The 230,686-nt window shown below is 41.2% G+C and carries 183 protein-coding genes and 3 tRNA genes (1 of these 186 running past the window's edge); 102 read left to right on the top strand and 84 right to left on the bottom strand.

Annotation, left to right across the window (positions count from 1 at the left end; genetic code table 11):
* Positions 1–59: 59 nt before the first annotated feature.
* Positions 60–2,414 carry a hybrid sensor histidine kinase/response regulator gene (locus AC1XUE_RS19045; protein ID WP_483357572.1) on the top strand — a complete coding sequence of 785 codons (2,355 nt, stop codon included), beginning with the start codon at positions 60–62 and terminating at the stop codon, positions 2,412–2,414.
* 14 nt (positions 2,415–2,428) lie between these two features.
* Here the strand turns inward: AC1XUE_RS19045 and AC1XUE_RS19050 are convergent, their stop codons facing one another.
* Positions 2,429–3,343 (bottom strand): PE-PGRS family protein, encoded by a 915-nt coding sequence (locus AC1XUE_RS19050; RefSeq protein WP_483357573.1) that lies wholly within the window; start codon positions 3,341–3,343, stop codon positions 2,429–2,431.
* A gap of 92 nt (positions 3,344–3,435) precedes the next feature.
* Here AC1XUE_RS19050 and aspS point away from each other — a divergent pair, with 92 nt between their 5' ends.
* From aspS to AC1XUE_RS19165, 23 genes are all read left to right on the top strand, one after another.
* Positions 3,436–5,196 (top strand): aspartate--tRNA ligase, encoded by a 1,761-nt coding sequence (aspS, locus tag AC1XUE_RS19055; RefSeq protein WP_483357574.1) that lies wholly within the window; start codon positions 3,436–3,438, stop codon positions 5,194–5,196.
* Between the two features lie 129 nt (positions 5,197–5,325).
* A complete protein-coding gene (locus AC1XUE_RS19060) occupies positions 5,326–7,773 on the top strand; it encodes an SLBB domain-containing protein (protein WP_483357575.1) in 2,448 nt (815 codons plus the stop codon).
* A gap of 9 nt (positions 7,774–7,782) precedes the next feature.
* Positions 7,783–8,841 carry a GumC domain-containing protein gene (locus tag AC1XUE_RS19065; protein ID WP_483357576.1) on the top strand — a complete coding sequence of 353 codons (1,059 nt, stop codon included), beginning with the start codon at positions 7,783–7,785 and terminating at the stop codon, positions 8,839–8,841.
* A 79-nt stretch (positions 8,842–8,920) separates the two neighbouring features.
* Positions 8,921–9,919 (top strand): NAD-dependent 4,6-dehydratase LegB, encoded by a 999-nt coding sequence (locus AC1XUE_RS19070; protein ID WP_483357577.1) that lies wholly within the window; start codon positions 8,921–8,923, stop codon positions 9,917–9,919.
* A 1-nt stretch (position 9,920) separates the two neighbouring features.
* Entirely contained in the window at positions 9,921–11,072 is a 1,152-nt protein-coding gene (locus AC1XUE_RS19075) for a LegC family aminotransferase (protein ID WP_483357578.1), read from the top strand.
* A 28-nt stretch (positions 11,073–11,100) separates the two neighbouring features.
* Positions 11,101–11,739: an acetyltransferase gene (locus AC1XUE_RS19080; RefSeq protein WP_483357579.1), complete on the top strand. Its 639-nt coding sequence runs from the start codon at positions 11,101–11,103 to the stop codon at positions 11,737–11,739.
* Entirely contained in the window at positions 11,739–12,746 is a 1,008-nt protein-coding gene (gene neuB, locus AC1XUE_RS19085) for an N-acetylneuraminate synthase (protein WP_483357580.1), read from the top strand. The genes AC1XUE_RS19080 and neuB overlap by 1 nt, the downstream gene beginning before the upstream one ends.
* Positions 12,746–13,903, top strand: coding sequence for a UDP-N-acetylglucosamine 2-epimerase (gene neuC, locus AC1XUE_RS19090; RefSeq protein WP_483357581.1), 1,158 nt, complete (start codon positions 12,746–12,748; stop codon positions 13,901–13,903). Before neuB ends, neuC begins: the two co-directional genes overlap by 1 nt.
* A 1-nt stretch (position 13,904) precedes the next feature.
* The gene (locus AC1XUE_RS19095; protein ID WP_483357582.1) at positions 13,905–14,957 is read left to right on the top strand and encodes a nucleotidyltransferase family protein; all 1,053 of its coding nucleotides are present in this window, start codon (positions 13,905–13,907) and stop codon (positions 14,955–14,957) included.
* Between the two features lie 3 nt (positions 14,958–14,960).
* Entirely contained in the window at positions 14,961–15,656 is a 696-nt protein-coding gene (locus tag AC1XUE_RS19100) for an acylneuraminate cytidylyltransferase family protein (RefSeq protein WP_483357583.1), read from the top strand.
* On the top strand, positions 15,649–16,512 hold the full coding sequence (gene hisF, locus AC1XUE_RS19105; RefSeq protein ID WP_483357584.1) for an imidazole glycerol phosphate synthase subunit HisF: 864 nt from the start codon (positions 15,649–15,651) through the stop codon (positions 16,510–16,512). The genes AC1XUE_RS19100 and hisF overlap by 8 nt, the downstream gene beginning before the upstream one ends.
* Positions 16,488–17,147 carry an imidazole glycerol phosphate synthase subunit HisH gene (gene hisH / locus AC1XUE_RS19110; protein ID WP_483357585.1) on the top strand — a complete coding sequence of 220 codons (660 nt, stop codon included), beginning with the start codon at positions 16,488–16,490 and terminating at the stop codon, positions 17,145–17,147. Before hisF ends, hisH begins: the two co-directional genes overlap by 25 nt.
* A gap of 29 nt (positions 17,148–17,176) precedes the next feature.
* Complete coding sequence (locus AC1XUE_RS19115) at positions 17,177–18,418, top strand: N-acetyl sugar amidotransferase (RefSeq protein WP_483357586.1); 1,242 nt, start codon at positions 17,177–17,179, stop codon at positions 18,416–18,418.
* A gap of 396 nt (positions 18,419–18,814) precedes the next feature.
* Positions 18,815–20,284 carry a capsular polysaccharide export protein, LipB/KpsS family gene (locus AC1XUE_RS19120; protein WP_483357587.1) on the top strand — a complete coding sequence of 490 codons (1,470 nt, stop codon included), beginning with the start codon at positions 18,815–18,817 and terminating at the stop codon, positions 20,282–20,284.
* A 96-nt stretch (positions 20,285–20,380) separates the two neighbouring features.
* Complete coding sequence (locus AC1XUE_RS19125; protein WP_483357588.1) at positions 20,381–21,673, top strand: lipopolysaccharide biosynthesis protein; 1,293 nt, start codon at positions 20,381–20,383, stop codon at positions 21,671–21,673.
* An 86-nt stretch (positions 21,674–21,759) separates the two neighbouring features.
* Positions 21,760–22,365, top strand: a complete 606-nt coding sequence (locus AC1XUE_RS19130; protein ID WP_483357589.1) for an acyltransferase — start codon at positions 21,760–21,762, stop codon at positions 22,363–22,365.
* A complete protein-coding gene (locus tag AC1XUE_RS19135) occupies positions 22,343–23,863 on the top strand; it encodes a hypothetical protein (RefSeq protein ID WP_483357590.1) in 1,521 nt (506 codons plus the stop codon). The genes AC1XUE_RS19130 and AC1XUE_RS19135 overlap by 23 nt, the downstream gene beginning before the upstream one ends.
* A 3-nt stretch (positions 23,864–23,866) precedes the next feature.
* A complete protein-coding gene (locus tag AC1XUE_RS19140) occupies positions 23,867–25,009 on the top strand; it encodes an NAD-dependent epimerase/dehydratase family protein (protein WP_483357591.1) in 1,143 nt (380 codons plus the stop codon).
* Between the two features lie 81 nt (positions 25,010–25,090).
* On the top strand, positions 25,091–26,449 hold the full coding sequence (locus tag AC1XUE_RS19145) for a hypothetical protein (protein WP_483357592.1): 1,359 nt from the start codon (positions 25,091–25,093) through the stop codon (positions 26,447–26,449).
* Between the two features lie 55 nt (positions 26,450–26,504).
* The gene (locus AC1XUE_RS19150) at positions 26,505–27,512 is read left to right on the top strand and encodes a WaaS/CpsH family glycosyltransferase (RefSeq protein WP_483357593.1); all 1,008 of its coding nucleotides are present in this window, start codon (positions 26,505–26,507) and stop codon (positions 27,510–27,512) included.
* Between the two features lie 94 nt (positions 27,513–27,606).
* Positions 27,607–28,170: an acyltransferase gene (locus tag AC1XUE_RS19155; RefSeq protein WP_483357594.1), complete on the top strand. Its 564-nt coding sequence runs from the start codon at positions 27,607–27,609 to the stop codon at positions 28,168–28,170.
* Positions 28,170–29,240, top strand: coding sequence for a glycosyltransferase family 4 protein (locus AC1XUE_RS19160; RefSeq protein WP_483357595.1), 1,071 nt, complete (start codon positions 28,170–28,172; stop codon positions 29,238–29,240). Before AC1XUE_RS19155 ends, AC1XUE_RS19160 begins: the two co-directional genes overlap by 1 nt.
* Positions 29,241–29,306: 66 nt before the next feature.
* On the top strand, positions 29,307–30,383 hold the full coding sequence (locus tag AC1XUE_RS19165; protein WP_483357596.1) for a glycosyltransferase family 4 protein: 1,077 nt from the start codon (positions 29,307–29,309) through the stop codon (positions 30,381–30,383).
* A 50-nt stretch (positions 30,384–30,433) separates the two neighbouring features.
* Here AC1XUE_RS19165 and AC1XUE_RS19170 read toward each other — a convergent pair whose 3' ends face one another.
* Positions 30,434–31,486, bottom strand: coding sequence for a hypothetical protein (locus AC1XUE_RS19170; RefSeq protein WP_483357597.1), 1,053 nt, complete (start codon positions 31,484–31,486; stop codon positions 30,434–30,436).
* A 563-nt stretch (positions 31,487–32,049) separates the two neighbouring features.
* Here AC1XUE_RS19170 and AC1XUE_RS19175 point away from each other — a divergent pair.
* From AC1XUE_RS19175 to AC1XUE_RS19210, 8 genes are all read left to right on the top strand, one after another.
* Positions 32,050–33,261 (top strand): T9SS type A sorting domain-containing protein, encoded by a 1,212-nt coding sequence (locus AC1XUE_RS19175; protein WP_483357598.1) that lies wholly within the window; start codon positions 32,050–32,052, stop codon positions 33,259–33,261.
* 24 nt (positions 33,262–33,285) lie between these two features.
* Complete coding sequence (locus tag AC1XUE_RS19180) at positions 33,286–34,926, top strand: DUF1800 domain-containing protein (protein ID WP_483357599.1); 1,641 nt, start codon at positions 33,286–33,288, stop codon at positions 34,924–34,926.
* Positions 34,927–34,938: 12 nt separating this feature from the next.
* Entirely contained in the window at positions 34,939–36,471 is a 1,533-nt protein-coding gene (locus tag AC1XUE_RS19185; protein WP_483357600.1) for a DUF1501 domain-containing protein, read from the top strand.
* A 125-nt stretch (positions 36,472–36,596) separates the two neighbouring features.
* On the top strand, positions 36,597–37,664 hold the full coding sequence (locus AC1XUE_RS19190) for a glycosyltransferase (protein ID WP_483357601.1): 1,068 nt from the start codon (positions 36,597–36,599) through the stop codon (positions 37,662–37,664).
* Positions 37,665–37,789: 125 nt separating this feature from the next.
* The gene (locus AC1XUE_RS19195) at positions 37,790–38,791 is read left to right on the top strand and encodes a sugar transferase (protein ID WP_483357602.1); all 1,002 of its coding nucleotides are present in this window, start codon (positions 37,790–37,792) and stop codon (positions 38,789–38,791) included.
* A gap of 44 nt (positions 38,792–38,835) precedes the next feature.
* Complete coding sequence (locus AC1XUE_RS19200; RefSeq protein ID WP_483357603.1) at positions 38,836–40,260, top strand: capsule assembly Wzi family protein; 1,425 nt, start codon at positions 38,836–38,838, stop codon at positions 40,258–40,260.
* Positions 40,261–40,309: 49 nt separating this feature from the next.
* Positions 40,310–41,734, top strand: coding sequence for a capsule assembly Wzi family protein (locus AC1XUE_RS19205; protein ID WP_483357604.1), 1,425 nt, complete (start codon positions 40,310–40,312; stop codon positions 41,732–41,734).
* 110 nt (positions 41,735–41,844) lie between these two features.
* Positions 41,845–43,332, top strand: a complete 1,488-nt coding sequence (locus AC1XUE_RS19210; RefSeq protein WP_483357605.1) for a capsule assembly Wzi family protein — start codon at positions 41,845–41,847, stop codon at positions 43,330–43,332.
* 4 nt (positions 43,333–43,336) lie between these two features.
* Here the strand turns inward: AC1XUE_RS19210 and AC1XUE_RS19215 are convergent, their stop codons facing one another.
* Complete coding sequence (locus tag AC1XUE_RS19215) at positions 43,337–43,726, bottom strand: HIT family protein (protein ID WP_483357606.1); 390 nt, start codon at positions 43,724–43,726, stop codon at positions 43,337–43,339.
* Between the two features lie 126 nt (positions 43,727–43,852).
* Here AC1XUE_RS19215 and AC1XUE_RS19220 point away from each other — a divergent pair, with 126 nt between their 5' ends.
* A complete protein-coding gene (locus AC1XUE_RS19220) occupies positions 43,853–44,563 on the top strand; it encodes a 3-keto-disaccharide hydrolase (RefSeq protein ID WP_483357607.1) in 711 nt (236 codons plus the stop codon).
* Here the strand turns inward: AC1XUE_RS19220 and AC1XUE_RS19225 are convergent.
* Positions 44,558–48,508 carry an AAA domain-containing protein gene (locus AC1XUE_RS19225; protein ID WP_483357608.1) on the bottom strand — a complete coding sequence of 1,317 codons (3,951 nt, stop codon included), beginning with the start codon at positions 48,506–48,508 and terminating at the stop codon, positions 44,558–44,560. The genes AC1XUE_RS19220 and AC1XUE_RS19225 overlap by 6 nt on opposite strands.
* A 24-nt stretch (positions 48,509–48,532) precedes the next feature.
* Positions 48,533–49,603, bottom strand: a complete 1,071-nt coding sequence (locus tag AC1XUE_RS19230; RefSeq protein ID WP_483357609.1) for a TerC/Alx family metal homeostasis membrane protein — start codon at positions 49,601–49,603, stop codon at positions 48,533–48,535.
* 377 nt (positions 49,604–49,980) lie between these two features.
* Between AC1XUE_RS19230 and AC1XUE_RS19235 the strand changes: the two genes are divergently transcribed.
* Positions 49,981–50,053 (top strand) — tRNA-Gly (locus AC1XUE_RS19235).
* 65 nt (positions 50,054–50,118) lie between these two features.
* Positions 50,119–50,207, top strand: a tRNA-Leu gene (locus AC1XUE_RS19240).
* Positions 50,208–50,250: 43 nt separating this feature from the next.
* Here AC1XUE_RS19240 and AC1XUE_RS19245 read toward each other — a convergent pair.
* Entirely contained in the window at positions 50,251–51,519 is a 1,269-nt protein-coding gene (locus tag AC1XUE_RS19245; protein WP_483358014.1) for a nucleotide sugar dehydrogenase, read from the bottom strand.
* Between the two features lie 300 nt (positions 51,520–51,819).
* Between AC1XUE_RS19245 and AC1XUE_RS19250 the strand changes: the two genes are divergently transcribed.
* Positions 51,820–54,768, top strand: coding sequence for a DEAD/DEAH box helicase (locus AC1XUE_RS19250; RefSeq protein WP_483357610.1), 2,949 nt, complete (start codon positions 51,820–51,822; stop codon positions 54,766–54,768).
* A 59-nt stretch (positions 54,769–54,827) separates the two neighbouring features.
* On the opposite strand, the gene AC1XUE_RS19255 is transcribed toward AC1XUE_RS19250, so the two are convergent.
* The 3 genes from AC1XUE_RS19255 to AC1XUE_RS19265 form a co-directional block, all read right to left on the bottom strand.
* Positions 54,828–56,123, bottom strand: a complete 1,296-nt coding sequence (locus AC1XUE_RS19255) for an adenylosuccinate synthase (protein ID WP_483357611.1) — start codon at positions 56,121–56,123, stop codon at positions 54,828–54,830.
* Positions 56,124–56,202: 79 nt separating this feature from the next.
* Positions 56,203–56,706: a Fur family transcriptional regulator gene (locus AC1XUE_RS19260; protein ID WP_483357612.1), complete on the bottom strand. Its 504-nt coding sequence runs from the start codon at positions 56,704–56,706 to the stop codon at positions 56,203–56,205.
* 134 nt (positions 56,707–56,840) lie between these two features.
* Positions 56,841–59,126, bottom strand: a complete 2,286-nt coding sequence (locus tag AC1XUE_RS19265) for a RelA/SpoT family protein (RefSeq protein ID WP_483357613.1) — start codon at positions 59,124–59,126, stop codon at positions 56,841–56,843.
* Between the two features lie 175 nt (positions 59,127–59,301).
* On the opposite strand from AC1XUE_RS19265, the gene AC1XUE_RS19270 reads away from it, so the two are divergent.
* Both AC1XUE_RS19270 and tig read left to right on the top strand, forming a co-directional pair.
* Positions 59,302–59,383: transfer RNA gene (locus AC1XUE_RS19270), tRNA-Leu, on the top strand.
* A 154-nt stretch (positions 59,384–59,537) separates the two neighbouring features.
* Positions 59,538–60,893, top strand: a complete 1,356-nt coding sequence (tig, locus tag AC1XUE_RS19275; RefSeq protein ID WP_483357614.1) for a trigger factor — start codon at positions 59,538–59,540, stop codon at positions 60,891–60,893.
* Positions 60,894–60,949: 56 nt separating this feature from the next.
* Here the strand turns inward: tig and AC1XUE_RS19280 are convergent, their stop codons facing one another.
* Positions 60,950–61,327 carry a helix-turn-helix domain-containing protein gene (locus AC1XUE_RS19280; RefSeq protein ID WP_483357615.1) on the bottom strand — a complete coding sequence of 126 codons (378 nt, stop codon included), beginning with the start codon at positions 61,325–61,327 and terminating at the stop codon, positions 60,950–60,952.
* A 254-nt stretch (positions 61,328–61,581) separates the two neighbouring features.
* On the opposite strand from AC1XUE_RS19280, the gene AC1XUE_RS19285 reads away from it, so the two are divergent.
* From AC1XUE_RS19285 to AC1XUE_RS19305, 5 genes are all read left to right on the top strand, one after another.
* Positions 61,582–62,256, top strand: a complete 675-nt coding sequence (locus AC1XUE_RS19285; protein ID WP_483357616.1) for a ClpP family protease — start codon at positions 61,582–61,584, stop codon at positions 62,254–62,256.
* Positions 62,257–62,570: 314 nt separating this feature from the next.
* A complete protein-coding gene (gene clpX / locus AC1XUE_RS19290; RefSeq protein ID WP_483357617.1) occupies positions 62,571–63,815 on the top strand; it encodes an ATP-dependent Clp protease ATP-binding subunit ClpX in 1,245 nt (414 codons plus the stop codon).
* Positions 63,816–63,928: 113 nt separating this feature from the next.
* Positions 63,929–64,705: an SDR family NAD(P)-dependent oxidoreductase gene (locus tag AC1XUE_RS19295; RefSeq protein ID WP_483357618.1), complete on the top strand. Its 777-nt coding sequence runs from the start codon at positions 63,929–63,931 to the stop codon at positions 64,703–64,705.
* Between the two features lie 127 nt (positions 64,706–64,832).
* The gene (locus AC1XUE_RS19300; RefSeq protein WP_483357619.1) at positions 64,833–65,795 is read left to right on the top strand and encodes a 1-phosphofructokinase family hexose kinase; all 963 of its coding nucleotides are present in this window, start codon (positions 64,833–64,835) and stop codon (positions 65,793–65,795) included.
* A gap of 67 nt (positions 65,796–65,862) precedes the next feature.
* A complete protein-coding gene (locus tag AC1XUE_RS19305; protein ID WP_483357620.1) occupies positions 65,863–66,924 on the top strand; it encodes an NHL repeat-containing protein in 1,062 nt (353 codons plus the stop codon).
* 1 nt (position 66,925) lies between these two features.
* Here the strand turns inward: AC1XUE_RS19305 and AC1XUE_RS19310 are convergent, their stop codons facing one another.
* A complete protein-coding gene (locus AC1XUE_RS19310) occupies positions 66,926–67,648 on the bottom strand; it encodes a hypothetical protein (RefSeq protein WP_483357621.1) in 723 nt (240 codons plus the stop codon).
* A gap of 226 nt (positions 67,649–67,874) precedes the next feature.
* Between AC1XUE_RS19310 and AC1XUE_RS19315 the strand changes: the two genes are divergently transcribed.
* Positions 67,875–70,205 (top strand): TonB-dependent receptor, encoded by a 2,331-nt coding sequence (locus AC1XUE_RS19315; protein ID WP_483357622.1) that lies wholly within the window; start codon positions 67,875–67,877, stop codon positions 70,203–70,205.
* A gap of 34 nt (positions 70,206–70,239) precedes the next feature.
* Positions 70,240–70,791 carry a hypothetical protein gene (locus AC1XUE_RS19320; protein WP_483357623.1) on the top strand — a complete coding sequence of 184 codons (552 nt, stop codon included), beginning with the start codon at positions 70,240–70,242 and terminating at the stop codon, positions 70,789–70,791.
* Between the two features lie 41 nt (positions 70,792–70,832).
* Here AC1XUE_RS19320 and AC1XUE_RS19325 read toward each other — a convergent pair whose 3' ends face one another.
* Positions 70,833–71,246, bottom strand: a complete 414-nt coding sequence (locus AC1XUE_RS19325; RefSeq protein ID WP_483357624.1) for a Fur family transcriptional regulator — start codon at positions 71,244–71,246, stop codon at positions 70,833–70,835.
* 198 nt (positions 71,247–71,444) lie between these two features.
* Here AC1XUE_RS19325 and AC1XUE_RS19330 point away from each other — a divergent pair, with 198 nt between their 5' ends.
* The gene (locus tag AC1XUE_RS19330) at positions 71,445–71,843 is read left to right on the top strand and encodes a MerC domain-containing protein (protein ID WP_483357625.1); all 399 of its coding nucleotides are present in this window, start codon (positions 71,445–71,447) and stop codon (positions 71,841–71,843) included.
* Between the two features lie 6 nt (positions 71,844–71,849).
* Here the strand turns inward: AC1XUE_RS19330 and AC1XUE_RS19335 are convergent, their stop codons facing one another.
* On the bottom strand, positions 71,850–73,100 hold the full coding sequence (locus AC1XUE_RS19335; protein WP_483357626.1) for a serine hydrolase: 1,251 nt from the start codon (positions 73,098–73,100) through the stop codon (positions 71,850–71,852).
* 114 nt (positions 73,101–73,214) lie between these two features.
* On the opposite strand from AC1XUE_RS19335, the gene AC1XUE_RS19340 reads away from it, so the two are divergent.
* Both AC1XUE_RS19340 and AC1XUE_RS19345 read left to right on the top strand, forming a co-directional pair.
* On the top strand, positions 73,215–74,933 hold the full coding sequence (locus AC1XUE_RS19340; RefSeq protein ID WP_483357627.1) for an IlvD/Edd family dehydratase: 1,719 nt from the start codon (positions 73,215–73,217) through the stop codon (positions 74,931–74,933).
* Between the two features lie 88 nt (positions 74,934–75,021).
* On the top strand, positions 75,022–75,813 hold the full coding sequence (locus AC1XUE_RS19345) for an SDR family NAD(P)-dependent oxidoreductase (protein WP_483357628.1): 792 nt from the start codon (positions 75,022–75,024) through the stop codon (positions 75,811–75,813).
* 4 nt (positions 75,814–75,817) lie between these two features.
* Here AC1XUE_RS19345 and AC1XUE_RS19350 read toward each other — a convergent pair whose 3' ends face one another.
* The 4 genes from AC1XUE_RS19350 to AC1XUE_RS19365 form a co-directional block, all read right to left on the bottom strand.
* A complete protein-coding gene (locus AC1XUE_RS19350; protein WP_483357629.1) occupies positions 75,818–76,537 on the bottom strand; it encodes a hypothetical protein in 720 nt (239 codons plus the stop codon).
* A 74-nt stretch (positions 76,538–76,611) separates the two neighbouring features.
* Positions 76,612–77,214 carry a gliding motility lipoprotein GldD gene (gene gldD, locus AC1XUE_RS19355; RefSeq protein WP_483357630.1) on the bottom strand — a complete coding sequence of 201 codons (603 nt, stop codon included), beginning with the start codon at positions 77,212–77,214 and terminating at the stop codon, positions 76,612–76,614.
* A 125-nt stretch (positions 77,215–77,339) separates the two neighbouring features.
* Positions 77,340–79,178: a glutamine--fructose-6-phosphate transaminase (isomerizing) gene (gene glmS, locus AC1XUE_RS19360; RefSeq protein WP_483357631.1), complete on the bottom strand. Its 1,839-nt coding sequence runs from the start codon at positions 79,176–79,178 to the stop codon at positions 77,340–77,342.
* Between the two features lie 245 nt (positions 79,179–79,423).
* Entirely contained in the window at positions 79,424–80,230 is an 807-nt protein-coding gene (locus AC1XUE_RS19365) for a glycogen/starch synthase (RefSeq protein ID WP_483357632.1), read from the bottom strand.
* A 211-nt stretch (positions 80,231–80,441) separates the two neighbouring features.
* On the opposite strand from AC1XUE_RS19365, the gene panC reads away from it, so the two are divergent.
* Positions 80,442–81,284 carry a pantoate--beta-alanine ligase gene (panC, locus tag AC1XUE_RS19370; protein ID WP_483357633.1) on the top strand — a complete coding sequence of 281 codons (843 nt, stop codon included), beginning with the start codon at positions 80,442–80,444 and terminating at the stop codon, positions 81,282–81,284.
* A gap of 61 nt (positions 81,285–81,345) precedes the next feature.
* On the opposite strand, the gene AC1XUE_RS19375 is transcribed toward panC, so the two are convergent.
* Positions 81,346–82,818 (bottom strand): Gfo/Idh/MocA family protein, encoded by a 1,473-nt coding sequence (locus AC1XUE_RS19375; protein ID WP_483357634.1) that lies wholly within the window; start codon positions 82,816–82,818, stop codon positions 81,346–81,348.
* Positions 82,819–83,091: 273 nt separating this feature from the next.
* Here AC1XUE_RS19375 and panD point away from each other — a divergent pair, with 273 nt between their 5' ends.
* The 4 genes from panD to AC1XUE_RS19395 all read left to right on the top strand — a co-directional run bounded on the left by panD (position 83,092) and on the right by AC1XUE_RS19395 (position 85,814).
* Positions 83,092–83,442 (top strand): aspartate 1-decarboxylase, encoded by a 351-nt coding sequence (gene panD, locus AC1XUE_RS19380; RefSeq protein WP_483357635.1) that lies wholly within the window; start codon positions 83,092–83,094, stop codon positions 83,440–83,442.
* Positions 83,443–83,485: 43 nt separating this feature from the next.
* Positions 83,486–84,520 carry a lysylphosphatidylglycerol synthase transmembrane domain-containing protein gene (locus AC1XUE_RS19385; protein WP_483357636.1) on the top strand — a complete coding sequence of 345 codons (1,035 nt, stop codon included), beginning with the start codon at positions 83,486–83,488 and terminating at the stop codon, positions 84,518–84,520.
* Between the two features lie 40 nt (positions 84,521–84,560).
* Positions 84,561–85,046, top strand: coding sequence for a D-glycero-beta-D-manno-heptose 1-phosphate adenylyltransferase (gene rfaE2 / locus AC1XUE_RS19390; protein ID WP_483357637.1), 486 nt, complete (start codon positions 84,561–84,563; stop codon positions 85,044–85,046).
* 87 nt (positions 85,047–85,133) lie between these two features.
* The gene (locus AC1XUE_RS19395) at positions 85,134–85,814 is read left to right on the top strand and encodes a zinc metallopeptidase (protein WP_483357638.1); all 681 of its coding nucleotides are present in this window, start codon (positions 85,134–85,136) and stop codon (positions 85,812–85,814) included.
* A 69-nt stretch (positions 85,815–85,883) separates the two neighbouring features.
* Here the strand turns inward: AC1XUE_RS19395 and AC1XUE_RS19400 are convergent, their stop codons facing one another.
* Complete coding sequence (locus tag AC1XUE_RS19400; RefSeq protein WP_483357639.1) at positions 85,884–87,059, bottom strand: FG-GAP repeat domain-containing protein; 1,176 nt, start codon at positions 87,057–87,059, stop codon at positions 85,884–85,886.
* Between the two features lie 159 nt (positions 87,060–87,218).
* On the opposite strand from AC1XUE_RS19400, the gene gcvT reads away from it, so the two are divergent.
* The 7 genes from gcvT to AC1XUE_RS19435 all read left to right on the top strand — a co-directional run bounded on the left by gcvT (position 87,219) and on the right by AC1XUE_RS19435 (position 95,869).
* Complete coding sequence (gene gcvT, locus AC1XUE_RS19405) at positions 87,219–88,301, top strand: glycine cleavage system aminomethyltransferase GcvT (protein ID WP_483357640.1); 1,083 nt, start codon at positions 87,219–87,221, stop codon at positions 88,299–88,301.
* Positions 88,302–88,348: 47 nt separating this feature from the next.
* Entirely contained in the window at positions 88,349–89,056 is a 708-nt protein-coding gene (locus tag AC1XUE_RS19410; protein WP_483357641.1) for a 2-phosphosulfolactate phosphatase, read from the top strand.
* A 33-nt stretch (positions 89,057–89,089) separates the two neighbouring features.
* The gene (locus AC1XUE_RS19415; protein ID WP_483357642.1) at positions 89,090–91,000 is read left to right on the top strand and encodes a hypothetical protein; all 1,911 of its coding nucleotides are present in this window, start codon (positions 89,090–89,092) and stop codon (positions 90,998–91,000) included.
* A 25-nt stretch (positions 91,001–91,025) separates the two neighbouring features.
* Positions 91,026–92,906: a PorZ beta-propeller-like domain-containing protein gene (locus AC1XUE_RS19420; protein ID WP_483357643.1), complete on the top strand. Its 1,881-nt coding sequence runs from the start codon at positions 91,026–91,028 to the stop codon at positions 92,904–92,906.
* Positions 92,907–92,946: 40 nt separating this feature from the next.
* Positions 92,947–93,588 carry a uridine kinase gene (gene udk / locus AC1XUE_RS19425; protein ID WP_483357644.1) on the top strand — a complete coding sequence of 214 codons (642 nt, stop codon included), beginning with the start codon at positions 92,947–92,949 and terminating at the stop codon, positions 93,586–93,588.
* Between the two features lie 158 nt (positions 93,589–93,746).
* On the top strand, positions 93,747–93,893 hold the full coding sequence (locus AC1XUE_RS19430) for a hypothetical protein (protein ID WP_483357645.1): 147 nt from the start codon (positions 93,747–93,749) through the stop codon (positions 93,891–93,893).
* Between the two features lie 41 nt (positions 93,894–93,934).
* Positions 93,935–95,869 (top strand): asparagine synthase-related protein, encoded by a 1,935-nt coding sequence (locus AC1XUE_RS19435; protein ID WP_483357646.1) that lies wholly within the window; start codon positions 93,935–93,937, stop codon positions 95,867–95,869.
* Positions 95,870–95,948: 79 nt separating this feature from the next.
* Here AC1XUE_RS19435 and porU2 (AC1XUE_RS19440) read toward each other — a convergent pair whose 3' ends face one another.
* Together porU2 (AC1XUE_RS19440) and porU2 (AC1XUE_RS19445) are read right to left on the bottom strand one after the other, a co-directional pair.
* The gene (porU2, locus tag AC1XUE_RS19440; protein ID WP_483357647.1) at positions 95,949–99,329 is read right to left on the bottom strand and encodes a putative type IX secretion system sortase PorU2; all 3,381 of its coding nucleotides are present in this window, start codon (positions 99,327–99,329) and stop codon (positions 95,949–95,951) included.
* Positions 99,330–99,367: 38 nt separating this feature from the next.
* The gene (gene porU2 / locus AC1XUE_RS19445; protein WP_483357648.1) at positions 99,368–102,382 is read right to left on the bottom strand and encodes a putative type IX secretion system sortase PorU2; all 3,015 of its coding nucleotides are present in this window, start codon (positions 102,380–102,382) and stop codon (positions 99,368–99,370) included.
* Positions 102,383–102,814: 432 nt separating this feature from the next.
* On the opposite strand from porU2 (AC1XUE_RS19445), the gene AC1XUE_RS19450 reads away from it, so the two are divergent.
* Positions 102,815–104,773 (top strand): sialate O-acetylesterase, encoded by a 1,959-nt coding sequence (locus AC1XUE_RS19450; RefSeq protein ID WP_483357649.1) that lies wholly within the window; start codon positions 102,815–102,817, stop codon positions 104,771–104,773.
* 241 nt (positions 104,774–105,014) lie between these two features.
* The gene (locus AC1XUE_RS19455; protein WP_483358015.1) at positions 105,015–106,568 is read left to right on the top strand and encodes a malate:quinone oxidoreductase; all 1,554 of its coding nucleotides are present in this window, start codon (positions 105,015–105,017) and stop codon (positions 106,566–106,568) included.
* An 82-nt stretch (positions 106,569–106,650) separates the two neighbouring features.
* On the opposite strand, the gene AC1XUE_RS19460 is transcribed toward AC1XUE_RS19455, so the two are convergent.
* The 4 genes from AC1XUE_RS19460 to AC1XUE_RS19475 form a co-directional block, all read right to left on the bottom strand.
* The gene (locus AC1XUE_RS19460; RefSeq protein ID WP_483357650.1) at positions 106,651–107,496 is read right to left on the bottom strand and encodes a sugar phosphate isomerase/epimerase family protein; all 846 of its coding nucleotides are present in this window, start codon (positions 107,494–107,496) and stop codon (positions 106,651–106,653) included.
* 18 nt (positions 107,497–107,514) lie between these two features.
* On the bottom strand, positions 107,515–108,723 hold the full coding sequence (locus tag AC1XUE_RS19465) for an FG-GAP repeat domain-containing protein (RefSeq protein ID WP_483357651.1): 1,209 nt from the start codon (positions 108,721–108,723) through the stop codon (positions 107,515–107,517).
* 211 nt (positions 108,724–108,934) lie between these two features.
* Entirely contained in the window at positions 108,935–110,017 is a 1,083-nt protein-coding gene (gene rhaT / locus AC1XUE_RS19470; protein ID WP_483357652.1) for an L-rhamnose/proton symporter RhaT, read from the bottom strand.
* Positions 110,018–110,280: 263 nt separating this feature from the next.
* Positions 110,281–112,527, bottom strand: a complete 2,247-nt coding sequence (locus tag AC1XUE_RS19475; RefSeq protein WP_483357653.1) for a T9SS type A sorting domain-containing protein — start codon at positions 112,525–112,527, stop codon at positions 110,281–110,283.
* 175 nt (positions 112,528–112,702) lie between these two features.
* Here AC1XUE_RS19475 and AC1XUE_RS19480 point away from each other — a divergent pair, with 175 nt between their 5' ends.
* The 4 genes from AC1XUE_RS19480 to ahcY all read left to right on the top strand — a co-directional run bounded on the left by AC1XUE_RS19480 (position 112,703) and on the right by ahcY (position 117,122).
* Positions 112,703–114,010, top strand: a complete 1,308-nt coding sequence (locus AC1XUE_RS19480; protein WP_483358016.1) for a UDP-N-acetylmuramoyl-tripeptide--D-alanyl-D-alanine ligase — start codon at positions 112,703–112,705, stop codon at positions 114,008–114,010.
* A 219-nt stretch (positions 114,011–114,229) separates the two neighbouring features.
* Complete coding sequence (locus tag AC1XUE_RS19485; RefSeq protein ID WP_483357654.1) at positions 114,230–114,781, top strand: peroxiredoxin; 552 nt, start codon at positions 114,230–114,232, stop codon at positions 114,779–114,781.
* A 156-nt stretch (positions 114,782–114,937) separates the two neighbouring features.
* Positions 114,938–115,528, top strand: a complete 591-nt coding sequence (locus AC1XUE_RS19490; protein ID WP_483357655.1) for a carboxymuconolactone decarboxylase family protein — start codon at positions 114,938–114,940, stop codon at positions 115,526–115,528.
* Between the two features lie 277 nt (positions 115,529–115,805).
* A complete protein-coding gene (ahcY, locus tag AC1XUE_RS19495; protein ID WP_483357656.1) occupies positions 115,806–117,122 on the top strand; it encodes an adenosylhomocysteinase in 1,317 nt (438 codons plus the stop codon).
* 229 nt (positions 117,123–117,351) lie between these two features.
* Here the strand turns inward: ahcY and AC1XUE_RS19500 are convergent, their stop codons facing one another.
* The 13 genes from AC1XUE_RS19500 to AC1XUE_RS19560 form a co-directional block, all read right to left on the bottom strand.
* Positions 117,352–118,242, bottom strand: coding sequence for an anti-sigma factor (locus tag AC1XUE_RS19500; protein ID WP_483357657.1), 891 nt, complete (start codon positions 118,240–118,242; stop codon positions 117,352–117,354).
* Positions 118,239–118,784, bottom strand: a complete 546-nt coding sequence (locus tag AC1XUE_RS19505) for an RNA polymerase sigma factor (protein WP_483357658.1) — start codon at positions 118,782–118,784, stop codon at positions 118,239–118,241. The genes AC1XUE_RS19500 and AC1XUE_RS19505 overlap by 4 nt, the downstream gene beginning before the upstream one ends.
* 283 nt (positions 118,785–119,067) lie before the next feature.
* Positions 119,068–119,796 carry a gliding motility-associated ABC transporter permease subunit GldF gene (gene gldF / locus AC1XUE_RS19510; protein WP_483357659.1) on the bottom strand — a complete coding sequence of 243 codons (729 nt, stop codon included), beginning with the start codon at positions 119,794–119,796 and terminating at the stop codon, positions 119,068–119,070.
* Between the two features lie 38 nt (positions 119,797–119,834).
* A complete protein-coding gene (locus tag AC1XUE_RS19515; protein WP_483357660.1) occupies positions 119,835–120,350 on the bottom strand; it encodes a DUF4199 domain-containing protein in 516 nt (171 codons plus the stop codon).
* Between the two features lie 55 nt (positions 120,351–120,405).
* Entirely contained in the window at positions 120,406–120,963 is a 558-nt protein-coding gene (locus AC1XUE_RS19520; protein WP_483357661.1) for a DUF4199 domain-containing protein, read from the bottom strand.
* A gap of 41 nt (positions 120,964–121,004) precedes the next feature.
* The gene (locus AC1XUE_RS19525) at positions 121,005–122,288 is read right to left on the bottom strand and encodes a dihydroorotase (RefSeq protein WP_483357662.1); all 1,284 of its coding nucleotides are present in this window, start codon (positions 122,286–122,288) and stop codon (positions 121,005–121,007) included.
* A 90-nt stretch (positions 122,289–122,378) separates the two neighbouring features.
* Positions 122,379–122,759: a glycine cleavage system protein GcvH gene (gcvH, locus tag AC1XUE_RS19530; RefSeq protein ID WP_483357663.1), complete on the bottom strand. Its 381-nt coding sequence runs from the start codon at positions 122,757–122,759 to the stop codon at positions 122,379–122,381.
* A gap of 78 nt (positions 122,760–122,837) precedes the next feature.
* On the bottom strand, positions 122,838–130,007 hold the full coding sequence (sov, locus tag AC1XUE_RS19535; protein ID WP_483357664.1) for a T9SS outer membrane translocon Sov/SprA: 7,170 nt from the start codon (positions 130,005–130,007) through the stop codon (positions 122,838–122,840).
* 111 nt (positions 130,008–130,118) lie between these two features.
* Positions 130,119–130,712 (bottom strand): Holliday junction branch migration protein RuvA, encoded by a 594-nt coding sequence (gene ruvA, locus AC1XUE_RS19540; protein WP_483357665.1) that lies wholly within the window; start codon positions 130,710–130,712, stop codon positions 130,119–130,121.
* Positions 130,713–130,738: 26 nt separating this feature from the next.
* The gene (locus AC1XUE_RS19545) at positions 130,739–132,298 is read right to left on the bottom strand and encodes a lytic transglycosylase domain-containing protein (RefSeq protein ID WP_483357666.1); all 1,560 of its coding nucleotides are present in this window, start codon (positions 132,296–132,298) and stop codon (positions 130,739–130,741) included.
* A 167-nt stretch (positions 132,299–132,465) separates the two neighbouring features.
* Positions 132,466–133,917, bottom strand: a complete 1,452-nt coding sequence (gene gatA, locus AC1XUE_RS19550; RefSeq protein ID WP_483357667.1) for an Asp-tRNA(Asn)/Glu-tRNA(Gln) amidotransferase subunit GatA — start codon at positions 133,915–133,917, stop codon at positions 132,466–132,468.
* Between the two features lie 93 nt (positions 133,918–134,010).
* Positions 134,011–134,211 carry a Sec-independent protein translocase subunit TatA/TatB gene (locus tag AC1XUE_RS19555; RefSeq protein ID WP_115830458.1) on the bottom strand — a complete coding sequence of 67 codons (201 nt, stop codon included), beginning with the start codon at positions 134,209–134,211 and terminating at the stop codon, positions 134,011–134,013.
* Between the two features lie 69 nt (positions 134,212–134,280).
* The gene (locus AC1XUE_RS19560; RefSeq protein ID WP_483357668.1) at positions 134,281–134,712 is read right to left on the bottom strand and encodes a YkvA family protein; all 432 of its coding nucleotides are present in this window, start codon (positions 134,710–134,712) and stop codon (positions 134,281–134,283) included.
* Between the two features lie 184 nt (positions 134,713–134,896).
* Between AC1XUE_RS19560 and mdh the strand changes: the two genes are divergently transcribed.
* Positions 134,897–135,823 (top strand): malate dehydrogenase, encoded by a 927-nt coding sequence (gene mdh / locus AC1XUE_RS19565; RefSeq protein WP_483357669.1) that lies wholly within the window; start codon positions 134,897–134,899, stop codon positions 135,821–135,823.
* 57 nt (positions 135,824–135,880) lie between these two features.
* On the opposite strand, the gene AC1XUE_RS19570 is transcribed toward mdh, so the two are convergent.
* Positions 135,881–137,257: a hypothetical protein gene (locus AC1XUE_RS19570; RefSeq protein ID WP_483357670.1), complete on the bottom strand. Its 1,377-nt coding sequence runs from the start codon at positions 137,255–137,257 to the stop codon at positions 135,881–135,883.
* Between the two features lie 84 nt (positions 137,258–137,341).
* Between AC1XUE_RS19570 and AC1XUE_RS19575 the strand changes: the two genes are divergently transcribed.
* From AC1XUE_RS19575 to AC1XUE_RS19605, 7 genes are all read left to right on the top strand, one after another.
* Positions 137,342–140,233, top strand: a complete 2,892-nt coding sequence (locus tag AC1XUE_RS19575; protein ID WP_483357671.1) for a triple tyrosine motif-containing protein — start codon at positions 137,342–137,344, stop codon at positions 140,231–140,233.
* A gap of 171 nt (positions 140,234–140,404) precedes the next feature.
* Complete coding sequence (locus AC1XUE_RS19580) at positions 140,405–143,434, top strand: SusC/RagA family TonB-linked outer membrane protein (RefSeq protein WP_483357672.1); 3,030 nt, start codon at positions 140,405–140,407, stop codon at positions 143,432–143,434.
* A gap of 13 nt (positions 143,435–143,447) precedes the next feature.
* Positions 143,448–144,944 (top strand): RagB/SusD family nutrient uptake outer membrane protein, encoded by a 1,497-nt coding sequence (locus tag AC1XUE_RS19585; protein WP_483357673.1) that lies wholly within the window; start codon positions 143,448–143,450, stop codon positions 144,942–144,944.
* Positions 144,945–145,086: 142 nt separating this feature from the next.
* A complete protein-coding gene (locus tag AC1XUE_RS19590) occupies positions 145,087–146,415 on the top strand; it encodes a glucoamylase family protein (protein ID WP_483357674.1) in 1,329 nt (442 codons plus the stop codon).
* Positions 146,416–146,477: 62 nt separating this feature from the next.
* A complete protein-coding gene (locus tag AC1XUE_RS19595) occupies positions 146,478–147,836 on the top strand; it encodes a glucoamylase family protein (RefSeq protein WP_483357675.1) in 1,359 nt (452 codons plus the stop codon).
* A gap of 135 nt (positions 147,837–147,971) precedes the next feature.
* Positions 147,972–148,952, top strand: coding sequence for a Kelch repeat-containing protein (locus tag AC1XUE_RS19600; RefSeq protein ID WP_483357676.1), 981 nt, complete (start codon positions 147,972–147,974; stop codon positions 148,950–148,952).
* A gap of 55 nt (positions 148,953–149,007) precedes the next feature.
* Entirely contained in the window at positions 149,008–150,642 is a 1,635-nt protein-coding gene (locus AC1XUE_RS19605) for a M1 family metallopeptidase (RefSeq protein ID WP_483357677.1), read from the top strand.
* Here the strand turns inward: AC1XUE_RS19605 and AC1XUE_RS19610 are convergent.
* The 3 genes from AC1XUE_RS19610 to AC1XUE_RS19620 form a co-directional block, all read right to left on the bottom strand.
* Positions 150,637–151,302, bottom strand: coding sequence for a thiamine diphosphokinase (locus AC1XUE_RS19610; protein ID WP_483357678.1), 666 nt, complete (start codon positions 151,300–151,302; stop codon positions 150,637–150,639). The genes AC1XUE_RS19605 and AC1XUE_RS19610 overlap by 6 nt on opposite strands.
* A 54-nt stretch (positions 151,303–151,356) precedes the next feature.
* Positions 151,357–152,187, bottom strand: a complete 831-nt coding sequence (mazG, locus tag AC1XUE_RS19615; RefSeq protein WP_483357679.1) for a nucleoside triphosphate pyrophosphohydrolase — start codon at positions 152,185–152,187, stop codon at positions 151,357–151,359.
* A 66-nt stretch (positions 152,188–152,253) separates the two neighbouring features.
* The gene (locus tag AC1XUE_RS19620) at positions 152,254–152,724 is read right to left on the bottom strand and encodes a PaaI family thioesterase (protein ID WP_483357680.1); all 471 of its coding nucleotides are present in this window, start codon (positions 152,722–152,724) and stop codon (positions 152,254–152,256) included.
* A 169-nt stretch (positions 152,725–152,893) separates the two neighbouring features.
* Here AC1XUE_RS19620 and AC1XUE_RS19625 point away from each other — a divergent pair, with 169 nt between their 5' ends.
* A complete protein-coding gene (locus tag AC1XUE_RS19625; RefSeq protein ID WP_483357681.1) occupies positions 152,894–153,688 on the top strand; it encodes a phosphosulfolactate synthase in 795 nt (264 codons plus the stop codon).
* Between the two features lie 53 nt (positions 153,689–153,741).
* Positions 153,742–154,398, top strand: coding sequence for a DedA family protein (locus AC1XUE_RS19630; protein WP_483357682.1), 657 nt, complete (start codon positions 153,742–153,744; stop codon positions 154,396–154,398).
* Positions 154,399–154,551: 153 nt separating this feature from the next.
* Here AC1XUE_RS19630 and guaB read toward each other — a convergent pair whose 3' ends face one another.
* From guaB to mutY, 4 genes are all read right to left on the bottom strand, one after another.
* On the bottom strand, positions 154,552–156,024 hold the full coding sequence (gene guaB / locus AC1XUE_RS19635) for an IMP dehydrogenase (RefSeq protein ID WP_483357683.1): 1,473 nt from the start codon (positions 156,022–156,024) through the stop codon (positions 154,552–154,554).
* A gap of 129 nt (positions 156,025–156,153) precedes the next feature.
* The gene (locus AC1XUE_RS19640) at positions 156,154–157,539 is read right to left on the bottom strand and encodes a transporter associated domain-containing protein (protein ID WP_483357684.1); all 1,386 of its coding nucleotides are present in this window, start codon (positions 157,537–157,539) and stop codon (positions 156,154–156,156) included.
* 169 nt (positions 157,540–157,708) lie between these two features.
* Entirely contained in the window at positions 157,709–158,176 is a 468-nt protein-coding gene (locus tag AC1XUE_RS19645; protein ID WP_483357685.1) for a single-stranded DNA-binding protein, read from the bottom strand.
* Between the two features lie 99 nt (positions 158,177–158,275).
* Positions 158,276–159,349, bottom strand: coding sequence for an A/G-specific adenine glycosylase (mutY, locus tag AC1XUE_RS19650; protein WP_483357686.1), 1,074 nt, complete (start codon positions 159,347–159,349; stop codon positions 158,276–158,278).
* A gap of 159 nt (positions 159,350–159,508) precedes the next feature.
* Between mutY and AC1XUE_RS19655 the strand changes: the two genes are divergently transcribed.
* The 3 genes from AC1XUE_RS19655 to AC1XUE_RS19665 all read left to right on the top strand — a co-directional run bounded on the left by AC1XUE_RS19655 (position 159,509) and on the right by AC1XUE_RS19665 (position 162,511).
* Positions 159,509–159,814, top strand: coding sequence for an HU family DNA-binding protein (locus AC1XUE_RS19655; protein WP_483357687.1), 306 nt, complete (start codon positions 159,509–159,511; stop codon positions 159,812–159,814).
* A 29-nt stretch (positions 159,815–159,843) separates the two neighbouring features.
* Complete coding sequence (locus tag AC1XUE_RS19660) at positions 159,844–160,689, top strand: tetratricopeptide repeat protein (RefSeq protein WP_483357688.1); 846 nt, start codon at positions 159,844–159,846, stop codon at positions 160,687–160,689.
* A gap of 259 nt (positions 160,690–160,948) precedes the next feature.
* Positions 160,949–162,511, top strand: a complete 1,563-nt coding sequence (locus AC1XUE_RS19665) for an Rne/Rng family ribonuclease (protein WP_483357689.1) — start codon at positions 160,949–160,951, stop codon at positions 162,509–162,511.
* Positions 162,512–162,615: 104 nt separating this feature from the next.
* Here AC1XUE_RS19665 and AC1XUE_RS19670 read toward each other — a convergent pair whose 3' ends face one another.
* The 5 genes from AC1XUE_RS19670 to aat all read right to left on the bottom strand — a co-directional run bounded on the left by AC1XUE_RS19670 (position 162,616) and on the right by aat (position 167,663).
* A complete protein-coding gene (locus tag AC1XUE_RS19670; RefSeq protein WP_483357690.1) occupies positions 162,616–163,443 on the bottom strand; it encodes an enoyl-CoA hydratase/isomerase family protein in 828 nt (275 codons plus the stop codon).
* A gap of 4 nt (positions 163,444–163,447) precedes the next feature.
* Positions 163,448–164,533, bottom strand: coding sequence for a M20 family metallo-hydrolase (locus tag AC1XUE_RS19675; RefSeq protein ID WP_483357691.1), 1,086 nt, complete (start codon positions 164,531–164,533; stop codon positions 163,448–163,450).
* A 97-nt stretch (positions 164,534–164,630) separates the two neighbouring features.
* Positions 164,631–165,881 (bottom strand): glutamate-5-semialdehyde dehydrogenase, encoded by a 1,251-nt coding sequence (locus AC1XUE_RS19680; RefSeq protein ID WP_483358017.1) that lies wholly within the window; start codon positions 165,879–165,881, stop codon positions 164,631–164,633.
* Entirely contained in the window at positions 165,881–166,912 is a 1,032-nt protein-coding gene (gene proB / locus AC1XUE_RS19685; RefSeq protein ID WP_483357692.1) for a glutamate 5-kinase, read from the bottom strand. Before proB ends, AC1XUE_RS19680 begins: the two co-directional genes overlap by 1 nt.
* A 130-nt stretch (positions 166,913–167,042) precedes the next feature.
* Complete coding sequence (aat, locus tag AC1XUE_RS19690; protein WP_483357693.1) at positions 167,043–167,663, bottom strand: leucyl/phenylalanyl-tRNA--protein transferase; 621 nt, start codon at positions 167,661–167,663, stop codon at positions 167,043–167,045.
* 365 nt (positions 167,664–168,028) lie between these two features.
* Between aat and AC1XUE_RS19695 the strand changes: the two genes are divergently transcribed.
* From AC1XUE_RS19695 to hemH, 11 genes are all read left to right on the top strand, one after another.
* Positions 168,029–168,739: a GNAT family N-acetyltransferase gene (locus AC1XUE_RS19695; protein WP_483357694.1), complete on the top strand. Its 711-nt coding sequence runs from the start codon at positions 168,029–168,031 to the stop codon at positions 168,737–168,739.
* Positions 168,740–168,893: 154 nt separating this feature from the next.
* Positions 168,894–169,142 (top strand): type II toxin-antitoxin system HigB family toxin, encoded by a 249-nt coding sequence (locus tag AC1XUE_RS19700; protein WP_483357695.1) that lies wholly within the window; start codon positions 168,894–168,896, stop codon positions 169,140–169,142.
* Between the two features lie 61 nt (positions 169,143–169,203).
* Entirely contained in the window at positions 169,204–169,608 is a 405-nt protein-coding gene (locus tag AC1XUE_RS19705) for a helix-turn-helix domain-containing protein (protein ID WP_483357696.1), read from the top strand.
* Between the two features lie 34 nt (positions 169,609–169,642).
* Positions 169,643–170,842: an argininosuccinate synthase gene (gene argG, locus AC1XUE_RS19710; RefSeq protein ID WP_483357697.1), complete on the top strand. Its 1,200-nt coding sequence runs from the start codon at positions 169,643–169,645 to the stop codon at positions 170,840–170,842.
* Between the two features lie 62 nt (positions 170,843–170,904).
* The gene (locus AC1XUE_RS19715; RefSeq protein ID WP_115830432.1) at positions 170,905–171,141 is read left to right on the top strand and encodes a hypothetical protein; all 237 of its coding nucleotides are present in this window, start codon (positions 170,905–170,907) and stop codon (positions 171,139–171,141) included.
* Entirely contained in the window at positions 171,138–171,539 is a 402-nt protein-coding gene (gene vapC, locus AC1XUE_RS19720; RefSeq protein WP_483357698.1) for a type II toxin-antitoxin system tRNA(fMet)-specific endonuclease VapC, read from the top strand. Before AC1XUE_RS19715 ends, vapC begins: the two co-directional genes overlap by 4 nt.
* On the top strand, positions 171,539–172,522 hold the full coding sequence (argC, locus tag AC1XUE_RS19725; protein WP_483357699.1) for an N-acetyl-gamma-glutamyl-phosphate reductase: 984 nt from the start codon (positions 171,539–171,541) through the stop codon (positions 172,520–172,522). Before vapC ends, argC begins: the two co-directional genes overlap by 1 nt.
* Positions 172,523–172,624: 102 nt before the next feature.
* Entirely contained in the window at positions 172,625–173,755 is a 1,131-nt protein-coding gene (locus tag AC1XUE_RS19730; RefSeq protein ID WP_483357700.1) for an aspartate aminotransferase family protein, read from the top strand.
* A 101-nt stretch (positions 173,756–173,856) separates the two neighbouring features.
* Positions 173,857–174,258 (top strand): GxxExxY protein, encoded by a 402-nt coding sequence (locus tag AC1XUE_RS19735; RefSeq protein ID WP_262512411.1) that lies wholly within the window; start codon positions 173,857–173,859, stop codon positions 174,256–174,258.
* 56 nt (positions 174,259–174,314) lie between these two features.
* On the top strand, positions 174,315–175,262 hold the full coding sequence (locus tag AC1XUE_RS19740; protein ID WP_483357701.1) for an N-acetylornithine carbamoyltransferase: 948 nt from the start codon (positions 174,315–174,317) through the stop codon (positions 175,260–175,262).
* A gap of 85 nt (positions 175,263–175,347) precedes the next feature.
* Positions 175,348–176,409: a ferrochelatase gene (hemH, locus tag AC1XUE_RS19745; RefSeq protein WP_483357702.1), complete on the top strand. Its 1,062-nt coding sequence runs from the start codon at positions 175,348–175,350 to the stop codon at positions 176,407–176,409.
* A 63-nt stretch (positions 176,410–176,472) separates the two neighbouring features.
* On the opposite strand, the gene AC1XUE_RS19750 is transcribed toward hemH, so the two are convergent.
* The 3 genes from AC1XUE_RS19750 to AC1XUE_RS19760 form a co-directional block, all read right to left on the bottom strand.
* A complete protein-coding gene (locus tag AC1XUE_RS19750) occupies positions 176,473–177,621 on the bottom strand; it encodes a cysteine desulfurase family protein (RefSeq protein WP_483357703.1) in 1,149 nt (382 codons plus the stop codon).
* A gap of 2 nt (positions 177,622–177,623) precedes the next feature.
* Positions 177,624–179,027, bottom strand: a complete 1,404-nt coding sequence (glmM, locus tag AC1XUE_RS19755) for a phosphoglucosamine mutase (protein ID WP_483358018.1) — start codon at positions 179,025–179,027, stop codon at positions 177,624–177,626.
* A gap of 435 nt (positions 179,028–179,462) precedes the next feature.
* Positions 179,463–180,473 (bottom strand): alpha-E domain-containing protein, encoded by a 1,011-nt coding sequence (locus AC1XUE_RS19760; protein WP_483357704.1) that lies wholly within the window; start codon positions 180,471–180,473, stop codon positions 179,463–179,465.
* A gap of 226 nt (positions 180,474–180,699) precedes the next feature.
* Between AC1XUE_RS19760 and AC1XUE_RS19765 the strand changes: the two genes are divergently transcribed.
* The gene (locus tag AC1XUE_RS19765; protein ID WP_483357705.1) at positions 180,700–182,256 is read left to right on the top strand and encodes a helicase HerA-like domain-containing protein; all 1,557 of its coding nucleotides are present in this window, start codon (positions 180,700–180,702) and stop codon (positions 182,254–182,256) included.
* A gap of 43 nt (positions 182,257–182,299) precedes the next feature.
* Here AC1XUE_RS19765 and AC1XUE_RS19770 read toward each other — a convergent pair whose 3' ends face one another.
* The 10 genes from AC1XUE_RS19770 to AC1XUE_RS19815 form a co-directional block, all read right to left on the bottom strand.
* A complete protein-coding gene (locus AC1XUE_RS19770; RefSeq protein ID WP_483357706.1) occupies positions 182,300–182,722 on the bottom strand; it encodes a DUF2141 domain-containing protein in 423 nt (140 codons plus the stop codon).
* Positions 182,719–183,291, bottom strand: coding sequence for an acyl-CoA thioesterase (locus AC1XUE_RS19775; RefSeq protein ID WP_483357707.1), 573 nt, complete (start codon positions 183,289–183,291; stop codon positions 182,719–182,721). The genes AC1XUE_RS19770 and AC1XUE_RS19775 overlap by 4 nt, the downstream gene beginning before the upstream one ends.
* Before the next feature lie 37 nt (positions 183,292–183,328).
* Positions 183,329–184,411 carry a Gfo/Idh/MocA family protein gene (locus AC1XUE_RS19780; protein ID WP_483357708.1) on the bottom strand — a complete coding sequence of 361 codons (1,083 nt, stop codon included), beginning with the start codon at positions 184,409–184,411 and terminating at the stop codon, positions 183,329–183,331.
* Between the two features lie 77 nt (positions 184,412–184,488).
* Entirely contained in the window at positions 184,489–185,835 is a 1,347-nt protein-coding gene (locus AC1XUE_RS19785) for a neutral/alkaline non-lysosomal ceramidase N-terminal domain-containing protein (RefSeq protein WP_483357709.1), read from the bottom strand.
* A 90-nt stretch (positions 185,836–185,925) separates the two neighbouring features.
* Positions 185,926–187,263: a DUF58 domain-containing protein gene (locus AC1XUE_RS19790; protein WP_483357710.1), complete on the bottom strand. Its 1,338-nt coding sequence runs from the start codon at positions 187,261–187,263 to the stop codon at positions 185,926–185,928.
* A 17-nt stretch (positions 187,264–187,280) separates the two neighbouring features.
* Positions 187,281–188,252 carry an AAA family ATPase gene (locus AC1XUE_RS19795; protein ID WP_483357711.1) on the bottom strand — a complete coding sequence of 324 codons (972 nt, stop codon included), beginning with the start codon at positions 188,250–188,252 and terminating at the stop codon, positions 187,281–187,283.
* Between the two features lie 112 nt (positions 188,253–188,364).
* A complete protein-coding gene (locus AC1XUE_RS19800) occupies positions 188,365–189,552 on the bottom strand; it encodes a DUF4350 domain-containing protein (RefSeq protein WP_483357712.1) in 1,188 nt (395 codons plus the stop codon).
* 18 nt (positions 189,553–189,570) lie between these two features.
* Complete coding sequence (locus tag AC1XUE_RS19805; RefSeq protein WP_483357713.1) at positions 189,571–190,332, bottom strand: DUF4129 domain-containing protein; 762 nt, start codon at positions 190,330–190,332, stop codon at positions 189,571–189,573.
* 8 nt (positions 190,333–190,340) lie between these two features.
* Positions 190,341–191,219, bottom strand: coding sequence for a DUF7847 domain-containing protein (locus tag AC1XUE_RS19810; protein WP_483357714.1), 879 nt, complete (start codon positions 191,217–191,219; stop codon positions 190,341–190,343).
* Positions 191,220–191,233: 14 nt separating this feature from the next.
* Positions 191,234–192,223 (bottom strand): stage II sporulation protein M, encoded by a 990-nt coding sequence (locus AC1XUE_RS19815; RefSeq protein ID WP_483357715.1) that lies wholly within the window; start codon positions 192,221–192,223, stop codon positions 191,234–191,236.
* 96 nt (positions 192,224–192,319) lie between these two features.
* On the opposite strand from AC1XUE_RS19815, the gene AC1XUE_RS19820 reads away from it, so the two are divergent.
* Positions 192,320–193,030, top strand: coding sequence for an RDD family protein (locus tag AC1XUE_RS19820; RefSeq protein WP_483357716.1), 711 nt, complete (start codon positions 192,320–192,322; stop codon positions 193,028–193,030).
* 3 nt (positions 193,031–193,033) lie between these two features.
* Here the strand turns inward: AC1XUE_RS19820 and AC1XUE_RS19825 are convergent, their stop codons facing one another.
* Positions 193,034–196,108: an efflux RND transporter permease subunit gene (locus AC1XUE_RS19825; protein WP_483357717.1), complete on the bottom strand. Its 3,075-nt coding sequence runs from the start codon at positions 196,106–196,108 to the stop codon at positions 193,034–193,036.
* Between the two features lie 35 nt (positions 196,109–196,143).
* Here AC1XUE_RS19825 and AC1XUE_RS19830 point away from each other — a divergent pair, with 35 nt between their 5' ends.
* A complete protein-coding gene (locus tag AC1XUE_RS19830; protein WP_483357718.1) occupies positions 196,144–196,335 on the top strand; it encodes a hypothetical protein in 192 nt (63 codons plus the stop codon).
* 28 nt (positions 196,336–196,363) lie between these two features.
* On the top strand, positions 196,364–196,678 hold the full coding sequence (locus tag AC1XUE_RS19835) for a type II toxin-antitoxin system PemK/MazF family toxin (protein WP_483358019.1): 315 nt from the start codon (positions 196,364–196,366) through the stop codon (positions 196,676–196,678).
* 7 nt (positions 196,679–196,685) lie between these two features.
* On the opposite strand, the gene AC1XUE_RS19840 is transcribed toward AC1XUE_RS19835, so the two are convergent.
* The 5 genes from AC1XUE_RS19840 to AC1XUE_RS19860 form a co-directional block, all read right to left on the bottom strand.
* Positions 196,686–197,744, bottom strand: a complete 1,059-nt coding sequence (locus tag AC1XUE_RS19840) for an efflux RND transporter periplasmic adaptor subunit (RefSeq protein ID WP_483357719.1) — start codon at positions 197,742–197,744, stop codon at positions 196,686–196,688.
* Between the two features lie 43 nt (positions 197,745–197,787).
* Positions 197,788–198,366 carry an NAD(P)H-dependent oxidoreductase gene (locus AC1XUE_RS19845; RefSeq protein ID WP_483357720.1) on the bottom strand — a complete coding sequence of 193 codons (579 nt, stop codon included), beginning with the start codon at positions 198,364–198,366 and terminating at the stop codon, positions 197,788–197,790.
* Positions 198,366–199,727 (bottom strand): TolC family protein, encoded by a 1,362-nt coding sequence (locus AC1XUE_RS19850; protein ID WP_483357721.1) that lies wholly within the window; start codon positions 199,725–199,727, stop codon positions 198,366–198,368. The genes AC1XUE_RS19845 and AC1XUE_RS19850 overlap by 1 nt, the downstream gene beginning before the upstream one ends.
* 66 nt (positions 199,728–199,793) lie before the next feature.
* Positions 199,794–200,417 carry a TetR/AcrR family transcriptional regulator gene (locus tag AC1XUE_RS19855; protein ID WP_483357722.1) on the bottom strand — a complete coding sequence of 208 codons (624 nt, stop codon included), beginning with the start codon at positions 200,415–200,417 and terminating at the stop codon, positions 199,794–199,796.
* A 230-nt stretch (positions 200,418–200,647) separates the two neighbouring features.
* A complete protein-coding gene (locus AC1XUE_RS19860; RefSeq protein ID WP_483357723.1) occupies positions 200,648–201,181 on the bottom strand; it encodes a YceI family protein in 534 nt (177 codons plus the stop codon).
* Between the two features lie 281 nt (positions 201,182–201,462).
* On the opposite strand from AC1XUE_RS19860, the gene AC1XUE_RS19865 reads away from it, so the two are divergent.
* Positions 201,463–202,263, top strand: coding sequence for a transglutaminase-like domain-containing protein (locus tag AC1XUE_RS19865; RefSeq protein WP_483357724.1), 801 nt, complete (start codon positions 201,463–201,465; stop codon positions 202,261–202,263).
* Positions 202,264–202,653: 390 nt separating this feature from the next.
* On the opposite strand, the gene kbl is transcribed toward AC1XUE_RS19865, so the two are convergent.
* Positions 202,654–203,844, bottom strand: coding sequence for a glycine C-acetyltransferase (gene kbl / locus AC1XUE_RS19870; RefSeq protein WP_483357725.1), 1,191 nt, complete (start codon positions 203,842–203,844; stop codon positions 202,654–202,656).
* 33 nt (positions 203,845–203,877) lie between these two features.
* Complete coding sequence (locus tag AC1XUE_RS19875; RefSeq protein ID WP_483357726.1) at positions 203,878–204,834, bottom strand: NAD-dependent epimerase/dehydratase family protein; 957 nt, start codon at positions 204,832–204,834, stop codon at positions 203,878–203,880.
* A gap of 169 nt (positions 204,835–205,003) precedes the next feature.
* Between AC1XUE_RS19875 and AC1XUE_RS19880 the strand changes: the two genes are divergently transcribed.
* Positions 205,004–205,465, top strand: coding sequence for an Lrp/AsnC family transcriptional regulator (locus tag AC1XUE_RS19880; RefSeq protein ID WP_115830389.1), 462 nt, complete (start codon positions 205,004–205,006; stop codon positions 205,463–205,465).
* Between the two features lie 38 nt (positions 205,466–205,503).
* On the opposite strand, the gene AC1XUE_RS19885 is transcribed toward AC1XUE_RS19880, so the two are convergent.
* The 4 genes from AC1XUE_RS19885 to AC1XUE_RS19900 are packed head-to-tail and all read right to left on the bottom strand — an operon-like array spanning position 205,504 to position 212,566.
* Positions 205,504–207,891 (bottom strand): hypothetical protein, encoded by a 2,388-nt coding sequence (locus AC1XUE_RS19885; protein ID WP_483357727.1) that lies wholly within the window; start codon positions 207,889–207,891, stop codon positions 205,504–205,506.
* A 22-nt stretch (positions 207,892–207,913) separates the two neighbouring features.
* Positions 207,914–209,038, bottom strand: coding sequence for a DUF4249 domain-containing protein (locus AC1XUE_RS19890; protein ID WP_483357728.1), 1,125 nt, complete (start codon positions 209,036–209,038; stop codon positions 207,914–207,916).
* A gap of 10 nt (positions 209,039–209,048) precedes the next feature.
* Positions 209,049–211,820 carry a carboxypeptidase-like regulatory domain-containing protein gene (locus tag AC1XUE_RS19895; RefSeq protein ID WP_483357729.1) on the bottom strand — a complete coding sequence of 924 codons (2,772 nt, stop codon included), beginning with the start codon at positions 211,818–211,820 and terminating at the stop codon, positions 209,049–209,051.
* Positions 211,817–212,566, bottom strand: a complete 750-nt coding sequence (locus AC1XUE_RS19900) for a hypothetical protein (RefSeq protein ID WP_483357730.1) — start codon at positions 212,564–212,566, stop codon at positions 211,817–211,819. The genes AC1XUE_RS19895 and AC1XUE_RS19900 overlap by 4 nt, the downstream gene beginning before the upstream one ends.
* Before the next feature lie 382 nt (positions 212,567–212,948).
* Between AC1XUE_RS19900 and AC1XUE_RS19905 the strand changes: the two genes are divergently transcribed.
* Complete coding sequence (locus tag AC1XUE_RS19905) at positions 212,949–214,010, top strand: NAD-dependent epimerase/dehydratase family protein (protein ID WP_483357731.1); 1,062 nt, start codon at positions 212,949–212,951, stop codon at positions 214,008–214,010.
* Positions 214,011–214,090: 80 nt separating this feature from the next.
* On the top strand, positions 214,091–214,945 hold the full coding sequence (locus AC1XUE_RS19910) for a beta/alpha barrel domain-containing protein (RefSeq protein ID WP_483357732.1): 855 nt from the start codon (positions 214,091–214,093) through the stop codon (positions 214,943–214,945).
* 1 nt (position 214,946) lies between these two features.
* Here the strand turns inward: AC1XUE_RS19910 and AC1XUE_RS19915 are convergent, their stop codons facing one another.
* Both AC1XUE_RS19915 and AC1XUE_RS19920 read right to left on the bottom strand, forming a co-directional pair.
* Positions 214,947–215,828 (bottom strand): PorV/PorQ family protein, encoded by an 882-nt coding sequence (locus AC1XUE_RS19915; protein ID WP_483357733.1) that lies wholly within the window; start codon positions 215,826–215,828, stop codon positions 214,947–214,949.
* Positions 215,829–215,887: 59 nt separating this feature from the next.
* The gene (locus AC1XUE_RS19920; RefSeq protein ID WP_483357734.1) at positions 215,888–216,991 is read right to left on the bottom strand and encodes a hypothetical protein; all 1,104 of its coding nucleotides are present in this window, start codon (positions 216,989–216,991) and stop codon (positions 215,888–215,890) included.
* Between the two features lie 112 nt (positions 216,992–217,103).
* Between AC1XUE_RS19920 and AC1XUE_RS19925 the strand changes: the two genes are divergently transcribed.
* Positions 217,104–217,703: a thymidine kinase gene (locus AC1XUE_RS19925; protein ID WP_483357735.1), complete on the top strand. Its 600-nt coding sequence runs from the start codon at positions 217,104–217,106 to the stop codon at positions 217,701–217,703.
* A gap of 53 nt (positions 217,704–217,756) precedes the next feature.
* Here the strand turns inward: AC1XUE_RS19925 and AC1XUE_RS19930 are convergent, their stop codons facing one another.
* From AC1XUE_RS19930 to uvrA, 3 genes are all read right to left on the bottom strand, one after another.
* Positions 217,757–218,587 (bottom strand): outer membrane beta-barrel protein, encoded by an 831-nt coding sequence (locus AC1XUE_RS19930; protein WP_483357736.1) that lies wholly within the window; start codon positions 218,585–218,587, stop codon positions 217,757–217,759.
* A gap of 5 nt (positions 218,588–218,592) precedes the next feature.
* Positions 218,593–219,297, bottom strand: a complete 705-nt coding sequence (locus AC1XUE_RS19935) for a hypothetical protein (RefSeq protein WP_483357737.1) — start codon at positions 219,295–219,297, stop codon at positions 218,593–218,595.
* A gap of 147 nt (positions 219,298–219,444) precedes the next feature.
* Positions 219,445–222,306: an excinuclease ABC subunit UvrA gene (gene uvrA / locus AC1XUE_RS19940; RefSeq protein ID WP_483357738.1), complete on the bottom strand. Its 2,862-nt coding sequence runs from the start codon at positions 222,304–222,306 to the stop codon at positions 219,445–219,447.
* A gap of 319 nt (positions 222,307–222,625) precedes the next feature.
* Between uvrA and AC1XUE_RS19945 the strand changes: the two genes are divergently transcribed.
* Positions 222,626–225,883 carry a SusC/RagA family TonB-linked outer membrane protein gene (locus tag AC1XUE_RS19945; protein ID WP_483357739.1) on the top strand — a complete coding sequence of 1,086 codons (3,258 nt, stop codon included), beginning with the start codon at positions 222,626–222,628 and terminating at the stop codon, positions 225,881–225,883.
* Between the two features lie 34 nt (positions 225,884–225,917).
* The gene (locus AC1XUE_RS19950) at positions 225,918–227,681 is read left to right on the top strand and encodes a RagB/SusD family nutrient uptake outer membrane protein (RefSeq protein WP_483357740.1); all 1,764 of its coding nucleotides are present in this window, start codon (positions 225,918–225,920) and stop codon (positions 227,679–227,681) included.
* Positions 227,682–227,784: 103 nt separating this feature from the next.
* On the opposite strand, the gene AC1XUE_RS19955 is transcribed toward AC1XUE_RS19950, so the two are convergent.
* Positions 227,785–228,513: a hypothetical protein gene (locus tag AC1XUE_RS19955; RefSeq protein ID WP_483357741.1), complete on the bottom strand. Its 729-nt coding sequence runs from the start codon at positions 228,511–228,513 to the stop codon at positions 227,785–227,787.
* A gap of 258 nt (positions 228,514–228,771) precedes the next feature.
* On the opposite strand from AC1XUE_RS19955, the gene AC1XUE_RS19960 reads away from it, so the two are divergent.
* Positions 228,772–228,936 (top strand): hypothetical protein, encoded by a 165-nt coding sequence (locus AC1XUE_RS19960; protein WP_483357742.1) that lies wholly within the window; start codon positions 228,772–228,774, stop codon positions 228,934–228,936.
* Positions 228,937–228,949: 13 nt separating this feature from the next.
* Here AC1XUE_RS19960 and AC1XUE_RS19965 read toward each other — a convergent pair whose 3' ends face one another.
* Together AC1XUE_RS19965 and AC1XUE_RS19970 are read right to left on the bottom strand one after the other, a co-directional pair.
* Positions 228,950–229,555, bottom strand: a complete 606-nt coding sequence (locus tag AC1XUE_RS19965; RefSeq protein WP_483357743.1) for an IMPACT family protein — start codon at positions 229,553–229,555, stop codon at positions 228,950–228,952.
* Positions 229,545–230,686, bottom strand: the 3' portion of a protein-coding gene (locus AC1XUE_RS19970; RefSeq protein ID WP_483357744.1) for an MFS transporter. Its footprint extends 46 nt past the window's final position; only the last 1,142 of its 1,188 coding nucleotides appear in the window; its start codon lies off the right edge, out of view; it ends in the stop codon at positions 229,545–229,547. The genes AC1XUE_RS19965 and AC1XUE_RS19970 overlap by 11 nt, the downstream gene beginning before the upstream one ends.

Here is a 230,686-nt window from a genome sequence, read left to right on the forward strand (position 1 = left end):
CATCAAACTTATCATAACCATAACACTTTGAGTAAAGCCTCAAACCTGATACTCAGTTGATGAACCCTGGACTAAGATTCTTACTAATCGTTCTTTTAGGTATAGCTGTATCTACTCAGTGCTTTCCTGAGCAGATTTCCACTCATACTTCACTGTCTGATAAGGGTTTAATTGATCTCCGCCAAATCAATTTTGACAATGATGTCACGACACTTAACGGGGAATGGAAATTTTTCTGGAATAAGCTTCTTGCACCAGACGAGCCTGAGCCTTATTCTGAATACAAACCTTTTCCGGAACTTTGGCATAACCTACTTTGGCGACAGAGCGAAATCCCTTCACAAGGATATGCTACTTACAAGCTGACCATATTACTGCCTGCAACAAGACCCAGATTATCATTGGAAGTACCTGAAATGTACTGTGCGTATACACTCTTTGTAAACGGAGAGAAAACTGTTTCCAACGGCTCACCAGGAAAAGACAAGAAGAGCACAAAACCTTACTGGTCCACGCAGGTAGTACCGCTGCATTCTCATGAAGATACGTTACATATCACGTTACAGATTGCGAACTTTCACCATATCAAAGGCGGTATATCCAGAGAGATCAAAATTGGAAGCCATAAGATTCTGCAAAAACAAAATCAGCTGGATCAGGCCTTTGATTTCTTTCTTACCGGCTGTATCATTATGGGTGGATTCTTCTTTTTGGGACTGTATCTGTTTGGGAGTCACGATAAATCCATTCTTTATTTTGCACTCTTCTGCATTTTTTACAGCTACAGGATTGTGGGGGTTGGCCAATATAGCTTACAGGCCATTTTGCCCGATATCAGCTGGGCCATTTCAATACATCTTGAATACCTATCCTTATTTCTGGCTGTTGCCATGTTTGCGCTTTATACACGGTATCTTTACCCCGAAGATGCGCCTCAAAAAATATTGTCTATAATGGCTGGAATCTGCTTTGCATTTGCACTGATTACAGCAGTTTCACCGCCTATTTTTTTCACAAGGTTAATTGATCCCTTTATTTTTCTGGTAATCGTCTACATTGCTTTTGCTGTTGTCATTTACTGGAAAGCGTTTCGCAACAAAAGAACCGGAGCCCAATACGCACTGATCAGTTCAGCAGCCATTTTTATCATTATCATTTGCGTCATCCTGGAATACTACGGTATAGCTACACCTTTTCCTTTTATACTTTTCGCCGGTTACGTAACCTTTTTCTTCTGTCAATCGCTTATTCTTACCTTTCGATTTGCCTTCACCCTAAAGAAAGCAAAGGAAGATGCCGAACTGGGATTAAAAACCAAAAGCGAATTTTTGAGTACGATGAGTCATGAAATCCGTACGCCGCTCAATTCGGTCATCGGGATGACACACCTGATGATACGTGACAATCCCCGAGCCGATCAGAAGGAGCAGCTGGATGTCCTTCTTTTTTCAGCTAATAATTTATTGAATATAGTCAATGATGTTCTGGACTTCAGCTCTATAGAAGCGGGGAAGATACGCTTTGTGATGGAATCCATAGATTTAAAAAACATAAGCAGGAATATCATTTCCGGCTATCAGGCTGCAGCCAATACTGAAAAAATTAAGTTTATACTAGATATTGACGAAGAGTTGCCTCCACAAGTATTGGGCGACAAAACGCGTACCGCCCAGATTATCGGAAATCTGGTTCATAATGCTATTAAATTTACGAATGAGGGGTACGTGAAACTTTCTGTCCGGAAGCTGGCAGGCACTTCCAGCGAAGTGACTCTGAAGATCGCTATCGAGGACACCGGAATAGGCATTGCTCCGGAAAAACAAAAAGTTATTTTTGAACGTTTTACTCAGGCCGACTCCTCATCGTCCCGTGGATTCAGCGGAACAGGGTTAGGTTTATCCATCAGCAAAAAAATACTTGAATTACAAGGGATTAGTCTGGATCTGGAAAGCGAACCAGGAAAAGGCTCTATATTCAGTTTCGTTCAGAAATTCCAGGTTTTAGAAGATAAAAAAATGGAAGTTTTACCTGAACCGCCGTTGAAGTCACCTCTCGCTGGCATCAAGATTCTGGTCGTGGAAGACAATGCAATGAACATCCTGGTTCTGCGTAATTTTTTAAAAAGATGGGGAGCTTCTTTTGATATTGCCCATAATGGTAAAGAGGCGCTGCAATTATTAACCTCATCACATGACATGGTACTCATGGATATGCATATGCCTGTAATGGACGGTTATGAAGCGACCAGGGCTTTGCGTATGCGGGGAGAAACTGTGCCAATTGTGGCGCTCACCGCAAGCCTGGCGCTAAACGCAGAGGAACATATCATTAGCATTGGTGTCAATGATATTGTTCTGAAACCTTTTGCGCCGGACCGGCTTTTAGAAGTTATTCTAAAATATACCCGCTCCTGAGCCTTTAAGTCTATTTATTTTCTTTTGTAATAGTTCAGACTTACCCTTTCTGCATTACCCTTTTCACTTAACGTATAAAATCCTTCTGATTTTCTATCAAAACAAATAGCTTCACCCTGCGGCTCCAACTCAACAATCAGCGTCCGGTTAGCACTTCTGCTCAGTGTTTGTGCCACCGCTTCTCCTTCATTTCGGGTCCAGTAATAAACTGCCAGGTACGTTCTGATTACTATTTCAGAACCATCTATCGAAATATCGCCACTCGTAGCAGTTCCAACACCAGGAATAACCCCTATTCTTTCCGCAACAGTTATCTCGGTTGTAGATTGAGGGTAAGGTAATCTGTAAATACCGGTATTAGCCTCCTTGGAGATGATATAAATGTCCTTTGTTAGCGGATCAAGCAGTAGCGTTTCCGCATCCCGTGGTCCATCTGCGTAGCTATAACGAATTTTATCCAGGCGGCTCGCATCAAAGGATCCGTTCATATCCTGAACTTCGGGAATCCTGTACACAATATTGGAGGTGGTCATGGGTGGATTATTATTACCAATATCCCCCACATACAAATAATTAACTCCGGTAGCCGGGCCGGGGCCTGCGGCTATATCTTCCCAGTCGTGATTAGCAGCCCCGGGAATACCAAACTCTTTAATTGTTTTTCCATCTTTACTTAGAAGAAACACTGATGCCGGCCAGCCAGAATCCTGATGCGTCCACAGATATCCTTCAAAGCTTGCACTGGTTGCTAAGCCGGATGCTTCATCAATGATGCCCGGTTGAATCGGAGACTTTACAGCAACTGTCTCAAACTGATCAGAACGGCCGTTTGCAGGCTTTGGGTCCGGGTCGCATGAAACAATAAAACAAGTTGCAAACAGAATGCATTTCAATGGCTTAAGCAGGTAACCTGTTTTATTTATATTCATAAAAAACTCATCATGTTAGATTTGCTAAAAATACGTACTTTTGCACCATTTATTATCAGACACTTTCAATTTCTCAGTATTAAAATAATTATATGTTACGTACACATACCTGCGGCGAGTTAAGCTTAGAGCATGTAAATCAAGAGGTTGTATTATGCGGATGGGTTCAACGCATCCGTGATAAAGGAGGGATGATCTGGTTGGATTTACGCGACCGCTATGGCTTAACTCAGCTCCTTTTTGAAGAAGGGAAAACTGCTGCAAATGTGTTGGAAACCGCACGTTCTCTGGGAAGAGAGTTTGTTATTTCTGCAAAGGGACAGGTTATTGAAAGGCTTTCCAAAAACGATAAAATTCAGACCGGTGCGATAGAAATCAGAGTAACGGAGCTATCTGTACTTAACCCCGCCAAACTCCCCCCTTTCCTCATCGAAGATGAAACGGACGGAGGAGATGACATCAGAATGAAATATCGCTATCTGGATTTACGACGTAACAACGTCAGAGCTAATCTTCAGTTGCGTCATCAGGTGGCACGTCATACCAGAGCATATCTGGACGAACTTAACTTCATTGAAGTTGAAACGCCGGTTCTGATCAAGTCTACACCTGAGGGTGCCCGCGATTTTGTGGTGCCAAGCCGTATGAATCCAGGCGAATTTTATGCCTTACCCCAATCTCCGCAAACATTCAAACAACTCCTGATGGTGGCAGGTTTCGATCGCTATTATCAGATTGTAAAGTGTTTCCGCGATGAAGATTTGCGTGCTGACCGTCAGCCTGAATTTACACAGATCGACTGTGAAATGTCGTTTGTGACCCAGGAAGATGTGTTAAATACATTTGAAGGCATGATTCGCCATTTATTCAGTAAAGTGAAAGGAATAGAACTTCCTGAAGTACCCCGTATGACTTACGCAGATGCAATGCGTTTGTACGGGTCCGATAAGCCGGATATTCGTTTCGAAATGAAGTTTACCGAATTAAAAGGAGAAGATATTGATTTAACTTCCGGCAAAAATTTCGGTGTATTTGACGATGCAGAACTGGTAGTCGGCGTATGTGCTCCTGGTTTCGCACATTACACCCGTAAGCAAATGGATGAGCTGACCGATTGGGTGAAACGACCTCAAATCGGCGCGAAGGGACTTATTTATGTTCGTTACAATACGGATGGAAGTATTAAATCCTCAGTTGACAAATTTTATACCGAAGAAGAACTAAGGAAATGGGTAGAAGCATTCGATGCAAAACCTGGCGATTTGATACTGATCCTATCGGGAACTGCAGATAAAGCAAGGAAACAACTAAACGAAGTCCGTTTAGAAATGGGGACACGCCTTGGACTGCGTAACCCGGATGATTACCGCGTACTGTGGGTGCTGGACTTCCCGCTTCTTGAATATGGCGAAGAAGAAAACCGCTGGTTTGCGATGCACCACCCATTCACAAGCCCGAAACCGGAAGACATTGATTTACTTGAAACTGATCTTGGAAAAGTGCGGGCCAATGCATACGATATGGTCATTAATGGCGTTGAAGTGGGCGGAGGTTCAGTGAGGATATTTGAAAGAGAGTTGCAACAAAAAATGTTCGGCATTCTTGGGTTCTCTCCGGAGGAGGCGCAGGCACAATTTGGATTCTTAATGAATGCATTTGAATTTGGCGCACCACCTCACGCAGGTATTGCATTTGGTTTTGACCGTCTTTGTTCGTTATTTGGAGGCGTAGACTCTATCAGGGATTTTATTGCATTTCCAAAAAATAATTCAGGTCGTGACGTGATGATTGATTCTCCGTCTACCATTTCTGATGCACAACTAAAAGAGCTAGCAATCAGCGTTAAACAATAGAAAATAAAAATAAATTCGCAAATCTACTGAAATTAGTAGATTTGCGAATTCGTTGCTTCATGTTGAGCGAAGACAGCGGTTGAAGCAAAGTGATTTACTATCAGGAAAAAGTAACTCTTAAAACACTACATGCATTATTTATTACGACTCAGGATACAGCCATTTTATACACTGGCTTTATTCCTAACCACAATCACCCTCACTTTTGGTCAAATCACAGTACCTACATCACCAGTAATACCTCCTGGCCAGCAGACACCAACTCAAGAATTACCCAGCCAGCCGACCCCAACTCAGCAAATTCCGAATCCTTCCACACCAGTAAGTAATTCCCAGGCCATTGATTTTTACAATCAGGCTAAATCTGCCGGTATGTCGGATATTGATATTGAAAGAGCTGCAATACAACGGGGATATACGCTTGATGATATATCTGCAATGAGAAAGCGCTTGCAAGGAGGAACAAAGGATAACACCAAGAACGATCCTAACCGGGACAAGCTGGACGAATCCCGCAAATCAGGTAACGAAGACGATCTAGACGAAGAAACAAACAACGAACGGGATTCTCTTTCTGTAAATAACGCAAATACCAGAAGTTTAACCAGAACTTTCGGCTCATCTTTTTTTCGTGCTACAACTACCTTCGAGCCTAATTTGAGAATTGCAACACCTAAAAACTATATTTTAGGACCTGACGATGAGATTGTTGTAGATATTTATGGCAATGCGGTTGACAACTTCAGGATGAAAATCAGTCCGGAAGGAACAGTCAAAATGCTGAACCTTGCTCCGGTCTATGTAAATGGTCTTACCGTAGAACAAGCAAATGACCGCATCGTAACACGCCTTCGTCAGGCATATTCCGGACTTAACCGTCCAGGCTCAGGTATCTACTCAACAATTACTCTAGGTAATGTCAGAAGCATTCGCGTCATGATTACCGGAGAGGTGGAAAGGCCTGGTACTTATACAGTCTCTTCGCTTGCCACCGCTTTCAATGCGCTGTATCTTTCAGGCGGCCCCAATAGAAACGGGTCGTATAGAAATATTGAGGTTGTACGTAACAATAAAGTAATACGTACAATAGATCTATACCGATTTTTAATAGATGCAGATCTGAAAGACAACATTGCCCTACAGGATCAGGATATTATTTTGATACGCCCATACGACGTTAGAATTGAATTGGTAGGTGAGATTAAAAAAACGGGAATTTTCGAAGCCCGTACTGGTGAAACTTTGCAAGATGTTCTTAAATATGCTGGTGGTTTTACACCTGAAGCTCTTACCTCGATCATCCAGTACCAGCGCAATACTGGCACCAACTTTATTATCGGTAGCGTTGATTCTACACAGATTAAATCCTTTTATCCCAAGAATGGTGATATCATTTCAGTAAAACGCATATTGGATGTAGTTGCCAATCAAATAGAAGTCCGCGGTGCTGTAACACGGCCCGGAACATACCCACTGGAAGAACGGACCAAAACTGTAAAAGGGCTAATTGCTACTGCACAAGGAATCGGACAACGGGCATTTCTTAACCGTGCTCTTCTTGAAAGAGCAAGCGGTGATACACAAACCGGAATGATCGCCATAGATCTCAGAAAACTCATGAATAATGAAATTCCTGACATAGATCTGATGCCTGGCGACATTTTAACCATTAAATCAGTGGAAGAGCTTAAAGAATTTACCTTCCTTACTGTTAATGGGTCAGTGATAAATCCGGGGATTTACTATTACTATAAAGATATTACCATTCCTGATTTGATTTTTCAGGCAGGCGGCTATACGGAAGGTGGTGTTCCTTACCGCATTGAAGTCTCAAGACGTGTTAAAAATGATACCCTGGATCTACCCAGGAATCAAAATGTCCGTGTATTTACGGTTGACATTCCGGATAATCTTCGCATGGATTCTATTGCTCAAAAATTTGTCCTTTTTCCATCGGACATTGTATTTGTCCGCAAGTCGCCAAGGTACGAGAATCAGAAAATCGTCAATGTAGAAGGTGAAATTATGTATCCCGGTCGTTACACCATTAAGAGCAATTTCGAACGTATATCAGATTTGTTTCCAAAAACGGGTGGTCTGAAACCGGAAGCTAATTTAATGAGCGCACGATTCTACAGAAACAATGAACAGGTAGCGGTAAATATCTCCGAAATACTAAAGAATCCATCTTTACCTTCAAACCTACTGCTAGAAGATGGCGATAATTTGGTCATTCCGAAGAAATCCGAAGTAGTTCGGATCCAGGGAGGTGTATACAACCCGTCGCTGGTCAATTTCGATTCCAGATTCTCATTTGGTGATTATGTCTCCCAAGCAGGAGGATTCGCAGAACGCGCACGCAAGAATAGGGTTTATGTCTCCTATCCCAATGGAAGAACGCATAGAACCAAGCAGTTTCTTTTCTTCCGTTCTTATCCGAAGGTGGAGCCAGGCTCTGTCGTTACGGTACCCGTGAAAACTCCGCGGGAAGAACGACAAATGACTGTTGGGGAAAGAATCGCTATTCTTACACTACTCTCAACACTTTCAATAGCGGTGATAAACCTTGTTAGATAAGCTGTTATAATGACTGAATCAAAACAACAAAAAAGACTTGACGAAACGCTGGAAATCTCTCTGGCAGATATTGTTCAATTTATCAGGAAGTATATCATTGTACTTCTGGCGGTGCCATTTCTGGGAGGGATTTTAGGAATTCTCTACAGCTTCACACTTCCAAAGCTATATATTTCTAAATCGGTTCTCCTTCCTGAATATAGCATGAGCAGTGGCTCATCATTTTTCAGTCTGGCTGTCGGAGCCTCACAGGGAGGTGCTGAAAACTTGGTTCCGGATCTCTATCCAGAAGTTTTGCAAAGTAATCCCTTTGGTATTTATCTACTAAAGCAGCCGGTTGTTGATCAGGATAACGTAAAATACAGGTCACTTGGGGAGTATTTGAGTAAATCTACCAAACCAGGAATATTTGCCGGCATTTTCGGCTCGAAGTCAGAAGAAAAAACTGAAAAAGAGCGAGTTACACCAGAACTTCTGACAAAAAAGGAAATTCTTTCCATATCCAGAAAAGAAACCAGAGAAGTAAAAAGTGCCCTTTCTCTTATCTCTACCACAGTGGAAAAAAAGAAAGGGGTAATTACTATTCAATCAGAAACCAAAGACCCTATTGTATCTGCTTTGGTCGTAGCTGCTGGTAAAGAATATTTGATGAAGTATGTGGAAGACTACCGGACTTACAAAGCAAACCGCCAGGTAGAATTTCTGGAAGAGAGGATGCTGGAATCCAAGAGAAAGCAGCAATCTACAGAATATGCTCTGCAGAACTATCGTGACAGAAATCGTAATGCGTTTACGAACGTAGCCAGAATTGAAGAAATGAGGCTACAATCGGATTTTTCACTGGCATCTTCTCAATATTCAAGTCTTACAAGCCAGCTTGAACAGGCACGCATTAAACTTAAAGAAGAAAAGCCGGTGTTTAAAGTGTTAGAGCCTGCGTCCGTTGCTTTAGATAAGAGTAGCCCCAAACGCCTCACTTCGGGAGTAATTGGAGCATTTTTAGCAGCTGTACTTATCATATTTTACCTTTTAATTTTCAAGGAAAAGGTTTATAAAGCATTTATTTAGGTTAGCCTATTTAGATAGGTTAACCACGGGAAAGCAAAAGTTCCAATAAAATAAAAATCACACTAAATAAATTAACTTGATGGATTTAGCAGGAAAAAGAGTTTTAGTAACTGGTGCTGACGGATTTATTGGCAGCCACCTTGTAGAGCAGCTTTTACAGGAAGGTTGCATCGTGAAGGCTTTTTGTTATTACAACTCTTTTAACAGCTGGGGCTGGCTTGATACACTCCCAAAAGAGAAATTGGACCTCATTGAAGTCTTTACAGGTGATATACGTGATCCTAATGGAGTCGCAACGGCAATGAAAGATATTGAAATTGTCTTCCATCTCGCCGCACTGATTGCCATTCCTTTCAGCTACCACTCTCCTGATTCCTATATTGATACGAATGTAAAGGGTACATTAAATATAGTACAGGCGGCTAAAAATCTGGGTGTAAAACGTGTACTTGTGACCTCTACTTCAGAAGTGTATGGAACTGCACAGTATATACCTATTGATGAGAATCACCCTAAACAGCCCCAATCACCCTATTCCGCGTCAAAAATCGGAGCAGATGCGATTGCAGATTCTTTTTACAGAAGCTTTGATTTGCCATTGACGATTGTTCGCCCTTTTAATACTTATGGGCCGCGGCAATCTGCAAGAGCGGTTATACCTACCATTATTACACAACTATTGAATGGTAAAACAGAGATTAAACTTGGTGATATTACACCAACACGTGACCTGCTGTTTGTAAAAGATACCGTAAATGGTTTTGTCGAAATTGCAAAAAGTGAAACTTTAAATGGTCAGGAATGCAATATTGCTACCCAATCTGAAATTTCGGTGGGTGATCTGGCGCAGGAACTCATCAACCAGATTAATCCTTCGGCTAAAATTGTGACCGATTCTGAACGTTTACGTCCAGAAAAATCAGAAGTATTCCGATTATTTGGGTCTAATAAAAAGATACTTGAAAATACCGCATGGCAGCCACAGTACCAGTTCAGTCAGGGCCTGGCAGAAACCGTTGCATGGTTTAGAGATAAAGATAACCTGAAACAGTACAAAGCAGATATATATAATATTTGAAATGGAAGAACGGTTCGAGAATATTATTTCTTACATAAAAGATCAATTTCCGGTTCAGGACTTTATTCCTCTGCACATACCTTATTTTGGCGGAAATGAGAAATCCTACCTTTTGGATACCATTGATTCTACCTTCGTATCGTCCGTTGGCCCATATGTAGACAGATTCGAGCGTATGATGACCGAAATTACAGGAGCTAAATACGCTATTGCTATTGTAAACGGGACCAATGCACTTCACCTTGCTATGGTTGTAGCAGACGTTCAGCCCGGCGATGAAGTATTGTCACAAGCTTTGACATTTATCGCAACGTGTAATGCGATTAGCTACATTGGAGCGAAGCCGGTTTTTATTGATGTTGACCGCGATACAATGGGAATGTCACCTGCTGCTCTCCGGGATTTTCTACAGAACAATGCTGTGAAAAATGAAAGCGGTTCCACCATCAATAAAGTAACAGGTAAAAAGATATCTGCCTGTATTCCTATGCATACATTCGGGCTTCCTGCACGCATAGATGAAATTAATGCTATATGCCGGGAATGGAATATTACATTAATAGAGGATGCTGCCGAATCACTTGGAAGCTACCATCAGGGAAAGCATACCGGTACAATTGGCAAAATTGGTACTTTCAGTTTCAACGGCAACAAAACTGTTACTTGTGGAGGCGGAGGTGCAATTATAACTGATGATGAGCAAATTGCTCAGAGAGCTAAGCATCTTTCTACTCAGGCTAAAGTACCTCATGCATGGGAATTTGTTCACGACCACATAGGCTATAATTACAGAATGCCAAATGTCAACGCCGCGCTTGCATGTGCGCAGCTGGAACAGCTTCCTGTATTTTTAGAAAATAAACGAGCACTCGCAAAACGATATCAGGATTTTTTCCGGACAATGGATTTACCTGTAGCAGAAGAAACGGAGGGAAATAGATCAAACTACTGGCTCAATGCAATAATTTTAAACGATCTGGAAGAGAGAAATGCATTTCTTCAATTCAGTAATTCGAATGGTGTAATGGCCAGACCTGTATGGGAGCTTATGAATCGTTTACCCATGTTTCAGAATTGCCAACATGATCACCTGACCAACAGTAAATGGCTGGCGGACAGGTTAGTGAACATTCCGAGCAGCTATTGCCCCTGATTCATATCCTTATCTTCACACACACTTTATGTCGCAACAAAAAATCATACTTGTAGGAGGAGGAGGCCATTGTAAGGCAGCTATAGACGTGATAGAATCTAATCCGGTTTATGAAATTCTGGGCATTTTAGATGTGGAAGAAAAAGTGGGGGAAACTGTTCTGAACTATCCTATAATTGGTACTGACAAGGAAATTGAAAGATATGCTTCATTGGACATATCTTTCCTTATAACCGTCGGACAGATTAAGAGTGACCATATAAGAAAGAAAATTTTTGATGAACTAAGGCAATTGGAAGCCAAACTGGCTACCATTATTTCATCGACTGCCTACGTCTCCAAACATGCTATTATTGGCCAAGGAAGTATCATCATGCACCATGCAACCATCAATGCAGGAGCAGTAATTGGTTGCAATAACATCATCAATACTTCAGCCAATGTGGAACATGATGTAACAATTCAAGATCATTGCCACATATCTACACATACTACAATCAACGGAGGATGCCACATCGGATCAGGAGTCTTTATTGGCAGTAATTCAGTATTATCGCAAGGTATTTCTGTGGCAGACCAGGTGATTATCGGAGCAGGCACGGTAGTAAACAAATCAATACCGAGCTCCGGAACATTTGCAGGAGTTCCATTTAAAAGGATAAAGTAATGAGGACTATAATTATAGCAGAAGCGGGCGTAAACCATAATGGTTCTCTGGAAAATGCGTTTCGTTTGGTAGATGCCGCAAGGGAAGCAGGAGCAGATTATGTAAAATTTCAGACATTTAAAGCTGATAAGCTTGTTTCGCAGTCTGCAAAAAAAGCGGATTACCAAATCAGCAATACTAAAAATAACACGGAGACCCAGCTTCAAATGCTTCGTAAACTTGAACTGAGTCACCAGGATCATGAAAAACTGATTGATTACTGCAAACAAAAAGGAATTCAATTCTTTTCTACCGCTTTTGATCTTGATTCACTTGCATATCTGGCGGATATAGGTTTATCGCTGGTGAAAATTCCTTCGGGAGAGCTCACCAACCTCCCCTATCTCCGTAAAGCTGCTTCTCTGTTTTCCAATGTTATTATATCAACAGGGATGGCAACAATGGAAGATATCAGCAATGCTCTGGAAGTATTCACTGATGCAGGAATATCCAAACAAAATGTTACCATTCTGCACTGTAACACTGAATACCCTACCCCACTGTCGGATGTCAATTTAAAGGCAATGTTTCATATTGAGAAAGAATTCGAAACAGCAATTGGCTATTCTGATCATACACTAGGTATTGATGTCCCTATTGCGGCAGTAGCGATGGGAGCTACTATGATTGAAAAACATTTTACGCTGGATAAAACAATGGATGGCCCCGACCATCCTGCATCTCTGGAACCTCTGGAGCTGAAAGCTATGGTAGAATCAATCAGAAATGTAGAGCTTGCTGTTTCCGGCTCCGGGCTGAAAGCACCTTCTGCTTCCGAAATGAAAAATATCGCCATAGCAAGAAAAAGCATTGTAGCCAAAACCCCTATAAAAAAAGGTGACCTGCTAACAGAAGAAAACTTATCTGCCAAACGCCCTGGCAATGGTTTGTCGCCCATGCTTTGGGACAAGGTTGTGGGAACTGAAGCAATCAGAGACTTTGAAGCGGATGAATTAATTGAAATGTAATGAAAAAGATTTGTGTTGCAACCGGTACCAGAGCAGAATACGGATTACTGAAACCATTAATCGATGGTATTAATGCTGTTGAGGGCTGGCACCTCCAACTTCTGGTTACAGGTGCTCACTTGTCGCCGGAATTCGGACTTACATTTAATGCGATAGAACAAGATGGCTTCCAAATAGACCAAAAAGTTGAAATGCTACTGTCTTCAGATACTGCCGAAGGTATTACCAAATCAATGGGTCTTGGTATAATAGGATTTGCAGATGCATTGAAGAACCTTCAACCAGATCTGCTTATCATCCTTGGAGATCGTTATGAGATGCTCGCACTGGCAAGTGCTGCACTCATATTTAAAATCCCCATTGCCCACCTACACGGGGGAGAGATAACTGAGGGAGCCTACGATGATGCAATCCGGCACGCAATCACTAAAATGAGCCATATTCACTTCGCTTCTACCAATGATTACCGAGACCGGATCATACAAATGGGTGAACAACCAGACAGAGTTCACAATGTAGGTGCTATAGGACTTGACAATATTTATTCTTTAAAATTATTGGATAGGTCAGAACTGGAAAATGTTTTAAATTTACAATTTAAGAAACGAAACTATCTGGTAACTTTTCATCCGGCTACATTGGATGATCAATCACCTGAGTTTCAGTTTTCCGAGCTTTTACATGCTATAGATATGGAATCAGATTCTTACTTCATTTTCACAAAGGCTAATTCCGATACCAGCGGTCGTGTAATTAACAGAATGATTGACGAATATGTATCTGCTCATCCCGATAAAAGTAAATCATTTACCTCAATGGGACAGCTTCGATACCTTTCTACCATGCGTTTAGCTGATGCTGTAGTCGGCAATAGTTCAAGCGGAATTATCGAAGCCCCGTCATTCAATATTCCAACAATCAATATCGGCGACCGTCAAAAGGGCAGAATTCAGGCTCAATCAACTATTGATGTGCCTCCAAACAGGACAGACATAGCACAGGCATTTTCAAAAGTAAATGATCCGGCATTTAGAAAAATTTGTACTGGCGCCTCCAATCCTTACGGTACAGGAAACACAAGTGATCAAATAATCCGGATATTAAGAAATTTAGATTATCCTCACCTCATACACAAAGCTTTTTACAATATTTATTAAGATGTTAAATTTAAGCGAACACACTATAAATCATAATATAAGTATCAAGGATACGCTTTCTATCATTGATCAGCAAGCACTCTCAGCTAATGTATTGTTTGTGATAGATGAAGACGATAAACTTGTTGGCTCTGTTTCTGACGGCGATATAAGGCGGGGACTCTTGAAAGGCATCGGCATACAGGAAAATGTTGAAACTGTCATGCAAACGAATTTCAGATCTCTTCATAAAGAGAAAATTGACATAGATACAATAACAGCACTTAAAGAAGATAATATATTCTATGTCCCGATTGTTGATGACTCAAATACTATTCTTGAGATTCTTAACCTGCATAGTTATCATGTTGCCCTTCCTATTGATGTGGTACTAATGGCAGGAGGTAAAGGGCAGAGGCTCATGCCACTCACCAAGAATACTCCTAAGCCGTTATTACCAGTAGGTGACAAACCTATCATTGAACACAATATCGACCGTCTTTCAGAGCACGGTATGGCCAATATCTTTATCAGTATAAACTACCTTGGTGATCAACTTGTAAACTATTTTGGAGACGGAAGTGTAAAGGATCTAAATATTAGTTACATTCGTGAAGAAAAACCACTCGGAACACTTGGCTCTGTAAAACTTGTACCAGAATTTGGAAATGAGTTCATATTGATTATGAATTCTGATTTATTGACTAATATTGATTTCTATAAATTTTTTAACGAATTCTTATTGGCAGATGCTGATATGGCTATAGCGGCGACGAGCTATCATGTAGATATACCTTATGCCGTTTTGGAATCAGGTGAAGGTAATATTATCAGATCACTCAGAGAAAAACCACGTTATACCTATTACTCAAATGCAGGAATTTATATCATTAAGAAAGAACTGCTGGAGTTAGTGCCAGATAACGAATTTTATAACGTTACAGACCTGATTGACCTCTTAATTGAAAAACAAAAAAAAGTAATCAGCTTTCCAATTTTAGGCTACTGGCTAGACATCGGTAAACATGATGACTACCAGAAGGCACAAGAAGATATTAAACTATTAAAATTATAGACGTTGAAATTACTGTTTGTAATTCCGGCACGAGGAGGTTCCAAAGGCATTCCTGGTAAAAACACCAAATTACTGGCTGGCAAGCCATTAATTCATCATTCTATAGAATATGCACGCCTGTTCGCTGATGATAAAGATATTTGCTTAACAACTGATGATCTTCAAATTGCAAAAAGCGCAATGGATATCCATTACGAAGTCCCTTTCATGCGCCCTGACGTGCTTGCAACAGATCAAGCGGGAACGTATAGCGTAATACGGCATGCATATCAGTATTATTTTGACAAAAATATTCTATACGATGCAGTAGTGCTATTACAGCCAACATCTCCTTTAAGGAACAAAGCTCATTTTGAGGAAGCTGTAAGCTACTTTGACACCTCTGTCGATATGATCGTATCTGTCTGCGAATCCGCTTTCAATCCTTATTATAATTTGTTTGAAGAAAACGATAACGGGATGCTAAGGATATCTAAAGGCAACGGCTCTTTCACAAGAAGGCAGGATGTCCCCCCTGTTTTTGCCTACAACGGATCAATCTATATTATAAATACAAAAAGTCTAGTCGATAAGGAAGGTTTTTCCTCATTTACATCAATAAAGAAGTATGTAATGGAAGAAAAATATTCTATTGATCTTGACACGCAAAGTGACTGGAACTACTTAGAATATATCTACAACAACAAACTCAATGAATAATGTAAGAGTTATTGCACGACTAGACATAAAGGGTCCTAACCTAGTCAAAGGAATTCATCTGGAAGGTTTACGGGTTTTAGGCTCTCCTGAGAGCTTTGCTCAATATTATTACGAGCAAGGTGCAGATGAACTGATTTACCAGGATGTTGTAGCCAGTCTTTTTGGTAGGAACAGCCTTAGTAAAATTATTACGCAAACAGCTAGAAATATTTTTATACCTCTGACAGTTGGTGGAGGGATTCGTTCGATAGAAGATATTACGAATGTATTACGTGCAGGAGCCGATAAGGTGTCAATCAATACAGCCGCGATTCATAATCCAGATTTTATCAAAAACGCTTCCAAAAAATTTGGATCTTCCACAATTGTAGCTGCCATAGAGTGTATCAAACAACCTGATGGGAAATACCTTGTATTTGTTGATAATGGGAGAGAAGAAACCGGCATAGAAGCATCTCAATGGGCCTCTAGAATTGAAGAATTAGGTGCAGGTGAGATCCTTCTTACCAGCGTTGACAGAGATGGAACGGGAATAGGTTTTGATACTGAACTCACCAAAATGATCGCTTCAAGCGTATCTATTCCAGTTATTGCACATGGTGGTGGTGGAGCTCTGCCACATTTCTCTGAAATTGTTACAGAGGGAAAAGCCGATGCCATAGCTGTAGCTTCTGTCATTCACTATCATGCATTAGAACATATCACTGATCATGATAAAAAGCTTGCGGAAGGCAACAACTCCTTTATTAAGAGTGGCAGAACCACCTTTAACAAAATTACAAATGCAGGAATCGGTCATATCAAAGAACATTTAGTGAACCAGGGTATAGAATGCAGAATCATCTCCCAAAAATAGCCATTGTTGATTACCAGCTGGGTAACTTATTCAGTGTTGAACAAGCATTTAAACATATCGGTACTGATGTAGTTGTTACCAGCGACAAGCACTTAATTCTTTCTTCAGATGCTGTTGTACTACCGGGAGTAGGAGCTTTTGGCGACGCCATGTACAATATGGAAAAGCTGGACCTGGTTCAACCCCTTAAGGAATTTGTTCAGACCGGAAAGTCTTTTCTAGGGGTTTGTCTTGGCTTGCAGCTCCTATTTACCGAAAGTGAAGAATTTGGTTATAACAAAGGATTGGATATTATACCAGGCCAGGTAAAGAAATTCAGCAATAATCTCCCACAAAATCCGATGGCCAAAGTACCTCAGATTGCATGGAATCGAATTATTGAGAATGAAATACCATGGCAGGATACACCTTTAAACGAAATAAAATCAGGTGATTACCAATATTTTGTACATTCATATTTTGTAACACCAGATAATAAAAATATAGTTCTTTCCAAAACCAATTATGAAGGTTTTGAATATTGCTCTTCCATTCTTGAAAACAATATTTTCGCCTGTCAGTTTCATCCGGAAAAGAGTGGTGTTCCCGGCTTATCCATTTATAAAAACTGGGTTGAAGGAATCACTAAACCCTAACAAATTAATAACTATAACGAACAACAACTATGACGACCTCCGTTAAAAATCTATCAGAGCTCGAAGTTAAGTATGGCCTTCCAAGGGAAGTAAAATACTGCAAAAAATGTGTGATGTCAAATCAGCGGCCTATGTCGGCGATTGAATTTAAGCACAACATCAACACAAAAAAAGAAACCCTAAGGTTTGATTCAGAAGGGATATGTGACGCTTGCCGTGCTAACGAGCAAAAGGAATCGATTAACTGGGAAGCACGGGAAAAGGAACTACTAGTACTTCTTGACAAATACCGTAGTAAAGACGGCTCTTATGACTGCATCGTGCCTGGAAGTGGAGGGAAAGACAGTGCTTACCAGGCTCACGTACTGAAGTATAAGTACGGAATGAATCCTCTTACGATCACCTGGCCGCCAATATTGTATACAGATTACGGTTATCAGAACTGGAAAAACTGGATTGACACAGGATTTGACAATATGAGCTTCAACAGAAATGGCAAGGTAATGAAGCTATTGACGAAGCTCTCCATCGAAAATCTGATGCACCCGTTTCAGACATTTATGCTTGGCCAAAAAAATCTGGCGCCAAAAGTAGCATTACAGCACGGCATCTCATTGATATTTTATGGAGAAAATGAAGCTGAATACGGAAACCCAATAGCAGACAACAGCTCTTCACTCCGTGACAAATCCTATTTCACACTGAGTAATCTTGACGACATCTATCTTGGAGGTGTCTCGATTGCTGAATTGAAAGAAAAGCACAATGTATCCACTTCGGACTTGTCTTCATTTTTGCCACCAGCAGTATCAGAGCTCGCAAAGACCGATATACAAGTACACTACTTAGGATACTACCTTCGCTGGACTCCACAGGAGGTTTACTACTACGCTGTAGAAAATACTGGCTTTAAGGCACGCCCATTCCGTACACAAGGAACATACAGCAAATACAATAGCATCGATGATAAAATTGATGACTTGCATTACTATACTACCTTTATCAAATTTGGTTTAGGCAGATGTACGTACGATGCTTCTCAAGAAATACGCAATCATCATATATCCAGGGAAGAAGCTCAATCACTGGTAAAGAAATTCGATGGTGAATTCCCCGATCGTTACTTTAACGATATCATGGATTACATTGAAATGAAGCCTGAACGCTTCTTTGAGCTATGTGATCAATTCCGCTCTCCACACCTATGGAATAAAGATAGTGGTGAATGGAAACTACGTCATACTGTCAATAATGACGGAACGGATGATTAATTAATTCCTCCGTGACTTCTGGTTTTCCTGAGTGCGAAACCAGAAGTCACGGAGATCCATTCCGTATCTGATGATCAATAGCATATGAGCCATTGACTTACCATTTCCTACCTTTCAAAATCAATCAGCTCATTAGATATTTCTAACCAATTTGCTCTTGTTGCACCCATAGAAACCTACATTTTTTTGATTTTAGTCACGTTATAATACTGCTTTCATGAAAAAAAAAATTACTTTCAAGGTAATTTTAAGGGTAGATTGTTCAATTATGACAATAAATACGAGCCAAAAATGTTTAAAAAGGTAATTACACACACTTATATCTATCTGTGAAGGTCGATTTGATATAGTCCTGATCTCATGGAGATATATAAACCAAATGATGTGCTTAATCTCATGAGTAAAAAAACTGTCTTATTTTTTAGCAGAAGTGAACTAACTTATTTATACGGCGGCCTAGATAAATACCTCAACGACTCCTATGACATAATACATGTTGCATATAGTTGGGATGAAGAGCTGATTTTGCGAGAACAATTTCAACTTCAAGACATTCATGTCTTCAAAGAAATAGCCAAAGACTTTCTTAATGAGGATATAACTGACGAAAAACTCAGGATTATAGACCAGCTTCTCATTGAACAGACTCAGGGTGGCTTCAATCTCAACAGTGCTTTACAGAGTAACAGAACATCACTCTATTTGGAGTACAAGGACTCACTTCAAATTACTTTGATGTATTACGAGACATGGAATAAAATATTCGGCGAACGCAAGATTGATTTTTTTATACATGAACCCGTATCGCTCCTAATGAATCAGATCGCCGCAGCTCTTTGTAAAAAGCAAGGCGGTGTATATACAGCACAAATTTCAGTAAGCGGAGAAGATCCTAAGTCATTCAATTACCTCATCCTGGATCACTATAATGGGCTAGCTCTTTCCCTTCAGGAAAATTACAATAAGCTTACCCCACAAGCTATATCGGATTCTAAGGATCGCATTACTCAATTTCTAAAAGAATTTCGATCGAACTATGAGATATTTTTTAACACACTTGGAACAGGTGCTTTAACCCCAAAATTATACCTCAGCGCAGTTAATACAGTTGTTCGACACAAAATCATTAATACCGTTAAGCCGCGAAAAATGCATCCCCTGCTGGATAATATAGAAGTATTTTTGCAGAAGGATGATTTTTCTGGTCGTAGGCTCAGAAACCTTACTAATTACGTTGGATTACAGTACGACACCCCTGAGCCCTCTGACAAGTATTACTTTTACCCGATGCATCTGGAACCAGAAGCAGTTGTATTATACTGGGCCGATGGGTACTATACTAACCAGGTCAAACTCATTGAAAATATTGCTGCCCAACTTCCTCCAGGCCACTTACTTTATGTAAAAGACCATCCTCACTTATATGGTTACCGAGAAGTAGCTGATTACAAACGCATTCAGAATATTCCAAATGCCAAACTGCTTCCTCCTCATCTACCAGGCAAACAAATTATTAAGAACTGTAAAGGTGTTATTACGATCAACGGAACAGCCGGATTTGAAGCCCTGTTAATGGGAAAGCACGTAATTGCATTCGCATACTCCTTCTATTCCATTGCAGAACGTGTAATAGTAGTAAAAAACATCAAGGATCTTAGAGAAAAACTGTACGAAATACAAGATACGATCTATAAAGACGATGAAACTTTCTATCGTTTTATCCTGGCGTATTTACTTAGTCTGAATAGTGGATTTGTGAATTTCTTTATTGATATGCATCATAAGCTTAAAATAGACATTAATGAAAACGCCAAGGTTATATCTGAAGGTTTAAAAAAGCACTTTAATAATTACGGTAAGATATAAATACATATATAGCAATAAATATACTTACTTCGTTATACCTATCTTATTTGATAGATAAGTACAATATGCACGCAAAATAATTACTATTTATCAAAAATGAATTTTTCTATCAATAAAAATACCTATATAGAAAAAAGAAATCTGATATTCAATATCTACAAAAATCAGAAATCAAGTATATCATATTTAGTTGTAAATGTATCGATGGCAATGCTTGGATTTCTAAAATCCTATGTCACGATGCGATTTTTAGGTTTTGAAGAAATAGGGCTTCTAGCTCTTATGCAGTCAACAACGGAGCTAATAGCATTATTTCAATTAGGATTGCTTAGTGGCGGATTTAGAATGTATTTTGTCACACCAGACTCTTTAAAAAGACGAGTTAATAATATTCTTTTTTCGTATTTCGCTGTTCTAGCTGGAGTTCTGACAGTAGGCGTAGTCATTTATGCTATCATTAATAAAGACCTAGGGAGAGAGTCTTTACTTTTAATGTTAGGAGGGATTATAGGTGTATTTGGACTTGCACGTACTTGGATGAGCAATTTATTTATAGCACAACAGCGGTTAGCTGAGTTAAACAGGATCAACGTTGTATCAACTATTTTATCCTTTCTATTTATATTTTTGATTCCATTCTATGGTCTGATAGGTTCCGTTCTGTTGCTACTTTCTCAACCTCTATTCTTTATAGCAATTGTTCAATCAAAAAACAAAAGTATGCTTCCTAGCAAATTTGCTTTTGACCAAAACCTTGTTAGAAAAATACTTAAGATCGGTTTCATACCATTTCTCGCTGGATTATTAGTCAAATCGCAGGATCAGATTGAGCGATGGGGAATTTTCAATAGTATCGGATTGGAAGAATTGGGAAAATATAATCTTGCCATCATGTATGCTTCTATTTTTTCACTTGTTCCTGTTTCTATCCATTCTATTTTTTTTTCTAAGGTTATGCTTGAATATAAAAACGGAAACACAATACGAATGAACAATATGCTCTGGAAATATGCTATTATTTTAATTACTTATGCTTCCATTGCTTTCATCGCTACCTATTTACTACTTCCAGGAGTAATCGAAACTATTCTTCCAAAATATATTGTAGGAATTCCTTATGTATGGTTAATAATGCCATTCTTATTTACTCAACTACTCACGATGCCATTAGACTTGAAATATGATGTTTTAGCAAAATTAAAAATGAAATTGATATCCTACACGATTTCAGCTACAACATTCGCTATACTAATATTTATAATTATTAATTTTGAAATAGTTGAACTAGAGTATTTCCCTATTGCAAAAGGTATAAGTAGCTTTTGCTTTATTTTAGTAAATTATGGCTTGTATTTCGCATATTACAAAAGAAAAAAATTAATACCTTAAATAGTATTTATCGAATACTTTATTTTAATCCTATATATTTTCATTAATCATTAAAATATAAAAATACCATATCAAGTAATAGCGCTATGGACACTATTTATCGAATACTTAATAAGCTTTCTATCCTTTGGTATCAACTCATTGGCAGACGCAATTTTGCTTTTTTTGGCAAAGGTGTTCTGGTAATGCGTCCATTACGGTTAGATGGTGTTCAAAATATCTCTTTACATAATAATGTTCATATTCATTACAAAACTTGGATAGCCGCCTTACCTTTAACTGGAGAATCCTGTAATCTTAGTATAGGTGAAGGAACTGTTGTCGGAAATTTCAACCATATTTATGCAACGAAAAAGATTGCGATAGGTAAAAGAGTTCTAATAGCCGATAAGGTATATATCTCCGATAATCTTCATGAATATGAAGATATAGGTCAGCCGATTATGGACCAACCTGTTAGGCAAATTGGTGAAGTGCAAATTGGTGATGGCTCGTGGATTGGAGAAAATGTGGTAATTTTGGGAGCTAGTATTGGAAAGAACTGCGTTATAGGAGCTAATGCAGTAGTGACGAAAAATATTCCTGATTTCTCCATTGTTGCCGGAGTTCCAGCAAGAATAATAAAAAGATATAATTTTTCTGAAAAAAAATGGCTAAAAACAAATGATCTTGGAGAATTTATCACACTGTAAAAATAAGCAAGTAACTAGAAATCTGAATACTTCACTTCTAAACACACTTCTTTCTTTTGTTATATTTATCAACTACGCTCCAGAAGCATTTGGACAACAGAGCAATAAACTATTCCAAAATGAAATCGAACTGAAAGAACGGTTGCAAAAAACAAAACTGTTTGTTGACAGTACATTTGTAATATCTTCGAAGAATGGCAATTTTCTTGTGTCCTCGCCTGATCAGTTTATTCCTGTACTAAAACCTGAAAAAGCTTGGGAAAAACTGGGGGTAGGATTTGGTACTGTTCTGAAAGAAAATGGAGAATACAGAATGTATTACCAATGCCACGATTCCAAGGAACGGCGAATCTGGTGTATGGCCACTTCTAAAGATGGGTTAAAATGGATTCGCCCCAATCTTGGAATAGTGACTTACGAAGGATCTACTGCCAATAATATACTGTCTATGGATGTCTTCGAAGTAAGTAACATATTCAAGAGAGTAGTTAATGGCAAAGTTCAATATGTGACAATGGTTATGAAACGGGATTATAAGCATTACTTCTACACAAGCCCTGACGGAATACATTTCCAGTTCGAGCCCAATCCTGTGATGCCCTACTGCGCTGATACTCAGAACCAAATCATCTATGATTCTAATAAAGATAAATACGTATGGTATTTGAGAAGCTGGATATATAGCAATAAACTATCCGAATACTACAGAACTGTAAGTTATTATGAATCCAAAGATGGTAAGCCTATGCAACTCCCTGCCCATGCATCCAATAACAGAATGATGCGCTGGGGAGGAAACCTGCCACCCGCTATCAATAACGAGCTTAAACGAAGCATGTACTTTGATTATGAAAAGCAGCCCGGGAAAAACAAAAGTAAGGATGTGTATACAGCAACTGTACTCCCTTATGGAAGCAACTACTTTGCTTTCCCGAGCATTTATTACATAACTGACCAGGTGAAGAACGATGGTATACTAAAACCTAGCTTGTTTTTCTCCAAGGATGGACTTAAATGGAAGGACATGGGAATTTATATTGATACTACCCAGCTCGCTGGCTTTAATCAATATGATATGTACCTTGGAGCCCTTCTTACACCAAAAGACAAAGTATATAATTATATTGTCACCGAAAAAAGTACACACGGCGTACTAAGGCATGAGTCAGCTATTTATTGTATCCCACAAACTTTAAACAGATATATTGGGTTTGCTGCGGGGTCAAAGCAAGCAGAAATACAAACCTCTGATATTGAAACTTCAAATAATGAATTATTTTTGAACTTCAAAACAGATGATGGAGGCTTTGTTATTGCCTACCTTTTAAATGAAAAAGGAAATGTGATTGGCCAAACTGATAAATTGATAGGCGATCACATCAGGAAGAAATTGATATGGAAAAATATAGCCAAAGCTGCTAATCCAAAAGTTAAAAATAAGGTTCGCCTAAAATTAATTGCATCCAAAGCACACTTGTTCGGAATTGAATATAAATAAACAATGACTAAAATCTTAATCACAGGAGGCTCAGGCTTCATAGGGTCCAATCTGGTACGTAGCTTACTGAAAAAAGGGTATAGTGACATAGTTGTCCTGGACAACCTGTCTACACAAATCCATGGTGATAACCCAGAAGTTACATCTCCCTTATATCAATACATTCATGACAAAGTAACGTTTATTAAAGGATCGGTTACATGTGCAGATGACTGGCGATTAGCCCTACAGGATGCAGATGTCGTTGTACATCTTGCAGCCGAAACCGGTACCGGTCAAAGTATGTATGAAATTAAAAGATACACTGACGTCAATGTAGGAGGAACCGCACTCCTATTGGATATACTTGCAAATGATAAGACTTTCCATGTAAATAAAGTGATAATCGCATCTTCGCGGTCCATTTACGGAGAAGGAAAGTACTGGAGTGAAGGACTGATGGAGTTCGTTTATCCTACCCCTAGAAACTCCCAAGATATGGATCAAGGAAATTTTGAGCTCAGCTTCAACGGAGATGATTCACTTAAACTGGTAGCGACAGATGAATTATCTAAAATCCATCCGTCATCTGTATATGGTATTACAAAGCAAAATCAAGAGCAAATGATAATGACGGTTTGCCCTACAATAGGTATAGCACCTGTTGCTTTTAGATATCAGAATGTATACGGTCCCGGCCAATCATTATCTAATCCATATACCGGTATATTGTCTATCTTTTCTACCCTTATCAAGAATGGTAAAAGTTTAAATATCTTCGAAGACGGAAAAGAAAGTCGTGATTTCGTTTTCATAAATGATGTGGTGGATGCAACAATTGCGGGCATTGAAATGCATGAAGCCGATGGTCAGATATTTAACGTTGGATCTGGAGTTGCTACAGACGTATTAACGGTTGCACAAACTCTTATAAATGAATACCAAGTTAAAAATGACATAAACATTACTGGTAATTACCGCATAGGAGACATTAGGCATAACTACGCTGACATTTCTAAGTTAAGTAAACTACTTAACTTTAGTCCAAAATTCTCTTTTCAAGAAGGTATACATCTATTCGTTGAGTGGGTAAATAAACAGGACATACATTCCAGCAGATTTGATGAATCAATTCAGGAAATGAAGTCAAAAGGATTACTCAAATAACTGAAGGAAACATAATTTTTCATATACACATCTTGCTTATACCATTCTCTAAGGGAATCCAAACAATTAGGTATATATAAATTGGAAAATAATCTAATAACCGAATCTTATAATAGTGATTTTAGCTTAAGAAAAAACATCTGGCTCATCGGCCTGATGTTTTTATACTTTTACAACTTTCCATTGTTCTATTGGGGCATTCCCTTCACTGCATCAAAACTAGTCATTGCACTTGCCTTTTTCAATCTTCTGATATATCCTCAGCAGATTATAGAGATACTAAAAACAAAGATCTACTTGTTATATATATCGGGATCGTTGATATTAATATTAGTATTTTTCTTTATATCCCATATACTTCATACTCCCAATGGAGATACCGTATATATAAAAAGCGTATTGCTGTATATTATCGAAATATTTTTGGGAGCCTTTTTAATAATAAGACAGTTTAAATCAATTAGATTAGATCAACTAATAAAACTAATAATACTGACAACATTAATCCAAGCAATAATAATGGAATCAGCAGTCGTCAATATGACGATGAAACGTCTTATATTTGACATTCTCAATGCAGATCCTGCTTCAAGTCAATTCAGCCAATGGGGATGGAACCCTTTGGAATACCGAGGTCTGGCATTATCGGCTGATGCTCGATTGGGACTGTCAGTCTTTCACGCAAGCGCATGCGCTTGCATTCTGTGGCTATTTATCCAATCACCTAAAAAGAGCATATTGCTTTACTTAAGAAATAGTATAATGCTTATCATTATAGGACTTTCAGGAATGCTAGGTGCGAGAACATTTTTTATTGCTTTTGGAAGTTACCTTTTATTTTTCATTCTTAGAGCTATAAAGTATCCATCGCGTTTATTCTATGGCTTGAAATATATTTTTACCATAACGCTGTTATTTTCCACAGTATACTTTATTATAGAGATAGCCATCAATGACGAGGTAGTAAATGCTACCATCGATGGCTTTACAATTTGGGCCTTTGAAATGTTCAATTCAGTGGATGAAACTGGTGCTGCCACCCTAAAGACACAATCATCCGAAGACTTACAAGAGAATCACCTAGCCGTCATACCTAAAGGATTCACTACATGGATAGTCGGCGATTCTGATAGATCTGTAATAGGTGGGAGGCATTATATTCGGACACAAACTGATTCAGGTTATCTTCTACTGATATACTACGGTGGTATCATTGCCAGTTTATTTCTTTATGGCTTTTGGATAGTTATAAATTGGCTGTCAAGCCGTTTATTTTTATCCAGTGAGAATATGGGAATTATATTTCTAGGGCTAACATTGTTCTTATTAATCGGTCAGATAAAAACCGATTTTATGCCTATATCTTTGATAATATTCAAATTTATAGTAATACTCATGGTATTCGGTGCGGAGCGTCAAAGAGTACAGCAAATCAATTAAATTATCTTGCAAGAGTGCGTAAGATAATGTACACCACTTAATGAATTACCTATATATGGTAAAAGATAAAAATATCCTATTTATAGGATCATCTTATTTTGGATATTCTGAAGAAATAGTGAAAAACCTATCCCGAAAAGGTGCTACAACAACATACTTTCCTGACGATCCTTATGATTTTATTAATGCCAGGAGTTTAAGTCTAGGTATAGGGAAGTACCTAAGAAATATTGTTTTTAAACTCTACAGAAGTCATATATTGCTAAAAACTGCCGGTATCCAATATGACTATGTTGTGATACTGAAGGGGATATTGATGTCCCATGATTTTATGGCCAAATTAAAAGAGCAAAATCGTAATTCAATTTTTATATATTACTCATGGGATAGTATAGACAACTTCGATTTTACAGATTTCCGAAACTATTTTCATAAGGTTTCATCTTTCGATAGTAAAGATTGTTCTAAATGGGGATTCAATTACCTACAACTATTTGCACTTGAAGAATTTTATCAAATAAGGCAAAGGCAGATTCCTAAGGACATATCCCTTCTTCTATTGGGGCAGTATAGATCCGAACGTCTCACACTCGGTAATAAATACAAAAATTTATTATCTGATCAGGGGAAAACAGTAGTAATCAAATTATATGCCCCAATTTTACAATTTTTCGTTTATGGATGGAGAGAAAGTAAATTAAGCTTTCTAAAAAAGTTATTTTATTGGAATCAGAATTATGCGGGTGTATCATTTATTTCTGTCAGCTCTGGAGAGTGGCAACGTCTCCTCAATCGTTCTGTGTATTGCTTAGACATACCTCATTCTGCTCAGACAGGAATGACAATGCGTACATTTGAAGCAATTGCCGCTGGTTGTTATCTTATATCAACCAATGTAAATTTACAAAATGAACCATTTTATGATCCCCGAGCAATGTCGATAATAGACCAGACACAAGCATTAATTCCCGAAGTGGAAAATTTCAATCCTATAGCATTCGATGGCTATTCCGTTAATGCTTGGATAGATCGACTATTTTCTATACCAATAAAAGAGTGTTAAGCCATAAGAGTATGCTATAGGGTCAAATAAAAATATCTATAACTAACCGGATATATTCCAATTAAGATTATATATTCTACATATCCTCATTTTTATGATTTTTCGTTATGGCACAGTAATCACTCAGCTGATTCGTGGTTATCTTAGGCAAGTCAGTTTTATTATCTTGCGAAAAAAAATAAACCGAGTATCTGCGCTGAGGTTAGGCAAGTATTCTCTCATCCAGTTTGAGGGAAAAAATTCTCGCCTATTTCTCCCCAAAAAAGCATTTATAAGAAATTTTAATTTCATTATGATTAGTGGAAATGGGATATTAAAAATAGGAAATAATTTTTTCATGAATAATTCTTGTTCAATTAACTGCCTGTTCGATATTGAAATAGGCGAAAACGTACTATTTGGAGAAGGAGTAAGAGTTTATGATCATAATCACCAATTTCGCGATTTAACAACCCCAATAAGAGAGCAAGGATATTCTTTTGGTAAAATATCAATAGGTAATAATTGTTGGATAGGCAGCAACTGTATCATATTAAAAGGAGTAACAATAGGAGACAATGTAGTTATAGGAGCAGGGTGTTTGATTCATAAAAGTATACCTAGTAATTCTATTATTAAGAATTATAATAACATAAACAGTACTTCAATAGTATCATAATGAAACTTACCCAAATTCTATATTCCGGATTAGGTGGACATGGAAGTGTCGTTTTTTCTTTATTAGAACATGAACATACAATGTCTAATGAATTGATATTTTATGGTGTAGATGATTTAAAAAAAGAATACATATCAAAATGCGCCTTATTTAAAATACCATTTTATTATGTTAAAAAGGAAGCTAAAAAAATATTAACACCATGGATAAGTATATTTAGAATACTAATTAAAACCAATCCGGACTATTTGATTTTACATGATCCAAAGTTAATTATACCTGTAGGTTTATATTGTAAATTGTACAACACCAAGCTTATTGTTGTAGAGCATACCCCAAATCAAGTAAAGACTTCCGCAGAAAAATGGGCAACCAGACAAAGTATGAAATATGCGGATGAGATTGTACTCCTTAGCGAAGCCTACTACTCTGAGTTAAGAAACATATTAAAACATAAATTTAATAAAGAAAAGGTAAAAATTATCCCTAACGGAATTAATATATCTGTTTTCAAGCCCATATACTCAGAAATAAAAGTTACCAAGACAATAGGCATGGCAGCTAGATTCTCAAGAACTAAAAATCAGAAAGGCGTAATTAATGCATTCGCAGATATTACTAAACTACACCCTGATGCTAAACTATTGTTCGCCGGTGATGGTGAAACATTTGCTCAAACAAAAGAATACATCACATCAAAAGGATATAAAAATCAAGTGAAATTTTTGGGAAATTTGGAAGAACCAGCATTGATAGATTTCTACAGGGGAATATCTATATATGTCCATGCATCACAAGGAGAAACAATGAGTACCTCTATAATGCAGGCATTGGCTTGTGGCCTCCCCATTGTAGCTTCCGACATACCGGGTATCAATAATCTAATAGAACACAACAAAAATGGATTACTTTTCCAAAGCGAATCAGAGCTTACTGTTTTATTAGAAAGACTACTATCGCCTGATAGCGAGATATTGTTGAATGACCTAAGCAGGAATGCTCGCGAGACAGCTGTTAAATATTTATCCAGTAGTAAAATGTATGAATCGTATATGAAACTACTGAAATAAAATTCATATAAATTTCTTTTATAAAGCCTGCGTAATCCATTTAAATTTTCACGATCACTAATTATATTGAAAAAAAAACTCGTCTATATTCTCCATGATATCAAGACCGGAGGTGTTGAGGTTGCACTTCTATCAGCCGTTCCGGATCTTATCGATACATTTGATTTGAAAATCATTGTACTTGGTTCGATTGATCAAAATCTTTTACAAGATTTAAGTACATCTCAGAAAAATGTTTTTAGCACTTTCAATTATCCGATATATCAGTACCCTTTCATATTACCGAAAATTTGCAAATACATATTGCAATTTAATCCCGACATTGTAATCTCATCGTTATGGCGGGCTTCGATTGTTGGTATTCTATTAAAAAAAATAAAACATACGATCAAACTTTATTCCTTTATTCACAATACTACGTTTTTCCATAAACCGGATGCCTATTTCTCCAAAATGGCAGTTCGTACTGCTGATGTCGTATTTGTGGATTCAACAGCAGCGGTGATATTTGTTGAGAAAATGGCAGCATTAAATAAGCCTATTAGAGAAATCTCTATGCTTACGTCTCGCACGCATAAGGATTACAGTGAGAAAGGGCTAAACCATAACGAGATAAAATTCCTTTTCTTGGGACGTATACACGCTCAAAAAAAACTAACGACAGCTGTTGATGTAATTCACCAATTAAGATTACAAAACATCAAAGCAACATTAGACATTTACGGACGTGATGCTGGCGATTTGGAAGTAGTTAAAAAATTGGTACAAAGTCTTCAGCTGGAACATGTGGTTAAATTCTGTGGAGAAGTTGTCTCTTCAGCTAAAATAGCTTTGTACTCTCGGTATGATTTCTATATTCAATTGAGCTCGGTGGAAGGAATGGCTATGAGCGTTGCTGAATCCATGCAAAATGGTTTGGTTTGCATTGTAACGCCAGTAGGAGAGATTCCGAATTATTCTTCTCACATGAAATCCGCTATCTGGTTCCGGACTGACAAGCCTCAGGAATCAATCGATGCTATAAAATCTGTCATAGCCGACGCGGTACTATACAACCGGATATCCTTAAACGCTTATCAGACCTTTCAAAACAAGGAATTATATTCCCAATCACTCATCAGGAATATTTTGCATAGTGACTAAGCTTAAACTGTGTATAAACATCAAGCTTAGTCACTATTTAAAAACCAGTTTCACCTAGAAGCCACAAAGAGATCATACGCATAGGACATCCCTACCTGACTTGATACATATTTTTTTACGCCATCTTTCCAGTACACCGCACGCATCGAACTGGCTCCTGTAGATTCTGTGCCTGCAACATAAATATGATCGCCATCGGCGTAAACAGCATTTCCGTATGTCGAACTTCCTTGATTATAATCTAAGGGTATCTTTTTTGTATTTTTCCATAATGCAGCTTGGCTATTACCAGTACGTGAATTGGTCGTACCCGAAACATAGACATGATTCTCCTTATCAATCACAAGGTCCGAGGTTTCTGCAAATTCTTCGTATGGGTTACTGTCCAATCTAAAGCGCTCCTGATTCTTCCAGTAGTGCGCCGCTTGGAATGTATTTCCCGGCCCTGATATATAATAGGCATGTCCGCTCACGTAGACATCTTCATTCAGTACCTTAATACCATTGGTATACACATTATGTGTATAATATGCTTCTTTTGTCAGAAAGACAGGAACGCCATTTTTCAAATACCCAAAATTCGATTCAAATTCGGTATAGCCAGACATATAAATATCGTTGCCTGACACAGCAATTTTCTGAGTACCACCTACCTGAGGAGTAAATACTCCATTATTCCAATACCCGTAATAAAATATATTGGTCCCCGGATTATTGATATACCCTGCAACATATACGTCGTTACCAGACACCACAATATCTTTAACCTGAGCATTCTGTGATAGCTGCGATAGCTCAACAGTAATACCATTCTTCCAATACTTCGCCATAAACTGTTGCCCGCTAATTCTCTCCCAACCTGCCACGTACACATCTGCGCCAAAAACGGCGACTGCAATGGCCTCTGCATCCTGGCTCCCATCTGTCAGATTCATTGCAATTCCATTTTTCCAAAGTGTCGCTATTTTCACTCCGTTTTGTATCTGGTATCCGGCTACATAAATGGTTTCAACTTCGGGGTCAGGATTTGGTATATGGTGATCCTGAAATGTACAAGCGCTGACAATAAGCCATAAAAGAAAAAGTGTGTAGTGCATTTTCATGAGTGAAAGGTATTTAAGTGAATATAAAATGTGTGTAATCCTCAATCCGGCTTCTACAAGCTGTCACAGGTTGATAATGGTGCTTGTTCTACAATTAAAGATAAGATCTTAACATCAGATCTTGAGTTTATTTAAAGAGACATGAAAAAATTGTTGTAATCCCGCTGATTTCGTGATATGCAATATCTATCTGCCGCCTCTTACAGTTATTAATTACGTAAAATCCCGTTAGCAGTAAATTCCTACCACTTTACCCGTCCATTAAAATACTGTAGCACAAAAACTTATGATAAAATTTCATTAATTACTATCTACAACATTCACTCATATAAATAGCTGTTGCTAAAACCCTCAATGATATCTACAAATTAAAATTATGTAAATATTTATAATTTTAATTAAATAAATATAAAAAAACACTATTAAGCTGATATCATACTTTTGATGGCGACATACAATTTCCTGTAGAATAAACTACAAATTTGTAGAATTAATGTATATTTGACCATATTTTAAATGTAGCATAAATAGTACATATCAAATTAATTAATTGCTTATTATACATGCCAGTACGATTGATATATACAATTTGTTTCCTGGTAATGATTACCACGTTGAAGCTTACACAGACTCATGCACAGATTGGAAGCAGAATAACGACTCAACGTGTGAATCCCATAGGAATGATAAGCTATTCTGAAAGTGTAATGTCTGATAACTTCGATGCTGATAGTCATGTGGACGGATATGTAAAAAAGTATGGAGGTGCTAGGTTCATTTTTCCTGTAGGTGACCAGTCAGTTTACAGACCTTTTGCCGCTGCAGCTGATCAAACGATTGGCGCGTATTATTTTATTAGCCCGAATGAAGCAAACAGTACCAATTCTTTTCCCGGTGGGCCTTTTCTAACTGTCAATAAGGAAAGCTCAGTAGGTACGGTTAGCGGGTATGAATTCTGGGATATCAGTATCCAAAATCCTACACAGATTACCATAAGCTGGAACCCACGAAGCAAACTACCCGAATTACTTCAACAGCATGCAGGCTCTCTGGCAAAAATGTTTATAGTTGGCTGGGATGGTGCAAAATGGGTTAGGATATCTTCAAATGTTGACCCTAATGCCATTACCGGAGGAGCCAGTACAATCAGTTCGGGCTCAATCACCACAAGTTATCCTGTTACACCCAACCAGTTCCGGATATTCACATTAGGCAGTGAGCCTGCTGCTGCCTTACCCGTAGTTCTCACTCAATTCGGCGGTCAGGTAGTTGAACGAAATGCGCATCTTCAATGGGTCACCACTTTCGAAGAAAATGCAAGCCATTTCGAAGTAGAAAAAAGTAACAATAAGATGCAATGGGATTACATCGGTAGGGTATCTGCTTTAAATGAGCACCTCAATAGTACAACATCTGGCACTAAAAATTATACATATAAGGATACTACAAGTCTTTACAGTCAAAATTACTATCGGTTGAAAATAGTCGACTTTGATGGCACCTATGCTTACAGTAAAATCCATTATCTGAAATATGCTGATAATGATGACTTCTTTATCTATCCTAATCCAACTTCCAATCGTGTTTTCATTCAAAGCAAAGGCCGCATTGCCCTCGTAAACATCTACAACAGTGCCGGTGTCAAAATACTGACTGCTCATTCCCTTAATGAAAACGGACTCGATATAAAGAGCCTTAAATCTGGAACTCATGTTATTGAGCTTATTGATAAAAATAACGTAAGAGCAATCCGGAATTTGGTGGTCGTTCGCTAGTTACAATTTTACCTATTGAAGTATATGCCGTATCTGGATACATACACTGAACCGCTTACCGCCGAAACGGCTTCTCATTTATTACGTAGAGCATGCTTTGGACCAACAAGGCAGGAGATTACAGATTTCACAGGTAAGACTGCTACAGATGCAGTCGATATCCTGATCTCTAACGTAAGCAGAACGAGAAATCCTCCCCCACCGCTCGATTATGATGAAACCATGCCCACAGCCGGGCAACCATTTCTATCATTACCCTATAGTCTCTCCCGTAACGCAGACTTTGCCAAATTCTACAAATTTTGGTGGTCGGCGCTGATGGTACAGAAAAACGGATACCCTTCAGTTCACGAGAAATTGACTTTGTTCTGGCAAAATCATTTTGTAGTGCCTCAAATTTTTGTTTTGGATTATCGGTTTATGGATCGCTATCTAAAACTACTAAGAGACCATTGTCTCGGCAACTTCAGGCATCTCGCTACAGAAGTCACAAAAGATCCGGCTATGCTTTTATTTCAAAATGGAAATGAAAATCAAAAGGGACATCCCAATGAAAACTATGCAAGAGAGTTACAGGAACTTTTTGTAGTGGGTCAAAAAGACTTTTACGGTAACGCAAATTATACGGAAGAAGATGTAAAGGCAGCTGCAAATGTACTAACCGGATGGCAGGTCAATAATTATCTGGTCAATGGATCTACTACGTTTGGTTCTGTTTTCACACCTTCAAGGCATGATGCATCAGACAAAATTTTTTCTGACAAATACAATAATACCGTCATATCTGGACAAAGTGGGCCTGAAGCAGGTAATAATGAGCTGAATAGTCTCATCAGCATGTTACTGGCACATCCGCATACAGCCAAACACATATGCAGAAAGTTATACCGTTGGTATGTGAATCCCAATGTGACCGAAGAAATTGAACTGAATGTTATTGTTCCGCTCGCAGCTTTTTTCTGCAGTCCCGGTAACAACTTCAGTATTGAACCTGTACTTCGAAAACTTTTATCCAGCCAGATTTTCTTTGATCAAAAAAATAAGGGAGCAATCATCAAATCACCAGCTGATCTTGTAATAAGTATGCTTCGGTTTTTTGAACAACCGGTTCCGGATAGTACAACAGAATATGTCCCTTTCAGAAAATATGCACAGTTCGTTTATTATCACATGAGAGACATGGACTTTCCGATTCTGGATCAGCCTACCGTCTTCGGTTATCCCGCATATTACCAAATCGGCTATTCAAAAAATTGGATCAACGGAACAGCTATAGGGCGGCGGCACAATCACATGGACCGTTACTTTTGGGCACATTACAATTATGAAATTAAGCCGGGATACATTATGGGTATTGACCTGCTCTCATGGCTCGCACGCATCCAGCCTAACTTTTCCGATGTTGACGGTACTCCGGCAATAACTTGTGAACAATTACTGGAAGCATTTTCTCAAAATTTGTATACGTTTCCCTTAGATCAATCTCAGAAAGATTTCCTGATTGACAACATTATGATGCGTGGGGTCTCCCGGAGAAACTGGGTGTCTGAGCTTAATTATTATCGCCTAACACCGGATCATGTTGACCGAAGGCACACTGTAGAAGCAAGGTGCCGGTATCTGCTAAGACATATGTTTAGAATGGCAGAATTTCATGTATCCTGATTTAATTTACCCATGAAAAGAAGAAAATTTCTGGCAGCAGCCTCTTCCATGCTACTTCCATTGACAGTAAATGGATTCGGGATCAAAGCCCTGAGTAAAAACTCACAACTGGTGCAACAGCTATTAAAAACTGCTGCTGCGGATAGTGATAAAATTCTGGTCATGATTTATCTTAATGGAGGTAATGACGGGCTCAATACGGTCATTCCACTGGAGTACTATTCTCAGTATAATAACCTCAGAACCAATATTGCCATTCCCGAAAACAAGGTGATCAAGTTACAGGGAAATTTAGAAACCGGGTTTCATCCGGCAATGACAGGGATGGCACAGATGTATAACGAAGGTAAACTAGGCATCATCCATTCTGTCTCTTATCCAAACCCCAGCTTATCACACGTACGGTCAACTGAAATTTGGATGACGGGCAGCGACAGTGATAAATATGTGAATACTGGTTGGGCTGGCAGATACTTGAATAGCCGCTTTACTGGCTTCCCTGATAATTATCCGAATGATCAGATGCAGGATCCTCTAGCTATTCAAATTGGCGCGTTCAACTCCCCCACGTTGGCCGGACCACAACAAGCCATGGGCATGTCTATTGAAAATGCATCCAATTTTTATGATTTAATTGGCAATCTGGACTCTGCCGGAATGGGACAACTGCCATGTTGTGACGCAGGAGACCTCATTAAATATATGAGACAACAGCAGTTATTGTCATCCAGCTACATGGGCTCCGTTACCAAAGCAGCCCAGCTAGGGAAAAATTTTGCTACCTATCCTTCACCTCAGACACCTAATGATATTTCTGAGCAATTGAAAATTGTTGCCCGGCTAATTCATGGTGGTTTGCAGTCCAAAATCTATTTCGTTGAAATGTTTGGGTTTGATACCCATGCAGCGCAGGTCGGCACAAGTAGCACAGAAGGTGTACATGCTCAATTATTAAAACAGCTTTCAGAGGGTATCACTGCATTTCAGAATGACTTAAAGTTGCAAAACACAGAAGATAAAGTGATTGGTATGACCTTTTCTGAATTTGGCAGACGCGCAACATCAAATGCATCAAAAGGAACAGATCATGGTATTGCTGCCCCTATGTTTGTATTTGGAACTGGTGTTAAAAAACAGATTATTGGTACCAATCCTGATTTGATCAATGAACTCGAACCTCCCGGACCTTACCAGGGTGCCGGAGCCAATTACGACATCAAAATGCAAATTGACTTTAGGAGAATCTATGCCGATATACTCAACGACTGGTTTGGCAATAATCAGACGGCGACAAATACAACACTGTTTAAAAATTTCAGCACAACTTCACTGTTTTCAAACGTCATACATACCGTATCATCCGGTTTATGGCAAGACCGCTCCATCTGGTCAGCAGGGCGCGCACCTGCATTAAATGACTATGTTCAGATTAACAGTGGACATACTATTGATTTAAACAAAAATATTACTGTTAGAAATGTACAAATCGCAGGAGGTGCAGAACTACGATTGTTAGGGAATTATCGTATTAATACAACGGGATGAGGCTATATGGAAACTTTACCCAAGTCTGCTGTTGCGATCGGGAGTTACTTTTAATAAATTAAAAGTAACTTTGCCACTAAAATCCGGTATACTACATACCAGCAGCACACTTGTAAAAATATCAAATGAAAATACTCCATGTAATCACCCTGTCGGAGTTAGGAGGAGCTCAATCGGTTATACTTAATCTTGCTAAGCAGTCTGTGGAAGACGGGCATAATGTGATGGTTGCTTCTTCTGCCAGTGGAGAATTATGGAATGCACTTCCCGAACAGGTAAAGAAAATCACCATAAATTCCCTACAAAGAGCAATTAGTCCGGTAAAGGATTTTCAGGTTATAGTAGAGCTTATGCGCATTAATAAAATGTTCAAACCTGATGTGGTGCATCTTCACTCTTCTAAAATTGGCATTTTGGGCAGACTGGCATTTCCTGCAAAAAAAATTATCTACACCGTACACGGGTTTGATTCCATAAGGATTGCTTTTCGGAAATTTCTATACTTCGAGAAAGCGCTTCAGTTTAGAGCCAGACATATAGTGGCAGTTAGTAAGTACGATTACGAAAATCTGATTAGCGAAGGAATCAATAGAAACGTCAGCTACATTTATAATGGCATTGCGGACTTCAGTTCTCAACCTCTCGGTATACAAACAGATATCGGTAAGGTACAGGATATAATGAAGAGTAATACCAAGTTCAATGTACTTTCTATCGCAAGACTTGCTGCCCCCAAAAGGTTTGACCTGTTTTGTGAAACAGCTTCTCTACTCAAAGATCAGGATATCAGTTTTTTTTGGGTTGGGAACAAACAACCAGTAGAAAACCTCCCGGAAAACGTATTTTGCCTGGGAGAGGTAGCTAATGCTCATCAGCTTTTGCCCTCTACACATACTTTTATTTTACTTTCAGATTATGAAGGAATGCCTATGTCGATTCTTGAAGCCTTGTGTTACGGTGTGCCTGTCATCGCATCCAACGTGGGAGGGATAGGGGAAGTATTGAATAAAAAAAATGGATTTGCCCTCCAAAATGAAAGTAATTTGCTGGCAAAACATATACTGGACTATAAAAATGACAAATCACTTTATGAATCAGCAAAGGTTCAGGCGAGAGAATCTTATCAGTCCCAGTTTACAGTTCAGAAAATGTATAATTCGTATCTTAAGCTATATCAATCCGTCATAAACTAAATTATATACTGGAGAGTGTGGTACCTGAAAATTCCTTAGTGCTATTTTATCTTTCTTTTATCGGTGTTTATCCTTAAACTTGCAAAATATTACACACATATATCCTTTCATATAACTACACACCTATGAGCCAGACCTCTGTATCTGATCGTAAATATGTACATCGTTTAGTTAGTAAAACCGCTGTTACTGATGAAATTTTGATCATTACCAGCTATGACTACTTCCTTCAAAAGTACGATTTCAAGATTCTTAAAAAGATTTACCGTGAAATCATTCTAATTCCACACTCTACTGATGACGACTATTTACTAAATCATACAGTTAGTCCGCTTTTAGAACATTATGAAAAAATTCACCTCGTAACAAATCCTCAATACGACAGCCGTTACCATGTCATCTACGAGTTGGTAATCCGAAAAAACAAATCAATCAGAATAAGTACTGTATTTGATTTTTGTGAGAAGCACCTGGGTAAAGTCTATGTTCCTGAAAATATCAGCGAAATCAATCCTAATCTGGCTGAAATCTCATCTTTTGGTAAGAGGATACGCTATCCGAAAAAAATAATTGACGTATGTGCTTCTATTATACTCTTCCTGGCAAGTTTTCCTGTATGGATTCTTAGTTTTTTCAGAATAAAATCTCAGTCTCCGGGCCCTGTTTTTTTCAGACAAGAAAGGGTAGGTTTAGATAACAAACTTTTCTACTGTGTGAAATTTCGTTCTATGCGCCTGGATGCAGAAGCCAACGGAGCTGCATTTTCCAAAAAGAATGACTCACGGGTGTTTCCTTACGGAGGATTTATGAGATTGACCCGTATAGATGAACTGCCACAGATTATTAATATTTTTAACAGAGATATATCCCTGATAGGTCCAAGACCGGAAAGACCTGTTTTTACAGAAACATTCGAAGAACTTATACCTTATTATAACGCTCGTCATAACATCAAGCCCGGTATAACAGGCTACGCTCAAGTGATGTATTCTTATGGGGCTGGCGTATACGATGCCCGGCACAAACTGATGTATGACCTGTATTATATTAAAAACTGGAGCCTTTTGCTGGAATTGAAAATTATTCTATTGACGATTATGGTGATATTAGGTCGAAAAGGACGCTAGATTGTCAGAAGTAAGATTTTCAGATCCCTCCCTCATACATGTAAATGATACGCATCTTCGCTTTTCTGTCTATATCCCTTTTATATACTTTAAACTTATTTGCCCAGGATTCCACGCTTTACTACTCTGCAGAAGTTAACGGCGCCATCACAGGGAGAAACGTTCCACTTTGGTTACACGCTAACCAATTTGGGACAGTTCCGGATCAGGGTTCATTTTTAAGTGCACAGCTAGGGGGCTACAAGGTATATAATACCAACAATCCACGATTTTTTCAGTGGTCTGCAGGACTATCGGCAGTGGCTATAGCCGGTAAGTCTAACGATCTTTTCCTGACTGATGCATACATCGCTGGTAAAGCCGGGCCTGTTGAAATTTCAATTGGGCAAAGGAGAGATTTCTCAGGACTTGGTGATAGCCTCCTTACTTCAGGCTTTTTCGCTGTTTCTAACAATGCCCGTCCTTATCCAAAAATTAAGATTTCGACTCCGCGCTTTGTCAATGTCATCCCCGGGAATGACATTCTGGCTTTTAACTTTTCCTATTCAGATGGCTTGTTAGGAGGTGCAAGAGTTATTTATGGAAATACCAATTACATTCCTGACTTGTATCTTCATCAGAAGTCCCTTTATATTCGACTTGGCGGCCCTTCACATAAAGTGAGTATTTTCGGTGGATTTAACCACCAGGCAATGTGGGGCAATGAAGAGAAAATTTTCTCCGGAGGCTTAAAAACCGCTAAAGCCTATGAATATGTTGTTTTTGGGAAACCCTGGGCTTTCAGCCGAGTTGGCAATCACTTTGGAACCATTGATCTTGCTCTCCAGCTAAACGGTAAAAAATGGAACATTTTCCTGTACCGCCAAAGTATTTATGAGGATGGATCGCTATCCAATTTATCTAATATCGTAGATGGATTGAATGGTTTGAGATTTAAACGGGTTAGAAATACCCAAGACGATAGAGGATTAAAGCTCAATACACTATTACTGGAATATATTTACACAAAAAATCAGGGAGGAGACGTATTTGACTTTTCTACCGGCGTATTCGGGAATGATAATTACTACAATCATTATGTATATGCCCAAGGTTGGTCTTACAGAGGCAGAACGCTTGGAAATCCACTCCTGGCTCCTCAAAGAATGAATCGGGAAGAAATACCCGTAAGCGGTAGTGACTTTACCGTGAACAATCGTATCGCCGGGATGCATATTGCTTCAGAGCTTAGTTGGAATAAATCGCTTATACTTATTAAGGGGACGTTCACTAAAAACTCAGGAACTTATACTAACAAATTTGAACCAGCGTTAAACCAAAGCTCGATTCTGATAAGGATAGCCCAACCTATATCTTTTCTGAACGGAAGTTTTCTGAATGTTAGCCTGGCAACTGACATAGGGAAATTATATACTTCCAATTCCGCTTTGATGATTGGGTTATCAAAAAGTGGTTTTTATAAAAAATGAACTTTACCTTCGAATCAATACAACGTATGAACGACGTATATTGACTAAAATGCGCATTTATTTCTTCTTTTTGATTTCTTTACTGGCTGCTAATGCAAGTGCGCAGGACAGTACATTGTTATATCACAGCACCTTGCTTCTCGGAGGATCTACAGAACAGACTCCATTTTGGATATCAGCTCGTCAACACGGAACCATTCCTCAGCAAGGGTCATTTGCCATGGCAGCTATTGGCCTTATGAAACGTTATCATCCCAATGACCCCAGGCGCTTTCAATGGTCTGCAAAAGCAGAATTAATTGGTAATTATCATTCAAGGACAGACATATTCTCTACAGATTTATATGTGTCTGGAAAATGGGATATGGTAGAAATATTAGCTGGCCAACAGAAGACTGTTTCAGGACTCCTCATCGATAGTACATTATCCTCCGGCTCACTTGCCATGTCAGGTAATGCCCGACCTTTCCCAAAAATACAATTATCTATTCCTGAATTTACCCCCATCGGTTTCACGAACGGTTATCTATCGTTGAAAGCTTCTTACTCTGATGGTCTTCTTCGTGAAAGCGAAATTATCTATGGAGCTACACCCCGTGTAAACAGAACCTTTTTACATCAAAAATCACTCTATTTTCGACTGGGTAATAATAAAAAAAAGTTAGTAATATATACCGGCTTCAATCATCAGGTAATATGGGGGGGAGAGAAGGAAATAGATCCTCTTAATAAGCTGAGTAAGTCAGAAGCGTATAAGCGCGTTATCACCGGAAGTAACAAAGATTACAAAGTTATCGGAAATCACTTTGGAACGGTTGATTTCGGTATATCCTGGCGCCAGCCCGACTGGATCTATTCTTTATACAGACAGACCATTTTTGAAAGTGGTTCTTTATTTAAAGTCATTAATTATACTGATGGATTAAATGGAATCTCTGTTAAAAGAAATAAAAGGCCTGAGCAAGATATAAAATATCTCTTATTCAACTCAGCTGTTGTTGAAGTTATTGGTACACATAGCCAACATAACGCCCGTCCGACCTATGGCCTGGGAATATTTGAATATGGTAATTATTTCAACCACTACATGTATAAAAATGGATGGTCCTACCGTGGCATAAACATGGGTACTCCGTTGGTTCAAGCTGGCACAAACCTCAGTGAAAATCTGCCACGTAATGATAATTATTTTGCTAATAACAATCGATTATGGGCAATACACTCCGCATTAAATGCTTCCTGGAACACACTAAATCTAACCTTTAAGGCAACACATTCTATAAATTATGGAACATACCTTACACCTTTTCAGTCTGTAAAGCATCAGACTGCTCTATTTCTTGCAGCAGAAAAGAAATTGGGGTTTCTGGGTGGAAGTTTATTGTCAACGGGAGTATCAGCGGATATTGGCTCTTTGTTACCTCATTCTTATGGACTGGTAATTGGTGTAAAAAAATATGGCTTCCTGAATTAGGATGATCTAAAATTTGTATCGGGTAAAAAAATCAAACGGATGCAAGTAAGTTCTTACTATTTTAGCGTTCTTTGAATATTACACACATCACTGATTTTTAAATTTACTCTATGCATACAACCTTCCTACGCACATTCTTTTTTATAATACTGATCAACCCGCTGACAAGTTTTTCTCAATTTGAAACAATCCAGACTTTATCAAAAGTCGATTCAAGTTATGGGTATGCAGAAATAATCGGATTTGGAAGTTCGCAGGACAGGCTACCTTTCTGGATGCATGCAAATCAGTTTGGAGTATTACCAAAAACAGCCCCATCAGGCGCGATCCGGCTGGGAGCACAGAAGATTTGGAATTTATCCGCGTCCGGTAAAGAAAGTCATTGGAAATTTGGTGCTACCATCGAAGCAGTAGGCAACACGGGCTCTCCGGCAGAAATATTTCTTCCACAGGCCAATGCAGCGCTGAAATTTAAAAATTGGGAATTATTTGTTGGCAGAAGAAAGCAGTGGGTTGGACTGGCAGACTCCACAATGGGTTCGGGATCATATGCCTGGTCGGGCAATGCCTTGCCTATTCCAAAAATCCAGTTTGGGACTACAAAATTTGTAAACGTACCTCTGACCAAAGGATGGGTAGCATTCAACGCATTTTATTCCGAAGGGCTTTTCGAAAAAAACAGACCCGTAACAACTAATCTTAGGTTCCATCAGAAAATGCTTTATGTCAGATTAGGTAAGGAATCATCTCGCCTGAAATTGTACGGAGGATTAAATCATCAGGTACAATGGGGAGGCCAATCTCCATATCTTACTGCTGAAAGCAATAATCTTCCTAATGGTTTCAAAAATTACTTAAACATGATTACCGGAGCCTTAGGTGGTGAAGGAGCAGAGGTTACACATTTTGATAGCACCAGCCGCATCGGGAACCATTTGGGTTCAATAGACATGGCTGCAGAGATAGAAACTTATGGAGTCAGCATCTTCTTGTACCGCCAGTTTATCTATGAGGACGGTACACTTTTCTACATGCAAGCATTAAAAGATGGATTAAACGGGATTCGCATCCGAAGAAAAAACTCTTATGGTGCTGGATTCGAAATTACTGAGGGCGTTTTTGAATTCCTATACACCAAAGACCAAGGTGGAGACGAGTTTATTATAGGTGACCCTCTAAAAAGAGGTATTGACAATTACTTCAACAACCAGCAGGTTCGCGATGGATGGTCGTACCAGATACGCACGATAGGTACTCCATTTATTCCGCCTTCTGCTGACACAAAGTGGAAGTATCCTGTATATGCAGATAATCACACGAGTAACAACCGCGTACTGGCTGTACATATGGGGCTCAGGGGTACCATTGCTCAGCGTATACATTGGTATACAAAACTATCTTATTCCAATAATTCAGGAGCTTATTTAGCTCCTTTTACACCATCTGCAAACCAGTTCTCAGGCCTGCTTGCGTTTCAATCTCGCTTAAATATATTGGGAGGAACCACGGTTAAGGGCTCATTTGCAGCTGATGTAGGCAAGCTTTATCCAACTACCTATGGGTTTTCACTAGGGCTCAGAAAAGATTTCTCCTTGTAGCGAATCACATATTACCACGGATTTTTTCAGCCAGATCAGCTAATTCTTCCTGGCTAACCTTTATTTTTTTGGTAAAATCTGCATCGGCCATACTGTTTAATGGCAAAAGGTGAACATGCGCATGAGGGACTTCCAAACCAATTACACTCACTCCTATGCGTTTGCAGGGAACCGTTTTTTCCAATGCCGGAATAATGGTTCTTGCAAATAAGAATAGCCTGGTATACACATCTTCATCCAGATCAAAAAGATAGTCAACTTCCACTTTCGGAATCACGAGAACATGACCTTTTGTTGCCGGGAATGCATCAAGGAATGCTAAAAACTCGTCAGTCTCCGCAACTTTGAAACTTGGGATCTCTCCGCTTACAATCTTTGAGAATACAGATGCCATTGGTTATTTGATTGAGTTTGAACTTTACTATGATAACGCAGAATAAAAAGTTGCTTTTATCAAAAATAAGTAGATTGATGCATAAAAGTAGTTAATATTGTGCTCTAAACTTTTAACAAAAGACTTATGAATTGCACTAAATGGCAGAAAATCGGTAAGGCTGCTCTAATTGCGTTGTTTGCGATCACAATCGGAAACACTGAGGTACAAGCTCAAAAAAAAGGAAAATGGGTATCTTTATTTGACGGAAAGAGCCTGAATGGATGGCATAGCTGGCAGGAAGATAAGGTACTTCCTCAATGGAAAATAGAGGATGGTGCTATCGTTCTTGCAGAAAAAGGAGGAAAGGACTTGGTTACAGATAAGGAATACGGTGACTTCGAACTGGAACTGGAATGGAAAATTGCAGAAAAAGGAAATAGTGGTATTATTTACCATGTCATAGAAGAAAAGAAATACTGCTGCCCCTACTCTACCGGTCCTGAAATTCAAATCCTTGACGACGAAAGACATCCTGATGCTAAAGCAGGAAAAGCCGGAAATCACAAGTCAGGCTCTTTATACGATATGTTGCCTCCCGGCGACTTTACTGTCGTAAAGCCAGCCGGAGAATGGAATAAGGCTAAGGTAATTATCAAAGCAGGAAAAGGAGAAAGCTGGTTGAATGGGAAAAAATTAGTGGAATTCCCTACTCAGGGAGCTGCTTGGGATGAACTCATTGCCAATAGCAAATTTAAAACCTGGGATGGATTTGGTGCTTTCCAGAAAGGCAAAATCGCATTACAGGATCATGGTGATAAAGTTTCTTTCCGTAACATCAGAATCAAAGAACTATAGGATATGATCTAAACTTCTGGTCCAAAAATCGCGACTGTAAACGCGTTTGAATGGCCAGTGTTTTTTTCTTAACAGAAGAGGCAGATAAGCGTGCGGTTCCTTTGACGAATCAGAATGATGATACAAGTCGTCGTCCGTCAAGACCAATCCCTTATATGTCTCTTCTTCTTTTACAGTGATATCCGCGAACGGAAGCTCTTTAAAAAAAGAGCTTTTCTTTTTAACCAGTTTATCTTTCAGTAGCCAGTCAGCACGAATCCCCTCAGTTGGGCGTGGAGATGGTTTGAAATGTCCCTCAGAAACCTCAACCGCATACTGCATATAAGCTTTTAAAAGTTTGGGGCCTGCATGCGATGATATTTCTGTATGAAGCTGGTCTGGTGACAAACTTGTAACGAAATATATGCGCTCTCTGGCTCGGGTGATAGCCACGTTTAATCTATTCTCTCCACCCTGCATGTTCAGTGAGCCAAACTGCATGGATAGTCTGCCTTTTTCATCTGGTGCATACCCCATCGAAAATACGATAATGTCCCGCTCATCACCCTGCACATTCTCAATATTCTTTACAAAAAGTCCCTCAATCATTATTCCAGCTTTTTCGACGGCATCCTGAATCACTTGCTGCTGAAAAAAATTGAAGGTTACCACTCCTACTGTCTTCTTTTTACCAATAAACTGCTGTAGAAGCTCAATTACTTTGTCGGCCTCCACCAGATTCGCATTGTTTTTCCAGACGCCCTCAACTTTCTGAAAAACAATACCCGGCTCTCGGCTGTTTAGGTTGTCAAAGTCTGGTAGTAACCGTAGCGTATTTTTATAAAAGTGCCGATTTGAAAAATCGATCAGATCCATGGACAGACTCCGATAGTGACCTGAAAGTTGGTATTGATCCAAAGATTGGGCAGCAAGATCCAGCAACGATTCTACCTCTATCGCCGGATTATATTCCTCATCATCTCCTTTTTCTTCATAACGTACCTTGTACAAATCACTTGGCGGAAGTTGTTTGCTGTCTCCCGCAATCACAATCTGCTTACCCCTGTATGCGGCCGGCAAACCGTATTCGGCATAGCATTGCGATGCTTCATCAAAAATAACAAGGTCAAACAGCGCACTTTCCAATGGGAAAACCGCGGATACTGCTTCTGGTGATGCCATCCAGCATGGCACCAACGAGAACACTTCATCGCTATACTGTGTAATCAGTTTACGGATCGGCCAGATCTTTCTTTTTTTTGTTACCTGATGGCCAAGTTCGCGGTACGTTACCCGATTACCCAAACGGTTTTTCTCAATTCCTTCATAAGTATACTCTCTCAGTTTGATGATCGCGATCTGGCTACTCAGTTCCTGTTTAACCGTTATACTTTGCTGAATCTGATCTTCCCATTCCAACATTTTGAAAGAGGAAACAGACCTGAGCTCGGGGTACCTTGTTTCGATATGCCCTATCCATGCCAGACCCAGACTGTTTTCGAAATAGAACAAAATATCATCTAAGTTATTGATGCTTTTTTTATTCGTATCGGTGAGAATCAGTTCGGTCATCTGCTGCTGGGCTACGGTCATATCTGACCATAGTGTGTCCATATCAGCGATGAAATCAAAGTCTTCCGTCAAGCTTTCCAACAGTGCCTTACTATATAAATCGGGCTGATCAAATAACTTCAGAATTTGCTCATCCAGCAGATACGGCTTCATAGCATTTTCCATCCGGTCCCAGGTATTAAGCCAGTGAATCAGCGTATCCAGCCTTTTACCGTAACTCTCCCAGTCTGTGCAGGAGAAAGTGATATTAAAAAGTAATGCAGGCCATTTTTGATAATTCGCCCTGCCGGCAGCATCTGCAGCAGACTCTGCCTGGTGGAAAAAGTCAAGTAGCGTATTCTGATTACGCTCACCGTACGGCAGATACTGATCGTCAAACATGATTTCTTCTTTTAACAACCATGCTTCGAGCTGAACTCTGTTATGTATTTTCACATCCAGCTTGACCAGTTCCTCCACAGACATACCAAGATTATTCCGTATAGCCAACTCGTTGATTTGTTCTTTCTGTTTCCCAAAAAGACTCCACCAAAGCCCGGAAACGGAGGATTTTTTGGCTTCGATCACCTTACCCACTTCATGTTTCAATCCATTCAACTGATCATTGCGCAAAGACATTTCGATACCCTCATCCTGTATAAACCCTTCCATTGCATCTGTTACCTGTCGTATAAATGATAGTCGCACAAAAGGATTCATGTCTGAATTCAGGTACAGCTTGAACAGCTCATAGGATACCTTGTGGTCGATCAGACTGCGGATATCTCGAATTCTTTCTAAAGCTTCTTTGCGATTTTTTATCCAGATCGAATCAAAAGTCCCACCTGACAGTTGTTCAAAGTCATCTGCCTGCTGCTGAAAAGCACCGGGCCAGTCGGATAGCATTTTCGTAATCTGCTGTAATTCCGTAACACCATAGCCTGAGAAACTTTTACGTTTATACCAGGTATGTTCCGGACCTATCTTTTGTCTGTACTTACAAAATATTTTCAGCCTTCTTCTATACTCCTCCACCGCATCCAAACGGAACGACTTATAGAGCAAGCCAAAATCACTATGCGGTTGGGATGGATCAGTGGTCAGATAAAGTTCTTTAACAGATACTCCGCATTCCTGCTCTCCAAAAAGTGCATCCCTGAAAGACTCTAGATCACTTACTATTTTATCTATTTGTCTGCTCTCTTTCGCAAACTGTCGCTCAGGGAATACGGCTTCAAGACTATAATTCTGCTGTCGATACGAGTCAACCTGATCAATCTGATGGGCAATTTGATTGTAAAGAGCTGACCGGTCATTTTTGAAATCATGAATAAGTGCAGTAAAATGGCCCATTCCTATGTCATCCAGTCGCTTGTAAACAACATCAAGCGCCGCTCTTTTCTGACAAACTAATAGAACACGCTTTCCTCTTGCGGCAAAATCTGCCATCAAATTACAGATAAGCTGAGATTTACCGCTTCCGGGAGGACCCTGTACAACTACAGATTGACCACTCTTAACTGACAAAATGATTTTCTCCTGAGATGAGTCTATGTCAAAAGGAGTGAACATGTCCTCTTCTTTTATCTTTTCCGGTTGAGGAAAGTCTGTATGACTGATAGTCAACAACGGAATGTCCACCTCCTTACCCATGGTTAGTAATTGATCATAGTCAGGAACCAGATATGAACCCGATTGTGGAAAAATACCGAGCACAGCCTCAGGAAAAAGCTTGATCTCCCCATTTAGCTCTGATTGCTGCAATTCCGATCCTCTTTTGGACTCGAAGGGAATCAGCTTGTCTGCGAACAAATCCTGATTAAAATTGATCCTGAATGCTGTCTGTTTCAGCCATTCGTAAAGTTGCGTACGGAATTCAAGAAAATCAGACGGGAAATCTTCAAAGGATTTTTCCAGTACATCATCTGTAAGCACCACCTCATTAAAATGTGCATAAGCGAGTGCAAAACTTCTGTTAAGAATAACCTCTGCGTCCTCTCTTTTAAACAAACACCATTGCTCACGGTCAATTCTGAGTGTAAGAGGAAAAAAAAGTAGCGGCGCATGGATAGGCGTGCCGTCGCTGAGTTTTCCTCTTACAAACGGATAACCCAAGTAAAGATCCTGAGATCCACGCTCTTCGAGAATAAAGGAATCTGTTCTGGCTATCTTACGGAGTTTTTTGCTGACCTCGTTGACCCGCTCCATGCGTGGATCCTGTACATCACACAGCGGGATCCGTTTTGCTCCATGAACAATCTGTACCAGCACATCCAAAGCTGGCTTTGCCAAAAGAAAGTCAAGCTCGCAGATATCCAAAAACTGCTCCGAGGGTAATCCGGGTAGTAAAAGAGATTTATTACGTGTACTTAAATTGGTGAGACGTTTTAGATAAGCCTTGAGAATCCTATTCATAACCACTAAAACGAGACACAGATCTTAAGTATTGGATGGTAATAATGGAGTTTCTTTCTTTTCAGGAAAAATAACTGATGCTAAAATACTTACTGCCAGTATCCCCAGGATTACGTATAAAGAATAAACTGTTTTGAAGCCAAGCTCATCCAGATATACATGCGCCAGCATTTTACCACCGATGAATACCAATAGCACACCAAGACCATACTTCAAGAACCTGAACAGTCCCATGATATTGCTAAGGAAGAAGAACATAGAACGCAAGCCCATGATCGCGAATATATTAGAAAAGAACACTACGTAGGGATCCTTTGTCACCGAAAAAACTGCCGGAACCGAATCCACTGCAAAAATGAGGTCAGTAAATTCGACAATCAGTACAACTACAAATAGTGGGGTAATCATCCACCTACCTGCTTTTTTTACAAAAAAGTGTTCTCTTACGTAACGTGGAAACACCGGAAAGTACTTGGAGGTAAATTTCACAACCGGATGCTTGGCGGGTTCAATTTTTTCATCCTCACCACCTTCAAAAAAGATTTTACCTCCCTGATATACCAACAACAACCCAAACAGATAGATGATCCATTCAAAGCGTTGCATTAATGCAGACCCGAGGAAAATGAATATAAAGCGCATCACAATAGCACCAAGAACACCCCAGAAAAGCACTTTCTTATAGTATTTCGGACGTACGCCGAATGATGAGAAAATGAGTATAATCACAAAGATATTATCCACTGACAGCGCATATTCCAGCAAATAGCCAGTGATAAACTCCAACGACATATTCTTTCTGTAAATTTCAAGGCTTTCTTCGAAATTACCGGGAATGAGCTTTACATGTGGCGCGTATTTATCCTTGATGGTCTCCAACTGTGCGTAATTATCCACCCCATGTACCAGATCACCATGTGTATTGATGATCAGGTAAAAGACCAATGCAAGTGCAATCCACGCTACTGTCCAGGCAGCAGCTTCTCCAAATTTAACGACATGATCCTTTTTATTGAAAACTCCCAAATCCAGCAGGAGCATCACACTAATAGCAAGAATAAAGCCTCCGAAAAATAAAACTTCGTTGGAAAACATGAAGAACTTATGGTTTAAATTGATAACATCCCGAACAAAGAATAAGGGAGATTCTTGCTGCAAGTCTCGCTCCTTTTCCTAATGCTGCAAAGGTAATGAAAATATAGCGCTGTAAACTGAAATGGTATCGGTGGTATAAACTATAATTTGGACGGTTAAAAGATCGATTTTTCAGTCCGCTTACTTCGGCACGAATTGTCTTCTCTCCCATGTCGGATCAAAAACTTAGACCATGTAAAAAAAAAATTTACAAAACTCAATGATTTACAATTTGTTAATACCTGATGGCAAAATTTACTGAAAAATATTTAACCTAAACGCTTGCATAGAACAAATGGACGCCCTACATTTGCACCACGTTAATCAGAAACGGTTATGCGAAAGTAGCTCAGCTGGTAGAGCGCGACCTTGCCAAGGTCGAGGTCGCGGGTTCGAACCCCGTCTTTCGCTCAGAGTCAAAAGCACCCGAAATGGTGCTTTTTCTCTTAATGCCCATCACATTGTTCATGGCGCAGGCCGGGGTGGTGGAACTGGTAGACACGCAGGACTTAAAATCCTGTGAGCCGAAACGCTCGTACGGGTTCGATTCCCGTCCCCGGTACCACATCCCGAAAAAGGCTTCATCTTATGATGAAGCCTTTTTTATTTTATAGTCTGGAATCTACTCCCTCCCTGGGCAATACAGATTTAAGGTCGAAAATCACAGATGATTGCTCCTTGAACTTTTCCAGTTCCAAATTTTGAAATTCCTGATGGGATACAGCGAGTAATATCCCTTCATAGGTTCCTTGCGGCTCTTTCACCAGCGAGATTCCGTATTCTTCAAAAACCTCTTTTTCACTAGCCCAGGGATCATATATATCAACTTCAATTCCAAAATCTCTTAACTCATTGAATACGTCTACCACCCTTGTATTACGGATATCAGCACAATTTTCCTTGAACGTAATACCGAGAATAAGTACACGACTTCCCTCAATTTTATGTCCTTTCTTGATCAGTAGTTTGATCAACTTGTTAGCTACGAAAATACCCATCATGTCATTAATCCGCCGACCGGAAAGAATCACCTGAGGATAGTATCCAAGTGACTCGGCTTTATATGCAAGATAATATGGGTCTACACCAATACAATGACCACCCACAAGTCCTGGTTTGTACTTCAGGAAATTCCACTTTGTGGAAGCTGCTTCCAACACTTCCGTAGTATCAATTCCCATCCGATCAAAAATAAGCGCCAGCTCATTTACGAACGAAATATTTACATCACGCTGCGCATTCTCAATGGCCTTCGATGCTTCTGCTACTCTGATTCCCGAAGCAAGGTAAGTCCCGGCTTCGATGATTGATTTGTAGAGTTCATCTACCAGTTGTGCAACTTCCGGAGTGGAACCTGATGTAACTTTCCTGATCTTGGTGAGCGTATTTACCTTGTCTCCCGGATTAATGCGCTCAGGCGAATAACCGCAGAAAAAATCTTCGTTATAACGAAGAGCACTCATCTTTTCGAGAACCGGGACGCAATCTTCCTCCGTACAGCCGGGATATACCGTTGATTCATAGATAACAATGTCTCCCTTTTTTAAAATTTCTCCCACTACCCTGCTCGCACTGAGAAGCGGACCTAAATCCGGTTTTTTATAACTGTCAATAGGTGTAGGAACGGTAATGATAAAAACGTTTGACTCTACTATTGATGCCTTATCAGATGAAAAAGTCAGCTGGGTACTTTCTTTAAATTCCGCCTCAGATATTTGTAGTGTTCCATCCTCACGGTTTTGTAACTGTCTTATTCTTTCTGTATTAATATCAAATCCTACTACTTTGTATTTCTTGCCAAACTCTATAGCCAATGGCAATCCTACATAGCCCAAGCCAATAACGGCAATCTGTTTTGTTGTGACTTCCGATAACATGTATTCCTGATTGTTATTATACTGCAAATCTATACATAGTTAATCCTTTAAAAGCATATTTTACAGTTTTTGTAAAACGCGCGTGATAGCAATTTGATTTTTATATAAAATCTCTCAAAATTTTAGCTGTTCCAGCTGCTATATACACTGGATACATTTCTACGGATCCCTCATTTTTCAACCTTTCAAATCCCCTGATTCTTTATTACATTTGATATTTTGCCAGCTCCAAGGGAGCAACTTATCTTTCTGATTTCTTCTTTAAGCTGCTTGCAAACAGTCTGTCACAACCTATATATAATGAAAGTATCTCCTCAACAACCTTTTAAGATTATCTATTCGATTCTGAATCACGAATACCTTGGGTATATATTCGAATCATTTGTTGTTCAGCTGGATCAGCACGGAGATTTCACATTTCAGATACAAAATATTTCTTCAAAAAACATTAATGAATTCAGTGACGGTATAGATCAGACTGACATAGAGCTGGTGAAACTGATTGATGATATTCAGCAAGATGTTATCCTTAAAAAATTCAACTCCAAGAGACTTAACACTGTTGATTTTTTTCTTAAAATATACGATACTCAGAAAGGTGATAAGGTCATACAGGAAGCCATTGCACATTTTCTTGAAAAAGCAAAATCCGGAATCCTGAGCAAATTGGAAGGGAAAAGCCTTTTTATCATGGGAAGTGATGGCAATCCGTTATGGAAGGAATTAATCCGGGAATCTGAGAAGGCGACTATTCGTTTTCATTTTGTACGAAATGAAGACAATACACATTACTTCCCCACAATGCGTTTCAAGTTTGAAAAACTTGATTTCCAATATAAAAATGCCATTCTGATTTGCGAGGAGCCTGCATGGTTGCTCATTGACAATCACCTGTATCATTTTGAAGGAGACGTAGATGGAAAAAAAATCAAGCCGTTTCTAGCTAAAAAATTTATTGCAATTCCCGGTAATGTAGAAGAACAGTATTATACAAAATTTGTTGCGCCACTTATTGCCTCCTACGATGTTGTTGCCAGAGGATTTGAAATCAGGAAAATCACTTCTCCCCCTCGTGCCGTATTAACAATTTCTGACAGTGCAGTCAATTTCAAAAAGTCTGAAATGCTTATTTTTGCCGGGCCTGATAGTTCAGATATTACGCTCGAAGACAACGATGATGAGGTCATCCTTGATCTTTCCTTCCAGTACGGAGTAGGCAACTTTGCTTTCCGGACACATACTGAAGCATCTCCATCGAGTGTTTCTATGGAGAAAAACGGGAATGAATATTTATTTCATAAGGTAAAAAGGGATCTTACAACTGAAAAAAAGCAAGCTCAACTGATCAAAAGCTGGGGCCTCGATCTTCATCATGGCCGCACGAGTATTTCAAAATCTGATGCTTTTGGATGGCTTCAGACCTATTCTGAACAACTCAAAGAAAACAATATTGAGCTTAAACAGAATACTTCTGATTCCAAACGTTACTTTCTTGGGTATTCCTCTCTGGATATTTCGATTCAGGAAGGCAGGGATTGGTTTGATATCCACGCGCGCGTACAGTTCGGAGATTTCGAAATACCCTTTATTCAGTTAAAAAACTATATTCTCAATCAAAAGAAAGAATTCGTTTTGCCCAACGGCGAGATTGCTGTCATTCCGGAATGGTGGTTTACCAAATATTCAGAATTATTCTCCTTTACCGAAAATCATCAAGGTGAGCTTCGATTGAAAATGCATCACCTCGCTCTTGTTCAGGAGTTGCGTGAAGATGATCTGGCGAGTGCTGTGATTAGCCGAAAGTTAGAAAACCTTCGTGATTTTAATCATATAGAACCCACCGAATCACCGGTACATTTCAAAGGGGAGCTACGGCCTTATCAAAAATCGGGTTACGACTGGTTGCATTTTCTGAATCAATACAAATTCGGAGGATGCCTGGCAGATGATATGGGTCTTGGAAAGACTGTTCAAACATTAGCGTTCTTACAATCTCAAAAAGAGCAGGGCATTATTGAACCTTCGATGCTGATCATGCCTACTTCTTTGCTATACAACTGGATGCTGGAAGCCAAAAAATTCACGCCTGATCTTAAAATTTTTACATACACCGGTACTTACCGCGAGAAAAATACGGAACAGTTCAATAATTACGACTTAATTCTAACCTCTTATGGCATTGTCAGGTTGGATATAGATTTGATTCAGTCGTTCCGATTTAATTATGTAATCCTGGATGAATCCCAGGCAATTAAAAACCCAACGTCAATTATTTCTAAGGCTGTAAAAAAGCTCAATGCCGCTAACAGGCTCATTTTAACCGGAACGCCGGTGGAAAATAGTACACTGGATTTATGGTCTCAAATGTCATTTATCAACCCTGGTCTCCTTGGAACGCAATCTTTTTTCCGGGACGAATTTCAGGTTCCGATTGAAAAAAAGAATGACGTGGAAAAGAATAAACGGCTGCACAATCTGATTAAACCATTCATATTACGCAGATTGAAATCGCAGGTAGCGACCGATCTTCCTGAAAAAGTAGAGAGCATTCAATACTGCAACATGAGTGATGAGCAGGAAAAAGCTTATGAAGAAGCCAAAGCCTATTACCGTAACCTTATTCTGGAAAGTATTGATACAGCTGGCTTATCAAAGTCACAAATGGTAGTTCTTCAAGGACTTACTAAACTTCGACAACTTGCCAATCACCCAAAAATGGTTGATACAGCTTATATGGATGGATCCGGCAAATTTGAAGATGTCATCCATAAAATGGAAACCGTTCTCAGCGAAAAGCACAAAATACTGATTTTTAGTCAGTACATTAAACATCTCGATTTATTCAGAGACCATCTTGATAAAAAGAAAATTCCATACTCTTATCTCGACGGTGCTACAAAAGACAGACAGGGTCAGGTTGAAAGCTTTCAACAGGAAGAACATGTTACAGTATTCCTCATTTCGCTGAAAGCTGGTGGATTGGGCTTAAACCTAACTGCTGCAGATTATGTGTTTATTCTGGATCCATGGTGGAATCCTGCTATTGAAGCTCAGGCCGTAGATCGTGCCCACCGTATCGGGCAAGAAAGAACGGTTTTCACTTACAAATTCATTACCAAAAATACGGTAGAGGAGAAAATCCTGGCTTTACAAAAGACAAAAAAACAGCTGGCAGATGATCTGATATCGAGTGAAGATGGTTTTGTAAAATATCTCAGTAAAGAAGATGTATTAAGTTTACTATCATAAAAGTAAAAATCCTGCCTTATGAAAGGACAGGATTTTTACTTTTCTATATTTATTATATACTAGTTCAATTCAGCAGATATTTCACGGCTGATCAAAGCCTGACGGTCAGGACCGGTTGAAATAAACGTAATTGGCAGGTTCAATTCTGCTTCAATGAATTTCACATATTCAACCAATTGAGATGGGATTGCATCGAAATCGTAAATACCATCCAAGGACTGCTGCCATCCTTCGAAATCGCGATATACAGGTGTAACATCGGTATCGCACAGGTCATACGGAAGCTGGTCTGTCAAAGTTCCATCAGCTAGGCGATAATGCGTACATACGCGGATCGTATCGAAAATGGTAAGTACATCGACTTTCATCATAATCAACTGCGTTACACCATTGATCATAGCCGTGTATTTCAATGCAGGAAGATCCAACCAGCCACAACGACGGGGACGCCCTGTGGTCGCACCGAATTCGCGACCTTCTTTCCTCATCTTTTCTCCTGTTTCTTCCAAGAGTTCAGTCGGGAACGGACCGCTACCTACACGGGTGCAGTATGCTTTAAATATCCCGAATACCTCACCTATCTGGCTTGGTGCAATACCAAGACCGGTACAAGCACCGGCCGCCATTGTTGTAGAACTGGTAACAAAAGGATAGGAACCAAAGTCAATGTCAAGCAAAGAGCCCTGAGCGCCTTCAGCCAAAACAGACTGTGAATTTTTAAGCGCATCGTTCACAAGATATTCGCTATCCACAAGTGTGAATTGCCTCATGAAGTCAATCGCAGCGAAAAAGTTCTCTTCAGATTGAGGCAATACCGATGCATAGTCAAACTGATAAAAATCAAGAATCACTTTATGCGCATCAACCAGTTTTTTATACTTGTCTGCAAAATTAGGTGATAACACATCTCCTACGCGCAGACCAAGCCTTGCGATTTTATCCTGATAAGTCGGTCCGATTCCCCTCAGAGTCGAACCGATTTTAGACTCACCTTTTGAACGCTCATAAGCAGCATCCAAAAGCGCATGAGTAGGTAAAATCAATGATGCTTTTTTGGATACGAACAAATTGCTGAACAAGTCAAGATTATACTGCGCCAGGTTTTCGATTTCGCGTTTAAAAACGATTGGATCCAACACCACACCATTTCCGATGACATTCTGTATATCATTACGAAAAATCCCTGATGGAATCTGGTGTAAAACGTGTTTAATACCATCAAATTCCAGCGTATGCCCTGCATTAGGACCTCCCTGAAAACGGGCTACAACATTATAACGCGGCGCAAGAACGTCCACAATTTTACCCTTACCCTCATCTCCCCACTGGAGACCAAGCAATACATCAACTTTCATCCAATAATTGATTACTAAAAAATAACTTTTTTGAAGATTTTTGCCGGCTCATGTATACAAGCCGGGCGAAATAATAGTATTAATCTCTTTCGTGAACAACCGAAGCCTCTTGCGAAGCCTCACTTCTGTTCTGACAGTTCTCTTTCGTGCAGCTACCGTAAAAAATCAGTGAATGGTGCATCACACTGAAATTCAGCATTTCGCCCACCATATTCTGAATAGACTGAATACGTGGATCACAGAATTCCATCACCTTATGACAATCTGTACAGATCAGGTGATCATGTTGTTTATTTCCATAAGATTTTTCGAACTGCGCAAGATTCTTGCCAAACTGATGTTTTGTAACAAGGTCACAGTCTACGAGTACATCAAGAGTATTATAGACCGTAGCACGGCTCACCCTATATCTCTTATTTTTCATACTGATGTAAAGTTCATCTACATCAAAATGATCCTCTCTGGTATATATTTCTTCAAGTATCGCAAAGCGCTCAGGCGTTTTACGAAGACCTTTATTTTCCAGATAAGCCGTCAGGATTTTCTTTGCGGCTTCAAAATTCGGTTTGCTTGCTTGTGGCATATCTTTTCAAATCTTGCGCAAATTACGCTTTTTTTACTAAACAAGGTGACTATGTGGCGGCTAACCTTAAATTTACAACCGCCCAGACATTACCGAAAGGATAACAACTACGATCCTTATTGGTTCACCTTATTTTACTTTCCATTTAAATTCGTATCGAAGCGCTGTACGTTATACACACCTTCAACCTGCTCCAGTTTATTCATAAGCATATCAAGATGGCTGGTATCCTGTACGTATAACCTGATATCACCATTAAATACACCATCTTTAGTATCAATTGTGAGACCACGCATGTTTATATGAAGCTCATTAGAAATAATTCTGGTAACATCATTGATCAACCCTACCCTATCTGTACCTGATAAATACAACCCAGCCAGAAATGCTTCTTCTTTACTTGATTCCCATTTCGCTTTGATAATTCTGTTGCCGTGCTTCGCCATCAATTCAGCCGCATTGGGACACGTGGTCCGGTGAATCTTGATGCCTTCATTGATGGTTACAAACCCAAACACATCGTCTCCTCCGATAGGATTACAGCATGGTGCCAATTTGTAGTCGATCTTATCCATATCGTCACCAATCAGTAACGCATCACCATCAGCACGATCTCCATGCAGATTCTTAAGAAACTTGGTAAGTGTTTTCCCGTCCTTTGGAACCACTGTTTCCGGAGTAGCAGCAACCTCTCCAGCTTTTCGTTCTTTGGCTTCCTTGTCTTTTTTGAACCGTTTTAATTCATCAAGATGAATATAGGCCTTTCCGATCCGGTAGAAAAAATCAGCTGTTGTTTTACACTCAAAAAATGCACGTAGCTGGTTGGTTACTTCTGCTGTCAGCTCTATCCCTAGTACTTTCAGCTTTTTCTCAACCATTTGCCGGCCATCCGTTTCATAACGCCGGTTATCTTCTTTAAGAAAATCTTTAATCCTCGCACGTGCTTTAGAAGTAACCACAATACGAAGCCAGTCTTCATTAGGTTTCTGTTTGGCAGAAGTAATAATTTCTATCTGATCTCCATTATTGAGTACATAGCTGATAGGAACCAGAATCCCACCTACCTTGGCAGCCATGCAGTGCGCTCCAACCTCTGAGTGTATATCGAAAGCGAAATCCAGCGCAGTAGCTCCACTCTGTAATACTTTCAGCTCTCCTTTGGGAGTAAAAACAAATACCTCTTCATTAAAAAGATTACTTCTGAACTCGTCCAGAAACTCTATTGCAGCAGTTTTATCTCCAAAACCATTCTCAAGTGTTTCTCTTACCTGGGTAATCCATTGTTCAATATTGCCTCTTACTTTGGTATCATTCCCTTTGTATTTCCAATGCGCCGCATATCCTTTCTCCGCAATTTCATCCATTCGGGAAGTTCTGATCTGCACTTCTACCCACTGGCCACTCTTACTCATTACCGTAGAGTGCAAGGATTGATAGCCATTAGCTCTGGGCGTACTGAGAAAATCTTTAAGGCGGTCAGGATTAGGCTTATAATGATCTGTAACGATGGAATATGCCTGCCAGCAAATGGCCTTTTCTCTCTCCCCGTCTACAGATGATTCCAGTACGATTCTCACTGCAAAAAGGTCATAGATCTCTTCGAATGGTTTATTCTGCTTGCGCATTTTATTCCAAATCGAATAGATTGACTTTGGCCGACCTTTAAGAATAAAATTAAGTCCTGCCGCTTCCAGATCCTGCGCGATCGGCTCCATAAATTTGGAAATAAACCGATCCCTGATCCCTTTGGTTTCTCTCAGTTTCCTGGCAATTGCACGGTATTCCTGAGGTTCAGTATATTTTAGATAGAGCTCTTCGAGCTCAGATTTAATACTGTATAACCCCAAACGATGTGCGAGGGGAGCATATATAAAAATCGTTTCAGATGCGATTTTAAGCTGCTTATCCCGCGGCATACTGTCCAGCGTACGCATATTATGCAAGCGGTCGGCCAGTTTCACTAAAATTACACGTACGTCGTCTGATAACGTAAGCAGCATCTTCCGGAAATTTTCAGCTTGCTGGGAGGTCCCGTACTCAAAGCGTCCGGAAATTTTGGTAAGCCCATCTATAATCTTGGCAACTTTCTTACCAAACAGACGCTCAATATCCTCAATCCGCATATCAGTATCCTCAACCACATCATGAAGAAGCGCTGCAACAATACCTGTAGTCCCCAGACCGATCTCTTCTACTACGATCTGAGCAACGGCAAGAGGATGGTATATGTAAGGTTCTCCCGATCTTCTGCGCATGTCCTTATGTGCATCAACGGAAGTATAAAAAGCTTTTTTGATAAGTTTGGCGTCATTATCCTTTAAAAAAGGTTTTGCCGTCCTTAATAATCTCCGGTATTTTTTTAAAATATCCTTGCGCTCCTGCTCCAGATCAATATTAAGGGATTCAACGAGTTGCTCCACTGTTAAATAGTCAATTAGTACACTTCACCAAAATAACAAATTTTAGGGACATTATTCAATATGATTTTATTAAAACAAAAATTTTTCAAAAAAATTTGGAATTATAAAACAAATAAACATACCTTTGCACTCCCAATTCAACGATAACGTTGTTGAAGGAAACAAAAAATAAGAAGCGGGCGTGGCGGAACTGGTAGACGTGCTAGACTTAGGATCTAGTGCCGCAAGGCGTGGGGGTTCGATTCCCTCCGCCCGTACGAACAACAAGGGAGTGACGGGGCGTCGTATTCCTAATTAAATTTAGAAATAAATTGCTCCGTATTTTGCCCGTCAAATGCCCTCAGGACTCTGTTTTGAGGGCATTTTTCATTTAATCTTAAAAGGAAATTTTACCAATATCGTAAGGAAAGCATGGAAGTTTTATTAGAGAAGAATTCGCCTACATTAGCCTCACTTAAAGTAAAGCTGACCAAAGAAGACTATCAGCCTAAAGTTGACAAAACCATTAAGGATTATTCTAAGCGTGTTAACTTAAAAGGTTTCAGACCTGGTAAAGTACCTGCGCATGTAATCCAGCGTATGTATGGTAAAAGTATTCTTGTTGACGAAGTGAACAATTTGCTTAGCAGTGCTGTAAGCAACTATATACGTGAAAATAAATTGCAGGTTGTAGGTGACCCCGTGCCTGACCGTAAATCGGCTGACGAGGTAAACTGGGACAAACCAAATGAATTTGAGTTCAGTTATGATCTGGGGATTGCAACAGATTTCGATGTAAATCTTGCTGAGCTTCCTGCAGTAAAACGTCATTCTATCAATGTGGATGACAAAGAATTTAACAAAACACTTGACAATCTTCGTGAAAGATTTGCAGATAGCGCACATCCTGAAACCAGCGAAGCAGGTGACATGGTATTTGGTGAGCTAAAGCAGGAATCATCTGAGTTCTCAACACGTACTGCAATTCCTACCAAGCAGGTTAACGAAGCAAGCCAGTCTAAATTCATCGGTGTTAAGAAAGACGATGTCATTACATTCGACATTCAGAACACTTTCAGTGATGAAGCTGCTGTTGCGCATGTAACTGGTAAGAAGAAAGAAGATGTCAGCGAACTTAGCGGTGAATACACACTAACGGTAGAAGACATTACACGTCAGGCTCCGGCAGAGCTAAACAACGAGTTTTTCGACAAAGTACTCGGACCAGGTGTAGCTGACTCTGAAGAATCCTTCAAAGAAAAAGTACTGGAAATTATCAAAAGCAACTACGAAAGAGAGACTGAAGCATTGCTTCGTCGCGACATCGAAACCGCTTTGATCGACAATATTGCGATTGAACTACCTGAAGCATTCCTTAAAGATTGGCTTGAAAAAACCAACGAAGGCAAATTTACCCGTGAACAAATCGATGAGCAATTCCCTGATTTTACGAAATCATTGAAACTGAGCCTTATCAAAAATAAAATCGCGGATACTGCTGAAGTAAAGGTTGAATATCCTGAGATTCTGGAATTTACCCGTGAAATGGTGAAAGGACAGTTTGGCATCTACGGAGACGATGACAACATGAAAGAAACCATCGACCGTGTAGCACAAGGATATCTTGCTGATAAAGAACGCGATAACTATACAAGCATTTTCAATCAGGTTTTTGACAACAAAGTGCTTGATATCATTCGCAGCCAGGTAACTACTGACGAGCAAACAATCGAAGTAAGCGAATTTGAAGCTCTTGCAAAAGGCGAGACAGCTGAAGAAGTAGCTTAATCAATTCATATCTGTTTTGTGAAAATCACCATTTCCCCGGAAGTGGTGATTTTTCTTTAAAAACCTATTCGTTCCCGCTGCTCCCCTATCTGGCGGATAATGCCATCGCCGAACCAAAGCTTGAATTTGGCTTTCCATTGTTCAACTTCATTTTGCAGTCGACTGTTGGCTGTCATTAATCGGGTATTCTCCTGACGGAGCCATTCGGTCTCAGAAAGTGCCACTGAACCAAAGCCCAGCAAATCCGGCAAATCTATATCCAGAATCTTACTGATATTTTCCAGCCTGCCGAGCGATATATCTGTTCGCCCCCGCTCCATATCCCCATATGCAGTCGTTGATAAGCCCAGCATATCTGCCATATTTTCCTGCGACAAACCTTTCTGCATTCTGATTTGTCTGATTCTTTCTGATAAATTGGATGCTAACTCCATGGCATGTATATTTATTTTTCAGGTTACTAAAAAACTGCTGATGCAAGATACTGATACTGCAAATTGAACATTATCGCATTTTTCGATAAAATATCGGCTGAACAAACAAGGATTATTCAGTGAAATAGTCAAATTTGTGATCACTAAGTAAACAAAAGCTGGTGTTTAGTATTAGAAACTAAGACAAGGTACTTTTTGTTCTTATCAACATGTACCCTTTAAATTACATATCATTTTAAAATTTAAGTTTATTCATGAATCACGGAAATGAATTTAGAAAATATGCGGTTCACCACCTTGGGATGAACGGCCTTACAGTAGACGGCTACGTAAACCATACAATTGATAACATGACGCGTTCAGTCATTGAAGAACGTCCAATGAACTTCCGTGAAGTGGATGTATTTTCCAGACTAATGGCAGATCGTATCATCTTTATGGGAACTGGTGTAGACGATAATATTGCAAATATCATTGTTGCTCAGCTTTTGTTCCTCGAATCTGCAGATCCTAAAAAAGACATTCTGATGTATATCAACAGCCCAGGTGGCTCGGTGTATGCGGGATTGGGGATCTATGACACGATGCAATATGTACGTCCTGACGTAGCTACTGTATGTACAAGCCTGGCTGCATCTATGGGTGCGGTATTACTGGCAGGTGGCGCGGCGGGTAAACGCTCTGCCCTTCCTCACGCCCGTGTGATGATTCACCAACCATCGGGTGGAGCTCAGGGAACTTCAGTTGATATAGAAATCACAACGCGTGAAATCGTTAAGCTTCGCCATGAGTTATACGAGATATTGGCAAGCCATACCGGACAAACACCTGAGCAAATCGCTATTGACTCTGACCGCGATAAGTGGCTTCGGGCTCCGGAAGCAAAAGAATACGGATTAATTGATGAGGTCTTGACAAGAGATAAATAATCATCTCAAACGTTTGGAAAAGCCGCAGGTACACCATTGTATCGGCGGCTTTTATTATATAGACGCCGTAAATTTGGTATCGCGCCTAAAAAAGTTGAAATTTGTACCCGAATTCCCTGACTAAAAAGCAAATGGTAAGTTTACCATCGTGATTGAATTCATGGTAAATCTTTAAATTACCGTCTTTACATGCATGGAGAACACATGTTTGCATGTAAAGAAACAATCATGGTTCTCTTGTTGTTAAGGTTTTCACCAGCCAAGAATTTTGGTTGAATAAATTGTTATATCGTACCATCACCGAATATTGATAAATGGCACAGGTAAGTTGTTCGTTTTGCGGACGTAAGAAAAATGAAGTAGACTTGTTACTATCGGGAATTGACGCCCATATCTGTAATCATTGTATTGCACAGGGATATCAGGTCATCACCGAGGAACTGGGTTCGAAAGAGGATAAGAAGGAGAAAAAATCAAAACTACCTAAGCTTAAATCTATTCCGCCGTTAGAAATCAAACATTTCCTGGAACAGTATGTAATCGGACAGGACGAAGCAAAACGCTCTTTGGCCGTTGCAGTTTACAATCACTACAAACGTCTTAATCAGGCCCAGGGCGACGACGATGTAATGATTGAAAAATCCAATATCATCATGGTGGGTGAAACCGGAACTGGTAAAACCTATCTTGCCAAATCTATTGCGCGCATTTTACAGGTTCCTTTCTGCGTGGCAGATGCAACCGTAGTAACGGAAGCAGGTTACGTAGGAGAGGATGTTGAAACGATTCTTACGCGCCTTCTTCAGGCAGCTGACTACAATGTAGAGGCAGCAGAAAGAGGCATTGTATATATTGATGAAATCGATAAAATCGCCAGAAAATCTGATAATCCATCCATTACCAGGGATGTGAGCGGCGAAGGTGTGCAGCAAGCGTTGCTCAAGCTTCTGGAAGGTTCTATTGTTAACGTCCCACCACAAGGTGGCCGTAAGCACCCGGATCAGAAAATGATCTCCCTGAATACAGAAAATATTCTCTTTATCTGTGGTGGTGCTTTTGATGGTATTGAAAGACATATCGCTAAACGCATCAACACACGCCCTATCGGGTTTTCAGGTGATAACCGCATCATTGAAATATTCGATAAGGGTAATCTGATGAGATATGTAACAGCAATGGACCTGAAATCTTTTGGATTGATTCCCGAGCTGATAGGTCGTCTGCCGGTGCTTACTCACTTGAATCCTTTGGATAAAGAAACGTTGAAGCGTATCCTTACTGAACCTAAAAATGCGCTTGTGAAACAATATGCAAAGCTATTTGCGATGGAAGGAATCAAGCTTCATTTTGATGAAGATGTATTGGACTTCATTGTAGACCAGGCAATGCTTTACAAACTGGGAGCACGGGGACTCCGCTCTATATGTGAATCAATCATGACAGATGCCATGTTTGACTTACCTTCACAGAAAGATGTGAAAGAGTTTACATTGTCTTTGGATTATGCCCAGGAAAAATTCGAAAAATCGTCCATGGCTCAGTTGCGATCTGTTGCATAAGCAGTTAGCAATTCATATCAAGGTGATAAAAATGCCCCGAAACATCAAAACTGTCTCGGGGCATTTTCTATTTGATACAATAAAATATACTTTGCGTTTAAAATTGAGAAATGATGGAAAACTGGTTAACCAACAAGTCCATAGTTGTTATAGGCGGAACTACCGGACTCGGCTTTTCAGCCTCGCGTGCTTTTATCAAGAACGGAGCGAATGTAGTGATGGTAGGTCGCAATCCTGAAAATTGTCTTTTGGCAGAGTTAAATCTGGGCGGAAACTCACGCGCTAAACAAGGAGATGCGACGGATGCACAAACCGCGCTGGATGCCATACAACTCTGTATCCGCGAGTTTGGAAGCTTTGACGGCTTATATCATGTAGCCGGAGGAAGTGGTCAAAATCTGGGAGATGGCCCTTTACACGAACTAAGTCTGAGTGGATGGAACAAGACACTCGATCATAACCTGACCTCCATGATGCTTTCGAATCAGGCGGCGGTTAGGGCATTTTTGGGAATGAATAAGGCAGGAACGATTCTTAACATGAGCTCAATACTTGGTTTTTCTCCCTCACCGGATCATTTTGCCAATCATGCATACGCTACAGCCAAATCCGCTATCATAGGTTTTTCCAAATCTATCGCATCATCGTATGCTTCTAAAAATATTAGAGTGAATGTTGTCGCTCCGGGTATTATTGAAGGATTTGAGCAAGTATCAGAAAGACATGATCGTTTCATAGCATCAAAGCAACCACTGGACAAAGGCAGATATGCCAATCCGACTGACTTGGACGGTGCTGCTGTTTACTTCATGTCTGATTATTCTAAATTCGCAACCGGTCAGGTTCTTTCTGTTGACGGAGGATGGGATGTTACCGATGGTCAGATTTAAAATATATTCCTAAGACTTCTTTTATCAATATTTTAAAACTGATTACAATTACATCATTTGTAAACTACAAGATGTAATTTTGCATTAAATCACTCATATTTCAGACTGTTTTTCCCGCAACAACACCATGGCTACCGGACCTATTGTCACGCTGACTATCAACCCTGCACTCGATGAAAGTTCTAGTGTGAACAGGATCGTTCCTGACAATAAACTTCGTTGCGATACACCGACCTATGAAGCAGGAGGAGGCGGAATTAATGTAGCCAAAGCAATACACAGACTTGGGGGAAATCCTGTTGCTGTCTTTACAATAGGCGGCCCAACCGGCCAGCGTCTGCATAAACTCGTAAAAAGTGAGGGAGTGGAAACCATTGTAATAGAAACCAAACAATGGACACGTGAGAACTTTCATATATTAGAAACCAGTACCGGATTTCAATATCGTTTTGGGATGCCTGGTACTGAGATGATGCCGACCGAAGTACGTTCCATTCTGGAAACCCTCGAAGAGTTCGATCCAAAACCTTCCTATATTATTGCAAGTGGCAGTTTACCTCCCGGTGTACCAGAAGATTTCTATGGGCAAATTGCAGCTATAGCGCAAAAACAAGGCGCTAGGTTCATTGCAGATACTTCCGGTGATGCATTGAAGTACGCTACCCAAAAGGGAGTTTTTATGTTAAAACCGAATATTCTGGAACTTAGCCAGCTTGTAGGTGTAGACAAACTGGAACTGGATGAAGTGGACGATGCTGCCCGGGCGCTCATCATTCGTGGACAATGTGAAGTGGTAGTCGTTTCTATGGGTGCTATGGGTGCAGTACTAGTTACCGAAGACCAGGTGGAGCATATACCTGCACCACCCGTGCAGCCCAAAAGTACAGTAGGAGCAGGCGATAGCATGGTTGCCGGAATTGTCTGGACCCTTTCGCAAGGAAAGTCGCTGCGTGAAGCGGTACGCATGGGTGTAGCCTGTGGCTCCGCTGCTACTATGAATGCCGGTAGTGAATTGTTCAAAATGCAGGATGTAAACCGGCTGATGGATTGGTTGAACAGGTATGGAAAAAGATACTCGGCTACAGTCTGATACTCGTCAAAACACAAATTAGTAAAAACAATAGAATCCTGTCTTTGCAATAGAAACCCACCAGCAAATGACAGACAAGCCTTCAAGACGGGAATTTACCATGTTAACTGCTACATTAGCAGCTGCGGTTACATTTAAACCCTTTTATATTCTTCATGCCAAGCCCCGGAGCAATGAAGAAATAATAGGACATGGAACACATCAATACCGTGTCCAAGAGGGCTGGGGAAACCTGGATGCTTCGAAATTCCCTGTGAACAACTGCCACGAGATGGTGCAAGACAGCAAAGGCCGGCTCATCATGATTGGCGATGAGGTTAAAAACAACATATTAGTTTATGATCGCTCAGGAAAGTTACTGGATAGCTGGGGACACGATTTCCCTGGCGGACACGGACTAACGCTTTGGAATGCCAACGGAGAAGAGTTTCTGTTCATTTGTGATCCGAATACCGGTAAAGTTTTCAAAACAGATTTGAAAGGAAAGGTTTTGCTTACAATTGAACATCCATCTAAAGTGGGCGCTTATCAGGAAAAGGACGCTTTCAAACCCACAGAAACCGCTGTTGGTCCGGATGGTACCATATATGTTGCTGACGGCTACGGTTCCCAGTGGATTCTGCGTTACACACCTCATGGAGAATATATTGATAAATTTGGTGGATCCGGAGATGGAGATGCCCAGTTTGCGACTGCTCATGGTGTTACGGTAGACTATCGAAATAAGTCAAACCCTACCCTGCTGGTTACTTCAAGAGCTCATAATGCATTCAAAAGGTTTACACTGGATGGGAAATACATCAGTACCATCTTTCTACCAGGAGCATTTGTATGCAGACCGGTCATAAATGACAACATTTTGTATTCCGGTGTTTGCTGGTCGCGACTTCGGTATCTGAACCAAACGGACAATTCGGGATTTGTTACCATTCTGGACAGAAATGATAAAGTGATCTCCAACCCCGGAGGTACTGAACCTGAATACCGCAAGGGGATACTCCAATTAATGTTACAGGAAAAACCTATTTTCATGCATTGTCACGATGTGTGTGTAGACAATGACAAAAATATCTATGTATGCCAGTGGAATGCAAAAAAGACCTACCCAATCAAATTGGAGCGCATATAGTTTATCTGATCAGCCGGATCGTAACACCGTTGATTAACATCGTCAAAACAGTAAGCAATGCATAAGCCCAAGGTCCAAGCATAGGAACAAGCCAATAAACGCCTAGTAAAAAAGCAACAAAACCATATCCTGCCAATAGTAAACCATAAAGTATCCGCGCCGCCGCATCCGATCCTTGCTGCGCATGTGTAAATACTGCCAGCGTGGAAGTCATGATCGGAAATGGTGTCAGAATTCCACTCCAGGTGGGTCCGAGATAATCTGCAAGCTGCGTCAGAATAACAACAAAGAAAGTTGCTACAAGTATTCTCAATGGAATGTCATAAGATGGCTGCTTTTTCACTTCAGTCCTGCTCCGGGGCTTTGGAAAAATATACAAAATACCTGTAAGGATAACCATATTCAACAGCAGGCCGGTCCATATGGATACGGTTGTACCCAAAGAGGCAGTCGCTACAACAAAGAACGCTGCATAGCTCACGAGCACAGCCGGCAACCAACGCATTCGGGAAGCTGCAACCGCATATACCAGCGCGAAGAACATAGTCCCTACCGATCCGAGCAAAGCCGATGGAATTGTAGCTGACGCAAAATCGGATCCGTGTTCCAGAGCTATAAAAAATGATATAGGCCCTGCCACCCAAGGAAAGCCGCCTATCCATCCACCAAATCCCTCACCCCATTTACGAACTGAAAAAGTCACGCCTGCGATAAGCGGTGGCATCAGCAGGATCTTGACAAAAATCAAAGAAGTCAATTTGCAAAAAGTAAAAATTTCGTTTACAAAGGTACCTCTAACGTACACATAAAATTATACTAAGCTGAAATACTTTGGATATGTATTGCAACACAGTTGCATATATCTTATTTTTACAAATGTATACTATGTGAAAGGATACGACTTATCAGGATAAACAGTATAAGTCGCACTATGAGCTAATTCGTCAATCGTGAGAAAATCAGTAATCAACAAATTTTTAGGACTTCTTCTTCTATTGACACCTACCCATCTGTTTGCTCAGACATCGCCATGTGCATGCTTTATCAAAGGGGTTGTTCGCGATCAGCATACAGGTTTGCCGGTAGTGGGTGCTACTGTTTTAATAGCAGGGCAAAATAAAGCCGTATTCACAGATGAACAAGGCAGATATATGCTCGATCGCATTTGTCCGGGCAGTTATGAGATAGAATGCCGTATTGTCGGATACAATCCTTTCCGTGAAAAGATTGATCTCACCGAGGGGCATGAAGAGGACTTTATGATTGAGGAAAGTGAAATTCACCTGAAAGATGTTGAAATAACAGCACATAGAACCGACGCGCCAGCCTCTCAGCCCTTAACAACTTTAACCGGCAGTGAACTGTTCCGAACCAGAGGAGATAATTTGGCGGAAAGTCTGAAAGGATTAACAGGAGTGACATCGTTGCAAACTGGTGCATCTATATCCAAGCCGGTAATCCATGGTATGCACAGTAACCGTGTATTGATCATGAATAACGGTATCAGACAGGAAGGTCAGCAATGGGGATCCGAACACGCGCCCGAGATAGACCCATTTGTGGCAACCCATCTTTCAGTTGTCAAAGGTGCGGCCGGAGTTCGTTATGGTTCAGATGCAATTGGTGGTGTTATTCTCGTGGAACCTGAAGAGTTGCCATATAATAAGTCGTTATCCGGCGAAGTAAATATGGTAGGTTTAATGAATGGACGCCAAGGGGTTGTTTCTTCCACTTTGCAGGGAAGTATTCCAAATATGAATTTTAGCTGGCGTGCTCAGGGGACATTCAAGAGGGGCGGAAACATCCGGACTCCAAACTATTTCCTTGATAATACAGGATCCAGTGAGACCAATTTTTCCCTTGCTGCCGGCTACCGTAACAAAGGTTTTGGTATTGATCTGTTCTACAGCAGATTTGATACAAAAATCGGAATTTTTTCGGGCGCTCATATCGGGAGCCTTACTGATCTTTTGAATGTTATTCAAAACGGCGAGCCTCTGATCAAATCTGGCTTTAGTTACGACATTAACAGACCTAATCAGAATGTGCTACACAACCTGATAAAGGCCGAAACGCACTATCATTTCAAAGACGGAAATAAACTTCAGTGGACTATTGCGCAACAAATTAATGACCGGAACGAGTTTGATTTACACAGGCCCCGTAATGATTCAATAGCTGCCTTAAACCGTCCTGAACTTCGTTTCAAACTCAATACGCTGACCAACGATATAGTATGGGATCATAAGCCGATTGATAAAAAGCTAAGCGGCCAAATTGGTCTGAGTTCTCTTTATCAGTATAACCTGATGAACGGACGTCCGCTGATTCCCAATTTTAATCAGTTTAATATCGGTCTATTTTGGATTGAAAGGTTAGTAACACACGGTTGGGAATTAGAAGCGGGAGCTCGGTTCGACTATCGAACACTGGCGACGCATAGGATTGTACGTCGCGAAAAAGTCTCAACAGACTTTACATTTTCCAACTTTTCAGGAACAATTGGTGCTTCCAGGAATCTGACTCAGAATCTGTCGATGACATTGAATGTAGGAACTGCATGGCGAGCTCCGAATGTAAGTGAACTGTTCAGCGATGGCGTTCACCATGGCGCAGCCGCGTACGAAAAAGGAGATTCGACCCTGAATCAGGAAAAAGCGCTGAATACAATCGCGAGTCTTAAATATTCGTCCTCCAGACTGACGGTGGAATTGGGTGGTTATTACAATTATATAGCTGACTACATTTATCTGCAGCCTCAGGCAGAACCTATATTAACAATTCGAGGTGCGTTTCCATATTTTAAGTATACCCAAACAAATGCTGCTTTCAGAGGTGTTGACCTGGCAGTGGACTGGGAGGTACTACCTAAACTGGTTTGGACTGGTAAACTCAGTTATCTGAATGTATATGACAAAGGCAATAAAGATTATCTGGTGATGATTCCGCCCAACAGACTAGATAATCAACTTAAATACATAATCCCGGCAGGAACAAAAGTTCAGAATACATATATCTCTGCCGGAAATCTTTTTGTTGCTCAGCAGAAACGAGTACCCGAAAACAGTGATTTTGCTCCATCGCCAAAAGCTTATTCACTTTGGAATATACAGGCAGGAACCACAATTCCTGTATCCGAGAAGAATGAATTAGAGATCAATTTTGCTATTCATAATATTTTCAATACTGCCTATCGCGATTATCTCAACCGTTTCAGGTACTACGCCGATGACATGGGACGGCAGGTTTCTCTACGGTTGAGATGGAAATTCGGTGCTTAGTTTTAACATTTTTTATTTACAATAACTGTTACCTATGAAAATTAATCGCAAACTAACCTGGGTAATGCTGTTCGGAATGACAGCGCTTTTTACTCAATGTAAAGATTCGGGGGAGGAAGTTACTCCGGATGATGAAAACGAGCTTATCACAACTGTGATTCTTAAGTTCACTGAAAAGGGAACAAGTAATGTTCTTTCTTTTAAATCAAGTGATCCTGATGGTGAAGGTGGCAACCCTCCTGTAGTTGACAACATTACGTTGAAACCGGCAACAACCTATTCTGTAGAAACACAGATTCTGGATGAAAGCAAATCTCCGGCAGTAGACATCACCAAAGAAGTGCAGGAGGAAGCAGTGGATCACCTTTTTGTGTATACTACCTCACCAACGACTCTTTTGGTATACACCGCAAGTGATAAAGACGCAAACAACTTTCCGATTGGTATTAAAGGGGAAGCAAAAACAGGAGCTGCGGGAACAGGAACTTTAAAAGTGCAGCTGAGACATCAGGTAGGCACCAAGAACGGAACTGCTACTCCCGGTAGTGATGATGTGAATGTCGACTTTCCATTGAAAGTTCAGTAAAAAGAAACCCGGACTTGCGATTACATGTCCGGGTTTCTTTTTTAGTTATTGCAACTGGGACAAGTTCCCTGTATTAACAAATTGAAGTTTTCCGGCTTATAGCCTTTCGGCAACATCACTTCCGGAATTAACTGATTTTCCAGGCAATTAGTCTTTCCACAAATATTACACTTAAAGTGAATGTGATCATGCTGATGCTTCTCCTCAGAACAACTATGCGAACACAGTGCATAGCGTAATCCTTCATCATCCAGAACTTTGTGGATGATTCCCTTCTCAAGAAAAGTTTTCAATGTCCTGTATATCGTAACTCTATCGTAATTCTCACCCAGCGCACCTTCCAGATCACCATGCGACAGTGCATTCTTTTTATTTATAAAAGTTGAGAGTACATCCTCACGGCATGTGGTGGTACGCAGATGATGCACTTTCAGTGTTTCCCTCAATCGATCCATTATTTCTAACAATTAGGTCAGTGTGTAAAGGTCATTACAATGATAGAACCCTCACCACCAAAGTTAAGTTCTTCTATGATAAAAATCCACTCTTAATATTATTCTGCCATATTCTATTAAAATAATCAAACAAATACTGCAACTCCGTTGCATGTAAGATAAATGAATGTTATTTTTGCAGCATCATTGTATTTAAGTATGAAGGTAACACACTCACACGGGAAAGCGGATTATATAGGGATACTGGGGTCGGTACTTTGCATTATACATTGCCTTTTAGTTCCTGCGCTGGCTTTTGGTACCACTACCGTAGCCCATGATCATCATGTACATACAGGACTTCTTTCGCTGGACTATTTCTTTATTGTCATTAACGGCGCTGCTGTTTATTTCGCAACCAAAGAGCACAAATCTCTGTCTTTGAGAATCTTACTGTGGGGGGCACTACTTATTTTTGCAGTGTCTTTATTATTTGAAAATGTTCATCCTGTATTTACAATATTAGGTTACATTGGTTCAGGGTTACTGATCGCCGGACATTTGATCAATTTATATATTTGCCAGATTGCACCGCGTTTGAAATTCCGTACTTCCTGATAAATTCTATTTATCATATTCCACTTCAAATCTGCCAAGATCGGGGCGGACTGAGTGTTTTCTATTTAGCTCATAGTCAAAAATAGCCTTTCCCAGGTTTGCCAAAAATGGCAAGCCTACTGTTTCGTAATCGTATTTGTCGTCATTGATGATCCCATCTTCATTGGCATAAATTACAGCAGTAAGCATAAATTCAATTCCCTTTTCAAAATCTGCGATATAGGCATTATCCAGCAAGTAACCATAAGCTTCACCCGATTTATTGAATAATCTGATATGTCTTGGTAACCGTGTCTGAGTGGCTCCGAACATCAGATATTTTACATAACCATCATAATAATCATCTGTGTAGTTTTCCGGAAAGCTGGTCTCTACCGGAAACTGAGACATATACCTGTATAAGAATGTGTAATCATCGTTTGTAATATCGAAACGCTGTTCCAAAGGTATCTGATCCGGGAAAAAAATTGCCTTTAAAAGTTTGTGCTGTTCTTCTAATGCGAAGAAATTCTTTTCTGCAAAATCGAAGGGTTTGTCTACCAACGTGCCATCTTTCACATACCCTGTCCCTACAGGAATCGGGGATTTGGCAAAATATGTTGTTGATGAATAAGCTTCGGGCTGTTCGTACACGGTCTTTCCTTCCCATTCAAAACGCACCGGATTAGTGTATCGATTTTCCTCTGAATTTAAATCTGTTTGCAATCGCTGCACAATACGTACTTGCTGATAACCTTTGCGATGTAAAGTCTCATTTAATTCCTCCTGGCCGATAAATTCGTACAACCTGTTGAAGGCGTCATTATCACTGGCTATTAGTATTTTCCTGATATAATGCGCAACGGACGGCAGCTTGTCCTCCGATGAAGTATCTGTCAACACTGCCGTTTGACTTTCTCTGACTGCGCCTGTATACATGTGTGCATGCTTGTCTATACCTAGCCTTTTCAGTTTCTCCAGCGCTACAACTGCCGCAGCGAGCTTTACAGTACTTGCCGGATAGAAATACCTGGAAGCATCAACATGATATCCATAGGATTGAAAACGTGGTTCGTTATTCTTATTTCTGTCAATACGTGTGTAAAGAATCTGAATCTGGTATTTGTCAGAATTGTCCAGAAGGTGAGAGAATCTCTCCGGTTGCTTTCTGAGTAATTTTTCGAGAAAGGAGTCTGACTGAAATTGTGCCCATGAAGAATGAGAAAATGGAACAGAGATAAAGAAAATCAGAAGCTTACAAATTTTATTTTTAATCATAAATCATTTCAGACGGGTACTGAACGAAGATACATAATTTATTTTAAAGGCTTTATTGAGTTATATTTTACTGTTATACGTCTTTATTGACTAGCAATAAAATATGGCGATAAAATGGAAAAAAATAAATGGCGTAGCACTGACTGGTTCGGAAAATCAGGGAAAGATGGGTTCATATACAGAGCCTGGATGAAAAATCAGGGATACCCTGCCGACGAGTTTGACGGACGCCCGGTCATCGGTATTTGTAACACGTTTTCTGAGCTCACGCCATGTAATGGACATTTCAGAGAGCTGGCCGAATCAGTCAAACGCGGGGTATGGGAAGCGGGAGGATTTCCATTGGAATTTCCAGTGATGTCGTTGGGAGAAACGCTCATGAAACCTACTGCCATGCTGTACCGAAACCTGGCTAGTATGGATGTAGAAGAGTCTATCCGTGCCAACCCTATTGACGGTGTAGTACTGCTTTGTGGCTGTGACAAAACGACACCTTCACTCGTAATGGGAGCTGCCAGTGTGGATATCCCCACCATTGTCGTTTCAGGCGGACCTATGCTTACAGGACGGTACCGTGGAAAAACCATCGGTACAAGTGATATATGGAGGTTTAGTGAAATGTACCGTAATGGCGAAATGTCGCAGGATGAACTTACTACTACCGAAGCATGCATGTGCCGTAGTGATGGACATTGCGCTGTGATGGGAACAGCATCTACCATGGCATGTATGGTGGAATCGCTTGGACTGACACTTCCGGAAAATGCGGCTATACCTGCTGCTGATTCACGCCGTAAAAGGATCGCGCATATGTCTGGCCGCAGGATTGTTGATATGGTCAAGGAAGATCTCCGCCTTTCACAAATACTCACCCGTGAAGCTTTTGAAAACGCAATTATGCTGAACGCTGCCATCGGCGGATCAACTAATTTTGTAATTCACCTGCTGGCCATTGCAGGACGAATAGGTGTCGATTTATCACTGGACGATTTCAATCAGCTTTGTGAAAAGATACCTTTGCTTCTTAATCTGCAGCCATCCGGTGGCTATTTTATGGAGGACTTTTATTATGCCGGCGGATTACCCGTGGTGATGAAAGAAATGATTGGTTTGTTGCACCCGAACGTAATTACCGCAAACGGGAAAACAATGGCTGAAAACTCTTCCAGTGCAGAATGCTTTGACCCCAATGTCATCGGTACGTTGGAAGAACCTGTTAAAAACCTGACGGGGCTGGCTGTAGTACGTGGCAACCTGTGTATAAACGGGGCAGTCATTAAACCTTCCGCTTCTCTAAAACCGGAATTGATGCAGCACCGTGGTCCGGCAGTCGTTTTTGAAGACATAGACGACTATAAAGCCAGACTTGACGATCCGGATTTGGATGTGGATGAAAATAGCATTCTTGTACTCAAGAACGTCGGACCAAAAGGGTATCCCGGGATGCCGGAAGTCGGGAATATGTCGTTACCTAAAAAGCTTCTGGCGAAAGGCGTTATTGACATGGTGAGGATATCTGACGGACGAATGAGCGGAACCGGTTTTGGAACAGTTGTTTTGCACGTTTCACCTGAAGCAGCGGTTGGGGGCGTATTGGCACTGGTGCAGGATGGCGATATGATTGAACTGGATGTTGCTAATAGAAGAATACATCTTGAAGTTTCCGATGAAGAACTTGAACAAAGACGCAGCTTATGGAAACCACTTGAATTAGGGTACAATCGTGGCTATGTGAATCTCCATATCAAACACGTAATGCAGGCACATGAAGGTGCAGATCTTGATTTTTTGAAAGGAGGATCCGGAGATCAGGTATTGAGAGATTCACATTAACAAACAGGTTTCTTACGACCTTTGTTTACTGCAAAATAAACAAAGGTCGTACTTCTACATTTAATAAAATAAAATACTCACATATCTCATGAGCAGCCAATTGTTTAATAATCAGGTAGCTATTGTAACGGGAGCTGGTCAGGGAATTGGCTTCGAGATTGCACGGCAGTTGGCCGCGCATGGCGCTGGAGTCATTTTAAATGATGCTGACGAAGTGCTTGCTTCCGAGGCCGCAAGACAAATACGTGATCAGGGAGGTGAATGTATTGCTTTTGCTGGTGATGCCTCGTCACCTGAGTTAATTGAAAGTTTGGTGGAGGAAGCGATTCGATGTTTTGGAAAACTAACCATCACAGTGGCAAATGCTGGTATTACACTGTTTGGCGATTTTTTTGACTATCCGATCGAAAATTTACAAAAAGTGCTTAATCTGAACCTTGCGGGGTCCTTTTTGCTTACTCAGGCCGCAGCCCGCCAGATGCGTGCACAAAAATCAGGAGGAAGGATTCTACTTATGTCATCTGTAGTAGGCCATCAGGCGCATCAATATCTTGCCGCCTATGCTATGACCAAAGCTGGTCTTGAAATGCTTGCTAAAAATCTGGTCATAGAGCTCTCGCCTTATGGAATCACCATTAACAGCGTGGCACCAGGAGCAACTTTGACTGAAAGGACGCTGGCAGAAGATCCTTCCTATCCTAAAATCTGGTCGGCTATCACTCCTATGGGGCGACCAGCCATTTGTGAAGATATTGCTAATGCTGCACTTTTTCTGTTATCACCACTTTCCGGACACATAACCGGTCAAAGTATTGTAGTAGACGGAGGTTGGACCGCGGTAAGTCCTTTACCTGATTTGAGCAATATGGATAGTAAATAATTGTTTACTGATCATAGTTCTCATCATTGAAAAGCTGCGCCTCCAGATCGTCTATATTGCTGTCTTTTGATACAAATAATTCCCGTGGTTTGGTCAACGCCTTCGGCTGAACGGTCATAAAACCGTGGTACTGATCAACAGTTATTATTTGCAGTTGCAAAGCTCTTTTCAATACAATCTGGAACGGTACTTTAAAGAAGTTGGAAATATCGTAAGCCAGAAAGCTCGGGATGGTGGAAATATTGTTTCTAAAAAAGCTCTCTACATCTTCGTAAGGCAAAAGCGCATTAAAAACAAGCCTTTCCGAACGGCTCGCTAGCGAAGTTCGTGCAGGATAAGCGCTGGCCAAGCCCAGCGATACTGTTAGTAAATGAGTCTGATAATTCCGTTCGTTACTGTCAGATTTAGCATTGACAAATACCCATCCTCTTTGATTGTAAATGGCTGAAAACCCTTGGAAAGTTTCATCTGCAAAATGCAGTTGAGCAATTTTAATACCTTCCGGGTACGGCAGACGATGGCCCATTTGCTGCACTATGTCTTGTGCATATGAAATGTCTGCACTATCTCCGGCTGGCTCAACAACCCATTCTCCCTTTAAAAGCCCCTCAAAGAGCATTTCTGACGCACGCTGGCTTTCTATCTGTCCCAGCGGAAGCACGATTCGGTTCCCGCGGACAGAAAAATCAAGTCGAAGCTGATTCAGGGGTTGCTTTCTGGGCATGTTCAGAAAAATATTAATGAGTATTTACCAAAGATAAGATGTTATAAAATACACGGCAACAGAGTCATATCACTTTATCTCCATTTAAGCGTGTTAAGAAGATGAATCATATCTTTTTGCAGATAGTCAATAACAGGTGCAAGTGAATCATTTTTTGTAGCTACCGGAAAATAGATCGCTCCACGCAAAAAATGCTTACTACTGTCGGTTGTATAAAATTGGTATGGACTCGGAACGTCGCCTTCAATTTTAAACAGCATAGCATTGTAGCCATTTTTAGTAGTCATACGGCTTTCCTGAATGGAAGATGCCCTGATCTGATGTTTACCTGCCAACTTATAAGCATCATTGATATACTCCTGTAACTTCCTCTGGTCACCTCCAATTGGCTTATACGTTATCTGTATATTAGCCCCAAATTGCGGATAGTGAACAAAAACCCAGTCCTTTCCTGCTGTTGCAAACGTATCAGGCAACACCTGAGCCCATTTGGAATAAGCAAATCTGTAAGGATAACTTTCCTGTAACTCCGTATAGCTATGTGGTGGAAGTTTAATTCGGTTAAATCCTTTAGGTTTAGGAACATAGTTTTGTTCTTTTGTCCCACAAGATTGAATAAGAAAACCGATCAGAAGTAATAATGGAAACGCTTTCAAAAAAGAGCATTTTTTCAACATAATAATAACGGAGCTGTTCGATGTGCAAAGCTAACGAAAGGGCTGAAATTTTATTTTTTAAAATCAATGTATATAAAAACGGAGCAACCATTTGGCTGCTCCGTGTATATAAGATGTAATTAATCCTACTCCACCGTTACCGACTTAGCAAGATTTCTAGGCTGATCTACATTCCGACCTCTCATTACCGCAATGTAATAAGACAGAAGTTGCAAAGGAATCACCGAGAGTAAGGGAGTAAGTACTTCATGTGTGTCAGGAACTTCAATTACAAAATCCACCATGGTCGGAATTAATGTATCCCCTTCCGTCACAATGGCTATTACTCTCCCCTTCCTGGCTTTTACTTCCTGGATATTGGAAACGATTTTCTCGTAGGAACTATCCTTTGTAGCCAGAAATACCACAGGCATATCTTCATCAATCAACGCGATAGGCCCGTGCTTCATCTCAGCTGCGGGATAACCTTCTGCATGGATATACGATATCTCTTTAAGCTTTAAGGCACCTTCCAAAGCAACCGGAAAATTCAACCCTCTTCCCAGGTATATAAAGTTTCTTGCATAGGTGAATATGAATGCGATCTCTTTGATCTTAGTCGCATTTTCAAATACCTTTTCCACCTTCGCCGGGATATTTTCCAACTCTGTAAGCAGGCGACGGTAAGTTTCATCAGTAATTGTACCTTTCTTTTTAGCCACTGATATAGCCATAAGGGTCAGTACAGTTACCTGAGCTGTAAATGCTTTCGTACTTGCTACCCCGATTTCAGGTCCTGCATGTGTGTATGCTCCTGCGTGAGACGCACGTGCTATGGAAGAACCAACCACATTACATATTCCGAATATAGTCGCGCCTTTGGACTTTGCTAACTCTATGGCTGCCAATGTATCCGCCGTCTCGCCGGATTGTGAAATAGCAATGACAATATCATTCTCTCTGATTACGGGATTTCTATATCTGAATTCAGACGCATATTCAACCTCAACATTAATACGGGCCAGTTCCTCAAACAAATATTCCGCGACAAGGCCTGCATGCCAGGAAGTACCGCACCCTACGATTACGATTCTGTCTGCTGCTACCAACTTATCCATATATCCGCTCAAGCCACCCAACTGCAATTGCGCTTCTGCGACCTTCAGCCTTCCCCGCATACTGTCAGCTATGGAACGCGGTTGTTCAAAAATTTCCTTAATCATGAAATGATCATACCCACCCTTTTCGATGGTCTCGAGTTCCATTTCAAGTTTTTGGATATACGGAACGGTTTCAATATTATCCAAATTCTGGATGCTCAACTTTCCATCCCGTACAAGAGCTACCTCATAATCATCCAGATACACAACGTTTTTTGTATATTCAATGATTGGCGTTGCGTCAGAAGCAAAGAAAAACTCGTTATCTCCTACTCCAATTACAAGAGGGCTTCCTTTACGTGCTGCAATTAATTGGCCCGGATGGTCCACAGACATAATCACAATGGCATAAGCACCAACTACTTCTTTCAAAGCTAACTTAACAGCATCTTCAAGTGAATGCCCCGTCTCGCTTTGAATATCCTCTATAAAGTGAATTAAAACTTCGGTATCAGTATCACTGAAAAAAACATGTCCTTTGCTTAAAAGATTTTGTTTAATGGATGCATAGTTTTCAATGATCCCATTATGGATAATAGCCAACTTCTTGCTATTGGAATAATGAGGATGTGCATTTACATCATTAGGTACACCATGTGTTGCCCATCTTGTGTGCCCAATTCCTATTGTAGACTTAGGCTCTTTTCCTGCGTTCTGTAATTCCAGATCTGCAACTTTACCCTTCTTTTTATAGATATTCAGCTTTCCTTCTTCCAACAAAGCAACGCCTGAGCTGTCATAACCTCTATACTCAAGACGTTTCAGACCTTTCAGAATTAACGGAAACGCATCCTTTTCCCCTACGTAAGCTACAATTCCACACATAATTATCTAAGTTATTTTTTAAGTGTATGTAAGTTAACAACGTGCAAATAAAGAGCAATGAATCCGGTATAACAAGCATAGAAAATGAGAATTATCCAATTAAAGCTGAGTGCTCGAACACACCCCCAATTATGTTGAAAATTTCTTCAGATAGTTTTATTCGGATTGAGCATTCAGATGTTGCAAGCGTATAAAACAAAAGGGGAGACATTGCTGCCTCCCCTTTTGTTTTATACAGCGATTTTTTAATTCATTAAGTCTGTATACAGGTTGTAATAAGACTCAGAGAATTTCTCATCATTTTCATCAAGCTCAACTCTCTTGGGAGCATCATTGAAGATTTGATTCAGACTTTCGCTGCAATGCTCATCTGCCTTGATTACAGCATCTGCATAAGCACAGCCTATTTTAACAAACCCTTCAAAGTCAGCAGAATGTAAATGAGCTAAAGCTTCGTCGCTCACATCCATTGCCTTTGCTTTATTCTGCAGATCAGCATCAAATTTAAAATCAAAAGCATTGTTATGCACAGTAAAAACGCTTTTGGTATCCTTAAACATAGGATCGTTACGATAGGTAGTTTTCAGATACAATGGAATCAATGCAGTCATCCAATCGTTGCAATGCACCACATCGGGTGCCCAGCCTAGTTTCTTTACAGTTTCTAAAACACCCTTGCAGAAGAAAATTGCGCGCTCATCATTATCATCGTAAAAATTGTTTTCCTTATCTACGAACACAGATTTACGATGAAAATAATCATCATTATCTATAAAATAGACCTGTAGCTTAGCATTTGGAATGGAAGCAACTTTAATGATCAGTGGCTTTTCTTCATCTCCTACGGTTATATTTATTCCTGATAGTCGAACTACTTCATGAAGCCTGTTTTTACGCTCATTGATCAAACCAAAACGAGGTACCAGAATTCTGATTTCTGCTCCACGCTCCTGCATCGCCTGAGGAAGTTTCCTTACGTAATCGGCAACATCAGTGGTCTGAAGGAAAGGATTGATTTCACTGGCTACATATAAAATTCGTAGTTTCTCCATAGATATTTAGCAGTTTGTGAAAAAAAGTTTTGCAAAATTATACAAAAAAAATCGCAAAATCAAAAGATATTCCAAACAAAATGTAATATTGCGTTCAGTTTGGGGGTATCTATTCTAAATATTTTGGTTCAGCCTTCCAAAACGCCTTTTTCCTTCATCTATCCAGCCAGTTCATCGAAGACAACCGGCAAATCGAATCCATACTTTATTCATGGAAGTATTTACTTCAGTTCCTGCTTTCCGTCATTTCATAAAACAACAACGTTCTGCAGGAAAAACAATAGGCTTTATTCCTACTATGGGTGCGTTACACGAAGGGCATATTTCACTGCTAAAATCTGCCCTTTCTGAAAACGACATTGCTGTCTGCAGTATTTTTGTAAATCCGACTCAATTCAATAACCCGGCAGATCTGGAGAAATATCCCCGTACGCTGGAGGCAGATACAGCACTGCTCCTTGCTGCTGGCTGCTCGGCAGTATTTGCTCCTTCGGTTCAAGAGATGTATCCGGAGCCTGCAGCGATGACTTTCGACTTCGGAAGTTTGGAAACGGTCATGGAAGGTGCTTCCCGACCAGGACACTTCAATGGTGTAGGATTGGTTGTTTCAAAGCTATTTAATGTTGTGCAGCCTGATAAAGCTTATTTTGGACAAAAGGATTTGCAACAGGTCGCTGTGATCAAACGCATGGTTTCAGATCTGTCATTTCAGCTGGAACTTGTGATTTGCCCTACTGTGAGAGAGGATAGCGGACTGGCTATGTCATCGCGTAATCAGCGGCTGGATGATCAACAAAGAAAAATTGCGGCAAATATTTACAGAATTATATCCGAAGCGAAAGAAAGTCTGTTGGAAGGACATACACCTGATGCAGTAAAAGCTGTGGCGGTCGAGGAGTTTAATAAAATCAAGGCGTTTACCTTGGATTACTTGGAAATCGTTGATACCAAGACCTTACAAACAATCTCAAAAATGAATCCGCCAGAATTAAATGCTATTTGTATTGCAGTATTTCTTGGCCCGGTCAGACTGATCGATAATATAGTATTCTAAACAAGAACGGTGCAGCTCTATCAAGAAACCGCACCGTTCTTAGTTTACAAAAAACCCTTGTTTACGAAAGTTTCCAGCCCTCGCGGTATTTACGTGTTACAAACTGATTTGCCTCGTCGAAGTTTGTAATTTTCATTGCGTTTCCATCCCATAATAAACGCTTACGACCAGGGAAGCTGAATCCTTTACCATCAGCATTTGCAGTTCTCAAATTATAGCTTCTGATAGCCAGGTTCCCCATGATCACGGTTTCAGTTAACGGACCGGAATAGTCAAATGAAGACGAAAGTGCTTTATGCTCTTTGCTATTGAATCCGGCTTTGCAAGCATCCGTCCACGCAACATGATGGCCAAACTCAGGAAGAGATGTATATTTCGTTTCAAACGCGCCCTTCGGCATTGTTAATTTTTCACCGCTTTTTAGATACACCTTAGGATCTTTGCCATAAGTGGCGCACATCATCACGCCTTTGTCACCAATCAGCATGGCTCCATTACTACTATCCGGCTCTCCCATTGGATCATTTGCAGGTACCAAATCCGGGTGAAACGGACGCATCCCCCCATCATGCCATGTCATCGTTAAAGATGATTTGTTAGTCTTGGTTGCTGGGAATTTGATCTGAACACGAGATGACGGCGGGCATCCTTCCGGGATATACTCCGGAGTCCAGTCTTTCAAAAACACCGCCCCAACGCTGCATTCTACTTCCGTAGGATAACCCAATCCCAGTATGCGGAATGGTGAGTCAATCAGATGGCAACCCATATCACCCAATGCACCAGTACCGAAATTCCACCATCCGTGCCATTTAAACGGGTGATATGCAGGTGTGTAGTCTACCCAGTCAGCGGGCCCTACATACAGATCCCAATCCAGTGTACTTGGTACAGCTACTTTTTCAGTTGGTACCGGAATACCTTGTGGCCAGATCGGACGGTTCGTCCAGACATCGACCTCCTTCACAGTGCCAATCACCCCTTTTTTAAACCATTCCACCATTTGCTGCTGACCAGGATTGGAAGCACCCTGATTACCCATTTGAGATACGAGCTTATATTTCCTTGCAGCTTCTGTAAGTACACGTGCCTCATTGATATTGTGCGTCAATGGTTTCTGCACATATACATGTTTTCCTCGTGCCATGGCAGCCATCGCGATCACAGCATGGGTATGATCCGGCGTAGAAACGGTAATGGCATCAATATCTTTATCCATTTCATCAAGCATCTTCCGGAAATCTTTGTATTTTTTTGCATCCGGAAATTTGTCAAAGCACTTCTGCCCCAGGTTCCAGTCTACATCACAAAGCGCTACTACATTCTCAGCTCCTTTGTTGTAAGCATTGGTAATATCTGAAAAACCTTTTCCGCCAATACCAACCGCTGCAATATTCAGCTTGTCGCTTGGTGCCCGGAATCCTTTACCCAGCACATGGCGGGGAACTATAAAAAAACTTCCGATTGCTGCGGCCGTCGTCTTCTGTAGAAAATCCCGACGGGTTACATCTTTTAGTTTACTATCTGTACTCATTGGTTTTGGTAATAATAAGAAAGGTTAATAATAGAGTTTAAAGTATATTTTTTTAAATCAATACCGAATAGTACTAATTCAGGCATAAATATAACGATGCATGAACCGATTTTACCATGGATGCAAAAAATTAAAACATACTTCGTCTCAATATTGGACGAGATCAAAACCGGAACCTGTTGCTTACCGGCATTGTTTTGAAGGCTAAGTATTATTCCTGTAACTTTGCAGGATTATAAAGTACAAAAAAATACTAATTCATACCGCTGAGTAATGCAAATAACACTCATGAAATCGAAGATTCACCGGGTAAAGGTGACTCAGGCTGAATTGAACTACGTAGGAAGTATCACCATCGACGAAGATCTGATGGATGCGGCCGGTTTGATCGAAAATGAGCAGGTACATATTGTAAACAATAACAATGGAGAACGCTTTGTAACCTATGTTATTAAAGGCGAAAGAGCTTCCGGAATGATATGCCTCAATGGAGCTGCCGCACGCAGAGTACAGATCGGAGATATCGTCATCATTATAGCTTATGGCAGCATGTCTCAGGAGGAGGCGAAAACGTTTAAACCAATGGTCATCTTTCCCGACCACAACAATCAACTTGTAAACTGACAGGCAATACCGCTTTCTTACATCCAAACATCATCAAAGCTTAATGAAAAGTGCGTTGCGTTACATCATCTCCCTCGGACTTGCCGGCGGACTGATCTGGTTTGCTTTTAAAGATATCAATCTGGCAGAGATGCTGGATCGCTTTGCCAGGTCAGACTGGCGATGGATCGCCGTCTCCTGTATATTTTTGCTCACAGCACATGTAGTGAGAGCATGGAGGTGGAGCATGCTGATGGAGCCACTAGGCTATAAACCTGGCTTGTTTAACAGTTCTATTGCTGTATTAACAGGTTATTTCGCCAATTATATTGTTCCCAGAATGGGCGAGGTGACCCGCTGTGGCACGCTCTACCGTCTGGAGCGCGTACCTGTAAACCTCAGTTTCGGAACAGTAGTAGCCGAACGTATATTTGATGTAATCATTCTTTTAGTAATGATTGGCTTCAACTTCATTCTCGAATTCGACCGGCTCAGTAAGTTCTTTACCGATTTCTTCATGAGCAAAATATCGTCAGGTGAAGGCACCTCTTCCGGTTCATTATTGCTCATTATACTTCTTGCAGGTTTAGTTGGTATTGCAACTTCAGGTATTTATATATTCAAAAATAAGGCGCTGCAAAACAAGCTTCAGCAAAATGCATTGATACAAAAAATAGTAACATTTGCTCAGGGAATGTTGGAGGGCCTCCTGAGTGTTCGCAAATTGCATAGTCCGGGACTGTTCATTTTCAGTACTATTGCTATCTGGGTGCTGTATTACCTGGTTTCTTATGTATTGTTCTTTTGTATTCCGGAAACATCTTCTTTAGGTCTCCTGGCCGGTTTGACTTTACTTGTAGTGGGATCAATCGGAATGGCAGCTCCGGTACAAGGTGGTTTGGGAGCTTATCATATGCTTGTAGGAAGTGTAATGGTGCTATACGGACTTACTTACAATGATGGAATTACGCTGGCTACCTTTATACATGGAGCTCAAATGGTTTTCATGCTTATAATTGGTGCTCTTGCGTTTTTGTATGTATTAATAAAAAACAAAAAAGAGACAGAGGAACCAGCTGAAGTTACTGCAACCCACTAATTGGTACCAATCCATTCCTCAACTCAAAATAAACTTGTTTATGAACCAGACTGAAGATAAAATTCTAAGAATTGACGAAGCCATCCAACAGGTAGCAGACTGGCAACGCGCAGATCAAAAGGTTGTTTTCACCAATGGCTGCTTTGATATCGTTCACCTAGGACATATTGATTATTTGGAAAAAGCCCGTGCTTTGGGAGACAGGCTCGTGATTGGTCTTAATACAGATGCTTCCGTTAGTCGCCTTAAAGGTCCTCTTCGGCCGGTGGTAAATGAATACGCCAGAGCACGACTTATGTCAGCCCTTTCATTTGTAGATGCTGTCATTTTGTTCGATGATCCTACTCCTTCAGAACTTATAGAGGCAGTAAAACCTGACATATTGGTCAAAGGTGACGATTATACAGTAGAAACGATAGCTGGTGCGGATTTTGTACTTGCTAATGGAGGTGAGGTAAAAACAATAGCCCTTGTAAATGGATACTCAACCACGGCACTGATTGAGAAGATTAAACAGGGGTATTGAAACAATAACATTACACTATATTTTACCGTTATATTTATATTTACCTGATCGGTTATTATTTTTTAACTAAATCTAAAAAGACTCACTATGGGTGGTGCATATTTAATTGGTATACTCGTCATGATCGTAAGCTTTTACGTTCAGTGGCGCTTAAAACGGAAATTTGAGGAGTATTCTCAGGTAGGTCTGAGTAATGGAATGAGTGGCAAAGAAATCGCTGAAACGATGCTTCGTGAAAGTGGCATTTATGATGTGCGTGTACTTTCTGTTGAAGGTAAATTAACTGATCACTATAATCCTCAGGACAAGACCGTAAACTTGAGTCCGGATGTATTTTATGGGCGTAGTGTGGCAGCAGCAGCAGTTGCTTCTCACGAATGTGGTCACGCGGTGCAACATGCTACAGCTTACAAATGGCTGCAATTCAGATCCCAGATGGTTCCTTTTCTGAGTATCGCATCGCAGTATATGCAATGGGTAATTTTGGGAGGTATTTTGCTGATCAATACAACCCCGATTCCTCTGGCCATCGGTGTAGCACTATTTGCCCTTACTACATTGTTTAGTTTTATAACACTTCCGGTGGAATATGACGCAAGTAACCGCGCTTTGGCCTGGATTAAAAACAATCGTATTGTGAACGAGCGTGAATATGTAATGTCTGCTGATGCACTTAAATGGGCGGCCAGAACTTACCTGGTAGCTGCTATAGGTTCTCTTGCAACTTTACTTTACTATGTAAGTTTACTTATGGGTCGCAGAGACTAATAATGAGTAACCGATATTTTACAGACGGGATGGAAACATATTTTCATCCCGTCTCTGTTTTTGAACCAATTACTTTTTCCGCTGATTCCAGTAGATCACCAGATTTTTGGTAGCCCTTCCGGAGGCAACAACATCTGGAAAGCCATCTCCGTCCAGATCCGAGGCAGTTACATCTTCGCAGGCCATCTTCATTTTTTCATCCAGGGTATACTCCTGCCATTTTTTTCCTGCTGTATCAGAACCTACATAGATACGGACTCCTGTTTCTCCAACTACATTTGGATTTCGCCATCCCATTACAATCTGATCTCTACCTTGTCCAAAAAAATCAGCACATACCAATGCATGCCCTTCCTTAATCTTATCTGTCAGCACTGTTCGGTTGTCTTTGGAATACACTACGAGCGTATTGCCATGCATTGGTTCGATAGTGGCAGTAAATAGCTGGTTATTTCCTAAACTACCTGTCCTTACTTCACCCACTCCATTGCCCGGCACCATCCAGTTCCCAGATGCTGCCCAACCGTCGGCACCATTAAGAAAAACCTGAACACCTTCTTTCCCCGCCAAAGCCATTCCCAAAAATCGCTTCGACACCTCCATAGGCTGAAAGTTATGTGTCATGTGCATTCCGGTATCCAGAAGCTGATAGCTCCACAAACCCTTACGGTTTTCCGGAATGTCGAAAATGATAGCCTTTACTCCTGCCCCCTCTCCCCCTGTATTGCCTTCACCATGCAAAGGCAGCACAATAAGTTGAAACGTGTCATCTGTAGTTTTGACAAATTGCATTCTATGAATAGTCACTTCATGATGTAACCTTACGGGTTGCCAGGTCTGCGTACGATCTTCAGGCGCATCCAGATAAAACACTGCCCCTGATTTTTTATTATTTTTGGTCTCAGAAGGATTCCACTCTGCGCCAACTGCAACTTCCACCTTTCCGTCACCATCAATGTCCCGCGCTGCAATACAGACATTATCATTCTCGGTCAGGTTCGTAGCCATTACATACTTTTGCCATGGCTTATCTCTCGCTCCGGGATTTTTGTACCAGACAATATCTTTCTTATCCGCCAGCAAAATATCCGGCTTTCCATCTCCATCTACATCTCCTGTCGTCACTCCATAGCCAATGCTAATTTTATCGTCGACTGTCTGCCCCTTAAAGGTTGCTGTCTGAGCGTGTAGCAACGGGTAGTTGACCAGGGTCAGAATAGAAAATATCCAATACTTTTTTTTCATGGTTTTATAAGTTAATGATCAAACAGACAATAAATTATGCCTATTTTTTCCCAATATACTTCAAAATGATTTAGCCAAAAATGTGAATACATAGTTTTTTGTGTCGCTTTGATGTCCTTTGCCTACTTTTGCAAATAAATCCAAACCAATTAACCATTGATGAAAAACGTACCACTTCACCACATACATGTTCAGTTAGGCGCTAAGATTGTGCCGTTTGCAGGTTTTGAAATGCCTGTTCGTTATTCCTCTGATTTGGAAGAGCATCATACGGTACGCAATAATGTAGGTGTTTTTGACGTCTCTCATATGGGGGAATTCAGTGTGAAAGGGCCGAACGCACTTGACCTGATACAACGCGTTTCTGCTAATGATGCCTCAGTACTCTATGACGGAAAAGTACAATATAGCTATCTACCCAATGAAACCGGCGGAGTTGTAGACGATCTTCTGATTTATAAAATTGCCGAAGACGATTATATGTTGGTTGTAAATGCTTCCAATATTGAAAAAGACTGGAATTGGATTCAAAAATTCAATACAGAGGGTGTAGAAATGCAGGATATGTCAGCCGAAACGTGCCTCTTTGCCGTTCAAGGGCCAAATGCTGTTACAACGCTTCAAAAACTTACAGACCTTGATCTGGCCTCTATGGAATACTATACCTTCAAAATGGGTACTTTGGCCGGTGTTCAGGACGTGGTTATTTCTGCAACGGGTTATACAGGTGCAGGTGGTTTTGAGATATACGTTAAAAATGAAAATGCAGAACAGGTTTGGAATGCCATTTTCGAAGCTGGCGCTCCTTTTGAAATCAAGCCAGTAGGGCTTGGAGCACGTGATACATTGAGACTGGAAAAAGGATTTTGCTTGTATGGCAACGATATTGACGATCATACATCTCCACTAGAGGCGGGTCTGGGATGGGTGACCAAATTCACCAAGGAGTTTACCAATTCATCAGCGCTGAAACAACAAAAGGAAGCTGGTCTTCAAAGAAAGCTGGTAGGTTTTGAAATGATCGACAGAGGTATACCCCGTGGGCATTACGAACTGTGTGATGCAGAAGGTAATGTAATTGGTGACGTAACTTCCGGAACACAATCTCCGACATTACAAAAAGGAATCGGCCTTGGATATGTGCCCACAGCATTTAGCAAGCCGGATACAGAAATTTTTGTTAAAGTACGCGATCGCCAACTGAAAGCACGCGTCATTAAATTGCCATTCGTAAAAGGATAACATTCACCGATATAATTTATAATTACTGCAACTGCACCAATTTCTATATGAAACAGCTTGACGTCTGCCTCACTCCTGATTTATTACATTTACATAAATTGGATAACTCCATCGTAGTAGTTGCTGACATTTTCAGAGCTACATCATGCATGGTAACCGGCCTTGCCTACGGTATTAAAAGTATCACTCCGGTAGCAACAATTGAAGAATGTAAGTATCTGCAGGATAAGGGATTTATTGCTGCGGCAGAGCGCGATGCTAAAAAGGAAGAAGGTTTTGACCTCGACAATTCTCCGTTCAGTTATATGAACGAGATATTGATTGGTGCCGAGATTGCAATGACAACCACCAACGGAACGTTATCCATTACCAAAGCAAGAGCATCGGCTGTAAAAGTAATGATTGGCTCCTTTCTGAATCTGGGAGCTTTGGCTAATCATTTACGTTCTGAACCTTATGATGTGCTGATACTTTGTGCCGGCTGGAAAGGCAGACCAAATCTGGAAGATACTTTGTTCGCTGGCGCGCTCTCCGAAGCTCTCAAAGACCAGTACATTCTTAGAGAAGATGGTACATTGATGGCGCAAAGACTGTACAACCAATCAAAAGACAATTTGCTTGCAGCTGTTTCGAATTCATCACACGTGAGACGTCTGCAGCGATTAGGTATCCATAAGGACATTTCCTATTGCCTGCAATCGGATCTTTATGATGTAGTACCGGTGCTTCGCGGAAGTAAATTGGTTACCATGTAATATCACAACCTGATTTTCAAATATCCTATATTCATGTCGAGGTTAGTCTTTCTAATTTTCCTTATTTCTTACATCTGCGTTAACGATGCACGCGCGCAACGCGGACCAATCAAAAAGCCGGTTGTAGCACCTGCTATCAGTGTTCCTAAAACGCCTGTTATTGTACAGGATACCTTGGGAACGGCTATTGATGCTGATACGATGACCGGCGACACCATCGTTACTGAAAAGGAAGCAGATGAAATGGCTGCCAAAGCGGAACAGATTGCAAAGGATACGGTCAATGCTTACAAGATCTCAATTGATGATATTTCTTACTTATCAGTTTGTCCGGGAACTACCATTGATATTCCGTTTTCTCTATCAGGCCCCTTCGACGATGAAAATACCTATGTTGCTCATATCATGGATGCTTCCGGTAAGTCGATCGCCATTTCTTTACCTGTAAAGAAAAGTCCGGTCAAAGCTGTTATTCCTTCCTATAAGAAAGGCGGAGAAATTTATTATCTGCAGATCGTTAGCAATATGTCTGTAGTGAAAAGCCCTCCCGCACCCATTCGCTTACTGCAAACGCCATCCGCCAAACTCGAAGTAATAGATGGAACACAAGCAGCCAGGATTATGCCTGGGCAGGAAGCACATTTACGTGTTCAGCTGGGTGGAACAGCGCCATGGTCTTTCCGTTTGTCAGATAGTACCACAATTTTGAGCACATTATCTAATCCTCATTATCTGATTGTTAAACCTTCGGAAATTAAGAACTACAAAATTTCAGGCGTTTCAAATGCCTGCGGAAGTGGAACTCCGACAGGTGAAGTTATCGTCAACGTAGACAATAACCCTGAACCTAAGCTGGAACTGAAGGAAGCAGATAAGATTGCACGACTTTGTAACAACATCCCTTTCCAGGTTCCTTTTAGTGCTACCGGAAAATTTAAAGCGGGTAACAAATTTACAGTCCAGATTGCTGATCGAACAGGAGCTTTCAAAAATCTTTCATCGCCTGACTCATCCGGATACATCACAACGCAAATTCCTGAATCTTACAGACCAGGTGAATACAGACTTCGTGTAACCTCTTCAGCTCCATACCTGACAACTCAGATTGCTAAGGTGACGATTGTATCTCCGACGACCACAGTATTGCAAAAAGATTCACTTTTTCTGGGCGAAAATGAGACAGGAGAACTTACAGTAGCATTTAATGGTGGAGGCCCTCCCTGGTTTGTATTGTTATCGGATGGCACTTATGAAAACAATATTCAGGAGTCTCCCTACAAAGTGAAAGTGAAACCGTATTATGATACCAATTACCAGATAACTTCTGCCGGTGGACTTTGCGGAGTTGGCAAGTTTTCAGGACGCGCTAAAGTGGCCGTTAAGGCTCCACCCGTTGCCATAACCCTGGAAAAACTATCGCAAAATGTAGTTTGTTCCGGAGCACTGTTGGAAATTCCTTACAAGACAGCGGGACGATACAATCCGGGAAATAAGTTTGTAGTGCAAATGACCGACAAAAATGGTCGGTTTGTCGATCTTCCGACGACGATTACACCTACTACTATGAATGTAAAACTGAACTCCGTTTCTTCGTCTGACACGATCAGAACACACAAAATCAGAATTATATCATCGTCTCCTGCCGTGTCCAGCGCTATTGAAGAAATTGACATTATATCACCAAACAAAGCAATCGGTGAAGTTTCAGGAAAAGGAATTATCACAGCCGGACGCTCAACAAGAATTCAGTTGAAATTCAAGAACGGGTTACCTCCATGGTCGTTTACCCTTTCAGACGGGACATCCATTAATGGTACATTCCTGAATCCTTATCTGATTTCAGTATCTCCTACAGCTACAACGGAATATACTTTAACTTCTATAAAGAGTGGATGTGGCACAGGTACCAGCAGAGGGGCAGCGGTAATTACTGTTGAAAAATAGATTATCAATCTGATAACAGGCAAACATGGTCAAGTTTTGGGCACATAAGCCTGCACGAGCAGCACATATGTCAGAGCGCAATACGCTCAGATGTGTGCTGCTTCTTGTTTTGTTTTGGTTAGCAGCCTATGATATAACATTTTCACAAATCTCACCTATAGGTAGTTGGGAATCTCACTTTAATTATCGTTCGGCTCATCAACTCACAGAAACCGCTGAGCGCATATACGGGGCATCTTACAATGGATTTTTTAGTGTAAAAAAAACGGGTGAAGATTTTCAGACATTAGGAAAAGAAGACGGATTTTCAGAAACGGGTATTGCTTCATTAAGCTGGGATGCTGAAGCAAATATTTTATTGATAGCATACCGAAGTGGAAATCTAGAGATTGTAACCTTAAACACAGACAGCCAACCTGAGACTATCACCCCCTGGCCTATTTTTGACTCAGCCACTGACCTTCCGGCTGGAATAGCTATCAGAAAAATCACCTTTGAGAACAGTAACGCTTATCTGGCTACCAATTTTGGCATAGTAGTCCTGGATGTGCAGAGGCGTGAGGTATTAGAAACTTATCGCTATATCGGGGCAAACGGATCTCAGGCTGATGTAAAAGACATCGCTCTCTCAACAGACTCTATTTATGCAATCACATCTCAGGGTTTGCAAGTCTGCTCCAGAAGCGAATCAGTAAACCTACAATATTTTGCCAACTGGAGAGCAATCAGTACACCCGCAACTCCTTTAGCTATTTCAACAAAGTCAGGTGTTTTATATGCCGGTATCGCAGGCAGAGGTATTTTCCAGCGAACAGAAAATTTATGGAAATTGACTCATCCATCGGAAAGCGATTATTATGCATTCACACATTCAGGCACCGAAACAGTTGCTACCACCAGTAAAAACATCGTCACCATTTTCGACAGCGGTCCTATTTCTGCACTGAGTAATGAGCTAATAACTTCTCCGAGATTAACCATTGTCAACAATGCAAAACAGTATTGGATAGCCGATAACATAAACGGACTTATTGGCAACCCTACCGGGCAATTTCAGATATATAGTCCGGCAAATACCGATACAACAATCAATCACAGGTCCGATTCAATTATTATTGACAAAGCAGGATTAAACTGGACCCGCCTTCCTGCTTATCTCGGAGGTGGAATTCTGGTCAAAAATCCTGTTAATAACAGAGAAAGGCTAATTTCCACATTAGCCGGTACCGGAGGTTTACCTTCTACCATAATTAATAGTATTGCAATAGATAATGACGGCTATATCTGGTTTGCCAGTGACCGAGGTGTCGGCTATTTACTTTCTGATGACATTTTCAATGTGAGCAGTGTCAATGCCATTTTACCCATCTATGGACAAAGACGTTTATTCGCCAATGAAAGATGTACCGCTGTAGCGGTAGAAGCCGGCAATAGAAAGTGGATTGGCACACGAAATGGCTTATATCTATTTAATGCAGATGGGACAGAGCAGCTCTCTTATTTTAATGCAGACAACAGTCCGCTGCCATCAACAGAAATTACCAGACTGCAGTTCGATAACGAAACCGGCCGCTTATTTGTGGATACTCCGGCAGGAATGGTTTCGTACCAGACAGAATCCGTACTCCCAGCCAATAGCCTAACAAAGATTTCCATTTTCCCTAACCCTGTCAGACCTGGTTTTTCCGGAACCGTTGGAATCAAGGGACTTCCATCAGCTTCGAAAGTAAAGATTACGCAAATGTCGGGTAGACTTGCTTACGAAACGATAGCGGAAGGCGGACTTGCTACATGGTCTCTGAACGATTATAACGGAAAACGAGCCGCAAGCGGGATTTATCTGATTTTCGTTGTTTCTGCAAACGGAGATCAGCAACTTGCAGGAAAATTGGCAATCATAGATTAAATCTTAAGTTGAACATCGACGAATTTGACCAAATTCATATATGACTGAATCAGAAAAAACACCATACATAGTTGGTATAACCGGAGGAAGCGCATCTGGAAAAACCTATTTCATGAAGAGCTTACTAGAATCCTTCGGTAAGGATCAGATCACCAGAATCTCTCAGGACAATTATTACCGTCCTATACATGAAATCCCACGGGATGAAAATGGTGTTGAAAACTTCGATCTTCCGGAAACGATTGATCATCATCTTTTTGCTGAACACATTGCAGTGCTTCGTGCCGGCAGAGAGGTACATCAGAAGGAATATACGTTCAATAATCCACTCCTTAAACCTGAGATTCTGGTTTTCGAACCAAGACCTATCATCATTGTTGAAGGCATTTTCGTATTCTACTTTCCTGATATTGCCAGGCTGATAGATTTAAAGGTTTTTGTAGATGCCAAGGAACATGTAAAGATCAAACGAAGAATTATCCGTGATAACAACGAACGGGGTTATGATCTGGATGATGTTTTGTACCGCTGGGAACATCACGTAGCCCCTACTTATGACAAATTCATACAACCACTTCGATCAGAGGCCGATATCATCATCAACAACAACAACCGCTTCGATACCGGCCTGGAAGTGCTTGTAGGCTTCCTGCACAAGAAGCTGGAAGAATGGCATGGATGAAATAATAAAAGCCATATATTCTCATCCGGAATATATAGCAAAATGGATCCAATTCCTGCCTATATATTTTTCAATGAATGAGTTACTAATATTTGTAATTCAAAAATATATACCTAAATTTACAGCCGATACTATATTTAACACGTAAAAGTTCCAACATGAAAACAATCGATATGCACTCTACACAGACAAAAAAATCGTACAAAAAGCCTGTTTTGAACAAAATAGGTAAGGTTAGCAAGCTGACTTTGAAGTCAGGAAGCAATCAAGACGGAGAAGGAGCTCTACCGGTAGGTGAGGCATAATTCAAAAAAATTGAGAGTATTTATGCAGAAAATATAGTTGAGTGATTAGAGGATATTTTTCTTTCAATTCTGGTGTAGTAAATCCAGATATTCTCGGCGCTAAAAACTTTAATTTTCAATTTGGATTCGTTAGTTTTTCTGACTACGTTTCCCAAATGAGTAATATCTCAATCAATTTTTTAGTCAGACGTCGTAACTCTGATTGTTTCGAAGAAGTTCTTAATAAAGAGAGGCAAGATGAAAATTTTCGGTTTTCGTCTTGCCTCTCTTTGTTAAGAGATGTTCGTTTTCAGGATGCTTTAAAAACAAGTGGTAAAATATATGTTATATACGACGAACTTAATAACGAACTATCGTTAATACGTGACACATTCGGTACCGTTCCGTTGTTTTACCATTTTTCTTCTAATGGCATAATTTTCTCCACAGATATTGACGATATAGCTAGATGTAGCGAATTTAGTAACCCTACTGAAATTAATACTTCCCGCGTTGTTTCCTATCTAACCTGGCTAAATAATGGCGCTCCTCATAACGATGAAACTTTCTATAAAGACATCAAAAATCTTCTTCCGGGACATTTTCTTTTAGCCAACAGGGGAAATTTATTGCTAAATCCTATCATATCATTTGAGCCTGATAAATGGAAACATCTATCAAGAGTAGAAGAGTATGGTGAGGAATTTCAATATCTTTTTAGAAAATCTGTAACCAACTGTATCAAAAATCGAGTTAGTGTAAGCTCCCATTTAAGTGGAGGTTTGGATTCGTCTTCAGTAAGTTCCATGATAAAAAAAGTGGCGCCCGACATAGCACTTCATACACTGTACGCTGATACAAACACCAAACTTACCGACGAAGCAAGATATGCTCGCAAAGTAGCACACCATATTCAATCTAATCACGTAATTGTTCATCCCTCTACAGATGAATTGGAATTACTTATTAAAAATACCTCATTGTACGGGTTTCCTGAACACATGTCCATCAGTCCTTCACTACAAACGGGATTGATCAAAACAGCAAGCTCTCTTCATTCTCAGACCTTACTAACTGGTACCGATGGAGATAGTATTGTAGGCCATGGAATGGAATATTTGAACGAGCTATATCGGCAGGAGTCCTGGGGCGAACTTAAGATAGCCTTACACGAATTAGCAGCATGTCGCTCAGGTATAGGAGTTGCAAAAAACTGGGATATACTTTCCTTGAGTGAAAAAAAGAACACGGTTGTAAGAAATTTCTTTTACTCAAAATTGTCTCAGCTATCCACACCCTCTCAAGCCATCAATCTATTACAAGTTGCTCGTAGCCAATTCAATGTTGGGTATGATGGTATTTTGTATAAAGCTTTTAAGGGGGTTAAACATAAAATAAAATATTTTACAAGTTTGCCTGCTAATATCTTATCCTCTGAAATTTTTGATACGGTATTGCCTCAACAGCATACTTCTACTGCAGATTCCCTATCCTACAAGCTAGCAAATCATTACCTATTTTCCCTGAAAGATGTTTTTTATGTGCAGGCAATAGCACTTAATGAAGAAAAATTCTATTTGGCAAGAGACCATAATATAGAAATGGCGTATCCGTTCTATGATCGTGAGCTATTCGAATTTAATCTCGCTGTACCAAACAAAATTAAATATAGTGAAGGAAAGGGACGTGGGCACTTTAAAGAAGGTATGAAAGGTATACTAATAGATGAAGTAAGAAATCGTACTGATAAAGGAATATTTAATGAGTATGGCCACATGGCAGCGATTCGATTATACTATCAATCACGTGACTTTTTGGTGGAATCTAACGTAGTGTGGGACTACGTTAGCAAATCAAATTTCAACAAAAGCCTTAAACTACTCTTATCCGGAAATCAACCTTCATACATCTATAACAAAACTGCATTCTTTGTTACCAGAACAATATATCTTTCCGTGTGGCTTAACAGGAAACCTGTTTCTAAGATATCCAAATAAACCATCAACATGTTAGAGTCACAAAATCTCTATTCATTTTGATTTAACAGCCTATTTTGGCTAGATTATCCCTAGATTTCTAAAGAATAATTAACTTCCCTTGCATCTTAGATCGCGTTTTATCCTTTCTTACAATCTCTAGCTGATACAGATACAGCCCAGGAGCCACATTTCGTGGTAACCAGTACCAATTATTCTTACCGGCATATTGAAGCCTAACTTCTGATTTACTGACTATCGTACCAGATGAATTGTATATCAGATAGACAACTGACTCTATTTCATCCGGATTATCAATATCTATTTCAAACTTCACATAATCAGTGGCCGGATTAGGGCTCACAGTAAGTACCAACGGAACATCTGCTACTATCGCAAATTGAATCTTATATCCGGTGGGAATGCTATTTCCTTGCATATCCTTCCCATTAATAAGTAATTCATACTGCCCGGGTTGTAAGTCTTTTAATTGTTTACTTATTTGTATTGCATTCTGTCCAATCCTGACAAGATTGTAAGATTCTACAGCCATTCTCTGATATTCACAATCATCACTCCAACAGTTCTTAATATACAATTCAAGTAAAGAAGTATCTAATGGAATACTTTCATTATCTTCTAATAATACAGCAAGTAAAGGATTGCTTGGTATAATTGACTTATTGCTAATTTTATTCTTGTTAAAGCTAACACTCACTACAGGAGGTATCACATCTTTAAGAATATCCTCCGGGTAAACAACCAGTTGATTGGCAATATTCCAATCGATGTTCAATTCTGCTGAGTTATTGTCCTTACTCATTTCCAGAATCGTATTTTCCGGATCGATATTTACTTTTATATGACGAAGCGTTTTGTTATATGGTATTCTAAAAAATACCGTATCTATCGAAGAAAATGAAATAAATTTATCAACTACCGATTCACTACGGCCATCTTCGTATGTATAAGCAATTTTGATAGGGACATTTTGTCCAACAACATATCTACCAGCATTCCTGACTATCGTGCCAATATTGATTTGAGAAGAACTACCAATCGTCTTAGTTGGTGTTTCAGATAAAAGTATAATTGGCTTTGCTACGTCAACAGCGTAATCAGGATTATTGAAATTAAATAATCGAATTGCAGGATCACCATGTAGGTTAGACTGGTGAATGTTGGTAATATCGTATGAATCAGGATTCGAATTTAATATTTTAGCTGCTACGTTCTGTACAACTCTACCAATAGTCTGATTAGGTGCTCCATTTACAAATAATTCCTCATAAAGAAATTTCAACTGCTTACTGGTAGGAGAAACATAGCTGTTATAAGAGTTTGCGATGCTGACAATAGCTCCCATATTTGGACTTAATAACCAATCATTTGATAGTGTAACTGTAGATCTTCCGCTGTAAACATTACCTACACCACATCCATTAAAATACATAAGCGGATACTTTAATGGGTTACTGAATTTTCTGGTGACATCAGATACCTTACCCATATCTAAATCTGTTATAACCGGCGATCCATGTCCAAAATAACTGATCATGCCAACACCTTCATTCACTTCATTGGATATGTCTACACGTTCTGTCTCAATGGTGCTTTGCTTTACGAATGCTTTCACTGATCCGGCAAATTCTCCCTGCTCTACCAACGGAGTAAGATTACGTAAAATAGAGCTTAGCTGATTTATCTCACTCGAAGTCTTTCCTCCGCTTAAATGCAACACTTTTTTTTGCCACAGTTTATCAGATTTATCCGCTTCAAATTCTTTAACCTTAGCCAGGTAATTTAATACTTGCTGCTGATTAAAAGCACTTATTCTTCCAACAGGAATTGCCGGAGTATCTTGCCCCTTTCCATGCAATCCTGAAACTAACAATATATCCGCTCCCGGATCTCCAATGGTTGGAACCTCATTGGGTAAATCTTTCTTTAATCTCAGTTCTCCGGCATCAGGTGCAGTAACGCTAATTCCTACCAATAATAGATTGTGATTTTCTCTAATCCCCTCTTTGAGCATATACTCCACAAATCTCTTAACTCCAACAGCACTAGGCTCTCCATAATTAAACTGATTATAGATGGTTTTTGCATCGTATACTATCGTTTTATAGTTTCCGCCTTCGTTAGAACTCCTATACTTTGCATATTCAACTGCAGCTTCTTTAAGAGTATCACTGGTAATGATTAGATAGTCATAAGTTTGGGGAAGAACTTTATAAATTTCTTTTGAGAAGGATGGAGAGGAAAATACAGGTGAGAAATCGACAACATTTATTTTTGTAGGTTCAATTACTTTGATCAGCTCCAATCCGGTAGAGAACAATTTCAAAGATTGCTTGTCTTTTCTAGCAATCATCATTTCGAGAGCTCCTCCCGCATAAGTGCCTTTCAGTAATTTTGGCTCAAAAGCATTAGAAATATCTAACACTACAGATTTATCATCAGATGTCTCAATCCTAATTCTACTGGTGTTAACAGAAGCAGCCGGAAAATTAAAATAGTTTGATTTTCCGGCTGCCATTTTTATTTCCTGTGGGTAGGTCAATGTGTAATAGGTTAATGAAAACCAGTCATAAACATCCCCAGTATTTGATCTCAAAGAAATAATCCCGCCTTTGTCTGCTGAAAAATGTTCTCCTGACAAACGTAAACCTTCTTTTTTGACCCCACCCAATCCGGTAAAATTAACCAAAGCCAATTCCTTTTGATCCGCAACATTAGCTGTTGTACCAGCAGATATCTTCACATTATGTGCACCATGATGAAGACCATTAATCATCACATTTAACACTGGTAACACGCCTTCCGTTGGCTTATAGTTAATCAATGAAAATTGATGATTTGACACTCTATTGGTTGCATTACCTCCAACTGCACTATCTCCATAAATGATAGGGCCGGTCCATGTATTTATATTTTCGTAATAGCTATTATTTGGGACCAGTGGAGAGGCTGTCAATGTGGAGAATGAGAACTGGCTACGCAAACTCTTCACCTCCGTATACAAACTATATGGCTCCGGAATACCCGACAACGCTGACTCCTCCACAACAACCGCTCTTTTGGGATTAGCCTTTTTAGTTATAAAGTAAGCACCTTTGTCGGAAAAAAAACTTTGATATGGATTCATTCTGGAAGAAGCAGGTCTGAAGAGTAATGAATCTGAGACCCCATCATTTATCTCTCCATAGAACCAAAATTCTTTACTGTTGCTCTGTATTATAGCTACTTCTTTACCCTTATGCCACAGTTGCAATGAGGAATGATCATTTGAGAAATCAGGTGGAAGACTTGACAGCTCTACCTTATATAATCCTGCTTCCGATACATTTAATTTCAAATATTTATTATCGTGGTTTATCCATTCATTCCCATATACGCCACTCCACTGTCCCAGAGCGGATGAGAAGATTGATAAACAGAATAATAAAGAAAAAGTCGGGCGCAAAATTTTAAATTTCATTTCTCAAAGTCAAACAACTGCTACTAAACAATCTGCGATTAGAATTTTACAATCTTTCTAGTATAAGTTTCATGATTGCTCATTTCAACTTCTACAAAGTATTCACCTGTGGATAAATTCTCCAAAGATATCTTTTTGGTCTTGCCTTCCATGAGTTTACGTCCCTGTACATTATACAGTTTCCAGGTTTTTACCTTATGTGATTCTTCTGTAAGTATATTGATAAAGTCCGTAGTTGGATTGGGAGATATTTTAATTATCTCAGAAGAATTCCATTTTATAGAAACAACCCGAGAATAAGTTCTATCATCGTCACTTGCACCTTTATCAATTTGTCCAATACGGTAATAATTATGACCAATATTTGGTTTAATATGCAAAAATGAATAGGAGCTTGAAGTTGAAATTGTTCCTTTTCCATCAACTACTCCAATATCAGTAAAGTCGACCGCATTGGTACTGTGTTGTATTACGAATCTACTATTATCCTTTTCCCATGCAGTCTTCCAATCTACTTTAACATTATCAACTCCGTCGGCAACCGCATTGATATAAGAAAACTCAACAGGTAAGGCTACCTGATTGGTAGTTAATACGCGTAATGCAGGATCACCAAATAGATTAGCTATGTGAAGGTTATTTTTATCGTAAGCATCAGCTGTTGCCATTACTCTTCTATCAAAATTACCGGAGATGATGTTCTTTGCTATATCATTCATCATATGCCCTATGGTCTTTCTGTCTAGACTTTCAGTACCAAATAACTCAGCATAGAGAAGCTTCAAATAAGAACCCGTAGGAGTTGGATAACTATTGTAACTACTTGCAATGATCGCAATCGCACCCCTATTTTCAGCTTGTAACCAGTCAGATGCTAACACTACGGTATTTGGGTTTCTACTACTGAAAGCATTACCCACACCACAGCCATTAAAGTAAATGAATGGGAATTTGTCATTTGAAGCACTTGCGCTATATTCCCCTCCAGTACTTGTAAAATAATTTGAAGAGGTATTATTTGGTCTGGAAATCAAGCCGATATTTAATTGAGTCAGATTCACTAGTCCATGTCCATAGTATGTAATCATACCGGTACCACTATTTACCTGGTCTGTGATATTAGCAGGTCTAACAACAGAAGTCAAACCCGTTGTACCCAAGGTCTCAATAGGCTTGCTATTGTCTCTGCTTCTAGCAATTGGTATTAATGGGTCTAAATAATCTCTGGTAAAAGTCTCACCCGTTTTCCCTCCATCAAGATGGATCAGCTTCTTTCTCCAACTCAAATCCCCGGTAGGGCTTTCATACTTTTTAACTTTGTCTAAATAATTCGCGACAGATTTTGGGTCAGCTGATATTCCTGCTGCTGGCCCGGAAAGTGCAGATATCCTTCCGACCGGAATAGCAGGAACGTCCTCGCCTAAGCCATGAACACCCGCAACTAGTAAAAAATCAGATCCCGGATCTCCTATGCTTGGAACTTCTCCAGGCATCTCTTTTCTTAAACGGGGAACAGATGGTACATCTGGTGTGGTCACAGAATTACCTATCAGAAGTAAATTGTGCTTTGGTCTTATGCCTTCTGAAACCATGTAATCCACGAACCTCTTAATTGCTACAGGACTAGGCTCACCATAGTTAAATTGGCCATACAAACTCTTTATCTCAAATACGGCCACTTTATATCCTCCACCTTTTTCAGAACTCCGGTAAAGAGCATATTTATTTGCTTCTTCTAATAAAGAGGAGGCGGTTACAATCAGATAATCGTACTTCGAGGGACTTACACCTGTAGAACCATTCTCCAACAAAGGATATGCATAAGTTGGTTGTAATTCTATTCCGGATATCATGTCCGCTGTAACACTATTAATAGCCGGGTTTGCTGCAGCGATCAAATTCAATTCTGCATTTTGTTTTCTGGGAACCATTGCATGGTATACCCCTGAGTCAAAAACACCATTTACTACTTTCGCATTATGTGGATCGGATATATCATAAATAACCACTTCCGAGTTCGCATTCGTGACTCCAACATGCAATGGTGAAGGATTTGCATCTGAAAGTGCTTTGAAATTCAAATATAACGGCGTGGTAGACTGCCCTCCAACTAAATCAGGTAAGCGACTCAACTGAGGATAAGTCAAAATATAATAAGTCTGAGCGTTAAAATCATTTACTACAGTTGATTTAGTCCTCAATACACCCCCTGTTGCATTTAAACTGGCTGCTGGAATTTCAAAAACAGACGTTTTCGCTGCATCAATTCCATTAAAAGATAAGGTTTGCAGCACATTTGCATGATCCGCGTCGCTGTTAGTTTTGCCTACTGAAAATTGAATATTATGATTTCCGTAGTTGATGCTATGCATCATAATTTCCAACGTTGGTAGAACTCCCGCCGTATTTGCCCAATTAGACAAAGTCAAAGTTTCCTCCCTTTTCCCTGTACCAACTATAGTAGGACTCACATACGTATTACGCTTTTCATAGAAACTATTGTTAAGAGGCTGGGGGTTATTTACAGTCGCAATAGTGCTATAGTTAAACTGATCGTTATAGGTTCTGATAACTTTTTGGAAATGATAAGGCTCAGCAGTTCCGCTCAGGTTTGTACCATCTACTGCCGGAGTCATTCTTTTAGGATTAGCTCCATATGTAAGTATGTAAGACCCTTCATCAGAAAAAAAGCTTACATATGGATTTACTCTTGCCTCTGCATTTGGCCGAAATAACAACTCATCTGATTTTCCATCATTAAGTTCTCCATAAAATATAATTTCGTTATCGTTGACAATTATATTTATTTCTACACCTCTGTGAAAAATTTGATAGTTACCAGCGGCCCTAGTTTTAAATTCTGCCGGGAGTATGCTCAAAGGTATCTTGTGCAAGCCTTTGTTCCTGATACCGATTCTTATATGGCTTTTGGAGTAATCTATCCACTCATTACCATAAACGCCACTCCACGGGGGGATCTGACCATAACTTAGTTGAGAGGTTAACCCTACAATCAGCATCAACACTAAATGAGTAAAAGTTATTTTCTTCATAGACCTGATTATGAAATGTTATACAATTTAAGAATCTTAACTTTTTAATAATGAATACTTGTAACTCAAAGTATACTACAGGAGCTTTGCACAGTTCCTGAGATCCAAATTTAAAACAAAACGAGTGCTTTAACAAAATTGTATCATCGCCAACTAAGTATTCAGCTTACCATCCCTTTATACGTTTGATACGTATAAAGGGATGGATTGGTTACATATTTTTTTAATAAACTTGGTTTTTCTCTACATCAAGCTCTCTAAGGCACTTTATTAAGTAGTATTATAAAAGATTCTCACTACCAACAAAACTTTGTAACTAGTATTATATAATTAATTCACTTCCGTTTTTTTCTTCTAAATTTGCCGCTGTGACGTCTGCCCTGAAATGAGCAAGATATCACAAAAATTAATTATTAACGTAATATCCTCCTCATGAAGAAATTGCTACCTACCCTGGTATGGCTTTGCTATGCCCTGTCTATTACTGTATCGCTTGCTCAACTGCATATCACTTACCCATCTGACAGAATTGTTCTCCAGCGTAATCAATCCAACGTAGCTACAGTCACTATTGCCGGATATTTTGAAACATGCCAGGATAGGGTTGAGGCTCGTTTTATTCCAATACAATCACACCCTAACAGACCTGCAATGGGTCAATCTACTCCCTCGGATGGAAATTGGCAAGTGATTCAGAATACCACCTGCAGCAATTTCAGAGGAAGTATTATTGTCCCCGGTGGCTGGTATCGTCTGGAAGTGCGGGGCGTAAGGGCGGGCCAGACTTCGGTTGTCAGCCAGGTAGACCATGTGGGTGTCGGTGAGGTCTTCCTTGTGTCGGGCCAGTCCAATGCCACAGGTGGAGATAATAATCCCAGCGGTCCCGGCGCAACCGAAGATGCAGTGAGCAGCGTACACTTCAGAACGAATATAGCACCATACAGTGATATTCAGGTTGAATGTCCTGTTTATACACACCTTGATCAAAATACAACCACTGCTCCCTTTGGTAATTACGCCTGGTGTTGGGGTTATTTCGGAGACAGATTGGTGAAACAACTGAACGTTCCGGTCATGATTTTCAATTCAGGATGGTCCGGAAGCAGCCTTGCAAACTGGAAGCAGACGATCTCACCAACCGGAGAAACCATTGCGTGGTTTGGCTATACCTACCCGAAAGGTCTTCCTTTTGGCAACATGCGTATAGCACTTAATAATTATATCGCACCACTCGGAATTCGTGCTATTTTATGGCATCAGGGAGAAAGTGATACTAAAACTGAAACAAGTCGTGAAACTTATAGAAATGATCTTCGGGAGGTAATAGAAGCCTGCCGGAATTTGACTAACAAACCTGATTTACCTTTTGTAGTATCGCGGGCTTCGCGCTATTCTTTCAAAAAGGACGGCGATGTAAGCGATGTAAGTTACACATCTGCTGATGTAATAGCAGCTCAAAACGATGTGATAGGAATCACTTCGGATGGATATCAACCACAATATAAGGTACCTCATGTATTCGAAGGACCTGCTACTGACAATTATTGGGATGGCAATTATCGACATGATCAGGTTCATTTCTCTGGAGCAGGATTAGATTCCCTTGCCAAATTCTGGGTCAACCATCTCAATAATAATTTCTTTTCTAATGCGACCCCCTACGCTGCCATTCCTCCTGCAGAAGTATCTGTAAGTGGCTCAACTTTAGCGGCCGCTAATGGATGGAATTCCTATCATTGGTTGGGAAACGCAAATAATTGCAATGAGGTCCAATCGACTAATCAGCAAATGACTGCTACAGCTGGCATCTATAAACTTAAAACGACAGATGCTTTTCAAAATACAGTATTCTCACCAACCATGGTCGTAGCGAACACTTCTTTACCTGTAACATGGAAATATTTCAAAGGTATCGCCGGCGATAATCTGACCGCAGCATTACAATGGGCAACGACCAATGAGGTTAACAGTGATGTATTTGAGTTAGAAAGAATGGATAAATCACAGTTTGAAAAAGTGGCTTCTATCGCAGCCGTTGGAAATTCATCCTCAACAAATACGTACTCATTCACAGATAAACTACTTGTACCTGGAACCTTCTATTACCGTATCAAGCAAATTGATATGGATGGAAAAAGCTCCTACAGCAACATCATCAGCTTGCAATTGCATGGAAAAAGTCTTGTAAAGCTGTTTCCGAATCCGGTAGAAAATATTTTAACAATTGAATCTGCACAACTTATTCATAGTATGGAGGTTTTCAATGAAGCGGGTATTAAAATTTTCCAGGGACGGAATACGGCAGGATATCAGGAACTGAATATGTCGCGGTATCAACATGGGAACTACATTCTCAGGCTTAATGGTGAAAGTTTCAGGATAGCTAAGTAATTATACTTTTTATAGATACAAGAGAGGTTATTGATCAAATCAATGACCTCTCTTTTTTTATTGATTCTAAACATCTCGTCACCACAGCGATTTAAATAGAAACAAATAATGTTTTTATTGATCATTAAAAAGAACTTTCATTACACTACTTTACTTTATCTATTAAATTATACTATTTTGGAAACATTTAGTGCCTGTACTGTTGTTATGGGTGTACATTTGGATTTTTCCGGGTTGATCGATTACCTTAAATAAACTTTCATTCCTAATGCGCATAAAAAATTCTTCTATAATTACTACCCCGGATATTGTTCTGATAGGTGCGGGGATTATGAGTGCTACGCTGGGAGTTTTATTAAAAAAACTGAATCCAGCTTTTTCTATTGCTATTTTTGAACGTCTTGACAGGGTAACTGCCGAGAGTTCTGACGCCTGGAATAATGCGGGAACCGGTCATTCTGCTTTCTGCGAATTGAATTATACTCCGGAAAGGCAAGATGGCTCTATTGACATTTCTAAAGCAATTAAGATCGCAGAGTCGTTTGAAGTGTCAAAAGAATTCTGGTCTTATCTTGTTGAAGATGGCGTTATCGAATCTCCTGATGAATTTATCCGCCATATCCCACATATGAGTTTTGTTTGGGGTGAGACGAATGTTCAATATCTGAAAAATCGTTACGAGTCGCTTACTGCTCATCACTTATTTGAAGGAATGGAATATTCTGAAAATAACAACGAGCTGAAAAACTGGATTCCATTGGTGATGAATGGCAGAGACGCTTCACAGAAAGTAGCTGCAACCAAAATGGAGTTGGGTACCGATGTGAACTTCGGATCATTGACCCGTGCGATGTTCAAATACCTGGAAAGCCAGGAGGGAGTAACATTACATTTGAACCACGAAGTAGATGATTTCCAAAAAAGCAAAGGCAACTGGACTTTGTCCGTAAAAGACAGAGAGACAAAAAATGTCAGCTATGTTCGTTCCAAATTCGTATTCATTGGAGCAGGTGGCGGTTCATTACCTCTGCTCGAAAAGTCCGGCATTCCTGAAGGAAAAGGTTTTGGTGGTTTCCCGGTAAGTGGGCAGTGGCTGGTGTGTACGAATCCCGATATTATTGAAAAACATCAGGCAAAAGTATATGGTAAGGCAGCCGTAGGATCACCTCCCATGTCTGTTCCTCACCTTGATACTCGAATGATTGATGGAAAAAAAGCTCTGTTATTTGGACCATATGCTGGTTTTTCAACGAAATTCCTTAAAAATGGATCTTATCTGGACTTACCACTTTCGATCAAATTAAATAATATAAAACCGATGCTTGCTGCGGGTATTCATAATATCCCATTGACCAAGTATCTGATCGATCAGGTTAGACAGTCTCCACAAGACAGACTCGCTGCACTTGACGATTACGTGCCGGGAGCTAAGCTGGAAGACTGGGTGCTGGAAACAGCCGGCCAGCGGGTACAGGTGATTAAAAAAGACAAAGATGCTGGTGGAGTACTTGAATTCGGCACTGAAATGGTTACTGCAGCAGATGGTTCGTTGGCGGCACTTTTAGGAGCATCCCCTGGCGCATCTACATCTGTATCCATTATGGTTGATCTGATACACAAATGCTTTCCAAAGGAAGCAACATCCCCTGAGTGGCAAGCGAAATTCCGGACACTAATCCCCTCTTTCGGAAAGTCTCTTTCCAAAGATGCTGATTTGGCTGCCAAAACCCGGAATAGAACTTCTGTTGTACTCAAACTGACAGAATCATATCTGGAAGAAGACGTTACCGCCTGATCATGCGTAGGCTATATACAAAAGAGTTTCCGGTGTAATCTGGAAACTCTTTTGTTTTAACAGTATTCTGATTTCTTATTCATTACATATTTAAGGACTTCAGAAACGCCAGTCCTTCCTTAGCTATACCCTCCTTTGAAGGCTCAATCTCTCGCCAGATTGATGCAGCTTTCGCAATCACTTTTACTTCTGGTGTAAATGATTCAATTACGATATCACCCTTGTAATTAATCTTATCTAATGCAGCAAAAATTCTGTCCCAATTAATCTGATCTCCACCCGGAGTTCCTCTGTCACTTCCTGATGCATGTAGTAAAGCCAGCTTGTTTCCGGCCAACGTAATTGCCAGCGCAGGGTCTTTTTCCTCCAGGTTCATGTGAAATGCATCCAAATGTATATACAGCGCACCACTACCTACATCTTCAACCATCTTTAATGCCTGTTCACAAGTATTAATAAAATCAGTTTCATATCTGTTCAGCGGCTCAATTGCTAATTTTACATTGTTTGCGGACGCATATCTGCAAAGATCTTTGAGGTTCTCTACCACCAGATTCCATTGCTTTCTTCGATCATCCGCAGCCACCATTTCTGCTCTTCCTACAGAAGAGTATATGGGTCCGGCTACAAGGTCACTTCCTAAAATTGGTGCTATATCAATGAGAGCGCGTACATATTCAATAGAAGTAACCTGCTCTTTTCTGTTTCCTCTTAAGTCTCTGCCTGGACCTGTAGCAGCACAAACCGACCTGCATGTCAGACCGTGTTTGTTAAGCTCAGCTCTTACAAATACCGGATCTATATTGGCAGGATCTTCTACTGCAATCTCAACGAAGTCGAAGCCCCATGATTTAAAAAGCGGAAAAAACGAAACGCTATCATTGGTGAATGGCGAAGAAAACAGATAAGTGTTAATTCCGAACTGCATATAATTTGAGATGTACTTTTAGTTATTTATTTGTTGCGTAAATATTCTGACGCCTTTCTTATTTCCCGTCACTATATCTTGCAATCCATCTTTGTTAAGGTCTTCCACGGTTACATGAAGACCGACGCCGGAATCATTATCAATTTCATGCTTGATCCAGGAGGGTGTTTTTCCGGGTTTATATTCAAACCAATACAAAACAGCCGGTTCTCTTTCTCCCGGATCCTTTCCATGATGTGCCCAATAGCGTTTTCCTGTTACCAGATCCGGATGCCCGTCTCCGTTCACGTCTACCAGTGCAAGTCCGTGTGACTGAGAAAACGAGGTATCTATATCGTGATGTGTCCAGGTTGGATTTCCATTTGCATCCTTGCCCTGCTCATGCCACCACATACCATAATCATGTGCTGATGCACTGATCACGTCATTGAGCCCGTCACCGTTCAGATCCATCACATACATTTGTGAACAATCTTTACCCAAATCTGCCGGATGAAATTTCCAATCTTTGTTTTTTCCGTTCTTCACGGGACCTGCCACAGGTCCTTCCCACCAGCCATCTTTTACCAAAACATCTTTACGACCATCTCCATTAATGTCACCATATCCCAATCCATGCGTATACATGTGAGTAGCACGTGCCGGATCACTGCTGATGACATACTCAGTCCAGGTAGTATCGCCTTTTTTATCAGGAGACTTTAGCCATATCACCTTCTTTTGTGTAGGGTCATTGCAAAGAAGATCAGGACGACCATCTCCATCTATATCCACCAGCATAGGTGATTCATTTCCAACCGACGGATGAATCACATGCGTCGCCCAGTGTCCTGGCTTATTCTTCGGATTTTCGTGCCATACCGCAGCCTTTCCAGGCCAGTCTATACGAATCAGATCAATCCAGCCATCCTGATTTACGTCCATAGCAAAATCCAGAAACGAATCACTGTAGCTGCCATCGTAGTTAAAAGCTTGGGGCTTGGCTAATTCATGAGCTTTCCAATTGGGCGCTTCAAACCAGTAAGCCCCTGAAAGAATATCCTTTTTACCATCCTTGTTTACATCACCCATAGCTGCACCTTCTGCTATAAATGTTTTAGTCAACTCAGTCTTGGTGAAGGACACGTGCTTTGCTTTTTTTTGTGCAAATACCGTTGATATACTTATCGTGCAACAGGCCAGACATCCCCAAAGGAAAACTTTTTTGTTTGAAATGGTCATCTTCATTTTTCAAGTTACAGGTTTAAGAAAGATCTTTTTACAGACTTCATCAGAATGATCGTATACAGGTCTTTTGAATAAAAGCATACCTGCATTTACTTATACCCTCGGTCATGATCAGCCATACACTTCAAAAACAAAGCCTGCCTGAACATGGATTGGAAATTTACTTTCTTTACCATCAGTTCAAACAGGCTTGTATATAAATGAGCAAATGCTATTCGCGAAGGTAGTTTCCGTAACCTACAATCAGTACCGATAAAATAATGATAAGAATACCAGACAAAATCGTTCTCAATGTCTGTTTCGAAATTCCTTTCCACTCTTTCAGGATAAGCCCCCACGAATTGGCTACCAGAATGATAAACGCCATGTGAAGAATCCACGAGCTTGGTCCATTACCCAATTTACTTTCACCCATTCCATAAAAGAAAAACTGAAGGAACCAGGTTGTACCGGCAATAGCCGAAAAAATATAGTTGCTCAGCAAAGGCGTTTTGGTATTGGTATAATCGCCAAAGGTTTTATTACGGGCATTCAAGAGCATACACCAGATAAAATTGGTAGTAAGTCCTCCAAGCAATATCACTACATATGTCACATTATTTTGAAACAAAAATTCACCTTGTCCGGGATTTTCTATTTTCCAAAGTGCATTAGCTTCTTCGGCCATTATTTTTCCTGCATCAATACCAAAAGCGAAACATGCACTTAATACACCAGAAATGATTGCCACAGTGAGCCCTAATCCGATCTTAAATTCTGTTTTATCATCAGCAACAAATCCACTTTTTTTCAGATCATTATCTTTCATTCCACCTGCTTTACCACAAACAATAATTCCGATCACACACACAAGCAGCCCCAGCAGTACCATCTGCCCCCAGGTATTGGTAAGTAGATCTGAAATGGAGTCTTTCCCCGTCTGCGGATTGAATTGATAATAGATTGAAGGAATGAGTGAGCCGAAAACTGAGGAGATTCCCAGAATGATTGAACTACCAAGCGATACGCCCAAATACCTCACACCGAGGCCGTAAGTCAATCCTCCGATTCCCCACAGTACCCCGAAGAAATAGGTGAGTGCTAATATTCCGCCATTCGTATGTGCTATGATATCCGTAAAATCAGGAATGGTAAGGTAAGCAGCCAGGGGAGGAACAATAAACCATGAAAACAGTCCTCCTACAATCCAGTAAGATTCCCAAGCCCATCCTTGCACTTTTTTGTAAGGGATATAAAAGCTACCAGAGGCGAATCCTCCTACGAAATGAAACAGAACACCTAATAAAGCTTGCATGAGGTTTAGTGGTTGTTTATGGGACGTAGAGCACGTTCCGTTAAAAGGAACACGTAATTTCTGACTCTAAAAGCTTAACTGCGTCCTGTACCGTACTGCTTAAATGAATAATTTTCCGGTTCTAATCCAGTTTTACTTTTCCGTCAGATCATTACATGCCGTAAGTTTCATAACACAATTATCTACTGAGTACCCCTCTTTTATTTAAGCAGGTGATGTTCGTATCGTATTTATGAATAATTAGCAACCATCCTTATACGCTATTAATGCACTACAATCTTTTTCACTTCTTTAAACTTGTCTCCTGCAATCTCAAACAAGTACAAGCCAGGCGCCCAACCTGTTGTATTAACCTCACGTTCTACATGGGGCAGAACAGCTATATGTTGCTTCAGCACTCTACCGGCAATATTCAATATGCGCAATGAAGCTTTATAGGAAGATAAAACTTTAACATTTCCTTTGACCGGATTGGGATACACTTTTGCAGTTCCCTGGTTTGGTGGCTCTACACCGGTGACAACAATGGGAAGAATATTTTCAAAAAGGGATAAGCCTCCCCCATTATTTCCTACGGCAATATCAGGTTTTCCATCTCCATTGTAATCTCCTACTGCCAGATAAAGATAACGTCCCAGCAATACAGGAGACGGTTTGCCATTTAGCTCCATCAGCTGACTATCCCTTGTGGTCCACCTCCCCCACGGAGCGTGGTGAAATACTCTTACATTTCCTGTATGATCCACTGTAAGCAAATCAGGCATACCATCCAGATCAATATCAGCCACCACGGCTTGCGAAAACCGTCCGTCATAGTTTATCCCAACCCCGGCAAGTGCGTCTGTCTCAAGTCTCCATGCATATTGTCCATTGGTACCTGTATTAGTGTAATGATAAATATTTCCTAATGGCTTTCCTACAATCATATCCAAATCGCCATCACCGTCAGTATCATAGAAAAATGGTGAATCTCCGATTTGCGCTTCACCGGGAAGCGTGATTGAGATGACGTCGGACAAACTGAGTTGTGCAGGGCCCGTTCTTGTTCCTTTATTAGGAATGTATCGAAACTCAGGACGAAGGCTGGTTGATGAGGTGCCAAAAAAGCCTAAATCAATTACTCCGTCACCATTGAAATCGGCCCATTGCGGTTTGATATTATATAGACCAAGTACGGTTCTCAGATCCAGGTAATTCTCCGAGGTAACTTCGTATACAGGCGCGGTAGCGGATCCGGTATTTGTCAGAAGCCATAGACTACCACGAAAACCGTTGGTACCAGGCATCCCACCAGTGCCAATAATCAAATCCAGATCCCCGTCACCATCAATATCAAAAAAGGAAGGAGCAGCATTTTCACCTACGTCTATCATTTCATCCTGAAGGAAGTTGTTCTTCACCAGCCTGAAATCAGGGTTATTATTCTGTCCGGCATTATGATATAACAAACCTGACGCTCTAAAATCGACCATATTACCGTCATTGGATGATACGCCCGGTGCTACAATCAGATCATCTATGCCGTCAAAATCTACATCTTCCATGAAGGCAGTCGGGAAAATGTGAAATGAAACAGGCGCATTAGCCGGATAGCTATTTGTAGAACTTACAAAATTCGCAGCCACTCCCGTGGATGAATTAGTTAGAAATGACAGATGCTCATTACTGATATGCCCTATCAGCAGATCAGGTTTCCCATCACCGTTCAGGTCTCTTAACAAGATGGAGTTACCGGCATGTAAAACGCTTCCTCCTGATGGGTCCGATACGCCGCAAGGATAATTAAACACAAAATCTTCACCTGTACCTTTATGAAAATTACCCCAGCAATCACCATTTCTGGCATAAACCGGATTAACTGCTGTGCCCAGACTATCCGGAACACCGAAACGTTCCATACTCATATTCTGGTGCAGCTCTATAGACTCACCGGCAAAATCGAAGGTGATAATATCCAAATCTCCGTCACCATCAATATCGACGACACCCGGTATATCCGGTCCGGAAACCTGCAGGTTGATCACTGAGCTATATCCTCTGGTATTAAGCACTTCTCTTTGCAACTGCCACGACCAAACATTCCCTGTTTTTACTTGCCGGTACAACGTTATCCCCAAAGAAGTACTGGTAAAAAGATCCTTCAATCCATCGCCATCATAGTCAGCCAGAATCATCCAGTTTTCCATTCTCGGAAAAGCAGCTTCGTATGCCGGTGCATGTATATAAGATTTTTGAGAAGGATCGTGTGGGTGAACAGAAGCCAGAAAAGTAGTTACTCTATTATTCGTACGATCAAAAACCACAAGGTCTTCTTCGTCATCATCATTCAGATCCATCTTATGAAACTGCGAGGCATTTAAACCGCCGGCCCAGGGATTCACCAGATATCTTCCGTTGGCACGAACATCAGTTATGGTATCCCGTTTGAACCAGGCTTGTTGCGCCAGACCAACATCAGGCAAGCAAATCAGGAACAATAAGAATAGAACGAAGGTATATTTATTGAGCATCGTTGAATAATAATCCGTTAATTTTGCAGTGCAAAATGGTAAGTTTCTTTACTAAAACGAACAATAACCATTTTGATTGAGCTTTATAAACAAAGTTATATCAATCTATACGCAGACTGTGTATATGATTATACAGACAATTAAAAAACTTTACTTCGTAATCCGAAATTCTCCCATGTATACCCCTATTGAAACAATTTACGATATTTACCTGAATGGCGCGAAGGTATGTACAGATACCCGTCAGATAGAACCCGGCTGCATTTTTTTTGCCTTGAAGGGCGATAAATTCGATGGTAATCAATATGCTTTGGAGGCAATTAAGACGGGTGCGGGATATGCAGTGATTGATGATACCACTTTAGATGCAAACCCAAGACTACTTTTGGTAGAGGATGTACTTACTGCGCTTCAGGATCTTGCGAGACATCACCGTAAAACTTTTACATTCCCTGTAATCGGCCTGACAGGCTCAAATGGAAAAACGACAACAAAAGAGTTGATTGCAAAAGTGCTGGGTATGCGCTTCAATACCTATGCAACAAAAGGAAATCTGAATAACCATATCGGTGTTCCACTTACCTTACTGTCTGTCAACAAAGACAAACATGAAATTGCTATTGTGGAAATGGGCGCTAATCACCAGGAAGAAATTGCTTTATTGTGCAGTATTGCCCAGCCAACTCACGGACTCATTACCAACATTGGAAAAGCGCATTTGGAAGGGTTTGGTGGCGTAGCCGGAATTATTAAAGGTAAAGGTGAGCTATACGATTATCTTTCCAAAAAGAAAGGAATTGTTTTCGTGAATACGAACAATGAGTTACTCATGGAAATGGTGAGTAAAAGACGTGCTTTCGGAGAAATCGTTTTCTATTGCACAGAATCCAGTCCTGTAAATCCTGAACTTTTGCAGGAAAGTCCGGTCATTATATACAAGGCAAATAATAACAGAAAAGTTACAACCCATCTTCCGGGCCAATATAACTTTGATAACATCTGCGCAGCTCTTGCAATAGGTAAATACTTGGGAGTGTCGGATGAAGATGCCCATGAAGCAATAGCATCATACCTGCCAGACAATAACCGTTCACAGGTTGTCCGGAAAGGAACCAACACGTTGATCATGGATGCTTACAATGCAAACCCTTCTTCCATGGAAGCAGCAATTGCCAACTTTGACCGGCTGGAAGCATCAAGAAAAATGCTGATACTGGGAGACATGTTTGAATTGGGTGAAGCAGCCGCTGAAGAGCATCTTGCCATTGGAAAGCAAATTTCTGAAGGAAACTTCGATATTGTAATTCTTGCGGGAAGCCTCATGCAGTATGCTTTACCCGCCTTACCAAAAGCATATTACTTTCCTGATAAATTCTCCCTTCACAATTGGATTATGGATAATCCGCAGGATCATACACATATTTTAATAAAAGGATCACGAGGCATGGCACTTGAAACACTACTTCCTCTCATGAGAGAATGATCCCTATAATTAACTTTATTATTACTATAATTATATAGCTTGAATCTATCGGCTTATAAATTCTATTTATAAGTATATGTTTTTAATAGAAAAAACTAAATCCATTTGTATATAACTACTATTCCTTGCAATAGTACCACACCAAAAATTGCCTGCAATGATAGGGGATTGTAAATTTGTAACATCAAAAAAATACAATTTATAAACTCACGAGCAATCATGTCAAATAGACTATTATCGGTAGGATCTACATTCCCCGAATTTAAAAAAACATCAGTTGTATCTTTAGAAAAAGGTAATGAGTTCTACGATATTACCTCAGAAGATCACAAAAATGCTGAGAAATGGATGGTAATGTTCTGGTGGCCAAAAGACTTCACTTTTGTATGTCCTACAGAAATTGCTGAGTTTGGCAAACACGTTGATGACTTTGCAGATCGTGATACAATTTTGATCGGCGCTTCTACTGACAGTGAATTTGTTCACCTTGCATGGCGTAAAAACCATGACGATCTTCGTGATCTTCGTTTCCCTATGCTTGCTGATACTTCTAAGTCACTCGCTGAAGAACTTGGGATTCTGGAAGCCAACGAGAAAATTGCTTACCGTGTAACTTACATCGTTGATCCACAAGGAGTGATTCGTTGGGTATCAGTAAATGATCTTTCAGTTGGACGTAATGTTAACGAAGTAATCCGCGTTCTGGATGCTTTGCAAACTGACGAGCTTTGCCCATGCAACTGGGTGAAAGGAGAAGCAACTTTGGCATAGGTTTTAATTAAGACCGTGCCGCCGGTACGCCGGACCGCCGGTACACCGGGTCGCTGGTGCGATTAAGAGTTAAGAATGATCGAATGTTTAAAGTGGTCAGGTCTTAACTCTTAATTTTTAATTCCTAATTTCTTCCCCACTTCCAATCTTACTAAAATGTATCCATTTGCAGCAACAGGAAATACGAAAGATTCCTTGTATAAAGAAATTAATCTGCCCGCTGACTTTGAAAGTGTGTTGATTAACAAACTGGCGGCTTTAGATCACCGCTATCTTAAGGATTTAAAAATAAACCTGAGCAATGTTCTAAAATCTCAAAATATCAACCGCAAAGAAGCGATACTCATTGCGCTTGCAGTAGCTGTAAATGAGAAAAACGCTACGCTTATCTCGGCGCTTGAAGAACTGGCAACGAACGAAGGCGCAGATGAAAAAGAACTTGCAGAAATAAGTGCCTGCGTTTCATTAATGAATGCCAACAACGTATTCTATCGTTTCAGGCATTTTATGGATAAAGAATATTACAACACAGCACCAGCAGGAATTAAAATGAGTATCATGGCCAATCCTGTGCTTGGAAAGGAATTGTTTGAACTGGTAAGCATTGTGGTTTCTGCATTAAACGGTTGCGAAATGTGTGTTACATCCCATGAACAATCTGTTTTGAATCACGGCGGTACTCAGGCTCGTATCTTTGATGCAGTTCGTATTGGAGCCATATTCAAGAGCTTTACCGTATTAGCATAAGTATTCATCAACGACGATTAAAGGCGTGACTCTAAATGGGTTGCGCTTTTTTTATGCGCTTTGAGCAGTTCGGGTTAATTGCGGCAAGACAAAATATCTGATTTACCTATTCACACGATCCTTCTCCACATCATTTATCCTCGATTACTCATATTAACAGATAAAAGATCCAAATTAGATCAGTAAATGGCAAATTTAATCTACTCAATTTCAACCGGATAGTTTTTGTGGTTAATTTTGTAATCATATTTTAGAAGTTAAACCAAACAATTATATAATGGCAACGTCAACTGACACGTACATTCCATACAAGGTTAAAGATATCTCTCTGGCAGAATGGGGTCGTAAAGAAATTACATTAGCAGAAGCTGAAATGCCAGGTTTGATGGCAATTCGTTCTGAATACGGGCCATCTCAGCCTTTGGCAGGTGCGCGCGTAGCCGGCTGCCTACACATGACAATCCAGACTGCAGTTCTTATCGAGACGCTGACAGCACTTGGTGCAGAAGTAACCTGGTCATCATGTAATATATTCTCTACTCAGGACCACGCAGCGGCGGCAATCGCAGCAGCAGGTATTCCTGTATATGCCTGGAAAGGTATGAATGAGGAAGAATTCAACTGGTGTATCGAGCAAACTCTTTTCTTCGGAGAAGATCGTAAACCTTTGAATATGATTCTTGACGATGGCGGAGATCTTACCAACATGGTTTTTGATGAATATCCGGAATTGATCGAAGGGATTAAAGGGTTGTCGGAAGAAACTACAACAGGTGTACACCGTCTGTATGAGCGTTTCAAAAATGGAACACTTCATTTGCCTGCTATCAATGTAAATGACTCTGTAACAAAGTCAAAATTTGACAACAAATACGGCTGCCGCGAATCTCTTGTAGATTCAATTCGTCGTGCAACTGACTTAATGCTTGCTGGTAAAGTTGCAGTTGTAGCTGGTTATGGTGATGTAGGTAAAGGTTCTGCTGAATCACTTCGGGGTGCAGGTTGCCGTGTATTGGTTACTGAAATCGATCCGATCTGTGCGCTTCAGGCTGCAATGGATGGATTCGAAGTTGTAACAATGGACGATGCTGCTCCACGTGCAAACATCTTCGTTACCGCGACAGGAAATTACAAAATCATCACTGATCGTCATTTCCTTGCTATGCGTGACAAAGCTGTTGTTTGTAATATTGGTCACTTCGATAATGAAATCGATATGGCATGGTTGAACGGCACATACGGTGCTTCAAAATCTCAGATCAAACCACAGGTTGATATCTATTCTGTTGAAGGAAAGGATATCATTATTCTTGCAGAAGGACGTTTGGTAAACCTGGGCTGTGCAATGGGTCACCCTTCTTTTGTTATGTCCTGCTCTTTCTCTAACCAGACTTTGGCGCAGATCGAACTTTGGACTAACACAGCTGCTTACGAGAAGAAAGTATATGTACTTCCTAAAGCACTGGACGAAAAAGTAGCAGCTTTCCACCTTGCGCATGTAGGAGCTCAGTTGGATATACTTTCAGACGAGCAAGCGGCCTATATTGGAGTTACTCCACAAGGACCATTTAAAGCTGAGACTTACAGATACTAATATTAATTATTAAGGTTCAAGCAAAGTAGTTAGTGCAATAGAACAAAGGCCGCTAAGTCATATTAGTGGCCTTTGTTTTTGGGCACCCGTGAAATAGATTTTCATGATATCATGGTCAATGCTGATATTAATGACCTTTAAGATTAAATAGTTTGAAATGATACTTTTCGCAACAAAAAAAGCCGGAATACAACGATTCCGGCTTGACAATTCTCTCAGATAAAAATCTTTATACCTTACCCATTACATACATTTCCTCCATCGTAGGTGTAGGATTTCCTCCACTTTTTTCGAGCGTTATAGCAAAAGCGACAGATCCACTTTTGGTATTTTTCATTTTTAAAAGTTTTCCTTCAAAGTCCTCATCCAGCACCCCCATATCGACAGGAAGATTATCCACAATACTCCACAGCTGATATTGCCTACCTTCCGGAGCCCGTGGCAATTTCTGAACATCCAACATTACTTCGTTTGTCTGCTTATCCCAGAATGCTGCTACAATGCTTTCAGGAGATTTTTCCAATCCTGCCAGACGTACCACAGTATACCGGCTATCTCTATACATGCCTGCTAATTTCCGACTATGATCTGCATCTTCCTGGATCGATAGAACCTGAGCTGTTAATGACTCATTAGACTTTTTTAACGAAGAAGACTGCAATGCTGACCAACCGGCAAATAATGCAAACACCACAGATGCGGCCACTGCGAGTTTAGCCCAGAATGGTGTAACCTCTATCGTCTCAGTTTGTGTAAAAACATCCGGAATTACCTGTCCTTCATTTGGCTTTACAGCTTCCTCAGTCGGCAATTCTACAAACTCACCATTTCTAACGTCCTCACTTATGGTACTTTTTCCTACCTCCGGATCAGCTTCGGTTTCGTCAGGAGCAACTTCAAAATTCATCTGAGCAAAAATCGAGTCTTTTAGTGATAAAGGCGGGGTAGTTTGATGTTTCAAAGCATACTCCTCCAATGCACTTTCCGTTCTTAACAGTTCTTCTTTAATCTCCGGATAAATATGAGACATACATTCCACTTCCTGCTTCTCCTGAGGTGAAACAGTGCCCAATACATATTCCTCTAATATACCGGACTCTATATAGGCTTGGATATTCATACTGTAAAGTATTGTTTTAACTCTTGTAATGCAGTTCGCATTCTGGATTTTACTGTTCCTAACGGTATCCCCAACTCACTTGCAATTTCTTCGTGTGTGTAACCTTGAAAATAAGCCATATCAATCAATATTTTTCTTTCGGGGCGCAGCATATTGATAATCGCTTTCATATCAGAACTTGTCTGTTGTTCAGCTTCTGAAACATCTGGTTCTACCTTGGCCAATCTGTCATCGATCTCGCTCATAACAGGCTTCCTTCCTTCTACCCTGGCAGCATCTATAGCACCGTTTCGTGCGATGTTCAGAATCCATGTAAAGAGTCTTCCCTTTTCAGGATTATAAGAGGCTATGTTTTTCCATATTTTCAGGAATGTCTCCTGCAATACATCTTCTGCACGCTCCTCATCTCGCAGTGTTTTCAGAATAATATTGAACAGAGCACCTGAGTAATGGTCATAGAGAAACTCAAAAGCAACCCGCTCATTTCTTTGCAGTGCTTCTACTAATTCTCCCTCCGAATATTTTAACTTACTGGTCGCCAAGAGCTGCTTAACGTTTAAATGAAAACTTCGTATTGGCAAGCTAACGAAATTTTGCAAGATCATCTGACCCGATGTACAAAATATTAAATTGTTACCGTTATGGTCGGGAAACACAACCAAAACCGGCCTCGATAACTTCACACCCGCATCACCAATAAACCGCCCCATGTTAGTGTATTTTAAATCATATACGATGATTTAACACAAATGGATTTACACTACGAACTAAATTTATAGCCTTGAAGAATAAACGTTTGTAGTCAGAAAAGGATTGTCTGAATAACTATTTTCTCAGCGTTTCGACACGCCAGTAAATCAGATACAGAAAAAATGAGAGAAGGCTCAGCATAAAAACTACGTTACGGGAATCAATGAGCCCTTTACCTAACGCGTTGTACTGTGTATCCAGGGATATCCACGATAACAGATCGGCAACTACGCCGCTTCCTGATAATTGAGATAGTGAGCTGAATCCGGTATACCAGAAAAAGCCAAGAAACACAGCCAGCACAAAAGCTACGATTTGATTATCGTTCAGGGAGGAACACCAAAGACCCATAGAAACCAGAACCCCGCAAAAAAGAAGAAGGCCCATGTAGGAACCAAATACGGCTGCTGAATCAATATTTCCTTCCGGATTTCCTAACTGATAGATACTGATATAATACAGTAGAGTAGGTAAAATCATAATTACTACCAATGCCCAATTGGCAAAAAATTTACCTAGTATCAGATCCCGGTTACGGATCGGTTTAGTAAGCAACAATTCAAGCGTACCATTTTTACTTTCTTCCGCCAGAGATCGCATGGTAATAGCAGGAATCAGGAAGATCAGTACATAGGGCGTCAGACTGAAAAAAGACTGCATGTCAGCAAATCCATAATCAAGAATATTGGAATCAGGAAACACCCAGACAATCAATCCTATGGCAGTCAGGAAAACTGCCATGACAATATAGGCAATCAGTGAATTAAAAAAACTGCCAATTTCTTTTTGAAAAATTGCGAACACTATTAAACAGGTTTAAAACGTAATGTGTTGAAAACCGTTTATTCAAAAACCGGCTTTTCGCGACGTACAACTGCAGATACAACCAGTGAAACAATAAAGCCTGTCAGAATTGACATCAATACTCCCATAATAAACATAATACCCGGAGACATAAATTTCTGAGCATATTCCAGGCTCTGATCTATCTGGGCGTCATCCATTCCGCGTTGCTCCATGTCCATCCGCACTTTATCAAGTGCCTGTGTCATAATACTGCTGTCAATGAATTTATTATAAAATGTATTGAACATAGATACCAAAAATCCCATCACCGCTGAAAGTAAAGTTCCTAATCCAAGCCCTTCACCATAAGACATAAAGCCTTTATTTTTTTCCTTAAATTCCTTCATGGCTATAACAAGTGCCACGATCATAAATATAAATTGAAGCGAGGAAAGGACTTTATTCTGAGATAGACCAGCCACATTAATGATTGTTGTATAAACCATGATGACAACTGATACTAAAGCTCCATATTTAAGAGCAACTCTGGCAGTAGACACTTTTTCTTCCATATTACATTTGTTAGAATTTGGCGATAAACTCAGATTATAGGTGGGGGTAGTAAATTTAGGATTTATTGTGATAAATTCCGTAATTCTGTTTTCTCAGAATCAATGATATGATCAGTATAGGAATAATACCCATCACCATCTTTTTACTGATTTCATCTTTAATGACAACGGATGGTTCCATGGACTTGATTTCGTTGTACATTTTCAAAAACTCAGGTTCTTTAATATTTTTGATAAGTTCTACTTTCCCCTGATCCAGCAATAGTAGCATCTCTGATGTATATTTTGTAAAAAGTTCTGGATCAACAAAAGTGATGAAAGCATAGATAAGCCATCCATTTACCAGCGCTGCCACACAATTGACCACATACCCGATCGTAAGCGCTTCCCATAAATGCAGCATGCCTTGCCCGACTGTTTTCCTGTAATACCAGCACGCTCCTGCGATCATGATCAGGTAAATACCAAAATCCAGTATCTTGCCCAAAGGCATGATGTCAAGCGCATATAACCCTAGAAAGAATAAGAAAGCAAGCACTCCGGTAGCAACACCGAATAATAACGGAAGTTTTAGAATCGGTTTATTAAAATAATTGATTACTGATTGCATCATGATGTATTAAAAGCATTGTGTAATAGCACTTCGTATAAAGGCTATTCAAACCATTCAAATTTGCCATTATTGGCTACGCCACGAACCTTACCACGAAGTGTTCTGCCAAGGAATGGTGTATTTTTTGACTTTGAGTAACTTTTCTCAAAAGTCCATTCTTTATCAATTTCAAAAAAAGTAAGATTCGCCGCATTCCCTTCGGATATACCTGTAAGCGGAAGTCGTAAAATCCTTCTTGCCTGCGTTGTGAATTTATCGACCACCTCCTCTACCGATAATTCACTGTGCATTACTGCTAACGAAAAAGCAGTTTCTAAGCCAGTAATACCGAAGTCGGCATGATCAAACTCCAGGTTTTTGCTTTCCTCATCATGCGGGCAGTGATCAGATACAATAGCATCAATAGTACCATCTGCCAGTCCTTCTCGTATTGCCGCAGAATCGTCTGCAGGACGAAACGGCGGATTCACTTTCAGGTTCGTGTCAAAAGCAATCAGATCCTCATCTGAAAATGCAAGCTGGTGTGCAGCCACATCGCAGGATACAGGTAAACCTTTGGCCTTGGCTTCCCGGATTAGTTCAACCGCACGCCGTGTTGAAATCAAAGATATATGTAACGCCGGATTGCCGGAAGTATGGCTATTTTTTTCCAGCGCATATTCAAGCAACTTCAGATCCCGGTGCAGCATCATTTCTTCGGCCAGTGCAGGCATGCCCTTCATGCCTATCAGCGTGCTTGTTACACCTTCGTGCATTTGGCCATATAGGGTGAGTTGCCTGTCCTCCGGACGATTCATAAGCAAAGCATCCAGTGGTCGAAGGTACTGAATTGTTTTAAGTAGTAAATCCGCATTCTGTACCGGATGTTCTCCGTCCGTAAATGCGATAGCACCTGCCGTATGCAGATCAATCATTTCAGTAAAATCAACGCCCTGAGCTTTGCGTGTTACTGAGGCAGCTACATGCAGTTTGACAAGTCCTCCCAAACCCGAATTCTTCATGTAGTTAAGCGTATCTTTACTATGCACTACAGGTTCCGAATTAGGCATGAGCACAATCTCGGTAAACCCTCCCCTGGCTGCTGCTGCGCGAACCGATATGAGATCTTCCTTATGTTCAAACCCCGGATCACGTGAGGCCACACGCATATCTACCCAGCCGGCAGACACGCCTAATCCTTCACCATTTATCACTTCAGCTCCCGAAGCTTCAATGCTATTACCAATTTGTTTAATAATTCCATCTTCAATCAGGATATCGGTAATCTGCCTGTTAAATGTGGCACCTTTCTCAATGATTTGAACAGAACGAATTAGTACTTTCATAGTTTTTTTTCAAACATCCCTGGTTACCATGTAACGGGACAATAATCGGTATGTATAAAAAAAGCTCCCTCAGGAGCTTTATGTTTTTTATCAGGCACCTATAAACTGCTTGTAATCTTCAGCAGAAAGCAGGCTATCGGTATCATCAGGATTTGACAAGGTTACTTTCACCATCCAGCCTTTTCCGTATGGATCTGAATTGACAAGCTCTGGTTCTCCATCAAGCGCATCATTCACTTCCAACACTGTAGCTGCTACTGGAAGAAACAGATCCGATACAGTTTTGACCGCTTCTACTGAACCAAAAACCTCACCTTTTTCAAGCGCATCTCCAACTGTGTTAATATCGACATAAACGATATCCCCTAATTCCTGTTGTGCATGCTCAGTAATACCGATAAAAGCTGTATCACCTTCAATGCGGATCCATTCGTGATCTTCAGTGTATTTCAGTTCTGATGGGAAATTCATAATGTATTTGTATAAGTTTTGGAACGTCTTTATATCCACAAATTACAGGATGTAGACTGTATTTTCCAAATGGAAATTTTATTCTGCCAAATTGAATCTTACCTGAATTCCACCCGATGTACTTGCCCGGTAGAACGAATTGGATACCAACGGATCATTAAAGGTACGATCGAAATAGAACATCAAACTCAACCTATTGTTAACCATATAGTTAACTGTAGGTCTTAGCTGAAAATTGATGTTACCGGCTACCGGGATAATTTCTCCGTCAAATTTACGCTGAATAGAACGCGTGTCGCGGAAAGTCATCCCCATTTGCATGGTGAGGTCGTTTTTTAACTTTTTCCGTACTCCATTAATTTTAAATGGTATAGGAACGTTATTTTTTGTAAAGCCCAAATTAATTGTAATATCCTGATCGAACAACTCAGCCACCTGCGAATTAGACAAGTTTAATGCTACATTTCTGCTTCGGTTATATTCCATCCTTGCCGTTAGTTTCCCAATTGTTCTGAACTCCACGCCAAGCAGCGGCTCAAACCTTTCTGTCATCGTGATGGTACTCATGGCAAATACAGGAATATACTGTCCTAATTCATTCAGCCTTGACGATAAAGGATAACCTGTCACAGCAAGATTGACATACAGTGCTTCGTAATCCAATGACGAAGTGAAGTTACCTACACTGTAATTCGAATAGTACTTATGCCGAACATTAAATGAACTGAACAATTTTTCAAAACCCGGAAGATTCGAAAGGCCACTGTAATTCACTTCCCAGTTAGGCATCGGAAACTTCAGAAACGGATTGGTACGAACCTTACTGGTATCTGCAGTTCCTCTTCCTGAGTAAGCAGCGAAGAAGGCCGCAAGCAACACATCCTGCGACGTCTCATTGTATTCTCCTTTCAGCTCAGATGGATTACGGTTGTTAAGCACTTCAATCATCTGATCACGGTAAGCGCGGAATTTATCGAATACAGGAGAAGAATTATCACGTGGCATTTTAGCAAATGCTGTTTTAAATGACCAGAATGACATACTGAACTGTCCGTTCCGTAATGCACTTTGAGAAGCAAATGCACCTGTCTCATCGGGCCGGTAGAACTCCTGATAGGCATCCTGCCGTGTTAGCCTTGCATCAATGATCATTCTCAGATCTTTGAACGGTTCAAGCGTGGTGTTGGCCGAAAAGTTCTTGGCAATTGTCTGCTGGAAAGGCTGGTTCTGAACCTGGCTGGTAGTGATCCATCCTTTTTCCGCCGCCTTGATCTGGAAGTTTCTGTCCTGTTGGCCTAACACAAATGGTAAACCAGGTGCATTGGTATTATCAATTCCGAAATATTGTGGTGCCCGCAGATACCCTGGCAAAGCAGTTGTTTCTGTTACAGAATAGTTAAAGTTAATTCCACGGACAGTCATCAGAAGCCTGGTTACATTCTTCAGAAGATCGGTTGTGCGCATGTCTATTTCTTCAACATCTCCAGGACTTCTTGCAAAATTCTTGCGTGCCGCAGAAGGTGTGTTGGCAAATTTGAGATACCTCAGTTTATTGTAAAGCATCACAAAGTCAACCTTTCCGCTTACTCCACGCTCACGACTATTGCGGATAATATCACCAAAAGGAGCACCGGTGCTATCTACGAGTCCATAAGCATTGGCCTGATACTGGTAGCCAATAGAATGCTTGTAGTCTGCACTCATCCAGTCGGTAAGAGGTATTTTATTGAGCGGCAAACGGTAAGTAAGGCTAATTCGCTGATCAAAATTTTTGATACGTCCAAGCTTTTTGAAATTGGCCCATAAGGAATCTTTCTTCTCCGCTGTATCAATATCTCCCATCGGCTCATCAATCACAGAGTTGGCCGATGAGTTGTAAGCTAAAGTCATGTTTCTGGTCAGGTTCCAGTTCAAATCGTAATATCGGTTAAACCAAAAATATTTTTCAAATAGTGGTTGTACTCCATCTGTTGTCAGGTCGGCATTTCTGAGTTGCGTTTTCAGGAATCTTCTGTCTACATCCGCCCGTACCGAAACCATATTCGGGAGTAATGTCAGGTTGAAATCTTTTAACAATTCACCCCAACGGTTTTTTACTTCATAATTCTTAAACGGCTCAAAAGCTTTCGGCTGACTGCTGTATACATAAGCAATCCCTCCCTTATACATGCGCTGAGCATATTGCTGCGTCAGAATATTCCGGCGGTTATCATCACTATATGCGTAAGTAAAAGCGAAGTTCTCAAAATCGTAAAAGTGATTCTTAGCTCCGGGTTTCGTTTTTACCTTTCTCACATTAGAAAAGTTGATTCCCCTTTTCACTGCATTCTCTTCCACCATACGCCGGTAGCCATCACGCTCCTCGTCACTGCGCAGGTTGGATAGTGAGGTATTCAATTCCATATCCGGATCCAGCGGATCAAAATGAGGCTTCACATTCCGGCGATCGTAGCTCAGGAATACAGGTATGACAAATCCCCATTTCTGAGGCAATAATTTATCCAATGCTACATTCGAAGAAAATCCATACTCAGTCGTCAGGTTTCGTGAACGTTCTCCGATTCTCTGTTGTACACTTCCAAATCCGAATGTCTCAATTCTTCCTGAAGCGGTAACAGTGGCAAAATCAGCGAGTTTGGCATTTAGCTGAGCAATAGCGGCCATACCACCCGTTTCATCAAATCCTTCCACGTGCATTTCATCTACCCATATACAGAAAGATTTTGAGCGCTCATCTTGTGATTTTGGATTTCTCATACCGATCATCATGACTCTCACCGAGCTCAAATCAGGATTACCAACTACCGTAATTCCGTATCGCTGATCAGATGACGAGGCGTAGTAAGCGTTTCCTGACGTTCTTCCGAAATCACGATTTCTCGCAGCCTTTGCGTTGATCAAATCTGCTATAGCTATATTCAACTCATTTTCTTCTGGCCAGATTTCAGCACGATTGCTCTGCCCCGCTCGGGTTGCTTTTAAAGCCGAAATGTCAATTTCATAGTAGTTCTGTGTAAGGTCAGTACCAATGCGCATAAATGCACCAACCATTTTGTCTTCATTCTGCTCATTTTGCATATGTACGTACATACGCAGACGTTTTCTGAATTGAAGATCCAGATTTACATTTTTGAACACAGCACGTGAATCACCATCCCGAAGGTCTGTTACACAAAGACTCATAGACTGTTCATTCAGCAACAAAGGAGGACGTTGTGTATTGTCCTGATCACGAATCCAGCCCGGAGGAATATCATACACGTATTTGTTGTTGGCGTTAGCACTCAAACCGTTTTCCTCAATACTTACCGTCCCTACAGTAAATTTAGCGTCATAAGGCTCAGGCACTTCCTGCAAACCTCCATCAGCAAGGTTATTGGTATATTTCCGGTATTGCTGTCCCACCATTTGAAGTTGAGCAAAACGAAGTACCACAGGTTGCTGAAAGTCGGTCAGGTACATGCGCATAAAGCGTATAGATTTGAAACCATTCATACCTCCTACCTGTCCTGAGAATTCCTTAATAGGAACACGGAAAAGATACCAGTTCTGACCATCTTTGGTATTTACTGATTTATCAACAATGAAACCTTTTCCAACTTCGAGTTGTCCGGGCTTCAGATCAATTTCATATTCATAATATGCTTCGTTGTCGTTGATGGTATTATCTACGTTCATGTCTTCCCCATCAGGAACGTTGGTAGATGCAGGAGTTACGTCAGTAGTCCTTCCCTGGCTCTCCGGAGAGTTATTCTCCATACCCATGTAATTCTTATACCGTTCAACCACCTTTGCATTATTGTCATCGAGATCCTGACCCAGAAAGAACGCGAAGTCATCTCCTGAGGGATCCTGGCTGAACCGCTCCCTCACTCCTTGTGGCAGTGCATCGAGATAGTCTCTGAAGAAAATACGTTCCTCTTCATTGCTCATACCATCCAATCCGACATCCTGGCGTTGCCTGGCTCCAGGCTCGTTACTGAAAGCATTAATCAAATATTGAGACCTTGTCACATATCCCCACGCTGTAGAGTCCACGTTCTCTCCCACTATCTTAGGACCTATCGGAAGTCCGTTTTCAAAGTTGTAACGTTCGTCAGGAATCACATCTTCCGATATATCGCCAAGGTTAAATACAAGCTTCCCACCTGTTGTATTGGGTTGGTTTTCAAACCCGTCTCTGATTTTGGAGTTCTCTGTACCATCATTAATGAAAGGATCCATTACCCAGAATTCGATACTTTCTATGTTGGCATTATCAAAATCGTTATCAGAAGTAATGGCTCTACTGATACCTCCAAAATTTTGTCTCGGCGTTTTCAAGCGACCCTCATTACTTAAATCTGTATTGTAATTGTACATCCCTCTTTCCGAAGGAAAATAAGATATATCAAGAATATTCTGAGGGTAAGTTACCAGTCCGGCAATCGCGCGGTTGGGAAATATCTGGTTCGGTAAGTACAGTTTTTCGTAATAATTGCTATCTGATACGGTGATATTACTTGGGATCTGATAGCCTCCGCCAAGTCCGCCTTGCCCACCAAAAATGTTATCAACAGTGTAGGCCGAAATCTTGGCACGTTTGTACCCATAGGAACGATCATTACCTGCCTTGCCATTGGTAAACTTTGGTGGTACAGCTGCCAGTCGCCATTTCTGTGGCTGGCGTGCCAGATCGTATACAGTTCTTGTTGCTTCAAAGTCATCAACAAGCGAACGGTTATTTACATCTTTTGATACACCCGGGAATAGCTTGGCAAACTCCGCTTTGAACTGAATACTGGACATTTCCTTGGTTTGAAGAAAAGGCAGCTTGTCCAGCATTTTGGTCAGGAACGGTACGTCTTTACGGATATTGACGTCAAAGCCGAGCATGGTATTATTAACCGGCTCATTACCAATGGCTACCCTTGTAAGGAATCCAGCAGGTCTCTCCCGGTATTTCATGGCCGTTAAACCTACACTCATGTCCCGGTTTACAAGATAATCCAAACGTGTTCCAATCAGGGATCGAATCTGATTCTGGAACATATCCGGTCTTTCAAATTCAATCACAATCTCACGTCCTGAGTTCATTACACTCTGGTTCAAAATGCGGACACGACCTAATTGCGATTCCACGATATAGTCAGAGCCTGCAGACAACGGTACACCACCGGAAGTAACCGTCACTGATGTTTCCACCACACCGAAAGGCAATGTTACTTCTGCTCCCTGGCTCGATTGGTAGGATCCTTTAAGGAAGAACTTATTTCTTTCGCTCACTTGCTGAGCATCAATCATAGTAGTCCGGTAGAGCTCATCAAAGACATATTTGCTCCTGGCCTGCTCGTTACCAGCTCCAAATTTTGCTGAAAGATTGGATCCGAATGGCTCAAGTACCGGAAAAATGATACGTCCGGTCTTACTATCAATGGTGATACCTTCTACATAATCAAAGTTTCCATCCGGTTGCAAATCATTCACAGGATTAAGCCTGTCGAGACCCATCAAACGAATTAATGGAATATTGGCTATATCGCTATCCTGCAACTGTGGATTGTCCATCCCGGTAAGGTCATCCTTATAAATGACGCGTAACTGAAAGCCCTGACGGTCGATCTGACTGGTACCGAGAGCGTAAATATTTTTCATCATCAGGTTCCACATGGGAAGCTTTGTATTATTCCTGATGGTTGATGATTTCAAAAGTTTAAGTGCAATCACTTCATTGTCTTGCCTGGACTGATAGTCCTCAGTAAGTTCCCCTACTTTAAAGGAACGGCCGTTAACGGTGTATTCGTAAGCAACAGCCAATACTTCATCGTTTCGAAGGGCAGTAGTGAGTGACACATAACCCAATTGTGGATGGAAGGTATAATCACGTTCAGCAACTAACCTTTTAGCACCTCTCAATAATTCATAATCATTTGCCTTCTCCAGTCCGAAACTGGTTGTAAGTGACGTATTCGTGTTGTCAACCTGACGGAAAGCAGAGTTGTTCTGAAGACTATTGAAAAGGCCATTGGCACTATTTGCTGCAGGTGATGTGCTAACTATGGGTTGCAGACTTGGATTAGCACTCTTATACGGGGCTGGTTCACCCAAATCTGCGAAGCCAACCACATTACGCAAAGATTCTGTAGTAGTTGTACGATTGGTAACATATACCTCCATCCGGGTAATGGTTACACCGGAAGTAATCGTTGGCGTCGTTCTCAGAGAATTCTCATAAATATTTCTGAAATACTGAGCAAGGAAAAAGTTTCTGTTTTCATCATAGGTATCTGCCCTGATCTCGAACTCACGTCCCTGTGCTCCTCCCCTTAGTACAATACGTTCTTTGCTGGACTTCTGTTGTGAGGCAACAAATGTCGCTTTTAGTCTTCCAAACTGGAAATCAGTTTTCAAACCGAAAAGATTTTGCACACCAGGTATCAGTTGACTGTTAATTGCCCAATTGATGTTACCAGCCTCAATTTTTCTGATGAAACTCTCTTCCGGATTTTTATAATTAAGCTTGATTGCATTCTCAAAGTTGAAATTTGCTTTGGTATCAAAATTGGTTTGAAAACCGAGCATATCGCCTAGTCTGGCATCAAAATTGATATTAATCTGCTCATTAAAAATAAATTGTGTGTTTCTTCTTTGGCGAATCGGGATCGTCGGGTTATCAAGAAACTGATGCATCAGTCCAAGGTCCAATGATACAAAACCTGTAGGCTTGAAATTAAGAAAATCATCGCCCAGCAATTTGGATAGTGCAGGTGGTACATCCAGCTTAGGAAGTAATCCTCTTGCTCCCATTGCTCCCTGTCCATCCTGCCTGCTCGAATATTCTTTTAGCAAACTTCTGAAGGCTCTTCCTTCCTGCACCTTATCATACTGCTCTAGATCCATCCCTTCAGGAGCACGATAGTCGAGTGTTCCGCCAGGTGTATGAATTTGTTCAGTAACCGCAATTTTTCCGGTGCTATCAAGTAATATATCTGTCTTGATATTCGCCGGATCTTTGAGGTAAAGAGGAGAACGCGGACGCGGTTGAACAAGACGGTTGGAATAATAGTCTTTCCAGCGCAGCACAAATTGATTTCCCGATTTGCTTAAACTATTTTTTGAGGTGTCCTCAGGTAAAGTGTCCGCAACGGCAATAATTTCAGGCTGTAGTGTGGTATAAACATCTTTATCTACCGAAACGGATGCAAGAAGTGCAGCGCAGGTAGAAATAGTTAATGTTTTAAAAAGTAGAGAGTAAAATGTTGATGACAAGGCTAGTATGTGAATTTAGAGAAGGTTATTGCTGAGCTCCGTTTCATCATTTCTGTTGAGTAGTATTGCGTTTTCTCACTTCGGTATCTGATCTAATTTTTTCATTCAGCGTTAGCGTAAAGCAAGTTTTATCAATTGTTCTACAGACAATCCGTCACTCTCACGTTTCAGGATTACATCAAGGCTTTTCTCTGCTGTTGCTTTAGGAATACCTAATGTAATCAACGCGGACAAAGCTTCCTCTTTCACAGTATTGGAACGGCTGGCAATAGGTCGCTGTTCAGTAGTCCCGCCCCACTCTTCTTTCCGGATTTTATCCTTCAGTTCCAGAATGACACGCTGAGCTGTTTTAGAACCGATACCTTTTATCGATTGAATCAGTCGTAAATCTTCGTCTACAATTCCCTGACGGATTTCATTTGAAGACAGAGAAGATAACATCACAAGAGCTGTCGAAGGACCGATACCAGAAATTCCAACCAGATCAAGGAACAATTTCTTTTCATCCGCAGTCCAAAAACCATATAGAACATGTGCATCTTCTCTTATACTGAGATAGGTGAACAGTTTGCTCTGTTCACCCCGGTCAGGCATTGATGTGTAGGTTTGCAACGAGATGCGGACCTCATATCCAATTCCGTTAACGTCGATAATGGTATGCGCCGGATCTTTGTAACTAACTTTTCCGTTAACGTAGGCAATCATAAAGTATGTGTGTAAAACCTCAACTGCTAGCTTGATATAATAAGTTTTTGTCCAGGCTTGATCTCGTTCCCTCTGATCTTATTTGCTTTTTTAAGATGATCAAGAGGCAAGCCGTACCGCTGAGAAATAGTCCATAGTGTATCTCCCTGCTGAACAGTATGGTATTTCATTTTGATTTTGCTGGCACTTTTCTCATATTCCTTTTCTACCTTGGGAGTAACAGCCACACGTGTAGCAGATGGCACAACCTCTTTTACCTCCTTCATGATGACCAGACGCTGGCCCTTCATGATATTACTTCTTCTGAGATGGTTCCATTTTTTCAGTTCTGCAACAGTTACTCTGTGTTTTTTAGAGATGGATAGCAATGTCTCACCCCGTCTTACGGTATAAGATAGCTTCTTCGTCTTACGTACAGTAGTTGTGAGCGCAGCCTCTTCTTCCTCATCAGTATATTCACTATCTGCTGTATTGCTGGCCAGCGTGTAAGGGAACGTGCGATTGCGACCAAGAGAATCTGTACGACTGCTGTCGGTGACAGCCAGCATTGTTCCGGCAGGCAATAGTTTCCGGGTGCATGAATCCATAATCCCGGATCGATTACTCACCAGATAAGTATACTTTACACTTGGCACCCGCATTACAAAATCACGTGTTCTGTCCGGCAATATTTTTTTTGTAATAGATGGATTTAGTTTTGAAAGCTCTTCGAATTCAATTCCGCTATTATTACAGAATGCCACCAGATCAATATAACCATTGATATGAATCGTATCGTTCGGAATCTGGTATTCAGGATTTTCGGCAAATATACCATGGTCATTACCATAGTTCATCATGTAATTCATGGCCACATATTGCGGAACATATGAGCGTGTTTCTCTTGGCAGGGCACCATATATGGTCCAGAAAGTTGTACCGCGTGACCTACGCATGGCACGTTTGATATTTCCGGGTCCCGTATTATAAGAAGCCAAAGCCAACTCCCAATCTCCGAATATATTATGTAACTGTTTCAGGTAACGACATGCTGCTTCGGTAGCCTTAACAGGCTCAAATCGCTCATCAATATAAGCATCCTGGTAAAGGCCGAATTCTCTGCCGGTAGCCGGCATAAATTGCCATAATCCCCCAGCCCTTGCGTGTGAAATAACTTTAGGATTCAGTCCCGACTCTATCATTGAAAGATATTTCAGCTCGGCAGGTAAACCATGCTTTTGAAGTGTTTTTTCAAAAAGTGGGAAATATAAAGGCATTCTCTCCATCATGGAGCGGGTGAAACTTGCCTTTTTATAGATAAAATACTCAACAAATTCGTGAGAAGATTTATTGTAGGTCAGGGGAATAGACTTTTCCAGTTTCGCAAATCTATCCCTGAGCAGTTTCTCTGGTACTGCGGGATTTGCACCGATTTCTTCAAGTTCCGGTAATTCAGAGAACATAGCCTCATGCTGTTGGTCACCTATCACAGTATCTGATTCCATCCCTGTTTTTTGAGGAATTGGTGTGGCAAAAGCACGATCAGAAACATTACACAATCCTGTACACATGGCTCCCAGCCACAAAACTTTCTTCCAAATCTTCATCAATAAATCTTTTGAAGGTTAATCAATTCACGGTTCTCAATGGCTTTGTCTGTTAATGTATAATCTACACCTTTGGTAATCAATTCTTAGAATTTGATGTGGCACAGTTTTTTACTATAAACATGTGCACAGATATGGCCAAACTCGTATCCACAGTATTAAAAAAATTATTTAGAAATTTCTAAATAATTACTTCTGGTAATATCAGCCAGATAACTGGTAAAGGCAAGCATTTTTTCTTCCTTAAATGGTTCTGCCATTACCTGTATTCCAATGGGGAGCCCGTCGCCGTCCACTCCATTCGGGATTGATATAGCAGGATATCCAATAACATTCGCATGTACGGTAAATATATCCGCCAGATACGCTTGTATAGGATCTTCCGATTTCTCACCTATTTTGAATGCGGTTGTAGGCGTTACCGGAGAAATAAAGAAATCAAACTGTTCGAAAAAGCGTTGTGTTTCTTCCTGCACCAGTCTTCTAACGCATTGTGCTTTGGTATAGTATGCGTCATAGTAATTTGCACTCAAAACAAAAGTTCCCAGCAAAATTCTCTTTCTAACCTCATCCCCGAAACCTTCCGTTCTTGAAAGCTTGTACATAGATTCTAAATCCCGTGCATCGTCTGAGCGATGACCATAACGTACACCGTCAAAACGGGAAAGGTTAGAACTAGCCTCTGCCGTGGTCAGAATATAGTAAGTTGGAAGCAGGTATTGAAGCAGAGACATTTCTACAGGTTGCACATCATGTCCTTCATCCCTTAAAGTATTCAACAGCTCTTGTGTATTTTTACGAATGGCAGGAGCAATAGACTCACTTTCGAGCGACTCTTTGATATAACCAACCCGTGCTTTTCCATTCCAAGAAAGTGCTTTACTGTAAGAGGGTACTGTTTTATTTGAAACAGTGCTATCAAAGTTATCTGCTCCTGCGATGACTTCCAGCAAAAGTGCAGCATCTTCTACACTCTTTGTAATCGGACCTACGCAGTCGAAAGAAGATGCGTAAGCCACCAATCCCCAACGGGAAACCCGTCCATATGAAGGCTTGAGACCTACCACACCGCAAAAGGCTGCTGGCTGACGTACGGAACCACCGGTGTCACTTCCCAGAGAAGCATGGCATAAACCAGCCTGTACAGCAACTGCTGAGCCACCGGAAGACCCACCCGGAACCCTGGTGTGATCGGCAGCATTCAATACAGGTCCAAATGAAGAATTTTCGTTCGATGAACCCATTGCAAATTCATCGCAATTCTGTCGCCCGATAATAATAGCATCCTCATCCAGCAAACGCTGTACGGCAGTAGCAGTATAAGGAGCTTTATACGACTTCAATATCTGGCTGGCAGACTGTAAGCCGTGATTTTTATGAGATAAAACATCTTTAATTCCGACAACCAAGCCGGCAAGACGTCCTGCAGTACCGTCAGTAAGCTTCTCATCGACACTTTTAGCCGCCTCCTTAGCTTCCTTTGAATACACATCAATAAAAGCATTCAGATGAGACTGGGATGAAATCCTCTCTAAATAATGATCTACCAACTGCACGCAAGTCAAAACTCCTTCACGCAGATCACCCTGAATTTCCGTCAGCGTCTGATACTCTTTCAATGTATTTATTTTTGTGGGGTTATCAATAAAGAATCAGAGCCAATAAGTTTACACTTAGCGGCTCTGCCATTACTATAAGAATACAACAGAAGATTATTTAGGATCTTCCATACTTTTCTCAATATTCTCTTTAACGTCTTTGGTAGCGTTTTTGAACTCGTTGATGCCTTGGCCCAGTCCTCGCATAAGCTCAGGAATCTTCTTAGCGCCAAAGAATAATAATACGAACAACGCAACTAAAAATATTTCCTGTCCACCCAATCCCAGCATAGTCAACACAGTTAATGATTCCATATCTATTTTCTATTTATATGATTACAAAAATACTTATTCTTTTTTTAAGACCTAAATCTTGGGAACAGTTTATCCTATTTTAATTATTTTTTCATGTTTTTCCCATTCACTGAATTTGTTAATATCAGATGCAATTGTTCCAAATAGCCAGAATACTAACGCAACATCATCGGCGATACCTACAACCGGTAAAAAATCAGGAATGATATCTATCGGAGAAACAAAATAAAGCAGTACTGCTATCACGGATACAAGGCTTTTCCATGGCAAACCTTTGTAACTTCCGGATGCTGTGGCCCTGATCATACGGATCAGCAACTGTACATTTTTACCAAATTCTGATAGGCCGTCTCTGAAACCTACAACCTGAAGCTTTTGAACTACATCTGTTGCCAAACCCATCATACGGGACGTATTTCCAGCATATCTTCCTGCCTTCCCCTGCGCATTTTTGAAGAAAACCGACTTCAGAATTTTTGTTATTAATGACTCATTATTCATCTTAAGAAGAAAAAGTGGTTAGTTTCGGCAATATAACTATCTAAATACGGAAAAAATTGCATGTTGGATTACCTCCTATTACTTTTCCGGTGAAAAATAAAATTCTTTGGGGTATGACAGAAATGTATCCTATTTTTAGGAGATTGTTATAATCATTGACTTCTTAACCATAAACAGATTATTTATGAAGATTACCGTCGTAGGGGCCGGAGCCGTAGGGGCCACAACTGCTGATAATATCATTCGTCGAGAATTGGCGGAAGAAGTTGTACTACTTGATATCAAAGAAGGCGTAAGTGAGGGAAAAGCTCTCGATATGTATCAGACTGCCGCATTGCTGGGTTTCAATACAAAACCGATTGGCTCTACCAATGATTACGAAAAAACCAAGGGTTCGGATGTAGTTGTCATTACTTCTGGTCTGCCACGCAAACCGGGCATGACACGTGAAGAACTTATCGGAATAAATGCTGGCATTGTTAAAGGTGTTACAGAAAATATACTGAAATATTCCCCGAAAGCAATCATTATAGTGGTTTCCAACCCGATGGATACCATGACATATCTGGCGTTCAAAGAATCAGGAATTCCTAAGAAGCGTCTGATCGGAATGGGAGGAGCTTTGGATAGTGCCCGCTTCAAAACATATCTGGCTATGGCTATGGATGTATCTCCCCTGGATATACATGGAATGGTAATAGGTGGCCACGGTGACACTACTATGATACCGCTTACCCGACTGGCCACTTATAATGGTATTCCGGTAAGCCGTTTTCTTTCATCAGAAAAGCTCGAAAAAGTTGCTGCAGACACTATGGTTGGTGGCGCAACACTCACAAAACTGATTGGTACTTCAGCATGGTATGCCCCTGGTGCAGCTACCCTACTATTGGTAGAAAGCATTGTCCGCAATCAGAAGAGGATTGTTCCATGCAGCGTATATCTCAATGGGGAATATGGCCAGAAAGATATATGTATGGGAGTGCCAGTCGTATTAGGAAGCAATGGCTGGGAAAAAATCATTAACCTGAGATTAAGCGATCAGGAAAAAGCAGCTTTTGAAAAATCGGCAGAAGCAGTAAGATCTATGAATGCTGCATTAAATCTGTAATAAACGAATAATATTAAATCCCGGCAGCACTTGCATGTGTTGCCGGGGTTTTTGCTCTTAAATGGATATCTGATATTGTAATATCCAGGCACTGCGCCTTCCATCTGCAGCAATTTCATTAGGGATATTACTGGTTTTGTAAACAGGCCGGTTCTCATAATTCAAGGTCAGTTTTCCATTATGACCTTTGATAAGCCAGTTAACGCCAACATTATATAAATTCATAGTGTGCGTTAAGCGATCATATTCTGCTCGCTGCAAAGAAGCAAACGGCATGATTGTACCCTGATTACCCAATAATGCATCTTTAAATTTATACCCCGCCTGTGCATAAATTACGCTTCCGGTTCCAAACATCGGATAAGCATTTCCATGTGTCCCTCCTACTCCGGCAATAGGCTGATTGGTACCCGTAGCAGGATTCATACTATTGTTGTAACGCAGATAACCTTTTCCATAGTCAGTCGAGAAATAGCCCAGATAACCGGATACAGCGGTGCCTGTTGCCCTATTTAAAGGCATGTCCGCATAAGCCGCCAAGGACCACAAATTCATGCTGCTATACAGTGTATCAGTCCCCTCCCTTCTCCAGGTAGCATTCTTTTGACTGATAAATCCCGCTTCCAAATTTAAAACCTTTCTTTTGCCCAGGTAGGTTCCGGTCATATAACCCGGTGTTGTATTGTCCTCGGTATCGAAAAAGTTATATATAAGCAGACCATCGATTTGCTTTTTATGCTTTTTCTGAGCAAGAACCGAATTCATGCCTAATCCAGCCGGAATCCCTCCGCTGGTTTCGATAGGAAATGGGTCCGCAATTCCGAATCTGTAATTGAATTTACCTATCTGTCCTCTGCTGTAAACAGCCAGCTTCCTTGAAAACATATCGGTCTGATCCACCGTTGCCTGTGCGAACACCGGAACGTCCATCGTCATAATGCTTCCGATACTTGGCTGGGAAAACCGCGAAAGACCATTCACGATCGTTAATCCACCACCAAAACGCACAAAAGAATTATTTTTCCGATATACTTCATACTCACCCAAAGCGTCATGAAAAAAAGCAGCGACTTTCCTGTTACTAGGCGTACCGAAATTGTTATAAGCAGGGAAAGCACTGATCTTATTGAAATTATTCATCCCAAATTGGGTGTAGAAAAAGATTCGATCAGTAAGCTGTCCAAAAAGCTGCATGCGTGTTCTTCTCAGTCCAATATCAAAAGTTTGATCCTGAGGATCGCTTAAAACAGTTGTTCCCGGGTTGTTATCATTAAGCCTCAGCCAGGTCTGATTTGTAAAAGTCACCTTTACATAATGTGAGCCGGAATTATTAAGATTGTAACGAATATCGTTTCTTGTATTCTCGTCTGAATTCCCGGCCTGCGCCGTGGCTACCGATGAGGTAAGTACAAGTAAGGCAATTGCTTTAAGCATAATCAAAAATATATTAATAAATCAAACAGGTGAAGAGCACGTTGTAGCCTTGATACCAGTGAAACAAATATAAATGTCAGTTAGATGAATTCCTCCGCATCAGGCAATCAAAAACGGCGTTGTTACCTTTACTTCCAAACGAAGCTCAGGCATAGCCTCACCTTACTGCTTTTATTCTCACTTTTTTCATTTGCATGTGCACAGGAGACTCCTCCCTTGGTGAACTTTACGACTTCTGTATACAACGCGCATCAGCAAAATTGGGACATAGATCAAAGTAAAAGCAATATCATCTATGCCGCCAATTCCGATGGCCTGCTGCAGTATGATGGCGCCTCCTGGAAATTGTATCCTCTTCCTGACCATCAGATTGTACGGACTACCCTTTGCGATGAAATAGCGGAGCCCGCGCCGACAGGCAAAGCAGGTTCTGCTAAGACTAAGAAAGTTACCCGAATTTATGTAGGCGGATACTCGGAGTTTGGCTATTGGCAAGAAACCCGTACAGGTTCACTTATTTACCACTCCCTGAGCAAAAACGCAGGTTTCGAAAGTTTGAAAACGGAAGAGATCTGGCATATTCTAAAAACACCTCAATATATCTACTTTCAATCCTTTTCACGCATATACAGATATGATGGCAAGACATTAAGCGAAGTAAAATCTCCTGGCAACTTCATGTTTATGAGATATGTTAATCAGCGGTTGATAGTTCAGGTAATAGGCAAGGGCCTATATGAATTAAAGCAAAATACATGGAAGCTGGTACCTGGCACGCAATCACTTGCCGGGACGGTGGTATCATCCATACTACCCATGAAAGGAGGGAAAATACTCATAACGACTACCAAGCACGGGCTTTTCACCTACGAACACGAAGAAATGCACCCATGGAACATTCCCATCGCACCGGAATTGAAAAAAAACATAGTCAATAAAGCCATTATTGTAGATCAGGATAGCAGTTACGCGTTAGGCACGATTCAGAAGGGAATTTATATCATCTCGCAATCGGGGGAGCTGAAATACCAGTTTAACAAAGAAAACGGATTACAAAACAACACAATTTTATCCCTCGCTATCGACAGCAGGAATCATCTGTGGGCTGGAATGGACCAGGGCATAGATCTGATCAGTATATCCTCCCCCATTATATCCTATCAAACCAATGATAACCCATTAGGTTCAACTTATTCTGCTGCAATTTGGAAGGGCAATCTATATGTTGGTTCCAATAACGGTTTGTTTGTAAAAAAGTGGAAATCTTCAGAACCTTTTCGTTCCGTACCCGGCCTTGGCGGGCAAACCTGGTTTCTGAAGGTGATCGATGACCAACTGATCTGTGGTCACAACGATGCCACATATCGTATCGGGACAAATGGAATTCATAAGATTTCCAATGTAACCGGCGGCTGGACCATTTTACCCGTGAAGAACGGACAGGATACGCTTCTTCTTCAGGGCTCCTATGCCGGACTTCACATATATAAAAAAGATAAAAACCGACTATGGTCCTATGCCTATGCCGCAAAAGGTATCCCACCGTTACCAATCCGGCATATTATTCAGGATCGTGACGGGTCTTTCTGGCTGGCTAATGCATACAAGGGACTATACCATACAAACCTTACTGACGCACTTGATTCAACACTCACATGGAAGGAATTTCATGCTCCTTCAGAAATTCCCAGCGAGTTTTCCGTAGAACTTTATAAAAAACAGGGAGTCATTCATGTCAGATCAGGAGGTAAATATTTCCAGCCCGATCAAAGCAAAAAGTTAGTACCACTTAATATGCATGAGAGTAATCCGGATGAGGCATTCAAAGTACGGGAAGGTATACATGGTGAATGGTTTAAAGTCTTTTCTAATCGCATAGAATTTTATTCGAAGGATGGCCAAAAAAAAGATCTTGAACTGACACTGGTAAGAAATAGCGAAACAATCGTCCCGCTTTCAGATTCCTACTATTTTTTTTGCCTGGAAAATGGATATGCGTTGTTTGACAGGTTGAATCAGACGAGTCGGGCTCAAGAAAGATCTACCCCGGAAGTGCGAAGAGTTTCAAATCTACGGAATCCGGATGAGGCATTTGGGATCAACAGTGGTATCACTTTGCCTTCCGATGTAAGATCAATCAGAATCGGCTTTGCACTGCCGGTATTCGGACAAAACGTTCAGTTTAAATATCGTCTGAAAGGGTTGTCGGATCAATGGTCGGAATGGACAGACCAGAATACCGTCGATTTTACCAATCTGGAGTCCGGCAGCTATAATTTTGAAATCAGAAGCAATCTGAATGAAGCCATGGGTAATTACAAATTCACAGTGGAGCCTTACTGGCGGGAAACTTTCCTTGCCAAGCTCTTCTTCTGGACCACTTTGATTATCATTCTTCTTGCACTGCTGATATACCAGGAACGAAGATTAGAGAAACACCGTCAGAAACTACTTCTGGAACAAGAGGAGAAGCTCCGTCAGCAACAGTTGAGCAGTGAACGTAAGATTATGGAAATTCAGAATGAAAAACTGCAAAGTGAAATTAAAAGCAAAAGTCAGCAAATCAGTAATGTGGCGATCAACGTAGTCCGGAAAAATGAAATTCTGGAAGAAATCCGGGATGAGTTGAAACAAGTAAAGCTTGATTTGGGCGTCCAGTTCCCGAATATACATTATCAAAAACTACTCAACAGTATCGAAAGGAATGTAGCAGGTAAGGAAGACTGGCAACTTTTTGAGGATAATTTTGAAGAAATACACGAACAGTTTTTCAAAAGATTAAGAACAATTTGTCCGGCCATTTCTCCGTCAGAATTGAGACTTGCCGCCTGTCTGCGGATGAATTTATCTACAAAAGAAATGGCTCCGGCGCTCGGAATTTCTATACGAGGCGTCGAGATAAAGCGTTACCGACTGCGCAAAAAACTCGGTCTGGACCTAGATTCGAACCTTTCCCAATACATGATGGATATTTGATACTATTGTATTTTATTTATAGAAACAATAGGAAATGCAATTAATAGTTGCATTATTCTTATTGATGTAGCGATGATGTAGTACATTATTTGATGGTATGGCTTCCCAATCTCTAAATTTGGAACAAGTCAATTTATTCTTATAATAATTATATCATCAGAATTATCATCAATGAAAACTATTGTACAACTACTATGCGTGCTGGTTTTCTTGTCGGGAGGGATTCCATCCTTTGCACAGGAGATAGGCATAACCGGTAAAGTTACAGCTGCCGATGGGTCCGCTTTGCCAGGCGCAAGCGTATTAATAAAAGGTACAACCAACGGCGTGCCTACTGATACCGATGGAGGATTCAGGATTAACGTCCCTTCACAATCGACAATTCTTGTAATTTCTATGATCGGCATGACTGCTCAGGAAATTACAGTTGGCACCCAAACAACTATTGATGTTATACTTCAGGAAGATGCACGAGCACTGAATGAGGTAGTCGTGGTTGGATATGGTTCGCAACGCAAATTAGATGTTACCGGATCAGTCGTTCAAATCAAGGGTGAAGAAATAGCGAAGCAGCCATCTATGAATGCCGTGAGCGGTTTACAGGGTAAGGTTGCAGGGGTTCAAATCAACAATTCCGGTAAACCTGGTGATGCGCCGCAGATACGTATTCGTGGTGTTGGTACAGCTTACGGGAGCAGAAACCCGCTTTACGTTGTAGATGGAGTTTGGTTCGATGATATCAGCTTTCTTAATTCCTCTGATATTGAGAACATGAATATTCTGAAAGATGCCTCGAGTCAATCTATCTACGGTGTCAGGGCAGCCAATGGAGTTGTCTTGATCACTACAAAAAAAGGAAAATCAGGCAAAGCAGTTATTGATTACAACGGATTTGTGGGTGTACAGAGAGTTACCAACAAAATTAAAATGGCCAACGCGGAAGAGTATGCGACCATCATTAACGAACTAAGTGCAATCAACGGCAAAGGACAGGTGTTGAATCCTGCAGGTTTGGGCGAAGGCACAGACTGGTATGACCAGATCCTGCGAGATGCGCTGATCACCAATCACCAGATTTCTGTTAGTGGCGGCGGGGACAAATCGACATATAATCTGTCTCTTGGTTATCTGAAACAGGATGGTATTGTAGAAAAGAATGGTTTCAAACGTTACACCGCCAGACTCCAGAATGATTTTCAGGTAAACAAAAATCTGAAAGTGGGCTATACAGCGACTGGTGCTTTCAGTAAATCTGCGGACGAAGCGGGAGGAATTTTCAGACAACTTTATGCTGCTTCTCCGGCTCTGCCTGTGTATAACAGTGACGGCAGCTACGGCGATCCTTCCAAACTAAATCTTGGAGACGGTGCCAATTTCAATCCACAGGTTACCATCGATTTCTTCAATCAGAATACCAAGAAAACACTGCTCACTGCGAATGCCTATGCAGAATTAAGTATCCTGAAAGATTTCACTTTCAGAACCAGCCTGGGAGGTCGCTACAGTCAGGATGAAACAAGAGCCTATAGCCCTGTTTATGAAGCTACTGTTGTTCAACGTAATACAAACAGCCTACTTACTTTTACCCGTCCACAAGCCAGATACTGGATTTTTGAGAATACGCTTACCTATAATAAAAGTTTTGGTAAGCACAATGTAACGGCGCTTCTTGGACAATCGGCACAGCGTGATCAGTTTTATAAGTTAACAGCCTCTGCCCGGGATGTTCCTTTTGCAAGTGAAGGTGACCTGTATCTTGACCTGGGAAATGCTACAGGAAGGAGCATCAAAGACGAAGGAGATCTTGCTACATATTCTTCTTACTTTGGGCGTGTCAACTATTCATTTTCAGACCGTTACTTGTTCAATGCTTCCTTACGTGCTGATGGATCATCTAAATTCTATGAAGGCGGAAATGCATGGGGATACTTTCCATCTGTTGGTGCAGGCTGGGTAATTAGCAATGAAGCTTTTATGAGTAACCAGCACGTATTTGATAATTTAAAAATTCGTGCAAGCTGGGGGAAAATCGGTAATGCTTCCGTTCCTTCCAACCTTTCTACATTGACTGTTGCCACTGGTGGAGGGCTGGCTGCAATCTTTGGCGGACAGGTGAATACCGGTTCAAGTATCAACTCAATCATTCCGCCTGTTACTGTTTGGGAGCGAGGCGTAGGTACAGATATAGGTCTGGAAGCAGGCTTGCTGAAAAATCGTTTGACTCTAGAACTGGATTACTATAATAAGGTCACGGAGAGAGCCATTTTTGACCTTCCCGTATTAGCATCTATCGGTACTGCATCTGGACGTATTATCGGCAACCAGGCCGACTTTCAGAACAGAGGTTTTGAAGGTGCGATCACATGGCGTGATGAGATAGGCAAAGACATGAGCTTCAGCATCGGTGTTAATGCAGCTGTTAACAATAATAAGGTTCTCTCTGTTTCAACCGGCGCAAATCCTATTTATGACGGCGGTGTAGGACTTACAGGAGGCGCGCGCGCCACAAGAACCAGAGTGGGTGACCCTATAGGTTCATTCTATGGCTATATTGTTGATGGTATTTTTCAAAACCAGGCAGAAATCAATGAATCTGCTCAGAAATCTGCAAAACCAGGTGACTTTAAATACCGTGATATAAGTGGTAGCAGCGGAACTCCGGATGGAAATATTACAGGATTGGACAGACAAATTATTGGCAATCCAAATCCGAAACTTACTTATGGTATTAACACAAGCTGGAATTACAAATGGCTTGATCTGATGTTAGACTTTCAGGGAGTTGCCAAAGTAGACATCTACAACGCAAATATGGGCTGGAGATTTGGTAACGAAAATTTCACCAAAGATTACTTTGATAACCGCTGGCACGGAGAAGGCACGTCGGATACTTATCCATCAGCCAATATCGGAGGAGGAAAAAATTATGAGCCCAACTCATTCTTCGTTCAAAACGGTAGCTATTTCAGAGTCAGGAATGCACAACTTGGATTTACGTTCCCTGCTTCAGTCAATGAACGTCTGAAAATCAGAAAACTGAGAGTGTATGCAAATGCTCAGAATGCATTGAACTTCTTCAAATACAAAGGTTTATCACCCGAAGTACTGGCAAACGAAAACAAACCCACACAAGCTGGCATAGACGCTAATGTCTACCCGCTATCGGCTACGTACAATTTCGGTATCAATGTTACCTTCTAAGACGACAACCATCATGAAAAGAAATATAGAAATAAGAAAAGATCTCCGACAGCTTGCGCTATACGCCGGTTTGGCTGTAACCATGTTTATTCCATCCGCATGCCAGGAAAGTTTCCTTGATGTGGATCCTCAGGGAAAACAAGTTGGCCAGGTTTTCTGGCAAAATGAGGGAGATGCAACCAAAGCCGTTAATGCCATGTATGCCAATCTGCGTAGCTGGAACAATACTGCTTTTGCTGCTCTTGCCATAGAGAGTATAGGATCCGATGAAACAGAAAAAGGCAGCACTGCCTCCGATGCTACTTTTTTCAATACATACGACGATTTTACAGTGGGTTCAACGGATGCGCAATTAGGGGGATTCTGGGAAGGACAATATCAGAATATCAACTATGCCAATCAGGTGCTGGATAACATCCCCGGAATCACGATGGATGCTACGCTGAAAGACCGATATCTGGCTGAAGCCAAATTTGTAAGAGCATATTCTTATTTCAGGCTGGTCCGTGCTTTCGGAGACATACCTTTGAGATTAAGAGTACCTGCAGGCGCCGAGGAATATAATTTGCCCAGGACCGCCAAGGCAGAGGTGTATGCTGCAATTGAAAAAGACCTTTCTGAAGCAGCTGCTATCTTACCGGCAACTTATAATGCAGAAAATGTAGGCCGCGCAACCAAAGGAGCAGCGTTCGCTCTTCATGCCAAGGTATCTATGTATCAGCAAAAATGGCAACAGGTTTATGATCTGACAAACCAGGTTACGGCTCTTGGAATTTATGCTCTCTTTCCTAACTATGAACAATTGTTCCGGGTCAAAAATGAAAATGTCAGTGAGTCCATTTTCGAAGTTCAGAATGAACTGGTGCTTGAAAACAGAGATGCATCTAACTCTCAATTTTCAGAAGTACAGGGTGTCAGAGGAATTAATGGAGGTGGATGGGGCTTCAATGTCCCTACCGAAGTGCTTGCGAAGAGTTATGAAACAGGCGATCCGAGAAGGGATGGTACAATCATATTTCGTGGTGAAACGACGCCTGACGGTGATCTCATTCCAGCGACCGGTGACAATCCCATGTATAATCAAAAATCCTATGTTCCTTTCAGATTGTTTGTTTCAGGATTTCCATCAGGAGCTCAGCAGAATGTGCGCGTCATTCGTTATGCTGATGTACTGCTTATGCATGCTGAAGCTGCAAATGAGTTAGGCAAAACACCTGAAGCATTGGCTTCCTTGGAAAAAGTACGGGCTCGTGCAAGGGGAACAAGCACAACTATTCTTCCGAAGGTTATTGTTACGGCCAAAGCTGCAGTACAGGAAGCGATATGGCATGAGCGTCATGTGGAGCTGGCCATGGAATCGGACCGTTATTTCGATGTAATACGTCAGGGACGAGGAACAACGGTTTTTGGACCAAAAGGCTGGATGGCAAATAAAAACGAAGTTTGGCCTATACCGCAAAATGAAATTGATCTCAGCGGTGGTACTTTGGCACAAAATCCAGGTTACTGATTCCTATTGAAGCCGTTTATAAATGCCGCAGCGGTTGCCGTATTGGTATTCCAATATAGACAAAGTCGTGCTGCGGCATTTTACTTTCTACACTTTATTGTTAAACGAAAATCAATCAATCGTGAAATACAATCTCGTAACAATGTTACTGTTAGCTATAGCCGGTTGGAGTTGTAAAAATGATAAAGTAGAGCCGCCGGAAACAATTAAGCCGCCGGTATTTGCGCTCGACTCTACCAATAAATTTCCGGTTATATCAGACGAAGCACTACTTACGCTGGTTCAAAAACAGACTTTCAAATACTTCTGGGATTTCGCGCATCCGATAAGCGGCCTGGCAAGGGAGCGGAATACATCCGGTGATATTGTTACCTCCGGCGGGAGCGGTTTTGGGATTATGACGATACCTGTCGCTATTGAAAGAGATTTTATCAGCCGTTCACAAGGCCTCGAACGAACACAAAAGATTGTAACTTTTCTGAAAGACAGAACCCAGAAATTTCATGGCGCGTTTCCACATTGGCTTCATGGTGCAACAGGAGCCGCCGTTGCATTCAGTTCGAAAGATAACGGTGCGGACCTGGTTGAAACTTCTTTGCTTATACAAGGACTACTTACTGCACGGCAATACTTTAGCGGAACAGGTAGCGAGGAAACAAAACTTCGTAGTGATATCAATGGTATCTGGCATGCCGTAGAATGGGATTGGTTCACAAAAGGAAATGAGGAAGTATTGTACTGGCATTGGAGCCCGGATTATGGCTGGGATATGAATCTGCCAGTAAAAGGTTGGAACGAATGCCTGATTACCTATGCGCTGGCGGCCAGTTCGCCTACACATCCGATTCCCAAATCAGTCTATGATAACGGCTGGACGAAACAAGGAGGTTTCGTGAATGGAAAGGAATACTATGGAATCAAACTTCCTTTGGGCGAAGCGTATGGCGGACCACTCTTCCTGTCTCACTACTCCTTCCTGGGCATTAATCCGACCAATTTATCCGATCAGTTTACAAACTACATGACGCAAAACAGAAGTCATGCACTGATCAATTACAACTATTGCAGACTCAATCCGGGTGGTTACGATGGTTACAGTAATCTATGTTGGGGAATTACAGCAAGTGACATTCCAGGCGGATACAATGCGAATTCACCTACAAACGACAAAGGGGTCATTGCCCCTACAGCTGCACTGGCTTCGTTTCCCTACACACCGGAGGAATCAATGAAGGCTTTGAAATTCTTCTACTATATACTCGGGGATAAAATCTGGGGCGAGTATGGTTTCCACGATGCATTCTCGTTAGAAGAAAACTGGTTTGCAGATTCCTATCTGGCTATAGATCAGGGACCAATCATCATCATGATTGAAAATCACAGAAGTGCTTTGCTATGGAATCTCTTTATGAGCGCTCCGGAAGTGAAAAATGGCATGAAAAAGATCGGATTTCAAAGTCCGGCTTTATAAAAATCGACCAGAACAGGTGCTCCCTGAAAATCAAAATTACCAATCATCCACAAATATTAATTATGAAAAATCCCGTTTATCTGATACTAAGCTTGCTCCTGATCGTATATACCCCGACATGGGCACAAAAGAAAAAAAATAACCTGACTAAATCGACCGCATTTGATCCTGCTAACAGGCCCAAAAACTTATCCGACACGGCACTGCTCGAACTTGTTCAGAAGCAGACGTTCCGGTACTTCTGGGATTTTGGACACCCTGTTAGCGGCCTTGCGCGGGAAAGAAGCAACAAAGCGTTTGACTATGGAGACGAGGTAATTACCACCGGTGGCTCAGGATTCGGAATAATGGCCATGATCGTAGCCGCCGATCGAAAATGGTACCCACGGGATTCTGTCGCCAATAGGGTCGCAAAAATGACGAGATTTCTGGTTAAAGCCGATCATTATCACGGTGTTTTCCCACACTGGCTACATGGTGCGACAGGTAAAACCATTCCTTTTAGCCGAAAAGACGACGGTGGAGATCTGGTGGAAACAACCTTCCTGATGCAGGGACTATTAGCTGCCAGGCAATATTTTGACGGAGATACCGAAGCTGAACGAACAATCAGAGGTAATGTGGGGTTAATTTGGAATGAAATGGAGTTTGATTGGTATACAAGAGGTAACCCCAATCAGCTATACTGGCACTGGAGCCCTAACCAGGGCTGGGCTATGAACTTTGAGCTGCGAGGTTATAATGAAACGCTGATCACCTATATTCTTGCAGCTGCCTCGCCACGCTATCCGATTACAGCACAGGTTTATGAAAAATGCTGGGCACAAAGTGAACATTTCTATAACGGAAAGGAATTTCAGGGTGTGAAGCTGCCGCTTGGTTTTGATTACGGCGGTCCACTGTTCTTCGCCCATTATTCCTTCCTGGGCCTCGACCCGCGTAATCTTAAAGATCGCTATGCAGACTACTGGGAGCAGAATGTGAATCATACATTGATCAACTACAAACATTGTGTAGCGAATCCAGGTAAATTCAAAGGTTATGGAGAAAACTCATGGGGACTTACGGCCAGCGATACTTACAATGGTTATAATGCCCACTCTCCTACCAACGATTTCGGGACAATAACCCCTACCGCTGCATTGTCGTCATTCCCATATACGCCAGAGCAATCCATGAAAGCACTTCGCCATTTTTATGATGATATGGGTGATAAGTTATGGAGTGAATATGGTTTTATTGATGCATTCAATGAGTCTCAAAATTGGTACGCCGATTCTCATCTTGCTATCGACCAGGGACCTATTATTGTAATGATTGAAAATTACAGGACCGGATTGCTGTGGAAGCTTTTCATGCAGGATAAAGATGTTCAGAATGGATTAAAAAAGCTTGGATTCCAAAGTCCGGCAATCAAATAATGATTGGATTTTAGCCAGTATTTTACCAAAATTAACACAGAGGCTGGCATCATGTCGGCCTTTCCGTTTTATGAAATAAATTGTACCTTGATCGTGTTTAACCTTTGATAATCCCGCCCTTTAAACACAATCGACATGAAGATATATGTTAAAACCTGCATCTTAATTGCTGTAGCTATTGCCAGCATTTTACAGGGAAAAGCACAGGTATGGCAGGCGATTGAACCGGATAACCTACCTGAAAAGAGGCATGAGAATGCTATGGCTGCAGTCAACGGTAAAATATACCTGCTTGGCGGAAGAGGTATAAAACCAGTGAATGAATATGATCCCGGGAAGGATACATGGACGGAACTAAGCAAATCACCGATTGAAATGAGTCATTTTCAGGCTGTGACCTATAAAAATGAAGTGTACGTACTCGGAGCACTGACTGGTAGCTATCCTCATGAAACGCCCATTCCGGACATATACATTTTTAATCCTGCAAAAAATGAATGGCGAAAAGGAGATCCTATTCCCAAAGACAGACTACGCGGAGCGGCGGGGACATTTGTTCTGAATAATAAAATTTACCTTATCTGTGGTATTCAGGATGGGCACTGGGACGGGCAGGTGGCCTGGTTTGACGAATATGATCCAGCTACCTCAAAATGGAAAACTTTGCCAGATGCACCACGCCCGAGAGATCATGTACAGGTAGCAGTAGCCGATAATCGCTTGCTGGTTGCGGGAGGGCGCTTGTCCAGTGCCAAAACCAATCAGGTATTAAATACAACCATTAAAGAGGTTGATCTGTTTGATTTTAATACCGGCACATGGACGTCTCTGGAAGAAGAAAAGAACATCCCTACAATGAGGGCCGGGCACACGGCAGTAACCCATGGAAGTAAAGTATTATTGATAGGGGGAGAAAGCGGAGCTCAGCAATCAGCTCATGCAGAAGTAGAAGCCTTCAATATGCAAACGCAAAAATGGGAACACTATCCGTCCCTGCATCAAGGTCGGCACGGGACACAAGCGGTCGTGATTAATAAAAAAATTTACATAGCAGCAGGATCTGCAAACCGCGGAGGCGGTCCTGAGCTGAACAATATGGAAGTGCTGGTAAAGTAAGCATCTCTGGACTTAACCATGTCCACAAAGTGAATTCAACTGAAATCAATTATACATGTTAAAAAAATCATTTGTTTTTTGTCTATCTCTTATCTCGTTCGGCACATTTGCCCAACATTCCGAATTTACGCATGCTGATACCTTGCGCGGTTCGATCACGCCCGAAAGATCCTGGTGGGACCTTTCGTATTACCATCTTCAGGTAACACCCAATGCGGCAGACAGCACGCTTTCCGGGAGTACTCAGATCAACTATACGGTATTAAAGCCCCATAACATTCTCCAGGTTGATCTCCAGGAGCCACTGAAAATTGAGAAAGTGGAACAGGATGGTCAATCTCTGGAATTCAGAAGAGACGGAAATGCATTTTTTATAACACTTACAAAAGAACAAAAGAAAGGAAACAAGGAATCAATACAAGTATTTTACTCTGGTAAACCGCGTCTCGCGAAAAGACCTCCCTGGGATGGAGGCGTACAATGGGTGCCGGACGGTAAGGGAAACACAATCATTGCTACCTCGTGTCAGGGATTGGGATCCAGCGTATGGTGGCCATGCAAAGACCATATGTACGACGAACCAGACAGCATGCTGATCAGCATTACGGTTCCCGCTAATCTTAAGAATATTTCTAACGGTGTACTCCGTAATGTAGTTGATAATAAGAATGATACAAAAACATTCAATTGGTTTGTGGCCAATCCTATCAACAATTACGGTGTGAATATGAATGTAGCTAATTATGAAAGTTGGGATGAAGTATTCAAAGGTGAAAAAGGTGATCTGAAAGTAAGCTATTATGTACTTCCTGAAAATCTGGAAAAAGCAAAGGTTCAGTTCAAACAGGTTCCAATGATGCTCAAAGCATTTGAACATTGGTTTGGGCCTTACCCATTCTACGAAGATGGTTACAAACTGGTTGAGGTCCCTTATCTGGGCATGGAACATCAAAGTTCCGTCACCTACGGCAACGGATATAAAAACGGATATCTCGGAAGGGATCTTTCAGGAACAGGCTGGGGATTGAAATGGGATTTTATTATCATACACGAGAGTGGTCACGAATGGTTTGCCAATAACATTACTTATAAAGACGTAGCCGATATGTGGGTACATGAGAGCTTCACTAACTATTCGGAAAACCTGTATACAGAATATTACTTCGGCAAAGAAGCCGGTGCTGATTATGTAATCGGAACAAGGAAGGTAATTGCAAACGACAGTCCGATTATCGGAACGCATGGTGTAAACCAGGAAGGGTCAAAGGACATGTATTACAAAGGTGGCAACATGCTCCATACCATTCGTCAGGTGGTTAATAATGATGAGAAATGGAGACAGATTTTAAGGGGTCTCAATAAAACCTTTTATCACCAGACGGTGGACGGCTCACAGATTGAAACGTACGTAAGCGAAAATGCAGGAAGGAATATCAGTAAGGTTTTTGATCAATATCTGCGCGACACACGTATTCCTGTCCTTGAGTATCAAATGAAGAACAATACCTTACAATATCGTTGGGCAAATGTGGTAGACGGGTTTGACATGCCGGTGAAAGTACAGGTAGGATCTGGTAAACCCCAGTTCCTGTATCCTTCTACTGACTGGAAAAATTTGAAAACCAAAGGAGAAAACAAGCTGACGGTAGATCGTAACTTTTACGTAGAATCGAAAGAAGTCAAATCATAGATCCCAGCATTCCATAATCAGTAAGTCACCATCTGAGGCAGAAATACGGACCATTCCGTCACTTTCTGCCTCATTGCTATTACCGGTACGGTATCCTATTGTAAGGGATTCGTTAGAAAGATTGTATTTAAGTCCGCTGGTAACAATACCATTTACCTGTCCGACAGGAATCAATGAAATAGGTGTGCCTGCGACATACCATTTTTCAAATGTTCCGGTGAGCGGAAAAATCTTTGAGTAATCATCCAGTAACACCAGTTTTATGTCTTTTTTATACCGAACCAGGTTTGTGATATTTGTTATTGCATGATCAGCCCGCCGACCAGTGGCCCAGACAATATTAGCTGCCGGAAAACCCCTGTCTATTAAAAAATCGATGGCTTTTTCTAAATCTGTTTTATCCTGATCCGGTGTTGCAATAATCTCTAAAGGTTCCTGACTGCTGCGAATAGACTCAAAATCATGCTTGAAGTCAAAATCGCCCATCCACACATCGATTTTGATCCCGAGTTCCAAAACCCTGTAAATGGCGTGATCTAAAACGACAATGAATGGACTCCATTCCAGCAACTGACCCAGCAGTTCTTCACTGCACGCCTCTCCATTCGCAATAATCAATGCTGGTTCCTGCTTTTCTTTTACAATATGATGCGATGACATTGATTTATGTACTGTTTTTATATAAAGGCTGGAAATCCAAACCGCTTGTTCAGTTTAAATACCTAATTCTTTGGCTCTGTTCCAATAGTTATCCATCTCGGTCAGGCTCATATCTGACAATACTTTCCCATCTTTCTTGGAGGCCTCTTCCATATATTGGAATCTGCTTATAAACTTTTTATTGGTTCGTTCCAACGCCGTTTCCGGATTGATATCTACAAATCTGCTGTAATTCACCAGCGAAAACAGCAAGTCTCCAAATTCCCCTTCGGCCTCTTTTGCATTAATTGCTTCACCTGTTTCTATATCAAAACTTTCCTTAAATTCTTCCAGCTCTTCCTGCACTTTCTCCCAAACCTGCTGTTTTTCATCCCAATCAAAACCGGCACCTCTGGCTTTTTCCTGAATACGCATAGCTTTGATTAATGCAGGCAGTGAAGCCGGAACTCCGGAAAACACAGATTTATTACCCTCTTTTAATTTCAGCTTTTCCCAATTTTGTTTAACCGCCTCTTCATTATCTGCGACCGCATCGCCATAAATGTGTGGATGGCGTGACACCAGTTTGTCACAAAGAGCATGCAACACATCCTTTATATCAAACCGGCTCTGGCGATCCTCATTCTCGGATGCTATTTTAGCGTAAAAAACAAGGTGCAGCAGTACGTCGCCCAATTCCTTTTTTATCTCAGGAAGATCATTGGACAGAATAGCATCAGATAACTCATAGGTCTCTTCAATGGTAAGATGCCTCAAACTCTCCAGAGTTTGTTTTCGATCCCAGGGACATTGCTCGCGAAGCTCGTCCATAATCGTTAACAGCCTGTCGAATGCCATCAGCTGTTGCTGTCTGCTTTCAGACAATGCTTCAAATTTCTTTTCCATATAACAAATATAGTAATCGCTCCACCACGATTAAGTCTTTTGGCTTTTAAGGAAGATATTTAAGAATCAGGAGGGGATCTTGAAACTCGTTTGGATAAGGTTACTCGTACACTTGGCGATGATTTTGTATTCCTGATTCGTAATAACTCCTTCTACATGTATTATATTTTTTCCTGCTCGGATCACCTTTGCATTGGCTACAATCATGTCTCCCAAACCTGCAGCATGCAAAAAGTCACAATTCAGATTGACAGACGTATAGGCATAATCTCGTCCAAGAACATACACCATCATGCCTACTACATCATCCAAAATCGTAGCCGCAATCCCTCCGTGTAATACATTCATCGGGTTGGTCATATCTTCTCTCACCAGGAATTCAACTTCTAAACTTCCCTCTGATGCGTCAATAAGCTTACCGTTGAGCCAACGTCCTACAGGAGATATACTGGTATTTAAATGATTTCCCACCTCCTTTTTCAGAGCAGCTAACCTTGGATTTATGACAGACGCAGTTGCATCCTGAGAATTATCCATGATGAAGAATTATAATTAGTAAGCAGTACACAATATCTGATTACGAAAAATAGTAATTATCGTAGATATACCTATGATTTTGTGTCATTTATATGGATTTTATTACTATGTATCACGGGAATTGCTACCTTTGCGCGTGTTTTTGCCAGAGATAAACGTTTACGCAAATATGAATTTTACGCTGTCACAAGTTCCTTCCCGCACCGAGAAACCAAGAGAAAAGGGTGTAACCATGGTTATGGACAAGGGCTTAAGCATCAGGGAAACGGAAGACATGCTTTCCACTTCATCGTCATTTATAGATATTGTAAAGTTAGGCTGGGCTACATCATATGTTAGTCAGAACCTGGATGAAAAGCTTGCTGTCTATAAGAATGCAAACATTCCGGTCTATTTCGGAGGCACTCTGTTTGAAGCTTTTGTGGTCAGAAATCAGTTCGACGATTTCCGTCGCCTTCTTGATAAATATGACCTGAAATATGCCGAAGTTTCAGATGGATCTATTGAAATGCCGCAGGATATGAAGTGTGAATACATACGTACGCTGGCGCAACAGGTTACCGTACTTTCGGAAGTTGGCTCGAAAGATGAAAACAAAATTATCCCGCCCTACAAATGGATTCAGCTGATCAAGTCTGAGCTTCAGGCAGGGTCGTGGAAAGTAATTGGTGAGGCGAGGGAATCAGGTAATGTTGGGCTTTTCCGTGCAAGTGGAGAAGTAAGACAGGGCTTGGTTGAAGAAATCCTCACCGAAATCGCGTTTGAAGATATGCTTTGGGAAGCTCCACAGAAATCGCAGCAGGTTTGGTTTGTAAAACTTTTGGGAGCAAATGTGAATTTAGGAAACATTGCCCCTTCCGAACTGATACCACTGGAAACCATTCGTTTGGGATTAAGAGGAGATACATTCAATACATTTCTGAATACAAAAACCAAGCAAAAGTGGAAAATTGATTCGAAGTAAATCACATAACAGCATTGCAGCATGGAATTTAAAAATACATCTAACCTCAGACCATGGATTTAATTAAGCAGTTTATAGACATTTTCCTTCACCTGGATAAGCATCTTTTTGACATCGTTCAGGAATACGGAACACTTACCTACGTGATTCTTTTTTTAATCGTTTTCACTGAAACGGGACTTGTGATTATGCCACTGCTTCCGGGCGATTCACTACTGTTCGCGGCAGGGGCTATCGCTGCCAATGAAACTGCTGGTCTGAATGTCTGGCTGATTATTATTATCCTCATTATCGCAGCACTACTTGGTGACAATGTCAACTACTTCATGGGTAGCAAATTTGGTGGTGAAATCAGGAAAAGGGAACGGGTACTATTCCTGAAAAGGGAATACCTTGAAAAGACAGAGGCATTTTATGCAAAACATGGTGGCAGCACTGTTATTATGGCGCGTTTCATCCCGATTGTTCGCACAGTAGCGCCTTTCGTAGCAGGCGCGGGAAGTATGACTTATTCAAAATATATCACCTATTGTGTCATTGGTGCATTACTCTGGGTTCCTTCGTTGACGCTTTTGGGTTACTTCTTTGGAAATATGGACATTGTTAAAAAGAACTTTGAACTCGTTATCTTCGGAATTATCGGATTTTCAATTCTACCTATGATTTTTGGTTATTTGAAAAGCAAATTCGCTAAACCAAGCGCAGCATAAGTTAACGGCAATCGGCTTTCAACTGTCAGCAATCAGCTCCTTCCGATATTGATAATAGATGCTAAAATGCCTCGTCTACAGAAATTGTAACGAGGCATTTTATTTTGATAATACATTATCATTTAGCAGATGCTAAAAGCTCACAGTCCCGAGCTATTTCGAACTATAATTTGGCGCTTCCTTTTGTATCATCACATCGTGTGGATGACTTTCGCGAACGCCGGCAGAAGTAATTTTAACAAATGTTGCCTTTTGAAGTGTTGCTATGTCTGCTGCTCCACAATAGCCCATTCCTGCCTTCAATCCTCCCACCATCTGATAAATAATCTCGGATACCTTTCCCTTAAATGGAACCCGTCCCACAATTCCTTCGGGAACCAGTTTTCGGGCATCATCTTCGGCATCTTGAAAATAACGATCTTTAGAACCCTCTCCCATGGCTTCTACAGATCCCATCCCACGGTAAGATTTAAACTTCCGTCCTTCATAAATAACGATTTCTCCCGGAGCCTCATCGCTACCTGCAAGCATCGAACCGATCATAATGGTACTGGCTCCTGCCGCTAAAGCTTTGGTCATATCTCCTGAATATCTTATACCTCCGTCAGCAATAACTGTCACGCCAGTTCCTTCCAAAGCTTTGGAAGCCCACATCACTGCAGTGAGCTGAGGAACTCCTATTCCCGCTATAATCCTTGTTGTACAGATGCTCCCCGGCCCTACGCCCACTTTCACTGCATCCGCCCCTGCTTCTGCTAATGCAAGAGCTGCTTCACCTGTAGCTATATTTCCGGCTATTAATTCCAATTTCGGAAATTGCTTTTTTACCGATATCACTGCATCTATCACGCCTTTGGAATGTCCATGGGCAGTATCCAGACTAATGATATCTACCCCTGCCTTCACCAGCGCTTCTACTCTTTTGGGTAAGTCAGCAGTAACGCCTACCGCTGCACCTACCCGCAAACGGCCATAACCATCTTTACATGCATTAGGATGAGATTTTCTCTTTAATATATCTTTATAGGTAATTAATCCCGTTAGTTTATATTCACTGTTGACAATTGGTAATTTTTCAATTTTATATTCCTGAAGAATTACCTCCGCATCCTCCATAGAAAGTCCGTCGGAAGCCGTAATGATGTTTTCCTTCGTCATGACATCGATAACGGGCTTCGACAGATCCTTTTGGAAGCGCATATCACGGTTGGTTAGAATACCGATCAATGTATGATTGGTATCAATGACGGGTATACCACCAATCTTGAATTCTCGCATGATCTGCAACGCATCACCCAGTTTTGCATCTTCTGAAAGCGTAATCGGATCAAGTATCATTCCGCTTTCAGATCGCTTTACTTTGCGTACCTGCTCTGCCTGCGCTTCAATACTCATATTTTTGTGAATAATGCCAATACCACCTTCCTGCGCCATTGCAATTGCAAGATCCGATTCTGTGACAGTATCCATCGCAGCCGATACAATAGGAATATTCAGCTCAATGTTGGCCGTGAGTTTTGTTTTGACAGTCGTATTACGTGGCAATGTTTCCGAATAACCAGGAATTAGCAGAACATCGTCGTAGGTAAGAGCCTCAAGAAGGCTGTGAGATGGGGATGAAGTCATAGCAAATAATTTTATAGTTATTTGCCGGGTAAAATTAAATAGAAGTTTTGAACTGAAAAAATAACAGATCCTTTCAGTTCAAAATTCAGTCGATATCATGATTGATACATAGACGTAAGAATTTCATTTTCAAGAAACTAATACTCTCACTTTTTTAATACGCTTTTTATCTGCTGACTGTACCTTAAATGTAATTTCGCGGTGGGTAGCAATCTCTCCTGTACGCGGCAATCTTGAAAACAACTCCAAAAGAAGGCCGGCCAGCGACTCACTTCCTCCCCGTACTTCATCAAAATAATCTATTTCCAGTCCTAATAATCTGCATAAATCATTGATTAATACCTTACCCTCAAAAACGTACGTATTTTCATCGACCTGTGTATAGTTCACTTCGTCATCTTCGTCATATTCATCGTTAATATCTCCGAATATTTCTTCTATAATATCTTCCAAAGTAATAACTCCGCTCGTCCCCCCATATTCATCCACAACAATAGCCATATGAACCCTTCTGGTTTGAAAATCCTGCATTAAATCATCCAGACGCTTACTTTCAGGAATAAAATATACGGGCCTGATCAGCTTCTGCCAATTGAAATGTTCGTCCAGATGTAAGTGGGGAAGTAAATCCTTGACATTAAGGATGCCCTCAATATGATCCAGGTCCTCGCGAAATACAGGCACTCTCGAATACCCCGATTTATTGATTTTATCCATTAATTCATGGAAATTCAATTCAATATCAAAAGCAGTAATGTGCAACCTTGCCTGCATTGCTTTTTTTGCATTGGTCTGTCTGAAATTTGCCAGTCCACGAAGCAGGTCTGACTCTTCCTCACTTTCTGCTTTTGCTTCCAAACGCTCTGTAGATATTTCCGCTCCCTCCGGTGTAAGTATACCTACTGCATACCCGAGTTTCATCACAGGTTTTGTCAAAGGTCCGCACACTTTAATAAGCAGTCTGGTAATACCTGCAATCTTAGGAATAAATTCAAGCGCTTTTCTTGCACTACTAAATCTGACTATTGCGTCGAGCCATATCCATAAGCACAGAAGTCCAATCACTAGCCATCTGACAAACAACTCCTCGCTTCCTTGTAAATGCAGCCAGGCAAGTCGGGCCGCCAGCAGCACGGCACCCAGCGTAACACCACGTTGCACCAGTGAGAGTGTAAGTTGCTGTATACGGGTTGGAAGCAGATTTTCATGGTCAGCTTTTCGCTCCCATGGATTTTCCAGCAGGCCGGCGGCAGAGTATGCGGCCCTTATCCCTGAGAAAAAAAGAGAAAGTATAAATAAAAATATTACGAAAGTAAGATCGTAGATCAGATACATATCTACTGGAATTTCTATACCCGCAATCAATGGGAACGTCATGTACGAGTATCTGTCTTTGTTGCCGGACCGAAGATTAGAAGATACACATCCACGCACCAGTCGAGATGATTTCGGGGGACTTAATAACCCCCACCGCTTTCGGGGAAGAGGATCGTCGTTATCGGTTTTGTCTTTCACAGATTAGTAAAAACGTTCGTAATGAGCTATACTATCATAAATGTAATGATTCTCAGGAGAACTGTCTGCATGTGACGTCACAATATTAGCTACAATTCTATCATCCTTATTAATGATCTACAGCTGACTTTTGCCTGCATGGACAACCGCAGACAAAAGTCAGTATCTCTTAAAATGGCAGATCATCGTCGTCATTTCCAGCTGCCATTGATGGGGGTACCGGATCATTAGCCCTGGGTACTTGGCGTTGCGGTGCTGGTTGTCCATATGCCTGATTACTGTTCTCACCGGATCCTCCTGCGGCTGGTCCGCCAAGAAGCGTCATGCTATTGGCACGAATTGTAACACCTGATTTTTGCTGACCATCTTTGTCCGTCCAATTATCAGTACGAATACGTCCTTCTATATAAACTTGATTGCCCTTTTTAAGGTATTTCTCTGCAACCTTGGCAAGGCCTTCCCAAAGTTCTATACGATGCCATTCCGTGTTATCAACCCTCTCACCGCTTTTATTTGTGTAACTCTCAGTAGTGGCGATACTAAACTTGGCTACCGCTGAGCCACTCTCCAGATATCTTACTTCCGGATCACTGCCCAGATTTCCGATCAGAATTACTTTATTAACACTGCCAGCCATAATTTCTCTCTTGTAAGTATTATTAAGTATATAATTTAAAGATAAATGATATTTACGTAAAACCGCAACCTACCTTTTTTACGATATCACAAAAGTAGCTTAAAGATATCCTTCCTCTTTGAGTACTATGTCGACCAATATAGGTTTTGGTAAATCGGCTACTTCATTTTCAGTAAAAAAATGAAGCGTACCTGTTTCGTCAGGATTTTCTGTAACATCCACCCACCAAAATTGGACGAACAACTTTTGATGAGTTAGTATGTGTGTATAAGTTTTTGGCACTTTCGTGATCTTACCCTTCTGTAACAATCTTTCTAATATACCATTCATAGGTAAGTCATCTAACATTTCGATTTCCTCCGAAGTTTCAGTCATCGGAAAATCATAAAGTCCTTTCCAGATATCCTTTGCAGTACGCTCCTGCATTATAATTTCATTTCCTTTCCTGATAATAAAATAGTTAAAATACCTGCTACGCACCTTTAGCTTCTTCAGCTTAACCGGTAATTTATGCTGTATGCTGAGGGATCGGGCATAACAGATATCCTCAAACGGACAGCTATCACACTTCGGGGATACAGGAACACACTGAAGCGCACCCAACTCAATCATTGCCTGATTATAGGTGGCAGGATCCTCCCTGGATACCAGCTGCTGCGCCAGCTGACTAAATTCCTTCTTCCCCTCATTGCTCAATATGTCTGTAAAAATCCCAAGCAAACGGGCCATAACCCTATACACATTTCCGTCGATGGCAGGAACCACTTCGTCAAAAGCAAATGACGCCACAGCCGCAGCAGTATACTGCCCTAAGCCTTTCAACTTTGACAGTTGCGCTGACGTAGAAGGAAAACTGCCTCCAAAATCAGTCATAATCTGACGAGCAGTATAGTGCATATTCCTGGCTCTGGAGTAATAACCTAATCCTTGCCAAAGTCTGAGCACATCCCTTTCATCAGCTAACGCAAGATCCGAGACAGTGGGATAGGCTTCTATAAATCTTTCATAGTAAGGCATTCCCTGAGCCACGCGTGTCTGCTGAAGAATAATTTCAGACAGCCATATTTTATATGGATCTTTTGTCTGCCGCCAAGGCAAAGGCCGGTGATTTTGGATATACCAGGATTTAAGCCTTTTATTAAAATCAATGATCTGTAACTGATCGGATAGCATAGCGTTTGTACTTATATACTCTGTTTTTTAACCGATTATAAAAAAAATGAAAAAGCCATCCTTTTAAATTCAGGTAAAAATAGCGTACCTTTGTGTTCCCAAAATTTGGAGGAGGAAGTAAATAAATGAAATAATATCCACTTAAAGTAAACAATCAAAGTGACTAAGGCAGACGTAATCGCACAAATTTCTGAGAAAACAGGCGTAGACAAGGGCGATGTTCAACAAACGCTAGAATCGTTTTTCACCGTGGTAAAGGACTCACTTTCTGATGGTGAGAATCTTTATGTTAGAGGCTTTGGTAGCTTCATCAATAAAAAGCGTGCACGTAAAGTAGCCCGTAATATCTCAAAGGGAACTTCAATGATTATTGACGAGCATTTTGTGCCAAGTTTCAAACCTGCTAAAGTTTTCGTTGAACAGGTTAAAGAAAGTGACAAACTTAAAGCTTTTGCTGAAAAGTAATCACCTCACCAGGTTTGGTAATAAACAGTATGAAAAAATCCATTTTGCTTTCTTGTGTACTTGCAGTTGCCTTAGTAGGTACTCTATTCAGTCTGCCTAAGGTAGTTGTCAATAACAAAGGAAAAGAAATGGACACTGAAAAAACTCAGACGTCTGAAGCGACAACCGCAACTACTTCATCTGAGACACCTGCCAATTCGCATGATGGGGCCACTTTATCTCCTGAGCAACAAAAAACTGTTGATCAGCTTAGAAGTGGCTTCATACTTGCAAACGATAAAGAAAAAGTTGCTGCCGGAGTAAAACTTTCTGATAAATTTGCGGAATTACAAAAGTTCGACAGTGCTGCCTTTTATGCGGAACAGGTTGCTATCCTTGCTCCTTCTTTGGATAATATAGTAAGAACCGGTGATCGTTATTATGCAGCATACGGCTTTGCAGTGGATGAGCAAAAGTCGAAGAAGCTTGGGATCAAGACCCGTGAATACTATCAAAAGGCAATTGATCAGAACTCGGGCCTGTTGGCAGTAAAAGCTAATATGGCCATGACCTACGTAAATACAGAAAACCCTATGCAGGGAATTACTATGTTACGTGAGGTAATTGAAACAGATCCAACTCATGAACTTGCTTTGTTCAATCTTGGTATCCTTTCAATGCGTTCTAATCAATATTCGAAAGCAGCAGACCGCTTTCGTCAGATATTGACGAACAATCCTGCCAATACCAAAGCTAAATTTTATTTAGGCTTAACTTTGGTAGAACTTGGTAAAAATGACGAGGCCAGAAAGATCTTGTCAGAAGTCAAAAAAGAAGAAAAAGACCCTGTTATTCAGCAAGCAATCGGCGAACTGGAACAGCGGCTCAACAACTGATTGAATTAATTTAAGAATACAATTATTAATATTAAACGAATAAATTATGCCTTGCGGAAAGAAAAGAAAGAGACATAAGATCTCCACTCACAAGAGAAAGAAACGCCTTAGAAAAAACAGACATAAGAAGAAATAAAATGGGTAGCTGGCCGGATTGCTACAGTCCGGCCAGCTCCTTCTTCGCGGTTGCGTAATGCCCCATTACTCTTTTGGGGAGGTCGAGTATTAACATTAAGATAGCCATTCAGTTGGTGGAACATTGAGTAACGAATTACTAATCAATTCTACTCAAAAGGGAGAGCGTATAGCCCTTTTGCAGGATAAACGTCTTTTAGAGTATCACGTTGAAACACCGGATCAAAGCTTTACCGTAGGTGATATTTACCTTGGTACAGTCAGGAAACTGGTGGCAGGGCTTAATGCTGCCTTTGTGGATGTGGGATTTGAAAAAGATGCATTTCTGCATTATCTGGATTTAGGTCCCAATATTAACTCTCTTAACAAGCTAACCAAGGATGTAATTTCCAAGCGTGCGAATTCGGGCAAATTGAGTAACTTCAAGATGGAACCTGAAATCGAAAAGCTGGGGAAAATTGATAAGGTCCTTTCCAAAAACCAGCCTATTCTGGTTCAGATAGTAAAAGAACCGATCTCTACAAAAGGACCTCGTTTATCCTGCGATATTTCTATTGCTGGTCGATACATCGTCCTTGTTCCTTTTTCCAACTCAGTAAATCTTTCTAAAAAGATCACTGACAAGCAGGAAAGAAATCGTCTGCAGAGATTAATGTCGTCTATTAAGCCTGCGAATTTCGGTGTGATTATTCGTACCGTTGCAACAGGAAAAGACGTTGATGAGCTGAATAAAGATCTTCAGGATTGCCTTGACAAGTGGGAAAACGGAATTAAAGCACTCCGCGATGCCAAGCCACGCGACCGTGTAATTGGTGAAATGAACCGTGCTTCATCCATTATCCGTGACATGCTGAACGAGTCATTCGACAGCATTACGGTGGATTCAAAAGAGGTGTATGACGATATAAAAGCATACATCCACAACATTGCACCGGAAAAGGAAAATATCCTTAAACTTCACAACGGTAAGAATAAGCTTTTTGAGCAGTTTGGTCTTGAAAAACAGATCAAGGGATTGTTTGGTCGCTCAGTAAGTCTTCCTAACGGAGGATACCTGATTATTGAGCATACGGAAGCACTCCATGTTATCGACGTAAACAGCGGTAACAAATCCAACTCAGAAGAGGATCAGGAAGCGACTGCCCTCAGCGTAAATCTGGAAGCTGCGAAAGAAGTAGCACGTCAGTTACGTTTGCGCGATATGGGTGGTATTATTGTCGTTGATTTTATCGACATGAAGAAAGCGGAAAACAAACGCGTTCTTTTTGACATGATGCGCGATGAAATGAAGGGCGACCGCTCTAAGTACACCGTTCTTCCTCTTTCTAAATTCGGATTGCTCCAGATTACACGCCAGCGTGTGAGACCTGAAATGAATATTGTTACTCGTGAAACCTGCCCTACCTGCGGCGGAACGGGGACCATTCAGGCTAGCATTCTTGTTTCGGATGTCATTGAGAATAACTTGGATTATATGCTCTCTAAGCAGAATGAGCGTGGAATTACGATTTTATTGCATCCATTCCTGCATTCCTATTTTACAAAAGGTATTATTTCCCGACAAGTAAAATGGTTCTTCCAATACAAAACCTGGGTTAAACTCATAAAAGATTCATCTTTGGGCGTAACAGATTTTAAATTCCATAACCAATATGGAGAAGAAATTGAGATCGTTCCGGGGAATTGATTTTTCCAGTTAATCACTTTTAAAATCAGTTCTCGTGGTTGCTGATTGATGCAAAAGAACTTACATCAGTTTGGCTAAACCGGACTGTTGAAGATTACCTGGAATTATTTCCCTTTCCAGACAGGATCTCTTTTTTCACGAAAAGCTGCTGTCCCCTCCTTCGCATCTTCTGAAAGCAATAAAAGATCCAGCTGTTCTTTCAGAAACCGATGACGTTCGTCAATAGGGATAGAAGATAATTTTTGAAAAGCCTTCATACCAGACTGAATGGCGTACGGGGCATTGGCACATATCACTGCAGCCAAAACATCAGCTTCATGCTGTATTTGTGCTGATTCCACAACTTTCGTGAGCAATCCCATTTCATTCGCTTCAACAGCTGTATACGCTTTTCCGGTGACAGCCATTTCCAGAATTTTACGCGCTGGTAATATAGCTGTCAGAGACTCCATCACCTGCATCGGCCAGATTCCTCTTCTCACTTCCGGCAGGGCGAATGTAGCTTCAGGTACGCTGATTACAAACGTGCATCCGCATATCAGCAGAAAACCACCTGCCAATACAGGTCCCTTCACGATCGCGATACTCGGTTTGAGCAACTGCCCAAACGCATCGCCTAATCGCACTTCTTCCCGGATAGCAGGAAGCGATACATTAGGCTTATCTACATCCTGGTTATGAAAAGCATTCAGATCTGCTCCGGCACAAAATACAGGCCCTTCAGCTTCCACAATTACACACCTCACTTCTGATGTATAATGAGCATATGCCAACGCATAGGCTATTTCCTGCGCCATGGTAGGTGTAAAGGCATTGCGTTTTTCAGGACGATTCAGGATGAGCCGGAATACATGATCTGCCAACTCAGTTTTGATGTAAACAAACTGAACCTGATGAAATTTTTGTATGTCCTCTTCCTGATAGAATTGCATTTTATTAAAGAATTACAGCTTCCAACATAGTAATATATTGCTTAATACCAGCCTCAATCTCATCTAAATAAATAAATTCATCAGCGCTGTGCGAACGTCCTGAATGTCCGGGACCCATTTTCAAGGATGGACAATCGAGAAGTGCCTGATCAGAAGTGGTGGGCGATCCGTATGCATTTCTTCCTAAAGCCAAACCTGCTTTTACAATAGGATGATCCATAGGTATACTTGATGGGCGCAAGCGGATAGATCTCGCGCTTACTTCTGAACCGATATGCTCCTGAATCACATCAATAATTTCCTCCAGTGTATATTGATCCGTAGCACGGACATCCACTGTAAAATTACATACATCCGGAACCACATTGTGCTGCGTGCCTGCATTGATAATCGTAACTGACATCTTTACAGGCCCAAGTGTTGGGGACACTTTAGGAAACTGATAGCTATTGATCCACTGGATATCCTTCAGAGCTTTATATATGGCATTGTCGCCTTCTTCTCTGGCTGCGTGCCCGGACTTACCTTTCGCCGTGCAATCAAGCACAAGCAATCCTTTTTCTGCAACGGCCAAGTGCATTTCAGTTGGTTCCCCTACAATGGCAAAGGATATTTCAGGCAACTCCGGTACTACAATTTCCAAACCTTCCTTACCGGAAATCTCTTCTTCTGCAGTAGTCGCAATGGCAATATTGTAAGTCAGATTCTGACATTCATAAAAATAGCAGAAAGTAGCCAGCAATGAAACCAGACAACCGCCTGCATCATTACTGCCCAAACCATACAATTTACCATCTTCGACCTTCGCAACAAAAGGATTGAGTGTCCAGGATTTGTTGGGTTTTACTGTGTCATGATGGGAATTCAGCAATAATGTAGGTTTCTTATGGTCAAAGTGCTTATTGAACGCCCACAAGTTGTTCTTTTTACGGGAAAAAGGAATTCCCTTTTTATTGAAATAATTCTCTATCAAAAATGCTGTCCCTTCCTCTTCCCTGCTGAACGACTCTGTTTCTATCAATTCCTTCAGTAATGAAACAGCTTCTTCACTCAATATTTTTATATGCTCAATCGCTTCTACTTTCTCCATAACGGGTTGGGTTATTCTCCGATGATTTTGGGCAAAGGTATAAAAAAAGGGAGTTGCACCTTACAGTACCACTCCCTTAGAATTCCATTAGAGATATTTACCACCTCACCTGTCCATCGCCTCTCACAACCCATTTTTCTGTTACGAGTTTTTCCAGAGCAAACGGTCCACGTGCATGTAGCTTCTGCGTAGAAATGCCTATTTCAGCACCCAAAGCAAAAACTCCCCCATCGGTAAAGCGCGTAGACGCATTGGCATATACCGCAGCAGCATCCACTTCTTTCAGAAAATTATCAATTGCATCGTTATCCTTCGAAATAATTGCCTCCGAGTGACGGGACGAATGTTCACGGATATGACCAAGCGCTTCATCCAACCCATCTACAACTTTTACCGAGCATTTATAGTCAAGAAACTCACGCCCGAAATCCTCAGGCTCCGCTCTCTGTAAGAAAGGATATTTAACTCCCTCGAAAATACCATAGGCCGTTTTATCTGCAAATACTTCCACATTCCATTTTACAAACTCTTCTTTCAGCTTTGGCAGAAAATCCGCGGCAACCTCTTTATCTACCAGGACAGTATCCAGAGAATTACAAACCGATGGTCGTGAAACTTTTGCATTCACAACAATAGAAGCGGCTTTGTCCAAATCACCCGTTTTCTCCACATAGGTATGGCAAACACCAGCTCCGGTTTCAATAGTAGGGACCAGAGAATTCTGACGAACGAATTTTATTAATCCTTCAGAACCTCTTGGAATGATAATATCCACATATTTTGTAGCCGTCAAAAGCTCCATCACAAACTCCCGGCCCGTTGGAAGCAAATTTACAGCGGCAGCGGGCACTCCTATTTCTTCCAGACTCTCGTGAATCAGGCTAACCAAATACGTATTGGAATAATGCGCTTCCTTTCCACCTTTTAAAACGCAAGCATTTCCGGAACGCAGGCAAAGTGACGCTACATCGATTGTCACATTGGGACGTGATTCATATATTACACCCACGACGCCGAGAGGTACTGTCACTTTTTGTAGCGATAACCCTTGCTCTATTGTTCTTTCAAGAAGTAGTTCACCGGTAGGATCGGCCAAAGCGGCTACATCTCGAAGACTCTGTGCCAAGGCTTTAATCCGATCAGCATTCAGCAAAAGCCTGTCTTTCTTTGGATCTGCATCGTCCATCAGGTCCAAATCTTTCTTATTTTCCTCAACAATCCGGTCAGTATGCGTCATCACTCTATCGGCGATAGATAGCAAAAGATCTGCCCTGTGCTTATCACTAAGTTTGCGAACAGAAACGGACGCATCCTGTGTCGCTTTTAAAAGATGTAAAATCGAATCCATCATAGTATAACGATATCATTGGCGTGCGCCACTTCAAAATTTAAAGTCTTCATATTTTCTTTGATTGCAGCTGATGTTTCTCTTGCACGTGCTACGGCAATCATTTCCTGGTCAGGAGAGTATATTTCAATAATTTCTCCCGCTTCAAACTCGCCGGTTACATCAGTTACACCCACTGCAAGCAAACTTTTCCTTTTCAATAGCGCCTTGGATGCACCTTCATCGATATGTAATGTCCCGGAAACCAACCCTCCGCTTCCAAGCCACCTGTTCCTTGCCGATAAGGTGCTTTTCCCTGCTCCTATTACCGTCCCAGCTTTTCCTTCCAGTGCCAGCAAAAGTTCGTCTGCCTGGTTCATACCGAATATCACAACCTGAATAGCCATCCTGGCAGCCAGCTTGGCAAATGTGAGTTTGGAGGCCATACCACCCAATCCAAGAAAGGATTTATCAGTACGTACAAATCTGAAAACTTCATTCACATTATTTACGTTCCGGATAATAGCACCGCGTTCGTCCAGTAATCCGCCAACCGATGTACAAAACATCAACGTTTCAGCTCCAAAACCAACCGCCAGCAGAGTAGCCAATTCGTCGTTATCCGAAAACTTTAATTCTCGGTCACTCACCACGTCGTTTTCATTTACAATGGGAATGATGTCATTCTCCCATAATTCCTCAAACGTATCCTTCAGCTGCAGGAACTTTTTACGGTTTGCAAAATGCTGCCTTTCACATAAACTTTGAGCTATATAAATTTTGTTCGGAGCAAAATAACTGGCATACAACCCCACCAGCAATGGATTCCCCACTGAAGCGGCGGCCTTGCGTTGCGTCATTGTACCTTTGTAATCCTGAATATAGGCTTTTCCTGCGCCCACAGCGCCTGATGAAACAATGATGATCCTGTAATGAGCATGGATAGAGGAAACCTGCCTTGCTATTTCTGAGATGATTCTTACATCAGGCTCTCCCGAAGCTAACGTAATGGAAGCCGTCCCGAATTTTATAACTAGAATTGGTTTTGACACTTTGAACTTCTTGTAAAGCCGACCGCTTGAAGTGGCAGAGAACGATAAAACGATTTTATCCCAAAATTAACTTTTCTTAATAAGAAAAGAACACATATATCCTGCGAAGATGAATAAACTTATACCTGACCTACATCTGAAAAGGCAACTCATTGAATTTTCTGTGTGCCAGCAACCCTTCCTGCAAGCGCTTCAGGTATTCATCCTTACTGATTTCGATTGCTCCATAACGAAGCACATTATCGTTCATAAACTGCGTGTCCAGTAATTTGAAATTATTCAATCTGAGTATCTGAATCAAATAATGGAACGCGACTTTGGAGGAATTACTTTCTTTTGAAAACATAGATTCACCAAAAAATGCTCCATTAATTGATACACCATACAATCCGCCCACCAGCTGTCCATCATTCCACGCCTCCACACTATGCGCAAATCCCAACTTGTGTAACGCTACATACGATGCGATAATATCGTCTGATATCCATGTTCCTTCCTCAGATCCGCTTTTCCCTAGAATCCTTAGCCCGGCACAACCCCTCATCACACCTTCAAAATCTGTATTTACCCTGACATCAAATTGTTTCCGGTTCAGCACAGGTCTCAGCGACTTGCTCGGTTTATATGTGTCGATAGGAATTATAGCTCTGGGATCGGGAGAATACCAGTAGATGGTTCCGTCAGGCTCTGCCATGGGAAATATACCATTCATATAACCATACAGAAGATCATCAGTACTAATCGAAGGCATAGAGCAGGTTTCCGTTTCGTTTTAAATTCCTGCATAGTTAGTATATATCCGGTGAGGTAGCAACGAAATTTTAAGATCCGTTGATGAACCATAAAAATATATTTCCTGTTGTTTTGTCATACTAATTTTTTGTACCAAATTTGCATTCTCTTAGACGACTAACCAAAGTACATGAATAGCAACGGAATACATACTGTTCTTCATACTACGCCATTCAGGTTTAGGTCCCCCCGGACCGTCTAATATTATTTTGCCTACGTGGCAAAACTTTCCCCGCCTTTTTCTTTAAATTTTTGAAACGTCCCATCGTTATTACTGGGAGTGAAATTTTTTGTTTCGAACATTTTTTGTCTTTAAAGCCATCAATGAAAAATACCGAAGTAGTGGGCAGTCAGTTCGTTGTTCAGACTGCCAATGAAAATCATCTTCATTATGCAGAAACTATTTGTGCAGAAATGGAAGAGAGTGCCAAAAAACGTGGTACTGGTATAGCCAAGCGTTCTCCTGTTTACATTATGGAGAAAATGGTTGAGGGAAAAGCGATTATCGCAACTACCAATACCGGAGAATGGGTGGGATTCTGTTATGTCGAAACATGGGAACATGGGAAGTTTGTAGCAAACTCAGGCTTGATTGTACATCCTGGATTCAGAAATAGCGGAATGGCCAAAGCGATCAAACAGAAAGCTTTTGAACTTTCACGCAAAAAATATCCCGATGCCAAAATTATTGGTATCACTACAAGCTTGCCGGTAATGAAGATCAACTCTGACCTGGGTTATGAACCCGTAACGTTCAGTGAACTTCCCGCGGACGATGCTTTCTGGAAAGGCTGTGCCAGTTGTGTGAACTATGATGTACTGACGCGTACCGGCAGAAAACACTGTCTATGTACGGGAATGATGTACAATCCTGACGATCATAAAAAAACTGAGACGCATTCAGAAAAAGATGCCTGGGATTTCCTTAAAGAATCCAGTCTTTATGAGCGTTGGATGCGTATTAAACAACGCATCTTATTGCGAAGGGAAGAACGCGCGAAAAAGAAAAACGCCGAGGCTATGCTTGTACATTAAACGTACCCGCATTCATTTACAGATTATTAATATCGTATAAATACCTCGCCCGACCGCTTTTCAAGCCCGATGCGAGGTATTTTTTTGTTATACACACATTAAACGATCCAGACCTTCCCATTTCGGGAATACTTGGGTACTTTTGTTGGAAGAAATGAGAATTTTCACCAAAGCAACACTTAGAGATTTTTGGGATAAAACACCAGATGCCAGACCTGCACTTGAGTTTTGGTATGATACAATCGAAAAAACTCATTTCAGCAGCCCTAACGAAGTTATTAAGTTTTTCAAAAATTCAGATACAGTTGGAAATGGCAGAATTGTTTTTAACATCACGCACAACAAATATCGACTCATAGCGAATTTGAATATGAAAGACAGTTTGTGTTTGTCCGATTTTTAGGAACGCATTCAGCCTATGACAGGATTGAAGACATTAAAAACATATAACTCATTCAAAGCACATGAAAGCACTTGCAATTAATTTGGATGATATAGTGATAAAACCAATCACCAATGATGCTTCTTTCGAAGAAGCAGGAAAAATCATTGATACATTGATTGATGCTGATTTGTTAGAAGATCCGCAAGAAAGGAAAAAGGCATTGGATATTCTCGAGGCGGTAACAGTCCTGGCAATAGATTATGAGAAAAAGAATTTTCCTATACCAAAGCCTGACCCCATTGAAGCCATCAAAGAAAGAATGGATCAGCTTCATCTGAGCCGTAAAGATGTAGCACCTTACTTCGGTGGTGAGAACAGAGTTTCTGAAGTGTTAAATAAGAAAAGAAATCTGACTATCAAAATGATCAGGGAACTGAATAAGAATCTTGGTATCCCGGTAGACACCTTACTGACAATTAGTTAATTTTTAAAGAAATAAGAATCATATAATAAACATAATGTCACAGCCAAAAGTAGTATTAGCGTTCAGCGGAGGATTAGATACCTCCTTTTGTGTAAAATATTTAGCCGAAGACAAGGGCTATGAGGTGCATTCTGTACTCGTAGATACAGGCGGTTTTTCAGATGAAGAACTTAAAACTATTGAAGCCAACGCATATGCCTTAGGCGTAAAAAACCACGCTACTATTTCGAAGACAGCGGATTACTATAATGATTGCATCAAATATTTGATTTTTGGTAATGTACTGAAAAATAATACTTACCCACTTTCGGTAAGCGCGGAACGTGTTTTTCAAGCTGTTGCTGTTGCTGAGTATGCAAAGGAGATCGGAGCAAGTGCCATTGCGCATGGAAGCACAGGAGCCGGTAATGACCAGGTTCGCTTTGATATGGCATTCCGCATTATCATTCCGGAAGCTGAAATCATCACGCCTATCCGTGATCTGAAGCTCTCTCGTGAAGCTGAAATCGAATACCTGACTAAAAAAGGCGTTGGTCGCGAATGGGCAAAAGCTGCTTACAGCATCAATAAAGGATTGTGGGGAACATCTGTTGGAGGAAAAGAAACACTTACTTCTGAGCAGTACTTGCCTGAATCTGCATGGCCAACCCAGGTTTTAAAAACTGAACCAGAAACCATCACGCTGGAATTCGTAGAAGGTGAATTGAAAGGTGTTGCAGGTGAGTTTTTCGAGAATTCTGTTGAGGCTATTCAGAAACTGGCTGCCATTGCACAACCTTTCGGAATTGGTCGTGACATTCACGTAGGTGATACCATCATCGGAATCAAAGGTCGTGTAGGTTTCGAGGCTGCTGCTCCTTTGGTGATTATCAAAGCGCATCATACACTTGAAAAACATGTATTGAGCGAGCAACAACTTTACTGGAAAGAACAGCTTTCTAACACGTATGGGACCCTTCTTCATAAAGGCCAGTTTGTAGAACCGGTAATGCGTAATATAGAAACTTTCCTTGCGGATACTCAGGCTCACGTAACAGGAAGAGTGCATGTACATCTTGCTCCATATCGCTTCCATGTTGAGGGAATCGAATCACCCTATGATCTGATGTCATCGAAATTTGGCAGCTACGGAGAAATGAACAATGCATGGACCGGAGACGATGTCCGCGGATTCTCCAAAGTGGCATCTAACCAGGTAATGATTTATCAGAAAGTAAGCGAGAGCAACAACTAATCGTTTAGGGGCAATTGTTGATAGCTGGTTGAGATTCGTAAGTCTTATTAAAGATTTTAGTTATGACAATCACAGAACTTCAGAATCAAATTCAAAAGAAAGCGTTGGAATTACCTCCTGATTTACTTCAGGAAGTATTTGACTATATGGAATTTGTAGTTGAAAAAAAACGAAAGAGATTATTTTCCTCCGATCAGGAGCTTCAGAAATGGTGGAAAAATCTTGATGACTTTTCAAACGACTATATGAAGGACCAGACGCAACCTCCATTGGACAAAATTGAAAATTTGTTTGAATGAAGTACTTACTTGATACCAATATCATTGCCTACATTATTAACAAGAGGCCACCAGAAGTTTTCTCAAAATTTCAATCACTATCTAGAGGTGACTTGTTAGTTTACTCAATTGTGGTAGCAGAGCTCTGGTTTGGCGTAGCTAAAAGTCAGAAAAAAGAACAAAACAAGGTAGCTCTTGAAATTTTTTTAGAGCCTTTAACAATTGTTGATTTTGATCTTACTGCAGCAAAATTTTATGCGATTATCCGGGCAGATTTACAGAGTAGTGGTTCAGTTATTGGCTCAAATGATCTCTTAATTGCAGCGCATGCTCTTAGCCTGGGGCTCACACTGGTGACCAACAACACTAAAGAATTTGGAAGAGTAAGTGGTTTGACATTAGAAAATTGGGTAGAATAATGCAAAATATCAATATCGGAATAATCGGTGCGGCAGGATATACAGGAGGTGAATTGCTGAGAATTGTGATTAACCATCCTTACCTGAACGTTGCCTTTGCACATAGTAAAAGTCAGTCGGGCAAACCAGTCTACGCGACACATACTGACCTGTTGGGCGACACAGACCTGATTTTTTCAGGAGAAGAAATCCAGGAACTACTGAATCAGAAAGACCTTGGAGGTATTTTCCTATGTTCAGGACATGGAGAATCTAAAAAGTTTCTTGACCAATACAATGTTCCTGAAACTGTAAAGATCATTGACCTCAGTACAGATTTCCGTAACGAATCCAACGGATTTACATACGGACTTCCTGAGCTGCAGAAAGACAAGATCAAAACGTCTTCGAAAATTGCCAATCCTGGCTGCTTTGCAACGAGCATAGAGCTGGCTATTTTGCCTCTGGCAAAAGCAGGATTATTGAAAGAAGATGTGCACGTGAGCGCTATAACGGGCAGTACAGGGGCAGGCCAGGCGCTGAGCGCAACAACACATTTTTCTTGGAGAAATAACAATTTGTCAATTTACAAGGCGTTCAGCCACCAGCATTTGACTGAGATTAAGATGAGCCTGAAAAAACTTCAGGCTGGTTTTGACAAAGCAGTTCATTTTGTCCCTTACCGTGGTGACTTTACGCGTGGGATTATGGCCAATGTATACACGCCGTTCGCCGGAACGCTGGAAGAAGCGCAGGAATTATATAAAAACTATTATGCATCGCATCCATTCACGCATGTTAGCGATGTACCAATTGATCTGAAACAGGTTGTCAATACCAATAAATGCCTGATCCATCTGGAAGTGCATGACGGACAGCTACTGATCAGCAGTATTATTGATAATTTGACGAAAGGTGCTTCTGGTCAGGCAGTTCAGAATCTGAACTTAGCGTTCGGATTACCGGAAGATGCCGGTTTGAAGTTGAAGGCTCCATCATTTTAATTTGTTTAACGCAGAGTTATGGAGGTGAAGCGCTGAGGACGCTGAACTACTCTTTCTGTGTAATCACTCATTTTCCTCTGCGTTTAAACTACATTCAAGATTATGTCACATTTATTTGATGTATACCCACTCTACGATATAGAACCTGTAAAGGCCGAAGGAAGCTACTTATGGGATTCGAATGGCACTAAATACCTTGATCTATATGGCGGTCACGCTGTAATTTCTGTGGGGCATTGCCATCCAAAATATGTTGATAAATTAAGCAAACAGCTTCATGCGATCAATTTTTACTCCAATTCTGTAAAAATATCCATGCAGGAAGAATTGGCAGAAAAGCTAGGAAAGCTCTCGGGATATCCTGACTATAAATTATTCTTGATCAACTCAGGTGCTGAAGCTAATGAAAATGCACTTAAACTGGCTTCTTTCCATACAGGTCGTAAGAAAGTAGTTGCATTTACAAAGGCATTCCACGGACGTACTGCAGGTGCTGTAGCTGCTACTGACAATCCGTCTATCGTAGCTCCTGTCAATTACAACGAGCATGTAAGCTTCCTTCCTTTTAATGACGTAAATGACCTGGAGCAGGGAATTACGGATGAGGTTTGCGCTGTAATTGTAGAAGGTATTCAGGGAGTGGGTGGAATCCAGGTCGCTTCTGACGAATTCCTGCAAGCTTTACGTAAGAGATGTGATGAAACCGGCGCAGTCCTGATTTTGGATAGCGTACAGTGCGGATATGGCCGTACAGGTAAGTTTTTCTCTCACCAGTTCAGCGGCATTCATCCGGACCTGATGACTATGGCCAAAGGTATGGGAAATGGTTTTCCGATCGGAGGTGTATTGATCTCTCCTAAATTTAAAGCCAGCTATGGATTACTGGGAACTACCTTCGGAGGAAATCACATGGCATGCGCAGCGGGAATTGCTGTTCTTGATATTATGAAAGAGGAAAACCTGCTGGCCAACGCAACTGAAATAGGAGCGTATCTATTTGAAGGTATCAAAGCAATCGGAGGTTATAAGGAATTGAGAGGACGTGGATTGATGATCGGAATCGAGTACGACTTCCCGGTGAAAGACCTTCGTAATAAACTACTCTTCGAACATAAGATGTTTACCGGCGTAGCAGGAGCCAACACGATCCGCTTGCTTCCGTCATTGGCATTGGGTAAAGAAGAAGCAGATGCCTTCCTGGATGCTCTTCGCACCTGCTTAAACGCAGAGTGAAGAAAAGAGCCTAGCGCTGTGTTCCGCTGAGTTTATTAACCATATATTTGATATTCAACGTAGAAAGCTTCACCCAAAATTTAATAAAATATGGTGAAGAAATGAATAGAAATATAAACAGTTCTTTGGAGGAGAACGATATAACTCAGATAATACTACAATACAGTTTTAAAATTCACAGTGCGTTGGGACCAGGATTACTGGAATCCGTATACGCGGAATGCTTATTCTATGAATTAAAAAAGCACGGTTTGCATGTAGAAAAACAAAAAAGTCTGCCAGTATTGTACGATGAAATTATTCTGGAAGCTGGATTTCGGATTGACCTGTTTGTTGAAAATAAGGTAATTGTTGAGTTAAAGGCAGTTGAAGCTTTGAATGAAGTCCATTTCGCTCAAACTTTAACATACCTTCGACTATCTGAATGTAAAGTTGGCTTACTTATTAACTTTAATGTAGTTTCGTTAAAAAATGGCATTAAACGAATCGTAAATAAATATTAACTCCACGACCTCTGCGTGTACCTCATTAAACTCTGCGATTAAATAGAGCACAAAAAATGAAACATTTCCTATCCATAAACGACGTAACAGACCTTAACCAACTTATTACCAGCGGAATTATCTCAAAGAGAAATCCTTTCGGTGATAATGAACTGGGAAAGAATAAGACAATCGGCCTTTTGTTTTTCAATTCCAGTCTGCGTACGCGATTGAGTACCCAGAAAGCAGCACAAAATCTTGGTCTGAATGTGATCATGATGAACGTGGGTCAAGATGGATGGGGACTGGAAATGGAGGAAGGTGTGATTATGAACGGTGATAAAGCGGAACACGTGAAGGAAGCTGCCGCCGTAATCGGTCGCTATTGCGATATCATCGGAATCCGTTCATTTGCCGGCCTGCAGGACCGTGAGAAAGATTATCAGGAAATCGTTTTTGAGCAATTCAAAAAATATGCTGAGGTACCTATCGTCAACCTGGAGTCAGCGACACGCCACCCGTTACAATCCCTGGCCGACTGTATCACAATTGAAGAATTCCGTGTGAAGGAACGCCCGAAAGTTGTGCTTACTTGGTTACCGCACTTTAAGGCATTGCCACAGGCAGTTGCCAATTCATTCTGCGAATGGATGAATCCGATGAACGTTGAGCTGGTGATCACACACCCGGAAGGTTATGACCTTGCGCCTGAGTTTGTAGGGAAAGGGCAGGTAATCTACGATCAGAATAAAGCGCTTGAAGGTGCTGATTTTGTTTATGGAAAGAACTGGTCATCGTATACCAACTACGGACAAGTGCTCAGCAGCGATCCATCGTGGATGATCACAGAAGAAAAAATGAGTCTGACAGACAATGGTAAATTTATGCATTGTCTACCTTTAAGGAGAAATATGAAAGTAGCAGATGAAGTACTGGATGGCCCGCGTTCGTTGGTTATCGAACAGGCTGCCAATAGAGAATGGTCTGCCCAGGCTGTACTCAGAGAAATACTTATCGGAATGTAATAACCTTTAACGGCTGTCGAACTTTTAAGGGTTGGGCAGCCGTTATCATTCCGACAGTCTTCACCATGAATAAAAATTACAGGTAATGCATACCGAAACATTGACAAACACATCTCCCTCAACAGAAAAACAAATAAAAAAAACTGGTGTCCTGATCGTAAATCTGGGAACGCCGGATAGTCCGTCTGTCCCGGATGTACGGAAGTATCTCAGGGAGTTTCTGATGGATGAACGTGTAATTGATATCCCCTTTCTGAACCGCTGGTTACTGATCAACCTGATCATTGCACCTTTTCGTGCGCCGAAATCTGCTAAGATATACCGTGAGCTATGGACTCCGCAAGGATCTCCGTTAAAGATATATGGCTATTCTGTTGAAGAAAAGCTGCAGAAAGTACTGGGAGACAATTATGTGGTAAAACTTGCTATGCGTTACCAGAGTCCGAGCATTGAAACAGGCCTGACCGAACTTCGTAAAGAATGCCTGACAGACATCATTATTGTGCCATTTTTCCCTCAGTATGCTTCTGCTTCCACTGGCTCTGTTTACAAAAAAGTAATGGAGGTAGTAAAAGACTGGGAAGTATTACCGGAAATCAAATTCATCAATCGTTTTCTGGATCATCCCAAATTCGTTGAAGGCTTTGTAAATCTCGGCAAGAAATACATGGCTACCCGTGAATACGATCATTTCGTATTCAGTTACCATGGTATTCCTGAAAGGCAGATTACAAAAGGAGATGTGGCCAATGTTTGTAGCTTTGGAAGCTGCTGCGATACACTGACCAATCAAAATCAGCATTGTTACCGCGCGCAGTGCTACGAAACTACAAGATTGTTTGTAAAAGGAATGGGTATTCCGGAAGGTAAATACACTGTTGCATTTCAATCGCGTCTGGGTAAAACGCCTTGGATCAAACCTTACACAGATGAACTGATTCCCGAACTTGCTAAAAAAGGAGTAAAATCAGTATTGGCATTCTCCCCTGCATTTGTAGCCGACTGCCTCGAAACCACCATCGAAGTAGGAGAAGAATATAAAGAAATATTTGAAAAAGAAGGCGGCGAACACTGGCAACTGGTAGAAAGTCTGAACGACAGTGATATCTGGATTGAAGCGCTTGAAGATATGGTTCGAAATGCTTAGGGAAGCCAATATACTGTACATCGAAAGGGCCGGGTCATTGTATTGATCCGGCCCTTTCAAAATTTAAACAACTGCTGGTTCTTTACTGTAAAATCCTGCAAGTGTCTTTACAGCATAGTCAACTTCTTCTGAAGTATTATATTTTCCAAATGAAAACCGGACGTTAGCTCTCGCCGGATCCAGGCCGAGCTCATTCAATACGTGTGAGCCAATGTCTGTACCACTTGAACAGGCGCTTCCACCTGATACCGAGATTCCGGCAATGTCCAGATTAAACAACATCATATCACTCAAATCCGAAGGAGGCAGACTTACATTTAACACCGTATACAGGCTTTCATGCAGCTGTCCTGATTTCCCGTTGAATTGTATACCTTCAATCTGATCTGTAAGCGCAGCGATCATTCTGGTTTTAAGACTTTCTATATGTGCACGATGTGCATCCATATCCCGGTATGCAATTTCCAGTGCTTTTGCTAATCCTACAATCCCATATACATTCTCTGTACCTCCACGCATGTTACGTTCCTGAGCACCTCCATGAATAAATGGGTGAATCTTAACACCAGGCCGGACGTACAGAAAACCAATACCTTTCGGTCCGTGGAACTTATGTGCAGCACCTACCACAAAGTTGGCTTTCAACTTTTGCAGATCATGGCAATAGTGGCCCATCGTTTGCACTGTATCGGTATGAAATACGGCTCCGTATTCTTCACATAAATCCCCTGTCAGGTCCAGATCCAACAGATTACCGATCTCATTATTGCCATGCATCAGCGAAACAAGTGATCTCGGATTCGATTTCAGAAGCGTTTCAAGATGCTCCATGTCGACAGCACCTTTCTCATCCAGATTAACGTAACTAAGCTGTATCTGACCCGTTTTTTGCAAATGTTCAAGTGTATGCAAAACGGCATGATGCTCTATCTTTGAAGTAATAGCATGCTTAAGTCCCAGCGTCTCAATACTCGAACGTATTGCAGTATTGTCCGCTTCGGTACCTCCGGATGTAAAAAATATTTCCGCAGGAGCAGCATTGAGAATACCGGCAATACTTTTCCTCGCTCTTTCAATTAAAGAACGGGCAGCACGGCCATTGGCATGAATAGATGATGGATTACCGTACTGTTCAGCCATTACAGGCACCATTGCTTCCAGCACCTCCGCGTCTAGACGTGTGGTAGCTGCATTGTCTAAATAAACCTTCATAACTATCCCTTCGGCTCTGAAATAATTTCTTTTATATCCGATATGATTTTGTTAGCAAGATTGATAGCAGTGGTCTGCGTTTCCGACTCAGAATAAATTCTGATAATTGGCTCAGTATTAGACTTACGCAAGTGAACCCATTCCCTGTCAAACTCAATTCTCACACCATCAATGGTACTCAATGGTTGTTTGGAATATTTGGTCTGAATTCTGCTCAGGATATTATCAACATTGATATCCGGTGTTAATTCAATCTTGTTTTTCGATATATAATAACCAGGATAGGACTTTCTCAGTACAGAAGCTGTTTTTCCGAATTTAGCAAGATGTGTTAAAAACAAGGCAATACCCACTAAAGCATCACGTCCGTAATGACTTTCCGGATAGATCACTCCCCCATTCCCCTCTCCTCCGATAACGGCCTGGTTGGCTTTCATCATCGTAACTACATTCACCTCTCCGACAGCAGAAGCAAAATACTTCCCTCCTGCCTTCAACGTAACGTCTTTCAATGCAGCTGTGGATGAGAGATTGGATACGGTATTACCAGGCGTATTTTTTAAAACATAGTCGGCAACTGCTACCAGTGTGTATTCCTCTCCGAAAGGAGAACCGTCTTCACACATCAAAGCCAGACGGTCTACATCCGGATCCACCACGATACCTAAATTGTAAGCTCCGTCATTGAGTTCCTTACTGATTTCACGCAAGTGTTCCGGCAGAGGTTCCGGATTATGCGCAAAATTTCCAGTTGGCTCACAATTTAGTTTTTTGATATTTTTGCTCTCCACGCCAAGTGCTTCCAAAAGAGCAGGAACAAATATCCCTCCACTCGAATTTACCGCATCTACGGTAATTTTAAAATTGGCAGCTTTGATCACCTCAGTATCTACCAGTTTCAAGGCAAGAATATGATCAATATGCTTTTGAAGATAAGTATCGTCAGTGCTGTACGATCCAAGTTTCTTGACATCTACAAAGATGAAATCTTCCTGATCAGCAATACGAAGAACTTCCTCTCCCTCAGACTCGGAAATAAATTCACCTTCGTGATTTAGTAATTTTAGCGCATTCCATTGGATTGGATTATGGCTGGCAGTAAGTATAATACCACCTCCTGCTTTCTCCATAGTGACAGCAAGCTCCACAGTTGGTGTTGTAGACAGCCCTAAATCAACAACATGAAGACCTACGCCTTGCAATGTAGCGGCTACCAAACGGCTTACCATTTCTCCTGAAAGACGTGCATCCCTGCCTATTATAACCTTTTGGTTCTGCGGGTTAGCTCTTCTAAGCCAAGTACCATAGGCAGCAGCAAATTTTACAACATCAATAGGAGTCAGCGCTTCGCCGGATTTCCCCCCCACTATTCCTCTGATCCCAGATATAGATTTAATTAACGTCACGATCTTGAATTCCTCTGTTTGTTTGGGCACAAAAATACTAAATTTCCGTACCCATAATTGGTTTTTTGCGAAACAAAAGTTTGGATTGATTAAATGGCTCGCTACATATAACCAATCACCATCTTACGTATACAGCAATTTATACATCTGGTCAGATATACGTAAAAGATAAGGACGGCGATCAATACCAGGTGTCACATTTTATTTAAGCAACCTCACTATCAGAATACTAGTGCAGTGGGAATGCTTTTATAAATGAAAGCATTTTTTTCTATTTCTGCCGTTCAGCAATAATTACTTATAGATGACCTCAATTTGCAGCTACTCCTGTGGCTATTGTATTCAGACATGTATCTACAAAAAGCGGCAGTCCCAAGGACTACCACTTTATACAATTTAATCTTCTTATCATATCAGACAACAAGTCTCATATGACTAATTCATCCACTGACTTGCCACTCGCATAGATGACTGTCCCATTGACTGTACCTTTTCTGTCTCAAGTCCAAAATACATATCAAAAATGGCACTATCAATCTCATTATTATTGATCTGAAATTTATCCAGATATTCATGTAAACCTAGTTTAAAAACATCTTCCACCTCCGTGAATTCCAATTCACTTCGCATTTTACTCAGCGCTCTTTCCGCCGGAGCAGTATGACCTCTCTCAGGAATCGCACCACGTATGGCATAGAGAGAGAGTTCCGCCTGACGAACACTGTATGCGATCGAACGCGGAAATAATTTATCCAGTATCAGGAAAGCCACGATGTTCATAGGTGTCAATGCGCGATGTGTCTGCCGATACATATTATAGGCACTTACAGATTTTAAAACTGCAGTCCACATCATCAGATCCAGCGTGGAACCCGATGCACTGGTATCCTGAGCCATTGTAAAATACTTTACGTCCAGAAAGCGTGAACATTTATCTGCACGCTCAATGTGCCTTCCAAGACGCCCAAAATGCCATGCTTCATTACGCGTAATCGATGAGTCAACTACGCCATGAAATTGCTGACAACTTTTGCGTATATCTGTGAAATACGACTGCATGTGATCCATATTTCGGAAATCATCCGCAGCGGTTCCTTTAATTGTAAGGTAAAATGTATTGATACTCTCCCACATTTCCTTTGAGATGGTCTCCCGGATTGTACGTGCATTTTCCCTTGCTTCGTACAGACAACTAATGATAGAGTTCGGATTTCTTTTATCAAATGTCATAAAATGAATGACATCCTCTTTAGTAGGTTTCTCGTAATATTTATAAAAAGTGTAATGATCTGCAGTAGCAATCAGCAAAGGTTCCCATTGTTCGTCCACGTCTGGCGGCAGGTCTAGCGCAAGGTTAAAATTAACTCCTACGAAACGGGCATAATTTTCTACCCGCTCCATATATCTGTTCATCCAGTAAATCGAATTGGCAACTCTACTAAGCATACGCGGCAAATATTGTGGTTTTGTAAAATGAAGTCAGAACAATTACATAGTGAATTTACCAAAATACCTAATAATATTTTGCAAATACAAACTACTACGAAAAATAACATATCTTCTTTAAAGAGTATTATTATGCTATTACTGATATTTAGATCAGCAAAGAATCCTTTCGGAAATGATTAATTTGGTAAATTAACCCATCATTAACAATAACCATAAAAAGCCTGTGTCTAAAAGAGATTCATTCATAGCAGCCATACAAAAATCCTACCAAACAACACAGCCAGCCATTCATCTGGGATCGGCTATTCTGGACGGAGAAATTATAACAGAGGCAAAGGTAAATCTTCCGCTTCGGATGATGAACCGCCACGGACTTGTAGCAGGAGCAACTGGTTCGGGAAAGACAAGAACATTACAGGTTCTTGCTGAACAGCTTTCCGCGGCAGGCGTACCTGTTTTCATGTCCGATATTAAAGGCGATTTATCAGGAATTGCCCAGCCGGGAAAATCCAACACGGCTATTGAGGAACGCTCTCAGATATTGGGAACTACCTTTGAGGCAAAAGGTTTTCCTGTAGAATTATACTCACTGAGCGGTCAGAAAGGATCACAGATGCGTGCTACCATACTGGAGTTCGGCCCCATCCTGCTTTCCAAAATATTTGAGCTTAACGACACACAATCGGGTGTGCTGGCCATTTTGTTCAAATATGCGGATGATAAAGATCTGCCAATGGTGGATCTCAACGACCTGAAAAAAGTATTGAGCTATCTGTCGGAAGGTCCGGGTGCAGCGGAAATCAAATCGGATTACGGCTCTATTTCTTCGTCTACAGCAGGAACGATTCTTCGAAAAATAGTGGCACTGGAACAACAGGGTGTGGGTAGTATATTCGGTGAAAAATCGTTCGACATTGAGGATCTTATCAATAGGGTTGATGGCCAGGGTGTCATCAGTCTGCTCAATGTCTCTGACGTTCAGGATAAGCCGGCACTATTCTCCACTTTTATGCTCAGCCTTCTTGCAGAGTTATATCAGAAATTGCCTGAAGCCGGTGACTTGGACAAGCCTAAACTGGTTTTCTTCCTGGATGAGGCTCATTTACTCTTTAAAGATGCCCCAAAAGCATTTTTAGATCAGATCGAACAGGTAATAAGGCTTATCCGATCCAAAGGTGTTGGTATTTTCTTTTGTACGCAAATGGCCCAGGATATCCCCGTGTCAGTACTTGGTCAACTCGGGAACCGGGTTCAGCATGTATTGCGTGCATTTACACCAAAGGATGCTGACGCGCTGAAGCAGACTGTTAAAACCTATCCGAGATCTCAGTTCTATGAAATTGATCAGATACTCACCACCCTGGGTATTGGCCAGGCACTTATCACTGTTCTGAATGAGAAAGGAATACCGACCGAAGTTGCGGCCACACATCTGCTACCGCCCAGTTCAGTAATGGGACCTATGACACAAGCAGATTATGAAAACCATGTACGCCAATCTGATTTGTATTCAAAATATAAAGATCCTGTGGACCCCGAAAGTGCTTATGAAATACTGACGCGGCGTATGGAAGAGCAGGCTCGCATTGAGGCAAAAACCAAGGAAGAAGTGGTTCAGACAAAGAATCAAAAACAAGAGAAAGGTATGATTACCGAAGTTCTCTCATCACCTCTGGCTAAGCAGATCGGGCGTGAAGTAGTGCGAGGCGTGTTTGGAATGCTATTTGGCAAGAAAACAACAAACACACGGAAAAAGAGTGGCGGCTTATTTGGGTTTTAAAAACACTAAAGAGCGAATCCAGGCTATATCCCGGATTCGCTCTTTAGTTTGTAAGCTTCACAGAAATTTGTTGTACGCCTTCTGCCGTGACGTCAAAAGCACAATCATTAAATGACGGTGCTGAAAATTTGGGTCTGAAGTCCTTGCTGAATCCGTAGGGTTCTTTCGGTATACCCACAAAATTCTTATCCAGCTCGTCGTTGCTATTCAAATCGTGAAACACGGCCAGCGCATACTTCCCTGGCTCCAATTCGAATGAAATCGATTGATCACCTGTTGATTTCACTTCTATAATCTCGGATACTGCCGGCTTTCCTTCACCAAATTTATCATCCGGCTTATAAATCCCGATCAATAGTTTTCCCTGTGCTTTTTTTACATTTGTAATATCCACCTTTAATGTGACAGGTGTGAAGTTATTGGCTACGCCTGCCATCAGTAGCAAGTTTAAAAGAAAGATGTTCATTTTATCAGATCTTTAGTTTCCCATCCTATAACGCATCGCTGTTCAGACAGCTTTTTGATATTTCTGTTCACATGCATAACACTTTTGGCGTTGTCAAATGCATTACGATAAGTGTCCTTGAGTTCTTTCCGTTTCATTGCTTCCAGAAAACGGCGCGCATCTCCTTCATTTTCAAGCAACAAAGGCGGAACTACTGCGGGTTTATCATCATCTCCTTTGGCGACCATGGTCACATATGACGTGTTGGTATGTCGCCGGACCCCGTCCCTGACATTCTCCGCAAACACCTTGATCCCGATCACCAGTGACGTTCTGCCTACATAATTCACAGAAGCCATCAATGATAGCAAATCCCCTACTTCCACAGGCTTCAGAAAATCAACGGCATCTACCGATACAGTCACACAGTAGGTAGAGGCATGCCTGGAAGCACATGCATAAGCCACTTTATCTATGAGTGACAAAAGTATACCACCATGTATTTTCCCTCCAAAATTGGCATAGGATGGTATCATCAACTCTGTTAATGTGGTTTCCGAATATCTTACCGAACGGGCCGCTAATTCCATTTACATAATTATTTATCTATTGACCTCTCTATCAATATTATTTCAAACTTATTGTTTTACCAGTTTCTGCTGATCGTTTGGCTGCTTCAAGAATTTCTACAACAGTTACATTGACAGGCAATCCGTACATATCATTTTCATCCAGTTTCAATTTACCGGTTACCACATCTGCCAGCACTGAAAACGGATCTGTAAATGGCGCAGGCCGAGGATCAATTTTGATTGTTTCTTCCTGAGACTTTTCCTGTAACCTTTGCCGAACCGTTGTAGGATTCACCGCAACAGCATAACCTTTTGTCCCGAAAACTTCCATATCCTTACGTGCGAACGTCCAGTTCCAGGAAGCCTGAATTACACATTGTGCTTTGGGGTATTGCAGAATAATTGTCGCTTCATCATCCACTTTTTTATAAATATCCGGTTTGTTCTGGTGTGTAACTGCTGTTACCAATATGGGCTTTTCACCTTTAAGCATCCATGTCATCAAATTCGCCCCATAGCAACCGAAATCATTCAGCGCACCGGCACCATTTTTAACCGGATCAGTCAGGAAATCGAAAAATTCCTTACCTACACCAATTTCTTTTGGCCCCTGATGACCATCATTCACCATTACCTTCCGAATTTCTCCCAGCTTGCCATCTTTAAACAAATCATTGACATACTGATTACTCGCATACCAGGATGTTTCAAAGTTGGTAAGCACCTGAATACCGTTTTGTGTGGCAAGTTTGGCAATTTCCTTTGCATCCGAAAAAGTGGTAGCCAATGGTTTTTCCACCATCACATGTATTTTCCGCGGAGCACAAGCTCTCACAACTTCGATATGTGCATTAATGGGCCCGAATGCCGAAACGGCATCAGGTTTTACCTCCTCAAGCATTTTGTTCAGGTCATTAAAAAAGAGCTTTTTATCCAGTTTATATTTCTCTGCAAAACGCTTTACCAGTTCCTGATCCTTTTCATAGATCCCTACCAGTTCTGTATCTGTTTTATCACTGCGGTTGAAAGCCCAGCCAACGTGCCCATGACTAAGACCTGCTATAGCTAACCGTACAGACTTTTGTGCGAAAGATTGCACTGAAATCAACAAAGCAAATAATAGAAATAAGATTTTCATAGCGGCTCAGGTTTAGGTAACAGGTTTATTATAAAATCCTTTCAACAGGATCAAGCGCGGGATCACAAAAGCACATACTATGACAATTTATTAATAATATCCCGGATCACCTCCTGAAAATATGCTCCGTTATACGGGCCATACCAGTTCATTACTTTTGTTTCGTAAAGATCTCTGTCAAAATATTTATCATGGGTGATATAGCCTATATACCCTCCATTGAAGCTGGTGACGATCAGATCAAGTCCTTTTGTTTTTGCATATGCATCCAGTCCACCCACCAACTCACCTGAAAAATCGCATGGCATGCCTACCATCAGAATATTACCAATACGCAATGCCTTTACAAACAGAGGATATTCTCCAAAAGCCTTTTTAAATACCCAAGGACGCAATACGATATCCATAGTAAGTCTTGGAGAAGGCTCCCGTAACGGAAGCGGAAGGGTAATCATTTGCATCACCGGCTTTTGACTTTGCGGAATCGTATCTGATGAAAGAATGGCCTGCTGCACCCCAAATGCCTGATTTTTCATTTCATCAAAATCATCTGATCCCCTTTCAATGGGCCCCATACTACCCACTGCTCCGGCCATATACATGGCAAAATCGTACCTGCTATCTTCCAGTGAATCTACCAGTACACCCGGATAGTCGCGGGACAATACCATATTCTTGGCCTGAATAATAGTAGAATGAGCTCCATACGAGCTGAGAATCGCTTTCTTCCCTGTCTCGGTTACAAACCCAACAGAACGAACTTCCGAATCCACACCACCTTCTTGACCTACCAGTCTGTTCCGTATATCCAGTGTGTCATTTGACTCCATATAAGCAAGTCTGGCTGGCTCCATTCCGGATTTAGCTTTAACAATGGCCTGAAAGACCGCGTCAGCAATACGCTCTACACTTTTCGGATCGTATTTCCCAGAAAAAAATAACCCTGAAACACCGGTACCCCAGCCTCCTATACTATGATGTGTATGTGTAGATCCTAAGAAAACCTGTTCAAACGGAATTTCCTTTTCTGTCAATTTTGCTCTCAGAACTTTCGAAACAGTCGGTGGAATAATCAGAAGATCCGCAGAAACAATAGCTGCCTGGGTATGACCATTGTCTATCACAATGGCGCGTACATAAACCGAATCATGTACCGTTTCATACGCACGTCCCCGACGATTTCCATAGCCTGCCATAGGCACTGGCTCAGAAGGAGTAATATTCACTTTTGCCCACCCCACCCGGAAACCACTTGCCGGAATGGTGTCCTTCTCTACTTTATTTACAAGGCTTTTCCATTCCTTATAATACGGCATTTGCTTATACGGCGTATGATCCATGGTAGTGATCATCGTCGCGATAACCAACAGGAGAACCAGAAAAAAACCACCGATTATTTTGAGAAGTATTCTGAGAAATTTCATTGAGGCGCATAGGTCTGGATAAGGGTGTAAAGATAGAGAATACTTATGAAGAGGAACATTTTCGCCCATGTTTCCTCACCGCTGCGGTATCTACAGCGCACCGCGATCTTTGAGTTCCAGATATTTATTAATTGTATTGACCGACAATTGCTGAGGGGATGAAAGCACAGCATGAATTCCATATCTGTTGAGCTCCGCCACGATTTTACTTTTTTCGTAGTGGAATTTTTGTGCGATTGTTTTCAGATATACTTGTTCAAGATCCGCAGCCGGTTGGTTGGTGAGCTTTTTTGTTTCTGTATTTTCAAAAATAATCACTACCAGTAAGTGATCTTTGGCTAATCGGCGCAGATACGGCAGTTGGCGTTGTAATGACTCCAGCGTTTCAAAATTTGTAAAAAGTAACAAAAGGCTCCGCTGCCTGACGTGCTGCTTGGTTACCAGACATAATCTTTCAAAATCCGTTTCTAAAAATCTGGTTTTCTGCCGGTAAAGTACCTCCATAATTTTCTGAATGTGCCCTGGTTTTTTATCAGCTGGTACAACCTGCCCGGCCGTATCAGAAAAAGTGATTAATCCGGATCTGTCTTGCTTCAATAAAGCGATATTGCTCAGTACCAATGTGGCATTGATAGCGTAATCGAGTAGTGTAAGCCCTTCAAATGGTGATTGCATAACCCGGCCTTTATCTATCAGACAAAATACAGTCTGCTGTTTTTCATCCTGATACGCATTCACCATCACATCCCCCCGGCGGGCACTGGCTTTCCAGTTGACAGCACGGCGGTCGTCTCCAGGTACATAAGCTCTGACCTGATCAAATTCCATGGAATGCCCTACCCTTCTGATTCTCTTCACGCCCACTTCACTCAACCTGTTGGCAATAGCAAGCAATGTATATTGCCGCATTTGCAGAAATGACGGATATACAGCAGCCATTTTGTTTTCATCAAACCTGAACCGTCTTCTGATTAAACCCAGAGGAGAAGTGACAAACACATTGACATATCCAAAACTATATTCTCCTCTTTTTACAGGACGTAAATGATAGTGAATTTGTTTTTCAGAAAAGGCAGGCAATAGGGCTTCAAACAAGACATCGCGTTTCTGAAACTGGTGTGGTACTTCATCTATTGTTTCGGTTCTGATCTCAAAGGAATATCTGTTTCCCAGGTAAATCGTGATTGGATTTTCGTCGCCGTTGGAAAGCCGGTCTGCGACATGTCGCCTGGCAAAAATGCCATTTTTGTTTTTGTATAGGGTAAAACCGTCTGCCATACTTAATAGCATTGCAACAATTACCAGTATCGTGATCAGCAAATATAAAAAGGGGAAAACATAGGCCACTACGAAGCCAATAATCAGGAAAACCCAGATCTTCCAAAACTTTCCGGTAAAGTACAATGACCCTAAAAAGCGACCAAGCATAGCTGATTAAGAGGTTTTTATCGGGGAACTTCTGTTTTCTCCAGAATCAATTTAATCACTTCATCAGCAGTTGCCCCTTCCATTTCCCGTTCAGGTGTGAGCATAATCCTATGTCGTAAAACCGGATAAGCAAGTTCCTGTACATCGTCCGGGGTGATAAAATCTCTGCCTCTCAACGCTGCAAGTGCCTTACAACTATTCAGAAGCGCTACAGAAGCACGAGGCGATGCTCCCAGAAAAAGAGAAGGATGCGATCTGGTAGTCCCTACTATCTGAACAATGTAATTAAATAAATTATCTCCGACATGCACCTGTGTCACAGTGCTTCGAATCGCAGCAAGACGATCCGCATTCACAACAGACTGAATTGCGTTGATTGCCTCCGCCTGTCGGTTCCTTAAGTGATGCCCTTTCAATATTTCAACTTCTTCGCTTCCCGATGGATAGCCGATATTGAGTTTAAATAAGAAACGATCGAGCTGTGCTTCAGGCAAGCGGTATGTTCCTTCGTGCTCTACCGGATTCTGTGTAGCCAAAATCAGGAAAGGCTCAGACATAGGGTATGTTGTTCCATCTACAGTAACCTGGCGCTCCTCCATCACCTCAAATAATGCGGATTGCGTTTTCGCAGGAGCACGGTTAATCTCATCCACTAATACAATATTGGCAAATACAGGCCCTTGCTTGAATTCAAATTCGGTGTTTTTAGAATTGTAAAGTGAAGTTCCGAGTACGTCAGCAGGCATGAGATCCGGCGTAAACTGAATCCTGCCAAAACTAACATCAATTGTTTTGGCAAGTACTTTCGCCATCAGCGTTTTGGCAACTCCGGGCACTCCTTCCAGTAAAATATGACCATCTGCAAGTAGCGCAGCCAATATATATTCTACCGTTGCCTGTTGGCCTACCACCAGTTTTCCTATCTCATTTTTGATGTCTGTGACGGCTGTTTGTAACTCTGTCAGTTCTATTCTATTTGTGAATTCCATATGTTTTGGATTCATCGGACATTGCCCGATGGTGATATATAAATGCCTTAAGCAACTGCTCTCAATACCCTATCTTAAAACCTCTTCCTATCGCTCTATGCTGCTCCCCTGCTCACCTTGTTTTCTCGTAAAATTCCTCCAGCTTTGTATTTAGCTCAATAAGCCTTTTCCCCGACCACACTCCGTTTTCATCGTACAGCTCTGTAAGCAATTCAGCCGTTTGCTCTCTGGAAAACCCACTACTTCTGGAAATTAACTCCTCCAGTTCTGCCATCTGAAACATTTGTTGCGTGATTCCGAACCGCTCACGTACATACATCCAGAACTGCTGCGCCAGCTTTGCCGCCAGATTGGCGTGATCCTTCTTTCGGTAATACATATTACCGACTGTTTTCACAAATTCCAGTGAAACATTGGTTGGCGGATTGATGATTGGAATAATCCTTTGTTTTCTTTTGCCACCAAAAATGGCATACACAATTAGTCCGATTAATGTCAGTATAAATGCGGCTTTCAGTGACCTGTCGCTAACAATATAACGAAAAAGCGAGTGCTGATTCTCACCAAATCTGCCTTGTTTCTGATATTCATCCCAATAGACAGGCTGCCTCGGGAGATACGACAGCGCATAAAATGCATGCTCGTTGGTGAGTGAATCCAAAACATAGTAATTAGTAAAAGCCAAGGGAAGATTATGGATAAAAAAATGTCCCTTTCCATGATTTAACTTTATAAAAACCGGCTGTTTTTTTTCATTCACAGCCAGAACAGTGATCGTTTTTTTGCTTTTATTAACCAGATAATTTGTTCCATCATCCTTATCAAAAAGGCTGCCCTTGTGATCTTTCAGCAATGGGTTAACAAAATAAACCCGGCTGGCTGAATCATTAACTGTGGGTTTATTCATCGGAGCATCTATTTCCAAAGAATCCAGAAAGTTTTTATCAAAACGATAAGCGGAAATAAAGACTACATTTCCGGCCCGGACGTAGTCGAACAATCTATTTTTATCATTATTATCGATCTTAAAACGGGAATTAATAAAGACATAACTGCTTTTGTGAGCAGAATGATTTGAGTCAAGCTGATTGTAGGGAGGTATTCTCACACTTTCTACACGATGATTCCCTACCAATTCAGGTAACAATTTAAAAATCACTTCTCCACCAAAAGGAATGTGATCCTTATTTGAATAAGATTCTTTCCAATCGATTGGCTTCGGACGATAATATTCAAACAGCCCATAACCAAGCAGCATCAGCGACAAAAAATACCAGTACCTGTTGAGGTTAAAAAGCATAGTGATCCAACAACCTGATTAATTTCCAATGTTTTTAACAAACGAGTCGAAAAATGTCTTCATCTCTTTAAATCCTGACTCACTAATTTCAAAATCACCATACCAGGCGAACTCAAAATATCTTGTAATTGCCGCAAAATCGTTGTGATAGCGTGTTTTTTCCAACTCTTGTATATAAGTCTGATTGGTGAGATTAGGCTTCCAGTGAATCAGATTTCTTCCGGATAACATTTTGAGAATTTGCAAATATTGCAGACGGGTCGCCAAACGAAAATCCCGCTTCAACAATGCGTTCTGAATGGCATCTTCAAAATTGATTTCGTGAATATTTTCCTGACCCACTATATAATCTGCTGACGGTACCGTAGGGTTAGATGGCACTATAAAATCAAGCACCTTGGCCTTATACAACAGGTAAATCACAATGCCTGCAGTTGCTGCGATGATCACATACTGCCAGAAATTATCATACGATTTGGAACTAAAAAACGTATCTACCCAGCGCATAAACCATTTTATCCATCTTTCAAGAGGATTTTGAGGAGGCGCGAGATCGTTGCTGTAATTATAGTCCCTATCGTTACGGAATTTCTCCAAAGTTGCGTGATCAGGGTATCTCGCCATAATCGCTCCGCTATCTCTCACAGTATTCGTTGGGAGAGAATCTGTCTTTTGAGCCAACACCGGCGATACCTGGAAACATAACAAAACAACCAGACATGCAACAGCAAGTCTGGTATTAATCAACATCTTATATATTGCTGATAAGCGTTGTGCCATATTACTGATTAGAATTCTTCAGCCGGACGTATCACATCTCTACTACCCAGCGAATCAATTTCTGCTCTCAAGCCGGAACCATCGCGGCGTTCTACCAGATTATAGTATTGAAAACCAACCGCTATCCATATTAATCCGTTTATTAAATTAGATCCTACGATTGAGATTGTACTTGCAACGATCAACACAACAGGGGAATTCGCTATACCATTGCCCAAACCAAGGGCACTGAAAATGGTAGCAAGCAACACGGGGAATTGGAAAACAATAGATATAATTCCGGCAATGATAGACATAACAATCACTAATCCAAATGTAGACCACCACTTACCATTTACCAGATAACGACTTCGGCTTAAAGAATCTGTTGCACTTAATTTCTCCCGGATCACAACCATCATATAAAGCTGAAAACATACTGCCAGATAGACTCCCGGAATAAAGAAAAACAAAAAACCTATCACAATTGCCAACAGAGCAAGAATGGAAGAAACCACCGATGCGGAGAGAGTCTGTACAATTTTTTCCCAGACAGCACCTGGTGAAATTTGTACTTCCGAACCATTATCTTCATACAAAACCATATAGGCGCACACGACGGCATAGGAAAGAGTATAAGCCAACAAACTAAATACCATCACAAAAAAGTAGTCCAGTGTGAGGTACTGATAAAGTCCGTCTATTGAATTTTTCTCTACCCCGCTCGTCAGCAGCCTCGACTGAAACATGCCCTGAGCAATACCTGATAAAAGGGCTGGCGGACCGGCAATGAACATGATACTTTTAGCCAATGGACCCAGGTTTCTAATTGCAAAATCGAAAGATGCGTTGATTTTTTGTCCAAAATCTCTTTGCTGAAGCAGAACAATCGGTTCTTTAGTTGTCATGTGGATGGGTAGAGTTAGTTATATGAGTTGGCCTGAAATGTCTTAATGAATGAATTCTTACTTTCTACTTGTCCGCCATATAGCTTTTGCGGATAAACGATGAAATACCATACAATAAAAGTAGCAGACACCGCTATTATGGCCGCACTTCCCCAAACCGGCAATGTAAGTCTGGTTACAAAACTCTCCAGAAATCCTGCGGCCACAAAAACAGGAACCAGTCCGATAGCCAGCTTCAGGCCCTTTTTAGCACCTGCCTTAAATGACTCCAGTCTTGAAAAAGTCCCCGGGAATAAAAGACTGTTTCCCATAACCAGCCCCGCTGCTCCTGCAATGACGATAGCCGAAATTTCGAGCATACCGTGAATCCAGATTTTGAGGATAGACTCAAGTAATAAGCCGCGCTCAAAAAAGAAATACTGAAAAGCACCCAGCATAATCCCGTTTTGTACCAATACAAAGACAGTTCCTGCGGATAATAAAATCCCTGCTGCAAACGCCATGAAAGACACACGAATATTATTTACGGTAATAGCCAGAAACATATCTGTAGAAGAGCTCGATTTATAGATAGCCAACGGATCGCCGTTTTTGATGTTTTCAAGGGTTTGGTTTACATATCCATCCCCCAGGATCAGTCTTACAAAAGTATCGTCATGAGCAGCCGACACACAACCTATCAGTATCGTCACAACAAAAATCAGAAATGCGTATAGCAATTGACTCCTGGCCTGAAAGCTGATATACGGAAGTTCATATTTCCAAAAAGTAATAATTCTACCGCGATCCTCTTTCCTGTTGCTATATAATGTTCTATGCAACTGCGCCGTAAGACCGTTCAGGTATTTCAGCACTGACGATCCGGGGTAGAATGTACGCGCATAAGAAAGGTCATCTGTGAGTGCTACAAATCGAGATGTAAGTACATCCGGATCATCCGTTATGCTTTCTTCATAAGACCGCCATCGATCAGCATTACGTTTTACAAAGACAGCTTCTTTCATACGGATGCAAATTGCAGAATTGGAAAGCTTGAAGTATTGAAGTATTTTTCTTGCAAGATATTATTTTTTCCCAGCCAACAAACTTTTGAACGATAAATGAGCTTACAGATTGACACAGCCCAGAATGTAGGCGTTGATTATGAAATAGCAAGCATTGGTGAAAGGATTCTGGCCCAAATCATAGATTACGCTATCTATTTCGGATGGATATTAGCCGTTACCGGATTAAGGGCGACCATCTCCACCGGGTACTTTTCTGAAACCTGGATGCTTACGGGTCTTATCATGCTACCCATTATGCTCTATCCACTGCTTTGCGAATATTTTCTGGATGGACAGACTGTCGGCAAAATGGCATTAAAAATTAAAGTGATCAGGCTGGATGGAAACAAAGCGACGCTGAGCGCCTATCTGTTACGCTGGTTACTTGCCATTATTGATGTAACTCTTTTCTCAGGTGTAATTGCCATACTGACCATAGCCATTACAGGTAAAGGACAAAGATTAGGAGATTTGGCCGCAGGAACCGCTGTGATTAAAACACAATCAAGCATCAGTCTAGAGCAAATCATGACACCTGCACTTGCTGATGATTACATACCCCGGTACCCGGAAGTGGTACAATTGACGGACAATGATATCAGGACTTTAAAAAAGGTACTGGCTGCCAACAATGAAGAATTGATGGAAGCCAGCATGCGCAAAATTGAGTCTTTGTTAGGTATTCATAGTTTGGATACAGGGGACAACTTTCTCAGACAAATCATCTCTGATTTTGATTACTACGCCCATATTCATTCAAACTAATATTTAGTGAACCTCATTGTTGATGACAGGCTCCACCTCAGGAGGTAATAATTTGTATAAAACCGGAGTTACAATCCGAGACAATAAGGTCGAACTGATCAATCCGCCTATCAGCACCCAGGCCAATGGCGAATAAAGTGGATTACCTTCAATGGCCAAAGGAATAAGTCCGCCAATCGCGGTAAGCGAAGTAAGCACAATAGGTACAAACCGAATTTCTCCGGCCTGCTGTATTGCATCCATCAATGACAATCCTTCTGCACGCAATTGATTGGTGAAATCCACTAAGAGTATCGAGTTTTTAACTTCTATACCGATCAATGCAATAAGGCCGATGATGGCGACAAACGAAAGCGGATAACCCACTACAAAAAGCGCTGACAATGCACCGATAATCCCAAGCGGGATCACAGAAAGTACGATCAGTGAGCTTTTAAAGGTGCCGAATTCCAATACCAACACGCCCAAAAATCCGAATGCGGTGATTAGTATGATGGTACCTAAGCCACTAAACGATTTCTCTCTGGCTTCCAGCTCTCCGGCAGCTTTGTAACTGAATCCTTCCGGCAGCTGGTATTTATCCAGTTTGGCTATAATCTGATTGTATACCGCATCAACTAGAAACCCTTTTTTCACATAGGCTGAAACCGTCACATACCGATCCTGATCGTAATGCCTGATCTGACTTACTGCACTTTCAAACTGAAGGTCTGCGATTTGACGCAGCGGAACGGAAGTACCTGTGAGGGTATTGATATACAAATTATTTAAAACACTTTGATCAGCTACCTTGCCTTTAGGCGTGGTCAGATTGATGGCATAATCGTCACCATGCTCATCTTTAAACATTCCGATATTGAGGCCTGCCACTGCAAGACGAATGGTTCGGTTCACTTCAGCAACAGAAATGCCCATCATACTTGCCTTCTCCTTGTTGATTTTCACTCTGATATCAGTCTTTTGATTGGCAATCGGGTTATTGACATAGATTGTACCAGGCGTACTTTTCAACACTTTTTCAACTCCCGCAGCCGCAGCTTTCAATTTATCAAGGTCTTCGCCAAAAATCCGTATCGCTACAGGTGCTTCGGTATTGGGCCCCTGCTCAAAATCCTTCACCTCTACCTTTGCATTGGCTACATGACTAAATCCGGTGCGTAGTTGTTCTATAATCAGCTCTTTATCAGCAGGCTTCATGTCTTTCAGCTGAACAAACAGTTCTGCAAAGTTGGTAGCATCGGAGCGCTGGATTACGTTATAATAAATACGTGGATTTCCCTTGCCGACATTGGTAGTTACATAGCGTAGTTCAGGAATTTTCTTTACTTCCTGCTCCACAAATTTTGCCACGCGATCCGTTTCAGACAATGCCGTACCATCAGGTGTTTCGACGGTGATCAAAAACATAGGCTTTTCAGACTTCGGAAAAAGCGAAAACCCGATCACTTTTGTAAGTCCGAGAGAACCGGCAAATAGAACCAGTGCAACAAGCAATGTGGGCAGAGGATGGCGCAACGCCCAGTGCAGAAGTTTGCTGTAAGATCCACTGATCACTTTACGCAGTGAGCGCATGAAAATATTTCCTTCCGGATTATGGCTTTCTTTCAGTAATCTGCTACTCAGGAATGGAACAATGGTGAGCGACACGATCATGGAAGCGATGATAGTCATACTAACGGCCATCGGCAAACTTCTGATAAAATCACCCGATGCTTCAGGAAGAAAATTAAGCGGCAGGAACGCCAGTACTAAAGTAACCGTACAACCAATTACCGCAAGCGTAATCTGCTTGGTTGCTTTGACAGCTGCTTCTCGTTTCGGATAGCCATCGCGCATCCATCTTTCAATGTTTTCGACTACCACAATGGAATCGTCCACGAGTATTCCAAGCGAAACGATCAATCCGACAATACTAAGCTGATTGATACTGAAACCAAGGTAATCAATAGCTGCCAGTCCCATGGCCAGCGATAATGGAATGGATATCATCACGACCAGTGCAGCTCTGAAACCAAGCGGGAGCAGTGTCAGCGAAACCAGAAAAATGGCAATCGCAAAATCTTTTGCAAAACGGCTAAGTCGCTTACTCACACTTTCAGACTGATCGAAACTCTTGATCAGTTTGATATGTGAAGGAAGTGTTTTTTCGAACTTTGTAATGACCGGATTCAAAAGCTTTCCCACCTGTTCAATATTCTGACCTTCCTTTTGCGCGGCTGTCACCAGCACACACCGATGCCCGTTGAGTCGGGTTATATGTGATTCTTCCGCCTCATCATATTCTACTGTTGCTACGTCTGACAGATAGATCACTTTTTGCGAAGGAGTACCGAAGCCTGTATTGGCGACAATGGTATTTTTAATTTCGTCCAGAGAAGTATAGTCTCCTGATGTCTTGATATTGAACTTGCGGGTATTTGCCTGGATACTTCCTCCGGGAATATTATAGTTTTCGGCCTGTAAAGTCTGAATCACCTGATTGACCGGCACACCTTCCAGCGCCATCTTTTCCAAATTGAGTGAGATACGGACTGTTCTGGCAGGGAAGCCCCAGTTCTCGACGCTTTTCAGGCTCTTAATTTTGGAAAGTTCATCTTTTAGATCATCCGATCTGTCACCCATTTCTTTGTTTGAAGCCGTTTCTGACACAAGCGCTACCTGAACAATATTTACATCCGTGGGCGAAAACCGTCTGATTTCGGTCCTGAATATATCACTGGGCAGCTCTGCAGAAAGTGCGCCCACCTCACGAACTAATTCCTGGTATTTTTCGTCCGGATCTTCGCTGTAATCGTATTCAATCACGACTACCGCCAAGCCATCATCCACGTTGGTTTTGATATTGTTGACGTTTTCCAGCGCCATCAGTTTCTTCTCGACCTTGTCCACCACTAGCTCTTCCATGTCCAGGGCGTCAGTTCCCGGATATACATAAACGATGGCGAACGACGGCGCAAAGAATTCCGGATCTTCCCCGCGTGGCATATTGAAAAGAGAGTTCAACCCCAATGCCACCACTCCAATAAACATCACCAGCATGAACTGCCAGTTCTTTACCGAAAATTCAGAAATATTCATTCTCTTTTAGTATTTTTGTTTAAATCCCAAATGACATGGAAACGCTGTTAATAACTGTTCCTGAGAACGTTGATATAGAAACAATAGAAAAAGCACTTCATGAAATAGAAGGAATTTCTATTGTTAAAAGACTCCACAAGTTGGATGAAACGACGATGTTATCTCAACCTTCCCTTTCGGAAGAATGGGAAAGCGAAGAGGATCTTCGTTGGGATAAATTGATCTGACTCTACGGCTCTCTATCAACAAGGAGATATAGTTGCGGTTCTTTTTCCTTTTACGGATATCTCTCAAAGTAAAAAGCGACCTGCTATCGTGATTTCTAACGATCTGGTCAACCAGACTGGCGACTACCTTTTGATTCAAATAACAAGCCAGATAAAAACTGATCACTTGTCTATCGAAATAAATCACTCCGACTTCATTGGTAGCCCTTTGCCTCTTAAAAGCTTTGTTCGCATTCATAAAATTTTCTTATTGAATGAATCCTTAATATCGAACCGGGTTACTGCTGTAGAGTCGTTGTTTCTAAAATCACTTACCGATGAGCTTCAGAAACTAATCAGCTGACGTTATCTTAATTCCTAACTTTCAACGCCACCGAATCCGTCAGAAATGCAGATCCCGAAGTGACCACCTGTTTCACATTTTCCAGTCCTTCTGTAATCAGAACCTGATCTCCACCCAGATAGCCAATTTTCACCGGTAATTTCTTTGCCTTATTATTTTCGCTGATAAAGACATAACCCGTATTTCCATTACCTTCAATAATCGACTCTATCGGAACAACCGAATATGTCCGGCTCTGGGATGAACTGATTTCCACTTTACCGAATAGACCGGTTGCGAACCTTTTACCAGAAGGATCAATTCTGATTTCTGCCTGATAGAGCTTACTCACCGGATCTGCCGACTGTGCCAGACTGCTGATCGTTCCTTTGAATATCTCTTCAGGATATGCATCCAGCTGAACCTGGGCCAAATCTCCAATTTTTATTCTTGCCCAATCCTTATCTGAGACGTTCACGCGCATCACCCAATCATTCCTACGGCTGGAAGTAACGATAATACCCGGACTACCCGGACCGACAAATTCGCCCTCGCTGATTTGCTTACGGGTCACGGTACCGTCTATTGGCGATATAATTCTGGCGAAAGATTGGTTGAATTTGGCGATATCAAGATTCTGCCTGTTCACATCCAAACCGGTGCGGGCGTTCTGCAACTGTTCCAAAGTGGCAGCTGTATCATTCAGCATATTCCGTACCCGTTGAAAATCCCTTTCAGATTTTTCCGCTGCAAAAGCAGCTTGGTTCACCTGAGCATCAATTTCAGTCATATCAAGAACAGCCAGCAATTGCCCTTTCCTGACAGCTTGCCCCTCTTTCACCAGTACTTTCGAAACAATTCCTCCAATCTTGAAAGATAACCGGGCTTCCTCCGAGGACGCCACAGAACCAGCCACACGAATGGGTTCCGAGCGCGACGCGGTCTTTACAGAATCAAGCCTTACAGTGATGACGGTCTGGTCGGCCAGTGTCTGTTCCTTCGGTTTTTCCTCACCGCAACTCCACAATGCAAAAACCGTTAGAAAAGGAGCGATATACTTTATTCTATTTTGAAACAAAAAACGCATGATAGTATTTGTTGAATTACTAAGATTGAATAGTATCGCCTCATCATTTAAACTGACTCCCTGCATTCTCTATTTTTTGCAACCACTTCATTCTGTAGTCGTCAGTGGACTTCCGGATCGGTCCGATTGCGGTCATTCTTACAGGCTTAAAGCCTGTGAATTCCAATACCATCTTTTTCATAGCATAATATCCAGGACGGCCATTAACAAGCCAATAGTACCATACCGGCTGATCCAGCGTATTAATCACATGCGCACTTCGTCCGGCCAGAAGACGATCCCACCATACCGAATTTTCACGGTACTTAAACGCAAAGCCTGGCAGGAAAACTCTGTCAATAAATCCCTTCAACAACGAAGGCCATCCACCCCACCAGATCGGGTAAACCCAGACGATATGCTCTGCCCAGGTAATTTTCTCTTGCGCATCAATCAAATCCGGTTCCAGTTCAACACGCTGGCGGTATCCGTATCGCAGATTAAGGTCAAACTCCAGATCCGCCAGGATAATCTCTTTCACTTCTGCACCTGACGCTAACGCTCCCTTCCTATACGCGTCTGCAAGAGCTGTATTAAAACTGATTTTATCAGGATGCCCGTTTATAATAAGTATCTTTTTCATCACTCAGCGATTATTTTATCCAATAGCGATTTTTTAACTAACACATCATACTTAGCAATTACCTGCTGCAGGCGGGCCGTTTGTACATCATTCTGTGCTTTGATATACTCAATCATCAATACATTACCGTTTTTATAGCGACTGTCTATCACCCTGAAATATTGGGAAGCGTTCGTCAACGCATCGGACGATACATGTTGGGCATACCCAGCTGTTGCAAAATCGTAATATGCTTGTGTGGTTTGTAGTTCGATCTGCTTTTCAACCTCCGATCTCTTTGTCTGCAATAGCTCAGTCTGAATTTTTGCCTGCTGGATCTTTGACTTCCTTTCGTAACCTTTGAAAATATCCCACTGCAATCCCACCTGTCCTACCATATAAGCCTGATTCCGGAATGTATATCCAAAACCCTGAAAACCAGCATTACCACCCAGGTAAAAAGAAGGAATAGCAGCCGCTTTCTGCTGCATCTTCACTGCATATGTTGCTGCATCCAGCGACAAATTCAACTGTTTCAGTTCACTTCTGTTGGTTAGTGCAGTTTGTTTTAAAGTTCCCAATACATCATTTCCTTCGGTCACTGGCGCTTCAGAACCCATCAGCACTGAATCGACTTCAATGTGCGTACTTAAATCTCTATTGATCAAACAGTTAAAATAGGCAGCTGCTACACGTATGTTATTTTCAGCCTCCACTTTTTGCTGCTGCAATTTACTGGCCTCATATTCCGCAGAAAAAACAACATCCTTTGTAGCAGTATTATTCGAAACCAGCTTCTTGTTCAGCTTTACCAACTCATCCAGCACCGCTCCGCTGTTCCCCAATATTTTCACCACTTCCAATGTCTGCAGATACTGATAGTAGGCCGTCTTAATTCCATAGCGGAGTTCGTTTTCCACCACTGCTCTCTTAGCCTCCTGCGCCGACATCAAACTTTTCTGAATAAGATAGTTATACTTCACCTCAGGATTATAAATAGCATACTGAACATTAACTTTGGTATCATGAAAATTGGCCGGAGCCAGCAATTCATTAACATTTTCAATATTTGTCGGGAACTGGTTTGTTCCGGTAAGTTCATTGAGCGTACGATAAGCGGGATTCAACAAATCCCCAACCGGGAAATTCAGCCTTCGTCCTCCTGCAGCGTAAGAATAGGTTGGATTGAAAGAAACATGCGGATAAAAAAGCGCTTTGGCCTGACGAATAGCTTCAAGGGATTTTTTCAGCTCCAGCGATTCTTGCTTCAAAGCAAGATTATTTTTAAGTCCTTCCTCTACATAACCATCTAAAACTCCCGAAGATTGCGCGCGGGAAAGTGCAGGCAACATGATCAGGAAAAGTAGTATTTTATTAATCATGGCTAATATAATGAACAGTGTTTAGTGTAAGAGCAAATTTTTTTAGTGTACACTGAAATTCAATCCTTATTTGAATGAGGCCTTCATCATCTCTAAAAACAATTGAAACGATTCCTGCATACGCTCCATCTGTCTGTTATCTTCAAACATATCCATTCTCTTTTTCAGATAGATTGTGATAAGTCCATGCATATAACTCCAGATGGTCAGGCAGGCTGTGTCTAAATCCATTTCTGCTCTGAAGTATCCTGCACTTACACAATCAGTGTAAACTAATCTTAGAAAATTAAAGGACTTCATTCCGTCTTCCCATGCTTCATCTTTGCAAGCAAGCGCCTCTATGGGTGCCTGCATAATAAACATGAGATCGTATAATTCAGGATTTTCAATAGCAAATTTAATATACTGGCTTCCCAAACATGTCAGCCTTTCAAAGGGATCTGCAACGGTAGCAACCACAGCAAACTCCTCCATCATTTTCTCAAAAGCTTTTACATGTAACGCAAGCAACAGCTCATTTTTGTCTTTATAATAAAGGTATATTGTTGCCGGGCTGTATTCTATCGTATCGGCGATTCCGCGTATGCTTGTCTTTTCATATCCATTTTCCAAAAACAGTTTCTGCGCTCCCTGCAAAATCAATTCACGCATTTCCTCCCGCTCTCTTTCCTTTCTCTCAGTAATTCCCATATCGTCTTTTTATTAACACAACAAATATAATAAACAGTGTTTAGTAAAAACAAAACGTTCGCTATATTTATTTTATTGATAACGTACGAAGATTCGGAGTTTTGCTGATCGAGAAATCAGGAGTAACCATAAGAACGGATTAATGGCACTTCTAATCCACATAAAATAAAGACGCACAATGCGAATATCTCTATAATGAATACTCGCATTGTGCGTTCAAAAAAAGGAAGTTACTCGTGCCTCACCAGTTGGATATTGGCAATAAGCTTCACATCTTCACCGATTAACATGCCTCCCGAGTCGGTCAGCTGCATGTAATTTAAACCAAATTCCTGGCGGCTAAGACGACCCTCTACCTCGAAGCCAATTCTGATATTCCCTTCAGCGTCCCTTTCTGAACCACCATATTCAGCATCCAGCTCAATAGGTTTGGTAATTCCTTTCAGAGTGAGCAGACCGGCCAATTTATAGTTATCGCCTTTTACTTTATGAAAGTAGTTAGATTGAAAGGTAATATGCGGGAACTGATCGGCATCGAAAAAGTCTGCCGATTTGAGGTGTGTATCCCTCATTTCTACATTTGTATCAATACTGCTTACATCCAGTGAAAAGTGAATTTCAGCATTTTCAAAGTTGTTCTGATCGGATGTAGCACCACCTTCAAAATTTTTAAAAGATCCTGTAATCGTCGAAATCACAAGGTGTTTTATCTTAAACTGAACATCGGAATGAGCAGGATCAACGGTCCATTTTGTAATTGCCATAATTGATTAATCTGTTGAATAACTATAATTTCTAAAAAGTAGGTAAAAAATCTATTCCGTACAAATTGGCTTTACTGGTTCAAGTTGTGCAGCAAACACCCCACAGAACATACTTACAGGGCTTTTGATTGTGACAAAACCTATAATCAATTGACTCTAATTCAGAAAAATCTATCAACTTGTAAAGATCTGTCGGCCACCAGATTATTATATTATTGGCATGTAATTTTAAGACTATGAACTGGAGTATATTTACCAAACTTTACTAAATCAGCGATCAGATGAAAATGCAGGGAAGAAGCGTATTCACATACGATGTATATGCTCCCACTACCGTAACGACTATGTTACGTCCACGCCGTCAGGAAGGCCAATCTATCATACAAGAAGGATTCAATATAGAGCCATCCGTCCCGTTTTCTGAATACAACGACATTTACGGAAACCCTTGCCAGCGCACGATATTACCTGTTGGAAGAGTAACCATTACTACCGAAGTGCAGGCACAGGTCAAAAAGACGAAGGAAATCCCTAGTCCTCCTCCGACATATATGCTCGTAGGCGATCTGCCAGAGGAGATTATGCACTATATCCTTCCCAGCCGATACTGCGAATCAGATTTACATGAAATCAACATGCTGGCGATGGAGATAGCGGGTAATCTGGAACCAGGTTATGCACAGGTGGAAGCAATCCGCACATGGATACATCAGAATGTGAAATATCAGTATGGCACTACTAACTCAGCCACAACCGCGTTGGATGTAGCCCGTAGTCGCATAGGTGTGTGCCGTGATTTTACACATTTGGCTATAGCCATGTGTCGTAATTTATGCATCCCCACAAGGATGACAGTAGGATATCTGGATAAATTGAAGGACATGGACCTGCATGCATGGTTTGATGCATATCTGGGCGGAGAATGGTATACATTCGATGCAGTGCAGGAAAATACGGCAGGTTACCGTATAGAAATCGCCCATGGACGCGATGCTGCTGATGTAGCGATGGTGACGCAGTATGGAAATGCAACTTTGCAGTCGTTACATGTAGAAGTGCAGTTGTTGGAGCCGGAAGCCTAAAATTGGTAAAGATGTTTTTGATTGTTCGTTCAACCCCGTTCCGGGGTTGTGCAAATTTTATAGATACGATACATTTACCCCGGGTAAAACCCGGGGTTATTCGTGTTGAAGTCCTCCGGACTTCTCGTGAAGGCACCAAATCCCTGAGAGATTAAATTTGAATAGCTCCGGGTAAAACCCGGAGATTACGACATGACATTTTCCTTTAAACAACCCTATAAGGGTTGAACATCGTCGGCAAAAGAAAAACCGGACGCAAATCACGCATCCGGCTTCAGGTTAAGAATGGAATAGAAGTATTTTTTAATGGTTAATTGTTAGTGATCAATGCTTAATGTTCTCCTTGGTAATTTCAATTGATTCTAACTCTTCATTTTTAATTTTCAATTCCTAATTGATTACCCCAAGTTCCCTACCCACTTTTGTAAACGCAACAACTGCTTTTTCAAGATGATGCTGATCATGTCCTGCTGAAATCTGAACACGGATACGCGCCTTGCCCTGAGGAACAACAGGATAGAAAAATCCAATTACATAGATTCCTTCATCCAGCAACTTCGCTGCAAACTCTTGTGCTAGTTTTGCATCATAAAGCATAATCGGTACAATAGGATGTTCTCCTGGCAGAATGTCAAATCCGGCAGCTGTCATTTCCTTACGGAAGAAAGCCGTATTGCCTTCCAGCTTATCACGCAGTGCAGTAGATGAAGACAATATATCCAGCACTTTAATAGAAGCCCCTACAATAGAAGGTGCCAATGTATTAGAAAAAAGATAGGGCCGAGAACGTTGGCGCAGGATCTCAACAATCTCTTTTTTAGCTGCTGTGAAACCACCGGAAGCACCACCAAGTGCTTTCCCGTAGGTTCCGGTAATGATATCAATACGGCCCATTACGTTTCTGAATTCATGTGTTCCGCGGCCGGTCTTCCCGATAAAGCCGGATGCGTGACACTCATCAATCATGACCATGGAACCGTATTGTTCTGCTAAATCACAGATCTTATCCAATTGCGCGATGGTTCCGTCCATAGAAAAGACTCCGTCCGTTACGACCAGAATCCGGCGGCTCCCCTGCGCAGCTTTCAATTGTGTTTCCAGATCCGCAAGATCATTATGTTTATATCGGAAACGTTTCGCCTTACAAAGACGTATTCCGTCAATGAGTGAAGCGTGGTTTAGTTCATCGGAGATAATCGCATCGTTTTCGCCTAAAAGTGGTTCGAACAATCCACCGTTGGCATCGAATGCAGCTGCATACAGAATGCAATCCTCCGTACCCAGAAATTCGGCTGTCTTACGCTCAAGCTCCTTATGAATATCCTGTGTACCACAGATAAAACGAACAGAGGACATCCCAAAACCATGTGTTTCAATGGCCTCTATGCCCGCCTTGATTACATCCGGATGAGAAGAAAGACCCAAATAATTATTTGCACAAAAGTTCAGAACCTCCTTGCCATTGTCTGTCGCGATTTGCGCGGACTGAGGCGTGGTGATGATGCGTTCCTTCTTGTAAAGCCCTGCTTCTTTAATTGCATCAAGCTCCTTTTGAAGTTCCTGCTGAATATCTCCGTACATATTTTTTGAAGTTTAGTTAGTTTGTGATTCGTGTCAGACTTTAGCTGTCTTATATTTTTTCTGCAATTCAGATATCATTTCCGCCGTCATTTTGTCCAGATTGTAGGCAGGTCTCCAGCCCCAGTCCTTACGGGCTACAGAATCGTCAATATGTTGTGGCCAGGATTCGGCAATCTGCTGGCGAAAATCGGGTTTATAGCTGATCTCAAAACCCGGAATAATTTTACTTATGCTGTCTGCAATTTCTTTTGGAGAAAAACTCATTCCTGCCAGATTATATCCGGTACGAACCTTGATCTGATCGGCAGACGCTTCCATCAATCTCACCGTCGCATCCATCGCATCACTCATATAGATCATCGGCAAGGTTGTATCTTCTTTAAGGAAACATTCAAAATGTTCCCCCTTTACAGCCTTATGATAAATATCAACTGCATAATCGGTTGTACCACCACCAGGCATCGACTGATAACTGATTATCCCCGGATAACGCAAAGAGCGGATATCAAGTCCGTAACGTTTGAAATAATAATTGGACCAGTTTTCGCCGGCAGCTTTACTGATACCGTATACCGTCGCTGGATCGAGGTAAGAGAATTGCTCTGCTGTCACGTCTACATGATCTCCAAAAACCGCTATAGAACTTGGATAAAATATCTTTTTCACACCATGTTCACGGGCTGCTTCCAGTACATTGAAATACGTTTGCATGTTGATCTGCCAGGTATTGAGCGGATCCAGTTCCCCTTTTGCTGATAAGATCGCTGCCAGATGATATATCTGTGTAATGCCATGTTTTTTGACAATGCCAGCCAAAACAAATGCATCCGAGGCATCCAGTTTTTCAAAATAATCCTGCTTATGTTCCGGTTCGCGTAAATCCGAAGCTATCACCCCATTCTCCCCATAAATTCCACGCAAATATTCTACCAGTACAGATCCGATCTGCCCGTTAGAACCAATTACCAAAATACGTTCTGATTTTGTCATACCGAGTATTTGTTAAAAGCATAAATCACTTGCAATTTTGCCTTTTCAAACATTATTTTCAATATTCTACCTCTTTAGCAGTAAATTTTCCTGGACTATTATAATTTTACAGGAATTATTGATTTTCATATCGTCATTCTCTCTTTCATTGCAGTAAATATTATTCCACATGGAGCAACTGGATAAAATCGATACCAAAATTTTAAGGATTCTACAGAAGGATGCCAAGAAAACGACAAAGGAAATAGCCACGATGCTAAACCTGACTGTTTCACCCGTATATGAACGTGTGCGAAGACTGGAAAGCATGGGATACATCAAACAATATGTAGCTATACTGGATAAAAAGCTAATCAACCGTTCGGTAACTACGATTTGTCAGGTATCCATGCGCTATCATAATGAGGCATTTATCGAAAAATTTGAACAGGAAATCCAGAATCTGGAAGAGGTGCAGGAATGTTACCACATGGCAGGCCAGGTCGACTTTCTATTGAAAATCAACGTGGGAAGCCTGGACGAATACCATGATTTTGTAAAGTACAAGCTGTCGAAAATCGATAACATCGGCGTCCTCAACAGTACTTTCGTACTGAAGGAAATCAAGCATACATCAGAATTTTACATCTGAGCCATTAATTCTGATTACAAGTCAGGCCGGGCTACGTTTTACAAACTTCTTTTTCCAACACTAAAAGAAGTAGTGCTGCTTCCTGCAACGCCGTCATTAGTGATACCTTGTACGATCACCTGATAATTACCTGTAAAATCCGAAGTAAAGAATTGGATTTGTGCTTTACCACTTTCATCTGTAGTCACATTGGGCGACCAGTAAAGCAGATTTCTAAAATCCGGCATTCTGCTGCTGAGAGAGGACTGATTATCATATCTGGGAGCATAGAATTCTCTTTCGGCTTGCACTCCGTCATATGGTGTGACCAGCACTTTGGGATCGAGTTCAAAACCCGCCATATCATTTTTATATGTTGAGAAGCTTACAATCCCTGTAAACTGAATCATACCCAAGGTATATCGTGAACTCATCAGTTCAATTTTCTTAATTTTCAAAGGATCTACCTCCATAAACTTATCAATATTGAAAATCGGGATACCATCCAGTATCACGAGCGGATCCGTGCGGTAAAAGGTATTTGGTATTAATTTATCAATCATTCTGAAATGGAAACTTTTGTTTCTTCTTCTCACCATTACACCACGCACATATTCGCGCAATACTTCTTCCATTGTCGGGAAACGTGTATAATCATCCAGAAAATACTTTTCATCCGGTAGCCCGAAAAATGTCAGGGAGTCTGTAAGTGCTGCTTTCTTTTGAGCAAATACCCTTGGTGCAAAAGAATTACCGATCTGCATGTTCATGCTACGTGACAGCAGGTCACGGTCTTTTGTTTTATCAAACTGAAAAGATGGCAGAGACTGCTCCGAAAAATCTTTTGCAAACGGACTTTGAATTTCAAATTTATAGGTCGAGTCTTTAAGCAAATTCGTTTGCACCGTCACCTCTTTGGTTCCTTTGAAGTTCTTCAGTTCAAAAGTCGCTTCTCCTTCCTTATTAGTAATACTTCCGTAGATCGCAGCCGGAAAATCCAGAGGCCCTAAGAATGTTTCTATACCGGCAGCCGGTGTATTATCTGATGTATTCAGAACTTTCGCATGAACAAAATGACCGTCATATTCAGGTATAAATTCATATTTGGGGACACTAGCGCCAAATACATCAGTCCATTTGAAACGTCTCCATCCATGTGAAATCATCACATTATCCAACTCCAGGTTTCTTTGCGGAGTTATCTCCTGAAAATAATAGGCAGGATTTTCTAGATTTCCCTTTAAATCCGAAGTCAGATACATGTAGCTGTTGATATCATCATGTATAGAAGTAGGAATACTGTCTGTCAGAAAAACAGAAACTGATAGATTGCTTTTTTCAAGCCCATCCACATTCAAGGTTACCTTTTCTCTTGTTACAAATTCCTGTTTACCGACTCTGGCCTCCAGATTGAGCTGTTTTGCAGGGCGTTTGAAGTACAAACGTTCACAAATCGGCTTCTGTCTGTCATTCAATATTGTAAGATGTGATACGCCATCACCCAATTTTGCAGTATTCAGAAGTAATTCTGCCTTATTTCCGGTAAATTCAAGTCTTTCTGCAATAGGATTAAGCTGGCGCGTATGTGCCAGCAAATAAATACTGCCGCCTTCCAGGCCTTCCCTAAGTACCGTAATTTTTATATTTCCCTGACCAGCATCTGTAACCTGCATCACATAACCCTTTTCCATCACCTGAGGCAATGGATACTTGAATTGCCTGCCCTTAATATCTGTTACAATAGCCTGATATACCTCCGCATCTGCCGGTTTCCAGTTGAAATTACCAATCCCGGATACCGTCGGTCGGAAACGGGCTACTGTATCCTGTTGCTGATTCACAATTACTCCGCTGAGATAAATCCCTTTGCCATCAGCTCCCACTGCACGGAAAGCTACTTTACTTTCCAAATTCTTCACCAGATAACCTCCTTCAGGAAAAAACTGCACATCGTAGCTTAATTCCTTTTCTGCTTCAGGATCCGGATCAAATTTGATGAAAGGATTGATCACTGAGATATTTGTTTCAAAGAAATAGTCTGGACTGAAATTTTTCATCCAGTTGGTATAGCAACGCACCTTGTAATTACCACTTGTAACAGCGGTGGGAATCGAGACTGAACCATTTCCTTTCCCTCCTGCCAATGAAAACTTGGTTTGAATCACAGCATTGTTATCCTTATCAAGTACTTCCAGATACGCGATTTTACTCAGATCCAGAAAACGATGCCGGGCTCCATCCATATTATACGCCTTAAACCAGATCGTTTCTCCGACCAGGTAAAAGGGGCGGTCAAGATGCACATACATTTTCTCCTGCAAAGCTGTGCCTGCATATAAATTGAACCGATCCTTAATAGACTTGGACATGGGATCTTCCTGCCCGACGGACATCAAAGGCAGCAGACTTCCCAGGAGACAAAAAAATCCTTTTATAAAATATTTCATGGTTCAAGCTGAATAAAAACCTTTAATCTTCCCAAAATGCTGGCTTTACAATAGTTCCCCCTTGCGCACGACAATCAACACATCCGTATGAAGACAGGATCAGGCTATCCTGGCGCTCGCCGTGATAATGCAATAAAAAGGGATACGCCATAGGATTTTGCATGTATTCACCAACCGAAAGTGTATCCGGCGGATCACACCTTGGATACTGACCACGTCCGGGTGCCATAAAAATTCTTTTGGTTTGTTCTGTTGACACGCTGAAATAGCCGAATACCAATTCCTTGTTATCAGCCACATTTTTGATATTCCCTGTCACCTGCGAGGGTTGCGGATCAAAGAGACTTCCTGTTCCCTGGGTCGATTTGGACAGGCTCGTCCAATATTCAAATTCTTCCTGGCTCAAGCCGTATTGTTTGACAAGAATACTGTATTTGATCAGGAATTTATTGGTATTAATGGGCGCAATATTAATAGGCAGGTCCTTAATAATATCTGCACTCAGCTTAACAGTTGAACCCAGAATAATTCCGGTAGAATTTTTTGTTCCCCAGCATAAATTGATATTCTCGTTTCTGAAATCAATTTTTCTGGTGGCCGGATTATAAACCAACGATGAGTAATAAGCTGAACGATACTGATAGGTCTCTTCAAATTTCCACCGGTAAAATCTGGTTTTTCCTGACGGGTCGTGCGTATTGGTTTGAATCACCATCGCATCACGACCTGCATCATAACGGTAGTTAAGACTGTCGATCGGTGGCGTTTGGCTTACCGGTACAAATTCCGACAAATACTGCTGACCTGAACGCCTGGTAATACGCAACCGATATTTTCCTGCGGGATTCACAACCATAGCAGGAAGTATATATGCCCCATCGAATCCCTCTGTAAACGAATGTGTATTACCAGACTCATCCTCAACAGCTAGTACGGCGCCTGTCTCTACCATCGGAGAAGAGCCATCATTGGTATTTTGAGACAACCTGAGCTGAATACGACTCTCTGCATTTCCCGCATTGAGAAAGCCATCTACCACCAGATATCGCTCATCTGAATTGATTTCCGGTGGTGAAAATTCTTCTATGCAGGCATACAGCAGCACTACGAGCAGAACACAGCTGAATTTGAAAATAGTATGTTTCATATCTCGAAACTTAAAATCTGAAATTATAGGTAATTGTCGGGATCGGCTGTCCGAAGATAGACAGCTGATAGCCATTCACTTGTCCGTCTCTTGTCTGGAAATAGACAGATGTAGGATTCTTTCTTCCCAATAAATTATAAACTGAAAGTGTCCATGAACTATGTGCGAGCTTTCTCACCTTGTGGTTGCCCTCAATATTCATGGCAAAGTCGGCACGGTAATAATCCGGTATCCTGAACTGGTTACGATCTGCGTAGAAAACACGCTGAGCCCCATCAATATAATACTTACCCATTGGAGGAGTGTAAGGCCTACCTGTGCTATACGTAAAGTTCAAAGAAACACTGAAACGGTGAGATAAACGATAGTTGGTGATCATCGTGAAATCATGCGGCTTATCATAATTACTTGGATAATAATTACCATCATTAGGAGCATCGGGTGAATCCCTGTCAACTGCCCGGAGTAGTGTTCTGGCGTAGGTATAGGCAAGCCAGCCGTTCAGCTTACCAGTCATTTTTTTAACCATAAATTCTACCCCGTATGCTTTGGCATTGGTATTCAGTACAGCCGTTTCGATATCATGATTCATAATCAGAGAATCACCGCCTTTGTAGTCGAGGAAGTTTTTGATATTTTTATAATATCCTTCAAGAGAAACTTCAATCTTGTTTCCTCTGTAATTCCGGTACAAACCAAGCGAAATCTGGTCACCTACCTGTGGTTTGATATATCTGTCGCTGAGCTTCCAGATATCAGTAGGAGAAACGGACATCGTGTTGGTGAGCAAGTGGATATACTGACGAAGTGTATTATAGCTTAGTTTCAGCGAAAGATTATCCAATACGCTGTAGCGCATGGAAGCTCTGAACTCAGGCCCACCATACATCTGTATATTTTTGCCCTTTGCAAAACTTTCGGTACCAATCTGATACGGACGATCTACAGGAAAGCCGGGTGTATAAGTATTGATGGTTTTGGGCCCCAGATATTGAAACAATGAAAACCTGATCCCACCGGTAATGGACAATCTTGGATTTACCTCAAATTTATCTTCCAGATAAATGGCATTCTCAATCGCCTGTTCCGTTTGGAGCGTGTCCGGCATGATCAAAGACTCCGACCCACGTGGCGTGAATGTGCCGGGACTAAGTTTGTAATAGACGGATCCCAAACCAAATTCCAGTGTATGCTTAGGATTAATTATGTAGGTAAAATCTGCCTTGAAATTCGACTGTTTGATATTAAACCGGAGATCAAAAGAGTTGAGAGGAAGGCCAGATGCTTCCATGGCATACTGATACTGCGTATAAGAGCCGGTGAATTCCCCGTAAAGCTTCTGGTTAAAAGTGTGTTTCCATTTTAATGCCCCCAGGTGATTCTGATAACTATATGTGGTATCGCCATACAAACGGAACTGGTCGTTGCTTGTATAACCTGTTAAAAACAAACTGTTCTTTTCATCAATTTCGTGGCTGACATGCAGATTTACATCATAGAATGACGCTGAGCTTTTGTTGTATTCCGGATTGTCCAGTGCTTTAATCAACCAGTTGGAATAGGTGGATCTCCCCCCTAACAGGAACGACGTTTTATCTTTGATCAGCGGCCCCTCCACAGACAGTCGTCCTGTCACCAGACCTAAACCTCCGGAGACTACATATTTTTTCTTATTGCCATCCCTGCTATTAATATCAAGAACAGATGCCAGCCTTCCACCATATTTGGAAGGAATCGTACTTTTGTAGAGTTCAACTTCTTTCAATACATCAGGATTAAAAGCGGAGAAAAATCCGAAAAGGTGAGAAGGGTTGTAAATAGTAGCATCATTATAAAGGATCAGATTCTGATCTACCGATCCTCCACGCACGTTAAGCCCTGTTGTATTTTCCCCTACGGATTTTACACCAGGTAATGTCATGATTGTCCTGAGCAAATCTGTTTCTCCGAATACAGTTGGCACCTGTTTCAGATTCTTAATACTCAGCTTTACCTGCCCCATTTGGGTACTTACTACATTTTTATCCATCCCTGCTTTTACCGAAACCTCTTTAAGGGCAATCACGCTTTCGCGCATTTCGATATCCAGTTTCCCATTCGAATAGAGTACGATCTGTCGCTGGGTTTCCCTCATTCCGAAGCTTTTGATTCTCAACACCTTTTTTCCACGAGGAATTGTCAAAGCATATAATCCCAACGCATCCGTAGTTACACCGATAGAAGGTGAATCAATAAATACAGCAGCACCAATCACCGGCTCGCCAGTTATAGCATTTCTCACGTAACCAGTTATAGTGGAATTACCCGGCGTAATTTTATGCTTTTTGATACCAATATCGTGCACCTTACTTTCTGCAGAAGAAAGCAGTTTTTCTTTCAATGCGTCATCGGGTCCGGCATAAGCAATCGTGCCGTCTCCATCACTTTCGGGATTGAATAAACCCGGCTGAAGTTGTGTAATAATGCGTGGCCCATAAGTGATAAAAATTCTTCGCTGATTATCAACCGCATATTCAAAGTCTGAACCACGAAAAACCTGATCGAGCACTTCACGAATAGTGAGTTCATTGACGTTCAGATCGAGCGTCAATGAGTCAAACCGGCTGGCATCATAATAAAAGTAATAGCCTGAAACTGCCTCTACCTGTCTTACAAAGTCGTTGAACCGGGCTGAGTCCAGCCGCATCGTAATCTTTTTTTCCGGCGATGTCTCCTGGGCAACCACTTCACCCTGACTAAACAAAAAGGAAATACAAAAAACAAGGAGTATAAGTCTCTTCATGGTTTGGCCAGTTCATCGTAAGTGGTTAGCATTCTTTTGATCGAGTAGGCTCTGTCTTGCCGGTAAACAATGTCTTCTTTTCTGAGAACTCTTCGTAACGCTCTTTTATGTTCAGGAAAAAGATTCAGAACTGATTTTTTTGAGCGAACGGCGTAATATTGTTCTCCTTTCCTGATATAGTAAAAATCTTTTTGGGGAAATACCGTAATCACTCTGCGGTCATTAATCTTTTCCTGACGTTGTTTACTTCGTCGGATCAGGAGATGGGTAGGCCCGTTGTAAAAAAGGTTATAAAATCCGGTCACCATTGTAGGCTCAATCCCTTTTCCTTTTTCATACCAGATGAAAAATTCGCCATAATTTGTAAAACACTTTACTTTTTCGGATGCAATGATGATAGGATCACCGTTGAGATGCCGGACAACTAGCTGATCTTTGACGATATCATACATCATAGGAATACTATCATATCGCTGCCCTTCAGACCATAAAGATCCGCGGTACCATTTTCTGTCCGTAAAAAACTGATGCTCCTCCATTCGGGAATCATAGATATAATATACACGACCATTATACAGATTCTGAGATTCGAGAGTGGCCTCTTTATAAAGGGATAAAGGGTACTGGAGCTCTTCAGGAATAGGCGGGAATGGATTGCGTGGGATTGCCTGAGCTGTATCAATCTGCCCAAACGAAACTCCCTTTTGCAACATCAGCAGAAAGAAAACAACGTAGTAAAATCTCATAGAGTTGTGGAGGTATTTTTTTACTTTTTTGCTTCGATAAAAACCAGATATCCTAGTTAAGCTTCAAGTGCTTGTAAGTTACTACTTATTGGCAGATTAAAATATATGGTAAATGGTTGGAATCAATTTGACTTATTACCAAATAAAGCCATTACATCTTATCCGAACACCATATATTCTCTTACATTCAGGCTCAATAACCATATTTATAGCTGACTCAATCCAGGATTTAACGTTTTTTCTATCCACAATTCTTACCAATCGATCACCAGCTCTTCGTTGTAAAAAAATGGATCGGGGTGATCCTTTCTTAGGGAATGATCCTAACTTTGAAACCTGATATAACACACAAATACTTTCAATTAAATTTCTGATCTCTTTTATGAAAATTCTTATTACGGGTGGTGCAGGATTTGTTGGTTCAGCACTGGCTATCTCTCTTAAAAAAAACTACCCCGACTATCAGATATATGCGCTAGATAACCTGAAAAGACGTGGCTCGGAGCTGAACCTGTCCAGACTGAAACAACAAGGTGTAGAATTTGTCCATGGGGACATCCGTAACAAGGAAGATTTTGACAGCATTCCTGCAGTTGACGCTGTCATAGAAGCATCTGCGGAACCATCAGTACTTGCAGGCTTAGACGGAACGCCCGATTATCTGATCAATACCAATCTGGTAGGTACCGTAAATTGCCTCAACTACGCTTTAAAGCATAAGGCTAATTTCATATTCCTGTCTACCAGCCGTGTTTATCCGATTAAAACCATTGAAAACCTCAACTTTGTGGAGGAGGAAACACGTTTTGCTCTGTCCGATGAGCAGCCGGTGCCCGGCGCATCATCCAAAGGTATTGCGGAAGATTTCCCTCTTACCGGTGCACGTTCGCTATACGGCACTACCAAGCTGGCTTCTGAGCTGATCATTCAGGAATATAACGAGTTCTACAACCTTAAAACGGTGATCAACCGCTGCGGTGTTATTACGGGCCCATGGCAGATGGGTAAGGTAGATCAGGGTGTGATGGTATTATGGATTGCGAAGCACTACTTCGAACAACAACTGGGTTATTTCGGATATGGCGGTACTGGCAAACAAATCAGAGATATGCTGCATGTAGCAGACCTGTATCGTTTGATTGACTGGCAGCTGCATCATATCGACAAGGTTAACGGTGAGGTGCTCAACGCAGGCGGCGGACTGGAAAGCAGCGCTTCTCTGCAGGAACTTACGAAGGTATGCCAGGAAGTAACTGGCAAAACGATTCCGATTAAAGTAGTCCCGGAAAACCGCACAGCAGATATTCGTTTATATGTTACCGATAATTCAAAAGTGACGGCGCTTACCGGCTGGAAACCGGAGATCGGCATCAGGCAGATTGTAGAAGAAATAGCTGCATGGCTTGCCGAAAACGAAAAAGACCTTGCTCCGATTTTAAAATAATCATTTATGCAGCCTGATTGAGATTCATGTCCATCAGGCTGCATTACTTTCAGTCCGTAACCTTTATAAATTACCGGATCATGAAAATCATAGAATGCCCCCGTGACGCATGGCAAGGCCATTATCCTTTTATACCAACAGAAAGAAAAGCAAGTTATATCAATCAACTGCTTCAGGTTGGTTTTGATACCCTCGACTTAGGAAGCTTTGTTTCTCCCAAAGCCATGCCCCAGGTAAGCGATACAGCTCTGCTATTGAATCAGATCGACCGCGGAGATTCTGATACCAAATTGCTCACTATTGTAGCCAATGAGAGAGGTGCTGAGCAAGCTTGTAATTTTGAAGCCATAGACTATCTCGGTTATCCCTTCTCTGTCTCCGAAACATTCCAGCTTCGCAACACAAATACCAGCATTGAGGGATCAATGGAACGCACTGAAAGAATTGCTGCGCAATGCAATAAAGCCGGAAAAGAACTAATTATTTATATTTCAATGGGTTTTGGTAATCCTTATGGTGACCTCTGGCATCCCGAAATTGTATTGCAATGGATCGATAAACTCAGCAGATCAGGTATTCGCACATTCTCTCTTTCAGATACCGTGGGTGTTGCCAAAACGGGGGATATAACGTCATTGTTCTCTGCACTTATTCCACAATATCCTGACATGGAATTCGGGGCTCATTTTCACACAACACCAGATAGCTGGCGCGAAAAAATAGCTGCTGCTCACGAAAGTGGTTGCCGCAGGTTTGACGGTGCCATTCTGGGTTATGGAGGATGTCCTATGGCACAGGATGATCTGGTTGGAAACATGCCCACTGAAAGACTGATTGAATTTTCTGCTGAACAAAACGAATATTCTTCACTGAATATGACAGCTTTCCGTGAAGCAAAACGTATGTTTCAGGAATTGATGGGTTTGACTTACTGAATTATTCTTCCATCTTCAAATTCTTTTTCCTTTCTGAAAATACATAACCTAATGACAAGTGATGTGACAACCCAAGTTGTATATGCGTATGAACCGCATAGTCGATCAGTAAAGAACGTGCTTTGAAGCCAGCACCAAAATGACTTGTTAAAGGACGGGAAACTACGCCAGTTCTCAAAAAAAGTTGTTTCCACGCTTTATACTCCAATCCTGTTTTGAAAACCAAAGGCTGATCCGTATCCTTTTCGATCTCCACACTGCAGTTAAGATTAGACTGTGGCTGATACATAAAGCCAGCTCTCAACACAGTGGGAACACGCCTTCCATAATCACCGGAATAAGCAGATTGTGTTACATTGAAAGCATGAGCTCCGAAAAATAAACGCGAAGATAAGGTTACAATTCCTCCAAATTCAAATACGAGTGCCTTCCTTGAAAAGGAAAGAGAGGGAGCGGATACTGCATTCTGCATGTAGTTTGCTTTTAACCCTAAACTAAAACGCCCGATGCGATGTCCTGCCGCTATACCAATAGCTGACTGATTGTAGAGTTGATCACCAAACCGCTGGACATTAAGAGCAACGCCCAGCTCATTACCGACAGGCATGATTGCTCCTGCAGCAAAAGTACCTATCCCTTCAAATCCGAAATGTGAACTATAAGATGAAAACGCACTGGTTTCCTGTACGCCACCCAATGCTGCCATATTCACAAACCCATAGCTGTAATCCCGCCTGGCTACAGATGCGTTGGCAAGCGCCCAAGACCTTGCACCAACGGGAAAAGGAAAGTCAGCATAACTGTCAATTGACAGTATGCACAGAAGAAATAGAAAGAAGATGAAGTTTTTCTGTTGAGATAAATAGTCAGGTGATCCCTTCATATCTACAGCAACAGTCAGAAAATCAGGCCGTCAACCGACGGCCTGTGCAATATCGTATATCAATTAAATTTTCTCTTCACAATGTTCAGCAATGCATTTACTGCTTCACCGTTTACATCCCAGGCGTACTTGGAAGCATACCGGTGCCAAATTAAATTTTGTGCCTCTTCGAATGATTTTACGGTATCGAGTTCATATACCGCTTTTTCAAAATGCTCACTATTTTTATTAAAAAGCTGGTTTACAAACATAAAACGCTGACCCAGTGGAATCGACGCAGCAATACTTTCTACCCGGACAGGTATCGTTCCATAGGCTTTGTCATCTGATGCCTTAGGTACATCCACTTTAAAACGATTGTTAAGTGATTCACTTTCAGCCGATTTTTGTTGTGCTACAATCTCCGAGATGATCGCTGCTCCTGGCTCCGGACGTGAAACCGAACGGGGAATTTCCTGTTCGCCAAAAGCAGAATCAAAGAACGAAGGTGCTTCTGCTTTTTTAGCAGAAGGAACCATACTTATTGGTTCGTCTTTGATGATCAGCTCAGAAAGATTGAGCGGAAATACTTCACTAAACTGAGCCAGATAAGGCTCCTTGTCGTCAAGTAAAGATTCATCCTTTTTAAGCTCATATACCCAACTCGCTGCCTGGGTCTGATACGCTGACTCGGAACCACTGTCTACCAACTTCTGTAATAAGGCTTCTCCAAGTTTTCGGTGTATCTGCGTGTATTTTACGAGATGTTCTGCTTTAGCTTGTGTAAATTCTGAATCAGGAGTAGCTCTGATCTTATCTTCCAGATATAGTTCCGGCGTAAAAAGCAATCTTAAAGCTTCTTTGACAGAATCAAGTAACAAGGGTTCAAGATCTGACCGTCTCACTGCAATGTAGCGCGAAGCAGTATTCATAAATGCTTCCAAAGCTTGCTTTACTTCCTCATTCTCAAAGTCAAAGTAAACGCTGCGAAATGACTCCGCATTGCTTTTCCATTGTTCAAAAAGTCGGTTTAATATACCCAGATTCACCTGTCTTACAGGAGTAAGCTTAAGTATTTCCGAGCCTGTTACGATATCTTGAGACCGGTAAACCTCATTCAGAATGGTGGTTGAAAACCGGGCTGCATATTGGTTGAGTGCAATTGAATTCAGGTTATTCGGCATACGAATAAGATCGTTTTTAACGAAAGTGTTTAATAAAAATATGTTTGCTTTGTAAAGATAAAATAAAATTAGCTGTTACGGGCTGGACTGCCCACTACAATTATATCGTTACATGTTCATTGAACCATTAAACAGGAGGGCACACCAAACTCCACGTACGGGCTGGATCGAAGTAATCTGCGGCTCCATGTTCTCAGGCAAAACAGAAGAACTGATCCGCCGTCTGAACCGTGCAAAAATTGCCAAGCAGAAAACGCAGATTTTCAAACCCACCATGGATCAACGTTACCATGAGGAGAACATTGTTTCGCATAACCATAATTATATCCACTCAACGCCTGTTGACCAGTCTTCCAAAATCACTGAGCTTGCAGGTGACTGTGAAGTAGTAGGTATAGATGAAGCGCAATTTTTTGACGAAGATATAGTAGAAGTTGTGAATGATCTTGCGAACTCAGGAAAGCGCGTCATCATTGCCGGACTGGATATGGATTATCTGGGAAAGCCCTTCGGTTATATGCCTCAGTTAATGGCTATGGCAGAATTCGTGACAAAAGTACATGCTATTTGCATGGTATGCGGGGAAGTGGCATCACATTCGTATCGGTTGGCAGCATCTAAAGAACAGGTGCTGGTAGGCGAAACTGATTCGTATGAAGCCCGTTGCCGGCGATGTTTCAATCTTGGAGATGAGGTTTCCGGGAAAGGATAAAACGCAGAAATAATCCCGTCCGAGTATTAATCAGGACGGAATTAACCAGCTTATTATTTACCAAACTTCACTCCCACAGTTAATTCAAGGCGCCCCAGGTTTTCAAAATTTTCTTTATCCAGCTTTACGACAAGACTCTCATTTACTTTAATTTTGGTTAGCGTAGAAGCTTTAAATCCCAAACCAAAATACAGCAAGGCTCCGGCACTTAGTTCCTGCTCAAACCCTGCCTCCAGACCCAGCGCTAACGTACTTCCTGTAATATGATAGGAAGACCCTGTCACTTCGGCTTTGTCGGTATATGACTGATAACCCATATTAAATCCTAATATGATATGCTTTTGAGGATTGGCAAGTATATACCTGTTCAGTACCGAAGCTCCGACATAATGCATCGTAACATTATCTGATGTAGCACTCATTTCAGCCTTATGCTTATTCAGCCCATACACAACGCCAATACCGATGGACTCTGAAAAAAAATAATGTACATCTCCTCCAATTGTGAAACCGGATTTCAGACTTTTTAAATATTGCTTTTCTGAACTGGGAAGTGAATTGCTGATTTTGCCTGTGCGGTAACTATACCCGCCATGCACGCCATATCGCCAGCGACTGAAATCTCTTTCTACAATATTTTTTGTTACATCGGAAACTTCTGACACTTCATAATATCCTTCCCGCACGGATAATACCTGGTCGGCGGGTATGAGTGTGGCCTCTACTTTATGATCCCTCACGTAGTTAAAATAAACAATACCATTCTGCCGCTTTGTTACCTGGCAGTTAATTGAATCGCCTTTTGCAGTAACGATCAAATCCTGTGCTACTAAATGATGTATATGAAACAGCAGTATCAATACAGAAAATAAAATATTTTTCATATTTGTTATTTCAATGCCGCTATTTCTTTTTTACCTATTTTTTCACTTACCAGTTCAAAACTGGGCCTGCCAACCATTACTCCCATCGCAACAGAACAACGCAGATAATACTGTCTTCCATTAACAAGTTTGATGGGAATGGATGCCTTGGATTCAGTTTTTGCCCAAAGTTCCGCAGAACCGGTTTGTTTGATTCTGATCTGCTGTCTCGACTTGTTGCTGACACGACAGATAAGGGACTCATCCAGATAAAGATTGTAGCTCACCAAGCTGCCAGTGCCTCGCGGTCTGTAAACGTGTAAAATTGAATAATCCATTGTAGGATCTACAAATTCATCGACCGCGGTAATTCTTTGCAAAGATTCCGTATCAAGCCTGATCACCTCTGCTACGATCCGATGGCAGGAACTCATAAAATCAGGAGATTTATGCTCGATGATACGAATAGAATTTCCACCTGCTATACGGGCCTGTTCTTTGGCTTTGGCAAGTACTTGTGAAAGGTTGCATTTTGTGCTCATTCCGGAGTCTCCTACCTTGACTGTACCCAGTATTTCTGAGGATGCAGGTATACTGTCAGACTTTTCCAGAACGATTACTTCTTCGTCATAATTAAGTGACGGATGCTTGGAGGCGAGATTTGTTTTAACCTTTGGTGCGCACGAGATTGCGAATAAAACAAACAGAAACAATAATAGATTTTTTTGCACGGAGAGTAGATTTATAAAAATAATACTACAAAAGTATTTAATTTAGTTTATTAAAATAATCATGTATTAAAACATTTTTCTATAAAAAAATAACCCCGGTTCTAAAACAGAACTGGGGTCATTGTCAGATATATGGATGTATAGGGACTACCCTTTTAACTCTTCTTTTAAAAAGTGACCCGTAAAACTACCCTTTACTTTCGAAACTTTTTCAGGAGTTCCTTCGGCTATAATTCGTCCTCCGAGAGCTCCGCCTTCCGGTCCTACATCAATGACATAATCAGCGACTTTAATCACGTCCAGATTATGTTCAATGATCAAAACTGTATTCCCTTTTTCAACTAACTTATTAAGTACATTTAACAAATGGCGGATATCCTGGAAATGTAAACCAGTTGTGGGTTCATCCAAAATGTATAAAGTTTTACCGGTATCTCTTTTTGAAAGTTCTTCCGAGAGTTTTACACGCTGCGCTTCACCTCCTGATAATGTAGTAGCATGCTGCCCGAGCGTGATATATCCTAAACCTACATCGTTCAATGTTTGTACTTTCCGTAGTATTCTTGGTTGATTTTCGAAGAAATCCAGCGCTGTTTCAACCGTCATATCCAGAATATCTGCAACCGATTTACCCTTGAAGCGTACTTCCAAAGTTTCACGGTTGAATCGTTTTCCCTTGCAGGTTTCACAATTGACATGAACATCGGGCAGAAAATCCATTTCAATTTTTTTCATACCCGCACCTTCACAATCTTCACATCTTCCGCCTTTAACGTTAAACGAAAATCGTCCTGGTTTGTAACCACGGATTTTGGCTTCCGGCAACTCTGCAAAAAGTGTACGGATGTCGGAAAACAGATTGGTATAAGTAGCAGGATTTGAACGTGGCGTACGTCCGATCGGAGACTGATCTACTTCAATAACCTTATCTATATGCTCGAGACCTTCAATGCTTTTATACGGAAGCGGTTCCCTTCTGGATCTGTAAAAATGCTGATTCAAAAGCGGAAACAACGTTTCATGAATCAGTGAAGACTTCCCGCTACCACTCACACCTGTAACGCACACCATCGTACCCAGAGGCAACGACATGTTTACATTTTTTAAATTATGTCCCGTACAACCTTTTAAAGAAATAGATAAACCGTTCCCTTTCCTACGCTTTTTTGGAACAACAATCCCATCCCTGCCACTTAGGTAATTAGCTGTTAATGAACCATTTTTTAAAAATTCTTCCGGTGTACCTGATCCCACTACATTACCACCGTGCCTTCCGGCACCCGGCCCAATATCCAGGATATAATCCGAAGCCAGCATCATATCCTTATCATGCTCTACAACAAGGACGGTATTTCCCAGATCTCGAAGATTTTTTAGTGAATTGATCAGTCTCACATTATCGCGCTGGTGTAAGCCGATACTTGGTTCATCCATAATATACAGCACGCCTGTAAGTTGCGTACCTATTTGTGTGGCCAGACGGATTCGCTGCGCTTCCCCGCCCGAAAGTGTTCGCAAAGCACGGTTTAGTGTCAGATAGTCAAGACCTACGTCTAACAAAAAACCTACCCTCTTTCTGATCTCTTTCAGAACTTCGTGACCAATCACCTGCTGACGATCTTCAAGACGTTCTTCTAAACCTTCCAGCCAGTTCGCCAATTCCCTTACGTCTATATCAGAGAGTTCAGAAATATCCTTTTTATCGATTTTGAAATGCAGCGACTCTTTTTTCAATCTCTTTCCATGGCACTCAGGGCAAGTACGTATGACCATGAAATCTTTGAGCCAATCCAGGATTTTCTCGTTTCCGGACTCTTGCTGTCTTTTGAGGAAATTAACAATACCATCAAACTTAGTTTCCCATTCGGTGCCAGGATATTTTTTTGAAGGCACCGGTACAGCATCTTCACTGCCATAAAGTACAACTTTCAAGGCCTCCTCAGGAAACTTCGCCAATGGCGTTGCAAGGGTAACTTTAAAAGGTTTGAGAAGTACTTCCAACTGTTTGAAAATCCATGCGTCACGGTATTCCCCCATCGGAGCAATACCACCTTTGTTTATGCTTAAAGACTTATCAGGCATGATAGCTTCTTCCGTAATTTCTTCCACAACACCTAATCCCTGGCAGGTAGGGCACCATCCGTAAGGTGAATTGAAAGAAAATGCATTTGGAGCAGGATCATCATAACTGATTCCGGACTCGGGATCCATCAGGTTTTGTGAGAAATAGTATGTTTGTCCCTGATCATCCAGTACCATCAAAGCACCTTTGCCTTGTTTGATAGATGTTGCTACAGACTGGCTCAGTCTATATCGGGACTGGGGATCCTGATCATCCGTTTTCGGAATAACTCTGTCTATAACAATTTCAATATCGTGCACCTTGTAACGATCCAGCTGCATTTTAGGGACAATATCCTGAACCTCACCATCCACGCGCACTTTTGTATACCCCATTCGCGCTATCTGCACAAACAATTCCCGGTAATGCCCCTTTCTTCCTTTCACCGAAGGTGCCAGCAACATAATTTTCTTCCCAAGGAACTGCGTCATCAACTGATTAACGATCTGATCCTGCGATTGCTTCACCATCCGCCTGCCAGTTACGTACGAATAGGCATCACCGGCACGTGCATACAATAGCCGTAAAAAGTCATATATCTCCGTGACAGTTCCCACTGTAGAACGGGGATTTCTCGATGTGGTTTTCTGCTCAATACTGATTACTGGTGATAAACCGCTGATCTTATCCACATCGGGCCGTTCCATTTCACCTATAAAACCTCTGGCGTAGGAAGAGAAACTCTCCATATAACGCCGTTGTCCTTCAGCATATATCGTATCAAACGCCAGAGAAGATTTCCCACTACCACTGATGCCGGTAACCACCACCAGTTTATTTCTGGGAATGTTGACATCAATGTTTTTCAGATTATGCTCACGCGCTCCCTGAACTTCTATAAGATCAAGATTGCTCACTCCGGTATCATTCGTTTTTTCCAAGCTCATTCCTTTGGTTTTGAACCCCGGTTGTATCCGGTGCTAATAGGATAACCACAAATTTAGTCGTTCAGTTGCAAAAATTACGCCCTATTTCCGCTGCCTAAATACAAATATATTCTAGTACGAAAGCAAGAGTACTGCTAATGATGCAAACGTTTGCGGATTTGCACATTAACAGGAAACACCTTATTTGTAACCATTTATATAGTTATATTTTTTCTTCATTTAATTACTTTTTAATATTTATTTGTCACCCATATTGTTATTTTTGACACAATTCTTGCAAAAAATGGTACAATATTATCACCAGTAACCCCCTATCTGTATGCAAAAAAATTTACCAGTCCTTGTATGGTTTATGATCGTACTAATGGCCACCTTGCCTGGCAGCGATGCCTTTGCGCAAGACAAAAAAGTAACGGGAAAAGTCTCATCAGCAGTTGATGGTGCCGGACTCCCCGGTATCAATGTTCAACTGCAAGGCACCAATACCGGAACGGTTACCGACGCAGACGGAAGCTACTCCATTCAGGTTAGTAATGCCAATGCTGTTCTCGTATATTCTTCCATCGGTTTTATCAAACAGGAAATTACAGTTGGTAACAGATCCGTTATTGATGTGACACTTGCCGACGATGTGAAGAGTTTGACCGAAGTTGTTGTAACCGGTTATGCAACCCAGCGCAAGCAGGATATAACCGGTGCGGTAACAGTAATTAGTCCAAAGGAATTGACAGCAGTACCTGCCGCCAGTGTTACACAGATGCTCCAGGGACGTGCCGCCGGTGTAACTGTCGGTAACGACAACTCGCCCGGCGGAGGTACGATGGTACGTGTCAGAGGTTTCGGGTCTATCAATAACAATAGTCCGTTGTATGTAATCGATGGGGTACCAACTCAAGGTACGCTAAATCAGCTGAACCCGAATGACATAGAATCCATGCAGGTACTTAAAGATGCTTCTGCGGCATCTATTTATGGTGCACGTGCAGCAAATGGTGTTGTCATTATCACGACAAAAAAAGGAAAGCCAGGTGCACCCAGTATTACATTTGACTTCTACACCGGCACACAACGCCCCGGCAAAATGCTGGATCTGCTGAACACCAGAGAACTGGGTGAGTATTTGTATCAGTCAGAACTGGGAGCAGGGAAAAATCCTTCAGTTACATCTCCGTCAGTTCAGTATAAGTTTGATGAAAATGGCAACCAAACCATCGCTGACTACATTTATCCAAACGTATTTGGAACACTACCAGCCAATTATACCTATACGAATGACATTGCTGATCCAAATCTGGGAAAAACAGCTTTCAACATTACAAAAGCCAACAAGGAAGGTACCGATTGGCAGGATGTAATTTTCGACCCGGCTCCTATTTCCAACTATCAGATCGGCGCGAGTGGTGGCTCCAACACAGCCAAGTACGCGATCTCCGCCAATTATTTCAAACAAAACGGTATCCTGCGCTATACCAATTACAAAAGATATTCGATTCGCGCTAATACTGAATTTACAAAAGGAAAAGTGACTGTTGGAGAAAACCTTACTTTCTCTTATGACGAACGTCAGGGTATTACGAACAATGACGAAAGTAACCCGATCATGTTTGCAATCAGGGTGCACCCGATCATTCCTGTATTCGATATTACTGGCGGACCGACTGCCCTTGGAGGAACCAATACCTCGGCCTACAATGGATTTGCAGGAAGTCGTGGAAGTAACCTTGGCAATGCGCCCAATCCATTCGCAAGGTTGTATCGTGAAAAAGACAACATCACAAAAGGCACACACGTATTCGGTAATGCTTATGCACAGATCGACATCCTGCCCGGCTTAACGGGTCGTACCAGCTTTGGTTTGGAATACAACCAGTCAAACAGATCAGAATATTTTCACAGAGATATCGAAGCAGCCGAGGCCAGAAACGCCAACAGTTTGAATGTGATCAATAATCTGGACCGCTCTTTCACCTGGTTCAATACCCTGAATTATGCCAAAATTATTGGTAAGCATAATCTGAATATTCTTGTGGGTACGGAAGCTGTAAAAACATACTCGGCAGGTTTCCAGGCAAGCCGAAGCGGATTTGCATTTGATGATGTCGACTATCGTTATCTTGATGCAGGTTCAGCGGCTGGTTTGGCCAATGCAGGAGCGGGAGCCATTCGTAGTGCATTGTTTTCTCAGTTTGGTAAAATCAACTATGGCTACAAAGATCTTTTTCTTGCAGATTTCACCCTGCGTCGTGACGGATCTTCCCGTTTTTCTGAAGCCTATCGGTATGGTGTTTTCCCTGCTTTCTCATTGGGTCTGCGTATGACAGAACTGGATTTCATGAAGCCTACCCGCAAGGTACTGGATGATTTGAAAGTACGTTTCGGGTGGGGCAAGACAGGCAACCAGCTGATTCCGAATGTATACAACGCCTATACTTTATATGCAGCTGATCCTCAGAATAATGGCTATGATATCAACGGTACAGGCTCATCTATTGTGGGTGGGTTTGACCTGGTTCAGTTTGGCAATGCAAATGGGCGTTGGGAAACGAATACATCTACCAACATAGGTATTGATGCTGTCCTTCTTAACAACAAACTGGAAGCTGTACTTGATTTGTACAGTCGCAAAACGACTGACATGCTGACGCAAATAGCTATGCCCAGAACTGCAGGTACCGGTACTATTCCTTATACGAACATCGGAGAAGTTACCAACAAAGGATTTGACATCGGTCTTAATTTCCGGGATAAGAAAGATGACTTCTACTATGCTTTGGGGGTAAATTTTGGTCACTACAAAAACAATGTTGTAAAGCTGAACAATGACCCAAATGCTACCATTTTTGGTTTTTCTACACGTCTACCAGCCATGTCGGCGACCAAAGCCGGATATCCGATCGCAAGTTATTACGGTTACTTTGTGGATGGCGTGATCAAGGATCAGGCTGAGGCTGATGCTGCCCCGAAATTTGGCTCGTATACACGTGAAGGTGTTTTCAAATTCAGAGATGTAAACGGAGACGGCGTTATTACTGCTGCTGACCGCACCATCATTGGAAGCCCTCACCCTGATTTCAACTATGGTGTGAACCTAAATGTAGGATACAAGGCATTTGATCTTACTGTATTCGGACAGGGTGTGTATGGAAACGAAATATTTAATTACACCAGATACTGGACCGATTTCAACGTATTCCAGGGTAACAGATCCAAAGACATGTTGTACAATTCCTGGAAACAATCAGGGGATGACGCCAAACTTCCGAGACTTAACTCAGGAGATGCAACAAGCCAGCAGGTGTCGTCCTATTTCCTGGAAGACGGATCGTATTTCAGAATCAAGAATATTCAGCTGACCTACACACTGCCAACGGCACTACTTAAAAGAGTGAAGATTGGTTCTGCTCAGATCTATGTACAGGGACAAAACCTGTTCACATTCACGAAGTACACCGGGCTGGATCCTGATATCAATCTAAGACGATCAGGGAATGACAACGAAGACAAACATTTAGGGGTAGATGAAGGTGCTTATCCGGTATCCAAGTCGTATCTGGTAGGTTTACGTTTCGGTTTCTAAGGTCCTAAAATCACTCACATTTCATAGTATTAAGATGAAAAAGATAGCATTAATCTGTATACTGACGGGACTGAGCTTTTCATGCTCCGACAGTTTTTTTGACCTGAAGCCGCAAGGCCGTGCTTCAGTTGAACAGCTGAGTAATAAAAACGGTGTCAATGCACTATTGATAGGTGCCTATTCATTGGTAGATGGAGTGGGCTCCGGTAACACAGGTCGCCAGTCCACTGTGTCCAATTATGTATTCGGAGGGATTTCCAGTGACGATGCCGTGAAGGGAACAGATGCGGGTGACCAGCCCGAACAGTCTTTTATTGAACAATATAACTGGCTTTCAGACAACACTTATTTCCTGGGCAAATGGTGGCATCAATATGATGGCGTAGCCAGATGCAACGAAGTAATCCAGATTGTCAACGGCGAACTGGTAAAAGACATGACAGATGCAGAAAAGGCGCAGGTCATTGCCGAAGCCCGTTTCCTCAGAGGTTTCTATCACTTCGAGGCAAAAAAAATGTGGAATAACATCCCATACATAGACGAGGTTATTTATAAATCATCGGATCCGAATTCAACCAAAATTCCCAACACAACGGATGTATGGGGTAAAATTGAAGCTGATTTTGATTTCGCAGCAAAGACTCTTCCAGGCGTACAAACACAAAAAGGAAGAGCTACACAGTGGGCGGCTAAATCTTTTCTTGCCAAAACGTATTTGTTTCAAAAGAAATGGGCGGCTGCAAAAACTTTACTTGATGATGTATTGAAAAACTCAGGAAAGAAACTGGTAGCTAATTATCACGACAATTATAGAACAGCCGGAAATAATAATACAGAATCCATTTTTGAAGTTCAGTTTTCGGTAAATGACGGAACAAATGGTAATAACGGAAATGCAGGAGATAACCTGAACTGGCCCTACTCCGCCGGTGCTCCGGGGCGAGGATGCTGCGGTTTCTACCAACCATCGCACAATCTGGTAAATGCATTCAAAACCGAAAATGGCCTTCCTATGATCGGTAATGCCGCAGATGGTTCAGCCGACACGTATAACAAAGTGGATTTGCCAAATGATCAGGGTATTGCTGCAGCTACCGCATATACAGTTGACAAAACTGTGCCCGTCGATCCTCGTCTTGACTGGACTGTAGGTCGTCGTGGGGTAAACTTCCTGGATTGGGGACCTATGCCAGGTGCTTCATGGATTCGTGATCAGGCCTATGCAGGACCTTTTACCGGTAAAAAGTGGATGTATTATGTAGGTGAAGAAAATAGTACGACTCACTCTACCAGCAGAAGGAATGTGAACAATAATTTCAGAATGATCAAGCTTTCACATGTGTTGTTATGGCTTGCAGAGGTTGAAGTAGAGCTGGGAAATCTTGCTGCTGCAGAAGGGTATGTCAATCAGATTCGTAACCGTGCCAAAACAGGGTCTGTCCAGGATGCAAGCATCAATTACAAAGTAGAGCCATATGCTGCCGGCACTTTTGCCAGTAAAGGAGCTGACTTTGCCAGAAACGCAGTTCGTATGGAACAACGTCTTGAATTTGCCATGGAAGGCCACCGCTTTTTTGACCTGGTACGCTGGGGCATTGCTGAAAAAGTACTGAACAAATATGCGGCTGAAGAAGCAGTAGCTGGTAAAGAACCATCCGGACGTACGTTTGCGAAGCGTGGATATATGGCTGGAAAGACGTTTACATCTAAAAACAACTATTTCCCACTTCCACAGGATGAGATCCTGAACAGCCAGTTGGACGGCAAACCAACGCTGACGCAGAATCCCGGTTATTAAACCCTGATCTCTCTTAAAATCAAAAAAACCGGCCTAATCGCCGGTTTTTTTGATTTTAAGAGAGAAAACTGAGTGGAACACCCATTCAAATTCTATTTCATTCCTATTTCTTAGACGGATCTTTACGTGTAATTGACAAACGCTCAATCGTATACTTCGTGCCAGGCCCAGCACCCTGATCGAAATTAAAACTGATAGATGGATTCGCTGGGTTATGAAAGCTTAACGGATTGCTTGTCATGAGTGGTTCGTTGCTCACACGAATAAGCTCCCTCCCTGTGGATGCAATCATTAGATTGTAAGTTCCACTGCTTACATTGACGGTAAAAATAACAGAATGCGGCGCATCTACAGGAACAGTACCAATCATACGCGCGGTGGTCCAATCCCGCCCTATAAGGCTCACAGCGCCGGTCGGACTTATTTTCATTCTGGCAATGTACCCTGAGCTTCCATCCGACAGATCTGTAATAAGATCTCCAAAATTGGCATTACGCTTAGCACTGTAAATATACCATACAGTCTGAGAAAAATCTGTGGAAGCTCCTCTGAAAGATAACCAGGTTGCATGGCCGGAGAGCTTTCCTGTATTGACATAAGAAAATTCCAGTGCTTTGGTTCCTGTCGTATTCCACGGACCTATTTTTAATCCTGGAGCCAGTTCTGGTACAAAATCTATCCGGTCACCAGGAGGGTTACCGGGGATGTCGTGGGACGGTGTGATCCCAAGTGCTTCATTTTGAAAATTAGTTAAAAGAATTACCTTGCTGGTACAGGAAAGTACAGATAAACTCACCAGAATAACCATTGAAAATTGGCAGATAGATTTCATAAAACGTATGTTTTTGTGCAAAACAAAAGTATATGATGTCTATCTTCATTTTTAGAGTACATCTACTGTATCTGCATAGGTAACTATACCTGATTTTCAAAACCTTATCTCTAATACCAGACTAAAAACCAGAATTGAGAACATACATAACAGCCGGATATAGGAATTTATTATTTACAGAATCGATAGAGTCATTCTCCTTACGACTGGAACTTGTTCGCTGGTTTTATTAGGTTTGTATCAGCCAATAGAAAAAACATGACAATCAAAAACGAAACAGAATACGAAAATGCCTCCGAGCGGGCAGATGAAATTTACGGAGCAAAAAAAGGAACTCCTGAGTATGCTGAATTGCAGGAGCTTCTTAAAGCCCTGAAGGACTACGAGGATGACTTTGTAAGAATGTTAAAAGACAATGACTAACACTAAAACCAGCCTATACCAGCTTTATTTTCAGTCCGTCTACTTTTTCACACCTACTCATAAATCGTTCGGTCAGTGTTGTGCGAACCTCCAATAATATCGTGCACTGCATTTCAAAATTTTGGGATTTTACGGGTAATTCCATTTCTTTCACAATCCGCATGACATCGTTCATTTTGATGTAATCAAAATCCAACTGATAACATTCGAAAAAGTGACTCACAACTATCTGCGCCTCATCCAGAGCATATTCGGTAGCCGTCTTGTAAGCATTGATCAATCCCGGAACACCTAATAATGTTCCTCCGAAATACCGTACCACCACTACCAGTATATTGGTAATTTCTCTCGAATAAAGCGTATTAAGAATCGGCCTTCCGGCTGTTCCCGAAGGCTCTCCGTCATCACTCATTCTGTAGGTCATTTTATCAAGCCCGAAACGATAGGCATAACAGTGATGTACTGCTTTGGGATGTAGCTCACGCAGGTTTACAAGCAGCGCTTTTACCTCAGTTTCCGTGCGTACCGGATAGGCATAGGACAGAAACCTACTTCCTTTATCCTTAAAAAAGCCTTCAGCAGATGTTTCAATGGTTTTATAAGTGTCGTCAAACAGCACGGGTCGGTCTTTTTTTATTTTGTTTCAGATAAACGGAATAAATCAGCGCGGCAGCTGCAAAGCCAGCCATACACAGAAATACCAGCGGCATGTTATAGCGCTGATTGGCATAGATAGCAGCAGACAGAAATGCACCCAGACCAATGCCGGCCTCCAATGATATATACATAGTTGCAAGCGCCCTTCCGCGATTTTGGTCACTACTTAAATCAACTGTCCAGGCGGAAAGTACCGGAGATAAAATCCCCATCGCAATTCCGAAAAATGCAGCGCCAGTCAGAAACACAAATACCGATTCAGCATAACCGGTAATAACCATAGAGATGATCAATACACTGCAACCAGCAATCGTAACCGGAATACGGCCCTGTCTGTCAGATATTTTTCCGGCTACCAATCTGATCAAAAGTGAAAACAAAGTAAAAACCATAAAATAGATTCCACGGTTTTGCAATCCCAGGTATTCACTAAAGTCCGGAGCCAGAGTCGCCACCGCACCAAAGCCAAAATAGGCCAGAAATGTAATCAGTGCTGGATTAAGTACCTTTGGTTCAAATACATCCCGCCATCCTATTTTGAAAGCACTCAAAGATAAGGGCTCCTTTTCTTTTAAAGTTTCTTTCATATTGAAAAGAATAAGAATAGAGAGCAATGCAAACAGGGAAGAAGTATAAAAAAGAACATTGAGCGAAAATGCCTGACTAATCATACTTCCTACGGCAGGCCCGAACGCCGATCCCATCCCCATACACATGCCATGAATTCCCATTGCTTCACCTCTCCTGTCGGCCGGAACAATATCTGCCACATAGGCTGCAGTCCCTGTAGGCTTGAATCCGGTAGAAAAACCATGTACGAGACGTAGCAGTAAAAATGGCATCACTGTAATAAAAATCGGATACATAAATCCACACACAAAACATACAATAGATCCGACAGCCATAACCGGCACACGCCCTATTCTATCAGTAAGCCGTCCACTGAAAGGACGCGATAAACCGGCAGTCAGTGTAAACAGACCTATGATATAACCTTTGTACTCTGAACCTCCCATCGAAGACAAATATCCTGGCAATTCAGGAATCAGCATATTGAAGCTGGAAGAAAAAAGAAATGAACTGAGGCCTAGTA

This window comes from Dyadobacter sp. HNCC25DJ187 (assembly GCF_056895255.1).

Bases quoted from the DNA above. Each gene is read 5' to 3' on its own strand.
- AC1XUE_RS19045 (WP_483357572.1), top strand. From the start codon at position 60: ATGAACCCTGGACTAAGATTCTTACTAATCGTTCTTTTAGGTATAGCT.
- AC1XUE_RS19050 (WP_483357573.1), bottom strand. From the start codon at position 3,343: ATGAATATAAATAAAACAGGTTACCTGCTTAAGCCATTGAAATGCATT.
- aspS (WP_483357574.1), top strand. From the start codon at position 3,436: ATGTTACGTACACATACCTGCGGCGAGTTAAGCTTAGAGCATGTAAAT.
- AC1XUE_RS19060 (WP_483357575.1), top strand. From the start codon at position 5,326: ATGCATTATTTATTACGACTCAGGATACAGCCATTTTATACACTGGCT.
- AC1XUE_RS19065 (WP_483357576.1), top strand. From the start codon at position 7,783: ATGACTGAATCAAAACAACAAAAAAGACTTGACGAAACGCTGGAAATC.
- AC1XUE_RS19070 (WP_483357577.1), top strand. From the start codon at position 8,921: ATGGATTTAGCAGGAAAAAGAGTTTTAGTAACTGGTGCTGACGGATTT.
- AC1XUE_RS19075 (WP_483357578.1), top strand. From the start codon at position 9,921: ATGGAAGAACGGTTCGAGAATATTATTTCTTACATAAAAGATCAATTT.
- AC1XUE_RS19080 (WP_483357579.1), top strand. From the start codon at position 11,101: ATGTCGCAACAAAAAATCATACTTGTAGGAGGAGGAGGCCATTGTAAG.
- neuB (WP_483357580.1), top strand. From the start codon at position 11,739: ATGAGGACTATAATTATAGCAGAAGCGGGCGTAAACCATAATGGTTCT.
- neuC (WP_483357581.1), top strand. From the start codon at position 12,746: ATGAAAAAGATTTGTGTTGCAACCGGTACCAGAGCAGAATACGGATTA.
- AC1XUE_RS19095 (WP_483357582.1), top strand. From the start codon at position 13,905: ATGTTAAATTTAAGCGAACACACTATAAATCATAATATAAGTATCAAG.
- hisF (WP_483357584.1), top strand. From the start codon at position 15,649: ATGAATAATGTAAGAGTTATTGCACGACTAGACATAAAGGGTCCTAAC.
- hisH (WP_483357585.1), top strand. From the start codon at position 16,488: ATGCAGAATCATCTCCCAAAAATAGCCATTGTTGATTACCAGCTGGGT.
- AC1XUE_RS19115 (WP_483357586.1), top strand. From the start codon at position 17,177: ATGACGACCTCCGTTAAAAATCTATCAGAGCTCGAAGTTAAGTATGGC.
- AC1XUE_RS19120 (WP_483357587.1), top strand. From the start codon at position 18,815: ATGAGTAAAAAAACTGTCTTATTTTTTAGCAGAAGTGAACTAACTTAT.
- AC1XUE_RS19125 (WP_483357588.1), top strand. From the start codon at position 20,381: ATGAATTTTTCTATCAATAAAAATACCTATATAGAAAAAAGAAATCTG.
- AC1XUE_RS19130 (WP_483357589.1), top strand. From the start codon at position 21,760: ATGGACACTATTTATCGAATACTTAATAAGCTTTCTATCCTTTGGTAT.
- AC1XUE_RS19140 (WP_483357591.1), top strand. From the start codon at position 23,867: ATGACTAAAATCTTAATCACAGGAGGCTCAGGCTTCATAGGGTCCAAT.
- AC1XUE_RS19150 (WP_483357593.1), top strand. From the start codon at position 26,505: ATGGTAAAAGATAAAAATATCCTATTTATAGGATCATCTTATTTTGGA.
- AC1XUE_RS19155 (WP_483357594.1), top strand. From the start codon at position 27,607: ATGATTTTTCGTTATGGCACAGTAATCACTCAGCTGATTCGTGGTTAT.
- AC1XUE_RS19160 (WP_483357595.1), top strand. From the start codon at position 28,170: ATGAAACTTACCCAAATTCTATATTCCGGATTAGGTGGACATGGAAGT.
- AC1XUE_RS19170 (WP_483357597.1), bottom strand. From the start codon at position 31,486: ATGAAAATGCACTACACACTTTTTCTTTTATGGCTTATTGTCAGCGCT.
- AC1XUE_RS19175 (WP_483357598.1), top strand. From the start codon at position 32,050: ATGCCAGTACGATTGATATATACAATTTGTTTCCTGGTAATGATTACC.
- AC1XUE_RS19180 (WP_483357599.1), top strand. From the start codon at position 33,286: ATGCCGTATCTGGATACATACACTGAACCGCTTACCGCCGAAACGGCT.
- AC1XUE_RS19185 (WP_483357600.1), top strand. From the start codon at position 34,939: ATGAAAAGAAGAAAATTTCTGGCAGCAGCCTCTTCCATGCTACTTCCA.
- AC1XUE_RS19190 (WP_483357601.1), top strand. From the start codon at position 36,597: ATGAAAATACTCCATGTAATCACCCTGTCGGAGTTAGGAGGAGCTCAA.
- AC1XUE_RS19195 (WP_483357602.1), top strand. From the start codon at position 37,790: ATGAGCCAGACCTCTGTATCTGATCGTAAATATGTACATCGTTTAGTT.
- AC1XUE_RS19200 (WP_483357603.1), top strand. From the start codon at position 38,836: ATGATACGCATCTTCGCTTTTCTGTCTATATCCCTTTTATATACTTTA.
- AC1XUE_RS19205 (WP_483357604.1), top strand. From the start codon at position 40,310: ATGCGCATTTATTTCTTCTTTTTGATTTCTTTACTGGCTGCTAATGCA.
- AC1XUE_RS19210 (WP_483357605.1), top strand. From the start codon at position 41,845: ATGCATACAACCTTCCTACGCACATTCTTTTTTATAATACTGATCAAC.
- AC1XUE_RS19215 (WP_483357606.1), bottom strand. From the start codon at position 43,726: ATGGCATCTGTATTCTCAAAGATTGTAAGCGGAGAGATCCCAAGTTTC.
- AC1XUE_RS19220 (WP_483357607.1), top strand. From the start codon at position 43,853: ATGAATTGCACTAAATGGCAGAAAATCGGTAAGGCTGCTCTAATTGCG.
- AC1XUE_RS19225 (WP_483357608.1), bottom strand. From the start codon at position 48,508: ATGAATAGGATTCTCAAGGCTTATCTAAAACGTCTCACCAATTTAAGT.
- AC1XUE_RS19230 (WP_483357609.1), bottom strand. From the start codon at position 49,603: ATGTTTTCCAACGAAGTTTTATTTTTCGGAGGCTTTATTCTTGCTATT.
- AC1XUE_RS19245 (WP_483358014.1), bottom strand. From the start codon at position 51,519: ATGTTATCGGAAGTCACAACAAAACAGATTGCCGTTATTGGCTTGGGC.
- AC1XUE_RS19250 (WP_483357610.1), top strand. From the start codon at position 51,820: ATGAAAGTATCTCCTCAACAACCTTTTAAGATTATCTATTCGATTCTG.
- AC1XUE_RS19255 (WP_483357611.1), bottom strand. From the start codon at position 56,123: ATGAAAGTTGATGTATTGCTTGGTCTCCAGTGGGGAGATGAGGGTAAG.
- AC1XUE_RS19260 (WP_483357612.1), bottom strand. From the start codon at position 56,706: ATGCCACAAGCAAGCAAACCGAATTTTGAAGCCGCAAAGAAAATCCTG.
- tig (WP_483357614.1), top strand. From the start codon at position 59,538: ATGGAAGTTTTATTAGAGAAGAATTCGCCTACATTAGCCTCACTTAAA.
- AC1XUE_RS19280 (WP_483357615.1), bottom strand. From the start codon at position 61,327: ATGGAGTTAGCATCCAATTTATCAGAAAGAATCAGACAAATCAGAATG.
- AC1XUE_RS19285 (WP_483357616.1), top strand. From the start codon at position 61,582: ATGAATCACGGAAATGAATTTAGAAAATATGCGGTTCACCACCTTGGG.
- clpX (WP_483357617.1), top strand. From the start codon at position 62,571: ATGGCACAGGTAAGTTGTTCGTTTTGCGGACGTAAGAAAAATGAAGTA.
- AC1XUE_RS19295 (WP_483357618.1), top strand. From the start codon at position 63,929: ATGGAAAACTGGTTAACCAACAAGTCCATAGTTGTTATAGGCGGAACT.
- AC1XUE_RS19300 (WP_483357619.1), top strand. From the start codon at position 64,833: ATGGCTACCGGACCTATTGTCACGCTGACTATCAACCCTGCACTCGAT.
- AC1XUE_RS19305 (WP_483357620.1), top strand. From the start codon at position 65,863: ATGACAGACAAGCCTTCAAGACGGGAATTTACCATGTTAACTGCTACA.
- AC1XUE_RS19310 (WP_483357621.1), bottom strand. From the start codon at position 67,648: ATGCCACCGCTTATCGCAGGCGTGACTTTTTCAGTTCGTAAATGGGGT.
- AC1XUE_RS19320 (WP_483357623.1), top strand. From the start codon at position 70,240: ATGAAAATTAATCGCAAACTAACCTGGGTAATGCTGTTCGGAATGACA.
- AC1XUE_RS19325 (WP_483357624.1), bottom strand. From the start codon at position 71,246: ATGGATCGATTGAGGGAAACACTGAAAGTGCATCATCTGCGTACCACC.
- AC1XUE_RS19330 (WP_483357625.1), top strand. From the start codon at position 71,445: ATGAAGGTAACACACTCACACGGGAAAGCGGATTATATAGGGATACTG.
- AC1XUE_RS19335 (WP_483357626.1), bottom strand. From the start codon at position 73,100: ATGATTAAAAATAAAATTTGTAAGCTTCTGATTTTCTTTATCTCTGTT.
- AC1XUE_RS19340 (WP_483357627.1), top strand. From the start codon at position 73,215: ATGGAAAAAAATAAATGGCGTAGCACTGACTGGTTCGGAAAATCAGGG.
- AC1XUE_RS19345 (WP_483357628.1), top strand. From the start codon at position 75,022: ATGAGCAGCCAATTGTTTAATAATCAGGTAGCTATTGTAACGGGAGCT.
- AC1XUE_RS19350 (WP_483357629.1), bottom strand. From the start codon at position 76,537: ATGCCCAGAAAGCAACCCCTGAATCAGCTTCGACTTGATTTTTCTGTC.
- gldD (WP_483357630.1), bottom strand. From the start codon at position 77,214: ATGTTGAAAAAATGCTCTTTTTTGAAAGCGTTTCCATTATTACTTCTG.
- glmS (WP_483357631.1), bottom strand. From the start codon at position 79,178: ATGTGTGGAATTGTAGCTTACGTAGGGGAAAAGGATGCGTTTCCGTTA.
- AC1XUE_RS19365 (WP_483357632.1), bottom strand. From the start codon at position 80,230: ATGGAGAAACTACGAATTTTATATGTAGCCAGTGAAATCAATCCTTTC.
- panC (WP_483357633.1), top strand. From the start codon at position 80,442: ATGGAAGTATTTACTTCAGTTCCTGCTTTCCGTCATTTCATAAAACAA.
- AC1XUE_RS19375 (WP_483357634.1), bottom strand. From the start codon at position 82,818: ATGAGTACAGATAGTAAACTAAAAGATGTAACCCGTCGGGATTTTCTA.
- panD (WP_483357635.1), top strand. From the start codon at position 83,092: ATGCAAATAACACTCATGAAATCGAAGATTCACCGGGTAAAGGTGACT.
- AC1XUE_RS19385 (WP_483357636.1), top strand. From the start codon at position 83,486: ATGAAAAGTGCGTTGCGTTACATCATCTCCCTCGGACTTGCCGGCGGA.
- rfaE2 (WP_483357637.1), top strand. From the start codon at position 84,561: ATGAACCAGACTGAAGATAAAATTCTAAGAATTGACGAAGCCATCCAA.
- AC1XUE_RS19395 (WP_483357638.1), top strand. From the start codon at position 85,134: ATGGGTGGTGCATATTTAATTGGTATACTCGTCATGATCGTAAGCTTT.
- AC1XUE_RS19400 (WP_483357639.1), bottom strand. From the start codon at position 87,059: ATGAAAAAAAAGTATTGGATATTTTCTATTCTGACCCTGGTCAACTAC.
- gcvT (WP_483357640.1), top strand. From the start codon at position 87,219: ATGAAAAACGTACCACTTCACCACATACATGTTCAGTTAGGCGCTAAG.
- AC1XUE_RS19410 (WP_483357641.1), top strand. From the start codon at position 88,349: ATGAAACAGCTTGACGTCTGCCTCACTCCTGATTTATTACATTTACAT.
- AC1XUE_RS19415 (WP_483357642.1), top strand. From the start codon at position 89,090: ATGTCGAGGTTAGTCTTTCTAATTTTCCTTATTTCTTACATCTGCGTT.
- AC1XUE_RS19420 (WP_483357643.1), top strand. From the start codon at position 91,026: ATGGTCAAGTTTTGGGCACATAAGCCTGCACGAGCAGCACATATGTCA.
- udk (WP_483357644.1), top strand. From the start codon at position 92,947: ATGACTGAATCAGAAAAAACACCATACATAGTTGGTATAACCGGAGGA.
- AC1XUE_RS19430 (WP_483357645.1), top strand. From the start codon at position 93,747: ATGAAAACAATCGATATGCACTCTACACAGACAAAAAAATCGTACAAA.
- porU2 (WP_483357647.1), bottom strand. From the start codon at position 99,329: ATGAAATTTAAAATTTTGCGCCCGACTTTTTCTTTATTATTCTGTTTA.
- porU2 (WP_483357648.1), bottom strand. From the start codon at position 102,382: ATGAAGAAAATAACTTTTACTCATTTAGTGTTGATGCTGATTGTAGGG.
- AC1XUE_RS19450 (WP_483357649.1), top strand. From the start codon at position 102,815: ATGAAGAAATTGCTACCTACCCTGGTATGGCTTTGCTATGCCCTGTCT.
- AC1XUE_RS19460 (WP_483357650.1), bottom strand. From the start codon at position 107,496: ATGCAGTTCGGAATTAACACTTATCTGTTTTCTTCGCCATTCACCAAT.
- AC1XUE_RS19465 (WP_483357651.1), bottom strand. From the start codon at position 108,723: ATGAAGATGACCATTTCAAACAAAAAAGTTTTCCTTTGGGGATGTCTG.
- rhaT (WP_483357652.1), bottom strand. From the start codon at position 110,017: ATGCAAGCTTTATTAGGTGTTCTGTTTCATTTCGTAGGAGGATTCGCC.
- AC1XUE_RS19475 (WP_483357653.1), bottom strand. From the start codon at position 112,527: ATGCTCAATAAATATACCTTCGTTCTATTCTTATTGTTCCTGATTTGC.
- AC1XUE_RS19480 (WP_483358016.1), top strand. From the start codon at position 112,703: ATGTATACCCCTATTGAAACAATTTACGATATTTACCTGAATGGCGCG.
- AC1XUE_RS19485 (WP_483357654.1), top strand. From the start codon at position 114,230: ATGTCAAATAGACTATTATCGGTAGGATCTACATTCCCCGAATTTAAA.
- AC1XUE_RS19490 (WP_483357655.1), top strand. From the start codon at position 114,938: ATGTATCCATTTGCAGCAACAGGAAATACGAAAGATTCCTTGTATAAA.
- ahcY (WP_483357656.1), top strand. From the start codon at position 115,806: ATGGCAACGTCAACTGACACGTACATTCCATACAAGGTTAAAGATATC.
- AC1XUE_RS19500 (WP_483357657.1), bottom strand. From the start codon at position 118,242: ATGAATATCCAAGCCTATATAGAGTCCGGTATATTAGAGGAATATGTA.
- AC1XUE_RS19515 (WP_483357660.1), bottom strand. From the start codon at position 120,350: ATGGAAGAAAAAGTGTCTACTGCCAGAGTTGCTCTTAAATATGGAGCT.
- AC1XUE_RS19520 (WP_483357661.1), bottom strand. From the start codon at position 120,963: ATGATGCAATCAGTAATCAATTATTTTAATAAACCGATTCTAAAACTT.
- AC1XUE_RS19525 (WP_483357662.1), bottom strand. From the start codon at position 122,288: ATGAAAGTACTAATTCGTTCTGTTCAAATCATTGAGAAAGGTGCCACA.
- gcvH (WP_483357663.1), bottom strand. From the start codon at position 122,759: ATGAATTTCCCATCAGAACTGAAATACACTGAAGATCACGAATGGATC.
- ruvA (WP_483357665.1), bottom strand. From the start codon at position 130,712: ATGATTGCCTACGTTAACGGAAAAGTTAGTTACAAAGATCCGGCGCAT.
- AC1XUE_RS19545 (WP_483357666.1), bottom strand. From the start codon at position 132,298: ATGAAGATTTGGAAGAAAGTTTTGTGGCTGGGAGCCATGTGTACAGGA.
- AC1XUE_RS19555 (WP_115830458.1), bottom strand. From the start codon at position 134,211: ATGGAATCATTAACTGTGTTGACTATGCTGGGATTGGGTGGACAGGAA.
- AC1XUE_RS19560 (WP_483357668.1), bottom strand. From the start codon at position 134,712: ATGAATAATGAGTCATTAATAACAAAAATTCTGAAGTCGGTTTTCTTC.
- mdh (WP_483357669.1), top strand. From the start codon at position 134,897: ATGAAGATTACCGTCGTAGGGGCCGGAGCCGTAGGGGCCACAACTGCT.
- AC1XUE_RS19570 (WP_483357670.1), bottom strand. From the start codon at position 137,257: ATGCTTAAAGCAATTGCCTTACTTGTACTTACCTCATCGGTAGCCACG.
- AC1XUE_RS19575 (WP_483357671.1), top strand. From the start codon at position 137,342: ATGAATTCCTCCGCATCAGGCAATCAAAAACGGCGTTGTTACCTTTAC.
- AC1XUE_RS19580 (WP_483357672.1), top strand. From the start codon at position 140,405: ATGAAAACTATTGTACAACTACTATGCGTGCTGGTTTTCTTGTCGGGA.
- AC1XUE_RS19585 (WP_483357673.1), top strand. From the start codon at position 143,448: ATGAAAAGAAATATAGAAATAAGAAAAGATCTCCGACAGCTTGCGCTA.
- AC1XUE_RS19590 (WP_483357674.1), top strand. From the start codon at position 145,087: ATGTTACTGTTAGCTATAGCCGGTTGGAGTTGTAAAAATGATAAAGTA.
- AC1XUE_RS19595 (WP_483357675.1), top strand. From the start codon at position 146,478: ATGAAAAATCCCGTTTATCTGATACTAAGCTTGCTCCTGATCGTATAT.
- AC1XUE_RS19600 (WP_483357676.1), top strand. From the start codon at position 147,972: ATGAAGATATATGTTAAAACCTGCATCTTAATTGCTGTAGCTATTGCC.
- AC1XUE_RS19605 (WP_483357677.1), top strand. From the start codon at position 149,008: ATGTTAAAAAAATCATTTGTTTTTTGTCTATCTCTTATCTCGTTCGGC.
- AC1XUE_RS19610 (WP_483357678.1), bottom strand. From the start codon at position 151,302: ATGTCATCGCATCATATTGTAAAAGAAAAGCAGGAACCAGCATTGATT.
- mazG (WP_483357679.1), bottom strand. From the start codon at position 152,187: ATGGAAAAGAAATTTGAAGCATTGTCTGAAAGCAGACAGCAACAGCTG.
- AC1XUE_RS19620 (WP_483357680.1), bottom strand. From the start codon at position 152,724: ATGGATAATTCTCAGGATGCAACTGCGTCTGTCATAAATCCAAGGTTA.
- AC1XUE_RS19625 (WP_483357681.1), top strand. From the start codon at position 152,894: ATGAATTTTACGCTGTCACAAGTTCCTTCCCGCACCGAGAAACCAAGA.
- AC1XUE_RS19630 (WP_483357682.1), top strand. From the start codon at position 153,742: ATGGATTTAATTAAGCAGTTTATAGACATTTTCCTTCACCTGGATAAG.
- guaB (WP_483357683.1), bottom strand. From the start codon at position 156,024: ATGACTTCATCCCCATCTCACAGCCTTCTTGAGGCTCTTACCTACGAC.
- AC1XUE_RS19645 (WP_483357685.1), bottom strand. From the start codon at position 158,176: ATGGCTGGCAGTGTTAATAAAGTAATTCTGATCGGAAATCTGGGCAGT.
- mutY (WP_483357686.1), bottom strand. From the start codon at position 159,349: ATGCTATCCGATCAGTTACAGATCATTGATTTTAATAAAAGGCTTAAA.
- AC1XUE_RS19660 (WP_483357688.1), top strand. From the start codon at position 159,844: ATGAAAAAATCCATTTTGCTTTCTTGTGTACTTGCAGTTGCCTTAGTA.
- AC1XUE_RS19670 (WP_483357690.1), bottom strand. From the start codon at position 163,443: ATGCAATTCTATCAGGAAGAGGACATACAAAAATTTCATCAGGTTCAG.
- AC1XUE_RS19675 (WP_483357691.1), bottom strand. From the start codon at position 164,533: ATGGAGAAAGTAGAAGCGATTGAGCATATAAAAATATTGAGTGAAGAA.
- AC1XUE_RS19680 (WP_483358017.1), bottom strand. From the start codon at position 165,881: ATGGATTCGATTTTACATCTTTTAAAAGCGACACAGGATGCGTCCGTT.
- aat (WP_483357693.1), bottom strand. From the start codon at position 167,663: ATGCCTTCGATTAGTACTGATGATCTTCTGTATGGTTATATGAATGGT.
- AC1XUE_RS19695 (WP_483357694.1), top strand. From the start codon at position 168,029: ATGAAAAATACCGAAGTAGTGGGCAGTCAGTTCGTTGTTCAGACTGCC.
- AC1XUE_RS19700 (WP_483357695.1), top strand. From the start codon at position 168,894: ATGAGAATTTTCACCAAAGCAACACTTAGAGATTTTTGGGATAAAACA.
- AC1XUE_RS19705 (WP_483357696.1), top strand. From the start codon at position 169,204: ATGAAAGCACTTGCAATTAATTTGGATGATATAGTGATAAAACCAATC.
- argG (WP_483357697.1), top strand. From the start codon at position 169,643: ATGTCACAGCCAAAAGTAGTATTAGCGTTCAGCGGAGGATTAGATACC.
- AC1XUE_RS19715 (WP_115830432.1), top strand. From the start codon at position 170,905: ATGACAATCACAGAACTTCAGAATCAAATTCAAAAGAAAGCGTTGGAA.
- vapC (WP_483357698.1), top strand. From the start codon at position 171,138: ATGAAGTACTTACTTGATACCAATATCATTGCCTACATTATTAACAAG.
- argC (WP_483357699.1), top strand. From the start codon at position 171,539: ATGCAAAATATCAATATCGGAATAATCGGTGCGGCAGGATATACAGGA.
- AC1XUE_RS19730 (WP_483357700.1), top strand. From the start codon at position 172,625: ATGTCACATTTATTTGATGTATACCCACTCTACGATATAGAACCTGTA.
- AC1XUE_RS19735 (WP_262512411.1), top strand. From the start codon at position 173,857: ATGAATAGAAATATAAACAGTTCTTTGGAGGAGAACGATATAACTCAG.
- AC1XUE_RS19740 (WP_483357701.1), top strand. From the start codon at position 174,315: ATGAAACATTTCCTATCCATAAACGACGTAACAGACCTTAACCAACTT.
- hemH (WP_483357702.1), top strand. From the start codon at position 175,348: ATGCATACCGAAACATTGACAAACACATCTCCCTCAACAGAAAAACAA.
- AC1XUE_RS19750 (WP_483357703.1), bottom strand. From the start codon at position 177,621: ATGAAGGTTTATTTAGACAATGCAGCTACCACACGTCTAGACGCGGAG.
- AC1XUE_RS19760 (WP_483357704.1), bottom strand. From the start codon at position 180,473: ATGCTTAGTAGAGTTGCCAATTCGATTTACTGGATGAACAGATATATG.
- AC1XUE_RS19770 (WP_483357706.1), bottom strand. From the start codon at position 182,722: ATGAACATCTTTCTTTTAAACTTGCTACTGATGGCAGGCGTAGCCAAT.
- AC1XUE_RS19775 (WP_483357707.1), bottom strand. From the start codon at position 183,291: ATGGAATTAGCGGCCCGTTCGGTAAGATATTCGGAAACCACATTAACA.
- AC1XUE_RS19780 (WP_483357708.1), bottom strand. From the start codon at position 184,411: ATGAAAATCTTATTTCTATTATTTGCTTTGTTGATTTCAGTGCAATCT.
- AC1XUE_RS19785 (WP_483357709.1), bottom strand. From the start codon at position 185,835: ATGAAATTTCTCAGAATACTTCTCAAAATAATCGGTGGTTTTTTTCTG.
- AC1XUE_RS19790 (WP_483357710.1), bottom strand. From the start codon at position 187,263: ATGCTTGGTCGCTTTTTAGGGTCATTGTACTTTACCGGAAAGTTTTGG.
- AC1XUE_RS19795 (WP_483357711.1), bottom strand. From the start codon at position 188,252: ATGGAATTCACAAATAGAATAGAACTGACAGAGTTACAAACAGCCGTC.
- AC1XUE_RS19800 (WP_483357712.1), bottom strand. From the start codon at position 189,552: ATGCTTTTTAACCTCAACAGGTACTGGTATTTTTTGTCGCTGATGCTG.
- AC1XUE_RS19805 (WP_483357713.1), bottom strand. From the start codon at position 190,332: ATGGCACAACGCTTATCAGCAATATATAAGATGTTGATTAATACCAGA.
- AC1XUE_RS19810 (WP_483357714.1), bottom strand. From the start codon at position 191,219: ATGACAACTAAAGAACCGATTGTTCTGCTTCAGCAAAGAGATTTTGGA.
- AC1XUE_RS19815 (WP_483357715.1), bottom strand. From the start codon at position 192,223: ATGAAAGAAGCTGTCTTTGTAAAACGTAATGCTGATCGATGGCGGTCT.
- AC1XUE_RS19820 (WP_483357716.1), top strand. From the start codon at position 192,320: ATGAGCTTACAGATTGACACAGCCCAGAATGTAGGCGTTGATTATGAA.
- AC1XUE_RS19825 (WP_483357717.1), bottom strand. From the start codon at position 196,108: ATGAATATTTCTGAATTTTCGGTAAAGAACTGGCAGTTCATGCTGGTG.
- AC1XUE_RS19830 (WP_483357718.1), top strand. From the start codon at position 196,144: ATGGAAACGCTGTTAATAACTGTTCCTGAGAACGTTGATATAGAAACA.
- AC1XUE_RS19840 (WP_483357719.1), bottom strand. From the start codon at position 197,744: ATGCGTTTTTTGTTTCAAAATAGAATAAAGTATATCGCTCCTTTTCTA.
- AC1XUE_RS19845 (WP_483357720.1), bottom strand. From the start codon at position 198,366: ATGAAAAAGATACTTATTATAAACGGGCATCCTGATAAAATCAGTTTT.
- AC1XUE_RS19850 (WP_483357721.1), bottom strand. From the start codon at position 199,727: ATGATTAATAAAATACTACTTTTCCTGATCATGTTGCCTGCACTTTCC.
- AC1XUE_RS19855 (WP_483357722.1), bottom strand. From the start codon at position 200,417: ATGGGAATTACTGAGAGAAAGGAAAGAGAGCGGGAGGAAATGCGTGAA.
- AC1XUE_RS19860 (WP_483357723.1), bottom strand. From the start codon at position 201,181: ATGGCAATTACAAAATGGACCGTTGATCCTGCTCATTCCGATGTTCAG.
- AC1XUE_RS19865 (WP_483357724.1), top strand. From the start codon at position 201,463: ATGAAAATGCAGGGAAGAAGCGTATTCACATACGATGTATATGCTCCC.
- kbl (WP_483357725.1), bottom strand. From the start codon at position 203,844: ATGTACGGAGATATTCAGCAGGAACTTCAAAAGGAGCTTGATGCAATT.
- AC1XUE_RS19875 (WP_483357726.1), bottom strand. From the start codon at position 204,834: ATGACAAAATCAGAACGTATTTTGGTAATTGGTTCTAACGGGCAGATC.
- AC1XUE_RS19880 (WP_115830389.1), top strand. From the start codon at position 205,004: ATGGAGCAACTGGATAAAATCGATACCAAAATTTTAAGGATTCTACAG.
- AC1XUE_RS19885 (WP_483357727.1), bottom strand. From the start codon at position 207,891: ATGAAATATTTTATAAAAGGATTTTTTTGTCTCCTGGGAAGTCTGCTG.
- AC1XUE_RS19890 (WP_483357728.1), bottom strand. From the start codon at position 209,038: ATGAAACATACTATTTTCAAATTCAGCTGTGTTCTGCTCGTAGTGCTG.
- AC1XUE_RS19895 (WP_483357729.1), bottom strand. From the start codon at position 211,820: ATGAAGAGACTTATACTCCTTGTTTTTTGTATTTCCTTTTTGTTTAGT.
- AC1XUE_RS19900 (WP_483357730.1), bottom strand. From the start codon at position 212,566: ATGAGATTTTACTACGTTGTTTTCTTTCTGCTGATGTTGCAAAAGGGA.
- AC1XUE_RS19905 (WP_483357731.1), top strand. From the start codon at position 212,949: ATGAAAATTCTTATTACGGGTGGTGCAGGATTTGTTGGTTCAGCACTG.
- AC1XUE_RS19910 (WP_483357732.1), top strand. From the start codon at position 214,091: ATGAAAATCATAGAATGCCCCCGTGACGCATGGCAAGGCCATTATCCT.
- AC1XUE_RS19915 (WP_483357733.1), bottom strand. From the start codon at position 215,828: ATGAAGGGATCACCTGACTATTTATCTCAACAGAAAAACTTCATCTTC.
- AC1XUE_RS19920 (WP_483357734.1), bottom strand. From the start codon at position 216,991: ATGCCGAATAACCTGAATTCAATTGCACTCAACCAATATGCAGCCCGG.
- AC1XUE_RS19925 (WP_483357735.1), top strand. From the start codon at position 217,104: ATGTTCATTGAACCATTAAACAGGAGGGCACACCAAACTCCACGTACG.
- AC1XUE_RS19930 (WP_483357736.1), bottom strand. From the start codon at position 218,587: ATGAAAAATATTTTATTTTCTGTATTGATACTGCTGTTTCATATACAT.
- uvrA (WP_483357738.1), bottom strand. From the start codon at position 222,306: ATGAGCTTGGAAAAAACGAATGATACCGGAGTGAGCAATCTTGATCTT.
- AC1XUE_RS19945 (WP_483357739.1), top strand. From the start codon at position 222,626: ATGCAAAAAAATTTACCAGTCCTTGTATGGTTTATGATCGTACTAATG.
- AC1XUE_RS19950 (WP_483357740.1), top strand. From the start codon at position 225,918: ATGAAAAAGATAGCATTAATCTGTATACTGACGGGACTGAGCTTTTCA.
- AC1XUE_RS19955 (WP_483357741.1), bottom strand. From the start codon at position 228,513: ATGAAATCTATCTGCCAATTTTCAATGGTTATTCTGGTGAGTTTATCT.
- AC1XUE_RS19960 (WP_483357742.1), top strand. From the start codon at position 228,772: ATGACAATCAAAAACGAAACAGAATACGAAAATGCCTCCGAGCGGGCA.